General features: G+C 70.9%; 210 protein-coding genes, 7 tRNA genes, 1 other RNA gene and 4 pseudogenes. 119 read left to right on the top strand and 103 right to left on the bottom strand.

Features of this window, described 5'->3' with window-relative positions:
* Positions 1–38 precede the first annotated feature (38 nt).
* The 6 genes from LV457_RS11925 (at position 39) to LV457_RS11900 (ending at position 6,382) form a co-directional block, all read left to right on the top strand.
* The gene (locus tag LV457_RS11925) at positions 39–1,379 is read left to right on the top strand and encodes a condensation domain-containing protein (protein WP_232171378.1); all 1,341 of its coding nucleotides are present in this window, start codon (positions 39–41) and stop codon (positions 1,377–1,379) included.
* 95 nt (positions 1,380–1,474) lie between these two features.
* Entirely contained in the window at positions 1,475–2,662 is a 1,188-nt protein-coding gene (locus LV457_RS11920) for a serine hydrolase domain-containing protein (protein ID WP_232171377.1), read from the top strand.
* A gap of 1 nt (position 2,663) precedes the next feature.
* Positions 2,664–4,007, top strand: coding sequence for a hypothetical protein (locus LV457_RS11915; RefSeq protein ID WP_232171376.1), 1,344 nt, complete (start codon positions 2,664–2,666; stop codon positions 4,005–4,007).
* Positions 4,008–4,034: 27 nt separating this feature from the next.
* Complete coding sequence (locus LV457_RS11910) at positions 4,035–4,808, top strand: 1-acyl-sn-glycerol-3-phosphate acyltransferase (protein WP_232171375.1); 774 nt, start codon at positions 4,035–4,037, stop codon at positions 4,806–4,808.
* Positions 4,809–4,811: 3 nt separating this feature from the next.
* A complete protein-coding gene (locus LV457_RS11905; protein ID WP_232171374.1) occupies positions 4,812–5,561 on the top strand; it encodes a 1-acyl-sn-glycerol-3-phosphate acyltransferase in 750 nt (249 codons plus the stop codon).
* Between the two features lie 8 nt (positions 5,562–5,569).
* The gene (locus LV457_RS11900; protein ID WP_232171373.1) at positions 5,570–6,382 is read left to right on the top strand and encodes an HAD family hydrolase; all 813 of its coding nucleotides are present in this window, start codon (positions 5,570–5,572) and stop codon (positions 6,380–6,382) included.
* Here the strand turns inward: LV457_RS11900 and LV457_RS11895 are convergent.
* Both LV457_RS11895 and LV457_RS11890 read right to left on the bottom strand, forming a co-directional pair.
* Positions 6,379–7,989, bottom strand: a complete 1,611-nt coding sequence (locus LV457_RS11895; RefSeq protein ID WP_232171372.1) for an N-acetylmuramoyl-L-alanine amidase — start codon at positions 7,987–7,989, stop codon at positions 6,379–6,381. The genes LV457_RS11900 and LV457_RS11895 overlap by 4 nt on opposite strands.
* Before the next feature lie 207 nt (positions 7,990–8,196).
* Positions 8,197–9,126 (bottom strand): hypothetical protein, encoded by a 930-nt coding sequence (locus tag LV457_RS11890; protein WP_232171371.1) that lies wholly within the window; start codon positions 9,124–9,126, stop codon positions 8,197–8,199.
* Between the two features lie 211 nt (positions 9,127–9,337).
* On the opposite strand from LV457_RS11890, the gene glf reads away from it, so the two are divergent.
* From glf to LV457_RS11830, 12 genes are all read left to right on the top strand, one after another.
* Complete coding sequence (gene glf / locus LV457_RS11885; protein WP_232171370.1) at positions 9,338–10,552, top strand: UDP-galactopyranose mutase; 1,215 nt, start codon at positions 9,338–9,340, stop codon at positions 10,550–10,552.
* Positions 10,549–12,495 carry a glycosyltransferase gene (locus LV457_RS11880; protein WP_232171369.1) on the top strand — a complete coding sequence of 649 codons (1,947 nt, stop codon included), beginning with the start codon at positions 10,549–10,551 and terminating at the stop codon, positions 12,493–12,495. Before glf ends, LV457_RS11880 begins: the two co-directional genes overlap by 4 nt.
* The gene (locus LV457_RS11875; RefSeq protein WP_232171368.1) at positions 12,495–13,031 is read left to right on the top strand and encodes a phosphatase PAP2 family protein; all 537 of its coding nucleotides are present in this window, start codon (positions 12,495–12,497) and stop codon (positions 13,029–13,031) included. The genes LV457_RS11880 and LV457_RS11875 overlap by 1 nt, the downstream gene beginning before the upstream one ends.
* Positions 13,028–13,951, top strand: coding sequence for a decaprenyl-phosphate phosphoribosyltransferase (locus LV457_RS11870; RefSeq protein WP_232171367.1), 924 nt, complete (start codon positions 13,028–13,030; stop codon positions 13,949–13,951). The genes LV457_RS11875 and LV457_RS11870 overlap by 4 nt, the downstream gene beginning before the upstream one ends.
* The gene (gene zomB, locus LV457_RS11865; protein WP_374198821.1) at positions 13,929–15,953 is read left to right on the top strand and encodes a flagellar motor control protein ZomB; all 2,025 of its coding nucleotides are present in this window, start codon (positions 13,929–13,931) and stop codon (positions 15,951–15,953) included. The genes LV457_RS11870 and zomB overlap by 23 nt, the downstream gene beginning before the upstream one ends.
* A 211-nt stretch (positions 15,954–16,164) precedes the next feature.
* Positions 16,165–17,160: an esterase family protein gene (locus tag LV457_RS11860; protein WP_232171366.1), complete on the top strand. Its 996-nt coding sequence runs from the start codon at positions 16,165–16,167 to the stop codon at positions 17,158–17,160.
* A gap of 153 nt (positions 17,161–17,313) precedes the next feature.
* Positions 17,314–18,213 carry an alpha/beta hydrolase-fold protein gene (locus LV457_RS11855; protein ID WP_232171365.1) on the top strand — a complete coding sequence of 300 codons (900 nt, stop codon included), beginning with the start codon at positions 17,314–17,316 and terminating at the stop codon, positions 18,211–18,213.
* A gap of 48 nt (positions 18,214–18,261) precedes the next feature.
* Positions 18,262–18,708, top strand: coding sequence for a DUF732 domain-containing protein (locus LV457_RS11850; RefSeq protein ID WP_232171364.1), 447 nt, complete (start codon positions 18,262–18,264; stop codon positions 18,706–18,708).
* 9 nt (positions 18,709–18,717) lie between these two features.
* Complete coding sequence (locus tag LV457_RS11845; protein ID WP_232171363.1) at positions 18,718–19,731, top strand: cutinase family protein; 1,014 nt, start codon at positions 18,718–18,720, stop codon at positions 19,729–19,731.
* Between the two features lie 220 nt (positions 19,732–19,951).
* Entirely contained in the window at positions 19,952–21,841 is a 1,890-nt protein-coding gene (fadD32, locus tag LV457_RS11840; RefSeq protein ID WP_232171362.1) for a long-chain-fatty-acid--AMP ligase FadD32, read from the top strand.
* Between the two features lie 57 nt (positions 21,842–21,898).
* Complete coding sequence (pks13, locus tag LV457_RS11835; protein WP_232171361.1) at positions 21,899–27,316, top strand: polyketide synthase Pks13; 5,418 nt, start codon at positions 21,899–21,901, stop codon at positions 27,314–27,316.
* Between the two features lie 469 nt (positions 27,317–27,785).
* Positions 27,786–29,345: an acyl-CoA carboxylase subunit beta gene (locus LV457_RS11830; protein ID WP_232171499.1), complete on the top strand. Its 1,560-nt coding sequence runs from the start codon at positions 27,786–27,788 to the stop codon at positions 29,343–29,345.
* 79 nt (positions 29,346–29,424) lie between these two features.
* Here LV457_RS11830 and LV457_RS11825 read toward each other — a convergent pair whose 3' ends face one another.
* The 8 genes from LV457_RS11825 to LV457_RS11790 form a co-directional block, all read right to left on the bottom strand.
* Positions 29,425–30,288: a hypothetical protein gene (locus LV457_RS11825; RefSeq protein WP_232171360.1), complete on the bottom strand. Its 864-nt coding sequence runs from the start codon at positions 30,286–30,288 to the stop codon at positions 29,425–29,427.
* Positions 30,288–31,952, bottom strand: coding sequence for an N-6 DNA methylase (locus tag LV457_RS11820; RefSeq protein ID WP_232171359.1), 1,665 nt, complete (start codon positions 31,950–31,952; stop codon positions 30,288–30,290). The genes LV457_RS11825 and LV457_RS11820 overlap by 1 nt, the downstream gene beginning before the upstream one ends.
* 146 nt (positions 31,953–32,098) lie before the next feature.
* Positions 32,099–35,323 (bottom strand): arabinosyltransferase domain-containing protein, encoded by a 3,225-nt coding sequence (locus LV457_RS11815; protein WP_308192190.1) that lies wholly within the window; start codon positions 35,321–35,323, stop codon positions 32,099–32,101.
* 13 nt (positions 35,324–35,336) lie between these two features.
* On the bottom strand, positions 35,337–38,576 hold the full coding sequence (locus LV457_RS11810; protein WP_232171358.1) for an arabinosyltransferase domain-containing protein: 3,240 nt from the start codon (positions 38,574–38,576) through the stop codon (positions 35,337–35,339).
* A gap of 54 nt (positions 38,577–38,630) precedes the next feature.
* The gene (locus LV457_RS11805; protein ID WP_232171497.1) at positions 38,631–41,852 is read right to left on the bottom strand and encodes an arabinosyltransferase domain-containing protein; all 3,222 of its coding nucleotides are present in this window, start codon (positions 41,850–41,852) and stop codon (positions 38,631–38,633) included.
* 72 nt (positions 41,853–41,924) lie between these two features.
* The gene (locus LV457_RS11800) at positions 41,925–43,895 is read right to left on the bottom strand and encodes an arabinofuranosyltransferase (protein WP_232171357.1); all 1,971 of its coding nucleotides are present in this window, start codon (positions 43,893–43,895) and stop codon (positions 41,925–41,927) included.
* A 2-nt stretch (positions 43,896–43,897) separates the two neighbouring features.
* Complete coding sequence (locus tag LV457_RS11795) at positions 43,898–44,662, bottom strand: decaprenylphospho-beta-D-erythro-pentofuranosid-2-ulose 2-reductase (RefSeq protein WP_232171356.1); 765 nt, start codon at positions 44,660–44,662, stop codon at positions 43,898–43,900.
* Positions 44,663–46,027: an FAD-binding oxidoreductase gene (locus LV457_RS11790; RefSeq protein ID WP_232171355.1), complete on the bottom strand. Its 1,365-nt coding sequence runs from the start codon at positions 46,025–46,027 to the stop codon at positions 44,663–44,665.
* Between the two features lie 164 nt (positions 46,028–46,191).
* Between LV457_RS11790 and LV457_RS11785 the strand changes: the two genes are divergently transcribed.
* The 6 genes from LV457_RS11785 to LV457_RS11760 all read left to right on the top strand — a co-directional run bounded on the left by LV457_RS11785 (position 46,192) and on the right by LV457_RS11760 (position 50,469).
* Positions 46,192–47,937 (top strand): alpha/beta hydrolase, encoded by a 1,746-nt coding sequence (locus LV457_RS11785; RefSeq protein WP_232171496.1) that lies wholly within the window; start codon positions 46,192–46,194, stop codon positions 47,935–47,937.
* A gap of 17 nt (positions 47,938–47,954) precedes the next feature.
* Entirely contained in the window at positions 47,955–48,476 is a 522-nt protein-coding gene (locus LV457_RS11780) for an LppA family lipoprotein (protein ID WP_232171354.1), read from the top strand.
* Complete coding sequence (locus LV457_RS11775; RefSeq protein WP_232171353.1) at positions 48,473–49,012, top strand: LppA family lipoprotein; 540 nt, start codon at positions 48,473–48,475, stop codon at positions 49,010–49,012. Before LV457_RS11780 ends, LV457_RS11775 begins: the two co-directional genes overlap by 4 nt.
* Positions 49,009–49,548, top strand: coding sequence for an LppA family lipoprotein (locus LV457_RS11770; RefSeq protein WP_232171351.1), 540 nt, complete (start codon positions 49,009–49,011; stop codon positions 49,546–49,548). The genes LV457_RS11775 and LV457_RS11770 overlap by 4 nt, the downstream gene beginning before the upstream one ends.
* Before the next feature lie 84 nt (positions 49,549–49,632).
* Positions 49,633–50,148, top strand: coding sequence for an LppA family lipoprotein (locus LV457_RS11765; protein ID WP_232171348.1), 516 nt, complete (start codon positions 49,633–49,635; stop codon positions 50,146–50,148).
* 15 nt (positions 50,149–50,163) lie between these two features.
* Positions 50,164–50,469 (top strand): type VII secretion target, encoded by a 306-nt coding sequence (locus LV457_RS11760; protein WP_232171345.1) that lies wholly within the window; start codon positions 50,164–50,166, stop codon positions 50,467–50,469.
* Position 50,470: 1 nt separating this feature from the next.
* Here the strand turns inward: LV457_RS11760 and LV457_RS11755 are convergent, their stop codons facing one another.
* The gene (locus LV457_RS11755) at positions 50,471–50,866 is read right to left on the bottom strand and encodes a GtrA family protein (RefSeq protein WP_232171495.1); all 396 of its coding nucleotides are present in this window, start codon (positions 50,864–50,866) and stop codon (positions 50,471–50,473) included.
* A gap of 78 nt (positions 50,867–50,944) precedes the next feature.
* Between LV457_RS11755 and LV457_RS20285 the strand changes: the two genes are divergently transcribed.
* Positions 50,945–51,157, top strand: a complete 213-nt coding sequence (locus tag LV457_RS20285) for an alpha/beta hydrolase (protein WP_374198820.1) — start codon at positions 50,945–50,947, stop codon at positions 51,155–51,157.
* Here LV457_RS20285 and LV457_RS11750 read toward each other — a convergent pair.
* The 5 genes from LV457_RS11750 to LV457_RS11730 are packed head-to-tail and all read right to left on the bottom strand — an operon-like array spanning position 51,075 to position 56,120.
* On the bottom strand, positions 51,075–51,905 hold the full coding sequence (locus tag LV457_RS11750) for an ABC transporter permease (RefSeq protein ID WP_232171342.1): 831 nt from the start codon (positions 51,903–51,905) through the stop codon (positions 51,075–51,077). The two genes, LV457_RS20285 and LV457_RS11750, sit on opposite strands and share 83 nt — an antisense overlap.
* Positions 51,902–52,822 carry a glycosyltransferase gene (locus LV457_RS11745; RefSeq protein ID WP_232171340.1) on the bottom strand — a complete coding sequence of 307 codons (921 nt, stop codon included), beginning with the start codon at positions 52,820–52,822 and terminating at the stop codon, positions 51,902–51,904. The genes LV457_RS11750 and LV457_RS11745 overlap by 4 nt, the downstream gene beginning before the upstream one ends.
* Positions 52,815–53,624: an ABC transporter ATP-binding protein gene (locus LV457_RS11740; RefSeq protein WP_232171338.1), complete on the bottom strand. Its 810-nt coding sequence runs from the start codon at positions 53,622–53,624 to the stop codon at positions 52,815–52,817. The genes LV457_RS11745 and LV457_RS11740 overlap by 8 nt, the downstream gene beginning before the upstream one ends.
* 10 nt (positions 53,625–53,634) lie before the next feature.
* Positions 53,635–54,132 carry a bacterial proteasome activator family protein gene (locus LV457_RS11735; RefSeq protein ID WP_232171318.1) on the bottom strand — a complete coding sequence of 166 codons (498 nt, stop codon included), beginning with the start codon at positions 54,130–54,132 and terminating at the stop codon, positions 53,635–53,637.
* Positions 54,133–54,167: 35 nt separating this feature from the next.
* Positions 54,168–56,120 carry a DUF6541 family protein gene (locus LV457_RS11730; protein ID WP_232171315.1) on the bottom strand — a complete coding sequence of 651 codons (1,953 nt, stop codon included), beginning with the start codon at positions 56,118–56,120 and terminating at the stop codon, positions 54,168–54,170.
* Positions 56,121–56,229: 109 nt separating this feature from the next.
* On the opposite strand from LV457_RS11730, the gene LV457_RS11725 reads away from it, so the two are divergent.
* On the top strand, positions 56,230–57,426 hold the full coding sequence (locus tag LV457_RS11725) for a cysteine desulfurase-like protein (RefSeq protein ID WP_232171313.1): 1,197 nt from the start codon (positions 56,230–56,232) through the stop codon (positions 57,424–57,426).
* Positions 57,427–57,438: 12 nt separating this feature from the next.
* Here the strand turns inward: LV457_RS11725 and LV457_RS11720 are convergent, their stop codons facing one another.
* Positions 57,439–58,413, bottom strand: a complete 975-nt coding sequence (locus LV457_RS11720) for an NAD(P)H-quinone oxidoreductase (protein WP_232171310.1) — start codon at positions 58,411–58,413, stop codon at positions 57,439–57,441.
* Positions 58,414–58,477: 64 nt separating this feature from the next.
* Here LV457_RS11720 and LV457_RS11715 point away from each other — a divergent pair, with 64 nt between their 5' ends.
* Together LV457_RS11715 and LV457_RS11710 are read left to right on the top strand one after the other, a co-directional pair.
* Positions 58,478–58,969, top strand: coding sequence for a MarR family winged helix-turn-helix transcriptional regulator (locus LV457_RS11715; protein ID WP_232171307.1), 492 nt, complete (start codon positions 58,478–58,480; stop codon positions 58,967–58,969).
* 21 nt (positions 58,970–58,990) lie between these two features.
* Positions 58,991–59,080: transfer RNA gene (locus LV457_RS11710), tRNA-Ser, on the top strand.
* On the opposite strand, the gene LV457_RS11705 is transcribed toward LV457_RS11710, so the two are convergent.
* Positions 59,059–59,385, bottom strand: coding sequence for a hypothetical protein (locus LV457_RS11705; protein WP_232171306.1), 327 nt, complete (start codon positions 59,383–59,385; stop codon positions 59,059–59,061). The two genes, LV457_RS11710 and LV457_RS11705, sit on opposite strands and share 22 nt — an antisense overlap.
* 331 nt (positions 59,386–59,716) lie before the next feature.
* Here LV457_RS11705 and LV457_RS11700 point away from each other — a divergent pair, with 331 nt between their 5' ends.
* Positions 59,717–60,256, top strand: coding sequence for a hypothetical protein (locus tag LV457_RS11700; protein ID WP_232171304.1), 540 nt, complete (start codon positions 59,717–59,719; stop codon positions 60,254–60,256).
* A 588-nt stretch (positions 60,257–60,844) separates the two neighbouring features.
* The gene (locus LV457_RS11695; protein ID WP_232171302.1) at positions 60,845–61,144 is read left to right on the top strand and encodes a hypothetical protein; all 300 of its coding nucleotides are present in this window, start codon (positions 60,845–60,847) and stop codon (positions 61,142–61,144) included.
* A 249-nt stretch (positions 61,145–61,393) separates the two neighbouring features.
* Here LV457_RS11695 and LV457_RS11690 read toward each other — a convergent pair whose 3' ends face one another.
* Together LV457_RS11690 and LV457_RS11685 are read right to left on the bottom strand one after the other, a co-directional pair.
* A complete protein-coding gene (locus LV457_RS11690; RefSeq protein ID WP_232171300.1) occupies positions 61,394–62,068 on the bottom strand; it encodes an NAD(P)-dependent oxidoreductase in 675 nt (224 codons plus the stop codon).
* Entirely contained in the window at positions 62,065–62,889 is an 825-nt protein-coding gene (locus tag LV457_RS11685) for a crotonase/enoyl-CoA hydratase family protein (protein WP_232171298.1), read from the bottom strand. Before LV457_RS11685 ends, LV457_RS11690 begins: the two co-directional genes overlap by 4 nt.
* Positions 62,890–62,997: 108 nt before the next feature.
* Between LV457_RS11685 and LV457_RS11680 the strand changes: the two genes are divergently transcribed.
* Entirely contained in the window at positions 62,998–63,576 is a 579-nt protein-coding gene (locus LV457_RS11680; RefSeq protein WP_232171296.1) for a TIGR03086 family metal-binding protein, read from the top strand.
* Here the strand turns inward: LV457_RS11680 and LV457_RS11675 are convergent.
* Positions 63,573–64,040 carry a DUF4334 domain-containing protein gene (locus LV457_RS11675; RefSeq protein ID WP_232171295.1) on the bottom strand — a complete coding sequence of 156 codons (468 nt, stop codon included), beginning with the start codon at positions 64,038–64,040 and terminating at the stop codon, positions 63,573–63,575. The two genes, LV457_RS11680 and LV457_RS11675, sit on opposite strands and share 4 nt — an antisense overlap.
* Positions 64,037–65,101 carry a pyridoxal phosphate-dependent aminotransferase gene (locus tag LV457_RS11670; protein ID WP_232171294.1) on the bottom strand — a complete coding sequence of 355 codons (1,065 nt, stop codon included), beginning with the start codon at positions 65,099–65,101 and terminating at the stop codon, positions 64,037–64,039. The genes LV457_RS11675 and LV457_RS11670 overlap by 4 nt, the downstream gene beginning before the upstream one ends.
* A gap of 56 nt (positions 65,102–65,157) precedes the next feature.
* Between LV457_RS11670 and LV457_RS11665 the strand changes: the two genes are divergently transcribed.
* Positions 65,158–65,244, top strand: a tRNA-Ser gene (locus LV457_RS11665).
* A 36-nt stretch (positions 65,245–65,280) separates the two neighbouring features.
* Positions 65,281–65,353: transfer RNA gene (locus LV457_RS11660), tRNA-Arg, on the top strand.
* Positions 65,354–65,370: 17 nt separating this feature from the next.
* Here the strand turns inward: LV457_RS11660 and LV457_RS11655 are convergent.
* Positions 65,371–66,147, bottom strand: a complete 777-nt coding sequence (locus LV457_RS11655; RefSeq protein WP_232171293.1) for an acyl-[acyl-carrier-protein] thioesterase — start codon at positions 66,145–66,147, stop codon at positions 65,371–65,373.
* Positions 66,148–66,290: 143 nt separating this feature from the next.
* On the opposite strand from LV457_RS11655, the gene LV457_RS11650 reads away from it, so the two are divergent.
* Positions 66,291–66,692, top strand: a complete 402-nt coding sequence (locus LV457_RS11650) for a hypothetical protein (protein WP_232171292.1) — start codon at positions 66,291–66,293, stop codon at positions 66,690–66,692.
* A gap of 28 nt (positions 66,693–66,720) precedes the next feature.
* Positions 66,721–67,110 (top strand): nuclear transport factor 2 family protein, encoded by a 390-nt coding sequence (locus LV457_RS11645; protein WP_232171290.1) that lies wholly within the window; start codon positions 66,721–66,723, stop codon positions 67,108–67,110.
* Here the strand turns inward: LV457_RS11645 and LV457_RS11640 are convergent.
* Positions 67,107–67,676 (bottom strand): hypothetical protein, encoded by a 570-nt coding sequence (locus LV457_RS11640; protein ID WP_232171288.1) that lies wholly within the window; start codon positions 67,674–67,676, stop codon positions 67,107–67,109. The two genes, LV457_RS11645 and LV457_RS11640, sit on opposite strands and share 4 nt — an antisense overlap.
* 179 nt (positions 67,677–67,855) lie before the next feature.
* On the opposite strand from LV457_RS11640, the gene LV457_RS11635 reads away from it, so the two are divergent.
* Genes LV457_RS11635 through LV457_RS11615 form a run of 5 tightly spaced genes read left to right on the top strand, consistent with a single transcriptional unit; the run spans position 67,856 to position 75,152 of the window.
* A complete protein-coding gene (locus LV457_RS11635) occupies positions 67,856–68,560 on the top strand; it encodes a response regulator transcription factor (RefSeq protein ID WP_232171494.1) in 705 nt (234 codons plus the stop codon).
* On the top strand, positions 68,538–70,031 hold the full coding sequence (locus LV457_RS11630; RefSeq protein ID WP_232171286.1) for an ATP-binding protein: 1,494 nt from the start codon (positions 68,538–68,540) through the stop codon (positions 70,029–70,031). The genes LV457_RS11635 and LV457_RS11630 overlap by 23 nt, the downstream gene beginning before the upstream one ends.
* 41 nt (positions 70,032–70,072) lie before the next feature.
* Positions 70,073–71,899, top strand: coding sequence for a glycosyltransferase family 39 protein (locus LV457_RS11625; protein WP_232171285.1), 1,827 nt, complete (start codon positions 70,073–70,075; stop codon positions 71,897–71,899).
* A 44-nt stretch (positions 71,900–71,943) separates the two neighbouring features.
* Positions 71,944–73,209 carry a bifunctional glycosyltransferase family 2/GtrA family protein gene (locus LV457_RS11620; protein WP_232171283.1) on the top strand — a complete coding sequence of 422 codons (1,266 nt, stop codon included), beginning with the start codon at positions 71,944–71,946 and terminating at the stop codon, positions 73,207–73,209.
* Positions 73,206–75,152, top strand: coding sequence for a glycosyltransferase family 39 protein (locus tag LV457_RS11615; RefSeq protein WP_232171281.1), 1,947 nt, complete (start codon positions 73,206–73,208; stop codon positions 75,150–75,152). Before LV457_RS11620 ends, LV457_RS11615 begins: the two co-directional genes overlap by 4 nt.
* Before the next feature lie 170 nt (positions 75,153–75,322).
* Here LV457_RS11615 and LV457_RS11610 read toward each other — a convergent pair whose 3' ends face one another.
* From LV457_RS11610 to LV457_RS11595, 4 genes are read right to left on the bottom strand one after another with little or no spacing between them, the layout of a single operon-like run.
* Entirely contained in the window at positions 75,323–76,294 is a 972-nt protein-coding gene (locus LV457_RS11610; protein WP_232171279.1) for an NADPH:quinone oxidoreductase family protein, read from the bottom strand.
* Entirely contained in the window at positions 76,294–77,595 is a 1,302-nt protein-coding gene (locus LV457_RS11605) for an acyl-CoA dehydrogenase family protein (RefSeq protein WP_232171277.1), read from the bottom strand. The genes LV457_RS11610 and LV457_RS11605 overlap by 1 nt, the downstream gene beginning before the upstream one ends.
* A 13-nt stretch (positions 77,596–77,608) precedes the next feature.
* A complete protein-coding gene (locus LV457_RS11600) occupies positions 77,609–78,370 on the bottom strand; it encodes an SDR family NAD(P)-dependent oxidoreductase (protein ID WP_232171276.1) in 762 nt (253 codons plus the stop codon).
* 1 nt (position 78,371) lies between these two features.
* Positions 78,372–79,406 carry a phosphotransferase family protein gene (locus LV457_RS11595; protein WP_374198819.1) on the bottom strand — a complete coding sequence of 345 codons (1,035 nt, stop codon included), beginning with the start codon at positions 79,404–79,406 and terminating at the stop codon, positions 78,372–78,374.
* A gap of 200 nt (positions 79,407–79,606) precedes the next feature.
* Between LV457_RS11595 and LV457_RS11590 the strand changes: the two genes are divergently transcribed.
* Genes LV457_RS11590 through LV457_RS11580 form a run of 3 tightly spaced genes read left to right on the top strand, consistent with a single transcriptional unit; the run spans position 79,607 to position 82,391 of the window.
* Positions 79,607–80,266 (top strand): TetR/AcrR family transcriptional regulator, encoded by a 660-nt coding sequence (locus tag LV457_RS11590; RefSeq protein WP_232171272.1) that lies wholly within the window; start codon positions 79,607–79,609, stop codon positions 80,264–80,266.
* The gene (locus tag LV457_RS11585; RefSeq protein WP_232171268.1) at positions 80,263–81,471 is read left to right on the top strand and encodes a cytochrome P450; all 1,209 of its coding nucleotides are present in this window, start codon (positions 80,263–80,265) and stop codon (positions 81,469–81,471) included. The genes LV457_RS11590 and LV457_RS11585 overlap by 4 nt, the downstream gene beginning before the upstream one ends.
* Positions 81,472–81,485: 14 nt before the next feature.
* Complete coding sequence (locus LV457_RS11580; protein ID WP_232171493.1) at positions 81,486–82,391, top strand: SDR family oxidoreductase; 906 nt, start codon at positions 81,486–81,488, stop codon at positions 82,389–82,391.
* A gap of 6 nt (positions 82,392–82,397) precedes the next feature.
* Here the strand turns inward: LV457_RS11580 and LV457_RS11575 are convergent, their stop codons facing one another.
* From LV457_RS11575 to LV457_RS11560, 4 genes are read right to left on the bottom strand one after another with little or no spacing between them, the layout of a single operon-like run.
* Positions 82,398–83,162, bottom strand: coding sequence for an SDR family oxidoreductase (locus LV457_RS11575; RefSeq protein WP_232171264.1), 765 nt, complete (start codon positions 83,160–83,162; stop codon positions 82,398–82,400).
* The gene (locus LV457_RS11570) at positions 83,159–85,450 is read right to left on the bottom strand and encodes a CaiB/BaiF CoA-transferase family protein (RefSeq protein WP_232171262.1); all 2,292 of its coding nucleotides are present in this window, start codon (positions 85,448–85,450) and stop codon (positions 83,159–83,161) included. The genes LV457_RS11575 and LV457_RS11570 overlap by 4 nt, the downstream gene beginning before the upstream one ends.
* A 3-nt stretch (positions 85,451–85,453) precedes the next feature.
* The gene (locus tag LV457_RS11565; protein ID WP_232171260.1) at positions 85,454–86,425 is read right to left on the bottom strand and encodes an enoyl-CoA hydratase/isomerase family protein; all 972 of its coding nucleotides are present in this window, start codon (positions 86,423–86,425) and stop codon (positions 85,454–85,456) included.
* A 50-nt stretch (positions 86,426–86,475) separates the two neighbouring features.
* A complete protein-coding gene (locus LV457_RS11560; protein ID WP_232171258.1) occupies positions 86,476–87,678 on the bottom strand; it encodes a cytochrome P450 in 1,203 nt (400 codons plus the stop codon).
* Between the two features lie 127 nt (positions 87,679–87,805).
* On the opposite strand from LV457_RS11560, the gene LV457_RS11555 reads away from it, so the two are divergent.
* Both LV457_RS11555 and LV457_RS11550 read left to right on the top strand, forming a co-directional pair.
* Positions 87,806–88,411 carry a histidine phosphatase family protein gene (locus LV457_RS11555; protein ID WP_232171256.1) on the top strand — a complete coding sequence of 202 codons (606 nt, stop codon included), beginning with the start codon at positions 87,806–87,808 and terminating at the stop codon, positions 88,409–88,411.
* A gap of 42 nt (positions 88,412–88,453) precedes the next feature.
* Positions 88,454–89,482: a phosphotransferase family protein gene (locus tag LV457_RS11550; RefSeq protein WP_232171253.1), complete on the top strand. Its 1,029-nt coding sequence runs from the start codon at positions 88,454–88,456 to the stop codon at positions 89,480–89,482.
* Here LV457_RS11550 and LV457_RS11545 read toward each other — a convergent pair.
* On the bottom strand, positions 89,479–89,871 hold the full coding sequence (locus LV457_RS11545) for a lipopolysaccharide assembly LapA domain-containing protein (protein WP_232171251.1): 393 nt from the start codon (positions 89,869–89,871) through the stop codon (positions 89,479–89,481). The two genes, LV457_RS11550 and LV457_RS11545, sit on opposite strands and share 4 nt — an antisense overlap.
* Positions 89,872–90,003: 132 nt before the next feature.
* Between LV457_RS11545 and LV457_RS11540 the strand changes: the two genes are divergently transcribed.
* A complete protein-coding gene (locus LV457_RS11540; RefSeq protein WP_232171249.1) occupies positions 90,004–90,600 on the top strand; it encodes a putative glycolipid-binding domain-containing protein in 597 nt (198 codons plus the stop codon).
* On the opposite strand, the gene LV457_RS11535 is transcribed toward LV457_RS11540, so the two are convergent.
* The gene (locus LV457_RS11535; protein WP_232171492.1) at positions 90,563–91,468 is read right to left on the bottom strand and encodes a prephenate dehydrogenase; all 906 of its coding nucleotides are present in this window, start codon (positions 91,466–91,468) and stop codon (positions 90,563–90,565) included. The two genes, LV457_RS11540 and LV457_RS11535, sit on opposite strands and share 38 nt — an antisense overlap.
* A 148-nt stretch (positions 91,469–91,616) precedes the next feature.
* On the opposite strand from LV457_RS11535, the gene LV457_RS11530 reads away from it, so the two are divergent.
* The 4 genes from LV457_RS11530 to chrA all read left to right on the top strand — a co-directional run bounded on the left by LV457_RS11530 (position 91,617) and on the right by chrA (position 94,550).
* Positions 91,617–92,138: a tRNA adenosine deaminase-associated protein gene (locus LV457_RS11530; protein ID WP_232171247.1), complete on the top strand. Its 522-nt coding sequence runs from the start codon at positions 91,617–91,619 to the stop codon at positions 92,136–92,138.
* Complete coding sequence (locus LV457_RS11525) at positions 92,135–92,590, top strand: nucleoside deaminase (RefSeq protein ID WP_232171245.1); 456 nt, start codon at positions 92,135–92,137, stop codon at positions 92,588–92,590. Before LV457_RS11530 ends, LV457_RS11525 begins: the two co-directional genes overlap by 4 nt.
* 143 nt (positions 92,591–92,733) lie before the next feature.
* A tRNA-Ser gene (locus LV457_RS11520) sits at positions 92,734–92,824 on the top strand.
* Positions 92,825–93,206: 382 nt separating this feature from the next.
* Positions 93,207–94,550: a chromate efflux transporter gene (gene chrA / locus LV457_RS11515; protein WP_232171243.1), complete on the top strand. Its 1,344-nt coding sequence runs from the start codon at positions 93,207–93,209 to the stop codon at positions 94,548–94,550.
* A gap of 25 nt (positions 94,551–94,575) precedes the next feature.
* Here chrA and LV457_RS11510 read toward each other — a convergent pair whose 3' ends face one another.
* Positions 94,576–96,072, bottom strand: coding sequence for a protein kinase (locus tag LV457_RS11510; RefSeq protein WP_232171241.1), 1,497 nt, complete (start codon positions 96,070–96,072; stop codon positions 94,576–94,578).
* A 96-nt stretch (positions 96,073–96,168) separates the two neighbouring features.
* Positions 96,169–96,648, bottom strand: a complete 480-nt coding sequence (locus LV457_RS11505; protein ID WP_232171240.1) for a lipoprotein LpqH — start codon at positions 96,646–96,648, stop codon at positions 96,169–96,171.
* Positions 96,649–96,782: 134 nt separating this feature from the next.
* Here LV457_RS11505 and tgt point away from each other — a divergent pair, with 134 nt between their 5' ends.
* Positions 96,783–98,021: a tRNA guanosine(34) transglycosylase Tgt gene (gene tgt / locus LV457_RS11500; RefSeq protein WP_232171239.1), complete on the top strand. Its 1,239-nt coding sequence runs from the start codon at positions 96,783–96,785 to the stop codon at positions 98,019–98,021.
* The gene (locus LV457_RS11495) at positions 98,018–99,247 is read left to right on the top strand and encodes a cytochrome P450 (protein WP_232171238.1); all 1,230 of its coding nucleotides are present in this window, start codon (positions 98,018–98,020) and stop codon (positions 99,245–99,247) included. Before tgt ends, LV457_RS11495 begins: the two co-directional genes overlap by 4 nt.
* Before the next feature lie 4 nt (positions 99,248–99,251).
* Here the strand turns inward: LV457_RS11495 and LV457_RS11490 are convergent, their stop codons facing one another.
* Genes LV457_RS11490 through gluQRS form a run of 4 tightly spaced genes read right to left on the bottom strand, consistent with a single transcriptional unit; the run spans position 99,252 to position 103,269 of the window.
* Positions 99,252–100,088: an alpha/beta fold hydrolase gene (locus LV457_RS11490; RefSeq protein WP_232171236.1), complete on the bottom strand. Its 837-nt coding sequence runs from the start codon at positions 100,086–100,088 to the stop codon at positions 99,252–99,254.
* A 30-nt stretch (positions 100,089–100,118) separates the two neighbouring features.
* On the bottom strand, positions 100,119–100,874 hold the full coding sequence (locus tag LV457_RS11485; RefSeq protein ID WP_232171234.1) for an amino acid ABC transporter ATP-binding protein: 756 nt from the start codon (positions 100,872–100,874) through the stop codon (positions 100,119–100,121).
* On the bottom strand, positions 100,871–102,334 hold the full coding sequence (locus LV457_RS11480; protein WP_232171232.1) for an ABC transporter permease subunit: 1,464 nt from the start codon (positions 102,332–102,334) through the stop codon (positions 100,871–100,873). Before LV457_RS11480 ends, LV457_RS11485 begins: the two co-directional genes overlap by 4 nt.
* A 44-nt stretch (positions 102,335–102,378) precedes the next feature.
* Positions 102,379–103,269, bottom strand: coding sequence for a tRNA glutamyl-Q(34) synthetase GluQRS (gene gluQRS / locus LV457_RS11475; RefSeq protein WP_232171230.1), 891 nt, complete (start codon positions 103,267–103,269; stop codon positions 102,379–102,381).
* A gap of 47 nt (positions 103,270–103,316) precedes the next feature.
* Here gluQRS and LV457_RS11470 point away from each other — a divergent pair, with 47 nt between their 5' ends.
* Positions 103,317–104,330, top strand: a complete 1,014-nt coding sequence (locus LV457_RS11470) for a phosphotransferase (RefSeq protein ID WP_232171228.1) — start codon at positions 103,317–103,319, stop codon at positions 104,328–104,330.
* On the opposite strand, the gene LV457_RS11465 is transcribed toward LV457_RS11470, so the two are convergent.
* From LV457_RS11465 to LV457_RS11455, 3 genes are all read right to left on the bottom strand, one after another.
* A complete protein-coding gene (locus LV457_RS11465) occupies positions 104,315–105,406 on the bottom strand; it encodes an ATP-dependent DNA ligase (protein WP_232171227.1) in 1,092 nt (363 codons plus the stop codon). The two genes, LV457_RS11470 and LV457_RS11465, sit on opposite strands and share 16 nt — an antisense overlap.
* The gene (locus LV457_RS11460) at positions 105,406–106,539 is read right to left on the bottom strand and encodes an AI-2E family transporter (RefSeq protein ID WP_374198830.1); all 1,134 of its coding nucleotides are present in this window, start codon (positions 106,537–106,539) and stop codon (positions 105,406–105,408) included. Before LV457_RS11460 ends, LV457_RS11465 begins: the two co-directional genes overlap by 1 nt.
* 70 nt (positions 106,540–106,609) lie before the next feature.
* Complete coding sequence (locus LV457_RS11455) at positions 106,610–107,695, bottom strand: low specificity L-threonine aldolase (RefSeq protein ID WP_232171222.1); 1,086 nt, start codon at positions 107,693–107,695, stop codon at positions 106,610–106,612.
* A gap of 25 nt (positions 107,696–107,720) precedes the next feature.
* Between LV457_RS11455 and LV457_RS11450 the strand changes: the two genes are divergently transcribed.
* From LV457_RS11450 to LV457_RS11435, 4 genes are read left to right on the top strand one after another with little or no spacing between them, the layout of a single operon-like run.
* Entirely contained in the window at positions 107,721–108,776 is a 1,056-nt protein-coding gene (locus tag LV457_RS11450; protein ID WP_232171219.1) for an ATP-dependent DNA ligase, read from the top strand.
* Entirely contained in the window at positions 108,776–109,822 is a 1,047-nt protein-coding gene (locus LV457_RS11445) for a DNA polymerase domain-containing protein (protein WP_232171216.1), read from the top strand. The genes LV457_RS11450 and LV457_RS11445 overlap by 1 nt, the downstream gene beginning before the upstream one ends.
* A gap of 26 nt (positions 109,823–109,848) precedes the next feature.
* On the top strand, positions 109,849–110,544 hold the full coding sequence (locus LV457_RS11440; RefSeq protein ID WP_232171213.1) for a nitroreductase family protein: 696 nt from the start codon (positions 109,849–109,851) through the stop codon (positions 110,542–110,544).
* A 2-nt stretch (positions 110,545–110,546) separates the two neighbouring features.
* Positions 110,547–110,735 carry a hypothetical protein gene (locus tag LV457_RS11435; RefSeq protein ID WP_232171210.1) on the top strand — a complete coding sequence of 63 codons (189 nt, stop codon included), beginning with the start codon at positions 110,547–110,549 and terminating at the stop codon, positions 110,733–110,735.
* A gap of 1 nt (position 110,736) precedes the next feature.
* On the opposite strand, the gene LV457_RS11430 is transcribed toward LV457_RS11435, so the two are convergent.
* From LV457_RS11430 to LV457_RS11405, 6 genes are all read right to left on the bottom strand, one after another.
* Entirely contained in the window at positions 110,737–111,807 is a 1,071-nt protein-coding gene (locus LV457_RS11430; protein ID WP_232171208.1) for a dihydrodipicolinate reductase, read from the bottom strand.
* 40 nt (positions 111,808–111,847) lie between these two features.
* A complete protein-coding gene (locus LV457_RS11425) occupies positions 111,848–112,729 on the bottom strand; it encodes a hypothetical protein (RefSeq protein ID WP_232171205.1) in 882 nt (293 codons plus the stop codon).
* A gap of 68 nt (positions 112,730–112,797) precedes the next feature.
* Positions 112,798–112,883: transfer RNA gene (locus tag LV457_RS11420), tRNA-Ser, on the bottom strand.
* A 38-nt stretch (positions 112,884–112,921) separates the two neighbouring features.
* Positions 112,922–113,191: a hypothetical protein gene (locus LV457_RS11415; RefSeq protein ID WP_232171204.1), complete on the bottom strand. Its 270-nt coding sequence runs from the start codon at positions 113,189–113,191 to the stop codon at positions 112,922–112,924.
* Positions 113,192–113,225: 34 nt separating this feature from the next.
* Entirely contained in the window at positions 113,226–114,560 is a 1,335-nt protein-coding gene (locus LV457_RS11410) for a hypothetical protein (protein ID WP_374198817.1), read from the bottom strand.
* Complete coding sequence (locus LV457_RS11405; RefSeq protein WP_232171200.1) at positions 114,553–114,852, bottom strand: DUF2563 family protein; 300 nt, start codon at positions 114,850–114,852, stop codon at positions 114,553–114,555. Before LV457_RS11405 ends, LV457_RS11410 begins: the two co-directional genes overlap by 8 nt.
* Before the next feature lie 141 nt (positions 114,853–114,993).
* Here LV457_RS11405 and ffs point away from each other — a divergent pair.
* The 3 genes from ffs (at position 114,994) to LV457_RS11390 (ending at position 118,275) form a co-directional block, all read left to right on the top strand.
* Positions 114,994–115,088, top strand: an RNA gene (gene ffs, locus LV457_RS11400) — signal recognition particle sRNA small type.
* A gap of 29 nt (positions 115,089–115,117) precedes the next feature.
* Positions 115,118–116,401, top strand: a complete 1,284-nt coding sequence (locus LV457_RS11395; RefSeq protein WP_232171199.1) for an aminotransferase class I/II-fold pyridoxal phosphate-dependent enzyme — start codon at positions 115,118–115,120, stop codon at positions 116,399–116,401.
* A gap of 38 nt (positions 116,402–116,439) precedes the next feature.
* Positions 116,440–118,275, top strand: coding sequence for a DNA polymerase III subunits gamma/tau (locus LV457_RS11390; RefSeq protein ID WP_232171197.1), 1,836 nt, complete (start codon positions 116,440–116,442; stop codon positions 118,273–118,275).
* On the opposite strand, the gene LV457_RS11385 is transcribed toward LV457_RS11390, so the two are convergent.
* Together LV457_RS11385 and LV457_RS11380 are read right to left on the bottom strand one after the other, a co-directional pair.
* Entirely contained in the window at positions 118,272–119,585 is a 1,314-nt protein-coding gene (locus tag LV457_RS11385; protein WP_232171195.1) for a class I SAM-dependent methyltransferase, read from the bottom strand. The two genes, LV457_RS11390 and LV457_RS11385, sit on opposite strands and share 4 nt — an antisense overlap.
* Before the next feature lie 29 nt (positions 119,586–119,614).
* Positions 119,615–120,994 carry an FAD-binding oxidoreductase gene (locus LV457_RS11380; RefSeq protein ID WP_232171192.1) on the bottom strand — a complete coding sequence of 460 codons (1,380 nt, stop codon included), beginning with the start codon at positions 120,992–120,994 and terminating at the stop codon, positions 119,615–119,617.
* Positions 120,995–121,087: 93 nt separating this feature from the next.
* Between LV457_RS11380 and LV457_RS11375 the strand changes: the two genes are divergently transcribed.
* On the top strand, positions 121,088–121,528 hold the full coding sequence (locus tag LV457_RS11375; protein WP_232171189.1) for an SRPBCC family protein: 441 nt from the start codon (positions 121,088–121,090) through the stop codon (positions 121,526–121,528).
* 7 nt (positions 121,529–121,535) lie between these two features.
* On the opposite strand, the gene LV457_RS11370 is transcribed toward LV457_RS11375, so the two are convergent.
* Positions 121,536–122,294: an Rv3717 family N-acetylmuramoyl-L-alanine amidase gene (locus LV457_RS11370; RefSeq protein ID WP_232171188.1), complete on the bottom strand. Its 759-nt coding sequence runs from the start codon at positions 122,292–122,294 to the stop codon at positions 121,536–121,538.
* A gap of 95 nt (positions 122,295–122,389) precedes the next feature.
* Here LV457_RS11370 and LV457_RS11365 point away from each other — a divergent pair, with 95 nt between their 5' ends.
* The 3 genes from LV457_RS11365 (at position 122,390) to LV457_RS11355 (ending at position 123,717) form a co-directional block, all read left to right on the top strand.
* Positions 122,390–122,725, top strand: a complete 336-nt coding sequence (locus LV457_RS11365; protein WP_232171187.1) for a YbaB/EbfC family nucleoid-associated protein — start codon at positions 122,390–122,392, stop codon at positions 122,723–122,725.
* A 1-nt stretch (position 122,726) separates the two neighbouring features.
* On the top strand, positions 122,727–123,338 hold the full coding sequence (gene recR / locus LV457_RS11360; protein ID WP_232171186.1) for a recombination mediator RecR: 612 nt from the start codon (positions 122,727–122,729) through the stop codon (positions 123,336–123,338).
* 145 nt (positions 123,339–123,483) lie between these two features.
* Entirely contained in the window at positions 123,484–123,717 is a 234-nt protein-coding gene (locus tag LV457_RS11355) for a hypothetical protein (RefSeq protein ID WP_232171184.1), read from the top strand.
* Between the two features lie 215 nt (positions 123,718–123,932).
* Here LV457_RS11355 and LV457_RS11350 read toward each other — a convergent pair whose 3' ends face one another.
* Both LV457_RS11350 and LV457_RS11345 read right to left on the bottom strand, forming a co-directional pair.
* Positions 123,933–124,649 carry a glutamine amidotransferase gene (locus LV457_RS11350; RefSeq protein ID WP_308192188.1) on the bottom strand — a complete coding sequence of 239 codons (717 nt, stop codon included), beginning with the start codon at positions 124,647–124,649 and terminating at the stop codon, positions 123,933–123,935.
* Positions 124,642–125,874 (bottom strand): Mur ligase family protein, encoded by a 1,233-nt coding sequence (locus tag LV457_RS11345; protein WP_232171182.1) that lies wholly within the window; start codon positions 125,872–125,874, stop codon positions 124,642–124,644. The genes LV457_RS11350 and LV457_RS11345 overlap by 8 nt, the downstream gene beginning before the upstream one ends.
* 81 nt (positions 125,875–125,955) lie before the next feature.
* Between LV457_RS11345 and LV457_RS11340 the strand changes: the two genes are divergently transcribed.
* Positions 125,956–126,975, top strand: a complete 1,020-nt coding sequence (locus tag LV457_RS11340; RefSeq protein ID WP_232171490.1) for a DEDDh family exonuclease — start codon at positions 125,956–125,958, stop codon at positions 126,973–126,975.
* A gap of 27 nt (positions 126,976–127,002) precedes the next feature.
* On the opposite strand, the gene leuA is transcribed toward LV457_RS11340, so the two are convergent.
* Both leuA and LV457_RS11330 read right to left on the bottom strand, forming a co-directional pair.
* Positions 127,003–128,823 carry a 2-isopropylmalate synthase gene (gene leuA / locus LV457_RS11335; protein ID WP_232171179.1) on the bottom strand — a complete coding sequence of 607 codons (1,821 nt, stop codon included), beginning with the start codon at positions 128,821–128,823 and terminating at the stop codon, positions 127,003–127,005.
* 160 nt (positions 128,824–128,983) lie between these two features.
* Positions 128,984–129,571: a nitroreductase family protein gene (locus tag LV457_RS11330; RefSeq protein WP_232171177.1), complete on the bottom strand. Its 588-nt coding sequence runs from the start codon at positions 129,569–129,571 to the stop codon at positions 128,984–128,986.
* Between the two features lie 97 nt (positions 129,572–129,668).
* Between LV457_RS11330 and LV457_RS11325 the strand changes: the two genes are divergently transcribed.
* The 3 genes from LV457_RS11325 (at position 129,669) to LV457_RS11315 (ending at position 133,111) form a co-directional block, all read left to right on the top strand.
* Entirely contained in the window at positions 129,669–130,934 is a 1,266-nt protein-coding gene (locus tag LV457_RS11325) for an aspartate kinase (RefSeq protein ID WP_232171489.1), read from the top strand.
* 8 nt (positions 130,935–130,942) lie between these two features.
* Positions 130,943–131,998 carry an aspartate-semialdehyde dehydrogenase gene (locus LV457_RS11320; protein WP_232171175.1) on the top strand — a complete coding sequence of 352 codons (1,056 nt, stop codon included), beginning with the start codon at positions 130,943–130,945 and terminating at the stop codon, positions 131,996–131,998.
* A gap of 69 nt (positions 131,999–132,067) precedes the next feature.
* On the top strand, positions 132,068–133,111 hold the full coding sequence (locus LV457_RS11315; RefSeq protein ID WP_232171488.1) for a DUF4185 domain-containing protein: 1,044 nt from the start codon (positions 132,068–132,070) through the stop codon (positions 133,109–133,111).
* Between the two features lie 103 nt (positions 133,112–133,214).
* Here LV457_RS11315 and LV457_RS11310 read toward each other — a convergent pair whose 3' ends face one another.
* Positions 133,215–134,066, bottom strand: a complete 852-nt coding sequence (locus LV457_RS11310) for an endonuclease domain-containing protein (protein WP_232171173.1) — start codon at positions 134,064–134,066, stop codon at positions 133,215–133,217.
* A 271-nt stretch (positions 134,067–134,337) separates the two neighbouring features.
* Here LV457_RS11310 and LV457_RS11305 point away from each other — a divergent pair, with 271 nt between their 5' ends.
* The 10 genes from LV457_RS11305 (at position 134,338) to LV457_RS11260 (ending at position 144,111) form a co-directional block, all read left to right on the top strand.
* Positions 134,338–134,667: a hypothetical protein gene (locus LV457_RS11305; protein ID WP_232171170.1), complete on the top strand. Its 330-nt coding sequence runs from the start codon at positions 134,338–134,340 to the stop codon at positions 134,665–134,667.
* Between the two features lie 74 nt (positions 134,668–134,741).
* Positions 134,742–136,199 (top strand): catalase, encoded by a 1,458-nt coding sequence (locus LV457_RS11300; protein ID WP_232171169.1) that lies wholly within the window; start codon positions 134,742–134,744, stop codon positions 136,197–136,199.
* A gap of 51 nt (positions 136,200–136,250) precedes the next feature.
* Positions 136,251–136,679, top strand: a complete 429-nt coding sequence (locus tag LV457_RS11295) for an organic hydroperoxide resistance protein (RefSeq protein WP_232171166.1) — start codon at positions 136,251–136,253, stop codon at positions 136,677–136,679.
* Complete coding sequence (locus LV457_RS11290) at positions 136,648–137,313, top strand: sensor domain-containing protein (RefSeq protein ID WP_232171164.1); 666 nt, start codon at positions 136,648–136,650, stop codon at positions 137,311–137,313. The genes LV457_RS11295 and LV457_RS11290 overlap by 32 nt, the downstream gene beginning before the upstream one ends.
* 14 nt (positions 137,314–137,327) lie before the next feature.
* Positions 137,328–138,593 carry an ergothioneine biosynthesis glutamate--cysteine ligase EgtA gene (gene egtA, locus LV457_RS11285; protein WP_232171162.1) on the top strand — a complete coding sequence of 422 codons (1,266 nt, stop codon included), beginning with the start codon at positions 137,328–137,330 and terminating at the stop codon, positions 138,591–138,593.
* Positions 138,590–139,855 (top strand): ergothioneine biosynthesis protein EgtB, encoded by a 1,266-nt coding sequence (gene egtB, locus LV457_RS11280; protein ID WP_232171160.1) that lies wholly within the window; start codon positions 138,590–138,592, stop codon positions 139,853–139,855. The genes egtA and egtB overlap by 4 nt, the downstream gene beginning before the upstream one ends.
* Positions 139,855–140,550, top strand: coding sequence for an ergothioneine biosynthesis protein EgtC (egtC, locus tag LV457_RS11275; protein ID WP_232171158.1), 696 nt, complete (start codon positions 139,855–139,857; stop codon positions 140,548–140,550). Before egtB ends, egtC begins: the two co-directional genes overlap by 1 nt.
* Positions 140,547–141,509 (top strand): L-histidine N(alpha)-methyltransferase, encoded by a 963-nt coding sequence (egtD, locus tag LV457_RS11270; RefSeq protein ID WP_232171156.1) that lies wholly within the window; start codon positions 140,547–140,549, stop codon positions 141,507–141,509. The genes egtC and egtD overlap by 4 nt, the downstream gene beginning before the upstream one ends.
* Positions 141,506–142,624, top strand: a complete 1,119-nt coding sequence (gene egtE, locus LV457_RS11265; protein WP_232171155.1) for an ergothioneine biosynthesis PLP-dependent enzyme EgtE — start codon at positions 141,506–141,508, stop codon at positions 142,622–142,624. The genes egtD and egtE overlap by 4 nt, the downstream gene beginning before the upstream one ends.
* Positions 142,625–142,689: 65 nt before the next feature.
* The gene (locus LV457_RS11260) at positions 142,690–144,111 is read left to right on the top strand and encodes a cation:dicarboxylate symporter family transporter (RefSeq protein WP_232171153.1); all 1,422 of its coding nucleotides are present in this window, start codon (positions 142,690–142,692) and stop codon (positions 144,109–144,111) included.
* Here LV457_RS11260 and LV457_RS11255 read toward each other — a convergent pair.
* The 10 genes from LV457_RS11255 to LV457_RS11210 all read right to left on the bottom strand — a co-directional run bounded on the left by LV457_RS11255 (position 144,098) and on the right by LV457_RS11210 (position 154,587).
* Positions 144,098–146,827 carry a fumarate reductase/succinate dehydrogenase flavoprotein subunit gene (locus LV457_RS11255; protein ID WP_232171151.1) on the bottom strand — a complete coding sequence of 910 codons (2,730 nt, stop codon included), beginning with the start codon at positions 146,825–146,827 and terminating at the stop codon, positions 144,098–144,100. The genes LV457_RS11260 and LV457_RS11255 overlap by 14 nt on opposite strands.
* A complete protein-coding gene (locus tag LV457_RS11250; protein ID WP_232171487.1) occupies positions 146,827–147,561 on the bottom strand; it encodes an ABC transporter ATP-binding protein in 735 nt (244 codons plus the stop codon). Before LV457_RS11250 ends, LV457_RS11255 begins: the two co-directional genes overlap by 1 nt.
* Positions 147,562–147,566: 5 nt before the next feature.
* The gene (locus LV457_RS11245) at positions 147,567–148,421 is read right to left on the bottom strand and encodes an ABC transporter permease (RefSeq protein WP_232171149.1); all 855 of its coding nucleotides are present in this window, start codon (positions 148,419–148,421) and stop codon (positions 147,567–147,569) included.
* On the bottom strand, positions 148,418–149,857 hold the full coding sequence (locus tag LV457_RS11240; RefSeq protein ID WP_239030635.1) for an ABC transporter substrate-binding protein: 1,440 nt from the start codon (positions 149,855–149,857) through the stop codon (positions 148,418–148,420). Before LV457_RS11240 ends, LV457_RS11245 begins: the two co-directional genes overlap by 4 nt.
* Positions 149,854–150,081, bottom strand: a complete 228-nt coding sequence (locus LV457_RS11235; protein WP_003928504.1) for a ferredoxin family protein — start codon at positions 150,079–150,081, stop codon at positions 149,854–149,856. Before LV457_RS11235 ends, LV457_RS11240 begins: the two co-directional genes overlap by 4 nt.
* A gap of 2 nt (positions 150,082–150,083) precedes the next feature.
* A complete protein-coding gene (locus tag LV457_RS11230) occupies positions 150,084–150,833 on the bottom strand; it encodes a GntR family transcriptional regulator (RefSeq protein ID WP_232171145.1) in 750 nt (249 codons plus the stop codon).
* 240 nt (positions 150,834–151,073) lie between these two features.
* Positions 151,074–151,895, bottom strand: a complete 822-nt coding sequence (locus tag LV457_RS11225; protein WP_232171143.1) for a formate/nitrite transporter family protein — start codon at positions 151,893–151,895, stop codon at positions 151,074–151,076.
* A gap of 26 nt (positions 151,896–151,921) precedes the next feature.
* The gene (locus LV457_RS11220) at positions 151,922–152,401 is read right to left on the bottom strand and encodes a nitroreductase/quinone reductase family protein (RefSeq protein ID WP_232171140.1); all 480 of its coding nucleotides are present in this window, start codon (positions 152,399–152,401) and stop codon (positions 151,922–151,924) included.
* Positions 152,402–152,405: 4 nt separating this feature from the next.
* On the bottom strand, positions 152,406–153,086 hold the full coding sequence (locus tag LV457_RS11215; RefSeq protein ID WP_232171138.1) for a cyclopropane-fatty-acyl-phospholipid synthase family protein: 681 nt from the start codon (positions 153,084–153,086) through the stop codon (positions 152,406–152,408).
* A 10-nt stretch (positions 153,087–153,096) separates the two neighbouring features.
* Positions 153,097–154,587 carry a glutamate--cysteine ligase gene (locus LV457_RS11210; RefSeq protein WP_232171136.1) on the bottom strand — a complete coding sequence of 497 codons (1,491 nt, stop codon included), beginning with the start codon at positions 154,585–154,587 and terminating at the stop codon, positions 153,097–153,099.
* A gap of 34 nt (positions 154,588–154,621) precedes the next feature.
* Between LV457_RS11210 and LV457_RS11205 the strand changes: the two genes are divergently transcribed.
* On the top strand, positions 154,622–155,440 hold the full coding sequence (locus LV457_RS11205; protein WP_232171133.1) for an MBL fold metallo-hydrolase: 819 nt from the start codon (positions 154,622–154,624) through the stop codon (positions 155,438–155,440).
* Between the two features lie 4 nt (positions 155,441–155,444).
* Here LV457_RS11205 and LV457_RS11200 read toward each other — a convergent pair whose 3' ends face one another.
* On the bottom strand, positions 155,445–156,209 hold the full coding sequence (locus LV457_RS11200; RefSeq protein WP_232171130.1) for a class I SAM-dependent methyltransferase: 765 nt from the start codon (positions 156,207–156,209) through the stop codon (positions 155,445–155,447).
* A gap of 6 nt (positions 156,210–156,215) precedes the next feature.
* Between LV457_RS11200 and LV457_RS11195 the strand changes: the two genes are divergently transcribed.
* Positions 156,216–157,679: a thioredoxin domain-containing protein gene (locus LV457_RS11195; RefSeq protein WP_232171127.1), complete on the top strand. Its 1,464-nt coding sequence runs from the start codon at positions 156,216–156,218 to the stop codon at positions 157,677–157,679.
* A gap of 18 nt (positions 157,680–157,697) precedes the next feature.
* Positions 157,698–159,212 carry a glycerol kinase GlpK gene (gene glpK, locus LV457_RS11190; RefSeq protein WP_232171123.1) on the top strand — a complete coding sequence of 505 codons (1,515 nt, stop codon included), beginning with the start codon at positions 157,698–157,700 and terminating at the stop codon, positions 159,210–159,212.
* A 10-nt stretch (positions 159,213–159,222) separates the two neighbouring features.
* Here glpK and LV457_RS11185 read toward each other — a convergent pair whose 3' ends face one another.
* Both LV457_RS11185 and LV457_RS11180 read right to left on the bottom strand, forming a co-directional pair.
* Positions 159,223–160,101 (bottom strand): oxidoreductase, encoded by an 879-nt coding sequence (locus tag LV457_RS11185; protein ID WP_232171121.1) that lies wholly within the window; start codon positions 160,099–160,101, stop codon positions 159,223–159,225.
* A 106-nt stretch (positions 160,102–160,207) separates the two neighbouring features.
* Entirely contained in the window at positions 160,208–160,906 is a 699-nt protein-coding gene (locus LV457_RS11180; RefSeq protein WP_232171119.1) for a PadR family transcriptional regulator, read from the bottom strand.
* A gap of 141 nt (positions 160,907–161,047) precedes the next feature.
* Here LV457_RS11180 and LV457_RS11175 point away from each other — a divergent pair, with 141 nt between their 5' ends.
* On the top strand, positions 161,048–162,352 hold the full coding sequence (locus tag LV457_RS11175) for a carotenoid oxygenase family protein (protein ID WP_232171117.1): 1,305 nt from the start codon (positions 161,048–161,050) through the stop codon (positions 162,350–162,352).
* 1 nt (position 162,353) lies between these two features.
* On the opposite strand, the gene LV457_RS11170 is transcribed toward LV457_RS11175, so the two are convergent.
* Positions 162,354–163,166, bottom strand: a complete 813-nt coding sequence (locus tag LV457_RS11170) for an RDD family protein (protein ID WP_232171115.1) — start codon at positions 163,164–163,166, stop codon at positions 162,354–162,356.
* 27 nt (positions 163,167–163,193) lie between these two features.
* Here LV457_RS11170 and LV457_RS11165 point away from each other — a divergent pair, with 27 nt between their 5' ends.
* A complete protein-coding gene (locus LV457_RS11165; RefSeq protein WP_232171114.1) occupies positions 163,194–164,186 on the top strand; it encodes a stage II sporulation protein M in 993 nt (330 codons plus the stop codon).
* Between the two features lie 4 nt (positions 164,187–164,190).
* Here LV457_RS11165 and LV457_RS11160 read toward each other — a convergent pair whose 3' ends face one another.
* From LV457_RS11160 to LV457_RS11140, 5 genes and pseudogenes are all read right to left on the bottom strand, one after another.
* Positions 164,191–165,543 carry a DUF58 domain-containing protein gene (locus LV457_RS11160; protein WP_232171112.1) on the bottom strand — a complete coding sequence of 451 codons (1,353 nt, stop codon included), beginning with the start codon at positions 165,541–165,543 and terminating at the stop codon, positions 164,191–164,193.
* Between the two features lie 10 nt (positions 165,544–165,553).
* A pseudogene (locus tag LV457_RS11155) lies at positions 165,554–166,505 on the bottom strand (AAA family ATPase); the annotation flags it as partial.
* Between the two features lie 10 nt (positions 166,506–166,515).
* A complete protein-coding gene (locus LV457_RS11150; protein WP_232171109.1) occupies positions 166,516–167,640 on the bottom strand; it encodes a DUF4350 domain-containing protein in 1,125 nt (374 codons plus the stop codon).
* Positions 167,641–168,288, bottom strand: a complete 648-nt coding sequence (locus tag LV457_RS11145) for a DUF4129 domain-containing protein (RefSeq protein WP_232171108.1) — start codon at positions 168,286–168,288, stop codon at positions 167,641–167,643.
* Positions 168,288–169,289 (bottom strand): hypothetical protein, encoded by a 1,002-nt coding sequence (locus LV457_RS11140; protein ID WP_232171107.1) that lies wholly within the window; start codon positions 169,287–169,289, stop codon positions 168,288–168,290. Before LV457_RS11140 ends, LV457_RS11145 begins: the two co-directional genes overlap by 1 nt.
* 71 nt (positions 169,290–169,360) lie before the next feature.
* On the opposite strand from LV457_RS11140, the gene LV457_RS11135 reads away from it, so the two are divergent.
* Genes LV457_RS11135 through LV457_RS11125 form a run of 3 tightly spaced genes read left to right on the top strand, consistent with a single transcriptional unit; the run spans position 169,361 to position 171,057 of the window.
* Complete coding sequence (locus LV457_RS11135) at positions 169,361–169,825, top strand: GatB/YqeY domain-containing protein (RefSeq protein WP_232171106.1); 465 nt, start codon at positions 169,361–169,363, stop codon at positions 169,823–169,825.
* 40 nt (positions 169,826–169,865) lie between these two features.
* A complete protein-coding gene (locus LV457_RS11130) occupies positions 169,866–170,852 on the top strand; it encodes an LLM class F420-dependent oxidoreductase (RefSeq protein ID WP_232171105.1) in 987 nt (328 codons plus the stop codon).
* Between the two features lie 22 nt (positions 170,853–170,874).
* Positions 170,875–171,057: a hypothetical protein gene (locus LV457_RS11125; protein ID WP_232171104.1), complete on the top strand. Its 183-nt coding sequence runs from the start codon at positions 170,875–170,877 to the stop codon at positions 171,055–171,057.
* An 18-nt stretch (positions 171,058–171,075) separates the two neighbouring features.
* Here LV457_RS11125 and LV457_RS11120 read toward each other — a convergent pair whose 3' ends face one another.
* A complete protein-coding gene (locus LV457_RS11120; RefSeq protein WP_232171103.1) occupies positions 171,076–171,765 on the bottom strand; it encodes a phosphodiesterase in 690 nt (229 codons plus the stop codon).
* A gap of 169 nt (positions 171,766–171,934) precedes the next feature.
* Between LV457_RS11120 and LV457_RS11115 the strand changes: the two genes are divergently transcribed.
* On the top strand, positions 171,935–172,630 hold the full coding sequence (locus LV457_RS11115) for a HemK2/MTQ2 family protein methyltransferase (protein ID WP_232171101.1): 696 nt from the start codon (positions 171,935–171,937) through the stop codon (positions 172,628–172,630).
* A gap of 47 nt (positions 172,631–172,677) precedes the next feature.
* The gene (locus tag LV457_RS11110) at positions 172,678–172,824 is read left to right on the top strand and encodes a CDGSH iron-sulfur domain-containing protein (protein ID WP_232171486.1); all 147 of its coding nucleotides are present in this window, start codon (positions 172,678–172,680) and stop codon (positions 172,822–172,824) included.
* A gap of 12 nt (positions 172,825–172,836) precedes the next feature.
* Here LV457_RS11110 and LV457_RS11105 read toward each other — a convergent pair whose 3' ends face one another.
* Entirely contained in the window at positions 172,837–173,847 is a 1,011-nt protein-coding gene (locus LV457_RS11105; protein WP_232171099.1) for an iron-containing redox enzyme family protein, read from the bottom strand.
* 197 nt (positions 173,848–174,044) lie between these two features.
* Positions 174,045–174,839, bottom strand: a complete 795-nt coding sequence (locus tag LV457_RS11100) for an acyl-CoA thioesterase II (RefSeq protein ID WP_232171485.1) — start codon at positions 174,837–174,839, stop codon at positions 174,045–174,047.
* A 106-nt stretch (positions 174,840–174,945) separates the two neighbouring features.
* On the opposite strand from LV457_RS11100, the gene LV457_RS11095 reads away from it, so the two are divergent.
* Genes LV457_RS11095 through LV457_RS11075 form a run of 5 tightly spaced genes read left to right on the top strand, consistent with a single transcriptional unit; the run spans position 174,946 to position 178,934 of the window.
* Complete coding sequence (locus tag LV457_RS11095; RefSeq protein ID WP_232171096.1) at positions 174,946–175,875, top strand: DUF4129 domain-containing protein; 930 nt, start codon at positions 174,946–174,948, stop codon at positions 175,873–175,875.
* Entirely contained in the window at positions 175,872–176,357 is a 486-nt protein-coding gene (locus LV457_RS11090) for a hypothetical protein (RefSeq protein WP_232171094.1), read from the top strand. The genes LV457_RS11095 and LV457_RS11090 overlap by 4 nt, the downstream gene beginning before the upstream one ends.
* Positions 176,358–176,368: 11 nt before the next feature.
* Positions 176,369–177,316 (top strand): MoxR family ATPase, encoded by a 948-nt coding sequence (locus LV457_RS11085; protein WP_232171484.1) that lies wholly within the window; start codon positions 176,369–176,371, stop codon positions 177,314–177,316.
* Entirely contained in the window at positions 177,313–178,524 is a 1,212-nt protein-coding gene (locus tag LV457_RS11080) for a DUF58 domain-containing protein (RefSeq protein WP_232171093.1), read from the top strand. Before LV457_RS11085 ends, LV457_RS11080 begins: the two co-directional genes overlap by 4 nt.
* Positions 178,521–178,934: a hypothetical protein gene (locus LV457_RS11075; protein WP_232171091.1), complete on the top strand. Its 414-nt coding sequence runs from the start codon at positions 178,521–178,523 to the stop codon at positions 178,932–178,934. The genes LV457_RS11080 and LV457_RS11075 overlap by 4 nt, the downstream gene beginning before the upstream one ends.
* A 50-nt stretch (positions 178,935–178,984) precedes the next feature.
* On the opposite strand, the gene LV457_RS11070 is transcribed toward LV457_RS11075, so the two are convergent.
* The gene (locus tag LV457_RS11070) at positions 178,985–180,268 is read right to left on the bottom strand and encodes a lipase family protein (protein ID WP_232171089.1); all 1,284 of its coding nucleotides are present in this window, start codon (positions 180,266–180,268) and stop codon (positions 178,985–178,987) included.
* Positions 180,269–180,429: 161 nt separating this feature from the next.
* Between LV457_RS11070 and LV457_RS11065 the strand changes: the two genes are divergently transcribed.
* Complete coding sequence (locus tag LV457_RS11065) at positions 180,430–181,020, top strand: TetR/AcrR family transcriptional regulator (RefSeq protein WP_232171087.1); 591 nt, start codon at positions 180,430–180,432, stop codon at positions 181,018–181,020.
* Positions 181,021–181,096: 76 nt separating this feature from the next.
* On the opposite strand, the gene LV457_RS11060 is transcribed toward LV457_RS11065, so the two are convergent.
* The 4 genes from LV457_RS11060 to ponA2 all read right to left on the bottom strand — a co-directional run bounded on the left by LV457_RS11060 (position 181,097) and on the right by ponA2 (position 185,954).
* Positions 181,097–181,170 (bottom strand) — tRNA-Pro (locus tag LV457_RS11060).
* Between the two features lie 241 nt (positions 181,171–181,411).
* A complete protein-coding gene (locus LV457_RS11055; RefSeq protein ID WP_232171085.1) occupies positions 181,412–182,515 on the bottom strand; it encodes a PLP-dependent cysteine synthase family protein in 1,104 nt (367 codons plus the stop codon).
* Positions 182,512–183,471 carry a metallophosphoesterase gene (locus LV457_RS11050; protein WP_232171082.1) on the bottom strand — a complete coding sequence of 320 codons (960 nt, stop codon included), beginning with the start codon at positions 183,469–183,471 and terminating at the stop codon, positions 182,512–182,514. Before LV457_RS11050 ends, LV457_RS11055 begins: the two co-directional genes overlap by 4 nt.
* 59 nt (positions 183,472–183,530) lie before the next feature.
* Positions 183,531–185,954: a transglycosylase/D,D-transpeptidase PonA2 gene (gene ponA2, locus LV457_RS11045; protein ID WP_232171081.1), complete on the bottom strand. Its 2,424-nt coding sequence runs from the start codon at positions 185,952–185,954 to the stop codon at positions 183,531–183,533.
* A 301-nt stretch (positions 185,955–186,255) separates the two neighbouring features.
* Here ponA2 and LV457_RS11040 point away from each other — a divergent pair, with 301 nt between their 5' ends.
* Positions 186,256–186,609, top strand: coding sequence for a WhiB family transcriptional regulator (locus LV457_RS11040; protein ID WP_232171079.1), 354 nt, complete (start codon positions 186,256–186,258; stop codon positions 186,607–186,609).
* Position 186,610: 1 nt separating this feature from the next.
* Here the strand turns inward: LV457_RS11040 and LV457_RS11035 are convergent, their stop codons facing one another.
* Positions 186,611–187,744, bottom strand: a complete 1,134-nt coding sequence (locus LV457_RS11035; RefSeq protein WP_232171077.1) for an ArsA family ATPase — start codon at positions 187,742–187,744, stop codon at positions 186,611–186,613.
* A complete protein-coding gene (locus LV457_RS11030) occupies positions 187,741–188,775 on the bottom strand; it encodes an ArsA-related P-loop ATPase (RefSeq protein WP_232171075.1) in 1,035 nt (344 codons plus the stop codon). Before LV457_RS11030 ends, LV457_RS11035 begins: the two co-directional genes overlap by 4 nt.
* A 43-nt stretch (positions 188,776–188,818) precedes the next feature.
* Here LV457_RS11030 and LV457_RS11025 point away from each other — a divergent pair, with 43 nt between their 5' ends.
* The 3 genes from LV457_RS11025 (at position 188,819) to LV457_RS11015 (ending at position 190,339) form a co-directional block, all read left to right on the top strand.
* Positions 188,819–188,980 (top strand): DUF4177 domain-containing protein, encoded by a 162-nt coding sequence (locus tag LV457_RS11025; protein ID WP_163805316.1) that lies wholly within the window; start codon positions 188,819–188,821, stop codon positions 188,978–188,980.
* Positions 188,977–189,462 carry a RidA family protein gene (locus LV457_RS11020; RefSeq protein ID WP_232171073.1) on the top strand — a complete coding sequence of 162 codons (486 nt, stop codon included), beginning with the start codon at positions 188,977–188,979 and terminating at the stop codon, positions 189,460–189,462. The genes LV457_RS11025 and LV457_RS11020 overlap by 4 nt, the downstream gene beginning before the upstream one ends.
* A gap of 100 nt (positions 189,463–189,562) precedes the next feature.
* Positions 189,563–190,339 (top strand): MBL fold metallo-hydrolase, encoded by a 777-nt coding sequence (locus tag LV457_RS11015; RefSeq protein WP_232171071.1) that lies wholly within the window; start codon positions 189,563–189,565, stop codon positions 190,337–190,339.
* 88 nt (positions 190,340–190,427) lie between these two features.
* Here the strand turns inward: LV457_RS11015 and crp are convergent, their stop codons facing one another.
* Together crp and LV457_RS11005 are read right to left on the bottom strand one after the other, a co-directional pair.
* On the bottom strand, positions 190,428–191,102 hold the full coding sequence (gene crp / locus LV457_RS11010) for a cAMP-activated global transcriptional regulator CRP (protein WP_232171069.1): 675 nt from the start codon (positions 191,100–191,102) through the stop codon (positions 190,428–190,430).
* A 105-nt stretch (positions 191,103–191,207) separates the two neighbouring features.
* Positions 191,208–191,408, bottom strand: coding sequence for a hypothetical protein (locus LV457_RS11005; protein ID WP_232171067.1), 201 nt, complete (start codon positions 191,406–191,408; stop codon positions 191,208–191,210).
* 79 nt (positions 191,409–191,487) lie between these two features.
* On the opposite strand from LV457_RS11005, the gene nth reads away from it, so the two are divergent.
* The 4 genes from nth to marP are packed head-to-tail and all read left to right on the top strand — an operon-like array spanning position 191,488 to position 194,879.
* A complete protein-coding gene (gene nth, locus LV457_RS11000; protein WP_374198816.1) occupies positions 191,488–192,267 on the top strand; it encodes an endonuclease III in 780 nt (259 codons plus the stop codon).
* 10 nt (positions 192,268–192,277) lie between these two features.
* Positions 192,278–192,916 carry a TlpA disulfide reductase family protein gene (locus LV457_RS10995; protein WP_232171063.1) on the top strand — a complete coding sequence of 213 codons (639 nt, stop codon included), beginning with the start codon at positions 192,278–192,280 and terminating at the stop codon, positions 192,914–192,916.
* On the top strand, positions 192,913–193,695 hold the full coding sequence (locus tag LV457_RS10990; RefSeq protein WP_232171060.1) for a CoA pyrophosphatase: 783 nt from the start codon (positions 192,913–192,915) through the stop codon (positions 193,693–193,695). The genes LV457_RS10995 and LV457_RS10990 overlap by 4 nt, the downstream gene beginning before the upstream one ends.
* Positions 193,692–194,879 (top strand): acid resistance serine protease MarP, encoded by a 1,188-nt coding sequence (gene marP, locus LV457_RS10985; protein ID WP_232171058.1) that lies wholly within the window; start codon positions 193,692–193,694, stop codon positions 194,877–194,879. Before LV457_RS10990 ends, marP begins: the two co-directional genes overlap by 4 nt.
* Here marP and LV457_RS10980 read toward each other — a convergent pair.
* The gene (locus LV457_RS10980) at positions 194,876–195,859 is read right to left on the bottom strand and encodes an alpha/beta fold hydrolase (protein WP_232171056.1); all 984 of its coding nucleotides are present in this window, start codon (positions 195,857–195,859) and stop codon (positions 194,876–194,878) included. The two genes, marP and LV457_RS10980, sit on opposite strands and share 4 nt — an antisense overlap.
* Before the next feature lie 20 nt (positions 195,860–195,879).
* Positions 195,880–196,389 carry a phage holin family protein gene (locus LV457_RS10975; RefSeq protein ID WP_232171054.1) on the bottom strand — a complete coding sequence of 170 codons (510 nt, stop codon included), beginning with the start codon at positions 196,387–196,389 and terminating at the stop codon, positions 195,880–195,882.
* Positions 196,390–196,578: 189 nt separating this feature from the next.
* On the opposite strand from LV457_RS10975, the gene LV457_RS10970 reads away from it, so the two are divergent.
* Positions 196,579–197,265: a S1 family peptidase gene (locus LV457_RS10970; RefSeq protein WP_232171052.1), complete on the top strand. Its 687-nt coding sequence runs from the start codon at positions 196,579–196,581 to the stop codon at positions 197,263–197,265.
* 79 nt (positions 197,266–197,344) lie between these two features.
* Here LV457_RS10970 and acs read toward each other — a convergent pair whose 3' ends face one another.
* The gene (acs, locus tag LV457_RS10965; protein WP_232171050.1) at positions 197,345–199,309 is read right to left on the bottom strand and encodes an acetate--CoA ligase; all 1,965 of its coding nucleotides are present in this window, start codon (positions 199,307–199,309) and stop codon (positions 197,345–197,347) included.
* A gap of 104 nt (positions 199,310–199,413) precedes the next feature.
* On the opposite strand from acs, the gene LV457_RS10960 reads away from it, so the two are divergent.
* Entirely contained in the window at positions 199,414–200,154 is a 741-nt protein-coding gene (locus LV457_RS10960; protein ID WP_232171048.1) for an oxidoreductase, read from the top strand.
* Positions 200,155–200,522: 368 nt separating this feature from the next.
* On the opposite strand, the gene LV457_RS10955 is transcribed toward LV457_RS10960, so the two are convergent.
* Positions 200,523–201,332 (bottom strand): HAD-IB family hydrolase, encoded by an 810-nt coding sequence (locus LV457_RS10955; protein ID WP_374198829.1) that lies wholly within the window; start codon positions 201,330–201,332, stop codon positions 200,523–200,525.
* A 505-nt stretch (positions 201,333–201,837) separates the two neighbouring features.
* Between LV457_RS10955 and ssd the strand changes: the two genes are divergently transcribed.
* The 7 genes from ssd to LV457_RS10920 all read left to right on the top strand — a co-directional run bounded on the left by ssd (position 201,838) and on the right by LV457_RS10920 (position 206,306).
* The gene (gene ssd, locus LV457_RS10950) at positions 201,838–202,881 is read left to right on the top strand and encodes a septum site-determining protein Ssd (protein ID WP_232171482.1); all 1,044 of its coding nucleotides are present in this window, start codon (positions 201,838–201,840) and stop codon (positions 202,879–202,881) included.
* A complete protein-coding gene (locus tag LV457_RS10945; RefSeq protein WP_232171046.1) occupies positions 202,878–204,044 on the top strand; it encodes a TadA family conjugal transfer-associated ATPase in 1,167 nt (388 codons plus the stop codon). Before ssd ends, LV457_RS10945 begins: the two co-directional genes overlap by 4 nt.
* The gene (locus tag LV457_RS10940; RefSeq protein WP_232171044.1) at positions 204,041–204,823 is read left to right on the top strand and encodes a type II secretion system F family protein; all 783 of its coding nucleotides are present in this window, start codon (positions 204,041–204,043) and stop codon (positions 204,821–204,823) included. Before LV457_RS10945 ends, LV457_RS10940 begins: the two co-directional genes overlap by 4 nt.
* Positions 204,820–205,395, top strand: coding sequence for a type II secretion system F family protein (locus tag LV457_RS10935; protein ID WP_232171042.1), 576 nt, complete (start codon positions 204,820–204,822; stop codon positions 205,393–205,395). Before LV457_RS10940 ends, LV457_RS10935 begins: the two co-directional genes overlap by 4 nt.
* Positions 205,396–205,439: 44 nt before the next feature.
* Complete coding sequence (locus LV457_RS10930) at positions 205,440–205,643, top strand: DUF4244 domain-containing protein (protein WP_374198815.1); 204 nt, start codon at positions 205,440–205,442, stop codon at positions 205,641–205,643.
* A 68-nt stretch (positions 205,644–205,711) separates the two neighbouring features.
* Entirely contained in the window at positions 205,712–205,975 is a 264-nt protein-coding gene (locus LV457_RS10925; protein ID WP_232171480.1) for a TadE family type IV pilus minor pilin, read from the top strand.
* A 13-nt stretch (positions 205,976–205,988) separates the two neighbouring features.
* A complete protein-coding gene (locus tag LV457_RS10920; RefSeq protein ID WP_232171039.1) occupies positions 205,989–206,306 on the top strand; it encodes an Rv3654c family TadE-like protein in 318 nt (105 codons plus the stop codon).
* On the opposite strand, the gene LV457_RS10915 is transcribed toward LV457_RS10920, so the two are convergent.
* Both LV457_RS10915 and LV457_RS10910 read right to left on the bottom strand, forming a co-directional pair.
* Positions 206,303–207,316, bottom strand: coding sequence for a PAS domain-containing protein (locus tag LV457_RS10915; protein WP_232171037.1), 1,014 nt, complete (start codon positions 207,314–207,316; stop codon positions 206,303–206,305). The genes LV457_RS10920 and LV457_RS10915 overlap by 4 nt on opposite strands.
* A 348-nt stretch (positions 207,317–207,664) precedes the next feature.
* The gene (locus LV457_RS10910; RefSeq protein WP_232171035.1) at positions 207,665–209,986 is read right to left on the bottom strand and encodes a DEAD/DEAH box helicase; all 2,322 of its coding nucleotides are present in this window, start codon (positions 209,984–209,986) and stop codon (positions 207,665–207,667) included.
* Between the two features lie 297 nt (positions 209,987–210,283).
* On the opposite strand from LV457_RS10910, the gene LV457_RS10905 reads away from it, so the two are divergent.
* The 3 genes from LV457_RS10905 (at position 210,284) to topA (ending at position 214,183) form a co-directional block, all read left to right on the top strand.
* Positions 210,284–210,487, top strand: a complete 204-nt coding sequence (locus LV457_RS10905; RefSeq protein ID WP_003925183.1) for a cold-shock protein — start codon at positions 210,284–210,286, stop codon at positions 210,485–210,487.
* Between the two features lie 141 nt (positions 210,488–210,628).
* Positions 210,629–211,210, top strand: a complete 582-nt coding sequence (locus LV457_RS10900) for a hypothetical protein (RefSeq protein WP_232171032.1) — start codon at positions 210,629–210,631, stop codon at positions 211,208–211,210.
* Positions 211,211–211,369: 159 nt separating this feature from the next.
* On the top strand, positions 211,370–214,183 hold the full coding sequence (gene topA, locus LV457_RS10895; protein ID WP_232171030.1) for a type I DNA topoisomerase: 2,814 nt from the start codon (positions 211,370–211,372) through the stop codon (positions 214,181–214,183).
* Here the strand turns inward: topA and LV457_RS10890 are convergent.
* A complete protein-coding gene (locus LV457_RS10890; protein WP_374198812.1) occupies positions 214,180–215,784 on the bottom strand; it encodes an adenylate/guanylate cyclase domain-containing protein in 1,605 nt (534 codons plus the stop codon). The genes topA and LV457_RS10890 overlap by 4 nt on opposite strands.
* Positions 215,785–215,833: 49 nt before the next feature.
* Between LV457_RS10890 and LV457_RS10885 the strand changes: the two genes are divergently transcribed.
* Positions 215,834–217,042 (top strand): DNA polymerase III subunit delta', encoded by a 1,209-nt coding sequence (locus LV457_RS10885; protein WP_232171025.1) that lies wholly within the window; start codon positions 215,834–215,836, stop codon positions 217,040–217,042.
* A gap of 55 nt (positions 217,043–217,097) precedes the next feature.
* Positions 217,098–217,170, top strand: a tRNA-Thr gene (locus LV457_RS10880).
* Between the two features lie 113 nt (positions 217,171–217,283).
* On the opposite strand, the gene LV457_RS10875 is transcribed toward LV457_RS10880, so the two are convergent.
* From LV457_RS10875 to LV457_RS10845, 7 genes and pseudogenes are all read right to left on the bottom strand, one after another.
* Positions 217,284–217,655, bottom strand: coding sequence for a carboxymuconolactone decarboxylase family protein (locus tag LV457_RS10875; protein WP_232171023.1), 372 nt, complete (start codon positions 217,653–217,655; stop codon positions 217,284–217,286).
* Positions 217,656–217,673: 18 nt separating this feature from the next.
* Positions 217,674–219,455, bottom strand: a complete 1,782-nt coding sequence (locus LV457_RS10870; RefSeq protein ID WP_232171021.1) for a hypothetical protein — start codon at positions 219,453–219,455, stop codon at positions 217,674–217,676.
* Positions 219,456–219,540: 85 nt separating this feature from the next.
* A pseudogene (locus LV457_RS10865) lies at positions 219,541–220,183 on the bottom strand (transposase); the annotation flags it as partial.
* Positions 220,184–220,222: 39 nt separating this feature from the next.
* Complete coding sequence (locus LV457_RS10860) at positions 220,223–220,918, bottom strand: hypothetical protein (RefSeq protein WP_232171019.1); 696 nt, start codon at positions 220,916–220,918, stop codon at positions 220,223–220,225.
* A 142-nt stretch (positions 220,919–221,060) separates the two neighbouring features.
* Positions 221,061–221,327, bottom strand: coding sequence for a hypothetical protein (locus tag LV457_RS10855; RefSeq protein WP_232171016.1), 267 nt, complete (start codon positions 221,325–221,327; stop codon positions 221,061–221,063).
* Positions 221,328–221,592: 265 nt separating this feature from the next.
* Positions 221,593–221,784, bottom strand: a complete 192-nt coding sequence (locus LV457_RS10850; RefSeq protein WP_232171013.1) for an integrase core domain-containing protein — start codon at positions 221,782–221,784, stop codon at positions 221,593–221,595.
* Positions 221,785–222,267: 483 nt separating this feature from the next.
* Positions 222,268–222,582 (bottom strand): annotated as a pseudogene (locus LV457_RS10845) (hypothetical protein); the annotation flags it as partial.
* 308 nt (positions 222,583–222,890) lie between these two features.
* Between LV457_RS10845 and LV457_RS10840 the strand changes: the two are divergent.
* The 3 genes from LV457_RS10840 (at position 222,891) to LV457_RS10830 (ending at position 225,961) form a co-directional block, all read left to right on the top strand.
* The gene (locus LV457_RS10840) at positions 222,891–223,448 is read left to right on the top strand and encodes a hypothetical protein (RefSeq protein ID WP_232171010.1); all 558 of its coding nucleotides are present in this window, start codon (positions 222,891–222,893) and stop codon (positions 223,446–223,448) included.
* Positions 223,449–224,482: 1,034 nt separating this feature from the next.
* Complete coding sequence (locus LV457_RS10835; RefSeq protein ID WP_232171008.1) at positions 224,483–224,899, top strand: hypothetical protein; 417 nt, start codon at positions 224,483–224,485, stop codon at positions 224,897–224,899.
* 504 nt (positions 224,900–225,403) lie between these two features.
* Positions 225,404–225,961 (top strand): hypothetical protein, encoded by a 558-nt coding sequence (locus LV457_RS10830; protein WP_232171005.1) that lies wholly within the window; start codon positions 225,404–225,406, stop codon positions 225,959–225,961.
* Positions 225,962–227,315: 1,354 nt separating this feature from the next.
* Here the strand turns inward: LV457_RS10830 and LV457_RS10825 are convergent.
* Positions 227,316–227,628: pseudogene (locus LV457_RS10825) on the bottom strand (hypothetical protein); the annotation flags it as partial.

The following is a 227,628-nucleotide window of genomic DNA, read 5'->3' as shown; positions in this document are numbered from 1 at the left end:
TAGGGACGATTCACGACTGGCGTCCAGAACCCGGCTCGGTGACCGCGTGGTCGGCCACCGACGCTTCCCGCGCCGCCGCCCGGCAAGCTCCGCGCCATCCGGTGCCGCCGAGCTACCAGCAGCGCGGGCACCTGCTGTCCTACCGCCGCAACCTCGCCGCCGGCCGTGACATGGCCCGAATCTGCTACGGCGCGTGGAACATTCCGGGCAGGTGCGACGTCGCGGCGATGACCGCGACCATCAACGACCACCTGCGCCGCCACGACGCCTACCACGGCTGGTTCGCGTCGGTTGACGGCGAGCCGGTGCGCCACCAGCTCACCGATCCGGCCGTGATCGAGTTCCGCCCCGCCGATCTCGGCGCCATGGACACCGAGCAGATCCGCGACCACCTGTTGCGGTCGGTGCCCGACCCGTGGCACTGGGATTGCTTCGGGTTCGGCGTGATTCAACGCGACGACCACTTCACGGTGTACATCGCGGTGGACCACCTGGTGAGCGACGGGATGTCGGCCGGCGTCATCTTCGCCGAACTGCACCTCGGATACGCCGGCCGGCTGGCCGGTGCGCCACTCACGCTGCCCGCTCCGGGCAGCTATCTCCAGCACTGCGCCGACGAGCACACCCACACCGCGGCGTTGACGCGGGAGTCGGCCGACGTGCGGGCGTGGCTGGACTTCGTGGCCGCCGGCGGTGGAGAACTGCCGGACTTCCCGCTGCCACTGGGGGATCCGGACATCACCTACCGGGGCGCAATGCTCGTGGTGCCGCTGCTCGACGCCGTGGCGGCCGAGCGGTTCGAGGCGGTCTGCGAAGCGGCCGGCGCCCGCTTCTCCGGCGGGGTGTTCGCCGCGGCGGCGCTGGCCGAGCAGGCGCTGACGGGATCGACTCACTACCGCGGTCTCACCCCCTACGACACCCGCAGCGCACCGGCCGACTACCTGACGCCCGGCTGGTTCGCCAGCGTCATCCCGGTCGCCGCGCCGGTGGGCGGCCGCTCGTTCGGCGACGTGGCCGCGGCGGCCCAGCGGTCGTTCGACGCCGCCAAACCCCTTGCGCGGGTGCCCCTTGCGAGGGTGCTGGAGCTCGCCGCCGCCGGCGACATGCGGGCGCCGACGCGCGACGTTCCGCTGCTGTCGTTCCTCGACGGCCGCAAGGTGCCGCTGACCGAGCAGTGGGACGCGCTGGGTGCCGGCATCTACGGCGACAGCCGCAGCTCGGACCAGGTCTGTATGTGGGTGAACAGGTTCGCGGCGGAGACCACGCTGGCCATCTCGTTCCCCGACAACCCGATCGCCCGGGATTCGGTGGCGCGCTACCTCGACGCGGTCACCGCCGTCTACCGCGAGGTGGTGGCCGCCCCGGCGGCTGTCGCCTGATCCCTCTCCGTCACCACCACCGGTGACTGGCGTGCGACAGCGCGCCATGTCGTCGTGCGCTCACCTCCCCCATCGCCGAGACCACAGGACATTCCATGACACTCGCCGCCGGCCTGCTGGCCCAGGGCTCCTGCCACGTCGCCTTCGAGAACGTGCGGCGGGCCTTCGAGGACAACTTCGCCCGGCGCGACGAAATCGGCGCTGCGGTCGCGGTGTACGTCGACGGCGAGCTGGTCGTCGACCTGTGGGGCGGCACGGCCGATGCCGCCGGCACCCGACAGTGGCGGCAGGACACGCTGGCCGCCGTCTACTCCGGCACCAAGGGGCTCACCAGCACCTGCCTGCACCTGCTCGCCGACCGCGGCGTCATCGACCTCGACGCGCCGGTCGCCCGCTACTGGCCGGAGTTCGGGCAGGCGGGCAAGGCGGACATCACCGTGGCGATGGTGCTGAGCCACCGCTCCGGCGTCATCGGGCCGCGCCGGCGCCTCAGCGTCGAGGAGACGCTCGACTGGGACCTGGTGTGCGACAGGCTCGCTGCGGCGACGCCCTGGTGGCGGCCGGGCAGCGCGCAGGGCTACCACATGGTGACCTTCGGGTTCATCCTCGGCGAGGTGGTGCGCCGCGTGACCGGCCGCACGATCGGGCAGTTCCTGCGCACCGAGATCGCCGCACCGCTCGGCATCGACGTCCACATCGGGCTGCCGGTGCACCAGCATCACCGCTGCGCCGACATGGTGAACAAGCCGTTCGTCAGCGAGCTCTTCGCGACGATGCCGCGCGAGGTCGCGGGCCTTGGCGACCACCCGATGACCGCCGCCGCCGTGGCCGCCGACTTCATCCCCGACGACGAACTCGCCCGCCGCGACATCGCGAGCTGGCGCGCCGCGGAGTTCCCCGGCACGAACGCGCACGTCTCGGCGCTGGGGATGGCGACCTTCTACAACGCGCTCGCCCAAGGCGTGCTGCTCACCCGGGACCGCATGCTCGCAGCGCGCACCTCGCAGGGCGGCTTCGATCCCGACGTCTGCCTCGGCCCGCGCGTCGCCGACCACGGCTGGGGGCTCGGCTACATGCTGAATCAGCGCGCGATCGCCGGACCCAACCCGAAGATCTTCGGCCACGGCGGATCCGGCGGCTCCTACGCGTTCGTCGACCTGGAGCACCGCATCGGCTACGCGTACGTGATGAACCAGTTCGACGCGACCAAGGCCAGCGCCGATCCGCGCAGCGTCGCGCTCATCGACGAGGTGTACGCGGCGCTCGGCGTGACGGGCCGCTGACGTGGCGCGCAGCCCGGGCCGCGACAACCGGCTCGCCTACATGGACCAGGCGTCGTTCTTCGGCGTGCGGGCCACCGGCCAGAGCCAGCTCGGCCAGGTGACCTGGCTCTACGCCCGGCAGCCCGATCTGTATGCGCTGCAGCGCTGCTGCGACCGGCTGAACGCCGGCGGGCTGCTGGGCCGGCGCATCGAGCGGTCGCCGCTGCCGTTCGGCCGGCACCGCTGGGTCGCCGGCGGCGGCTCACCGGGACTGCAGCTCTGCGGCGAACGCCGCCCCCGCGCCGAGCTCGCCGACTGGCTCGACGAGCGCTCGCAGCTGCCGCTGGACCCCGAGCGCGGCCCCTCCTGGCATCTCGGTCTGCTCGCGATGACCGACGGCACCCACGCCGTCACCCTGGTGGCGTCGCACACCGTCGCCGACGGGCTCGGGCTGGTTAGCGCGGTCGCCGAGGCCGCCGCGGGCCGCGCCGCCGACCTCGGCTATCCGCCGCCGCGTTCGCGCACCCGGCGCCGGGCGGTGGCGGAGGACCTCGCCGAACGGCGCCGGTCGCTGCGCGAAGTCGCCCGCGCCGCCCGCACCGGCGCCCGGCTGGCCCGCACGCGCCGCGGCGCCACACCGCCCGTCGAGCGCGTCCGCCGCCCGGACGTCGGCAACGACGCCCCGCTGCTGGTGCCGGCCGTCACCGCCCACATCGCCGAGGCCGACTGGGACGCGCGGGTGCGGCTGCTCGGCGGTACCTCGAACGCGCTGGCCGCGGCGGTCGCGGCGCGGCTCGCGCAGCGGACGGGGCGGGTGGTCGACGGGTCGGCCACGCTGTCGTTCCCGGTGAGCGAACGCACCGGCGACGACGCCCGCGGCAACGCGCTGTCGGCGGTGGACGTCGTGGTCGATCCCGCCGGCTGCCGCGACGACCTGCGGCCGATCCGCGCCGCCATCAAGGCGGCGCTCGTCGCGCACGCCGCGACGCCCAACCCGTTCCTGCCGCTGCTGCCGCTCACCCCGCTGGTACCGCGCCGCGCGGCGAACGCCCTGGCGGGCGCGGCGTTCGCGTACGACCGGCTGCCGGTCGGCTGCTCGAATGTCGGCACGCTGGACCCGCAGCTGGCCCGCATCGACGGTGCCGACGCCGACCGGGTGTCCGTGCGGCTCGTCGAGCAGGGGGTGCGGCGCGCTGCGATGACCCGGATCGGCGGTCAACTCTTCGTCGCGGCGGGCCGGGCGCTCGGTTCGGTGTTCCTCACCGTCGTCTGCCACCAGGCCGGGGTCGTCGAGTCCCGCCAGCGGCTCGCCGAGCTCGTCGTCGCCGCGCTCGGGGACGTCGACCTCGCCGGCACGGTCGAGTGAGATCCGCGCCGCGCTAGGCTCTGCGCTGTGGAGCCGGTATATGGAAGCGTCATCCAGTTGGCCCGCCTGGTCTGGAAGATCCAGGGCCTGACGTTCACGGTGACCGGCGTCGAGCACCTGCCGCCCACCGGCGGCGCGGTGATCGCGATCAACCACACCAGCTACTTCGACTTCACGTTCGCCGGCCTGCCCGCCTACCGGCAGGGGCTGGGCCGCAAGGTCCGCTTCATGGCCAAGAAGGAAGTCTTCGACCACCCGATCACCGGGCCGATCATGCGGAGCCTGCGCCACATCCCGGTCGACCGGGAGAACGGCGCGGCGTCCTTCGAGGCGGCGTGCGCGGCGCTGCGGGCCGGTGAACTGGTCGGCGTGTATCCCGAGGCGACGATCAGCCGCAGCTTCGAGATCAAGGAATTCAAGTCCGGCGCGGCGCGCATGGCGATCGCGGCCGGCGTGCCGATCATCCCGCACATCGTGTGGGGTGCCCAGCGCATCTGGACCAAGGACCACCCCAAGAAGCTGTGGCGGCCGAAGGTGCCCATCAGCGTCGCCGTCGGGGAGCCGATCGAGCCGACGCTCCCCGCGCCCGAACTCACCACGCTGCTGCGCACCCGGATGCAGCAGCTGCTGGCAGAGGTCCAGGAGCGCTACCCGCATCCGCCCGGCGAGTACTGGGTGCCGCACCGGCTGGGTGGCGGAGCGCCCACGCTCGCCGAGGCAAGCAGGATGGACGCCGAGGAGGCCGCTGCCCGCGCCGCGCTGAAGGCTCAGCGGGCCGCGGAGAAGGGTCAGCAGGAGTAGTGCATGGCGGAGCCGGTCTACCGCAGCCTTGAGCTGATCTGCCGCGCCCTGGTCACGATCGACGGGCTGCGCATCACCTACTCGGGGCTGGAGAACGTCCCCGACACCGGGGGCGCTGTCGTCGCGATCAACCACACCAGCTACCTCGACTGGCTGCCCGCCGCGCTGGCGGCGAGCCGCCGCGGCCGTCGCATCCGGTTCCTGATCAAAGCGGAGATGCAGCGGCTGCGGGTGGTCGACTACCTGATCCGGCACACCGGCACCATCCCGGTGGACCGCACGGCCGGGGCCCGGTCCTACGCGCTCGCCGTCGAGGCGCTGCGTGCCGGCGAACTGGTGGGCGTCTATCCCGAAGCCACCATCAGCCGCAGCTTCGAGCTCAAGGAGTTCAAGTCCGGTGCGGCCCGCATGGCGCTGGAGGCGCAGGTGCCGATCATCCCGCTGGTGGTGTGGGGCACGCAGCGGGTGTGGACGAAGGACCGGCCGCGCAAGCTGTTGCGCCCGAACGTGCCGGTGACGGTGCTGGTCGGCTCCCCGCTGCAACCGGCGGGCACCTTCGCCCAGACCGACAGCGCGCTGCGGGAGGCCATGACGGAACTGCTGCAGGTGGTGCAGTACGACTACCCGAAGCCGGCCGGCGCGTGGTGGGTGCCCGCCCGGCTCGGCGGCGGCGCGCCGACCCTGCAGGAGGCCCGCGAGCTCGACGAGGCCGAGCGGGCGGCGCGGGCCCGCCCGCAGCCGAAGCGGAACTGACGGCCCGGATGCTCCCGACGCTGATCGCGACCGACGTCGACGGCACGCTGCTCGACGCCCACGAGCGGCTGACGCCGCGCACCCGCGACGCGGTGACCGCCGCGGTGGCCGCCGGCACCCGGTTCGTGCTGGCCACCGGGCGCCCGCCGCGCTGGATCGCGCCGGTGGTCGACCAGCTGGGCTTTGCGCCGATGGCGGTGTGCGCGAACGGCGCGGTGATCTACGACGCGGCCGCCGACCGCGTGGTGTCGGCGCGCACGCTGTCGCCGGACGTGCTCGCGGAGCTCGCCGAGATCGCCGCCCGGGTGATTCCCGGCGCCGGGCTCGCGGTCGAGCGGGTGGGGGCGACGGCGCACGACGCGGCCACCCCGCAGTTCGTCAGCTCCCCGGGCTACGAGCACGCCTGGCTGAACCCGGACAACACCGAGGTGTCGCTGGCCGATGTGCTGGCAGCGCCCGCGGTCAAGCTGCTGATCCGCAAGGCCGGCGCCCGCAGCTCCGAGATGGCCGCCCAGCTCGGCCGGTACATCACCACCCAGGGTGATCTGACGTACTCCACCAACAACGGCCTGGTGGAGGTGATGCCGCGCGGCATCAGCAAGGCCAGCGGCGTCCGCGAGGTCGCCGAACCGTGGGGCATCGCCGCCGAGGACGTGGTGGCGTTCGGCGACATGCCCAACGACGTTCCGATGCTGGTGTGGGCCGGGCTGGGGGTGGCCATGGGCAATGCGCACCCGCAGGTTATTGCCGCCGCCGACGAGGTGACCGCACCCAACACCGACGACGGGCTCGCCCGCGTCCTCGAGCGGTGGTGGCTCTAACCGGCGGGCAGCGGGCGCGGCGCCGCGAACCGCTCGATCTGCACGGGCACGCCGTCGGCCGGCGGCGCGGGGATGTCGTACACGACGCCGTCGACGACGCCGGTCACCGAAGCGTGCTGGCGGTCGAAGTTCAGGGTGCCGTGTTGGAAGTTCTGCACGATCCACTCGGGTTCGCCGATCTCCGCGCTGGTGGGCAGGCCGAGCGGGCCGCGCTCGAACCCCAGCGACGCCCAGGCGTCGTAGATGGCACCGCCCACCGGTTGGGCGCCGGTGTCGGGTGACCAGTAGATCGCGCCGTGGGTGAACCGGACATAGCGGGCGTCGCCGTCGCCGGGTGCCTCGGGCGAGGTGGGCGCGCCGAGCGGACCGTTCGCGCCGGCCATGGCCAGCCAGCGCTGCCCGATCGCGCCGGCGGAGATCCGCTCCTCGAGCGTCGGCGGCGCGGTGAACTGCTTGGCGATCTCGCGGAGCCGGCCCATGGCGGCGTAGGCGGCGTCACCGGGGCATTCGGTGATGCCGACGTCGCGGTGGGTGAAGATCGTCGGCAGGTGCGGCACGAAGCCGCGGGCGAACTTGGTGAACGAGCCGCCGGCGGACGGCAGCGCCACCGCGCCCATCGGATCGACGCCGGCCATCGCCAGCCGCCAGCCCAGGAGCCGGCCGGCGTTCTTCAGCTGGATCGGTGACGGCGGCTCGGTGCGGAAGTCGCCGATCAGCGCCACACCCCAGGTGTTGGTGTTGAAGCCGCCGGTGTGCGATCCCTCGACGGGTTCGGTGATGCCGCCGGCCCGGCCCTCGAAGACCTGCCCGTATTTGTCGACCAGCGCGTTGTAGCCGATGTCGCACCAGCGCAGCGTGCGGGTGTGGTACGCGTAGATCGACCGGACGATCTCGGCGGACTGCTCGGGTGAGTAGTCGTTGCTGCCGGCCGTGTGGTGCACCACCGCCGCCCGCACGCCGTCGTCGTATTGCGGGGCGCCGCAGCGCAGGCCCTCGTCGGCGCCCCACTGCGCGCGGGTGACGATGGCGGGCGGCTGGCCCGGCGGCGTGGCCGCGGTGGGCATGGGCATGGTGTTGGCCGGCATGGTATTTGCCGGCAGCGTGGTGGTGGGCAGCGTGATGAGCACGGCGTTGACGTTCTGCGCCATCGGCTGGCTGACGCCTGCCGGGATGTAGCCGAGGTCGGGCGCGGGCGGGGCGGTCGGCCGGGTGACGCTGATCTGCACGCGGGTGGTCTCGCCGACGAACACCGGCTCGGTGCCCGCGGGCCCGGCGCCGGACGCGCTGGGCGCGGCGTCGCTTTCGAGCGGGTGGGCGTCGTACCACGGTCCCCAGCTGCCGTCGGCCCGCCGCGCGCGCACCTTTGCCTCGGTGCCGCGCAGGTCGTCGGCGGTGAGCGCGACCATGCTGAACGGCGTGTCCTGCCCGACCTCGCGGACGGTGACGCCGCCGCCCACGTCGGGCAGCGGCCGCTGCGCGAGGGCCGGCGCCGCGACGGTCGGGGCGTCGTCGGATCCGGGCTGTCCGCCCAGCGCCCACGGCACCATCACCACGCTCGCGGCGAGCGCGCTCAGCAGTATCGGTGGCGCGGATCGACGGCCTTGCACGCGCCGATGGTACGTATGCGACGAGTGTTACCGGTGTTGCGACACGATAGTGGTGAGGCCGAAGGTGAACCGGCAGCGGCGCCGAAACGACGGTTGTGGCCGCCGATCGGCCGACATCGCGGAGAGAACAGTAGCCTCGGCGCACCGCAACGGCACCGCAGGAGAGTCGCCTGCGGTGCCGTCCCGCCGGAAGGTCGAGGGTTGCGATCAGGCCCCGACGGGCGGGGCGGGGGGCGCCGGAGCCGCCGGCGGTGCGGCGCCCGCGGCGGGCACGCCCGCCTTGGCCACCTGGACGATCGAGGGCACCACGACACCTTTGAGCAGGTCGATGGCCTGCCCCATGCCGAGCTGGTTGGCGGCGCTGGTCAGGTCGGAGATGAGCCCACCGCCGCCGGCGGGCGCAGCCGGCGCGGCCCCGAGCAGCGGATCGCCGACGATCGGGTAGGTGCCCGACAGCGGGTCGAGCCCGATCGGCTCGGCGATGGGCACCTCGCCGGGCACCGCCGTCAGCCCCGGCGCCGTCCCCACCGGGCTGGTCAGCGCGGGGTTCAGCCCGGTCGACGGCGTGGTGAGCCCGCCGGCCGCAGTCGGTGTCAGCGACGGATTGGTGAGGCCGGGGTTGGTCAGCGCGGGATCGGTGAGGGTCGCCGGGGTGGCGGTCACCGGCGGCACGCTGACTTGCGGGGTGGTGACGCCGCCGATGGTGGCGCCCGGCGCCGAGACGCCCGGTGTCGTCACCGCGGGGGTGGCGACGCCGGTGGTCCCCAGACCGGGGCTGGTGAGCCCCGGGGTGGTCGTGCCGAGACCCGGGGTGGTGCCGAGCGCCGGGCTGCCGACGCCGGTGGTGCCCAGCGCCGGGGCGCCGAGGCCGCCGGTGGCGGGTTGAGCGCCGGCGGGGCTCAGGCCGGTGGGCAGCGGCGGGAGGTTGACCCCGAACTGCGACAGGCCGGTCTGCAGCGCAGAGATCAGCTCGTTCGGCAGGTCGGTCACCACGGCGGCGCGCACGAAGTCACGGTGTTGCGGGGCGGTGTCGGAGGACAGCTCGGAAAGCGTCGCCACCGCGAACGGGCTGGCGACGGCCAGGGCGGCGACTGTGCTCATGGCTGTCGAGACCTTGCGTCGACGTCGGTTGGGCACGGATGCTCCTCAATCAGTTCTTTGACGTGTTCTGCTCTGGTCGGAAATCACCGGTTAAGCGCAATTGCCAACGCGATCGATGGTAATGAAGTGACTGCTGTTAATTAGAGTGGCGATATCGAATCGTGAGCCAATCGCGACCTCGCGCGGACGCGGCGGGGCGCTGTCACCGGACGGGATCAGCCATCGCGGTCGGATACCCTTGCTGCCGATGACCACCCCCGCGCCCTCCGGAGCCCGCTACGACCTGATCGTCGTCGGCTCCGGCTTCTTCGGTCTGACGATCGCCGAGCGCGCGGCCACCCAGCTGGGCAAGCGGGTCCTCGTCGTCGAACGGCGCTCCCACCTCGGCGGCAACGCCTACTCCGAGCCCGAACCGCAGACCGGCATCGAGATCCACCGCTACGGCGCCCACCTGTTCCACACCTCCAACCGGCGGGTCTGGGACTACGTGAACCAATTCACCGAGTTCACCGGCTACCAGCACCGGGTGTTCGCGATGCACGACGGCCAGGCCTATCAGTTCCCGATGGGGTTGGGCCTGGTCAGCCAGTTCTTCGGCCGCTACTTCAGCCCCGACGAGGCGCGGGCGTTGATCGCCGAGCAGTCGGCCGAGATCGACACCGAGGACGCGCAGAACCTCGAGGAGAAGGCCATCTCGCTGATCGGCCGCCCGCTCTACGAGGCGTTCGTCAAGGGCTACACCGCCAAGCAGTGGCAGACCGACCCCGCTGAGCTTCCGGCTGCCGTCATAAGCCGGCTGCCGGTGCGCTACACCTTCGACAACCGCTACTTCAACGACACCTACGAGGGCCTGCCCGTCGACGGCTACACCGCGTGGCTGCAGAACATGGCCGCCGACGAGCGCATCGAGGTCCGGCTCGACACCGACTGGTTCGACGTCGGCGACGAACTGCGCGCGGCCAGCCCGGACGCGCCGGTGGTGTACACCGGGCCGCTCGACCGCTACTTCGACTACGCCGAGGGCCGGCTGGGCTGGCGCACGCTGGATTTCGACGTCGAGGTGCTGCCGACGGGCGATTTCCAGGGCACGCCCGTCATGAACTACAACGACCCCGACGTGCCGTACACCCGGATCCACGAGTTCCGGCACTTCCACCCCGAGCGGGCCTATCCGGCCGACAAGACGGTGATCATGCGGGAGTACTCGCGGTTCGCCGCCGACGACGACGAGCCCTACTACCCGATCAACACCGAGGCCGACCGCGCGGTGCTGGCCGCCTACCGCACCCGCGCCAAGGCGGAGACCGCGACGGCGAACGTGCTGTTCGGCGGCCGGTTGGGCACCTACCAGTACCTCGACATGCACATGGCCATCGCCAGTGCGCTCAACATGTACGACAACGTGCTCGCGCCGCACCTGCGTGACGGCGCGCGCTTGACCGAAAGTTCTTCTGACACATGAGTGAGATCCCGTCCGGCCCGGTGCAGGCGGACACCCCGCGCGCGGTCAGCCTGCTGTCGCGGGTGATCCTGCCGCGTCCGGGTGAACCCCTCGACGTCCGCAAGCTCTACATCAACGAGTCCGAGACCAACGCCCGTCGGGCGCATGCGCCGTCGCGGACCACGCTGGAGATCGGCGCCGAGTCGCAGGTCTCCTTCGCCACCTACTTCAACGCGTTCCCGGCGAGCTACTGGCGCCGCTGGTCGGTGCTGGAGTCCGTGGTGCTGCGCGTCGAGCTCACCGGCACCGCCCGCGTCGACGTCTACCGCACCAAGGCCACCGGCGCGCGGATCACGGTCGGCGGCACCGAGGTGTCCGGCGAGCGGGCCGTCACCGAGTTCGAGGTGGAGCTCGGCCCGTTCGAGGACGGCGGCTGGGTGTGGTTCGACATCACCACCGACACGGCGGTGACCGTGCACTCGGCCGGCTGGTACGCGCCGGCGCCGGCGCCGGGGCGCGCGAACATCGCGATCGGCATCCCGACGTTCAACCGGCCCGGCGATTGCGTCAACGCGCTCGCCGCCCTGACCTCCGACCCGCTGGTCGACGAGGTGATCGGCGCCGTGATCGTCAGCGACCAGGGCACGAAGAAGGCGGTCGACCACCCGGGCTTCGCGGCCGCCGCCGCGCCGCTGGGGTCCCGGCTCACCATCCACAACCAGCCCAACCTCGGCGGCTCCGGCGGCTACAGCCGCGTCATGTACGAGGCGCTCAAGAACACCGACTGCGAACAGATCCTGTTCATGGACGACGACATCCGCATCGAGCCCGACTCGATCCTGCGGGCGCTCGCCATGAACCGGTTCGCCAAGTCACCGACGCTGGTGGGCGGGCAGATGCTCAACCTGCAGGAGCCGTCGCACCTGCACATCATGGGTGAGGTCGTCGACCAGGAGAACTTCATGTGGACGGCGGCGCCGCACGCCGAGTACGACCACGACTTCGCCAAGTACCCCCTCGACGACGAGGAGGAGCGCAGCAAGCTGCTGCACCGCCGCATCGACGCCGACTACAACGGTTGGTGGATGTGCATGATCCCGCGGCAGGTCGCCGAGGAGCTGGGCCAGCCGCTGCCGCTGTTCATCAAGTGGGACGACGCGGACTACGGCCTGCGCGCCGCCGAGCACGGCTACGGCACGGTGACGCTGCCCGGCGCGGCGATCTGGCACATGGCGTGGAGCGACAAGGACGACGCCATCGACTGGCAGGCCTACTTCCACCTGCGCAACCGACTGGTGGTCGCGGCGCTGCACTGGGACGGCCGGGTCGGTGGGCTACTCGCCTCGTCGGTGAAGGCGACGCTGAAACACCTGCTGTGCCTGGAGTATTCGACCGTCGCGATCCAGACCAAGGCGATGGCGGATTTCCTCGCCGGCCCGGAGAACCTGTTCGACATCCTCGAGTCGGCGCTGCCCGAGGTGCGCCGCATGCGCCAGGAGTTCCCCGACGCCGTGGTGCTTCCCGGGGCCACCGCGCTGCCGCCCCCGAGCGACAAGCGGCGCAAGAAGGTGAAGATCCCGACCTCGCCGCCGCGCATCGCGCTCCGGCTGGCCCGCGGCGTCGTCCACCAGCTGCGGCCGCATGACCCCGCGCACCACGAGCGCCCGCAGCTCAACGTCGCCACCCAGGATGCCCGCTGGTTCCTGCTGTGCAAGGTCGACGGCGTCACGGTGACGACGGCCGACGGCCGCGGCGTGGTGTACCGGCAGCGCGACCGCGAGAAGATGTTCGCGCTGCTGCGGGCGTCGCTGCGCCAACACCTGCGGCTGGCGCGGCGATTCAACAAGATGCGGCGCACCTACCGTGCGGCGCTGCCGGTGCTGACCAGCACGCAGAAATGGGAGACCGTCCTGCAGCCCGCCGAGCGGGCGCCGGGCTACGCGATCGCCGGCGAGCGGCGCTGATGCTCGACGAGAACCGGCCGGGCGGCGAGCTGGCCGCGCTGGTGGCCGTCCAGTCGGCGCTGGCCGACCGGCCCGGGGTGCTGGCCACCACCCGGGCGATGTCGCACTTCGGGGAGCACGCGCAGGGCTGGGTCGCCGTCGCGGCGCTCGGCGCGCTGCTGCGGCCGCGGCAGCGGCGCCAGTGGGTGCTGGCGGGCGTCGGTGCGCTCGTCGCGCACGCCGCCGCGATCGCGCTGAAGCTCGTGGTGCGCCGGCCCCGCCCGCACCACCCGGCCGTCGTCGTCAACGCCGCCACCCCCAGCCAGCTGAGCTTCCCGTCGGCGCACGCCACCTCCACCACCGCGGCCGCGATCCTGCTCGGCCGGGCCACCGGGTGGCCGCTGCCGGCGCTGCTGATCCCGCCGATGGCGTTGTCGCGGCTGGTCCTCGGCGTGCACTATCCCAGCGACGTGGCCGCCGGGGTGGCGGTCGGGTCGGCCGTGGCAGCCGGCCTGCCCGGGCTGGCCGCCAATCTCCAGCGCAGGTGGGCGCGATGAGCGAACAGGCCCCGCCGGTCGCCGGGCCGCCGCGCAACCTGGCGGCCGGGCTCGTCAAGGCCGTCCGGCCCCGGCAGTGGGTGAAGAACGTCCTGGTGCTCGCGGCCCCCGTCGCCGCCCTCGGCGACGACCGCTTCGACTACGACGACATCGGCTCGATCGCCTTGCGCGTGCTCCTGGCTTTCGTGGTGTTCAGCCTGGCGGCGTCGTCGGTGTACCTGGTCAACGACGCCCGCGACGTCGAGGCCGACCGGCAGCACCCCACCAAGCGCTTCCGGCCCATCGCGGCCGGCGTGGTGCCCGAATCGCTGGCCTACGGGCTCGCCGTGGTGCTCGCGGTCGCCTCGCTGGCCATCTCCTGGTCGGTGACGCCCAACCTGGCGCTGGTCATGGCGGTCTACATCGCCGTGCAGCTCGCCTACTGCTTCGGCCTCAAACATCAAGCGGTGCTGGACATCTGCATCGTGTCGTCGGGCTTCTTGATCCGCGCGATCGCCGGCGGCGTGGCCGCCGGGGTGCTGCTGTCGCAGTGGTTCCTGCTGGTGATGTCGTTCGGCTCGCTGTTCATGGCCGCGGGCAAGCGCTACGCCGAACTGCAGCTCGCCGAGCGCACCGGCGCCAAGATCCGCAAGTCGCTGGAGAGCTACACCACCACCTATCTGCGATTCGTGTGGACGCTGTCGGCCACCTCGGTGGTGCTCTGCTACGGGCTGTGGGCGTTCGACCGCGACCAGGGCAGCGGCGGCTCCTGGTTCGCGATCACCATGATCCCGTTCACCATCGCGATCCTGCGTTATGCGGTCGACGTCGACGGCGGGCTGGCCGGGGAACCCGAGGAGATCGCGCTGCGCGACCGCGTGCTGCAGCTGCTCGCGCTGGCCTGGATCGGGACCGTCTGTGCGGCCGTCGTCTACGGCTGAGCGCACCAGCGTCATCCGGGCGGCGGCACGCGGCCCGGTCGCCGCGCGCCTGCCGCTGGCCGGCCCGCACGGCACCGTGCGGATCAGCCTGTGGGTGAGCGTCACCGTGGTCACGGTGCTGTTCGGCTACGGGGCCTGGCAGCGCCGGTGGATCGCCGACGACGGGCTGATCGTGTTGCGCACGGTGCGCAACCTGCTGGCCGGCAACGGGCCGGTGTTCAACGCCGGCGAGCGCGTCGAGGCCAACACGTCGACGGTGTGGACCTACCTCATCTACGTCGGCAGCCTCATCGGCGGACCGGTGCGGCTGGAGTACATCGCGCTGGTGCTCGCGCTGGCGCTCAGCCTGCTCGGCATGGTCTTCGCGATGCTCGGCGCGGCCCGGCTGTACGGGCCCGGCGTCCAGGGGCGCCGCGCGCTGCTGCTGCCCGCCGGCGCGCTCGTCTACATCGCGATCCCGCCCGCCCGCGATTTCGCGACCTCCGGGCTGGAGAACGGCCTGGTGCTCAGCTACCTCGGCCTGCTGTGGTGGCTCATGGTGCGGTGGTCGCAGCTGCTGCGGGCGCCGGACACGGCGGTGCGCGCCACGGCGCCGGATCCCGCGGAGAACGCGGTGACCACCCGGTTCACCGCCGTCCTGGCGTTCGTCGCCGGGCTGTCGGTGCTGGTCCGCCCGGAGCTGGCGCTGGTCGGCGGACTGGCGCTGCTGATGGTGCTCGTCGCCGCGCGCGGCCGGCGACGCCGGCTTCTTGTCGTGGCCGCCGGCGGGGCACTGCCGGTCCCCTACCAGATCTTCCGGATGGGCTATTACGCGCTGCCGGTCCCCAACACCGCGCTGGCCAAGGACGCCTCGGGCGCCAAGTGGGAGCAGGGACTGCGCTACCTCGCCAACTTCGACGACCCCTACCTGCTGTGGGCGCCGGGCATCCTGCTCGGCGGGCTCGCGGTGCTGTTGTTCGTGTCGGGCAGCCGGCCCTGGTGGATCCGCCGGACCGTGCCGCCGGGCTATTCGCGCGCCGCCCGCATCGTGCAGAGCCCCGCCGCCGTGGTGGCGTTCATGGTGGTCAGCGGCCTGTTACAAGCCGCCTACTGGATCCGCCAGGGCGGCGACTTCATGCACGGCCGCGTGCTGCTGACGCCGGTGTTCCTGCTGCTGGCGCCGGTGGCCGTGATCCCGGTGCTGCTGCCCGACGGCGTCCGCATGTCCCGCGGTGCCGGCTACCTGCTCACCGGCGCCGTCGCCGTCGTGTGGCTCGGGATCGTCGGCTGGGCGCTGTGGGCGGCGACCTCGCCGGGCATGGGCCGCGACGCCACCAAGGTCACCTATTCGGGCATCGTCGACGAGCGCCGGTTCTACGCCCAGGCCACCGGTCACGCCCACCCGCTGACCGCCGCCGACTACCTGGACTACCCCCGGATGCGGGCGGCGCTCGAAGCCATCGAGAACACCCCCGACGGGGCGCTGCTGCTGCCGGCCGGCAACTACGACCAGTGGGACGTCGTGCCGGCCATCCCGGACCCGCAGCGCCCGGACGGACAGCCGGGTCCGCACACGCTGTTCTTCACCAACCTCGGCATGTCCAGCATGAACGTCGGCCTCGAGGTTCGGGTGATCGACCAGATCGGGCTCGCCAACCCCATCGCGGCCCACACCGCGCGGCTCGAGGACGGCCGGATCGGCCACGACAAGAACCTGTTCCCCGACTGGGCGATCGCCGAGGGACCCTTCCTGCCGGAGCGCCCGTTCGTGCCGCCCTACATCGACGAGGACTGGATCGCCCAGGCGAAGGTCGCGCTGACCTGCCCGGAGACCGACGCGATGCTGAACTCCATCCGCGGCGAGCTGACCCCGCGGCGGTTCGTGTCCAACCTCGTCCACGCCTTGGACTTCTACGGCTACCGCATCGACCGCGTTCCCGCCTACGAGTTGCGGCGGTGCGGGCTCGCCGCGCCGCCCCCCAAGGCCCCGCCCTACACTGGGCTTCCGGCAACGGGGCCTTAACTCCGCGTGACGTTTCGGGCGCGTGGCGGTGCGAGCGTGACACGGCCTTTTCCCGCGACGATCTGGGCTTTCCGCGATGCGTCGGCGGCCGGTGGCCGCCCGGTGACCGAACCGCGGAAGCGGAGGATGACCGTCGAGTGTGGTTCACTACACGGGCGTGGCCGCTACGGCGGCCCCGGCCTGGCAACGATAGATGGGATGGATTTGGCGTATGAAGTTCGTTGAGAGGTTGCGCGCCTGGCCGCGCCGGCTCGTGGTCGCTGCCGCTGTGGCGGCAATGCTGCCGGGTCTGGTCGGCGCCGTGGGGGGCTCCGCGGCCGCGGGCGCATTCTCCCGTCCGGGCCTTCCGGTCGAGTACCTGATGGTGCCCTCGGCCGGCATGGGCCGCGACATCAAGGTCCAGTTCCAAAGCGGTGGCCAGGGTGCGCCCGGCGTCTACCTGCTCGACGGTCTCCGCGCCCAGGACGACTTCAACGGCTGGGACATCAACACCAACGCGTTCGAGATGTACTACGGCTCGGGCCTGTCGGTGATCATGCCGGTCGGCGGCCAGTCCAGCTTCTACAGCGACTGGTACAAGCCGGCCTGCGGCAAGGCCGGTTGCCAGACCTACAAGTGGGAGACGTTCCTCACCCAGGAGCTGCCCGCCTACCTGTCGGCGAACCACGGCGTGAACCCCAACCGCAACGCGGCGGTCGGCCTATCGATGGCCGGTTCGGCCGCGCTGACGCTGGCGATCTACTACCCGCAGCAGTTCCAGTACGCCGCGTCGCTGTCCGGCTTCCTGAACCTGTCCGAGGGCTGGTGGCCCATGCTCGTCGGGATGTCGATGGGTGACGCCGGCGGCTACAAGGCCGAGGACATGTGGGGCCCGTCGAGCGATCCCGCGTGGAAGCGCAACGACCCGATGGTCAACATCAGCAAGCTGGTGGCGAACGGCACCCGCGTCTGGGTGTTCTGCGGCAACGGCAAGCCCGCCGAGGTCAACGGCCAGATCGAGGGCGACAACTTCAACGCGAAGTTCCTCGAAGGGTTCACGCTGCGCACCAACAAGACCTTCAAGGACAACTACCTGGCCGCCGGTGGCAAGAACGGCGTGTTCAACTTCCCCGAGGGTGGCACCCACAGCTGGGGCTACTGGGGTCAGCAGCTGCAGGCCATGAAGCCGGACATCCAGCGCGTGCTGGGTGCGACGCCGACGGCCTGACGCTTTAGAGCGAGCCGACAGCGGCGGTGGTCCCCTCGGGGCCACCGCCGTTGCGGTGTTTAGGGGAGGGTCGTTTCGGTGATGTGGTTCACTACTGCGGTTGGGGATGCAGGTCGGGGAATGCGGTCGGGGCCATCGAAGAAGGGTGAAGCCATGACGTGGTTGTCCAGGCTCGCGCGCGTCGGAGCGGCGCTGGTGGTGGCCGCCGGGCTGTGGGGGGTCGGTACGGCGACCGCGCCGCAGGGCTCCGCCGACACGGTCGAGATGCTGATGGTGCCGTCCGCGGCGATGGGCCGCGACATTCCCGTCGCCTTCCAGGGTGGCGGCCCGCACGCGGTGTTCCTGCTCGACGCGTTCGACGCCGCACCCGACGTCAGCAATTGGGTGACCGCCGGCAACGGGTTCGCGACGCTCGCCGGTTCGGGCCTCTCGGTGGCGGCCCCGGCGGGTGGCGCCTACAGCATGTACACCAACTGGGAGCAGGACGGCAGCCGCCAGTGGGACACGTTCCTGTCCACCGAGCTGCCGGACTGGCTGGCCGCCAACAAGGGCATCGCCCCGAACGGGCATGCCGCCGTCGGCGCGGCGCAGGGCGGCTACGGCGCGATGGCGCTGGCGACGTTCCACCCCGACCGGTTCCGTTACGCGGGCTCGCTGTCGGGTGTGCTGTCGCCGGAGGCGACGGGCGTGGACGGCGCGGTGACCGACGGCCTGCAGCGGTTCGGCGGTGTCGACATCCGCAACATGTGGGGTCTGCCGCAGCTGGGTCGCTGGAAGTGGCATTCGCCGAACGTGCACGTGCAGCTGCTCGTCGACAACAACACCCGGCTGTGGGTGTGGAGCCCGCAGGGCGACAACACCCCGAACCCGGCGTCGATGATCGGCTACTCGCAGATCTTCCACGGCACCAACCGCGGCTTCTACGCGCACTACCGCGGCATCGGCGGCGCCAACGGGCACTTCGACTTCCCGACGTCGGGCGAGAACGGCTGGGGCGCCTGGGCGGGCCAGCTGGCCGCGATGAAGGGCGACCTGGTGGCGGCCATCCGCTGACTCAGCGGACTCACAGGTGCCACCCGGTACCGTTGTGAGGTGTTTGCGATGCTGCGACGGCCCGCCGCCGTGCCGTTGCTGATCGCCGCGGCGGTCGCCCCGCTCGTCGGGTGCGCCGCCACCGATCGCCTGATGAGCAGCGTCGAACTGCCCGCGACGGACGTCACCCCGCCCGGTGACGCGCCGGCGGCCAGGCGGTCGGCCCCGGCGCAGCACCTGCCGCTGGAGGTGTCGGCGCAGCAGCAGGCGTACTTGGCCGCCCTAGGTGACGACGGTGTCACCCCGTCCAGCGAGCTCGCGGCGCTGACCATCGGTTCCTACGTCTGCCAGGCCCGCGCGCACGGCCAAGACGACCGGGCGGTGTGGGACTTCGTGGCACCGCTGGTGCGCAACGACCTGCAGCGGGCCGACGCCGGTGCACCCTCCCCGGACCCGGCGCGGGTGGACCGCACCACCGCCGCCTACGTCCGGATCGCGACCGAACGACTCTGCTAGCAGGAGAACATGGCAACGAAATCACGGCGCAGACGGCACCGGCTGCTGGCGCTGGCGGCGGCGATCGCGGTGTCGGTCGTCGTAGCGCTGGTCGCCACCCTCATCTGGGTGTACGTCCGGCTCGACGAGGGCAAGAAACCGCAGGCCGGCCAGGCCGTCCCGCCGACGGCGGCGCCGCCGACCAGCGGCACCGAGCAGCCGCTGCCGGATTCCCAGGACGCCAGCTGCCCGGATGTGCAGCTGTTGTCGATCCCGGGCACCTGGGAGTCGTCGCCGCAGCTCGACCCGTTCAACCCGACGCAGTTTCCCATCGCGCTGCTGCTCAACGTCACGAACCCGATGCGGGGAGAGTTCGACGGCGGGCGGCTCGAGGTCTACACCGTGCCGTACACGGCGCAGTTCCGTAACCCGTTCTCGGCCGACGGGCAGATGACGTACAACGACAGCCGCAAGGAGGGAACGCAAGCGGCGCTGCGGGCGATGACCGAGCTCAACGCCCGCTGCCCGATCACCCGCTTTGTCATCACCGGGTTCTCGCAGGGCGCGGTCATCGGCGGCGACATCGCCAGCGACATCGGCAATGGCCGCAGCACCATCGACCACCGGCTGGTGCTGGGGGTCACGCTGATCGCCGACGGTCGGCGCCAGTCCGGGGTGGGCAAGGATGTGGGCCCCAACCCGCCGGGGCAGGGCGCCGAGATCACGCTGGGCGACGTCGGCTTCCTCGACGCCATGGGCCTGAAGATGACCGGCCCGCGACCCGGCGGCTTCGGCAAGCTCAACGACCGCGTCAACGAGATCTGTGCGGCGGGCGACCTGATCTGCGCCGCACCGGCGGAGGCGTTCAACATCACCAACCTGCCGCAGACCATGTCGATCCTCGCCGGCGGCGCGGGCCAGCCCGTGCACGCGCTCTACAACACCACGCAGTTCTGGCAGCTCGACGGCCGGCCGGCGACGGCGTGGACGCTCGACTGGGCACGGGACCAGGTGACCAACGCCCCGCACCCGAAACACGGGTGAGCCGATTTGGTGGCGTTCCCGCGGGTCACCTAACATTAAGGAAAACTTAAGAGCGGTCGGTGCCGGTCGTGCGCACGGACCGGCGGTCCGCAACGCCGCGTCTGTAGCATCACTGCAGCTTGATCCCGCAAGGATTCGACGTCGCAGTGGGTGAACCGAGTGCGATCAGCGCGCGTACGCATCGAGCCCCACGGGCAGTGTGCTTTGACAGGAGTGTGACATGCCTTTCCACAACCCGTTCATCAAGGACGGACTGATCAAGTTCCCCGACAACGGGAGCTTGGTCCGTCACGTCGAGCGATGGGCGAAGGTTCGTGGGGACAAGCTCGCCTACCGCTTCCTCGACTTCTCCACCGAGCGCGACGGCGTCGCGCGTGACCTGCGCTGGGCGGACTTCGGCAGGCGCAACAAGGCCATCGGCGCCCGGCTGCAGCAGGTCACCCAGCCCGGTGACCGCGTCGCGATCCTGTGCCCGCAGAACCTCGAGTACCTCGTCGCGTTCTTCGGCACGCTCTACGCCGGGCGCATCGCGGTGCCGCTGTTCGACCCGTCGGAGCCCGGCCACGTCGGCCGCCTGCACGCCGTGCTCGACGACTGCCATCCGTCGGCGATCCTCACGACCACCGAGGCCGCCGAGGGCGTCCGCAAGTTCTTCCGCACCCGCCCCGCCAAGGAGCGGCCCCGCGTGATCGCCGTCGACGCGGTGCCCGACGAGGTCGGCCAGACCTGGGAGCCGGTGGACGTCGACGTCGAGACCATCGCCTACCTGCAGTACACCTCCGGCTCGACGCGCGTGCCGTCGGGTGTACAGATCACGCACCTGAACCTGGCGACGAACGTGGTGCAGGTGATCGAGGCGCTCGAATGCGAGGAAGGCGACCGCGGGGTCTCGTGGCTGCCGTTCTTCCACGACATGGGCCTGATCACCGTTCTGCTGTCGCCGATGGTCGGCCACTACGTCACCTTCATGACGCCCGCCGCGTTCGTGCGCCGGCCCATCCGCTGGATGCGCGAGCTGTCGGCCAAACCGGAGGACACCGGCGGCGTGATCTCGGTGGCGCCGAACTTCGCGTTCGAACACGCCGCCGCCCGCGGTCTGCCGAAGGACGGCGAGGAGCCGCTGGACCTGTCGCGCGTCAAGGCGATCCTCAACGGCAGCGAGCCGATCTCGGCGGCCACCGTGCGCAAGTTCAACGACGCGTTCGGCCCGTTCGGGTTCCAGCCCAAGGCGATCAAGCCGTCCTACGGGCTGGCCGAGGCCACGCTCTTCGTCTCGACCACCCCGATGGGCGCCGAGCCCAAGATCATCGACGTCGACCGCGATGCGCTGAACACCGGTCGCTTCGTCGAGGTGTCGGGCGACTCCGACAAAGCCGTCGCCCAGGCCGGCGCCGGCAAGGTGGGCGTCGCGGAGTGGGCCGTCATCGTCGACAACGACACCGCGACCGAGCTGCCCGACGGCCAGATCGGCGAGATCTGGATCAGCGGGCAGAACATGGGCACCGGCTACTGGGGCAAGCCGGACGAGACCGTGGCGACGTTCCAGAACATCCTCAAGTCGCGCACCGAGAACTCCCACGCCCAGGGCGCCCCCGACGACGCGCTGTGGGTGCGCACCGGCGATCTGGGCGCCTACCACGACGGCGAGCTCTACATCACCGGCCGCGTCAAGGACCTGGTGATCATCGACGGCCGCAACCACTACCCGCAGGACCTCGAGTACTCGGCGCAGGAGGCGTCCAAGGCGCTGCGCACCGGGTTCGTCGCGGCCTTCTCGGTGCCGGCCAACCAGCTGCCCGACGAGGTGTTCGACAACGCCCACGCGGGGCTGCGCCGCGACCCCGACGACACCTCCGAGCAGCTGGTGATCGTCGGCGAGCGGGCGCCCGGCTCGCACAAGCTGGACCTCGCGCCGATCGTCGACGACATCCGCGCCGCGATCGCCGTCCGGCACGGCGTGACGGTGCGCGACGTGCTGCTCACCCCCGCCGGCGCGATCCCCCGGACGTCGTCGGGCAAGATCGGCCGCCGCGCCTGCCGCGCCGCTTACCTCGACGGCAGCCTGCGGTCCGGCAGGGTCGCCAACGCGTTCCCCGACCAGGCGGAATGATCCCCATCCCGTTCCCCGCCGCGGACCGGTTCGCCGGCGCTGCGCGGATCTCCGACGATGCTGGAGCGAAGCATGTCTGACAACCGTCCGGCGCCCAAGACCGACATGACCGTCGCGGAGATGCGGGCGTGGCTGCGCAACTGGATCGCCAACGCGACCGGCCAGTCACCCGACGCCATCGACGAGAACACCGCGATGGTGGAGCTTGGCCTGTCGTCGCGGGACGCGGTGGCCATGGCCAGCGACATCGAGGACCTCACCGGCGTCACGCTGACCGCGACGGTGGCGTTCCGCCACCCGACCATCGAATCGCTCGCCACGGTGATCATCGAGGGCGAGCCGGAGCTCGACCAGAGCGCTTTCGACGACGAGGACTGGTCGCGTGACGCCGACGAGTCCGACGAGGGCCGGCTGAACATCGCCATCGTCGGCATCGCCACCCGCTTCCCCGGCGACCTGAACTCCCCCGACGAGCTGTGGCAGGGGCTGCTCGAGGGCGTCGACGCCATCACCGACCTGCCGGAGGGCCGCTGGGCCGAGTTCCTCAGCGAGCCGCGGGTCGCCGAGCGCGTCGCGAAGGCCCGCACCCGCGGCGGCTACCTGTCGGACATCAAGGGCTTCGACGCCGAGTTCTTCGCGCTGTCGAAGATGGAGGCCGACAACATGGATCCGCAGCAGCGGATGGCGCTCGAGCTGACCTGGGAGGCGCTGGAGCATGCGCGCATCCCGGCGTCGAGCCTGCGCGGCGGCAGTGTCGGCGTCTACGTCGGCGCGTCGAACAACGACTACAGCTTCATGTCCGTGGCCGATCCGGCCGTCGCGCACCCGTACGCGATCACCGGCACCACCAGCTCGATCATCGCCAACCGGGTGTCGTACTTCTACGACTTCCGCGGCCCGTCCATGGCCATCGACACCGCCTGCTCGTCGTCGCTGGTGGCGGTGCACGAGGGCGTGCAGGCGCTGCGCAACGGCCAGGCCGACGTGGTGGTGGCGGGCGGCGTCAACGCGCTGGTCACCCCGCTGGTGACGGTCGGTTTCGACGAGGTCGGCGGCGTGCTGGCGCCGGACGGTCGCATCAAGTCGTTCTCGGCCGACGCCGACGGCTACGCCCGCTCCGAGGGCGGCGGCATGCTGGTGCTCAAGCGCGTCGAGGACGCCCGCCGCGACGGCGACGAGATCCTGGCCGTCATCGCCGGCAGTGCGGTCAACCACGACGGCCGCTCCAACGGGCTGCTGGCGCCCAATCCCGACGCCCAGGCCGAGGTGCTGCGCAAGGCGTACAAGGACGCCGGCATCGATCCGCGCACCGTCGACTACGTCGAGGCGCACGGCACCGGCACCATCCTGGGCGATCCGATCGAGGCCGACGCGCTGGGCCGCGTCGTCGGGCGCGGCCGGCCCGCCGAGAAGCCGGCGCTGCTGGGCGCGGTGAAGTCCAACCTCGGCCACCTGGAGTCCGCGGCCGGCGCGGCGAGCCTCGCGAAGGTTGCGCTGTCGCTGCGCAACGACAAGGTGCCGCCGTCGATCAACTACACCGGCCCGAACCCCTACATCGACTTCGACGCGGTGCGGCTGCGGGTCGTCGACACCGTCACCGACTGGCCGCGCTACAGCGGCCACGCGATCGCGGGCGTGTCGGGCTTCGGCTTCGGCGGCGCGAACGCCCACCTGGTGCTGCGTGAGGTGCTGCCGTCCGATCTCACCGAGCCCGAACCCGACGAGTCCGTCGTCGAGGCGACCGCCGCACCGAACGAGGCCACCGCCGTCTACGTCGGTGGGGTGCGGATGGACGAGTACGGCGAGTTCCTTCACGACGACGACGAGCTCGATCGGCCCGCCGCGGCGGTCGACGAGGAGCCCGAGCTGCCGGGGCTGACCGAGCAGGCGCGGCGGCTGCTGGAGGCGGCGCGCGAGGAACTGGCGTCGGCCGAACCGCCCAAGCCGATCGTCCCGCTGGCGGTGTCGGCGTTCCTGACGTCGCGCAAGCGCCAGGCCGCCGCCGAGCTGGCCGACTGGATCGACAGCGAGGCCGGGCGCGCAGCATCGCTGGAGTCGATCGGCCGCTCGCTGTCGCGGCGCAACCACGGCCGCTCCCGCGCGGTGGTGCTCGCCCACGACCACGACGAGGCGGTCAAGGGGCTGCGCGCGCTCGCCGAGGGCAAGCAGCACCCGCTGGTGATCGCCGCCGACGGGCCGGTCAGCAACGGGCCCGTCTGGGTGCTCGCCGGGTTCGGCGCGCAGCACCGCAAGATGGGCAAGAACCTCTACCTGCGCAACGAGGTGTTCGCCGACTGGATCAACCGGGTGGACGCGCTGGTGCAGGACGAGCGCGGACACTCGATCCTCGAGCTCATCCTCGACGATGCGGTCGACTACACCGACGAGACCACCGAGCTCCCGATCGAGAAGGTGCAGCTGGTCATCTTCGCGATCCAGGTGGCGCTCGGTGAGCTGCTGAAGCACCACGGCGCCAAGCCCGCCGCGGTCATCGGCCAGTCGCTGGGCGAGGCGGCCGCGGCCTACTTCGCCGGCGGGCTGTCGTTGGAGGACGCCACCCGCACCATCTGCTCGCGCAGCCACCTGATGGGTGAGGGCGAGGCGATGCTGTTCGGCGAGTGGATCCGGCTGATGGCGCTGGTCGAGTATTCGGCCGAGGAGATCGAGTCGGTGTTCGCCGATTTCAAGGACCTCGAGGTGTGCGTGTACGCCGCCCCGACGCAGACGGTCATCGGCGGCCCGCCCGAGCAGGTCGACGCGATCATCGCGCGGGCGGAGTCGGAGGGGAAGTTCGCGCGGAAGTTCCAGACCAAGGGCGCCAGCCACACCTCGCAGATGGATCCGCTGCTGGGTGAGCTGGCCGCCGAACTGGTCGGCATCGAGCCCAGGCCGCTGCAGATCGGCTACTTCTCCACCGTCCACGAGGGCACCTACATCCGGCCGGGCGAGGTCATCCACGACGTCGACTACTGGAAGAAGGGGCTGCGGCACAGCGTCTACTTCACCCACGGCATCCGCAACGCCGTCGAGGGCGGGCACACCACGTTCCTGGAGCTGGCGCCCAACCCGGTGGCGCTGATGCAGGTCGGTTTGACGACGGCGGCCGCGGGGCTGCACGACGGCCAGCTGATCCCGACGCTGGCGCGCAAGCAGGACGAGGTCGACTCGATGACCACGGCCATGGCGCAGCTGTTCGTCCACGGCCACGATCTCGACATCCGCACGCTGTTCCCGCGGCGGTCGCGGGGCCTGGCCGGTGCGCTGGACTACGCGGACATCCCGCCGACGCGGTTCCGCCGCAAACCGCACTGGCTCGACGTGCGGTTCTCCGGCGACAACTCCGGCGTCATGCCCGGCAGCCACGTCGCCACCCCGGACGGCCGGCACGTGTGGGAGTACGCGCCGCGCGCCGCAACCGATCTGGCTGCCCTGGTGAAAGCCGCTGCCGCGCAGGTGCTTCCGGATGCGCAGCTGACCGCGTCGGAGCAGCGTGCGGTGCCCGCCGACGGCGCCCGGCTGGTCACGACGCTGACGCGTCACCCCGGCGGCGCGAGCGTGCAGGTGCACGCCCGCATCGACGAATCGTTCACCCTCGTCTACGACGCCATCGTCAGCCGCGGCGGCGCGGTCTCCGCGCTGCCCGCGGCGACGGCGACCGGGCTGGCGACCGCCGCGCAGCCCGAGGCGGCGCCGCAGGCCGACGAGCAGCAGGACGAGGCGCCGGAGATCCTGCAGGACAACCTGACCCAGGGTGCCAATCTGGGGGCCGGCTTCGCGAAGTGGTCCCCGGACTCCGGGGAGACCATCCACGACCGGCTGGGCGCCATCGTCGGCGGCGCCATGGGTTATGAGCCCGAGGACCTGCCGTGGGAGGTGCCGCTGATCGAGCTGGGCCTCGATTCGCTGATGGCGGTGCGCATCAAGAACCGCGTGGAGTACGACTTCGACCTGCCGCCGATCCAGCTGACCGCGGTGCGCGACGCCAACCTGTACAACGTCGAGAAGCTCATCGAGTACGCGATCGAGCACCGCGACGAGGTGCAGGAGCTGCACGAGCACCAGCAGACGCTGACGCCCGAGGAGATCGCGGCCGAGCAGGCCAGGCTGCTCTCCGGTGCCAGCGCCGCCTCGCTGGCGGCGCCGGCGGCCGATCCGCAGGCCGAGCCGTCCACGCAGTCCGACGACGCGCCCGCGCCGCAGCAGGAAATCGCGGCCGCCGGCCCCGATCTACCGCCGCCGCCGACCGATCCGTCGGGTCCCGGCATCCCGGCGCCGCCGTCGAACCCGGCCGGCCCGGAGATCCCGGCGCCGCCGGCCGATCCGTCGGGTCCTGGCAAGCCCGACCTCGCCGGTGCCGCGCAGGTGCTCAACCAGCAGGCGGTCGCCGACGCGCTGAGCGCGGACGTCCCGCCGCGCGACGCCGCGGAGCGCGTGACGTTCGCCACCTGGGCGATCGTCACCGGGAAGTCGCCGGGCGGCATCTTCAACCCGCTGCCGAAGGTCGACGACGACGCCGCGCAGAAGATGGCGCAGCGGCTCTCGGAGCGCACCGAGGGCACCATCACCGCCGACGACGTGAAGAAGGCGAACACCATCGAGGAGCTGGCCGACACCGTCCGGCAGTTCCTGGAGGCCGGCGAGCTCGACGGTTTCGTCCGCACGCTGCGGGCGCGCGAATCGGGTTCGACGAAGGTGCCGGTGTTCGTGTTCCACGCCGCCGGCGGGTCCACCGTGGTCTACGAGCCGCTGCTGCGCCGGCTGCCCCCCGACACGCCGATGTACGGGCTGGAGCGCGTCGAGGGCACCATCGAGGAGCGGGCCGCGCAATACGTGCCCAAGCTGCTGGAGCTGCAGCCGGAGGGGCCGTTCGTGCTCGCCGGCTGGAGCCTGGGCGGTGCGCTGGCCTATGCGTGCGCGATCGGGCTCAAGCAGCGCGGCCGCGACGTCGCGTTCGTCGGGCTGATCGACGCGGTCCGCCCCGGCGAGCCGATCGACCAGTCGAAGGAAGGCACCCGCGCCCGCTGGAACCGGTACGCGAAGTTCGCCGAGCGGACGTTCAACGTGCAGATCCCGGAGATCCCGTACGAAGAGCTGGAGAACCTCGACGACGCCGGGCAGGTGCAGTTCGTGCTGGAGGCCGTCAAGCGCAGCGGCGTGCAGATCCCGGGCGGCATCATCGAGCACCAGCGCACGTCGTACCTGGATCAGCGGGCCATCGACACCGCCGACATCCAGCCCTACGACGGGCACGTGACGCTGTACCTGGCCGACCGGTACCACGACGACGCGATCACCTTCGAGCCCGCCTACGCCACCCGCAGACCCGACGGCGGCTGGGGTGAATACGTCACCGACCTGGAGGTGGTGCCCATCGGCGGTGAGCACATCCAGGCGATCGACGAGCCCTACATCGCCAAGGTCGGCGCGCATTTGAGCCAGGCCCTTGCGAAAGTCGAAGCCCAGCAGAAGGTGTGACCCGCCGGAAGGCGCGACGTTGCGTTCAGGAGCCCTGAAGGACTCCAGTTGCGGCGACAACGTGGGGGATCATCCTGCTCAGCCAGCGCACGCTTTTCGCTGCCGGCGTCAGCCTGGCTGTGGTGGGTCGGCGTCGTCCTGCTCGCTGCGGCGCCGTTGGCGCTTTACGGCGCGATAGTGCTGACTCCGCTGCCGCGTATTTCGCCGTCGGCGTTGACCGTGCGGTCAGCCAACGGACGTCGGGCCGAAATCCGGCGTGAGCAGGTCGCGTCGATCACTCCCAAGACCGTCCCCGTCGGGTTCGCCGGCCGGTCGCAGCAAGTCGAGGTCTCCTACCGCGTCACGGATGCGAGCAGAGAACACGAAGCGATGGTGCTGGGCCCGCAGATCCTGCAGGCCCGGCGAACAACCGTCGTGGTTCGAGCCGCGACCAGGGCCTGCTCTAGAATCCGAAGTCGTGACTGAGACGCTGTCGACCAGCCGCACGCACACCACCGCCGAGAAGCTCGCGGAGCTGCGCGAGAAACTGGCGCTGGCGAGCGACCCCGGTGACGAGAAGGCGAAAGCCCGGCGGGACCGCAAGGGCATCCCGAGCGCCCGCGCCCGCATCAACGCACTGCTCGACCCGGGCAGCTTCGTGGAGATCGGCGCGCTGGCCCGCACCCCCGGAGATCCGAACGCCTTCTACGGCGACGGCGTCGTCACCGGCCGCGGCACCATCGACGGCCGGCCCGTCGCGGTGTTCTCCCACGATCAGACGGTGTTCCAGGGCTCGGTCGGCGAGATGTTCGGCCGCAAGGTCGCCAAGCTGATGGAGTGGGTGGCCATGATCGGCTGCCCGATCATCGGGATCAACGACTCGGCGGGCGCCCGCATCCAGGACACTGCGACCTCCCTCGCCTGGTACGCCGAGCTGGGCCGGCGCCACGAGATGCTGCGCGGCCTGGTGCCGGAGATCTCGCTGATCTTCGGCAAGTGCGCCGGCGGTGCCGTGTATTCGCCCATCCAGACCGACCTCATCGTCGCCGTCCGCGACCAGGGCTACATGTTCATCACCGGCCCGGACGTCATCAAGGACGTCACCGGCGAGGACGTCACCTTCGACGAGCTCGGCGGCGCGGACGTCCAGGCGCAGCGCGGCAACATCCACAAGGTGGTGGAGAGCGAGGCCGCCGCGTACCAGTACGTGCGCGACTACCTGAGCTTCCTGCCCAGCAACACCTTCGACGACCCGCCGATCGTCAACCCGGGCCTGGAGCCGGAGTACACGCCGCACGACTACGAGCTCGACACGATCGTGCCGGACAACGACAACCAGGCCTACGACATGCACGAGATCCTGCTGCGGATCTTCGACGACGGCGATGTCTTCGAGATCGCCGACCAGCGCAGTCCGTCGATGATCACCGCGTTCGCGCGCGTCGACGGCCGCCCGGTCGGGGTGATCGCGAACCAGCCGATGCACATGTCCGGCGCGGTGGGCCACGAGGCGTCCGACAAGGCGGCCGGCTTCATCCGGTTCTGCGACTCGTTCAACCTCCCGCTGGTGTTCGTCGTCGACACGCCCGGCGCCATGCCCGGCGTCGAGGAGGAGACGGGCGGCATCATCAAGCGCGGCGGCCGGTTCTTCAACGCCGTCGTGGAAGCCGACGTCCCGAAGGTCACCATCATCGTGCGCAAGGCCTACGGCGGCGGATACGCGGTGATGGGGTCCAAGCAGCTCTCGGCCGACCTGAACTTCGCCTGGCCGACCGCCCGCATCGCGGTGATCGGCGCCGAGGGCGCGGCGCAGCTGCTGGTGAAGCGGTTCCCGGATCCGACGGCGCCCGAGGTGCAGAAGATCCGCGCCGACTTCATCGAGGGCTACAACGCCAACCTCGCGGTGCCGTGGATCGCCGCCGAGCGCGGTTACATCGACGGTGTCATCGAGCCGCACGAGACGCGGCTGCTGCTGCGCAAGTCCCTGCGGCTGCTGCGCGACAAGCAGATCACCCGCGTCCAGCGCAAGCACGGCCTCACCCCGCTGTAGCGGCCTGTGTGCGCGAGCGTGCGTGTTCGTCCGGCGACACGCCGCGCGCGCCGGGCAGTCCGCGCCCGCTCGCGCGCTGTCATTGGACGGCGATCACCCGCCGCTGGCGCAGTTCGCGCACCCGGACGTGGTAGGTCACGGGCGTCACCGCCAGGACGTGGTCGACGATCTCGGTGAAGAAGCGGTCGGGCCGCACCTCCTCGGGCACCAGATCGGGGCGGGCGGAGACGAAGCCGTCCTCCTCCCAGTCGACGAGCAGCAGCGCGGTCGCGGTGTAGCCGTCGACGCTTCCGCTGCGGCGCAGCTTGTGGATCATGTCGACGCTGCGCTCGAAGGCGTCGGGTTCGGTGTCGAGGATGGTGGCGCGCTGGACGAAGAAGAAGCCGATGGCCGCCAGCGGATAGCGGCCCCGCAAATTGGCGGCGTCGCCGTAGGACTCCTCGAAGCGGTTCGGCAGGTTCTTGCCGAAACTCGACAGCTGCGCCTTGGTGGAAATCAGCACCTCGGGTCCGCGGTCCCACCGCGAGATCAGCACGTCGACCTGCTTCTCGTAGGCCCGGCCCAGCACCCGGGCCGACACCGGCGCCACCGCAGCCAGGTTCGGCAGCCGCGCCAGCAGTTCGGACCGTAGCGCGGCGGGCACCTTGTCGAGCAGGACGGCGATGTCGCGCGGCAGCACCCGCGGCCGCGCCGACCGCGGCCACACCTCGTCGGCGCCGAACCCGGCCCGTCGCAGCTCCTGGGCCACCCACGCGTCGACGCCGCCGGCGAAGCTGCCGCTCTCCGACACGGCGTTGGCGGTGACGGGCACGGTCAGCAGCTGCCCCAGCAGCGCGTAGTCCGGGCGGTACCGCGGCCGCTCGCCGCGGGCGTGCGCCCACGGATCGGTGAGCGGGCCACGTAGCAGCGGGTCGAACGGCGAGAACGCATCGCGAACGGCCATTACGGCTCCCGCGGCCGCGATCCGCGCGCCGCCCGCCGCGCCGCCAGCAGCGCCCGCGCGGCGACGATGTCGTCGCGCGCCGCATCGCTCACCTCGCCGAGCACGATCTTGTCGACGGCCCGCACCGCCGTCAGCAGCTCGCCGGCGTGGAGCGCCCGCCGCACCGTGGGCGTCACCCGGCGCAACGCCGCGGCGGCGCCGGCGACCACCGCGGGGGCGGGCACCGGCAGCAGGTCGGCCTCGCGCGGCTCGAGCTTGAGCAGGCCGCCGCCGTAGGCCCGCCCGACGAGCTCGGCGCCGAGCAGCGTCACCGAGTTGAGGCTCGCCACCGGCAGCAGGGCCCGCCCCCAGGCGGCGTGCGCGGCCCGCAGGTACACGCCGTGCACGCTGTTCAGGTGCACGGCGGCCGCGGCGTTCGTGGTGAGCCGCGGGGTGTCGGCGTTCATGTAGGTCAGCAGCAGGTCGGCGGGCGGGCCGACGGGCACCTGCCACCACGGGTTCCGGACCCGGCACTTGTAGGCGCGGTCCACCCCGGCGGCCACGCCGTGGGCGATGTAGCGGCGGGCGCCCACGGACATGGCGCGAATGTCGGCGCCCGGCCGGAAGAGCAGCGTCGCCGAGCCGGCGTCGCCCAGCGCTCGCCAGCCGGCCGTCGTCATGGACAGCCCCCGCAGGTGGCGGCTGCCCGGCGGCGACAGCCGCAGCGTCTCGTCGGCCCGCAGCCGCAGCTCAGCGGCGCGGGCGGGGGAGAGCGCGAAGAAGCCGTTGCGCCCGGTCACCGCGCCCAGCGTGGTCTCCCCCCACTCGTGCAGCGTGACGAACGACGGCCCGGCCACCGCGGCGGTGTAGGAGGCCAGCGCATCCGACGGCACCAGCGCCGGCGTCCACTTGGCGCCGCTGTCGTCCGGCCACCACCGGTGACTCGACAGCTCCTCGTGCAGCTCCGCGACCGACGAGACCTGGTGCAGCTCCGCATGATCGGTGCCGCCGGCCGCCAGCGCGTCGTCGGCGAGCAGCAGCACCACCTCTTCGAGCACGCCGGGGAACACGCGCTCGGTGAACATCACCAGCCGCACCCGGCCGAAGCGCCGCATCAGGTAGCGCCGGACGTCGGCGGCGTAGTTGACGGTGAGCAACTCGGCGGGCAGCACCAGCCCGAGCCGGCCGCCGGGCCGCAGGAACTCCGCGGCGTGCACGGTGGCCGCCGCCCACGTCGACGCCAGCGCCGTCAGCCCCACCCCGGCCCGCAGGGCGGCCGCCCGGCTCGCGGCGCGGGCGGCGCCGGCGTGGTCCTGGTAGCGCACGTAGGGCGGGTTGCCGAGCACGGCGTCGAACCGGCGCTCGCTGGGCACGCCGAAGAAGTCGGCCACCTCGACCGCCGCGGTCCGGCCGGCCGCCGCCACCCGCTGCCGGGCGGCGGCGGCGCTGGGCGGGTGGATCTCGATGCCGTGCAGCACGGCGTCGGCCGGTGCGCCCAGGGCGTCGAGCCGGGCGGCGGCCGCCGCCAGGAACGCGGCGTCCCCGCAGGACGGCTCCAGCACCGCATCCCCGGGGGAGCGGACCGCCCAGCGGGCGACGAACTGCGCCAGCAGCGGCGGCGTGAAGAACGCGCCCCGCGACTTGCGGGTGGCCGCGTCATCTGGCGGCGGGCCGGCGATCGTCACGCCACGGTTGTATCACCGGGCACCGACAGCCGACCGCGGACGCGCCCGCCGCACCTTCACCCGCCGCGAGCGTGCGCGCGCTGCCCGGCCCGCCCGGCGCGTCGGCGTACAGACACGCACGCTCGCGCACAACAGGAACGGCGGGATCAGGCCTCGATGCGGATGTGGCCCGGCGAGTACAGGCCGCTGTGGGTGGCGGTCCCGTACTGCAGCCGCGCGGGCGCGGCGTCGACGATGGTGTCGAAGCGGCGCAGCGAGCCCCAGTCGCGGCCCCAGTCCTGCGAGAGATAGGTCGCCATGACGTGGGCGCGCAGCAGCAGGTCGGTGATGCCGAGCAGGCCGCCGTTGCGGCCGTCCTCCCAGGTGTCGGTGTCCTGCTTCTTGGCGGTGTAGTCGGGGGTGATCCGGAACTGCGGCACCTCGGTGACGCCGGCGTTGTGCAGCATCGGCTGCTGGCACGGGAACGCGAGCCCCACGGCCCAGTCCATCAGCACCGGCTGCTCAGAGCCCACGTATTCCTGCAGCGAGCGCAGCTGCGGCACCCGCGGCGGCGTGACCGCCACCCAATCGCCTTCGGTCAGCGAGCGGTCGTCGGCGACGACGCGCACCGCCATCGCGTCGGCGGGGATGTCGGACCGCGCGAACCGCAGGTTGCGCCACGACGGCGCGGGCCCCAGGTCGTCGGGCACCAGGCGGCCCGCGGGCACCGGCGCGCCGTCGGGCCCGGGCATGCCGTACTCGAGCTCGACGAGCTGGCCCTCGGTGTGGCCGTTGGCGACGCTGTTGCCGGAGATGGTGCCGGCGGCGGTGACCACCACCAGCGGCTGGCCGTCGGTGGGGGCAGGCAGCCGGTACCACGCCGACGTCAGCGTGGCGGTCTGCTGCGGGCCGCCCGCCACGTAGCTGCCGGCGACGGGTGTGCGGTCGCGGTCCAGGCCGTAGGGCAGCGGCACCGTCGAGCCGTTGGCGGCCGCGGGCGTGGTGGGCTTCGGCGCATCCCAGTCGTAGTCGGTGCCGGGCTGCGGCAGGTCGAGCCGCACCGCCTCGGCGACGATGTCGTCCGGCACGCCGTCCGCGGTGAACCCGACCGGCCCAACGCCGCCGAGCGGCCCGAGCGGCCCGTAGTCGCCGGGCAGCGGGGTGAGGGATCCGGCGTTGACGTCGGGCTCCACGAGCACGTCGTCGGCCAGCCCGCAGCCCCCGGTGAAGGCCCGCAGGTTGGCCCACGCGTTCGAGTACGTCGGGTACTGGCGCACCACGCCGGCCGCCAGCGAGGCGATGAACACCACGACCATGAACGCCGCCGCCCAGGTGATCGGCGCCGCGGCGAGTACCCGCACCACCCGCGGTTCGCGCCGGCCGCGGTCGGTGAAGTGCAGGTACACCGCATACAGCGCCGCCGCCGCGAAGAGCGCGAAGAACACGGTGCTCACCGTCACCCCGCCGATCTTCGGCATCGCGTTGTTGAACGGCACGCCGTAGCTGGACACGTACCACCAGCCGTTGGTGGTGGCGGTGCACAGCGCCAGCAGGAACAGCACCGCGGCCAGCACCGCCATCCGGTTGCGCGCCGAGCGCAGCACGGCCGCGGACACCAGCACGGTCGTCACCGCCGCCATCGCCGCACCGACGGCGGCGAACAGCCCGAAGTGGTGCACCCACTTCGTCGGGGTGAACATCAGGCAGAACATGGTGCCGGAGATGACGCCGATCAGTCGCCACACCGGTCCGCGGGACACCCCGGGCACGCGCTTGCGCCGCAACATCACGAACAGCGCGACGAACATCGACAGCGCGGTGATCAGGAAGCCGAAGCGCCGCGACATCGACCCGTCGACGGTCGGCAGGATGAGGTAGTAGTACCGCAGGTTCTCCGTGTACCACTCCTGGCTGGGGCCGATCTCGGTGCGGATGCGGGTGGCTTCGAGCACCGTCGCCAGGGTCTGGTCGGCGAACACGACGGTCAGGATCACGGTGCCGGCCGCCAACAGCGGCGCGATCAGCGGCCAGGTGCCCAGCACCCGGCGCCGGCGGACCAGGATCCGCAGGATGGGCCGACCGCCGGCCAGCAGCGCGGCGACCGCGATGAGGCCGGTGGGCTGGATGCCGAGGGTGAAGGCGGCGGTGACGATGGCCAGCGCGGCGGGTGTGAGCCGCCCGGAGATGATCGCCCGCTCGATGAGCACCCAGGTCAGCAGCGCGCCGACCGCGATGATCGGTTCGGGCCGCAAGCCGTTGTTGAACGGGAACCAGGCGGCCATCAGCACCAGGCCGGCGGCCCAGGTGGCGGCGCGCGACGACGCGACGGCCGGCCCCAGCCGCGGCAACACCTCGCGCGACAGCAGCAGCCAGCAGAAGAGCGCGGCGGCCAGCGACGGCAACCGGATCCAGATGCTGGCCTCGCTGACGTGGGTCATCAGCGCCAGCAGGTTGTAGTACCAGCCGAAGGGGTCCTCGGGGCTGCCGAACCAGCGGAAGTAGTTCGACATGTAGCCGGCGGGCCCGGCGACCCGCGCCATGCCGAGGATGTAGCCGTCGTCGCTGGAGTTGGCGCCGATGATGTGCCAGGTCAAGAAGCCGCCGACCACCGCCACGTCGGTGGCCGAGAAGGTGCGCCACCGGGCCGGGATCAGCCGCTGCATGCGGCGGCCGTCGACGCGGTCCAGCCGCCACAGCGCGGCCAGCGCGATCACCGTCGACACGATGGCCAGCAGCATCGCGGTGAGCTTCAGCGCGGTCGGCGTCGTCGAGAACCGGGTGTCGATCTGTGCGGAGAACGACATGCCGGGCGGGGCGTCGCCGCGCAGGTCGGTGAAGACGCCGACGATCGCGGGCCGCAGGTTCGGGTCGGCGAAGCCGCTGCGCAGCGGCTCGCCGTTCTGCTTGCGCAGGCCGACGAACGTCGCGAACGTGCCGTCCTGCGACGACGTGATCTCCAGCCGCTCGCACTGCGGCGACGCCACCTGGCTGCGCGGCACGCTGGCGACCACGACGTTGCGGACGATCACGTCGACGCGCTGGCGGGTGACGGTCACCAGCATCGCGTTCAGCGCGGCCTGCTTGCCCTCCTCGGGCGCGGTGCCCAGCACCAGCGTGCCGGGCTGCTGGCGGGCCAGCAGCGCGCAGGGCACCGTCGCGTCCAGCGACACCGGGGCTTGGGAGATCAGCGGTGCGGTGACGTTGCTCAACTGGCCCTGCGGCCAGTTCAGCGTGGCGGTGGTCTGCGTGACGGGAAGCAGCGGCGTCGCCACGCTCAGCACGAAGCCGATCAGGCCGGCGATCGTGGCCACCCACCGGGTGGTGCGCACGTCGCGGCGCACCGCACCTGGATCGGACGCGCCGGTCAGCGCGACGGTCTGCGTCTCGGTCACGGCTCCACCTCGATCACGGCAGGGCTCGAATCGGCCCGCTGCGGGTCCAGCCGTACACGGTGGTTTCTCCCTGCTCGATGACCGCGTTCGGGGCCTGCGACGCCGGCACCACCCGGTCGTAGCGCTCGATGGAACCCCAGTCGCGGTACCAGTCGTCGCGCAGGTACGACGGGATGGCCGAGGTGCGCAGCAGCGCCTGGATGAACAGGAACGGGCCGCCGTCCTCGGCGGACTGCCACATGTTGGACGACGACACCATCTGCTTGTGGTTGGGGATCACCCGGTACTCGGGCAGTTCGGCGACGCCGAGGTGCTCGGCGAACGGCCGCTGGCACGGGAAGTTGGCGGCGGTCGCGATGTCGAGCAGCACCGGGGTGTCGTTGCCGAGCAGCTGCTGCGCGGTCTCCAGCACCGGCACCCGCGGCGGCGTGAACGCGAACCACTGGTCGGAGCTGAGGTTCGGGTCGTCGGCGACGATGCGCACCGCGTTGGCCTCCGGCGGCGCCCACGCCAGCGGAAAACGCAGGTTGCGCCACTCGCGGCGCGGCGCGATGTCGATGGGCTGCACCAGGCCCAGCTCGGTGAAGGAGCCGTCTGGCCGGGCGACACCCCACTGCAGCCGCAGCGATTGACCGTAGTTGAACGAGCCGTCCTCCTCGTAGGACCAGATCGCGCCCGCGGCGGCGACGGTGACGAGCGGGCGGTCCGGTGTGCGCGGGGGCAGCGCATACCAGGCCGACGTCGCCTCGGCGGCGAGCGTGTTCTCGCCGAAGGAGCCCATCACCGGCGTCCGGGCGGGGTCGAGGCCGAACGGCAGGAACACCCGCGAGCCGTTGACGCCCCGGGGCCCGTAGCCGCCGCCGGTGCCGGCCGCGAACCCCACGCCGTTGTTCGGCTTGTTGGGGGAGCCGTCGGAGTTCACCAGCCCGGGGTTGGCGACGATGGCCTCGGGCGGATCGAGGCTGTCGCTGACGCCGTTCGGCGTGAACCCGACCGGTTCCGCGCCGCCGAGCGGGCCGTACTCGCCGAACCGCTGGCCCGGGGCCGGGGTGAGCGTTCCGGCGTTGGTGTCCGGCTCGACGAGCACGTCGTCGGCCATCCCGCAGCTGCGCAGCCCCGAGGTGATCGCCTCGATGTTCGCCTTGCCGATGGTGTAGACGGGATACCGGCCGGCCACCCCCTTGGCCATCGACCCGACCTCGAGCACCACCATGATCACGGCGACCGCCAGCAGCGGTGTCGACGCGAGCACGCGGTTGCGGCGGGTGTCGCGCACCTCGGTGTGGCCGGCGTAGTCCATCCGGAAGTGCAGCCAGCCGGCGAGCAGACCGGTCGCGACGGCCAGCGCCAGGAACATCGACGTCACGGGCTGGCTGGCGATGACGGGCTGCTTGTCGAACCACGGCACACCGTAGTTGCCGGTGTAGAACCAGCCGTTGATGCCGGACGTCGCCCACGCCAGCGCGAACAGCAACGCCGTGACGTAGAGCGCCAGGTTCCGGCGGCTGTGCAGCCCGACGCGGGCGAACGCGAAGGCGGTGACGCCGCCGAGCGCGCCGGCCAGCCCCGCGAACACGCCGAACTGCACCGCCCACTTGGTCGGCGTGAACGTCAAGAGCAGCAGGCCGACCGCAACCGAGCCGATCAGCCGCCACACCGGGGCGCTCGCGAGCCCGGGGATGCCGCCGCGGCGCAGGAGCACCGCCAGCACGCCGAATAGGCACAGCAGCAGGATGAGCACCGCGAACCGGCGGGTCAGCGATCCGTCGACGCTGTCCTCGACGGTGAGGAAGTAGTAGCGCAGGAACTCCTGGTACCAGGCGATCGTCGGCCCGACGACGTATTTGATGCGGGCGGACTCGGCGACGGCGGCAAGCGTCTGGTCGCGGAACACGATGACGAAGATCAGCGACAGCGACGCGGCGAGCGTGGCCAGCGGCGCGAGCATCCCGCCGCGGGGGTGGCGGCGGATCATCCGGGTGATGGCGCGGCCGCCCACCAGCAGCGGTGCGAGCGCCACCAGCCCCTGCGGCGCGGTGGTCACCGCGAGCACCGCGACCACCACCGCCAGGGCGACCGGCCAGCGACGTCGGGTGGCGACCGCGTACTCCACGAGCGCCCAGGTGAGCACCGCCCCGAACGCGATGATCGGTTCGGGCCGCAGGCCGTTGTTGAACGGCAGCCACGCCGCCAGGAACACCGCGCCGGCGGTCCACACCGCGACCCGGTTGGCCGCCAGCGACCGGCCGACCCGCGGCAGCACGAGCCGGCTGACCAAGAGCCAGGTGCCGATCGCGGCGAGGGTGGCGGGCAGTCGCAGCCACACCCCGTCGGCGCTGACGGCCGCCAGGCGGGCGAGCACGGCCTGATACCAGTCGAAGGGCGCTTCGGTGGCGCCGAAGAAGCGGTAGTAGTTGGCGGTGTAGCCGGCCTCGCCGGACACCCGCGCGATGGTCGTGTTGTAGCCGTCGTCGCTGGACGTGGCGCCGATGACGTGCCACAGCAGCAGCGTGCCGACGACGCCGACGTCGGCGATCTGAGTCGCGGCACCGACGCGGCGCAGCCGCCACCGCCGGCGCGTCCCCCAGCGGCGCACGCGGCCGTCGAGCACCATGAGCGCGGCGATCGCGGCGACGGTGCACAGCACGCCCAGCACCATCGCGGCGACCTTCAGCGCGCCCGGGGTGGTGATGAAGCGGGTGTCGATGTCGACGCGGGCGCTCAGGCCCGGCTGCGGGGGCACGGTGAGGTCGGTGAAGATCCCGGCGATCTGCGGCTTCTTCTCGATCGACACCGTGCCCGCCGCGCCCGGTATGCCGGCGAAATCGGCACCCACCCCGCCGGCGTTCGCCCAGATCCGCAGCACGTCGCAGGCGCCGCCGTTCACCGCCGACCGCGGCGCGACGGCGGCCACCGAATCGCGGAACGCGACGACCACCACGTTCTTGTCGGCGCGCACGAACAGTCCGTTGCGGCTGGCGTCGATGCCGGCGGGCGGCACGGTGGCGAACACCAGGCCGCCGTCGGCGGGCAGGGTGGCGATCGCCCGGCACGGAATGGACACGTCCAGCGACTGCGGTGCCCCCGACACCAGCGGCGCGGTGAGATCCCCGACGGGACCCTGCGGCCAGCGCACCGCCGCGGTGGTCTGCCGGACGGGCAGCAGCGGCACCAGCACGCACAGCAGCACCCCGGCGAGCCCGGCGACCACGGCGACGAGCCGGGCCACGCGAACGGAGCGACGGGAAGTCATGTCCGCACTCCGTTCACCGCCGCGCTGCACGAGGCTCGATGGTAGGCGAAGCCGTCAGTGCCGCTGCGGCGCCGGGCTCCACAGCCCGCTGCGGGTGGCGGTGCCGATGTCCAGCCGCGCGGGCGTGGCGTTCGGGTAGTACGGCGTGAGGCGCTGCAGCGCACCCCAGTCGCGCACCCAGTCGTGGTCGAGGTAGGTCGGCACGGTGGTGGTGCGCAGCAGCAGCTCGGTGATGCCGAGCGGCCCGCCGCCGATGTTGTCCATCACCGGCGAGTTCGCCTCGGCGCCGAAGCGGTCGGGCAGGATGCGCCACTTGGGGGTCTCGATGACGCCGTTGTTGTGGTCGAACGGCCGCTGACACGGGAAGGCCAGGCCCACCAGCCAGTCGAGCAGCACCGGGTCCTGCGAGCCGACGACGTCCTGCAGCGTGCGCAGGTACGGCACCCGCGGCGGGGTCAGCGCGATCCAGTGCTGGGGCGCCAGGTCGTCGTCGGACGCGACGAGCCGGATCTGGGTGGCCTCGGCGGGGATGGCGTCGATCGGCAGCCGCAGGTTGCGCCAGGCCGGTGCCGAGCCCACGTCGGCGAGCTCGAAGCTTCCGCCGGGCTCGTCGTTCGACGCCTGCTCGTCGGTCGCCCACTGCACCTGCACCTCGGGCGGATCGAAGCGGCCGGCTGCCGCGACCACCAGCAGCGGTCGCGACGCGTCCCGCCGGCTCGATCCACCGTTCTCGTCCTTGGAGGGCAGCCGGTACCACCCCGACCGCAGCACGGCCCGCTCCTGCACGCCGGCGCGGTAACTGCCCAGCACCGGCGTGCGGGCGGGGTCGAGCTGGTAGGGCAGCCGGGCGCGGGAGCCGTTCACGCCGGCCGTCGCGGTGGTGCCGCCCTCGGTGCCGGCCTCGCCGTTGGTCACGTTGTCGTCGTCGGCGACGAACGCGTTGCCGCCCGGGTTGTCGGCGACCGGGTCGGCGGTGACGTCGGCGGGCACGCCGTTGGGGGTGAAACCCTGCGCCGTGCCCGCGCCGAGCGCCGGACCGGGCGGGCCGGTGACGGGCTGCAGCATGCCGTCGTTCGGATCCTGTTCGACGAGCACGTCGTCGGCCAGCCCGCAGGTCTTGCCGGTGAGGGCCTGCAGGTTCGAGCGGCCCACCGACCACGCGGGGTACTGCCCGATCATCGCCGACGTCAGCGACACCACCTCGAACACCACCAGCAGCCATGCGGCGACGGCCAGCGGCGAGCGGGTGATCCGGCGCCACCGGCCCACCCCGGCGGCCGCTGCCGTCGCGTCGCCCGCCCGGCCGCCGTCCCGGCCGGAGAAATGGATCCACGCCGCGAACAGCAGCGTCGCGAACGTCAGGCCCAGCAGGATGGTGGTGAAGCCGAACCGGTACTCCGGCATGGCGTTCGACCACGGCACCCCGAAATTCGACACGTACCACCAGCCGTTGACCGTGGCGAAACTCAGCGCGGCGACGAACAGGACGAGGGCGGTGAAGACGGTGCGGTTACGCCGGGAGCGCATCGCGGTCGCGGTGACGGCGACGGCGGCCAGGGCGCCCAGCGAACCCGCGAGCCCGGCGAAGACGCCGAAGTGGTGGGTCCACTTGGTGGGGGTGAACATCATCGCGACGAAGGAGATGACGGTGATGCCGATGATCCGCAAGCTGGGGCCGGCGGCGGTGCCCGGGATGCGGCCCTTGCGCAGCGCCATCGCGACGGCCAACGCCAGCGCCAGCAGCAGGGCCAGCACCGCGAACCGGCGCGCGACCGAACCGTCGGGGCTCAGCGTGAAGAGCCGCTCGTAGCGGATGTGCTCGTCGAACCAGCTGAGGCTCGGCCCGACCGCCGATTTCAGCATGTTGGCCTGCGCCTCGCCGACCAGCGTCTGGTCGCGGAAGATCAGGATCATCGTCACCGTGCCGGCGGCGAGGATCGGCGCCAGCAGCGGCAGGTAGCCGAACCGCCGCGACCGCCGCGCCACGATCGTCTTGAGCGGGCCGATCGCCACCAGCAGGGCGCCGATCGACGCGATGCCGGTGGGCCCGGAGAACAGGGTCAGCGCGCCGATGATGCACGCCACGGCGACGGGCAGGAGCCGGCTCGTCGCCACCCCGCGCTCCACCGAGCACCAGGTGAGCAGGATGCCGAGGGCGATGATCGGCTCGGGGCGCAGCCCGTTGTTGAGCGGCAGCCACACCGCGAGGAACATGCCGGCGGCGGTCCAGGCGACGGCGCGGTTGCCCTTGGCGGCCGCGCCGAGCCGGGGGATCACCTCGCGGCTGATCACCCACCAGCAGGCCAGCGCCATCAGCAGGGTGGGCAGCCGCATCCAGCTGCTGGTGGTGCTCACGTGAGACCACAGCGCCAGCAAATCGTAGTACCAGCCGAACGGGGCTTCCGGTGTGCCGAACCAGCGGTAGTAGTTGGCCATGTAGCCGGACTTCTCCGACACGCGGGCCATGGTCAGGATGTAGCCGTCGTCGGCGGTGTTGGCGCCGACGAAATGCCACCACACGAGCACGGCGGCCACCACGCCGTCGAGCGGGTTCACCGACCACCAGCGCGGCGGCAGGAACCGGCGGTGCCGCATGCCGTCGGCGGTGTCGAGGATGTGCAGCGCGACCAGCGAGGCGACGGTGAGCGCGACGCCGAGGATCATCGCCAACGTCTTGAGCAGCGTCGGCGAGCTGCTGTAGCGGGTGTCGATGGTGGCGCTGAACCGCAGCCCGGGCGGCGCCGGACCGGCCAGGTCGGTGAACACGCCGACGATCTGCGGCCGGAAGTCGTACCCGCTGCGTTCGCCGCGCAGCGGGCCGCCGGGCGCTTCACCCGGTTCGACCGCGTCGGGGCCCTTGGTGAGCCCGACGAACTCGCCGGTCACCTTGTCGGCGCGGGCGGTGAAGGTGAGCCGCTGGCAGTCGGGGCCGAGCACCTGGCTCATCGGCGCCACGACGACCGGGGTGTTGCGGACGACCACCACCAGGTCGTCGTTGGCCCGCTCGATCAGCAACCCGCGGTCGACGGCGTTCGGCGCCTGCTTGGGCACCGTCGACAGCAGCACCGTGCGGCCGTTTCCGCCGGTCCCGGCGAGCCCGGCGGCGGCGCTGCAGGGCACGTCGATGGTCAGGTCGGTGGCGACGTAGCCGATCAGCGGTGCCTCGACGCTGCGCAGCACACCGTTCTGCGGCCAGTTCAGTACGGCGGTGGTCTGCGTCACCGGCAGCAGCGGGGTGAGGACGGCCAGGAGGACACCGAGCAGCCCGGCCACCATGGCAACCAGGCGGGCGGTCCGGTGGCTGGCCCGCGCGTCGGTCACGGAGGTAGATGGTAATTGCACCGCCGGCTAGCCAGCCGTGCGGATGGCCAGCACGAACGGACCGATCGCGCGGACGGTGAAGCGCGGGTCGTCGAACAATGCGTCGTCGAGCTCGACGGTGTAGCGCTTGACGTTCGGCTGGTTCGGATAGACGTCCGACGCGAGCCGGAGCGTGTAGGTGTCACCCGCGCCGCGTCGCATCAGGAAGACCGTCGGCGGCCGCCACGGCAACGCGTCGAGCGCGGCGACGAACTGGTCGGCGGTGCGCAGGTCCTCCCAGCTCTCGATCTCCGCGGCCCGCTGGTCGAACAGCGCCAGCGGGTTCGCGTAGTGCGAGGTCAAGCCCTGGAAGCCGAAGTAGGGATAAAAGGAGAGGAAGCTGTAGTCGGCGGTCAGCACCACGGTCTCGTCGCGGGGCCGGCCCGTCGCCTGCTGGATGGCGGCGTCGATCTCGGCGTAGTGGCGTTCGGCGCCGGGCGGCCGGCGATCGGCGCGCTGGCCGGCGCCGTCGGTGTCGGTGTAAGCCACGACGATGTCGGGTCGCAGTACGTCGGGGATGTCCTGGCTGAACGCCATCGCGCCGCCGAGCGCGACGGCCGCGGCGGCCACCAGAACCCGGCGGTTGACGTGCGGGTGGTAGCGGCGGGCCAGCGCGAACGCGGCCTCGACGAACCCGAAGACGCCGGCCGCGGTGAGCAGCACGGCGATGGTGGGCTGCAGCCGGAAGCTCAGCAGCGTCACCTGGGCCAGCGTCGCGAGCATCGACAGCAGCGACCAGCCGTAGGCGCACACCACCGCGATCGCCAGGGCCGCCGCGCGCACGGAGGTCCCGGCGCGCACCACCAGCCACAGCGTCCCGAGCAGCGTCAACGCGCCGAGCAGCGTGAACTGCAGCATGGGGAAGGTCAGGCTGGCGCCGTCGGCGGGCAGGTAGTGCAGCGCGCTGCCCGATCCGCTCGCCGGGGCGCGCGCCGCCGCCACGAGGTACGGCAGCCAGGTGATCGCGGCGATGGCGGCCGAGATGGCCGCGATCACCGCCAGCCGCAGCAGCGGCGACAGCACCGCCCGGCGGCCGTCGCGGCGGCGCGCCCATGCCGCGACGGCCGCCATCACCGTCACCGTCACCGCCGCGTAGGCCAGCAGCAGGGTGTAGAACGTCGCCGTGACGCCGAGGAAGACGCCGACACCGACGACGGCGGCCTTCCCGCCGTGTCTCTCCCCCGTCGCTCCGCTCGCCCCGCCGTGTCTCTCCCCCGTCGCTCCGCTCGCCCCGGCGTGCCTTTCCCCCGTCGCTCCGCTCGCCCCGGTGCGGGCGTGGCCCCGCAGTCCCGACCACGCCAGCACGAAGATCGCCGGCAGCAGCACGGTGATCATCGCGCTGTAGGGTTCCGGCGAGCCGTAGGCCAGTGTCACGGCGGCGGTCGCCGTCGTCACGGCCAGCGCGTACTCGAACCGGATCAGCGTCGACCACAACACGAACGCGAGCGCCACGGCGATCGCGATCGAGCAGATCGACCACGGCTTGACCGTCTCCCAGGCCGGTGTGCCCGTGAGCGCGGCGGCGCGGCCGCCCAGCCAGAACCAGCCGGCCGGATAGAACGGCGGCAGGTCGGCGTAGGTCATGTCGCGCAGCGCGGCGCTGTCGGCGAGCCGGGTGACGAATTCGGTGCGGAACTGCTGGTCGACGGACACCCCGAACAGGTACAGCTTCGTCGCGCCGAGCGGCATCCCCAGCGTGGCCACCACGAACGCGCTCAGGAACGTGAGCGCGGTGCCGTGCGCCCACGCGCGGCGGCCCCGACGCCACAACCAGCCGGCCAGCACCAGCCCGGCGAGGCAACCGAACTGGCCGACCGTGGTCAGCGCATGCAGCTGGTTCGACGAGTTGAAGGCCGGCCACTCGACGCGGGCGATCGCGGCGAGCGCGACGACGCTCACGACCACCGCCACCGCGACCGCGAGCGCGCAGCGGCCCGCGGTGACCCACACCGCCCGCATGGTCAGATGGGCAGCTTGCGGAAGATCGGCCGCGGAATGTGGCGCAGCACCATCATCACGTAGCGGAACGCGCCGGGAGCCCACACCAGCTCCTTGCGCTTCGCCGACGCGGTGACCGCGAGGTCGGCGACGTACTCCTTGTCGACCGTCAGCGGCGCCTCCTTCACGTGGGCGCTCATCCGGGTGCGCACCTGGCCCGGGCGGATGACGAGCACGTGGACGCCGTAGGGTTTGAGCGCTTCGCCGAGCCCGAGGTAGAAGCCGTCGAGGCCGGCCTTGGTGGAGCCGTAGACGAAGTTCGACCGGCGCACCCGCTCGCCGGCGGCCGAGCTCATGGCGATGATGTTGCCGTACCCCTGCGCCCGCATCTTCTCGCCCAGCAGCACCCCGACGGACACCGCTGCGGTGTAGTTGATCTCGGCGATCTGCACCGCTTTGCGCTGGTTCTGCCACAGCTCCTCGGCGTCGCCGAGCAAGCCGAACGCGACGATCGCGACGTCGATGTCACCGTGCGCCCAGGCGCGATCGATGACGGCCGGATGCGTGTCCGGCTGGGTCGCGTCGAAGTCGATCAGCTCGACGTCCTTGGCGCCGGCCGCGGTGAGCTGCGCGACGGCGGCGTCGCGGCCCGGGTCGTCGGGGAGCGCGGCGAGCACGATGCGGGCGGGGGCGTCGCGCAGATAGCGCTCGCAGATGGCCAGCCCGATCTCCGACGTGCCGCCGAGCAACAGGATCGCCTGCGGATGACCCACGGCATCAAGCACCATTTACAGCAGCTCCAAACGTCGGGCCATGTCGGAGGCGAAGACCCCGTCGGGATCGACCCGGCGGCGCACCGCGATCCATTCGTCGATCCGCGGGTACATGGCGTGGAAGGTCTCGGCGGAGGTGCGGTTGTCCTTGGCGGTGTAGAGTCGGCCGCCGAACTGCAGCACGCGCTTGTCGATGCCGGTGAGGAATTCGCCCAGCCCGGGCACGATCGGGAAATCGACGCACACGTTCCAGCCCGGGATCGGAAAGCTGAGCGGTGCTTGGTTTCCGGGCCCGAAGAGCTTGAACACGTTGAGGAACGAGACGTGCCCGGAGCGCTGCATGTCTACGATGATCGCCTTGAACTCGTCCACCGCCGCCGTGGGGACGACGAACTGGTACTGGGCGAAACCCTGTGAGCCGTAAGCCCGGTTCCACTCGCCGAACATGTCGAGCGGGTGATAGAACTGCGTCAAGTTCTGCACCTTGTTGCGGTAGGTCCCCGACTTGCGGTACCAAAGCTCGCCGATCGGCCGGAACGTCCACTTGTTGGCCAACCCGTTGGGAAACACGTCGGGAAACGTGAACAGTTGCGGCGCATCGAATTTCAGCGGGTTCTTCTGCAGCTTCGCCGGCAGCTGGTCGAGCCGGGCGAGCGAGCCGCGCGAGATGGCGGCGCGTCCGAGCTTCGGTGGCGGGCTGATCGCGTCGAACCACGCCGACGAGTAGGTGTAATTGGCCTCGCTGCCGTCGCTGTGGAAGGCGATGGTCTCGTCGAGGCCGGCGGTGACGTCGCCGTCGGCGATGAAATACGCCGTCTCCGTGGGCGTCATCTCGATGGTGGCTCGCAGGATGATGCCCGTCAGCCCGTTGCCGCCGACCGTCGCCCAGAACAGCTCCGGGTCGTCGCCGTCCGGTGTCAGGTGGCGCACCTGCCCGTCCGCGGTCAGCAGTTCCATCGAACGGACGTGGTTGCCGAAACTGCCTGCGCTGTGGTGGTTCTTGCCGTGGATGTCACAGGCGACGGCGCCGCCGATGGTGACCTGCCGCGTGCCGGGCAGCACCGGCACCCACAGCCCGAAGGGCAGCGCGGCGCGCATCAGCTGGTCGAGGTTCACCCCGCCGTCCACGTCCACCATGCGGGTGTCGGCGTCGATCGAGTGGATCCTGTTCAGCGCTGCCATGTCGACGACGAGGCCGCCGCCGTTCTGCGCGTTGTCGCCGTAGGAGCGGCCCAGCCCGCGCGCGATGACGCCGCGGCCGTCCGCCCGGGCCACGGCGTCGACGATCCGCCCGGGGTCGGGCGTCGACAGCACCCGCGCGACGCTGGGTGCGGTGCGCGCCCAGCCGGTGAGGCGTCGCGTCTGTAGGTCGGTGGACATCGCAGCTGAGGGTACCGGGCGTCCAAAGTGATGAACGAAACGCCGGAAATCAGCTTTAGGGTTGTGATGTCGAGGGGGGTGCGGTGCTGCTGAGTGATACCGACGCGTGGAGCGTGCCAGCGCTGCAGTCGATCGCGGCGGAACTGGGCGACGAGTTGGGCACCGTGGCGGGGGTGTCGGAGGACCTCCGCGTCATCTCGCAGCTGCCCGGTTGGGACTCGCCCGCCGCGGATGCGGCCCGCGGCACCATCACGGCGGCTGCGCGGAACGTCCTCGACGACGCGGCCGTGATCGGCGCGGTGCAGGCACTCGCCGAGGAGACGGCGTCCGGGGTCGCAAAGCTGCAGGGTGAGCTCGCCGACCTGCGCGCGGCGGTGGCCGCCAACCGTCCCTTCATGCAGCTGGAGGACGATGGCGACATCACGGTCAACGCGCCTGCCGACCAGTTCGCTCGTCTCGAGTCGATTGCGCAGGACTTGGTGGTACGGGCGAAGGCGCTGATCAAACAGGCCGAGGACATCGACGCCGACTGCGCGGAGGTGTTCGGGCATCTCGCGCACGGCGACGTCACCGCCCACGGCGCAACGGATATGGCGTCAGCTGTCCGCAGCGGCCGTGACCAGTCGGGGTTGTCGGCGCCTTACCCGCCGGAGGGCGAAGACGTCACTCCGGCTGACGTCAACGCCTGGTGGGATGCGCTGTCGACGGACGAGCAGCGAAAGGTGGTCGCCGAACACCCCGACTGGATCCGCAACCGCGACGGCGTCGAGGTGTGGGCCCGCCACCAGGCCAACGTCGCGGTGCTCGACCGGGAGTACGCCGACGCCAAGGCGGCGCTCGACGAGCTGGGCAGTCGCGAGGACTTCATCACCAACTTCAAGAAGATGAACCCGAACGCCGACCCGCTGGTGGCTGGAACGGCTTACGACACCAGGCGCGCGGCTGCTCAGGCAAGGTTCGACGACGCGCAGGCGCTCAAGAAGGCGCTGTCGGTCGGAGGCGACATCGAGAAAGGTTACGACCCGAACCGGTATCTGATGCTGCTCGATCTGGAGCAGGACGAAACGCAAGCCGCGATTGCGGTCGGCAATCCCGACACCGCCGAGCACGTGTCGGTCACGACGCCGGGGATGGACACTCATGCCACGAGCCTGCCGGACATAGTGAACGAGGCGGGAGCGCTGCAGAGCGAGGCGCTCACGCAACTGGAACGAGTTGGCCGGGCCGGCGAGAGCGTCGCGACCATCGCGTGGCTCGGCTACGACCCACCCGACACCGGGGACCTGTCGATCGCCGCCGCGCGGAACCAGGACTGTGCCGACCAAGCCGCGCCTGATCTGGCTGACTTCTACCGCGGCATCAACGCCACGAACGAGCACGGTGCCGGCGTCCACCTGTCGGCGTTCGGCCACTCCTACGGTTCCCTGACCACCGCTCAGGCGTTGAACGAACTCGGCGAGACAGGCGTGGTGGATGACGCGGCGTTCTACGGCTCGCCGGGGCTGGGGGTTACCGACGAGGGGACCTTTGTCGGCCCGATGCAGGTTCCGTCTCACGCGCCGATCGACGACGAAGCGGATCTCTTCCTCCCGGACGGACATGCCTATGTCATGGCCGCCGCTGACGACCCGATCGCCGAAACATGGCGGGTCCGCGGAGTGCCGTTGCCGTCAGTAGCCGATCTGGCGCTGCTCGGACCGGACCCGTCGACGCTGCCGTTCGAGCAGCTCGCGACGGGGGAGGCGGTTACGCCCGACGGCCAGCACCGCGACGGCGCCACCGGGCATGCCGATTACCCGCGTGTCGGCAGCGATCAGCGGACTTTGCGCACCACCGGCTACAACCTCGCGATCATTGCTGCCGGGTTGGCCCACGATCCCGCTCATCCCGATCTGTTGGAGCGACGATGACACGACGTCTGCAGCGGGTGTGGTCGCTGCTGTTGGTCCTGCTGGTCCTCACGGCGTGCAACGTCGGGGACGATCGCTCGCCGATCATCAACGAGGAGGTTCCGGTGGTCGACATCGCCGAGTTGCCCGATGCCGACGTGGCCGCGCGCCAGCTGACTGAGTTGATCGAGCGTGCGCGTGACGAGATCGTGCGGTTGGTGCCGGCGACGGCGCCGTGGCGGTGGAACCGCGAGGAGAGCCGCTTCGGCTGTGTGCAGAAGTCCACCGGCCGCGAGGGCGTCACTGTGTACTTGCGCAAGATGATTTCGGCGCATGGGTTGACCGATGCCGAGTGGGAGCTCGTCTTCCCTGTTGTGGCGCGGCTGGCGGCAGACGCGGGACTTCCCAACTACGTCTCTCCCCAGCACAGCAGCGGTAATTATGACGTGCGTTTCACCAGCGACGACGGTCGAGAGTTCATGTTCGGCAGCCTGGAGGCCACCGTGCTGACCGGCACCGTCGCCTGCCGGTGCAGCGCCGACGCCGTGGGGCGGTCGTGATCTCCCGCGCGGTCAAGGGGGCGGCGGTGTGCGTCGTGCTATTGGCGGTCGCCGCATGCGGCGGCGAGACCAGCTCGCCGATCATCAACGAGGAGGTTCCGGTGATCGACATCGCCGAGTTGCCCGACGCTGACGTGGCCGCGCGCCAGCTGACCGAGCTGATCGAGCGTGCGCGTGACGAGATCGTGCGGATGGTGCCGGCGACCGCGCCGTGGCGGTGGAACCGCGAGGAAGCGCGTGAGTGGTGTGTGCAGAAGTCCACCGGCCGCGAGGGCGTCACTGTGTACTTGCGCAATATGATCTCGGCGCACGGGTTGACCGATGCCGAGTGGGATCTCGTCTTCCCTGTTGTGGCACGGCTGGCGGCAGACGCGGGACTTCCCAACTACGTCGCTCCGCAGCACAGCAGCGGCAATTACGACGTGCGTTTCACCAGTGACGATGGCCGGGAGTTCGTCTTCGGCTCTCGAGAAGCGACGCTGCTGACCGGCACCGTCGCCTGCCGGCGCAGCGCCGACGCGGTGGGGCGGTCGTGATCTCCCGCGCGGTCAAGGAGGCGGCGGTGTGCGTCGTGTTGTTGGCGGTCGCCGGATGCGGCGGCCAGACCAGCTCGCCGATCATCAACGAGGAGGTTCCGGTGGTCGACATCGCCGAGTTGCCTGATGCCGACGTGGCCGCGCGTCAGCTGACCGAGTTGATCGAGCGTGCGCGTGACGAGATCGTGCGGTTGGTGCCGGCGACGGCGCCGTGGCGGTGGGACCGCGATGAAGCGCGTGAGTGGTGTGTGCAGAGGTCCACCGGCCGCGAGGGCGTCACCGTGTACTTGCGGATGATGTCGACACCCAAAGGGTTGACCGATGCCGAGTGGGAGCTCGTCTTTCCTGTTGTGGCGCGGCTGGCGGCAGAGGCGGGACTTCCCAGCTACGTCTCCCCACAGCACAGCAGCGGCAATCACGATGTCCGCTTCACAAGCGATGACGGCTTGGAGCTGAAATTTGGCAGCCGGGAGGCCACCGTGCTGACTGGCACGGTCGCGTGTCGGCGCAGCGCCGACGCGGTGGGGCGGTCGTGATCTCCCGCGCGGTCAAGGCGACCGAACACCACGATGCTGGCTGGTGACCAAGTGAGCGGCTCGCTTCATGGTGCTGTCGCTGCGGTGGTCGTGGCGCTGACGTTGGTCGGGTGCGGTGGTCCGGCCGCCGAAACGCCCGAACCTGCACCGTCGTCACCGGAGGAGGCCGCCATCGGTATCGAGAGTCTTCCGGACATCGACGCGGCCCGAGCCGAGATGATCGACCTTGTCGACCGTGTCCGTTCGCTGGTCGCGCGCACCGTGCCAGAGACCGAGCCGTGGCGAGTGGCAGGTAGCGAGATGAGTCCTGGCTGCGTCGATGAGGTGTCAGGTCAGCACGGCGCTGCGGTGTACCTTCCGATGTGGGTGAGCAGCCGGGGGTTGACGTCCGAGGAGTGGCGGCGGCTTTTCCCGATGGTCCAGGAGCTGGCTGCTCAGGACGGGCTGGTCGGCTCGTGGCAACCCGACACGGTCGCTGAGAAGCATGATGTCCGCTTCACCAGTCCCGACGGTCGCAGTCTGATGTTCGGATCAGCGGTGGCCACCGTCATCAGGGGCACCGTCGTGTGCCGGCGTCATGCGGACGCTCCGCCCTCGTAGACGGGAGCTTTGTCAATGCCCAGTGACCGCCTCGCCGGTGACACCGAGATGCTGTTCGGCTCGGGAGCGTCCGCTCACGAATTGGCCGCTCGCGCCTCGGCCAGCCGCGCTGCCACCGCAGACACCCTCAGCGGCTTCGGGACCGCCTGGCAGCATGCCGGCCGGTCAGGTTTCGCCGGCTTCATCGGGCTCCTCGAAGAGCAGGCGACGCGCTTGCGCCGTGAGCTCGACGACATCGGCGACAAGCTGCAGGCGGCGTCGCGCGCCTATCGCACGCAGGATGACCACAGTGCCGGCGTGTTGGACAGCCTGGGCGACTGAACTACCGCAACCGGAAGATGACCGCGCGTTGCACGACGAAGTTGATGACGGTCGCGGTGCCCTGCGCGATGACGAAGGCGACCGGCACTCGCCACGGTTTGTCGTCCCACGTCGTGTAGAAGACGTAGTTGATGCCCACCTGCACGGCGTAGGTGGTGGCGTAGAGCGCGCAGACCGCAACAAAACGGGCGCGGCTCGGCGCGGCCTGGAATGTCCAGCGACGGTTGATCAGGTAGGCGGTCGTGGTGCCGGCGACGAAGCTGAGCGTCTTGGCGATGTTGACGTGCAGGCCGGTCGAGAGCAGTGACACGTAGAGCCCGAAGTCGACGATCGCCGAAAGGCCGCCGGTCACCAGGAATCGCCAGGCCTGCGTGGTCAGCGAAAGCTGCGGCGACATCGGAGGTTCGGCCACTGGCGAAGCGTAAGGCAGCGCCGGCGAAGACTTGCGGAGTGGCTCGGCCTCGCCGGTGTCGACGTGGTGGATGACGTCGTGTTCTACGGATCGCCAGGTCTCGAAATACTCAACAGCTCGCAACTCGACGTCGAGTCGGACAGCGTCTCTGTAATGCGTGACCCCTGCCGCCTGCGCCAAGCGGACATCAGCGTCACACCCAGTACGCGACGCGTCCCCGGTACTGGCGCATCGCCACCGCCGCGAGCAGCCACCCCAGGATCGTCAGAACGATGACCACGAGCCAGTGCCGCAACTCCTGGTCGGCCCCGAGCAACGGCGCGCGCACGATGTCGAGGTAGTGCAGCAGCGGGTTGAGCTCGACGATCCGGGCGTACTGACCGGCGCCCTGGGCCTGCAGCGTGGCCTCGTTCCAGATGATCGGCGTCATGAAGAAGAGCAGCTGCACCAGCGAGAACAGCAGTGGGCTGATGTCGCGGTAGCGGGTGGCGAGGATGCCGAAGCACAACGACACCCATACGCAGTTCAGCACGATCAGCCCCAGCGCGGGGATCACCGCGAGGTCGGTCCAGTGCCAGTGCTTGGGGAAGATGATCGCGATGACGACGAAGATGATCATGTTGTGCGCGAACAGGATGAGCTGCCGCCACACCAGCCGGTAGACGTGCACGCTCAACGGTGTCGGCAGCTGCTTGATCAGGCCTTCGTTCGCGACGAACACGTCGGCGCCCTCGATGATCGAGGCGTTGATGAGGTTCCAGATGATCAGGCCCATCGTCACGTACGGAAGGTGTTCGGCCAGTTCGAGTTTGAACAGCTTCGAGTACAACAGGCCCATCGCGACGGCCGTGGCGCCGGTCGCGATGGTGATCCAGATTGGCCCCAGCACCGAGCGGCGGTACCGCTGCTTGATGTCCTGCCAGCCCAGATGCAGCCACAGTTCGCGCTTGCCGAACCCGTCGACCAGGTCCGCCCACGCCCGGGCCATGGTGCGCGACTGTGACGCGGTGTCGGTGACCGTCATGACTGCGTCCCCTCCTTCCGGGAGAATCTCTCGCGACGCCCCAGCCGCCGCAACCGGACCCACTCCACCAGCCCGGCCGGGTCGCGTCGGGTGATCACGAAGTACCACCCGAAGCGCACCCACTCCTGGAACAGCAGTCGCCGCAGGCCGGGCTGGGCGAGCAGGTAGCCACGGTTGCGGTAGGTATAGAAACGTTTGGTAGCGCTGTCGGGAAATTGCGTGTGCATGCGACCGCGCAGGATCGGCTTGAATTCGTCGGAGCCCTGCGGGTGCAGGTAGGACGCCTTTAGGCAGGTTCCGAACGGCAGCCCGGAGCGCACCAGGCGCCGATGCATCTCGACCTCGTCGCCGCGGATGAACAGCCGCAGGTCCGGCACGCCGACCGCCTCCAGCGTCTCGGCCCGGAACAGCGCCCCGTTGAACAGCGACGCGATGCCGGGCAGCAGATCCTGCTCTGGGCCGTGCGTCCGTAGCTCGTCGACGCGCCGCCGCCACACCAGCCCGCGCCGCAGCGGGAACGCCAGCCGCTGCGGATCGGCCATGTCGCAGACCATCGGTGACACCTCGGCGAGCCCGTGCCGCAGCGCGCAGGTGAGCAGCGTCTCGAGCACCCCGGTGTCGGCGGGGCGGCCGTCGTCGTCGGCCAGCCACACCCACTCGGCCCCGGTGGCGAGTGCGGTCAGCATCCCGAGCGCGAAGCCGCCCGCCCCACCCAGGTTGCGCGCCGACCCGAGGTAGGTGGTCGGCACGGGCTGCGACGCCACCAGGTCGCGCACCCGCGGGTCGTTGTCGTTGTCGACGACGACGAGGTGGTCGGGCCGACGGGTCTGCTCGGCGAGCACCTGCAACGACGTCGCCAGCTGGTCCGGCCGGCGGTGGGTGACGACGACGGCGCAGATCCGCTGCCCCTCAGGCACGGGGCGCGTCCCACCGGGTGTTCTCTTCGATCACCTCGCGCACGTGGCGGGCGGCGTCTTCGCCCTCGTAGGCGCGGACGACGTCTTCGATGCCGCCGGACATCTTGATCGTGCCGTGGTCGATCCACATCGCGGTGTCGCACAGCTGCGCCAAGAACTCGTTGGAGTGGCTGGCGAACACCAGGATCCCGGACCGTGCGACGAGGTCCTGCAACCGCGTGCGCGCCTTCTTCATGAACTCGGCGTCGACGGCGCCGATGCCCTCGTCGAGCAGCAGGATCTCCGGGTCGATGCTGGTGACGACACCCATCGCCAGGCGCACCCGCATACCGGTGGAGTAGGTGCGCAGCGGCATCGACAGGTATTCGCCGAGCTCGGTGAACTCCGCGATCTCGTCGACCTTCGCGAGCATCTGCTTGCGGGTCTGACCGAGGAACAGGCCGCGAATGATGATGTTCTCGAACCCGGAGATCTCCGGATCCATGCCGACGCCCAGGTCGAACACCGGCGCCACGCGGCCGCGCACGGTCGCCGAGCCGCGGGTGGGCTCGTAGATGCCGGACAGCAGCCGCAGGAGCGTCGACTTGCCGGCGCCGTTGTGGCCGACGAGCCCCACGCGGTCGCCGTGCCGCAGCGACAGCGTGATGTCGCGCAGCGCCTCGATGACGACGACGTTGGACGCGTTGCGGCCGATGGCGCCGCCCGCCTTGCCGAGGAACGCCTTTTTCAGCGACCGCGACTTGGCGTCGAAGATGGGGAACTCGACCCAGGCGTTGCGGGTTTCGATGAAGGGCTCGGCCACCGCTGGGTGCCTACAGGTACTGCCCGGTGCCCGAGCCGCCGCGGCCGCCCGGCACCGGCATGCCCTGCGGCAGGGCGCCTTGACGCATCTGCTCGAGCTGCGCGCGGGCAGCCATCTGCTGGGCGAACAACGCGGTCTGGATGCCGTGGAAAAGCCCTTCGAGCCAGCCGACGAGCTGCGCCTGTGCGATGCGCAGCTCGGCGTCGGACGGCACCGTGTCCTCACCGAACGGCAGCGCCAGCCGGTTGAGCTCCTGCTGCAACTCGGGCGCCAGGCCCTCCTCGAGTTCGCGGATGCTGGTGGCGTGGATCTCGCGCAGCCGGCTGCGGCTGGCCTCGTCGAGGGGTGCCGCCCGCACCTCCTCCAGCAGCTGCTTGATCATCGTGCCGATGCGCATCACCTTCGCGGGCTGCTCGACCATGTCCATCACCGACTTGTCGTCGTTCTTCTCTTGCTGGCCGGAGCCGCCGATGATCTCGATCTCGTCGTCGTCGCTCTGAATACTCATCCCTAGTTCCTCAACGGTGGCCGGTGGCTGCGGTCTCAGCGGTTACCCGCGGCGTCGCCACGCCATTCGTAGATGCGGGCGCCGCCGTTGTCGTAGATCTTCTTCCACGACCGTGAGCTGTCGAGTGAGACTAGCCCGTCGGGCATCACGAACCCGCGGACTACCGGCTTGCTGACGAGCACGTAGCGGATGTTGAGCGCGTGTACGGCCGCGGCGATCCGCGGATCGGTGTCCGCATCGTCGGCGTAGGCCCAGAACACGAAGCGGTGGTAGCCCGGGCCCTGCTGGACCGGGTAGTCGTAGTGGGTCCACAGCGGGTGCAGGCCGGCGACGGCGTACATCCACGCGGTGCCGTCGGTGTTCGCGTTGCCGATCAGCGTGTCGCGGGCGCCCGGCAGCTGCGCGAGGTACGCCATCGCGGCGAGGTCGTCGTCGTCGATGATCACGGCGTCGTACTTCTCGCCGAAAAGGTGTCGGTGCACCGGCAGGTAGTGCCACGCAGCGCCGACGCAGACCGCCGCCAGCACCGCCGCGGTGATGCCCGCGCCCCACCGCGGATCGGCCTTCCGGCGGGTGAGCAGGCGGACGCCGCCGCCCACCACGGCGAACAACGCGATGCCGGCCGCCGAGGTGAGCAGCATCGTGACCACCGCCGACAGCCGGCGCGGATCGCTGTAGAAGGTGTCGCTGAACAAGCCGATCACCCGGCCGACGGCGCCGTGGACCGGCGCCGACGAGTGCACGATCGCCACCACGAGCAGTGCCCAGACCGCCAGCGGCCACCACACCCGCTTGGCGACGAGCACCACTGCGCCGGCCGCCGCGGCCACGATCAGCGCCCACTGGATCGGAAAGTCGTTGAGGTGCCGGGTGTGTTGCACGGCGGCGTCGATCAACGCGCGCTTCTTGCCCTCGCCCGTGACGAAGGCGTGCCCGGCGATGATCTCGGCCTGCCGCAGGATGCCGACGAACTGCGGCAGCAGGATCACCAGCGCCGGCGCGCCGACCGCCAGCAGCGCCGCCAGGTCCTGCCCCCGGCTCCGCACCGGCCGCCACACGCCGTGGCACGCCCACCACGCGGCGAGGAACAGCACCGTGACGATGCCGCCCGTGGTGTGCACCGAGAACACCCCGACGATCGCGACGACGGCCAGCGGGATGCGGTCGCGGTGCGCCAGCGCGGAGACGGTCAGCGCCATCGCAGGCACGGCGATGCCGTAGGCGGCGAGGTTCGGCATGGAGGCGGTGGTGAACTCGACGTAGGGCACCGAGGTGAAGGACGCCGACAACGCCGCGGCGGTGGCCGCGCAGCCGGCGGCGCGCCAGACGTCCGTCCGGTCGCGGGCAAGGTGCCAGGTGAGCACCGCCGCGCTGGCGGGGAACAGCCACACCGAGGCGGCCAGCGCGCTGAGCGTGTACGCGCTGGTGGGCGCCGCACCGACGAGCTGGGCGAGCACGGCGGCCAGCGCGTGGAAGGTCGACGGGTAGTACAGCGGGTCGTGGGTCTCGACGTTGCGGAGTTCGCCCATGTGCGTCGGCGACGCCTGACCGGTCTCGAGGATGAAGCGCACGGTGTTGGCGTGCCACACCGAATCCCAATTGCTGGGGATCGACTGCCACTGCGGGAGCCCAGCGACGGCGGCCCACGCGATCAGCGCGGCGCCGATCAGCACCCCGGCGGCCACCAGCAGCGCCGGCCGCAGCGCGACGCGCTGTGCGTCGGCGGCCGGATCCTGGAACCGACCCAGCGGTTTGCGCAAACTCCAGGCCAACACCGCGAAAACGGCGAGAGCAAATAAGGCCGTCAACGCATTCCAGGGGACGCCGACGGCGCCGTACACCATGATCGCGATGCCCACCACGCCGTAGGTCAGCGCAGGTCCGGCCGCGACGGCGATGGGCCAGCGCAGTCCACCGGCGCGGGCCAAGAATGCTCCGGGCACAATCAGCAACAAGACCGCCACTAGCAGTCCGAAGCCCAAGCTCACTGGACTAGTATGGCGGTCCAGGTGCCCGGTCCGATCGGGGCAGTGCAGGGCCGCGCGGCACCACCAGCGCCCGTTGGCCGATCGATCGACATCCGAAGGGGGCCCTGCAATGGCGTTCGACGTCGCCCGGGTGCGTGGGCTCCACCCGACGCTGGGCGACGGATGGGTGCACTTCGACGCCCAGGCGGGCATGCTCATTCCCGACTCGGTGGCCACCACGGTGTCGACGGCGTTCCGCGGATCGATGCCGAACGCCACCGGACCGCATCCGGCCGCCCGCCGCAGCGCCGCCGTCATCGAGGCGGCCCGGCAGGCCGTCGCCGACCTCGTCAACGCCGATCCGCGGGGCGTCGTGCTGGGCGCCGACCGGGCGGTGCTGCTGTCCTCGCTGGCCGATGCGTCCGCCTCGCGCGCCGGGCTGGGCTACGAGATCGTGGTGACGCGTCTCGACGAAGAGGCAAACATCCTGCCGTGGCTACGCGCCGCCAATCGGTACGGCGCGAAGGTGAAGTGGGCCGAGGTCGACATCGAGACCGGTGACCTGCCGACCTGGCAGTGGGAAACCTTGATCAGCAAGTCGACGCGGCTGGTGGCGGTGACTTCCGCGTCGGCGACGGTCGGCACCGTGACGGATCTGCGGCCCGCGGCCAAACTGGTGCACGAGGCGGGCGGCCTCATCGTGGTGGACCATTCGGCCGCCGCGCCCTACCGGCTCATCGACCTGCAGGAGGTCGACGTCGACGTCGTGGCGGTCAACGCCGCGGCATGGGGCGGCCCGCCGGTAGGTGCACTGGCATTCCGCGATCCGGCGATGCTCGACTCGCTGACGTCGGTGTCGACCAACCCGTACGCGACGGGGCCGGCGCGGCTCGAAATCGGCGTGCACCAGTACGGGCTGCTCGCCGGAATGGTCGCCAGCATCGAGTACCTGGCGTCCCTCGACGAGTCCGCGGTCGGCAGTCGCCGCCAGCGGCTCGCCGTCTCCATGCGGTCCGCGGGCGCTTACATGGACCGGGTGTTCGACTACCTGCTGATGTCGCTGCGCTCGCTGCCGCTGGTCATGGTGATCGGCCGTCCCGAGGTCCGCATCCCGACGCTGTCGTTTGCGGTGTCCGACGTGCCGGCGGAGCGGGTGATGAAGCGGCTCGCCGACAACGGCATCTGCGCCGTCTCGAACGTCAGCTCACGGGTGCTCGACATCATCGGCGTCAACGACATCGGCGGGGCGGTCACGATCGGCCTCGCTCACTATTCGACGACGGCCGAAGTGGATCAGCTGATCCGGGCGCTCGCGTCGCTGGGCTGAGCGCAGGCCGGCTCACCCGGCGACGCGCAGCAGGATCTTGCCGGTCACGTCGCCGGCTTCCAGCGCCCGGTGCGCGGCCTGCGCCTCCGCCAGCGGGAATTCGGCGCCGATGATCGGCCGCACCCGGCCGGTGGCGATCAGCGGCCAGACGTGCTCGACCACCTCGCGGACGATCGCCGACTTGTCCGCCACCGTGCGGGCCCGCAGCGCGGTCGCGAAGACGCCGCCCCGCTTGGCGAGCAGCTTGCCGAGGTTCAGTTCGCCCTTGGCGCCGCCCTGCATGCCGATCACGACGAGCCGGCCGTCCATGGCCAGCGCGTCGATGTTCCGGTCGAGGTACTTGGCGCCGATGATGTCGAGGATGACGTCGGCGCCCGCACCGTCGGTGGCGTCGTGCAGCGCGGCGACGAAGTCCTGCTCGCGGTAGTTGATGCAGATGTCCGCGCCGAGTTCCCGGCAGGCGTCCAGCTTCTGCGGCGATCCGGCGGTCACCGCGGTGCGCACGCCGAGTGCCTTCGCGACCTGGATGGCGTGGGTGCCGATCCCGCTGCCCCCGCCGTGGAGCAGCAGCGTCTGGCCCGCCGCCAGCCGCGCGGTCATCATCAGGTTCGACCACACGGTGCACGCAACCTCCGGCAGCCCGGCCGCGGCGGTCAGGTCGCATCCGTCGGGCACCGGCATCAGCTGCCCGGCGGGCACGCGCACGAATTCCGCATATCCGCCGCCTGCCAGCAAAGCGCACACCGGGTCTCCGACGGACCAGCCGTCGACGTGGTCGCCGATCTCGGCGACCACGCCGGAGACTTCCATGCCCAGCACCTCGCTGGCGCCCGGCGGCGGCGGGTAGTTGCCGGCGGCCTGCAGGAGGTCCGCTCTATTGACTCCGGCGGCAAAAACCCTGACCAGCACTTCGCCCGGCTGCGGGTGTTCAGCAGGGGCTTCCCGGACAGTCAGCCCGGCGGTCGGATCGGCGACTATCGTCAGCATGCGTCAAACGCTACTCTCTGCCATTTGCGTGGTCTGTGTCGGAGTACGGCCTTAGGATGCACCCATGTCGGGGACGATCGCCGGGCGCACGGCGAGTGAGATGCCGGGGCTGGACATCGCCGAATTCCGCTCTTGGCAAAATTTTCTCGAGGCTGCGCTGCGGTTGTCCTCGACGCTGAACCGGGAACTCGTCGAAGCGCACACGGTGACGCTGGTCGACGTCCGGCTGCTCGATCTGCTGGACCGTTCGCCCACGGGCTCGGCGCGCATGGGCGATCTCGCCGAGGCGCTCATGGCGCTGCCGAGCCGCATCACCCGCCAGATCCGCCGGCTCGAGGCGCACGGGCTGGTGCAGCGCCAGGCCAGCCCAGAGGACGGCCGCGGCGTCAACGCAACCATCACCGACGAAGGCCGCGCGCTCGTCGCCAAGGCAAAAGTGACGTACGGGCGCGGCGTCCGCGTCCACTACCTTGATCAGCTGACCCGCGCGCAGATGACGGCGCTCGGAGAAAACTGCCGGCGCATCAACACCGCGCTGCAAGGCCGCAGTCGGTGACCGCTCGCTACGCTTGCCGACGGTGGCGTGGCAGAGCGGCCTAATGCACTCGCCTTGAAAGCGAGAGACGGCTAACACCGTCCGGGGGTTCAAATCCCTCCGCCACCGCCAAAAGTTGTTCGATTCGTTTCTGACGTGCTGACCAGCACGACGTCGGTCACGCGCTGCGCTTCTTCACGCTGCGCCTTCTCGCCACGAGAGAGCATCGCGGCTGCGGCAATGGCATTGTCGGTGCCCGTCGCCGTCAGGGGCGTCCTGGACATCGTCTGAGTACCAATGACCGGCTCCGACTGCCGGAGCACCGTCACGGTCTCGTCCCACGCCAAGAGCTGGACGAACGGCTCCTGCAGCTCGGCGCGGTCGACGCTGCCGTCCGCCGCGATATAGATCTTGGTGAAGAAGCCCTGGTTGAACATGCGCTTCTCGCGATGGTGGGCGGTCTCATAGAGCCCGTAGCAGGGCGAGGCTGTTGCGCATCACCCGGTCGAGAGTGTCGGACGTGGCCACCCGGCGAAGATCGTCGGCATCGAAGGCGAAGCCGTTGATGACGGCTTGTCGCAGGGCGGGCGCCTGGCTGGCGAGGACGCGGCGCAGCCGTTCATCGGCCCGCTCCTCGTCGTCTTTCCCGAACTGAATGCTAATTATCCGTACTCTGAACGCGAGTTGAGAGAACTATCGCGCCTCCAGGAGCTATATCCTGGCCGTTTCATTGTCAACTATAACTAGTCTGGAAAGGGCCGATGGGCAATGGGTGACGTCACCGCTTACGTGCCAGTACAGCTTACAAGGGCTTTTCGTCAGGCGCAGTCCGATCCGACATTCCAATGCTGGCTGAAGATGCAGGAAGCCGCCATGGATATTGAGTTTCCATACTACGACTTACCCGGACTTCAGGGGCGTATGTTTGAGGCTGACACGCTCCAAGTCGTCGAATCCGCGCTCCTTGATATGTACGCCAATCACCGGGAGGCCTTCAACGAAAGCAACATTCACACCACAATGCGGTACGCCTACTATATTGGCGAGACAATGCGACGGGCGTTCGAGGGGCGATGGGTGGTGCTGCCCGCCAACGACGAGCGGTCTACACCCATGCCCGCGATCGACTATCCATTCCGGGAGGGCTTCACAACGCCTACCGATAGCGTCAAGATCGTAGTGAACCGACGGACGGGTCACGAGTTGATGACCACCTACGGCATTGCTCAGCGCGGGTACAACGCGTGGGTAGACGCCGGACGGCCGGAACGGACGTTCCTGGGCAAGCTCAGGGAAGAGGACCAGTGAGTACACCCCCGATCTCCAGGGCCCAATCCAGCAGCCAGCGTCGAGGCACAACAGCGGGGAACCCGGTCGAGAGCCCGCAGCGGCCTCTTTCCCGCACGACCCGCTACCGCTGAGGTGCAGGGGCGCAGGGCCGATCAAGAACCGGTGTACGAGAGCTCATGAACGCCTAGCTCCACGGCTGAGCTTAGAATGAGCGACGCATGTCGATCAACGACCGGGTCGGTGCGGCGCTGACGGGAGCGGGAGGACCTGGTTACTTTGGTGCTGGCGGTGTTTGTGGCGCGGCACCAGGTTGCGGCATCTTCGTGGTCGGCGGGGGCTCCGCCGTCTAGCGAACAGCAGGAATCCCAGCCGGCGTTCGGCGTCGTGCTATCGAAATCGCAGCTGGCACGTTACGAAACGGGTCAGACGCTCCCGCCTTTGCAATACGCTGCGCACCTAGATCGCTTGTATGAAGGCGAGGGTTGGGTCGAGGTGGCGATACGCAGCTTGTGGCGAGCGCGTTGGGATCCCTGGGCGCTTGATCATGCGGGTCCCAGCAGGTTCCACGCTGCAGTTTGGCTCGCCCAGTACTCAGGGCCGGTATGGATGAAGGTGAAGCCGACGGCGGAGCATATCGACGAAGTGCACCACGTTGACATCGAATGGGGTCCCTGGATACGCAGCGTCGATGCGCCGATACCTGAGAAAGGCCTGCTGTTGTTCACCGGTAAGGCGGCGGACGACGACGGCATTCCGCGGACGTGCAATCTCACGTTCGACAAACGGGTCTTCGTCCTGCACGGCGCGGGTGATGACTTCGGGGGCGAGGCGATCATTGACATGCGCCGAGGGTGGCGAGTCGCACCAGGTGAAACAGGCAGTAGCCGTCTGCCCGGTGCCCTCTAGTCAAGTGCTGTGAGCACGTTCCACGCACACGTCGCTCGAAGCTAGCTGTCATTGCTGCGGCTCAGCAGGCGCTTCGTCTCTGGCGAGAGGTTCGAAAGCCATCCCGTTTCCTCCGCCAAAAGTTGTTCGATTCGTTTCTGACGCGCTGACCAGCACGACGTCGGTCACGCGCTGCGCTTCCTGGCCACAGTCGTTCAACGACTACACCCGGGAGCTGTAGCCGAACCACCGGCGTCGCACGAGCGGCCGCTATTGCCGAGGTGCCGGCGCCCAGCCGAACGGGTTCGACAGGTCATGGAACCGCCCGGCGTTGTCGGAGACCGCATAGACGACGGAATAGCCGGGCCGCCGCGCCGCCAGTATTGCCACCACCAGGGCCGCCAGGTCTCGCCGGTCGCAGAACACCCGCCGCTCGTGCTCGGCGAGCGCCGGGTCGTCCGAGATGGGCGGCCGGTTGTCGGCGGTCACCGCGCCCAGCCGCAGACTCACCGCGCCGTGCGGGAACCTGTCGGCCGACGCCTGCAGCGCCTCCTCCTGCTGGCGCTTCGACCGGCCGTAGCCACTGGCGGCCGCCGTGGCGAACTGCTTGGGCAGCGCACGCAGCGGCGGCCCGCCATAGTGCAGCGTGTCCTCGACGTGAATGCTGCTGGCGTGCAAGAACATCGGGACACCCGCCGTCAGTGCGCCACGCAGCGCCTGCACGAACAGCACGGTGTTGACGGGGTTGCGGTGCGGCGAGGTGAAGTGTTCGGGCTCCGATGGCGGTCCGGTGGCGAACGCCAGGTGCAGCACCGCGTCAGCGCCGACCATCTCGCCCTCGTAGTCGGGCAGGCGGACCGGCACCACGGTCACCTCGGCGGGCAGCGCCGCGCGCAACGCCCGGCCGACGGTCCCGTCGGCGCCGGTAACCGCCAGCCGTGTCACTCGCCCGTGAAGTTCGGCGGACGCTTCTCGAAGGTCGCTTGCACGCCCTCGGTGAGGTCCTTCGACGGCAGGAATGCCGCATTCCAGGCCGCGACGTAGCGCAGGCTCGCCGCCACGCGGTCGGTGCGCTGCTGATCGAGGACGTCCTTGACGCCCCGCACGGTCAGCGGCGGGTTCGCCGCGATCTCGGCGGCCGTCGTGTACGCGGCGTCGAGGCAGGCCTGCTGGTCGGCGAACACGTCGTTCACCAGGCCGATCTTCTCGGCCCGGGCGGCGTCGATGTCCTTGCCGGTCAACGCCAATTCCCGCAGGTGGCCGTCGTGCAGGATGAGCGGCAGCCGCGCGAGGCTGCCCACGTCGGCGACGATCGCGAGCTTCACCTCGCGGACGGAGAATCTCGCGTCGGCGCTGGCGTAGCGGATGTCGACCGCGCTGATCAGATCGACCCCGCCGCCGATGCACCAGCCGGAGACCGCCGCGATGGTCGGTGTCCGGCAGTCGGCGACCGCGCTGATGCTCTTCTGCAGCCGCAGCACCTCGGCATGGAAATTGGTGCGCGGCCGGGCGAGTCCGCCGTCCGCCATGGCCTGCGAGATCGAACCGCCCATCGCCATGAGGTCGAGGCCGTAGCTGAAGTTCCGGCCCGACCCGGTCAGCACGATCGCGCGAATGTCGGGATCGGCGTCCAGCGACTCGAAGACCACCGGCAGCTCCGCCCAGAACGCCGGCCCCATGGCGTTGCCCTTGCCCGGGCCGATCAGCGTGACGGTGGCGACGCGGTCCTTCACCTCGACGGTGACCGCCTCGTAGTGCTCGCTCATGAGCGCAATGTATACGGGCGCGGCCGCGACGCCGACCTCGACGACGTCGGCCCGCAGAACAGCCGAGTCGGCGGATCGTCAGCCGGTGCGGTGGGTACCGTTACGCCCATGGCCGATCTGCGTTCGGGACCCGCGTCTCCGCCCAGCGACGAGCTGCGCAGCGCCGAGGCGACGCTCGCGGTGCTGCAGCAGGCGGTGCACGGCATCGCCGCCGACGACCTGTCGAAGCCGACGCCGTGTAGCGACTACGACGTTGCGGCGCTCACCGACCACCTGCTGCGTTCGCTGACGGCGCTGGGTGGCGCGGCCGGTGCGCAGATCTCCGATCCCGGCCCCGACGAGGCCGTCGACCGCCGGATCATCGCGGCGGCGAGGCCCGCCGTCGACGCCTGGCACCGCCGCGGGCTCGACGGCTCGATCACGATCGGTGGCAACGAGCTGCCCGCCCGCATGGTCGCCGGCATCCTGAGCGTCGAGTTCCTGATCCACGCCTGGGATTACGCGACGGCGGTGGGCCGCCCGCTCGACGTGCCCGATTCGCTCGCGGACTACGTGCTCGACGTGATGCGCCGCACGTTGACCCCGGAGGCCCGTCGCCAGGCCGGGTTCGACGACCCGGTGGAGGTCGCCGACGACGCGCCCGCGCTGCACAAGCTGCTGGCCTTCAGCGGCCGCCGACCGAACTAGACGCGTTCGAGCCAGAAGTAGAGGTAGCGCCCGTCGACCACAGCACCCTTGCCGTTCATGATGCCCATGACGGCGTGGTCGTCGATGCGCTTGAAGTGGTCGTGCACGGGCCGGCCGTCATAGACCATCGTCGCGGTGACCTCGCCGCGGAACTCCTCCATCCAGAGGCTGGCCTCGCCCTTCATCGCCTCGGTGTTGGAGAAGCGGTTGCCGTCGGCGTCCAGGCACACCAGCGGCTTGGCGTCGGTGGCCGACACGAACGTCTTGCCGAACCAGTTGAGCCGGTTCATGAAACCGTTCGCCGGGTGCCCGGTGTGGAATTCGCCGCCCCGCCACTCGCCGATCATGTCGTCGATGGTGACCGGGGTGAGCGTCGACCAGTACTCGTCGAGTTCGGCGTCGGTCAGCTCGTCACGGCCCTTCAGCTCCGTGAAAATCTCCCGGGCGGTGCGGGTGCTGGTCATGCGGATCCTTTCCAGTGGCGGGCGACGTCGAGGAACGCGTCGTTCTCGTGGGGTGCGGCGACGGTGACCCGCACGCCGTCGTCACCGTAGGGGCGGACGATCACGCGGTCGTTCGCCGCGGCGCCCGCGAACTCCCGAGCGCGTCCGGGCAGCGGCAGCCAGACGAAGTTCGCCTGCGAGCGCGGCAGCGGGTAGCCGGCCTCGCGCAGCGCCGCGCTCACGCGGGCGCGCTCGGCGACGACCGCGTCGGTGCGGGCCAACAACTCCTCGGCGGCGTACAGTGAGGCGATCGCCGCCGCCTGCGACACGCTGGTCACCGTGAACGGCACGTACACCTTGCCCAATGCGGTGACGATCTCGGGGTCGGCGACGGCGTACCCCACCCGCAGCCCGGCGAGCCCGTAGGCCTTCGAAAACGTCCGCAGCACGACGACGTTGTCGTGGTCGCGCGCCAGGCCGAGGCTGTCGGGGAGCAAGCCGTCGCGGATGTATTCGACGTAGGCCTCGTCGATCGCGATGACGATGTGCGACGGCACGGCGGCGACGAAGCGGCGCAGCGCATCGGGATCGACGACCGTCGAGGTCGGGTTGTTGGGATTGCAGACGAAGATCAGCCGCGTCCGGTCGGTGACCGCGGCGAGCATCGCGTCGAGGTCGAAGGTGTGGTCGCGCAGCGGCACCTGCACCGGCGTCGCGCCGGCGACCCGCACCTGCAGCGGGTACACCTCGAAGCTGCGCCAGCCGAACACCACCTCGTCGCCCACCGAGGCGGTGATCTGGATGAGCTGCTGGCACAGGCTCACCGAACCGCAGCCCACCGAAATGTGCTCGGGCGTGAATGCGCCGTCGGCCAGGTGCTTGGCCAGGGTCTCCCGCAGCTCCAGACAACCGTTGTCGGGGTAGCGGTTGATGGTCTGCAGCGCGTCGGCGACCGCGGCGCGCACGCTCGGCAGCGGCCCGTGCACCGTCTCGTTGCTGGCGATCTTGATGGCGCCCGGAACGGTCCTGCCCGGCGTGTAGGCCGGAAGATCGGCCAGCTCAGGGCGCAGACGGGCGGTCATTTGGACCAGCATAGTGAGGCTTGTGTACGCTGTGCCCTCGGCGGTAATTCGTCGTTGGAGGCGTGCCAGAGCGGCCGATTGGGACTCACTGCTAATGAGTTGTCCCTTCACGGGGACCGGAGGTTCAAATCCTCTCGCCTCCGCTGCGCTGACATGTCAGCCACACAACTGAACACCAGGCGCCCGTAGCTCAACGGATAGAGCATCTGACTACGGATCAGAAGGTTAGGGGTTCGAATCCCTTCGGGCGCACCCACTGTCGCCGATTTTCAGCCGCGTTGCGCATCGCCGGCGAGCGGCCGCACCAGCGCACAGGCCCGCGCCTCGCCGGCCACGACGAACCAGATCCGCAGCCCGTCGTCGCGCACGGCCGAATGCAACTCGACGGCCTCCTGCGGCTGGATCGGCTGGCGGTACTCCAGCACGGCGCGATACGGCGCGCGCTCGAATTCCGGTGCGCTCGCCAGCACCTCGTGGATGGCGTGCCAGTAGACGGTGTTGTTGACGTGCCGGAAGTGGTCTATGTCGGTGACGCGCAGCGGGAACGGCGTCACGGTGTCGGACTCCACGTGCGTGTCGAGCCACGGCCGCCACTTGAGCCGGTGGTTGTCGGTGGTGGTGGCGAACCGGTCGAAGAAGTCGTCGGAGATGCGCGACGGCGTCTGCGTCTCCTTGTTCATGTTGATCCAGAAGCCCTCGGTCTCGATGCGGCCGCCGTCGTCGCCGTCGAGCCGGACGCGCATGGTGCACCAGCGCGTCGACATGCCCGAGCACCAGCGCTGGAACGAGATGACGGCCGGCCATGCGATCGGCTGGATGACGTCGATGACCGTGCGTTGCACGATCCAGTGCGGGTGGACGTCCGCCATGCCGGCGTCGGTGAGGTTCTCGGCGCCGACCTCCTGGATGTAGCGGGCCACGCCGTCGAGCCGGAGGTGCTGCGACGTGTCCATGTCGTAGGTCGCGACGGGCCAGGAGGTGCGGTAGACGTAGCCGTGGTCTGGCAGTTCGGCCAGGGGCGACGTGAGTTCGGTGCTGGGCGGCACGACGCGCCTCCTGATCGCTGTCCAATGGCGGAACCGACGCTACTGCACGCCGGCAGGGTCGCTCGACGCTGCTCACCGCGCCGGCAGCGACGTGATTCACTGTGGACTCGGTGCAGGCCGGCTGACGATCGGGGAGTACGCGAATGGGCATCTGGCGGGAGGCGTTCCGGCCGCACTGCCACGGGCTCTTCGTCGAGAACGGCACGCTGTTTGCGCAGCGCTACGTCTCCGATCCGCAGTTCCGGTTGCTCGACACCCCCGAGGAGCGCCGCGCGTACCTGGCGCCCATCCCGATACCGCTCGACAACGCCCGGGTGTTCCTGGACATCGGCGTCGGTGAGCCCGGGCAGCCCGAGCTGCCCGCCGACCGCACCCTGCACGTGCCGGCGCACCGTCCACGCAGCCGCGGCCGCAAGCACTACACGATCACGGTGTACGTCGGCGACAGCGACGTCTACGTCGGCTATCCGGCCGGCGGCGGCGAGGCACGCAACATGTTCTGGGCCATCGAGAAACTCGTCAAGGCGCACGGGACCCGGCGTTGAACGCGCGGCCACCTGCCACACTTCGGCCATGACCGTCATCGACCGTTGGATCGCCGTCGCCGAGAGCGGCGACACCGCCGCCATCGCCGACCTGCTCGCCGAGGACGCGGTGTTCTCCTCGCCCGCGGTCTTCACCCCGCAGCGGGGCAAGGCCACAACGCTGGCCTACCTGTCGGCGGCGGCGACGCTGCTCGGCGGCCCGGATTTCCGCTACGTCGAGCAGTGGCGGGGCGAGCGATCGGCGGTGCTGGAGTTCGAGACCGAGGTCGACGGCATCCACGTCAACGGGGTCGACATCATCTCCTGGAACGACGACGGCGAGATCGACGCCTTCAAGGTGATGCTGCGGCCGTTCAAGGCGCTGCAGACGGTCATACCGAAGATGGCGGAGTTGCTGCAGCAGGCCGGGCGCCCCTAGCCCATCTCCGCAACCGTCGTGGCGACGGCGTTGCCGTCGGTGACCGTCGCGGTGATAGCCGCGGTGTCGCCGACCTGCAGCCGGTCCCGGGAACGGGTCTGGGTGGACGTGTCGAGCACGTAGGTGCGGGTGTAGTCGTCCTCGCTCTTCGCGGTGATCGAGGTGTCGGTGACGGCGGTGAGCGTGCCGGTCTGGGTGACCGTCGTGCGGTAGCCGCCATTGCCGTCGGCGACGACGAACTCGCCGTGCAGCGGTGGCTCGCCGCCGCCCGGCCCCATCCCCGGGTCGGGTCCCATGCCGGGGCCGCCGGAACGCATACCCGGACCGCCCTGACCGGCTGCGCCGGGCGGCGCCATGCCCTGGCCGCCGCCCATGCCCGGTTCCATCCCGGCGTGCGTGGCATCGTCGCGGGTTGCGGCGTAGATGACGGCGCCGCCGCCGGCGGCGAGCACCACGGCGATGCCCGCGGCGGCCAGCGTCGTCTTTCGGGACCAGCCGTTGGGCGCGGCGGGCGGCGCGCCCCAGGCCGGCGGGACGTCGTGCGAGGTCGGTGGTGTCGTCGTCATGCACCCACCGTGGCGGTCCGCGATGTGTGTGCGCTGTGACGGCCGTGAGCGCCCCATATGGTCCGCTGTTCACAGCAGACGCACAGCAGCCGCCTAGGACCGGCCCAGCGGCGGCGACATACTCGAGGGATATGAGCACGCAGAGCCCTCGCGCGACGGCGCCCGCGGAGCGGGTGGTGATGCGCCGCGCCGACGGCAAGCCGATCAGCATTTTGGTCGTCGACGACGAAGCGGTGCTGGCGGACATGGTCGCGATGGCGCTGCGCTACGAGGGCTGGAGCATCACAACCGCCGCCGACGGCGCCTCGGCGCTCGCCGCCGCCCGTGACGCCCGGCCCGACGCGGTGGTGCTCGACGTCATGCTGCCGGACATGAGCGGCCTGGAGGTGCTGCAACGCCTGCGCCGCGACCACCCCGCAGTACCGGTGCTGCTGCTCACCGCCAAGGACGCCGTCGAAGACCGCATCGCCGGCCTGACCGCCGGCGGCGACGACTACGTCACCAAGCCGTTCAGCCTCGAAGAGGTGGTGCTGCGGTTGCGGGCACTGCTGCGCCGCACCGGGGTCACCACCTCCGACAGCGGCGCCCGCATCGTGGTGGGCGACCTGGTGCTCGACGAGGACAGCCACGAGGTGACGCGCGGCGGCGAGCCGATCTCCCTGACGTCCACCGAGTTCGAGCTGCTGCGGTTCCTGATGCGCAACCCCAAGCGGGTGCTCAGCAAGGCGCAGATCCTCGACCGCGTCTGGAGCTACGACTTCGGCGGCCGCTCCAACATCGTCGAGCTCTACATCTCCTACCTGCGGAAGAAGATCGACAGCGGCCGGGAGCCGATGATCCACACGCTGCGCGGCGCCGGATATGTCCTCAAGCCGGCTCCTTAGCGGCTGGTCGCTGCGGGCGCGGCTGCTCGCCGGCCAAATCCTGCTGCTGGCGACGGTGTGCGTCGGCATCGCGGCGGCCACCGAACTCGCGCTCTACCAGTACCTCGTTCACCAGCTCGACGAACGACTCGACGAGGTCGGGCGCCGGTCCGCGGTGATGTTCGGCGAGCCGCCGCCCCCGCCACCGCCGTGGCGGGCGGCTCGGCCCTTTCCCCGCCCGGGGCCGGGGCCGGAGTTCCTCGACGCGCCCGCCCAGCCGGTCGGGCTCGTCGCGGCCGTGGTGTCCGACGGAGCGCCGCGGGCCGCGGGCTACCTCAGCCGCACCGGCGAGCGGCAGGCGCTGACCGCCGCCGCCGAGGCGCAGCTCGCCGCCGTCCCGGCCGACCGCAGGCCCGACACCCGCGACATCGACGGGCTCGGTCGCTACCGCGTGGTGGCCGAGCCGACGCCCGCCGGCGACACCGTCGTGGTGGGGTTGCCGCTCGCCGAGGTCGACGACACGCTGCTGCGCGTCCTCGTCATCTTCGGCGTGGTCACCGCGGCGGCGCTGGCGGCGGCCGCCACCGTCGGCGCGGTGATCATCCGCCACGCGCTGACACCGCTGAACCGGGTGGCCGACACCGCGGGCCGCGTCGCCGGGCTGCCGCTCGACCGGGGCGAGGTCGCGTTGCCGGTCCGCGTCGCGGAGGCCGACGCCAACCCCAACACCGAGGTCGGCCGGATGGGGCTGGCGCTCAACCGGATGCTCGACCACATCGCCGCCGCGCTGTCCGCGCGTCAGCAGAGCGAGACCCGCGTGCGGCAGTTCGTCGCCGACGCCAGCCACGAGCTGCGGACGCCGCTCACTGCCATCCGCGGCTACACCGAGCTGGCGCAGCGCGCCGGCGAGGAGCTGCCGCCCGAGGTGGCGCACGCGATCGGCCGTGTCGAGTCGGAGGCCGGGCGGATGACCCACCTCGTCGAGGACCTGCTGCTGCTCGCGCGGCTCGACTCCGGGCGGCCGCTGGAACGTGAGCCGGTCGACCTGTCGCAGCTCGTCGTCGACGCGGTCAGCGACGCCCATGTCGCCGGACCGGACCACGACTGGAACCTCGAGCTACCCGACGATCCCGTAGTCGTCATCGGCGACGCGACGCGGCTGCACCAGGTGATCGGCAACCTGCTGACCAACGCCCGCGTGCACACGCCGCCCGGGACGTCGGTCACGGTGTCACTGAGTGCCGACGCCGCGGCCGCGATTATCGAGGTGGCCGACGACGGCCCCGGCATCCCGGCCGCGCTGCAGCCGCAGGTGTTCGAGCGCTTCGCCCGCGGCGACACGTCGCGCTCCCGCAAGGCGGGCAGTACCGGGCTCGGACTGGCGATCGTCGCGGCGGTGGTCCGCGCCCACGGCGGGCACATCGCACTGCGCAGCACGCCCGGCGAGACGGTGTTCACCGTCCGGCTGCCGCGCACAGCCGCCGCACAGTGACCGCACAGGTGGCGGTCAGCTCCGCACTCGAGCATGGTGGCATGGCTTTCGCGGCGCGACCACCGTCGCGTGCCCATCGGCTGCGCGTGCTGGCGCTGCTCGCGGGCACGGCGGCGCTGTACCTGTGGCGGCTGTCCGACAGCGGCTGGGCGAACGCGTACTACGCGGCGGCCGCGCAGGCCGGGTCGCAGAACCTGACGGCGATGTTCTTCGGCTCCAGCGACGCCGCCAACGCCATCACCGTCGACAAGACACCGGCGGCGCTGTGGGTGATGGACCTGTCCGTGCGGTTGTTCGGCGTCAACTCGTGGGCGGTGCTCGCGCCGCAGGCGGTCGAGGGCGTGGCCGCGGTGGCGCTGCTGTACGCCGCGGTCCGCCGCGTGTCCGGACCCGGCGCCGGACTGCTGGCCGGTGCGATCCTGGCGCTCACCCCGGCTGCGGCGCTGATCTTCCGGTTCGACAACCCCGACGCGCTGCTGGTGTTGCTGCTGGTGAAGGCCGGTTACTGCGTGCTGCGCGCGATCGAACCCGGCAGCGCGGCGTGGTGGCTGCCGCTCGCGGGCGTCGCGCTCGGGTTCGGTTTCCTCGCGAAGATGCTGCAGGCGTTCCTCGTGCTGCCGGTGTTCGGCGCGGTCTACCTGCTGGCGGCGCCCGCGCCGCTGCGGACCAGGCTGTGGCGCTCGGCCGCCGCCGCGGCAGCGCTGATGGTCTCGGCCGGTTGGTATCTCGCGGTCGTGGCGCTGTGGCCGGCCGACGCCCGCCCGTACATCGGTGGTTCGCAACACAATTCGATCCTGGAGCTGACGCTCGGGTACAACGGCGTCGGGCGGCTCACCGGCGCGGAGACCGGTGGTCTGGGCAACCTCAACCACGACGTCGGCTGGGCACGGCTGTTCGGGCCGCAGATGGGCGGCCACATCGCCTGGCTGCTGCCGGCGGCGGCGATCGCCACCGCCGCCGGACTCCTGCTCACCCGCCGGGCCCCGCGCACCGACCGCGTGCGTGCCGCCGTGCTGCTGTGGGGTGGTTGGCTCGCGGTCACCGCGGCGGTGTTCAGCGCCATGAACGGCATCGTGCACCCGTACTACACGGTGGCGCTCGCGCCCGCGGTCGCCGCGTCGACGGCCACCGGCGCGGCGCTGCTGTGGGCCCGCCGCGCCGCGCTGCCAGCGGCCACCGCCCTCGCCGGCATGGCAACGCTGACGGTGACGCTGGGCGTCGTGCTGCTTCACCGCACACCGGCGTGGCTGCCGTGGCTGCCGTGGCTGGTCGCGGTCGTGGGACTGCCGGCGGCGGCTCTGGTGTTCGCCGGCCGCACCCCCGTCGCGGTGACGCGTGCGATCGCGGCGGTGGCCGTCGTCGCGGCGCTGGCACCGACCGCCGCCTACACGGTGGCGACCGCGGCGACCCCGCATCGCGGCGCGGTGCCGGACGTCGGACCGGCTCACGGCCGGCAGGCCGACGGCGGCGGCCCGATGGGAGGCCTGCTCGGTGCCACGACCCCGCCCGCCGCGGTCACGTCGCTGCTCGCCGCCGACGCCGACGCGTACACGTGGACGGCGGCGGTGGTGGGCTCGAACACCGCGGCCGGCTACCAATTGGCCACGGGCACCCCGGTGCTCGCGGTGGGCGGCTTCAACGGCACGGACCCGGCGCCGACGCTCGAGCGGTTCATCGAGCTGGTCGCCCAGCGCCGGATCCACTACTACCTCGGAAGCCCCCTGGTGCACATGGCGTCGCGGGCGCGAGGCGGCAGCGACGCGGCGACCCGCATCGACGCGTGGGTGGCGGCCCACTTCTCGGCGCGCGACGTCGACGGCGTCACGGTCTACGACCTCACCGCCCCGCGATTCACAGCCGGCGCATAGCGCGCGCCCAAGCTCGGCACAACGCCCACACCCACCATCGAGTCATGACCACGACCGCCATCCCCGAGCGCATCGCCTCCCGGCCGCGGACCAACGCCGCCGCCGACGCGGCGGCGCGCGGAGTCCCCGTCCTCGACGTTGTCGTCCCCGTGTTCAACGAGGAAGCGGCACTGGCGGATTCGATCCGCCGGCTGCACCGTCACCTCACCGAGCAGTTCCCGTTCAGCTGGCGCATCACGATCGCCGACAACGCCAGCACCGACGCCACGCCCGCCGTCGCCGCGGCGCTGTCCGGTGAGCTGCCGGGCGTCCGGGCCGTCCGGCTGGAGCGCAAGGGCCGCGGCCATGCGCTGCACGAGGCGTGGACGCACTCCGACGCCGCAATCGTCGCCTACACCGACGTCGACCTGTCCACCGACCTGGCGGCGCTGGCACCGCTGGTGGCGCCGCTGATCTCCGGTCACTCCGACCTCGCGATCGGCACCCGGTTGGGCCACGGCGCCCGGGTGGTCCGCGGCGCCAAACGCGAGGTGATCTCCCGCTGCTACAACCTGATCCTGCGCTCGACGCTGTCGGCCCGCTTCACCGACGCGCAGTGCGGCTTCAAGGCGGTCCGCGCCGACGTCGCCCGGCAGCTGCTCCCGCACGTCCGCGACACCGGCTGGTTCTTCGACACCGAACTGCTGGTGCTCGCCGAACGAAGCGGGCTGCGCATCCACGAGGTGCCCGTCGACTGGGTCGACGACCCGAACAGCAAGGTCGACATCGTCGCCACCGCGCTCGCCGACCTGCGGGGCGTCGCCCGGCTGGCGAAGGGCTTCGCGACCGGCGAGATCCCGGTGGCGACCATCGCCGCGCAGTTGCGTCCCGCGACGGCGACCACGGCGCCGTCGTCGCTGCTGCGGCAGGCCGTGCGGTTCGCCGGTATCGGCGTGCTCTCGACGCTCGCCTACCTGCTGCTGTTCGTGGCGCTGCGCGGCGGGCTGGGGGCCCAGGGCGCCAACCTGGTGGCGCTGCTGCTGACGGCCGTCGCGAACACCGCGGCCAATCGGCGGTTCACCTTCGGCATCCGCGGCCGGGCCGGCGCCGGCCGCCACCAGTTCGAGGGCATCGTCGTCTTCGCGATCGGACTCGCCCTGACCAGCGGCGCGCTCGCCGCACTGCATGCGCTCGCCGAACCGCAGCGGTGGCTGGAGCTCGTCGTCCTGGTCGCGGCCAATCTGCTCGCCACCGCCGTCCGTTTCGTCCTGCTGCGCGGCTGGGTGTTCCATCCCCGCCGCCGGCACAACACCCTGGAGGTCACCCGATGACGGTCATCGACCGCGTCCGTCCCGACGCCGGACCCGGCGACGCCGACGGCCCGCCCACGCCGGCCCGCTGGCTCCGGCCCGCCTACTGGGCGCTGCTCGCCGGAACCGCCGTGCTGTACCTGTGGGGCCTCGGCGCGTCGAAGTGGGGCAACGAGTTCTACGCCGCAGCGGTGCAGGCGGGCACCCAGAACTGGACCGCGCTGCTGTTCGGCTCACTCGATCCCGGCAACACCGTCACCGTCGACAAGCCGCCCGCGGCGCTGTGGGTGATGGGCCTGTCCGGCCGGCTGTTCGGCTTCAACACCTGGTCCATGCTGGTGCCGCAGGCACTCATGGGCGTCGCGGCGGTGGCACTGCTGTACGCCGCGGTCAACCGGGTCAGTGGTCCGGTCGCTGGCCTGCTCGCCGGGTCGGCGCTCGCGCTGACGCCGGTGGCGGCGTTGATGTTTCGGTACAACAACCCCGACGCGCTGCTGGTGCTGCTGCTGGTCGCCGCCGCCTACTGCACGGTGCGCGCCGTCGAGGGATCGACGACCCGCTGGATGGTGATCGCGGGCACGGCGATCGGGTTCGCGTTCCTCACCAAGATGCTGCAGGCGTTCCTCACGGTGCCGGCGCTCGCGCTGGTGGTGCTGGTCGCGGCGCCGGGCGGCTGGTGGCGACGGGTCGGCAGCCTGGCGGCCGGCGCGGTCGCGATGATCGTGTCCGGCGGTTGGTTCGTGGCGCTGGTGAGCCTGTGGCCCGCTGCGTCGCGGCCCTACATCGGCGGGTCGACGGACAACAGCCTGCTGGAGTTGGCGCTCGGCTACAACGGCCTGGGCCGCGTGTTCGGCGGTGACGGCAACCCGACCTCGCGCGATCCGATGGGTGGCCCGCCGGAGGGGATGCCCGGTGGCCCGCCGGAGGGGATGCCCGGCGGTGAAATGCCCGGCGGCGGTTCGATGTTCGGCGGCCACGCCGGCATCACCCGCATGTTCGGCGAGTCGATGGGCACCGAGATCTCGTGGCTGCTGCCCGCGGCGCTCATCGGGCTGATCGCCGGCGTGTGGTTCACGCGGCGGGCGCCCCGCACCGATCGGACCCGGGCGGCGCTGCTGCTGTGGGGCGGTTGGCTGCTGGTCACCGCCCTGGTGTTCAGCTTCATGAAGGGCATCATGCACCCCTACTACACGGTGGCACTCGCGCCCGCCGTGGCTGCCGTCGTCGCCCTCACGGCCGTGGAATGCTGGCGTGGCAGAGCACGATTCGCGTCGCGGCTGATCGCTGCGGTGATGCTGGCCGCCACCGGCGCGTGGAATTTCGTGCTGTTGGACCGCACGCCGGAGTGGCAGCCGTGGCTGCGGTGGGTGGTGCTCGTCGCGGCGATCCTGCTCGCCGCCGTGATCGCGGTCGGCGGTCACCGGTTGGGCCGCTACACCGCCGCACTGGCGGTTGCGGGCGTCCTCGTCGGGCTCGCGGGCACCGCGGCGTACACCGTCGAGACCGTCGCCCAGCCCCACGGCGGTGGCATTCCCACCTCCGGTCCGGCCCGCGCCGACGGCATGAGGTTCCCCGGCGGTCCGGGCGGGCCCGGCGGCGGCCGATTCGGCGGCGAAGCGGACAACGCCGCGCTGCAGGACCTGCTGACGGGCACCGGAAACCGGTGGGCCGCCGCGACGGTCGGCTCGCACCTGGCCGGCAGCCTGCAGCTGAGCACCGGCAAGCCGGTGATGGCGATCGGCGGGTTCAACGGCGGCGACCCGGCTCCGACGCTCGAGCAGTTCCAGCGCTACGTCGCCGACGGCGACATCGGCTACTTCCTCGTCGGTCAAGGGCCGGGCGGCGGCGGGCCCGGCGGCCAGCGCGGCACCGGCAGCGCCATCACCGCATGGGTGGCCGAGCACTTCACGCCGCACCAGGTGGGCAACACGACGGTGTACGACCTGCGCAATGCCGCCCGCTGACCGTGGCGCGGCGGCGGTGAGTCCCACACCACGGCGGTGAGTCCCACACCACGGCGTTGAGTCCCACACCACGGCGCGAATTCGACCGAGATCTCGCCCTGGCGTGAGGATGAACGCCCGCAGGTGGAGATCATCGCCCGCAGGTGGAGATCAACGCCGGGAACGCAGCCTCAGCTGACGTCGATGACGACTTTCCCCAACGCTTTGCGATCGGCGACGTGGCGCAGCGCCGCCGGCGCCTCGGCCAACGGGAAGCGCGCGCCCACACAGGGGCGGATGGCGCCCGCGGCGAACATCGCTGACAGCTCGGCGATGTCGCGGGCGGCGTCGTCGGCGTAATCGGTGGTGAACGAGCGGATCTCCATGCCGCGCACCGTGATCGCCTTGAGCAGCACCAGGTTCAGCGGAATCGACGGGATGACGCCCGACGCGTAGCCGAGCGTGACGAAGATGCCGCCGCGGCGGATGGCGCGCAGCGCGGGCTCGGCGTACGGCCCGCCGACGGGGTCCAGCACCGCGTGCGCGCCGCCGTCGGTGAGCTCCTTGATGCGGTCGCGCAGCTGCTCCCGCGCGTAGTCGACGACGGCGGCAGCCCCGCGCCCGCGGCACAGCTCCAGCTTCTCCGGCGACGACGCGGCGGCGATGACGCGGGCACCCATGCCGACCGCCAGGTCGACGGCGGCCAGGCCCACCCCGCCGGCGGCGCCGAGCACCACCACCGAGTCACCGGCCTGCACACCGGCCACCGAGCGCAGCGCGTGATACGCCGTCCGGTAAGTCACGCCGAAGGCGGCCGCTTCCGCATCGTCGACCCCGTCGGGGATGGGCGTGCAGGCCGCAGCATCGACGACGGCGTACTCGGCGAACGCGCCGACGAACGTCGAGCCGATCACCCGGGTGCCCGGCGCCAGGTTCACCCCGTCGCCCACGGCGGCGACGACGCCGGCGAACTCGCTGCCGGGCGTCAACGGCACCGGGACCTGCACCTGGTACTTGCCCTGGATGAACAGCACGTCGGTGAAGTTCACGGCTGCGGCCCGCACCTGAACCAGCACCTGCCCCGCACCCGGCGCCGGCTGCGGGACGTCCATCACGACGAGATCTTCGGGCGGCCCGTAAGCCTGGCAGACGACGGCGCGCATCAGCGGGGCACCACCGGGATCCGGCCCGCGAACTGCGGGTACTTCGCCTCGGCGGCGGCGATGCGCTTCTCGAGGAATTCGCTCGGCCACTCCGGGTCCTCGGCCGCATACGACTTCAGCAGCAGTTTCGCGAGGTTCACCTTGTGCGCCTCCGTCGGCCCGTCGGCCAGCCCGAGCACGACGCCACCGAGCAGCATGTTCGCCAACGGTAGCTGGTCGCTCACGCCCATCGCGCCGTGCACCTGGATGGCCCGCAGCGCAATCGACTGCAGCACCGTGGCCGACAGGATCTTGCAGGCGCCGATCGCCGCGCGGGCCGCCCGCTCGCCGCCGGTGTCGATGAGCCACGCCGCGTGCAGCACCGCCAGCCGGAAGGGCATCAGCTCGGTGTAGGAGTCGGCGATGTGCTGCTGCACCAGCTGCTTGTCCGCGAGTGGACTGCCTTGTGTGAAGCGGCTTTTCGCGCGCACCGCCATCATGTCGATCGCCTTTTGCGCCAGGCCGATGGTGCGCATCGCGTGGTGCAGCCGCCCGCCCGCCAGCCGCGATTGCGCGACGTGGAAGCCTTGGCCGGGCTCACCCAGCAGCGCATCGGCGGGCACCCGCACGTCGTCGTAGCGGACCAGCGAGTGACCGGGGTCGTGCGGGTCGGCGCCGAACAGCTGGTGCGTCGCCTCGATGACGAGGCCGGGCGTACCGGCCGGCACCAGGAACGTCGACGCCCCTTGGTGGATGGGCACGTCCGGGTCGGTGACGGCGACGACGATGAAGAAGGACGCCACGGATGCGTTGGACGAGAAGTACTTTCGGCCGCTGATCACCCAATCGTCGCCGTCGCGGACCGCGCGGGTGGTGAATACCCGCGGATCGGCGCCGCCCTGCGGCTCGGTCATGGAGAAGCAGGAGAAGATCTCGCCGCCGAGCAGTCCGGCGAGGTAACGCTCCTTCTGCGCGTCGGTGCCGAAGCGCGCGAGGATCTCGGCGTTGCCGGTGTCGGGTGCCTGGGTGCCGAAGACGATGGGCGCCCAGCCGCTGCGGCCCAGTATCTCGTTGATCAGCGTCAGCTTGACCGCGCCGAAGCCCTGGCCGCCCAATTCCGGGCCGAGGTGCGGCGCCCACAGCCCCCGATCGCGGACCTGCTGCTTGAGCGGGTCGACGATCGCCCGGCGTTCGTCGTCGAGCGGCAGGAACGCGCAGCCTGGGAACAGCACGTCGAGCGGCTCGACCTCGTCGCGGACGAAGTCGCGAATCCAGGCAAGGACCGCCTCGAACTCCGGTTCGGTGGAGAAGTCCCACGCCATCAGCTTGCCTTCCTCATACGGTGCCGCCGTCGGCCCGCACGATCGACCCGGTGGTGAAGCTCGACGCGTCCGACATGAGAAACAACGCGGCGCCGACGATTTCGGACGGGTTGCCGGCCCGTTGCAGGGCGGCGCCGGCGAACGGGTTCTGGACGCCATCGACGTTCCACGCCTTGCTGATGTCGGTGAGGAACGGTCCGGGCATCAGGGTGTTGACGCGCACGGCGGGCCCGAACGCCATGGCGAGCGCCTCGGTCATGGTGTTCAGGCCGGCCTTCGACGCGGCGTACGGGATGAACGTCGGGTGCGGTTTGAGCGAGCCGTGGGTGCTGACGTTGACGATGACGCCGCGCCCGGCGGCGACCATGCGCTCACCGATGAGCGCCGACAGCCGAAAGGGGCCCTTGAGGTTCAGGTTCACCACGGCGTCGAACATCTTCTCGGTGACGTCGGTCTGCTTGTCGTACACCGGCGACATGCCGGCGTTGTTGACCAGCACGTCGACCTTGCCGAAGCGGTCGTAGACGGCGTCCACGAGGCCGTCGAGCTCGTTCCACCGGCCGACGTGCACCGCGTAGGGCATCGATACCCGGCCGGTCTCGGCCTCGATCTGCGCCGCGGTCGTCGCACAGTTGTCGTACTTGCGGCTGGCGATCACGGTCTCGGCACCGCAGCGGGCCGCGGCCAACGCCATCTCCCGGCCCAGCCCCCGGCTGCCACCGGTGACCAGGACGACGCGGTCGGTGAGGTCGAAAAGCCGTTCCACCCAGGCCATCTCAGCGGGGCCCGTGCGGCAGTGAGCGTGCGAGCTCCGCTGCCGTGGCGATCAGGTCGGGGATCATCGGCCCCATCGCCGCGGCGATGGGGGAATCGCTCCAGCCGCTGCGGACCGCGGCGGCGTACGTCTTCTCGAGCACGATTCCGAGCTTCCAGTTGGCGAGCACCAGGTAGTAGTCGATGCTCGCGGTGGACAGGCCGCTGACGGTCTCATAGTGCTCGAGCAGTTCGGTGCGGGTGGGCATACCGGTGAGATCGGCGTAATAGCCCTCGGTCCGCGGGAATTCGCCGTCGTAGCCCAGCAGCGCCCACGCCAGGTCGAGCAGCGGATCGCCGACGGTGGTCATCTCCCAGTCGATGATCGCGACCAGCCGCGCGGGCGTGCCGTGCGCATACATGACGTTCGCGAACTGGTAGTCGCCGTGCATGATGCCGGGCCGGTAGTGCGTGGGCCGATGCTTCTGCAACCAGTCGGCGGCGACGTCGAGCCCGGGAAGCTCGCGCACCTGATAGGCCTGCAGGAAGCTCAGCCAGCGGTCGACCTGGCGGTCGTGGAAGCCCTCGGGGCGGCCGAAACCCTCGAGTCCCTGCGCCCGCCAGTCCACCCGGCCGAGCCTCGCGGCGCCCTCGACGAGCTGGAACGCGAGCCCGCGGCGCGCGTCGAGGTCGGTGTCGAACGGCGGCGGCCACCGGTCGCCCGTGGAGTTCCAGCCGTCGACGGCCGCCATGACGTACATCGGCTGGCCCAGCACATCGCCGGTCTCGTCGGCGGCGATCAATTCCGCATGCGGGACGTCGGTGCCCTTGAGTGCGCTGACCAGCCGGATCTCCCGCCGCAGCCCGTCGAGCCGCGCGGCATCGGCGCGCGGACCGGGCATGCGGATCACCATCCGAGCGCCCCCTCGCGTGACGAGGAACAAGGTGTTCTGCGAGCCGCCGGTGAGTGGACTCAAGACGGGCTGCTCGCCGTCGCCGGGCGCGCCCTGGGCGTCCAGCCAACGACCGAGCGCGGCCGTGTCGATCGCGGTACTCACAGAACAAGATTCTGCCATATCAGAACGCCGTTTTCGGCGCTTTGCACCCGGGGGCCGAAATTGCCGAAACGTGCGCCACTGCGACGTGGTCCGGCGTGTCCCGTGCGTGAGTTGAGTGTCGCGGGCCACTGCCCCCCCGAACGGGCCGGTCAATAAATAAAGCGCTTGATTTAACGATCGCCACGCGGTCTACTGGCCAGGTGACCGCAGCCCGGGTGTTGAGCACCGGCCGCTCCGAAGCCACGCGTGAAGCGCTCCTCCAAGCGGCCGAACGGCTGTTCGCCGAGCGCGGCATGTACGCGGTGTCGAACCGGCAGATCAGCGAGGCCGCCGGGCAGGGCAACAACGCCGCCGCCTGCTATCACTTCGGCACCCGCACCGACTTGCTGCGCGCCATCGAGAGCAAGCACCGCGCACCGATCGACGCGCTCCGCGCACAGCGCATGGCCGACATCGAGGGCTCGACGCAGCTGCGCGACTGGGTCGGCGTGCTGGTGCGGCCGCTCACCGACCACCTCGCGGAGCTGGGCACGCCGTCCTGGTACGCCCGTTTCGCGGCGCAGGCCATGGCCGATCCGGCGTACCGGCAGGTCGTCACCCAGGACGCGTTGAGTTCGCCGCTGCTCGTACAAGCCGTCGACGGCATCACCCGCTGCCTGCCCGAACTGCCGCGACGCGTCCGCTCCGAGCGCGCCGTCATGGCGCGCAACCTGCTGATGCACACCTGCGCCGAGTACGAGGAACAGCTGTCCCGCCAGGGGTCGCCGAGTCGGTGGGCGCAAGCCGCCGAGGGGCTGACCGACGCGATCGTCGGGCTCTGGCAAGCGCCCGTCCACGCCCCCGACCAAGGAGCCTCATGACCGACACCGTGCTCGACTTTCCGCTGAGCCGCGCGCCGGGGTGCCCGCTCGCCCCGCCGCCGGAGTCGCGCGCCCTCAACGAGCACCGGCAGCTGACGAAGGTGCGCATCTGGGACGGCAGCACCCCGTGGCTCATCCACGGGTACGAGGCGATCCGCGCCGTCTTCGGCGACAGCCGGGCCAGCGTGGACGACCGGCTGCCCGGCTATCCGCACTGGAACGAGGGCATGCAGGCCACGGTGCACAAGCGGCCGCGTTCGGTGTTCACCTCCGACGCCGAGGAGCACACCCGCTACCGCCGGATGCTGTCGCGGCCGTTCACCTACAAGCGGGTCGAGGCGCTGCGACCGGCGGTCCAGCAGATCACCGACGAGCAGATCGACGCCATCCTCGCCGGCCCGAAGCCGGCCGACCTCGTCGAAGGGCTCGCGCTGTCGGTTCCGTCGCTGGTGATCAGCCGGATGCTCGGGGTGCCGTACGAGGATGCCGAGTTCTTCCAGACCGAGGCCAACCGCGGCATGAACCGCTTTGCGAGCGCCGAGGACGCGGCCAAGGGCGCCGGGGCGCTGTTCAAGTACCTCATCAAGCTGATCGAAGCGAAGCAGGACGACCCCGCCGAGGACCTGGTGTCCGACCTGGCCGAGCGCGTCAAGGCGGGGGAGATCTCGGTGCGCGAGGCAGCGCAGCTCGCGACGGGCGTGCTGATCGCCGGCCATGAGACCACCGCCGGGCAGATCGCCGTCAGTATCGTTGCGCTGCTGCAGAATCCGGACCAGCTGGCGCTGCTGCGCGACACCGACGACCCGAAGGCCATCGCGACCGCCGTCGAGGAGCTGATGCGGTTCTGCAGCATCATCCAGACCGGCCAGCGCCGCATCGCCACCGCGGACATCGAGGTGGGCGGCGAGGTGATCCGCGCCGGTGAGGGCATCATCCTCGACGTCGCGCCCGCGAACTGGGATCCGCGCCAGTTCCCCGAGCCCGACCGGTTGGACCTGCAGCGCCAGGACGGCCCGCATGTCGGCTTCGGGTACGGCCGCCACCTGTGTGTCGGCCAGCAGTTGGCGCGCATGGAGCTGCAGATCGTGCTGCCGACGCTGTTCCGACGCATCCCGACCCTGACGCTCGCCGTCGACGTCGACGACCTGCCGTTCAAGCACGACGCGTTGGCCTACGGACTCTACGAGCTGCCCGTCACGTGGTGACCGGTCACCAGCCGATGCCCGACCTCACCGGTCGGCTCGCGGTCGTGACCGGCGCCAACAGCGGGCTCGGGCTGGGGCTGGCGCGTCGGCTGGCCGCCGCGGGCGCCGAGGTGGTGATGGCGGTCCGCAGCCCGGAGAAGGGAGAGGCGGCGGCCGCGGAGATCCGCCGCGACGTCACCGCCGCGAAGCTGACGGTCACGCGCCTGGACCTGGGCTCGCTGTCGGCGGTCGCCGCGGCCGCCGACGAACTCCTTTCCGGCGGCCGCCCGATCGACATCCTGATCAACAACGCCGGTGTCATGACGCCGCCGGACCTGCAGCGCACCGCCGACGGCTTCGAATTGCAGTTCGGCACCAACCATCTCGGCCACTTCGCGCTGACGGGCCGGTTGCTGCCGCTGCTGGCGGGCGGGCGGGTGGTCAGCGTCAGCAGCATCGCCGCCACCCAGCGCGGGCTGTCGTTCGACGACGTGAACGCCGAGCGCGGCTATCGGCCCATGCGCGCCTACGGGGTGTCGAAGGTCGCGCAGCTGCTCTTTGCGTTCGAGCTCGACGCCCGCAGCCGCGCCCAGGGCTGGAACGTGCTGTCCAACGCCGCGCATCCGGGCCTGACCAAGACGAACCTGCTCTCCGGCGCGTCCTTCGGCCGCGAGAAGCCCACGCTGTCAGCACGTTTCACGCAGCTCACCTGGCGGCTGCTGCCGTTCCTGTGGCTCGACGTCGACGAAGGCATCGAGCCGACCCTGCACGCCGCCACCTCGCCTGACGCCGCGGGCGGCGCGTACTACGGGCCGCGCGGACGCTACGAAACCGGCGGCGGCGTCGGTCCGGCAAAGGTTCCGCCGCTGGCCCACGACGAGCAGCAGCGCCGCCAGCTGTGGGAGCTCTCCGAACGGCTGACCGGCGTGTCCTTCGGATAACCCCCGTCACCAGGTCTGCTCGCCGGCCCGCACCAGGATGTGGTTGACGGCCACGCGCCGGTCGCGGGTGACCATGTACCCCACCGCGTCGGCGACGTCGGCGGGCCGCAGCTTTTCCATGTCGGCAGTGGTGCGCGCGAACGCGTCCTGGAAGCGTTGCGGCAGATGCGAGTTGATCTCCGTGTCCACGGTGCCCGGGCTGACGACGCCGACCCGGACCCGCCGGCCGACCAGCTCCTGCCGCAGCCCTTCGCTGAACGCGTTGACGCCGAACTTCGTCAGCGAGTAGACCGCGGTGCCGCCGCGGGCAACCCAGCCGCCCGTCGAGCCGATCGTCACCAGGTCTGCCACCCCGCGCGGTGACGACGTGGCCGCGTCGATCAGGTGCGGCAGCGCCGCCCGCGTCACGTAGAGCACGCCGCGGACGTTCACCTCGAGTAGCCTGTCCCAGTCGTCGAGCGAGGCCTCGGCGGCCGGACCCATGATGAGCTGCCCGGCGTTGTTCACCACGGTGTCCAGCCGCCCGAACCCGTCGATGACCGCGGCGATCGCGTCCCGCACCGCGTCCCGCGACGTGACGTCGGCGGGCACCGCCAGCGCCGACCCGCCGGCGTCGCGGATCGCCGACACCAGCTCCTCGAGCCGGGCGCCCCGCCGCGCGAGCAGCGCCACCGCCGCGCCGTGTGTCGCCAGCTCGGCAGCGGTGGCGGCGCCGATCCCGCTGCTGGCGCCCGTCACCAGCGCGACGGTGCCCGTCAGTGCGCCCGTCACCGCGCCCCCAGCAGGCTCTGCACATACGCGTCGTGCTCACCGAGCAGTGGCGCTCCCCGCTCGATGCGGGCGGGCTGGCGCAGCAGCCGCCACGGCGCACCGAGCACCGGGCGCTGGCCTTCGCGATGGTCGGAGACGAAGCAGTACATGTCGCGCTCCCACAGCACCGGGTCGGCGATGACGTCGGCGGCGGTCGCGCTGCGGTTGGCGGCCACGCCGACAGCCTGCAGCCGCCGGGCCAGCTCGTCGGCGTCCCAGTCCGCCGTCACCGGCGCCAGCGCGGCGTCGAGTGCGTCGACGTGCTTCTGACGCCCGGCGGCGTCGGCGAAGCGTGGATCGGCCGCCAGTCCGAGCACGGTGCGCACCCGCGACCACTCGTCGTCGGCCGCCACCGCCAGCGCCAGCCAGCCGCCGTCGCGGCACGGATAGCAGCCGTGCGGGCTGAGGTCGGCGTGCCGATTGCCGTCCGGGCCGAACGGTTCTCCGGCCAGCAGGCTGTCGCCGATCATGCTGGACAGCGTCTCGACCGCCGAGACGTCCACGAACTGCCCTTCGCCGGTGAGTTCGCGGTGCAGCAGCGCGGCGACCGTGGCGTAGGCGGTCGCGGCGCCCACCGTGGAGTCGCCGTAGCGCATGCTCGCCCCGAGCGGCGGTCCGCCGGGCATTCCGACCAGCGCCGACATGCCGGCCAGCGCGGCGAAGCAGGGCGCGTAACCGGTCTGGTAGCCGAGCGGACCGTCGTTGCCCCACATCTTGATCGACACCGAGATGACGTCGTCCTTGAGCGCCCGCAGGTCCTCGTAGCCCAGGCCCTGCCGTTCCATCGCGCCGGGCCGCAGGTTGTTGACGACGACGTCGCTGGCCGCGATCAGGTCGCGCAGCCGCGCCATATCGCCGGGCGACTTGATGTCGAGGTCGACGCTGAGGATTTCCGGGTTGATGGACAGGAAATACGGCGCGTGGTCGATGTCGGTGCCGCCGTAGGCGCGCATCTCGTCGGGATGGTCGGCGCTCTCGACCTTGATGACCTCGGCACCGAGGAACGCCAGCAGCTTGCCCGCATAGGGGCCGGCCCACACCTTGGTGAGCTCGACGACGCGGACGCCCTGCAGCGGCCCGCCGCGTGGCGCCGGCGTCGGCTTGAGCTGCGGTGCGAGCACGGTCGGGCGCCGACGCGGCGCAAACCCGCACGTGTGCGCCCCGAGTTCGGGTGCGAGGGAATGCAGCTGCGCAGGCGACGCGCTCAGCCGGTACGGCACCGTGGGATAGGCCACCTGACCGAGCGCGGGATGGTCCACGGTGGCGAAGAACCCGCGATGCCGGTATTGCGGCGACGCCAGCAGGTCGGCGACGCCGTTGACCGGCACCAGCGGCACGCCGAGCTGCTGGGCGCGCACCGAGGTCGGCGCCTTGTCCCGCTGCGCCATCCATGCGGCGAACCCGCGCCGGAAGCGTGCCACTCCGTCCGGGGTGACGCCGAACTCCAGCCAGTCGTCGTCGTAGTCGTCGAGCCACGCCGGGTCGCCCAGCAGCCGCTTGAGCGCGCACCAGTGGCGGCCGTTCGTCAGGTACAGGTAGACGAAGCCGTCGCGGCTCGCGAAGAACGACGCCGGCCCCTGCTGGTCGAAATCCTCACGGGTGCCGTCCGGTTCGACCTCCCCGGTGATGAAGCGGCCGAGGATGCAATCGGCCCGGGACACCAGCACTGCCTGCGCCGACAGGTCGACGAATTCGCCGCGGCCGGTGTGCAGCCGCCCGAACAGGCACGCAGCCACCGTCAGGGCGGCGTCGAGGCCGGCCTCGTAGTCGGCGAGGAAACGGCCCGGCCCCTTGAGCGGCGGCACCGCCGGATCGGCATGGCTCGGCGTGTGATATCCCCAGCCGCTGCTGTGAAAGACGTTGAGGCTGTGCGCCGTTCGCCGGTCCGCCGCGCCGTGGGGGGTGATGGAGCACACCACCAGGTCCGGGTGACGCGACGCGGCGTCGGCCGCGCTCAGCCCGACGCGGGCGAGCCAATCGCCGAGGTGGTCGTCGACCACCGCGTCGGCATCGGCGATCAGGCGGTGCAGGGCGTCGGGGTCGGCGGCGACGTCGAGCGCCACCGAACGCTTGTTGGTGTTGCAGAACTCGAAGACCGCGGCCGGATGGAGCGCCCGCGTCGGGGTTCCCGCGCCCGGCCGCTCCACCTTGACGACGTCCGCACCGAAGTCGGCGAGCAGCTTCCCGCAGTATTCGCCTGCCACGGTCTCGGCGAGCTCGACCACGCGAAACCCGGTGAGCGCGGACATGTCTCAGGGCTTGGCGCGCCCGCCGCGGCTCAGCCGCCATTCCGGCGGGAAGTTCATGTCGTTGTCCTTCACCACGTTGTTGAGGCCCTTCTCGAACGTGCCGCCGGTGAGGTCAACCTCGTTGTCGCGGTCGTTGGTGATCATCGGCAGCATGCCCTCGACCATGCCGGTCAGCAGGCTGCCCATGTACTCGCCCTTGTGCTGCTTGTAGATCTCCAGGAAGGTCTTCTGCACGGCGACGGTGTCGGTCGGACGCGACTTCGAGCACGCCATCGCGTATTTCATGGTCTCGGCCTCGAGGTCTTCCCGCGGCACCACGCTGTTGACGAACCCGCAGTCGTACATCTCCTTGGCGCTGAACGGCCGCCCGGTGAACAGCATCTCGGAGAACTTGCGCAGCCCCATGGTCTCGGCCCACCACCACAGCCGCGGACCCCAGCCGACGTAGCGGAACGCCGGATGGCCGAACAGCGCGTCGTCGGAGGACACCACCAGGTCGGCGTCACCGGCCTGGTAGAAGTGCCAGCCGTAGCAGTAGCCCTTGGCCTCGATGATGCTCACCTTGCGGAGCTCCTGCAGCGGGCGGTTGCCGGCGGGCGCCTTGGCGTAGAAGTCGGTGACGGTGGACAGGTAGCGGTAGGAGCCCCCGTCGGGGTACTTGACGTCGTCGTCGTTGATCGCGACTTCGTGGTGCAGCGGCATCCCGGGGTTCTCGATCATCCCGCGCTGCTCCGGCAGGTCGCCGCCGCTGCCGAAATCCTGTCCCTCGCCGCGGATCACGACCACTTTGACGTCGTCGTCCACGTTGCACTTGTGGATGATGTCGGCGTAGAGCTGGCGCATGCCCAGCGTGGCGGAGTTCTGCGCGTCGGGCCGGTCGAAGGTGATGGTGGCGATGCGGTTCTTACGGTCCTTCTCGAAGCGGATGTACTGCGCCGCTTCCTTCTTCAGTTCGACGTAGTCGTATTCGGGCATGGTGCGTCTCCGTTCTCTGGCTGGTGATCCTGGGGTGGGCGTCCCGCCGCTCAGACGATCGCCGGCATCGACTCCCAGCCGCGCACGGTCGACGTCGGGCTCAGCTCGGCGGCGGCGAGGTCGACGTCCCACTCGGGGAAGCGGTCGAGGATCTCGTCGAGCGCGACGCGGGCCTCCAGCCGTGCCAGCGCGTTGCCGAGGCAGAAGTGCGTGCCGACGCCGAACGACAGGTGTTGCCGCAGCTCACGGTGCACGTCGAAGACGTCGCCGTCGGGTGGGAAGCGGCGGTGGTCGCGATTGCCGGCGCCCATCAGCAGCATCATGGCGCTGCCCGCCGGCACGGTCTGGCCGTAGTACGCGACGTCGCGGGTGACGTAGCGGCTGACGTGCGGGGCGGGCGGCTCGAAGCGCAGCAGCTCCTCGACGCACGCCGGCAGCAGCGTGCGGTTGGCCACGAGGTCGCGGCGCTGGTCGGGATGCTCGGCCAGCACCTTGCCGGCCCAGCCGATGAGCCGGGTCGTGGTCTCACTGCCCGCCGTCGCGATCACGGTCAGGTACAGCAGCAGCTCGTCGCGGGTCAGCTGCCGCCGGGCGCCGGTCTCGTCGGCGAACTCGGCGTGCAGCAGCTCGGTCATGATGTCGTCGGACGGGTGCTTCGCGCGCCAGTCGATGTACTCGCCGAACACCTCGCCGGTGGCCATCGGGCCGCCCGCGTTGTCGGTCATCTTGCCGCCGCGTTCGGTCCGCAGCGGCGCATCGCCGTGGGCGACGACGTGTTCCTGGTCTTCCTCGGGGATGCCGAGCAGCATGCCGATGACGCGCATCGGCATCTGGGCGCCGAAGTCCTTGACGAAGTCGAACCGCCCGGTGCCGACCAGCGGATCCAGGCAGCGCGCGCTGAACTCGCGGATCTTGGGCTCCAGCGCGGCGATCTTGCGGGGCGTGAAGATGCGGGACAGCAACTTGCGGTGGATGTTGTGGATGGGCGGGTCTTCGAAGATCAGCGTCCCCGGCGGGATCTCCATGCCCGACTTGATGATCTCGAGGATGCCGCCGCGCGCCGAGCTGAAGGTCTCGTGGTCGCACAGCGCGTTGTCGACGTCGCTGTACCGGCTGAGCGCGTAGAAGTCGTGCTGGGCGTTGTAGTACAGCGGCGCCTCCTCGCGCAGCCGCGCGAAGGTGGGATACGGATCGGCGTTGATGTCGACGTCATAGGGATCGAAGTACACGTCGCTGTGGGTGCTGACCGTCACGAGAACCGCCCTTTCACTGGTCTCGCCGTCAGTGTGGCAGCGGCGCAGCGCGGCCGGGCGGTTTAGATGATGCGCTTAAACGCCTGCACGAGGGTGCCGAACTGCACCGCCTCCTAGGGTGGCTGCCATGCAGCTGCTGTTGATCCGCCACGCGCTGCCGCTGCGCAGCGAGCCGGGTCGGGGCTCGGATCCCGCACTCGCCGACGACGGTGTGGCCCAAGCGCATCGCCTGCCCGACGCACTGCGGCGCTATCCGCTCGCGCGCATCGTCAGCAGCCCGCAGCGGCGGGCGATCTCGACCGCCGAGCCGGTGGCCGCCGCGCGGGGCCTGGCAATCGAGGTCGACGAGCGGTTCGCCGAGTACGACCGCGGGCTCGGCCACTACGTGCCCATCGAGCACATCCGGAGCGAGCAGCCCGAACAGTGGGCCCGGCTCGCGGCGGGCCGGCTGCCCAGCGGCGTCGACGAGGACGCCTTCACGGCGCGGGTCTACGCCGCCGTGGACGACGTCGTGGCCGCCGCCCGCCACGACGACACCGTCGCGGTGTTCAGCCACGGCGGGGTCATCAACGTGATCCTGCACCGGCTGCTGGAGACCCCGCGGCTGCTGTCGTTCGCGGTCGACTACACGTCGATCACCCGCCTGCTCTACTCGAGGTCCGGCAAGGGCTCGGTCGCGGCCGTCAACAGCACCGACCACGTGTGGGACCTGCTGCCCCGCAACCGTCGCTGACGCGCTCGCCGCACCCGGGGGCGCGTCCGTTATACAGGGGCGGTGACCTCGCACGACGGCCTCGACCTGGCGGCACTCGACACGCACCTGCGCGCCGCGGGCGTGCCGCGCCGCGGTGAGCTGCGGGCCGAGCTGATCGCCGGCGGCCGCTCCAACCTGACGTTCCTGGTGCGCGACGACGCCTCGACCTGGGTGCTGCGCCGGCCGCCGCTGCACGGGCTCACGCCGTCGGCGCACGACATGGCCCGCGAGTACACGGTGGTGGCCGCGCTGGCCGACACCGCGGTGCCGGTGGCCAGGCCGGTGACCGCCGGCGGCGCCGACTCCGCGCTCGGGGCGCCGTTCGCGATGGTCGAGTACGTGGCGGGCCGCGTCGTGCGCACGGCCGAGGAGTTGCAGACGCTGGGCGGCGAAGCCGTGGTGGACCGCTGCGTCGACGGGCTGATCGAGGTGCTCGCTGCGCTGCACGCGGTCGACCCGGCCACGGTCGGGCTGGCCGACTTCGGGCGTCCGGCGGGCTACCTGCAGCGCCAGGTCCGCCGCTGGGGTTCGCAGTGGGACCACGTCCGGCTGCCCGACGACGAGCGCGACGCCGACGTGCACCGGCTGCGGGCCGCGCTCGCCGATTCGGTGCCCGCCGAGAGCGGCGCGTCGATCGTGCACGGCGACTACCGCATCGACAACACGATCCTCGATGCGACCGACCCCGGTCGGGTGCGTGCGGTGGTCGACTGGGAGATGTCCACGCTGGGCGATCCGCTCAGCGACGCCGCACTGATGTGCGTGTACCGCGACCCGGCGCTGGACCTCATCATCGACACCGACGCGGCGTGGACGTCGCCGCTGATCCCGTCGGCCGACGAGCTGGCCGAGCGGTACTCCCGGGCCACCGGTCGCCCGCTGGCCAATTGGCCGTTCTACGTGTCGCTGGCGTACTTCAAGCTCGCGATCATCGCCGCCGGCATCGACTTCCGGCGCCGCAGCAGCGGCGCCACCGACGGGTCGGACCGGGTGGGGGAGACGGTGGCACCGCTGATCGCGGCGGGGCTGGCGGCGCTGGCGAGCGGTTAGACCCGGCCGCCGCGCAGGTTCTTCTTCGCCGCGCGCCGCAGCTGGAAGATGCGGACGGCGCCGGCCGCGACGGTCACCAGGCCGCCGAGCACCGCGGCGCCCAGGATCGCCACGCCCAGCGGCAGGGTCCAATCCCAGCCCAGGAACGCGATCTGTGCCGATTCGGTGTTCTGCGCGATGAAGATCAACAGCACGATCAACACCAGCAGCCCGAGCGCGACGGCCGTCCACAGCGCGGCGGCGCGGGTGAAATGCACGGCGCTCTGCGGCGTCGACCGCGGCGGCGCGACGGCGCCGGCGGAGGAGTAGGACTGCTCGGTCAGCGGCGGGGTGGCCGGTGCGGTGGAGCCGATCGGGCGGTCGGGATCGCGAACCGGGTCGCTGCTCATGTGCTCATCCTTCGTCGTCGGCCGGACCGAGAGCTAGTACCCGCTGCAGTGCCCGTTCACTCACGGTCCGGGGGCGGCGGCGCACTTGCCCGACTCGCAACACCGCCGTCGCCCGTCGCCTACGGTAGAAGCGTGAGCGCGACCCGATCTGATGCAACCGACAGTGTGTGGCCGGCGATCCTCACCTGGCGCGCCCATGACGCGCCGCGCCTCGAATCGGTACGAGTGTCGTTGTCCAACAAGCGAATCAAGGCTTACGGCCGGCTCGTCGCGGGCGAGGCGGCGGCCCACCCGGCGTTCAGCGCCTCCTATGACCTGGTGACCGACGAGGCCGGCGCCACCAAGCGGCTGTCGATGAGCGTGACGCTGGCGGCCCGCGAACGACAGCTCTCGGTCGCCCGCGACGAAGAGGGCATGTGGTTGATCCAGGACCACCGCGGACAGTCCCGCGCGGCCTACGGCGGCGCCCTCGACGTCGACGTGCTGCTGAGCCCGCTGTTCAACGCGCTGCCCGTCCGCCGCACCGGCATCCATCGGCGCGCCGACGCCGTGACCGTCCCGGTGGTCTACGTCTCGCTGCCGGAGCTGACGGTCAAGGCCGCGTCCATCACCTACGTCAGCGCCGGCGACGGCAGCATCACCATCCAGTCGCCGGGCGCCGACACCACGGTGACCGTCGACGTCGAGGGCTTCATCCGGGATTACCCGGGCCTGGCGGAACGGATCTGAGGACGCCGCCGGCCCGCCCCGCCGCCGCCAGCTGATCCCGCCAGTCGTCGTCGCCGACGGTGATGCCGACGATGTCGTGGCGGCGGAAGCTCTCGTAGCGGGCGCGCGCGGCGTGGCCGTCGTCGACGAGCTCGGCCACCGACCCACGCTCGGCCAGGGTGTCGCGGGTGCGCGCGAGCAGTTCGATCGTGCGCTCGAGCCCGCGCAGCAGCTCCGTGGCGTTGCCCTCGCACATCGCCCGCACGAGCTCGGGCTCCGTCGCCGCGACCCGGGTCACGTCGCGGAACGAGCCCGCCGCCAGCGGGAACGCCAGCGGCACCTCGCCCGCCGCGATCGCGACGGCCTCGGCGACCAGGTGCGGCAGGTGTGAAATCGCCGCCGCGGCCGCGTCGTGCTCGTCGGAGCGCGCGGGGACGACGACGGCGCCGCAATCGAGCGCCAGCGCGGTCACCGCCATGAAGCACTCCGGCGCGACGTGGTCGTCGACGCTGACCACCCACGGCGCCCCGACGAACAACCGGGCGTCGCCCGCCGACCACCCCGAGTGCACGGTGCCCGCCATCGGGTGGCCGCCGACGAAGTGGTCGAGCAGCCCGACCTGCGCCACCTCCCGGACGACCGCGGCCTTCACGCCGGTGACGTCGGTGAGGGGGCAGTCGGGCGCCTGGTCCTTGATGTAGCCGAGGAGTTGCCCGAGCGCCGGCGCGGGCACCGCGAGCACGATCAGCGCCTCGGACTCCGCGGCGCGCGACAGTGCCTCGTCGAGGCGGACGGTGACGTCGTAGCCGTCGGCGGCGGCTGCCTGCACGCCCTCGACCGACCGGTTGTAGCCGAACACCTCACGTCCGGCGCCCGCGGCCGCCCGCATGATCGACCCGCCGATCAGCCCCAGTCCGAGCACGCAGACGCCGGTGTTGCCGTTCGCGGATGCCACGCGTCCCAGGTTGGCACACCTCGCCGCACGGCGGCCGGCGACGGTGGTCAAGGCGCTGGTGGGGGGACTAGCGTAAGCGGCCATGGAGGCACAGCGGGCGCAGCAGGCCAAGCAGGCCGCGGAGACTCCGGACGGCTACGGGGTGGCCGTCGTGCGCGAGGAAGGCACGTGGCGGTGTGCGCCGATGCGGGCCGCGGCACTGGCCAGCCTGTCCGCCGCCGAGCGCGAACTGCGCGACCTGCGCAGTGCCGGGGCGGTGTTCGGCCTCCTCAACGTCGACGACGAATTCTTCGTGATCGTGCGGCCGGGCCCGGCGGGCACCCGGCTGCTGCTGTCGGACGCCACCGCGGCGCTCGACTACGACATCGCCGCCGAGGTGCTGGAGAAGCTGGACGCCGACATCGACGACGACGACCTCGACGGCGCCGAGCCCTTCGAGGAGGGCGACCTCGGTGTGCTCTCCGACATCGGGTTGCCCGAGCCGGTGCTGAGCGTCATCCTCGACGAGACCGACCTCTACGCCGATGAACAACTGGGCATGATCGCCGCCCGCATGGGTTTCGCCGACGAGTTCGCCGCGGTCCTCGACAACCTGGACAGGTGAGCACAGGCGACGAGGCGCTCATCGAGACCGCACTGGCCGCGGCCGCGGCGGCCGGTCCCCGCGACGTGCCGATCGGCGCCGTCGTCTTCGGACCCGACGGCACCGAGTTGGCCCGCGCCGCCAACGCCCGCGAGGCGCTGGCCGATCCGACCGCGCACGCCGAGATCCTCGCGTTGCGCGCCGCGGCGGCGGTGGGTGGCGACGGCTGGCGGCTCGAGGGGGCGACGCTGGCGGTCACCGTCGAGCCGTGCACCATGTGCGCCGGCGCGCTGGTGATGGCCCGGGTGTCGCGGCTGGTGTTCGGGGCGTGGGAGCCGAGGACCGGCGCCGTCGGATCGCTGTGGGACGTCGTGCGCGACCGGCGACTGAACCATCGCCCGCAGGTCCGCGGCGGCGTGCTCGCCGACCGCTGCGCCGCCCCCGTCGAGGCCTTCTTCGCCCGCCACCGCTAGCCGCCCCGTGTTGCGCGAGCGTGCGTGTCCCCATGCACCGCGAGCGTGCGTGTCTGTACGTCGACACGCCGCGGATTGCGTGCGGTCCGCGCACGCTCGCGGCCCGTTTGGGTGAGCCGCACCGGGCCGGTAAGCTGCTCTGCGGTGGCGTGTCCGAGCGGCCTAAGGAGCACGCCTCGAAAGCGTGTGACGGGTAACCCCCGTCCGAGGGTTCAAATCCCTCCGCCACCGCCATAGCCCGCCGGCTACGTCGATCTCGACGAGCGAGCGCCCATCCGCCGCGACAGTGTCGCCACGCCGTCGCCGGCGAGATCGGCCAGCGCGTGCTGACGACCCGCCGTCGCCACGAGCCGCAGCCCGCGCGTCCGCCACGCGCCTCGCAGCGGCGGCGCCAACCGCGCGAAGTCCAGCGCAACCCGCAGTCGGTCGCCCGGAATGTCCTGCCGATGGATATGCCGTCGGTCAGCGCGATCCGGCTGCCGAAGCGCCGCGTCAGGCCGCGTGGCTCCTCGCACGCCCGCATCCATGCCACCAGATCCGCGGGCGAGCGGTTGCGAAGTCTCGCCGCTCGTCGCGCGCCGGCGCCATCGGACCCACGGCTGGCTACGCTACGCGCGTGACCGCCGCCGGTAGCCGCGATCTGATCCCGTTCCGGCAGGCGCTGAAGGCATGGTTCCTCATCTCGCTGCAGACGTTCGGCGGGCCGGCCGGTCAGATCGCCGTCATGCAGCGCACGCTCGTCGACGAGCACCGCTGGATCGGCCAGCAACGCTTCCTGCACGCGCTGAACTACTGCATGCTGCTGCCCGGCCCCGAAGCGCAACAGCTGGCGATCTACACCGGTTGGCTGCTCAACGGCACCCGCGGCGGGCTGGCGGCGGGCACGCTGTTCGTCCTTCCCGGCATGCTCACCATGCTCGCGCTCTCCGCCGGCTACGTCGCCTTCGGTGACACCACCGCCGTGCTCGCGCTGTTCGCGGGCCTGGCTCCGGCGGTGCTCGCGATCGTCGCGGACGCCGTCGTCAAGGTGGGCCGCCGGGCACTGCACAACACACCGCAGCGGGCCATCGCCGCCGCGGCCTTCCTCACCTTGACGTTCCTGAAGGCGCCGTTTCCCGCCGTCCTCGTCGCCGCCGCGCTGCTGGGCTGGGCGCTCGGCCGGCACGGACCGCGCGCTGACGCAGCAGCAGCAGGCCCCGCGGCACTTGTCACCGACGACGCGCTGCCCGACGAGAAGCCAGCCGCCAGGCGACTCACCACGATCCTGCTCATCGGCGCCGCGCTGTGGGCGGCGCCGCTCGTCGCGGTCGTCGCGCTCTTCGGCACTGCCAGCGTGTTCGCGACGCAGGGCTTTTTCTTCAGCGGGACGGCGCTGGTGACGTTCGGCGGTGCGTACGCGGTGTTGGCGTTCGTCGCGCAGCGCGCGGTCGAGGTCTACCACTGGCTCGCACCGGCGGAGATGGTGCGCGGGCTCGCGCTGGCGGAGACGACGCCCGGCCCGCTGATCATGGTGGTGCAGTTCGTCGCCTTCGTCGGCGCCTACCGCAACCCCGGCCCGCTCAACCCGTGGCTGGCCGCCACACTCGGCGCGCTGCTCACCACCTGGGTGACGTTCGTGCCGTGCTTTCTGTTCGTGTTCCTCGGCGCGCCCTACGTCGAGCGGCTGCGCCACCACGCGGCGCTGTCGGCCGCGCTGACCGGCATCACCGCCGCGGTGGTCGGCGTGATCGGCAACCTCGCGGTCTACCTCGCCCTGCACACGCTGTTCCGCGCGACCGACGAGCGGACCTGGGGTCCGGTGCACCTCGCATGGCCGGACCTCGGCACCTGGAGGCCGCTCGCGGTCGGGATCGCCGCACTGGCTGCGCTGCTGATCGGGCAGTGGTCCGTGCTGCGCACGCTGGCGGTGTGCGCGGCGCTCGGTGCCGCCGCCGCGGTGGCGGGACTGCCGCTCACCTGAGCACGCCACCCGCATCACTCCGCGGTCAGCTGGGGCAGATCACCTCGAGGTCGAAGGGTTTGGGCGGCGTCGTGCGGCCGATGTCGGCCGGATCGATGGCGACCAGGTCGCCCGTGAAGTGGTAGACGCGGCCCTGCCGGTCGACGTCGGCGCGGGCGCCGCGGGCGAAGTCGTCGAGGTAGGTGTAGGTCAGCCCGTCGAGCTCGCCGATCGACAGGAACTCGACGACCGGTGGCTCGACATCGGTCATCATGGCGGTCGCGCTCAGCGGCCCCGACAGCCCGGCGGTGACCACCAGCTTGCCCTCGCTTCGCGCGCACACCACGCCGCCGGGCACCGTCACCGGCTTGCCGTCCAGGGTCAGTTTCGTGGCGCCGGTGCCGACGGGCGGCAGCGGGGTCCGTGGTGCCGCACTGCGGGTCGGTGCCGAGGTACGCGTGGTCGAGGACCCCGACGACCCGGTGCTCGACGACCCGGTCCTCGACGACCCGATCCTCGACGACGTGGTGCTCGACGACGGCGCCGCCGACGGGTCGCGGTCGTCACCGGCGAAGGCAACGATCGCCCCGGCCACCAGCGCCGCGACCAGCAGCACCGCCGCGCTGCCCAACAGCCACGCCGCCCGCGACCGCCGCGGCGGGCCGGACAACTGGTGCGCCGCCACCGGATACGACGGCGGCCCGGCGAACAGCTGCTGACGCAGCGCGGCCGCGAACTCCGAGCAGCTGCGGAACCGGGCGCCCGGATCCTTGGCCAACGCGCGGGTGAGGACGGGGTCGAGGACCGCCAGGTCGGGCCGTATCGGCGCGAGCCGCGGCGGCGGGGCGGTCAGGTGCTGGCTGATGGACACCGCGGGGTTCGAGTGGTCGAACGGCGAGATGCCCGTCAGCAGGAAGTAGGTGGTGCACGCCAGCGAGTACTGGTCGGCGCGTCCGCTCATCGGCGAACCGGTGAGCTGTTCGGGCGCCGCGTAGGCCACCGATCCGACCGCCATGTTGGTGTGCGTCAGGCCGCGGTGGTCTTCCAGCTGGCGCGCGATGCCGAAGTCGGTCAGCAGGATGCGCCGGCCGCGCGGCGTGGGCTCGGTCAGCAGGATGTTCGCCGGTTTGACGTCGCGGTGCAGCAGCCCCCGCTGGTGGGCGTAGTCGAGGGCGTCGGCGACGGCGGCCACGATGTCGACGACCTCGGCCGGCGGCATGCCCCCGGGATAGCGGGCCCGCAGCAGCTCCCGGGCGTCGCTGCCGGCGACGTAGTCCATCGAGATCCACAGCTGGCCGTTGAACTCGCCGCGGTCGTGGATGCCGACGATGTGCGGATGCCACAACCCGGCCGCCAGGTCGGCCTCCCGGTTGAACCGCTCGCGATACTCGGCGTCCCGGGTGAGGTGGGCGGGCAGCACCTTCAGCGCGTCGTGCCGCGGCAGCCGGGGATGGCGCGCCAGATAGACCTCACCCATGCCGCCGGAGCCCAACAGCCGCAGGATCGTGTAGCCGGCAAAGGTTTCGCCGTCGGTCAGCGGCACGCGGAGAAGCCTACCGGCTGGCAGGAAGCCGCTGATCGGCGAAACGGGAACGGCGGCGCCCCCACACCGGGGACGCCGCCGTCGCGCCGGGACGTGTCAGGGACAGGTCACCGAGATCTCGAACGGCTTCTGCTGCATGCCGCTCATCGCGTTCCCCTTGACGTTGTAGGTCTTGTCGTCCACCTCGACCTCGGCGTTGCCGCCCATGACGCCCTGCTGGTACATCAGGTTGCCGCCGCCGAGGGCGCCGAAGACCACCCGGTTGACCGCGGGCGGATCGGCGTTGGTGATCGACACCGTCAGCCCCTGCCCGGTGGCGGCGTCGCCGATGGCGATCTCCTTGTTGCCGCCGACGTCGGTGCACACCACGTTGCCGGCGATCTCCTGCTTCTGGCCGTCGATGATCACCTGCGAGGTGCCCGAACCCGACGAGGTGCCGGCGCCGGCGGCCGTCGACGACGATTCGCCCGACGACGCGCTGGTCGCACTGGACTCGGCGTTGTCACCACCACAACCGGTCAGGGCTGCCGCAAGAATCGCCGTCCCGCTGGCGGCGATTGCTAAGCCACGCTTCACCCGTATCTCCTTTGCCGTTGTGATCCGCCAGGTCGCCGGATCCCCCGAAAGTATCTCGCGACCTGCGGACCCGCGTTCGGCTCTTGGCGACATTGCGCGCTGTCGCCGCTCGGGCGCTGTAGTTGAATACCGGCGTGCCGCCCTTCTTCCGTATCGACGCCGAGTTGCCGGGTTCGCAGGGCCGCACCGGAATCATCTCCACCCCGCACGGCGAGATCCGCACCCCGGCGTTCGTCCCGGTGGGCACCAAGGCGACGGTCAAGGCCGTCCTCCCCGAAGCGGTGAAAGCGCTTGGCGCGCAAGCGGTCCTGACGAACGCCTACCACCTGTACCTGCAGCCGGGCGCCGATATCGTCGACGAGGCGGGCGGCCTCGGCGCGTTCATGAACTGGCCGGGGCCGACCTTCACCGACAGCGGCGGATTCCAGGTGCTGTCGCTGGGCGCCGGGTTCCGGAAGGTGCTGTCGATGGACAGCACGATGGCGCGGGCCGACGACGTCATCGCCGAGGGCAAGGAGCGATTGGCCAAGGTCGACGACGACGGCGTCACCTTCACCTCGCACCTCGACGGCTCGTCGCACCGCTTCACCCCCGAGGTGTCGATGCGCATCCAGCACCAGCTCGGCGCCGACATCATCTTCGCGTTCGACGAACTCACCACGCTGGTGAACACCCGCGGCTACCAGGAGCGTTCGGTGGCGCGCACGCATGCGTGGGCGCAGCGCTGCCTCGACGAGCACCACCGGCTCGCCGCCCTGCGGCCCGACAAGCCGCCGCAGGCGCTGTTCGGCGTGGTGCAGGGCGCGCAGTACGAGGATCTGCGCCGCGCCGCCGGCCGCGGCCTCGCGTCACTCACCGGACCCGACGGGCGCGGCTTCGACGGCTACGGCGTCGGCGGCGCGATGGAGAAGACGCAGCTCGCCGAGATCGTCGGATGGGTGACGTCCGAACTGCCGGCCGACAAGCCGCGGCACCTGCTGGGGATCAGCGAGCCCGACGACCTGTTCGCCGCGGTCGCGGCCGGCGCCGACACCTTCGACTGCGTGTCCCCGTCCCGCGTCGCCCGCAACGCCGCCGTCTACTCCACCGACGGCCGCTACAACATCACCGGCGCCCGGTACCGCCGCGACTGGACGCCGCTGGACCCCGACTGCGACTGCTACACCTGCGCCCACTACACCCGCGCCTACGTGCACCACCTGTTCAAGGCCAAGGAGATGCTGGCCTCGACGCTGTGCACCATCCACAACGAGCGGTTCATCGTCCGGCTCGTCGACGCCATCCGCGCCGCCATCCCGGCGGGCCGCTTCGCCGAGCTGCGCGAGGAGGTTCTCGGCCGCTACTACGGGACGCGGCGCACAATCGGGGGATGACGACCTCGGAGGTGGCGCAATCCCGGGACTTGCTGATGCGCCTGCTGGATCCCGCCAACAGAGCCGACCCGTACCCGCTATATGGCGACATCCGCGCTCGCGGCCCGCTGCACCTGCCCGAGGCGAACCTCACCGTGTTCTCGACGTTCGCGGACTGCGACGCCGTGCTGCGCCATCCGGCGTCGGCCAGCGACGGGATGAAGTCGACGGCGGTGCAGCGCCAGCTCGCGCAGGGCGCGCCGGCGCGGTCTTGGGGTCCGCCGGGGTTCCTGTTCCTCGATCCGCCGGACCACACCCGGTTGCGCCGGCTGGTCAGCAAGGCGTTCGTCCCCAAGGTGGTCAAGGCCCTGGAGCCCGGCATCACCGAGATGGTCGCGTCGCTGCTCGACGCGGTCGAGGAGCGGGGCTCCTTCGAGGTGGTCGCCGACCTCGCCTACCCGCTGCCGGTCGCGGTGATCTGCCGGCTGCTGGGGGTGCCGCTCGACGACGAACCGCTGTTCGGCCGGGCGTCGGCGTTGCTGGCGCAAGCGCTCGACCCGTTCATCACCCTCACCGGCGAGGCCTCCGACGGGGCCGAACAGCGCCTGGAAGCAGGGCGGTGGCTGCGCGACTACCTGCACGGCCTCGTCGACCGGCGCCGCGCCGCGCCGCGCGACGACCTGATCTCGGGGTTGATCGCCGCCGAGGAGGGCGGCGACCAGCTCACCGAGGACGAGATCGTCTCGACGTGCAATCTGCTGCTCATCGCCGGCCACGAGACCACGGTGAACCTGATCGCCAACGCGACGCTGGCCATGGTGCGGGAGCCGTCGCAGTGGCGGGCGCTCGCGGACGACGCCGGCCGGGTGGCCGCGGTGGCCGAGGAGACCATGCGCTACGACCCGCCCGTCCAACTGGTGATGCGCATCGCCGCCGAGGACATGAACATCGGCGGCGCCGACATCCCGAAGGGCGACTCGATGCTGCTGCTAATCGCCGCCGCCCACCGCGATCCGGCCGCCCACGAACGGCCTGACCGCTTCGACCCCGACCGCGAGCACATCCGTCACCTCGGCTTCGGCAAGGGGCCGCACTTCTGCCTCGGCGCCCCGCTGGCGCGGCTCGAGGCGTCGGTCGCGCTGGCGGCGGTCACGAGCCGCTTCCCGACCGCCCGGCTCGCCGGCGACCCGCTGTACAAGCCGAACCTGACGCTGCGCGGGCTCGCCACGCTTCCCGTCGCGCTCTGACGCCTCAGCTGCCGAGGAAATCGAGCAGCACCCGGTTGAACTCGTCGGCGTGGCTGACGTTCAGCCCGTGCGGCGCATCGGCGATCAGCTGCAGCCGGCTGTCGACCACCGCTTCGTGCGTGCGCTTGCCGGACCCTTCGAACGGCACGGTGGCGTCGGCGTCGCCGTGGATCACCAGCGTCGGCACCGTGACGTTCGGCAGGTCGTCGCGGAAGTCGGTGGTGCCGAACGCCGTCATGCACGCCAGCGCTGCCGACTTGTCGGCCTGCTTGCAGAGCGCGAGCGCGTCCTGGCGCTGCTGTTCGGTGACCTTCAGCTCGCCGTTGGCGGAGAAGAAGTCGGTCATGAACTGGTCGTAGAAGCTGTCCTCGTTCTTGGTGAGGCCGGCGGCCAGCTCGGCTGCGGCGGTCTTGGTGAGCGGGCCCTCGGGGTTGTCGGCGGTCTGCAGCAGGTACGGCGGGACGGCGGCGGCGAACACCGCGCTGCGCAGCCGGTCGGCGCCGAACCGGGTGAAGTACCGCGCGACCTCGCCGCCGCCCATGGAGAAGCCGACCACCGTCGCGTCCCGCAGGTCGAGCGCCTCGATGACGGCGTGCAGATCGTCGGTCAGCGTGTCGTAGGTGTAGCCGGTGAGCGGCTTGTCGCTGCGGCCGAAGCCGCGCCGGTCGTAGGTGACCACGCGATAGCCGGCGTCGGCGAGCGCGGGCACCTGCAGCGACCACGATTCGCCCGACAGCGGCCAGCCGTGGATCAGCACCACCGGCCGCCCGGATCCGCCGGTGTCGTCGACGTGGAGGTTGGTGTTGCGAAGGATGCCGTGGTGGGCGGTGATCTCAGCCATGCGTGCCGGGTACCCGCCCGCGCGACGGGTCTACAGCGGATGCAGGATCCGCTGCAGGAACTGCCGCGTGCGGTCGTGTTTCGGGTTGCCGATCACTTCGTCGGGCGTCCCGCGCTCCAGGATGAGGCCCTGGTCGGTGAACAGCACCTGGTCGGAGACCTGGCGAGCGAACTGGATCTCGTGGGTGACGACGACGAGTGTCCAGCCCTGCGTCGCGAGATCCCGGATGACGCCCAGCACCTCACCGACGAGCTCGGGGTCCAGCGCCGACGTCGGTTCGTCGAACAGCACGACCTTGGGGCGCAGCGCGAGCGCGCGGGCGATGCCGACGCGCTGCTGCTGACCGCCCGACAGCTGGAACGGGTAGCTGTCCCGCTTGTCGGCCAGCCCGACCTGGTCCAACAGCTCCAGCGCCTCGGCTTCGGCCTGCTCCTTGGGACGCTTCTGCACGACGACCGGTCCTTCGGTGACGTTCTGCAGCACCGTCTTGTGCGGGAACAGGTTGTGCGACTGGAAGACGAAGCCGCTCTGCGCGCGGTACCGGCGCACCAGGTCCTTGTCGGGCCGGCCCTTCCCGAAGTCGATCTCGACGTCGCCGACCCTGATGACGCCGCGGTCCGGCACGTCGAGGGCGTTGAGGGCGCGCAGCAGCGTCGTCTTGCCGGATCCCGACGGCCCGATGATCGCCGTCGCCGTTCCCTGCCCGACGGTGAACGACACGCCCTTGAGGACCAGGTTCTCCCCGAAGGACCTGTGGACGTCGCGGGCCACCACGCAATCGCTCATCGGGCCACGTACCTTTCCAGCCGGTGCTCGAACCGGCTCTGCCCGAAGGACAGCACCAGGCAGATGATCCAGTAGTACAGCGCCGCGGTGCCGTACAGCGCGAAGAACTCGAAGGTGGGCGCCGCGACGTTCTGTGCGGTGCGGAACAGCTCGGTCACCAGGATGGTGGAGGCGAGCGAGGTGTCTTTCACCAGCGAGATGAGCGTGTTGGACAGCGGCGGCACCGCCACCCGGGTCGCCTGCGGCAACACGATGCGCCGCAGCGCCGTCAGGTAGGTCATGCCGATGGTCTCGGCGGCCTCCCACTGGCCCTTCGGGATGCTCTGGATGGCCGAGCGGATGATCTCCGCCGCGTAGCCGCCGACGTTGAGGCTGAACGCGATCACCGCCGCGGGGAACGGGTCGATGCGCACGCCGATCTGGGGCAGCGCGAAGAACACGATGAACAGCTGCACCAGCAGCGGGGTGCCGCGGATGATCGAGATGTAGAACCGCGCCACGCCCGCCGCGACGAGGTTCGCCGACAGCCGCGCCAGCGCCACCACGAGCGCGATCACCAGCCCGATGGCGAAGCTGATGACGGTCAGCGGGATGGTCATGGTCAGCGCGGCCCGGGCGAGCGGCCACAGGTTGTCGGCCACCAGCTCCCAGGTGCTCGGCGGCTCGGCCCGTGACAGGTCGGTGTCGAGGTAGCGGTTCGAGATCTCGGTCAGCGTGCCGTCGGCGCGGAGCTGGCCCAGCGCGGCGTTCAGCTCCGGCAGGTAGCCACTGTCCTTGCGCGCCGCGAACGCCTGCTCACTGCGTTCTCCGCCGATGTCGGTCACCTTGATCGGCGCGCCGGGGTTCTCCGCCCGGTAGGCGATCAGCGTCAGGCTGTCGTTCACCACCGCGTCGACGCGCCCGTCGCGCAGCGCGCTGATCGCCTGGGAGAAGCCGTCCACGGAGACCACCTGCGCACCGGCGTCGCGCGCGACCTGCGCCCAGTTGCTGGTGGGGTTCTGCGCGGACCGCTTGCCCTTGAGGTCGGCGAGCGAGGTGATGGACCGGTCGTCCGCCCGGGTGACCAACACCCCCTGGGCCACCGAATACGGTTCGGAGAGGTCGTATTTCGCCGTGCGCTCGGGCGTGATCGTCACCTCGTTGGCGACGATGTCGAAGCGGCCCGCCTCCAGCGCCGCGAACATCGAATCCCAGGACGTCTCGACGAATTCCACCCGGACACCGAGCTTGTCGCCGACCGCGCGGGCGACGTCGACGTCGTATCCGGCGAGCTGCCCGCCCTGGGTCGGATCGTGGAAGGAGTACGGCGGATAGACGCCTTCGGTGCCGACCCGCAGCACGCCGGCCGCCTTGATCGGGTCGTCGCCGGTGGTTGCGGAGCGGCCGCAGCTCGCGGCACCCAGGACGATCACCGCGACGAGTGCGACGGCGATCGCGGCGCGCCGGAGGTTTCGCAGCATCGGCGCAACCTACCCGCCCGGCCGCGGGTGAGACAGCCTTCCGCTCAGTCCGGTTGGTAGATCCACGGTTCGCACGGCAGCCGGGCGGGGTCGAACCCGGCGAGCATGCCGGGGAGGTCGGTCGACGGGTAGCCGAGCGACGAGGCGATGAGGCTCAGCGCCCGCTCGACCCCGAGCTCGGCGAGCGTCACGGCGCCGTCGCGCTTGGCGAGCCGCTTGCCGTCGGCGCCGAGGACCAGCGGCACATGGGCGTAGTCCGGCGCCGGATGGCCGAGGACGGCGCACAGGTAGGCCTGCCGCGGCGACGACGGGAGCAGGTCGTCGCCGCGCACCACCTGGTCGACGCCCGACGCGGCGTCATCGACCACCACCGCCAGGTTGTAGGCGGGCACGCCGTCGCCGCGGCGGACGACGAAGTCGTCGACCAGCCCCGTATAGGTGCCGTGCAGCGCGTCCGTCACCGGGAACGAGTAGGTGTCGCTGCGCAGCCGCAGCGCGGGCGGGCGGCCGGTCTCGGTGCGTCGTCGCCGGCGTGCGGTGTCGCTCAGGGTGCGGCAGGTGCCCGGATAGGCGCCCTCGGGTGCGTGCGGCGCCCGCGGCGCCTGCTGGATGTCCTTGCGGCTGCAATAGCACTCGTAGAGCAGCCCGCGGGCCGCGAGCCCCTCCACCACGGCGTCGTAGCGGTCGGCGTGCGACGACTGCCACTGCGGCGGCTCGTCACCGACGACGCCGATGGCGGCGAGGTCGGCCAGTTGGCGGTGTCCGATGGGGGCGAAGGTGCGGTCGTCGAGATCCTCGACGCGGATGAGGAACCGGCGGCCGGTGGACCGCGCGAACAGCCACGCCAGCACCGCGGTGCGCAGGTTCCCGATGTGCAGATCGGCCGACGGGCTCGGCGCGAACCGGCCGGCGCCGCGCACTGCGGGAACGCTCACCGGCTCCAGTCTGCTGCATCGCCGCGGCGCTCGGTCAGACTGAGGAGGTGCCCGGACTGCCGCCGCAACACGAAGAGTTCGCGAGGGCCGCGCTGCCCGCGTACGGCCGCCCCGAGGACGCGCCGCTGGAACTGCTGAGCCTGTCGGAGAACGCCACCTACCTGGTCGGGCGGGATGCGGATCCGCTGGTGCTGCGGCTGCACCGGCCCGGCTACCACTCGCTGGCCGCCATCCGCTCCGAGCTGTGCTGGATGGCGGCGCTGCGGCGCGAGACCGCCGTCGTCACGCCGGAGCTGGTGCCGGCCCGCGACGGCAGCGACGTCGTCACCGTGATGCTCGGCGAGCGGGAGCTGCACGTCGACGCGTACACCTTCATCCCCGGCTGCACCGCCGAGGAGCAGCCCAACGGCGTCGGGTTCGACGAGCTGGGGCGGCTCACGGCCGCGATGCACGATCACGCCGATACCTGGTGTCCGCCCGCGTCGTTCACGCGGTTCCGCTGGGACGTCGACGCCACGCTGGGCCCGCGGGCCCGGTGGGGCAACTGGCGGCGGGCGCCGGGGCTGACCGCGGCGGACAGCGCGGTCATCGAACGGGCCGCCACCGAGGTGGCCCGGCGGCTCACCGACTTCGGGTTCGGCGCCGACCGGTTCGGGCTGGTGCACGCCGACCTGCGGCTGGCGAACCTGATGATCGATCCGTCGACGCCCGGATCGCCGATCACCGTCATCGACTTCGACGACTGCGGGTGGTCGTGGCAGCTGGCGGACCTTGGGGCGGTCGTGTCGTTCATCGAGGACACCCCGGCGGCCGAGTCGATGATCGCGGAGTGGCTGCACGGCTACCGCGAGGTGCGCCGACTGCCCGACGAGCACCTGGCGATGGTGCCGACGTTCGTGATGCTGCGCCGGCTGACGCTCACCGCGTGGGTCGCCTCGCACGCCGACGCCGACCACGCGCTGGCGGTCGCCGACGGGTTCGCGGCCGGCACCGCAGGGCTGGCGCGCCGCTACCTGCACGACCGCGCGTGGTTGCGGGACGCCGTCTACGCCGGGGTGTGACCGGCGGGCCGCAAGCCCGGCAGCACGTCGTCCAGCCGGAAGGTCACCGGGTGCTCGAGCTGCCCGTAGGTGCACGACCGCGGATCACGGTCGGGGCGCCAGCGGTTGAACTGCGCGGTGTGGCGGAAGCGGGCGCCCGCCATGTGGTCGTAGCGCACCTCCACCACCCGCTCGGGGCGCAGCGGCACGAACGACAGGTCCTTGCCGGCGTTCCACCGCGAGCCGCCGCCGTACCGGCGGGCGAGCTCCGGGTCGGCGGCGGCCTGCGCGGCCCAGTTCCACGGATGGTTCGCCACGTCGGTGACGAGTTGCTGCAGCTCGGTGAACAGCTGCCGGCGCACGGCCATCGGGAACGCGCCGATCACGCCCACCGACGCCAGCTCGCCGTCGTCGGTGTAGAGGCCGAGCAGCAGCGACCCGATCGCGTCGTTGCCGGATTTGTGCAGCCGGTAGCCGGCGACGACACAATCGGCGGTCCGTTCGTGCTTGACCTTCGCCATCACCCGCTTGTCGGGTTGATACGTCAGGTCGGGCGCTTTGGCGATGATGCCGTCCAGCCCGGCGCCCTCGAAGGCGTCGAACCACCGGCGCGCGACGTCGACGTCGGTGGTCAGCGGCGTCAGGTGGATCGAGCGGCCGGGGGCGGGCAGGACGTCTTCCAGCGCGGCGCGGCGCTGCGTGAACGGGCGGCCGGTGTAGTCGTCGTCGCCGAGCGCGAGCAGGTCGAACACGATGAACGACGCCGGGGTCGCCCCGGCGAGCAGGGCGATGCGGCTCGCCGCCGGATGGATGCGCAGCTGCAGCGCCTCGAAGTCCAGGCCGGCGTCGGTGGCGACGACGATCTCGCCGTCGACGACGCACCGCGGCGGCAGCTCGGCCCGCGCGGCCTCGACCAGCTCCGGGAAGTAGCGGGTGAGCGGACGTTCGTTGCGGCTGCCGAATACGACATCGTCGCCGTCGCGGAAGCAGATCGAGCGGAACCCGTCCCATTTCGGCTCGTAGCAGGCGCCGGGCGGAAAGCCGCGCACCGGCTTGGCCAGCATCGGCGCCACCGGCGGCAGCACGGGCAGCCGCATCAGTCTGGGCTGTCCGCGGCGCTCTCGGCTGCTGGTTCGGTGCGCTGGTCGATTTGTTCGCCGAGGTAGCGGAAGATCACCGCGCCCATCGCGACCGCGGGCACCGCGAGGAACGCACCGACGATCCCGAACAGCGAGCCGCCGGCGGTGACGCCGAGCAGCACCAGCACCGGGTGCAGCTTCATGGTGCGGCTCTGCAGCAGCGGCTGCAGCACGTTGCCCTCGAGCTGCTGCACCACCACGATGATGCCCAGCACGATGAGCGCGGTGGAGAAGCCGTTCGCGACCAGCGCGACGAGCACCGCGAGCGCACCGGCGACGAACGCGCCGACGAACGGCACGAACGCGCCGAGGAACGTGATGACCGCCAGCACGGGGGCCAGCGGCACCCCGAGGATCAGCAGCCCGGCCCCGATGAACACCGCGTCGATGAGCGCCACCGCGGCCTGCGCCCGGATGAACCCGCCGAGGCTCTGCCACATCCGGCCCAGCACGGTCTCCAGATGGCGGCCGGCGCGCCGGCCCGTGATCCCGGTGAGCCAGGGCAGGAACCGGCGGCCGTCCTTGAGGAAGAAGAACGTCAACACGACGCTGAGCAGCAGCGTCACCACGATCGAGCCGACGGTGCTGACGCCGGTGACGACGCTGGTCGCGATCGCCGAGGAGCGTTCCCGCAGGGTGTTGACGAAGGTGTCGACGAAGCGGTCGAGCTGGTCCTGCTGCAGGTTGAGCGGCGGGCCTTCGATCCACTGCTGCAGCCGGCCGATGCCCTGGGTCGCCTGGTCGACCAGCTGGGGCAGTTGATCGAGCACCGGCGGCACGATGAGCGCGAAGATGCCGGTGGTGACCGCGACGAACGCCAGCAGTGTCGTCGTGGCCGCGGCGGCCGGCGGCAGCCCGGCGCGGTCCATCAGCACCCGGGTCGGCGGCCACAGCACGGTGCACAGCACGACGGCGAGCAGCACCGGCAGCGCGATCACCCACAGCTTGGCGAAGATCCAGCCGATGACCACCGCTCCCGCCGCGATCGCGACGACGATCAGCGACCACTTCGCCAGCCATCGACCGCCCGCGCCGATCACCGCGCCGCGGTCGCGCGTCGTCGCACTGTCGGGAAGGGCTTCGCTCACCAGGGGCCGTCCTGCGATCCGTCGTCACCGGCGGCGTGGTCGGCCGGCGGGGTCAACCTACCGCGCGGACGCATCAGCGGTCGTCCCGTCGTCGCAGCTCCTCGCCGATGACGGCGACGAACCGGTCGACATCTGCCGCCGTGGTGTCCCACGCCGTCATCCACCGCACCTCCCCGCGGGCGCGGTCCCAGTCGTAGAAGCGGACCCGCTCGCGGATGCGGTCCGCCGCGGTGGTCGGCAGCGTCGCGAACACCGCGTTGGCCGAGCTCTGCTGCGTGAGCGCCAGCCCGGGCAGCGAACCGTCGGCGATGCCCGCCTCCAGCGCCGACCGCAGGCGGTTGGCCATCGCGTTCGCGTGCGCGGCGCTGCGCAGGCCGAGGTCGTCGTCGAACAGGGCCAGCAGTTGCGCCGAGGCGAAGCGCATCTTGCTCGACAGCTGCATCGTCAGCTTCCGCAGATACACCAGGCCGGTGGCCCGGTCCGGGTCGAGGACGACCGTCGCCTCCACACCGAGCAGCCCGTTCTTCGTCCCGCCGAGGCTCAGCACGTCGACGCCGACGGCGGTGGTGAGGTCGCGCAGCGGCAGCCCGAGCGCCGCGGCGGCGTTCCACAGCCGCGACCCGTCCATATGGACCGCCATGCCGTGGCCGTGGGCGAAGTCGCAGATCGCGCGCAGCTCATCCGGGGTGTACTGCGTGCCCAGTTCGGTGGTCTGGGTGATGCTCACCGCGAGCGGTTGGGCGCGGTGCTCGTCGCCCCAGCCCCACGCTTCGCGGGCGATCAGGTCAGGGGTGAGCTTGCCGTCCGGGGCGGGCACGGTGAGCAGCTTGATGCCGGTCACCCGTTCGGGGGCGCCGGCCTCGTCGGTGTTGATGTGAGCCGTTGCCGGCGTGACGACGGCGCCCCAGCGGGGCAGCACGCTGGTGAGGGAGATGACGTTGGCGCCGGTGCCGTTGAAGACCGGGAACGCCTCGGCCCGATCGCCGAACTGCTCGCGGATCACCTCCTGCAGCCGGGCGGTGTAGCGATCCGCGCCGTAGGCGGCCTGGTGACCGCCGTTCGCGGCGGCCAGCGCGGCAAGCACCTCCGGATGCACGCCGGCGTAGTTGTCGCTGGCGAAGGTGCGCCAGTCGGGATCGTGCAGCGAGGTGATCGACATCCTTTCGATCCTCCCAGCCGTCAGAATGGGGATCGTGGACCTGCCCGTGACGCCGCCCGTCGAGCCGATGCTGGCCAAGGCGGTGACGACAGTCCCCGACGATCCCGGCGTCTGGTCCTACGAGCCGAAGTGGGACGGCTTCCGCGCGTTGGTCTTCCGCGACGGCGACGAGCTGGTGCTGCAATCGCGCAACGGCAAGGATCTGGGCCGCTACTTCCCGGAGCTGCTCGACGCGCTGCGCGCCGAGACCGCGCCGCGCTGTGTGCTGGACGGCGAGATCGTCGTCCCGCGGCAGATCGGCGGCCGGACGCGACTCGACTGGGAATCGCTGTCGCAGCGCGTGCATCCGGCGGCCTCCCGGATCAAGCTGCTGGCCGCGCAGACGCCGGCGCACTTCATCGGGTTCGACGCGCTTGCCGTCGGCGACGACTCCCTGCTCGCGGCGCCGTTCCGGGTGCGTCGGGAGGCGCTGCGGGAAGCGGTCAATGAGGCCCGGTGGTGCCACGTCACCCGCACCACCGAGGACCCGGCACTCGGCGCCGAATGGCTCACCACGTTCGAGGGGGCCGGACTCGACGGGGTGATCGCCAAGCGGCTCGACGGCCCGTACCTGCCGGGCAAGCGAGACATGGTGAAGATCAAGCATGCCCGCGACGCCGACTGTGTGGCGATGGGTTACCGCATCCACAAGAGCGGCCAGGGCATCGGGTCGATCCTGCTGGGCCTCTACGCCGACGACGGGGAGCTGCACATGGTCGGCGGGGCGGCGGCGTTCACGGCGAAGGACCGGCTGAAGCTGCTCGCGGAGTTGGAGCCGCTGCGGTTGGGCGACGAGCTGCGTGAGGGGGATCCGAGCCGCTGGAACTCCGCGGCCGACAAGCGCTGGGTGCCGATCCGCCCGGAGAAGGTGTGCGAGGTGCACTACGACCAGATGGAAGGTAGTCCGGGACCGGGTCAACGCTTCCGGCACGCGGTGAAGTTCGTGCGGTGGCGACCCGACCGCGACCCCGCGAGCTGCACCTTCGACCAGCTCGACGTGCCCCTGCGCTACGACCTCGCCGACGTGCTGGAGGGGTCCTGATGGCAACGCCCGCAATCGAACTCGACGTCGACGGCGTCGCGGTGCGGGTCACCAACCCCGACAAGCCGTACTTCCCGAAGCTCGGGAGCGACGGGACGAAGGGCAGGCTCGTCGAGTACTACCGCACCGTCGGCGCCGGCCCGATGCTGAACGCGCTGCGCGACCGGCCGACCCACCTGCAGCGGTTCCCCGACGGCATCGACGGCGAGGAGATCTACCAGAAGCGGGTGCCGGTCAAGCGCCCCGACTACCTGCAGACCTGTCAGGTGTCGTTCCCGTCGGGCCGCACCGCCGACGTGTTGCAGGTGACGCATCCGTCGGCCATCGTGTGGGCCGCGCAGCTGGGCACCGTGACGCTGCACCCCTGGCAGGTGCGCTGCCCCGACGTCGACCATCCCGACGAGCTGCGCGTCGACCTCGACCCGCAGCCCGGCACCGGCTTCACCGAGGCACGCACGATCGCCGTCGACGTGCTGCGGCCCCTGCTCGACGAGCTCGGCTACGTCGGCTATCCGAAGACGTCCGGCGGCCGCGGCGTGCACGTGTTCGTCCGCATCGCCGCCGAGTGGGACTTCGTCGCCGTCCGCCGCGCCGGCATCGCGCTGGCCCGCGAGGTGGAGCGGCGCGCCCCGGATGCGGTGACCACGTCGTGGTGGAAGGAAGAGCGCGGCACCCGGGTCTTCATCGACTTCAACCAGAACGCCCGCGACCGGACGTTCGCGTCGGCGTACTCGGTGCGCAGAACGCCGATCGCCACGGTGTCGACGCCGTTGACCTGGCAGGAGCTGGCGTCGGCCGACCCCGACGACTACACGATGACGACGGTCCCCGGGTTCCTCACCGGCCGCGACGACCCGTGGGCCGGCATCGACGACACCGCGTACTCACTGCAGCCGCTGCTCGACATGGTCGCCGCCGACGAGGAGCGCGGGCTGGGCGACATGCCGTACCCGCCGAACTATCCGAAGATGCCGGGCGAGCCGCCGCGCGTGCAGCCGAGCAAGAAGGTCGCCGCGCACTGGGACGAGGACGGCAACCGGCGCTGACGGGGCACCCGGTAGCGTCCGGGAACATGACACAACCGCCGACGACCGACGAGGCGCTGGCCGGCCTCCGGATGCCGCTGATCGACGCGATGATGACGCAGCGCGCCGTGCGCCGCGTGCTGCCCGACCCGGTCGACGACGCCGTGGTCCTCAAGTGCATCGAGCTGGCGCTGCGGGCGCCGACCGGCTCCAACGGCCAGAACTGGGAGTTCATCGTCGTCAAGGACGCCGCGGTCAAGGAGAAGCTCGGTGCGCGCTACCGGCAGGCGTGGTCGGTGTACGGCGCCCTCGGCAAGCGGGCCGCCGCCGGCGACGAGTCGATGCAGAAGATCCTGCGCGCGGTCGAGTGGCAGGTCGACCACTTCACCGAGATCCCGGTGCTCGTGGTGCCGTGTCTGCGCTCGGACTTCCGCTCGCCGGGTCTCATCCCGTTCGTGCCGATGCCCCACGTGGCGACGTCGTCGGCGAACGGCTCGATCTACCCGAGCGTGCAGAACCTGCTGCTCGCGGCGCGGGCGATGGGACTCGGCGCCTCACTGATCACCTTGCCGCTGTGGAGCACCACCTCGGCGCGACGCATCCTCAAGCTGCCGCTGACGGTCACGCCGTACTGCGTCGTCCCGCTCGGCTGGCCGCGCGGCCGTTACGGGCCCACCACCCGCAAACCCGTCGAGTCGGTGGTCCACCTCGACTCCTACGGCAATCGCGCCTGGAAGGACTGACCATGCGCTTGGCGCTCATCTCCCTCGGCATCATCCTGGCGGCGGCCGGCACCCTGTTCGCGCTGCAGGGGTTCGGCGTGGTGGCCGGCAGCCCGATGACCGGCACCACCACCTGGTCGGTACTGGGGCCGGTCATCGCGATCGTCGGCGTCGTCCTCATCGGGATCGGCAGCCGCACCCGCCCGCGCTGAGCTACGCCGTCGACACCACGCCGCGCGCCTGCGGCAGCGGCAGGTCGTTGTAGGTCGCGATGCCGGGCGCCGCGGCGACCACCGCGGGGATGGCGTGGATCGGCGGCATCGCGGTCATGATGTGGCCGAGCACGAAGAAGTCCTCGAGCGTCTTGGCGTTCTCGATCATGTCCGGCGGCGGCAGGAAGCCGACCTGCATGTTCACCGTCGGGCGGCCGTCGATGGTGATCTTCCAGCCGTCGCCGTCGAGCTGCCAGTCCGGGTCGAGGGTCTGTCCCTTCTTCCACCGGACGTTGATGTCGATGACGGTCTTGCCGTTGACGCGGCCCTGCCAGCTGGCGTACACCCCGGCGACGTGGCCGGCGGGGATGGTCCACGACGCCATCGGCAGGTCTTCGGTGGTCTGCGCGTACTCCGATTCGCACACGATCTCGTCGAGCGTGACGCCGAGTGAGTCCGCGACCAGCTGCACCGCCTCGGCGAACACCTTGGTGCCCTCGGCCGCCATCGGCTCCAGGCTCGGATCGTCGATCGCGGCGCCGAAACCCGTCGGCCGCTCGGTGTCGGGGGAGTCGTAGAGCGTGGTGTCGGCGGACTCGGCGATGGTCACCTTGTCGACGCGGTCGCACGCCGTCGCCGCGACGATCGCCAGCAGTTCGGCGAAGCCGGGGCTGACGCCCGAGCCGAACAGCGTCGCGCCGCCCTTCTCGCAGGCCTGCACCAGCCGGTCGCGGTCTGCGCCGAGGTTGTGGCCGGTGATGAACGACGCCGACGCCACGACGTTGACGCCCGCCGACAGGATGCGCACCAGCTCGTCGACGTCGATCCACATCGGGTTGTACACCACGACGTCGGGTTTGAGCGCCAGCAGTTCGTCGACGTCGTTGGTGGCGGCGACGCCGAGCGGATCGATGCCCGCCAGCTCGCCGGCGTCCTTACCGACCTTGTCCTGCGACCAGGAGTAGAGGCCCACCAGTTCCAGTGCGGGATGGGCCGCGATCGCCGCTACGGAGCTTTTGCCGACGTTGCCGGTCGTCCACTGCACGACACGGTAGGAAGAGGTCTTGGGCACTCGCTCAGCGTAGGGTGCGGCGTCTCCGCACGGACCCGAATCAGCCTTCTTTGCCGTCCTCGGTGGCGACGCCCCCGCGGGTCCGCCGGCGCCGGATACCGCCCGCCTTGCCGCTGGGCCGCCGGTTCTTCAGACCGCCGGCGCGGGGTGCCTCCGCCGCGGTCGTGTCCGTCGCGGCGGGCAGCTCGTCGTCGGCGGTGGCCACGACTTCGTCGTCGACCTTGACCTCGTCGCCGGAGGCCTTGACCTCGTCGACGAGCGTCGTGGGCTCGTCGGCTGCCGGCTCCGCGGCACCCGACTCCGGTTCGGCCGCCGCCGCGGTTCCCGAAGCGTCGGCGACGGGCTCCTGCACGGTGTCGTCAGCGCTCTCGGCGTCGGGTTCGTCAGCGTTCTCGGCGTCCGGTTCGTCGGCATCCGCGGCGGCGAAGGCGTCGTCACCCTTGCTGCGCCTGCGGCGCTTGCGCTTCTTCTTGCCCTTGATCGGTTTGGGCGGCGGAGGCGGCAGCTCGGCCAAGAAGGACAGGTAGAAGGCGAACATCGCCAGGACGGCGATGGCCGCCGCGGCGCCGTACAGCCCGAACAGCCAGCGGCCGTAGTCGTCGACGCTCAGCCAGATCTCGCTGATCGCCGTGCCGAGGATGATCACCGCAGCCAGCACGTGCCCGGCGATCGACAACGTGCGCAGGGTCAGCGCGAGCTGCGGCGCGCCGTACTCCGGCTTGCGGGTGCGCAGCAGCGTGAACACCACGGGCAGCGCGGCCAGTCCGACCAGCGCGGCGACGACGATCCGCAGCACCGTGCCCGTGGTGTGGGACACCGAGCCGAGCAGTTCCTGCCACCGCGGGAGGACGAAAAAGAAGTACAGCACCCCCGCGGCGACGGAGAACACAGCATGCCAGCCGATCGCCACGGTGCGACGCATGAAACTCCTCTGCCTTCACAGGCGGTGGGGTGCGACCGTCGAGATCGGTCGCACCCCACGCCCTGGTGCGGAGGATGCGGGATTTGAACCCGCGAGGGCTGTTAACCCAACCCGCGTTCCAGGCGAGCGCCATAGGCCACTAGGCGAATCCTCCGTTGGACATGGTAGCCGACCTGCCCGCTCGGCCTGCCGTCACTTGCTATGGCGCGACCGGCCGGGTCGCCGGAATCGAGAGGTCTTCGACCCGATCCTCAGGTAGTCGGTGTGGACGAAGGCGGTGAGCAGGCTGAGGGAGACGCCCGCGATGAACACGCCGAGCGACGCCCCCCAACCGCGAGGAAACGCCGCTGCAGGCCCGAGCGCGATGACGACCAGCCAGGACGACCAGAAAGCGATGCGCTCAGTTCGGTCGTTCCGCGCAAGTACGAAGGTCGCGGACGTAACGATGAGCAGCACGATCATCAGGAGAAAGAGGACGTCTGACCAAATCGGCGGGTCAGCTGTCGAAGTGGCTGCCAACCCAACCCCCTAACCGCTTTCCGCCTTCGGACGCGGCGAGGCCCGCCACCGTTGCCGCCACGATCACTCCGCCCGGCCCGAGAAAAGATCCGGCGAGCATTGCGGCGCCCACCGCGCCGGCCGCGCCCGCGGCTTGCCCACCAACAGCTTCGCCGATTCGGCGGCCCGCCGGCGCGCCGCCCTGAATGATGTCGTAGGTGGCATCGGCTGCTTCTATGAGGTTTCCTACCCCATTCAGGCGTTTGCCAATCGCCTTCAATGCGCCGGAATCTTTCGCCGACAATTCCGTGGGACTTGCATGACTTCCGTCCGACACCGTCCTTGCCAGCCCGCTCATACTGTTGCCTGCACCGCCAGAGACCTGGCCAGTTGACTCGAGTATTTTGTTCCAGGAAATTCCGCGTGCCGCATCGCCCACCACAGCCTTAGCGCCTTCGGGCGATAGGCCGGCCTTGACCAAACTCAGCGTCGCCTGAGCCATGATCCGTTGACGCGCCTCGGCTTCGCCTTGATCGAGCATTGCGGTGACCTGGTCAGGATTCAACGGCGGAAGTGTCAAGAACCCGCTCTCCAGCATCTGCTGCATGTGTTGCCGCTGCTGCGCGCGAGTTCGTGCGTCTTGACCGGTAACCGGGTCCACCGCAAGCGGCCCGATGAACGTTGCCATCCGGAAATCTCCGAGTCGCTCGCCGGCGTAGCGGACTGCTTCGGGGTTGGAACCCGGGGTGGTAATCGTCTCGAAATCGCGCAGGCGGCCAGCGGCGCTCTGCTTCTCCGGCGTCCACGCGCCCGCGCTGTTCACCAGCGCCTGATCTTCGACTCGCTGTGTAGCGCCGTAATGGTCGGCCTCGACGCGGGCCTGATCTTGCCCGCTCAAGGTCCCGTCGGACACCGCACCGTTAATCGTACCCGAGTCGTAACCTTCGGCCGCCATGTCCACACGTGCGTCGGCCAAAGCATCGGTGTAGGTGTCACGGGCTGTGCTGAGCTGACTTAGTCCCGATTTGGTGGCGTCGATCGCGGCAAAGTTGAGCAGCATCATCTCCGTTGCCCGGCGTACTTCCAGTGAGTCATTGATCGGATGGGCGGGATCATCGCGGTCCCATGCCGCGGTGAATCGCTTCTGAGCGGCGTCGAACTCGTCAGATGCCGCGGTGATGCAAACGCCGGAGTTGTGAAACGCCTGCGCGAGCTGGCTGATCTCCCCGGGAGCTCCTGCCTGCAGCGTGTCATCAATTATCCAGGGATCACCGCCGGCGGCGTCGACCAATTGCGGCACGCTGAGGTGGGTGAGGCTTGGGTACCTAGGCATTCGCCATCGCGCCGAGGTTGCCGACGTTGTCAGCCTCACACTGGTCGAAGGTCGCGGCTGCGCATCGTGCTTTTGCGCCCACATCGTGCAGCGTTGCGTGATGACGACGCATAACTGCCACGTGTGAGCGCTGACCGGCGACGAGCTTGCTGTGGAAGTGGTGCGCTGCCTCGAAGTCGCCGAATATCGAGTTCATCGGTGACACCGCGTCGAGTCGGTCAGCGGCATCCAGCGCGAACCGTCCGGCATTGCGTGTCACCGCGGCTCCGTCGCGCAAGAGCTCGGCCTCCACCCACATGCTCCCTCCAAACGTCTCGGAAGCGGTTCAGGTGAAGAAGAGCCTATGTCGGCGGAGCAGCCCCTCGGCGCACCAATTGTGCGAGGCAGAACCGCGCGGGCCAGCGGTCAGGTGCGACGTCCGACTACACTGCTGCGTGGACCCCGTGCGGCGTCCATCCTGTGAACTCCCCCAGGGCCGGAAGGCAGCAAGGGTCAGCGGGCTCTGGCGGGTGCGCGGGGTCCCCTTAACTTTTCCGAGGACGTCGAGGGGAAGGCGCATGGTCGCGTATCAATCCCTGCGCCCGGAGGATCTGCAGGCCCGGCGGGATCTTCACCGGCGGGAGTACGCGGACCTGCAGGCCCGGAAGCTGACGCTCGATCTCACGCGCGGAAAGCCGGCGCCGGACCAGCTCGACCTGTCTAACGGCCTGCTCAGCCTCCCCGGCTCCGGGAAGGACGCCTACCGCGACGGGGAGGGCACCGACACCCGCAACTACGGCGGCTCCCACGGCCTGCCGGAGCTGCGGGCGATCTTCGCAGAGCTGCTCGGTATCCCGGTGGCCAACCTCATCGCCGGCAACAACGCCAGCCTCGAGCTGATGCACGACGTCGTCGCGTTCTCGATGTTGCACGGCGGCGTCGACTCACCGCGGCCGTGGATCCGCGAGCCGGCCCTCAAGTTCCTGTGTCCGGCGCCGGGCTACGACCGGCACTTCGCCATCACCGAAACCCTCGGCATCGAGCTGATCGCCGTCCCCATGCGCGAGGACGGCCCGGACGTCGACCTGGTCGAGGAGCTGGTCGCGACCGATCCCGCCATCAAGGGCATGTGGTGTGTGCCGGTGTTCGCCAACCCGACCGGCGTCACCTACTCGTGGGACGTGACACGCCGGCTGGTCCAGATGGGAACCGCCGCACCGGATTTCCGGTTGTTCTGGGACAACGCCTACTTCGTGCACACGCTGACGCACGATTTCCCGCGTCAGATCGACGTGCTCGGACTGGCGGAGCAGGCCGGGAACCCGCATCGCCCGTACGTGTTCGCATCGACGTCGAAGATCACCTTCGCCGGCGCCGGCGTCAGCTTCTTCGGCGGCTCGCTGGGCAACATCGCCTGGTACCTGCAGTACGCGGGCAAGAAGACCATCGGCCCCGACAAGGTGAACCAGCTGCGGCACCTGCGGTTCCTCGGCGATGCCGACGGCGTGCGGCAGCACATGCAGAAGCACCGGGCGCTCGTCGCCCCGAAGTTCGCGGCGGCGCTGGAGATTCTCGACGAGCGGCTGGCGGAGCCGAAGATCGCGTCGTGGACCGAACCCAAGGGCGGCTACTTCATCAGCCTCGACGTGCTGCCCGGCACCGCGAAGCGGACCGTCGCGCTCGCAAAGGACGCGGGCATCGCCGTCACCGAGGCCGGCGCGTCGTTCCCGTACCGGAAGGACCCGGACGACACGAACATTCGGCTGGCGCCCACCTTCCCGTCGCTGCCGGACCTGCGGCAAGCGGTCGACGGGCTCGCCACCTGCGCGCTGCTCGCGGCCACCGAGAAGCTCCTCGGCTGAGTTTCCCGGGCGTCGGACCTTCTCGGTAGCCTCTTCGCGTGGCTCTCTACCGCAAGTACCGGCCGGCGGCCTTTGCCGAGGTGGTGGGCCAGGAGCACGTCACCGAACCGTTGTCGACGGCGCTGGCGGCGGGCCGCATCAACCACGCCTACCTGTTCTCCGGTCCGCGCGGCTGCGGCAAGACCTCGTCGGCGCGCATCCTCGCCCGCTCCCTCAACTGCGTGCAGGGCCCCACACCCACGCCGTGCGGAGTGTGCGATTCCTGCGTGGCGCTCGCCCCGAACGGCCCCGGCAACGTCGACGTCGTCGAGCTCGACGCCGCCAGCCACGGCGGTGTCGACGACACCCGCGAGCTCCGCGATCGCGCATTCTACGCACCGGCGCAGTCGCGGTACCGCATCTTCATCGTCGACGAAGCGCACATGGTCACCACGGCCGGGTTCAACGCGCTGCTCAAGATCGTCGAGGAGCCGCCCGACCACCTGATCTTCGTGTTCGCGACCACCGAGCCGGACAAGGTGCTGCCCACCATCCGGTCGCGCACCCATCACTATCCGTTCCGGCTGCTCGCGCCCAAGACCATGCGGTCGCTCATCGAGCGCATCTGCGCCGCCGAGCACGTCACCGTCGACGACGCGGTCTTCCCGCTGGTCATCCGTGCCGGCGGCGGCTCGCCCCGCGACACGCTGTCGGTGCTCGACCAGCTGTTGGCCGGCGCCGACGGCCGGCGGGTGGAGTACCGGCGGGCGCTCGCGCTGCTCGGCGCCACCGACGTGGCGTTGATCGACGACGCCGTCGACGCGCTCGCCGCCGGGGACGCCGCCGGGGTGTTCGGCGCCGTCGAAGCCGTCATCGACGCCGGCCACGATCCGCGCCGGTTCGCCGTCGACCTGCTCGAACGGTTCCGCGACCTGATCGTGCTGCAGGCGGTTCCCGACGCCGCCGCGCGCGGTGTGGTCGACGCGCCCGACGACGTCCTCGATCGCATGCGCGACCAGGCCGGTCGGGTGGGCACCGCGACGTTGACCCGCTACGCCGAGGTCGTCCATGCGGGGCTGGGGGAGATGCGCGGCGCGACGGCGCCGCGATTGCTGCTGGAGGTGGTGTGCGCGCGGCTGCTGTTGCCGTCGGCGAGCGACACCGAATCGGCGCTCCTGCAACGCATCGAGCGCATCGAGACCCGGCTCGACATGGCGATTCCGGCCGACGAGGCGTCGTCGGCCGGGGCCGAGTCCGCGCAGCCTTCTCGGCGCTACACCCGTCGCAGCGCCGCCCCGCCGGCACAGGCGCCCGCACCGGCCGCCGAACCGCCCGCGCCTCCGGTGACGAGGTCGGCGCCGCCGTCACCTCCGCCGGTCGCGACGCCGAGCGCCGCCCCGCCCGTCGCGGCACCGCCGTCGCCACCGGTCACCGACGACGCGTCGGCCGCCGTGGCCGACGCCGCCGCCGTGCGCCGCCAATGGCCCACCGTGATGGAGAAGGTGCGCGAGCGCAGCCGCACCCTGGACGTGATGCTCGCCGGGGCGGTGGTCCGCACCATCGAAGGCGACACGCTGGTGTTGACCCACCAGTCGGCGCCGCTGGCGAAGCGCCTCACCGAACAGCGCAACGCGCAGGTGATCGAGGACGCGCTGAAGGACGCGCTGGGCATCGGCTTCCGGTTGAGGTTCGAGATCGGGACGCCGGCGGAGACCACGCCCGCGACGCCGGCGCCCGCCGCGGTCGACGACGTCGCCGCGCGCGAAGAGGAAGACCGGATGCTCGCCGAGGCCGAACGTGACAGCGAGGACCCGACGCCGCGCCGCGATCCCGAGGAGGCTGCTCTCGAGCTCCTGAAGAACGAGCTCGGCGCGCGCCGGATCGACGGCAGCTAGGGCTGCCACCACGGCCGCAACGGCAGCCCGCCGTCGCCGCCCCGCTCGTCGAGCTTGACCGCCAGCACCTGGTGCAGCTGGACGACGTTGGTCTCGAAGCCGACCCGCGACCCGGCCATGTACAGGCCCCAGATCTTGGCCGTCGCGAGCCCGACCTCGTCGACCGCCTCGTCCCAGTGCTCGACGAGGTTGCGGCACCAGTCGCGCAGCGTCATCGCGTAGTGGTGCCGCAGGTTCTCCTCGTGGAGCACTTCGAGGCCGGCGTTCTGCGCCTCGCTGATGATGCGGCCCGAACCGGTCAGCTCCCCGTCGGGGAACACGTAGCGGTCGATGAACCCGCCGGCCGTGGTGCCGGAGCGGTTGTCCGGGCGGGTGATGCAGTGGTTCAGCAGCAACGCGCCGGGCCGCATCTTCGACTTCAGGAACCGGAAGTACGCCGGATAGTTCGCGACGCCGATGTGCTCGGTCAGGCCGATCGACGACACCGCGTCGAACCCGGCCTCGCCGACGTCCCGGTAGTCGCCGTGGCGGACCTCGGCGAGCTCCCCGAGGCCTTCGGCGGCAATGGCGCGCTGCGCCCACGCCGCCTGTTCGGCCGAGAGCGTCACGCCGATCGCGCGCACGCCGTGGCGGGCGGCGTAGCGGACCATGCCGCCCCAGCCGCAGCCGACGTCGAGGAGCCGGTCGCCCGGCTGCAGCCGCAGCTTGTCGAACACCAGCCGGTACTTGTTGTCCTGCGCCTCTTCGAGCGTCGCGTCCGCGTCCGGGTAGCAGGCGCAGGTGTAGGTCATCGAAGGGCCGAGCACCCACTCGTAGAACGCGTTCGACACGTCGTAGTGGTGGTGGATGACGTCGGCGTCCCGGGTTTTGCTGTGCCGCAACCCCTCGGCCAGCCGACGCCACCGGGGCAGGGCCTCCTGCGGGGGCGGCGCGATCGGCTTGAAGTGCTCGATGCCGATCGAACGGACGATGGTGGCGAGCATCAGCGGCGACGGCTTCTTGAACTGCAGCCGGTCCGACAGCGCCGTCAGCAGCGGGTACGGATCGCCGGGATGCGCACCGCCCATCTCCAGGTCGCCGGAGATGTAGGCGCGCGCCAGGCCGAGGTCGCTGGGCGCGGTCGCCAAATAGGTCGTGCCGCGCGGCGCGCGCAGGTGGAGGCTGACCGCCGCGTCCTCGGGGCCCGCGCTGCTGCCGTCGTAGGCGGTGAAGCGCAACGGGTTCCGGCCGCCGCCGGCGAACATCTCCAGGATCTGGGCGAGCGGCAGCCTGCCGGCGGTGGTCCGGGCGGGTTCCTTGGTGGTGGTCATCTAGGTCCTTTGCTCTTCGCGCAAGCGGCTCATCGGCGCAGTACCGCCTTTTCGTAGAGGTCCAGGAAACGCGCGTCGGGGTCGTAGGTCTTCTTGAGCGTCTTGTAGGTCTCGCCGCCGTAGAGCTCGTCGAACTCCTCGCGGCTGTAGTAGGCGTCGGAATAGAGCGACTTGTGGCCGTCGAGCTCGCTGACCTTACGCTCGATCAGCCGGTTGGTGTATCCCTCGCTCGGGCCTACCGGCACCGACGACCAGAAGCCGACGTTGACATAGGTGTGCCCGGGCCGGATGGGATACAGCGGCCATCCGGCGCTGTCGCGTAACCGCAACGGGCACAACCAGATCGGTTCGATCGGCACGGTGTCGAGGAACCACTGCAAGAACTCCGCGCAGCGGTCGATCGACACCTCGACGTCCTGCACCACCCGTTCGCGCGGCGGCCGGCCGTGGCGCTCTTCGATGCGGTCGGCGATGTTGAAGCGCTGATCGAGGCCGATGAGCTTCCAGTAGAAGCTGCTGCGCCGGTAGCGCCGCGGCCAGAACCGCCGGATGCGGGGGTCCTGCGCGCCGAAAGCCCGTGAGCACCAGAACCAGTCGGTGTCCCACCGCCAGAGATAGTCGTTGATGGTGAGGCGGTCCCGCGTCACGCCGGCCGCGTGCTGAATCGACCGGTAGTAGATGTCTTGGCCGGTGTAGTCGCTCACCGGACCCGGCGTCGGGGTCTGGGTGCCGAGGCACAGGTAGCTCTCGTCGGCGCCGAACACCACGCCGTCGACGTAATCGACAGGCTCACCGTCGTATTGCCCGCTGTCGGCGACCTGTCCCATGACCTCGACGAGGTCGGTGAGCGAATGGAAACGCACGTGGCGCAGCGCGACGAAGGGTTTGACGGTCTCCAGTTCGATCTTGAGCCGCACGGCGTAGCCGAGGGTGCCGTAGGAGTTGGGGAAGCCGCGGTAGAGGTCCGGGTGCAGGTCGCGACTGGCCGTGACGACTTCGCCTGCGCCGGTGAAGATGTCCATCTCCAGCACCGACTCGTGCGGCAGGCCGTTGCGGAGCGACGCCGACTCGATGCCCAGACCGGTCACGGCGCCGCCGAGGGTGATGGTCTTGAGCTGCGGAACCACCAGCGGCGACAAGCCGTGCGGCAGCGTCGCGGCCACCAGGTCCTCATAGGTGCACATGCCGGCGACGTCGGCGGTCCTGGCCTCGGGATCGACGGCGATCACACCGGTCAGCCCGGAAGTGTCCAGGCCCGGGGCGTTCCGTCGGGCGCGGGCGCGGAACAGGTTCGACGTCGGCTTCGCCAGTCGCACCGATGCGGACGCCGGGATCGCGCGGTAGCTGTCGATCAGCTTCCGAACCCCGTCGGCATGCGCTGTCGACGCCTGGATGGGCTGAACTGACACGGCTATACGCTAGCCCTCGGTGCCGGCCGGTGCGACCGCTTGCCCGGCAGGCACCCGTCAGCAAACAATCGAGGGATCGAGGAGATTCGGCACATGGGACAGGTCAGCGCCACCAGCGATGTCTTGATCAACGCCGCGCCGGAAACCGTGCTCGCCGCCGTCGCGGACTACGAGCAGGTCCGGCCGAAGATCCTGACCTCGCACTACAGCGGCTACCGGGTGCTGCAGGGCGGTCAGGGGCAGGGCACCGTTGCCACCTGGACGCTGCAGGCCACCAAGTCGCGGAGCCGCACCGTCGAGGCCGTCGTCGACGTCGCCGGGCACACCGTCATCGAGAAGGACAAGAACTCGACGCTGGTGACCAACTGGACCGTCGCACCCGCCGGACCCGGCGCGTCGGTGACCGTCAAGACGAGTTGGCAGGGTGCGGGCGGCATCAAGGGCATCTTCGAGGGGATCTTCGCGCCGCTGGGGCTCAAGCGCATTCAGTCCGAGGTGCTGCAGAACCTGAAGAAGGCCGTGGAATCGGCGTAGCGCCGCGCTACTGGGTGGCGAGGAAGCCGGCAATGCCCTTGACCACGGCGTCGGCGTATTTTTGCCGGCCCTCCGGGCTGGTGATGAGCGTGAGGTCGGCGGGGTTTTTCATGTTGCCCAGCTCGACGAGCACCGCGGGGTACTGCGCCAGGTTGAGCCCGGCGAGGTCCGGACGGCCGTAGAGCCCGTCGGAGCCGATGTAGTTGGCGGGCGGGATCCCCGACGAGCTCAGCTGGTCGCGCATGGTGCGGGCGAGTTGCACCGCCGGCCCGGCCTGCGCCGGGTTCAGCGGCGGCGCGGAGTAGTTGACGTGGAAGCCGCGCCCGGTCTCCGGTCCGCCGTCGGCGTGGATGCTCACGACGGCATTGGGCTTGAGCGCGTTCGCCATGGCCGCCCGCTCGTCGACGCAGGGACCGAGCGCGTTGTCGTTGCCGCGCGACATGGCGGTGCGGACGCCGAGTGCGGTGAGCTCCGCCCGGATCCGCAGCGTCACGTCCCAGGTGAACGTGTGCTCGGGGTAGCCGTCGGGCGTGGTGGTGCCGCTCGTCTGGCACTCCTTGTAGCCGCCGCGACCGTTGGGCACCTGCCGGGAGATCGACGCGTCATTGGCGCCGTTGTGCCCGGGGTCGAGGAAGACGATCTTCCCGGCGATGGTGTTCGGTGCGGCGCCGGCCGTCGGCGCGACCGCGGCGGCCACCGCGACGACCACAGCGGCCGCGAATCCACGAAGACATGCGGTACGGAGCACTCGCGTCACGCTAGCCATCGGCCGTCTAGGCTTGAAGGCCGAAGCGCCCGATATCCGCAGGCGACACCAAGTCGAGACCCAGCCTTGACCAACGAGACGCAAGGGGACACCGGATGCAACCGGGAGGCCAACCCGACATGTCGGCCCTGCTCGCGCAGGCGCAGCAGGTTCAGCAGCAGCTCATGGCGGCGCAGGAGGCGCTTGCGGCGTCCGAGGTGCGCGGACAGGCCGGCGGCGGGCTGGTGCAGGTGACCATGAAGGGCAGCGGCGAGGTGGTCGCGGTGACCATCGACCGCAAGGTCGTCGATCCCGACGACGTCGAGACGCTGCAGGATCTCATCGTTGCCGCGCACGGCGACGCGGCCCAGCAGGTGACGCAGCTCGCGCAGCGCACGCTGGGGCCGCTGGCCGGCGGCGCCGGTGGGTTGTTCGGCGCGCCGGGGTCCTGACTTGTTCGAGGGTCCGGTCCAGGACTTGATCGACGAACTCGGCAAACTGCCCGGGATCGGCCCGAAGAGCGCGCAGCGCATCGCTTTTCATCTGCTCAGCGTCGAACCGCCGGACATCGACCGGCTGACCGCGGCGCTCGATCGCGTCCGCAACGGCGTGACGTTCTGCTCGGTTTGCGGCAACGTCTCCGACGGCGACCGCTGCCGCATCTGCTCGGACCCCCGCCGCGACGCGTCGCTGGTGTGCGTGGTCGAGGAGCCGAAGGACGTGCAGGCCGTCGAGCGCACCCGGGAGTTCCGCGGCCGCTACCACGTGCTGGGCGGCGCGCTGGACCCGCTGTCGGGCGTCGGGCCGGACCAGCTGCGGATCCGTGAGCTGCTGAACCGCATCGGTGAGCGGGTCGACGGCGTGGACGTCGCCGAGGTCATCATCGCCACCGACCCCAACACCGAGGGCGAGGCCACCGCCACCTATCTGGTGCGGATGCTCCGCGACATCCCGGGGCTCACCGTCACCCGCATCGCCTCGGGCCTGCCGATGGGCGGCGACCTCGAATTCGCCGACGAGCTGACCCTCGGCCGTGCACTGTCCGGCCGCCGCGCGCTGACCTGACGCGCCGCGGCGCCGCCGCTCGCCGGCGCCGCGCGCCGCGCGCCGCGCTGGCGCCGAAACCGACATTTCGGCGCGAAAGTGCGAGAAGGATCCGCCATTTCGTCGATCTCGGCGAGGTGTCGGAGGCCGCGAGCACGATGCGGCCATGACTGAAGCCGGCGAGGCAATCGCCGACGGTATGCGGCGATCAAAACTACGACGTTCATGCCGACCCATGTTCCGCGGCCTTCAAGCCGGCCTGATCGTTCGCATGGATCGGGTGGCCGACGACGAAGTCATGGTGGTCGCCGATCTGCCGGTCGCCGCACCGGCACGGACGGCCTTCGATTCCGGCCGCTGCCAACGACGCACGCGGCGCTGGCGCGACTGGACGCGCTGATGCGGGCGCCTGCTGCTCCGCGACCTCCGGCGGCTGCCGATGCTCCACGACCGCGGTTGGGAAGTCATCCGGGTGATCGCCGAGGACCGGCCCGCTCAGGTGCTGGCGCGGGTGAGGGAAGCCGCCGCACGGCGAGGCGTCGAGATCGACGAAATGGCGCGATCTACTCGCAGTTTCGCGCCCGATCGTCGGTTTGGGCGAGAAGTGGCCTGACGCTAGGGGCGGCGCGGGGCGGCCAGGCGTTCGCGGCGCAGCTGGGCGACCTCGGCGAGCTGCAGCGGTGGCAGGTCGCCGACGACCTGGGCCAACAGGTGGTCGGCCAGCTCGGGGTTGCGGGCCAGGCACGGCCCGTGCAGATAGGTCGCGACGATGCTGCCCTGCACCGCGCCGTCGACGCCGTCGCCCAGCCGGTTGCCGGCGCCCTTGCTGACGCGGGCCAGCGGCGCGGCGTCGGCACCCAGAGTCGTTCCGCCGCGGTGGTTCTCGAAGCCGGTGAGCGGCTCGTGCAGCCCCGGGATCAGTGGCGTGCTGACGACTTCGCCGATGGTCCGTTCGGCCTGCGGGGACGTGGTCGCGTCGAGCAGGCCGACGCCTTCGACCCGTTCGCCCGACGACGTCTCGTACCAGTGGCCGAGCACCTGGATCGCCGCGCAGATCGCCAGGACCGGCGCCCCGCGTTCGACGGCGCGCTGCAGCCCCGGATAGGTCCGCAGATGCTTGGTGGCCAGCCGCTGCGCGTAGTCTTCGGCGCCACCGAGGGTGTAGAGGTCGAGCGAGTCGGGCACCGGGTCGGCCAGCGTGATCTCGACGATCTCGGCGTCGATACCGCGCAGCGTCAGCCGCTGTCGCAGCACCACGGCGTTGCCGCCGTCGCCGTAGGTGCCCATCACGTCGGGCAGCACGAGCCCGATCCGCACCGTCGACTCAGGCACGACGCCGCTCCAACGCGCGGTTGAGCTGCAGGAACGCGGTGTAGTTGGCGATCACCTCGACGTGGCCGGGCGGACAGGACTCGATGGCCTGCACGGTGTCGTGCACCAGCGAGTGCTGCACCCCCGCGTAGCCGAGCCGCACCGCGAGGTCGGTGCCCCGCTCGCCGGCGGCGATCACCTCGGTGTCCTCGAAATGCTCGAACCGCACGTCCCACAGCCACGACAGGTCCTCGCCGTCGGGCACCTGGCCGTTCACAGCGATCACCACGCCCGCGCTGTGTTTGTCGATCATCGACAGCGCCTCCTGCCAGCCGGCCGGGTTCTTCGCCAGCAGCAGCCGCGCGGTGTGTCGGCCCACCCGCACGGTGCGGTAGCGGCCGGCCACCTCGTCGACGCCGCCGACCGCGCGGACGGCGGCGACCGGGTCGGCGCCCAGGGCCACCGCGGCGGCCACCGCCTGCGTCGCGTTGCCGCGGTTGACGTCGCCGGGAAGCGCCAGCTCCATCGGGTGCGCGAACCCGTGCGGGCCGTAGATCGTGCGCTCGTCGAACCACCAGTGCGGCGTCGGCCGCTTGAAGTCCGTGCCGGTCGAATACCAGTGGCCGCGCTCCCGGACGATCACCTCGCCGCTGCGCGGGCAGCTCACCGAGTCGTTCGCCCACGTGCTGCCGGCGGCCACCCACAGCACGTTCGGATTGTCGTAGGCGGCTGACGTCATCAGCACGTCGTCGCAGTTGGCGACGATCACCGCCGCGGGGTGGTCGGCAAGCGCGCCGCGCAGCGTCCGCTCGATGTGGTTGATCTCACCGACGCGGTCGAGCTGATCGCGCGACAGGTTCAGCAGCACGACGACCTGCGGGTCGACGGCGGCCGCGACGTGCGGCAGGTGCATCTCGTCGACCTCGAGGGCGGCCAGCGACGCGCCGCGTGCTGCCGCGAGCGCGGCGACCAGCCCGGCGTCCATGTTGGCGCCCTCGGAGTTCGTCGCCACCTCGCCGACCGTGGCCAGCGCGGCGGCAATCATCCGGGTGGTGGTGGACTTGCCGTTGGTGCCGGTGACCAGCACATTGCGCCGGCCGTGGCCGAGCTGGCGCAGCAGGGTGTTGTCGAGCGACAGCGCCACCAGCCCGCCGATCATGGCGCCGGCGCCGCGACCGGTCGCCCGCGACGCCCACCGCGCGGCCGAACCGGCGGCGAGAGCGGCACGGCCGCGGGCGGTGATCACCGGCCGAGTTTATGCCGATCGCAACCAGACCTCGCGACACGCGTCGGCGCCGGCCGGGAGTTGTCACCCCGCCGTGGCAACCTGAGGACCGTGCCGTTGCTGAGCCCGCCCCGCTGCCCGCAGTGGGGCCGTCCCGCCACCGACCACGACGGCGGCTGGGCGGTGCTCGACGTCGAGACGTCGGGATTCCGGCCCGGCCAGGCACGCATCGTCAGCATCGCGGTGGTGGCCCTCGACGCCGACGGTGCGGTGCAGCGCTCCTTCGCGTCCCTGCTGAATCCCGGCGTCGACCCCGGGCCCACCCACGTGCACGGGTTGACGGCCGAGATGCTGGCCGGGCAGCCGACGTTCGCCGACATCGCCGGCGAACTGGTCGCCCTGCTCCGCGGCCGCACGCTCGTGGCCCACAACGTCGCGTTCGACTACGCCTTCGTGGCCGCCGAAGCCGAGGAGGCCGGTGTCGAGCTGCCCGTCGACGAGGTGATGTGCACCGTCGAACTGACGCGCCGGCTCGCCCTCGGGCTGGAGAACCTGCGGCTGGGGACGCTGGCGCAGCACTGGTCGGTGCCGCAGCTGCGCCCGCACGACGCCTACGACGACGCGCTGGTGCTCGCCGGCATCCTGCTGCCGGCGCTGCGCCGGGCCCGCGCCCGCGACGTCTGGTTGCCCGTCCGGCCGGTCAGCCGTCGTCGCTGGCCCAACGGCCGCGTCACCCACGACGACCTGCGGCCGCTCAAGGCGATGGCGGCGCGGCTGACGTGCCCGTACGCCAACCCCGGCCGCCACGTGCCGGGCCGGCCGCTGGTGCAGGGCATGCGGGTCGCGCTGTCGGCGGAGCTCGACCGCACCCACGACGAACTCGTCGAGCGCATGGTGCACGCGGGGCTGGCGTTCACCGACCTGGTCGACCCGCACACCTCGCTGGTGCTGGGCAACGATCCGGCGGCCGAGCAGGGCAAGGCGTTCCAGGCGCGAGAGCTCGGCATCCCGCTGATGGGCGACGACGAATTCCTGACCGCCGCCGCCGCGGTGGTCGGCGGAAGCGATGTGCCGCTGTTCGCCGACGCGCCGGCCAGCGGGCACCAGTTCGCGCTCTTCTAGCAGCCTGCCGGCGGGCGTGCGGGTCGGTCAGCCGCGGGCGGCGCGGTTCACGGCCGACACCACCGCCCGCAGCGACGCGGTCGTGATCGAGGACGCGATACCGACGCCCCACACCGTGCGACCGCCGATGGACGCCTCGACGTAGGCCGCCGCCTGTGCCTCCTCGCCGGCGGACATCGCGTGCTCGGAGTAGTCGAGGACGTGCACGTCGTAGCCGACGGTCGACAGCGCGTCGACGAACGCCGCGAGCGGGCCGTTGCCCTTGCCGGTGATCTCGCTCTCGGTGCCGTTGATGCGCACCGTCGCGGTGATGGTGTCGGTGCCGTCGTCGACTTCCGCGGCGTCGACGCGCTGCCGGATCCGCTCCAGCGGCCGCACCGGGTTCAGGTACTCCTCGGCGAAGACGTCCCACATCTCCTTCGGCGACACCTCGCCGCCCTCGCCGTCGGTGATCTTCTGCACCACCTGCGAGAACTCGATCTGCAGCCGACGCGGCAGCGACAGGCCGTGGTCGGCCTTCATGATGTAGGCGACGCCACCTTTGCCGGACTGCGAGTTCACCCGGATGACGGCCTCGTAGGTGCGGCCGACGTCCTTGGGGTCGATCGGCAGGTAGGGGACTTGCCACAGCAGGTCGTCGACGTCGGTGTCCGCCTCGTCTGCAGCGGTTTTCATCGCGTCCAGGCCCTTGTTGATCGCGTCCTGGTGGCTGCCGGAGAACGCGGTGTAGACCAGGTCGCCGCCGTAGGGATGCCGCTCGTGGACGGGCAGCTGGTTGCAGTACTCGACGGTGCGGCGGATCTCGTCGATGTTCGAGAAGTCGATCTGCGGGTCGACGCCGCGGCTGAACAGGTTCAGCCCCAGCGTCACCAGGCACACGTTGCCGGTGCGCTCGCCGTTGCCGAACAGGCAGCCCTCGATGCGGTCGGCGCCCGCCTGGTAGCCCAATTCGGCTGCGGCGACGGCGGTTCCGCGGTCGTTGTGCGGGTGCAGGCTCAGGATGATCGCGTCGCGGCGGGCCAGGTTGCGGCTCATCCACTCGATCGAGTCGGCGTAGACGTTCGGCGTCGCCATCTCGACGGTGGCGGGCAGGTTGACGATCATCGGCCACTCGGGCGTCGGTGCGATCACCTCGGAGACGGCGTCGCACACCTCTTTGGCGTACGCCAGCTCGGTGCCGGTGTAGGACTCCGGCGAGTACTCGAACCGCCACCGCGTGTCCGGATACTTCTTCGCCTCCTCGATGCACATCCGCGCGCCTTGCACCGCGATGTCCTTGACGGCGTCGCGGTCGGCGCGGAACACCACGCGGCGCTGCAGGATCGACGTCGAGTTGTAGAAGTGGACGATCGCCCGTGGCGCCCCGGCGCACGCCTCGAAGGTGCGCTCGATCAGCTCGGGCCGGCACTGGGTCAGCACCTGGATGGTGACGTCGTCGGGAATGGCGCCCTGCTCGATGATCTCGCGGACGAAGTCGAAGTCGGTTTGGCTGGCCGACGGGAAACCGACCTCGATCTCCTTGTAGCCCATGCGGACCAGCAGGTCGAACATCCGGCGTTTGCGGGCCGGGCTCATCGGGTCGATCAGCGCCTGGTTGCCGTCGCGCAGGTCCACCGCGCACCACAGTGGCGCGGTGTCGATCACCTTGTCGGGCCAGGTGCGGTCCGGCAGCGTGATCGGTTCGACCTCGTCGGCGAACGGCCGGTAGCGCGTCACCGGCATCGCCGAGCCGCGTTGGGTGTTGTACGCCGGCTGGCCGGGGTTCGGCGGACCGGCGGGGGTGGTGATGGTGCGTACCGCGCTGAAGGCGTCAGGACCGTCGGCGGCAGGCTTCGAGAAAGTAGTCACGAGTTCGGCTCCGGGAGTGGAAGGGACTCGACCGGCGCATCGCGAAAGACCCGCGACGGGAAGCCGGTCTGGTCAGATCCCGCCGCGGCGTCCGAGAAGGAGCTGCCGCGCCACGGGCTCACCGTACCGCGCGACGCCCGCGGTCTCAAAACGTCGTCCGTCAGGGGTTGAGCGGTCGGCCCCAGGTGCCGGCGAACGCGATCTCCGACAGCGGCAGCCGCGCGCGCGGCTGCGCGTCCCGCTCGGCGATCGCCGGGTCCGAAGGCTCACCGAGCCGGCCAATCGCCACGACGGCCACCGGGCGCACACCGGCGGGGATGTCGAACGCCCGGCGTGCGCCGTCGGCGTCGAACCCGGCCATCGGGTGGCTGACGAGCCCGCGCGCCACGGCCTCGATCGCGAGGTTGGCCATCGCGGCGCCGGCGTCGACGGCCGCGTAGTAGGCCGTCTTCTCGTCGTCACCCTCGTCGGCGCACACCAGGAGCAGCGCACTGGCCGCCCGAGCCCAGCTGTTGCCGCGCTTGAGGGTGGCCGCCAGCGCGTCGAAGGTGTCGTCGTCGCGGCGCCCGACCACGACGCGCACCGGCTGGCGGCGACCCCAGGTGGCCGACCAGCGCGCGGCCTCGAGCAGCGCGGTCAGGTCGTCGTCGGCCAGGCGATGATCGGGGTCGAGCGCCCGCGGGCTCCACCGCTGCGCGATCAGCGGATGGATGGGAACGCTGGTGACGGCGGTGCGGTCACGCTGCATCGCGGCCACGCTACCCCCGGTGCACGCGGTCAGGATGTGACGTCTGCAGCCCTTATCCTTGACGGCGACTCCCGCTCAAGCAGATGAGGTGAGCACGGTGGCGCTCGTCGTCCAGAAGTACGGCGGATCCTCGGTGGCCGATGCCGAGCGCATCCGGCGCGTCGCCGAGCGCATCGTCGAGACCAAGAAGCAGGGGCACGACGTCGTCGTGGTGGTCTCCGCGATGGGCGACACCACCGACGACCTGCTGGACCTCGCCCGCCAGGTGTGCCCGGCCCCGCCGGCCCGCGAGATGGACATGCTGCTGACCGCCGGTGAGCGGATCTCCAACGCGCTGGTCGCCATGGCCATCAACTCGCTGGGGGCGCAGGCCCGCTCGTTCACCGGATCGCAGGCCGGGGTCATCACCACCGAGATCCACGGCAACGCCAAGATCATCGACGTCACGCCCGGCCGGCTGCGCTCCGCGCTCGACGAGGGGCTGATCGTGCTGGTCGCCGGCTTCCAGGGCGTCAGCCAGGGCAGCAAGGACGTCACGACGCTGGGCCGCGGCGGCTCGGACACCACGGCCGTCGCGCTGGCCGCCGCGCTCGACGCCGATGTGTGCGAGATCTACACCGATGTCGACGGCATCTTCACCGCCGACCCGCGGATCGTCCCGAACGCGCGCCACCTCGACACCGTCTCGTTCGAGGAGATGCTCGAGATGGCCGCGTGCGGCGCCAAGGTGCTGATGCTGCGCTGCGTGGAATACGCCCGCCGCTACGACGTTCCGATCCACGTCCGGTCGTCGTACTCCGACAAGCCCGGCACGCTCGTCAAAGGATCGATGGAGGACATCCCGATGGAAGACGCCATCCTCACCGGTGTCGCGCACGACCGCAGCGAGGCCAAGGTGACCGTCGTCGGGCTGCCCGACGTTCCCGGGTACGCCGCCAAGGTGTTCCGCGCCGTCGCCGACGCCGACGTGAACATCGACATGGTGTTGCAGAACATCAGCAAGATCGAGGACGGCAAGACCGACATCACGTTCACCTGCGCGCGGGACAACGGACCCAGCGCCGTGGAGAAGCTGACGTCGCTGCAGGACGAGATCGGCTTCACCCGCGTGATGTACGACGACCACATCGGCAAGGTGTCGTTGATCGGCGCGGGGATGCGCTCGCATCCGGGCGTCACCGCCACCTTCTGTGAGGCGCTCGCCGATGCGGACATCAACATCGAGCTGATCTCCACCTCCGAGATCCGGATCTCGGTGCTGATCCGTGACACCGACGTGGACAAGGCGGTCGCCACGCTGCACGAGGCCTTCGAGCTCGGCGGCGAGGAGCAGGCCACGGTGTACGCGGGGACGGGGCGGTAGGAGCTGTCATGACGCGTGAAGGACTCAACATCGGCGTGGTCGGCGCGACCGGCCAGGTGGGCCGGGTGATGCGGCAACTGCTCGAGGAGCGGAACTTCCCGGCGGCCGGCGTCCGGTTCTTCGCCTCGGCGCGCTCGCAGGGCCGCAAGATCGAGTTCCGCGGGCAGCAGATCGAGGTCGAGGACGCCGAGACCGCCAACCCCGCCGGCCTCGACATCGCGCTGTTCTCCGCGGGCGCCACGATGTCGCGGGTGCAGGCCCCGCGGTTCGCCGCCCACGGCGTGACCGTCATCGACAACTCGTCGGCCTGGCGCAAGGACCCCGACGTGCCGCTGGTGGTCAGCGAGGTCAACTTCGACCGCGACGTCGGCGATCCGCGGCGGCTCAAGAAGGGCATCATCGCCAACCCGAACTGCACCACGATGGCCGCGATGCCGGTGCTCAAGGTGCTGCACGACGAGGCCGGGCTGCAGCGGCTGGTGGTGTCGTCGTATCAGGCGGTGTCGGGCAGCGGGGTCGCCGGCGTCGAGGAGCTGGCGTCGCAAGCGCGCGCGGTGATCGACGATGCCGAGAAGCTGGTGCACGACGGGTCCGCGGTCGAGTTCCCGGCGCCCACCAAGTACGTCGCGCCGATCGCGTTCAACGTGGTGCCGCTGGCCGGCTCGCTGGTCGACGACGGCAGCGGCGAAACCGACGAGGACCAGAAGCTGCGCAACGAGAGCCGTAAGATCCTCGGCATCCCGGACCTCGCGGTCAGCGGCACCTGCGTGCGCGTGCCGGTGTTCACCGGACACTCGCTCTCCGTCAACGCCGAGTTCGCACAACCGATCTCGCCGGCGCGGGCGCGCGAGCTGCTGGCCGACGCGCCCGGCGTGAAGCTGGTCGACGTGCCGACGCCGCTGGCCGCCGCGGGTGTCGACGAGTCGCTGGTCGGCCGCATCCGTCAGGACCCCGGCGTGCCCGACGGTCGCGGGCTGGCGCTGTTCATCTCCGGTGACAATCTCCGCAAAGGCGCGGCGCTCAACACGATCCAGATCGCCGAGCTGCTGTCCGCGCAGATCTGACCCCTGCCCCCCTTGCGCCGAAACCGACACACGGGCGCCAAAGTGCGAGTGGTTTCCGCCTTTTCGTCGATCTCGGCGCTGGTTGCTCTCGCCCCGGTCGCGCAGGCCACCCCGCCGCTGGCGGCCGGCGAGGTGTACCGCGTCGGCCCCGTCGCCGGCACCGGCACGCCGACCCGCGACTACGGTATCGGCGCGACGGACCTGTGCGAGTTCATGGAGTTCCCGAGCCAGCTGCTGCAGGTCTGCGGTGACAGCTTCGCCGGCCAGGGTGTCGGCTTCGGCGGCTGGTTCACGCCGATCGCCCTGCACGTCGACATGGCGTCGGTCGACGACCCACAGTACTTCGGGATCACGGGTATTCGCGAGCCGTTGCTCGCCGACTCCGCACCGCCGGGCGCCTCGCAGCTGCCGGCCGGTGTCGTGCAGATCAACCGGGAGAACTACCTGCTGGTGACCACTACCGAGAGCCTGGTGCCGCGGTCGTCGCGGTTGGTGAAAGCGTCGCCCACGCAGGCGAACTGGCCGACGATCCCCGGATCGGTGCGCAACGCCTCCTACGACGACGGCGCGCAGACCCAGGTCAGCGGCTTCTACGACCCGATCCCGACGCCCGACTCGCCGACCGGCTGGGTGTTTGTCGTCGCCAACAGCTTCGACCGCACGCGACCGGTGCGGTTGTATCGCGTTCCCCCGCAGCGTTTCACGGATCGCGATGCCTGGCAGGGGTTCGGCGGCGGGATGTGGGGCGGCGAGCCTGCCCCGCTGTGGCCCGACCGGGTCGGCGAGATGAGCTTCCAGCAGATCGACGGCAAGGCGGTGCTGTCGTATTTCAACGCCACCACCGGCGATATCGAAGTGCGGGTGGCGAATTCGCCCGTCGACCTGGGCACCGCACCCGTCACGACCGTGGTCCGGCACAGCGACTGGCCCGATCCCGCCGACGTGCTGCCCGAACCCTTCGACAACCGGCTCGCCCAGCCGTACGGCGGGTACATCTCGCCGGCCTCCACGCTCGACGAGCTGCGCATCTTCGTCAGCCAGTGGAACACCCTGCCCCGCAGCCATGCGCCCTATCGCGTCATCCAGTTCGCGGTGCGGCCGTTTGTGCAGTGACGTGGCCGGTTGAGTTCCGCTTGCCGGCGTTGGTCTCCACACCACGGCGCGAATCCGCCCGAGATTCCGCCCTGCAGTGAGCCTCAACGCCCGCGAGGCGGTCTCAACGGCGAGCGTCGATCGCCTCGCGCACCCGCCGCAGCACGTCGGCGGGCCGGTCCTCCTTCACCACGCGCACGACGATCCAGCCGAGTCTTGTCAGCTGATCCAGCCGCCGCATGTCCCGCAGGTACTGGTCGCGATCCGACTGATGCTGGTCGCCGTCGTACTCGAGCGCGATCTGCAGCTCCGGCCAGCCCATGTCCAGCCTCGCCACCAGCCGGCCGTCGACGCGGACCTCGATCTGCGTCTCGACCGGCGGCAGGCCGTCGCGGTGGACCAGCAGCCGCAGCCATGTCTCCTTCGGCGACTCCGCGCCGGCGTCCACCAGCTCGAGTGCCGTCTCGAGCTGGCGCAGGCCACGGACGTGCGGGTGTCTGGCGGCGATGGCCGCGACCGCGGCGACGGGCACACCGGTCGCGTGCAGCAGGGCGTCGAGCGCGGCGACCGCCGAGTCGAGCCGGCCGCGCCGCCCGATGTCGAAAGCCGTCCTGGCCGGCGTCGTCACCGGCAACCCGTCGACGCCCATCACCTCGTCGACGAGCAGGCGGTCGGCGCGGCAGACGACACCGGCCGGTGGCCGGGTGCTGCGATAGATCAGTTCGATCGGCGACTCCTCGTCGACCCAGCGGGCGCCGTGGAAAGCCGCGGCGGCCAGACCCGCGACCACGCCGTTGCGCCGCGACCACAGATACGCGGCATGCGTGCGCGCCCGAAGCGTCGGCCGGATGCCTTTCCGCAGGTATACGCCGGGCAAGGTAGGGCAGCACCTGGTGCGGAGCTGGTGGCGGTTCAGTACCCCGGCGGCGAGGGCCTCGGCGCCGACGAAGGGCCGCCAGACGTCGACTCGGTCCATGTCGGCACCGTGTCACGCGCTGCCAGCTCTCGGCACCTGGCTGTCCACAGCCAGTCGAGTCTGCAGCCTGGGCGTTGATCCGCACGCCAGGGCGAAGATTCGGGCGATTCCGCGCCGTCTGGTGGAGACCAACGCCGCAAGGTGGAGACCAACGCCGGCGAGTGGAGACCAACGCCGCCAGGTGGACACCAAACGCCAGGCGCACCCGCTCACAGCCAACTCACAGCGCAGGCACATCGGGCGCATGCCGACGACGACCACGATCGACGGCATGACTGAAACATCGAACACTCCGACAACCGTCGTCGAACGCCGCAGCCGTCTCACCACCATCGCGCTGTGGGTGGGGATCGTGGTGGGCGTGGTCTTCATCGTCGGCGCGATCTTCTGGACCGGGTTCGCGCTCGGCAGCCACGGCGGGCACGGCGGGCACGACGGTCCGCGCGGCGATCGCAGCCGCGGCGACATGATGGTCGGCCCCGACCACCGCGTGGGCCCGCCGGCCCTGCTGCCTGGCGTGCAGCCGGGTCAGCAGCCGGGCCCCCAACCCGGTCAGTCGACCCCGCAGCAGCCGACCACCACGCCGAGCGCGAGACCCTAGGCACCGAAACACCGGATTGCCGGCCCGTCGTGAAGGCAGACTGTGCAGACAGCCCCATCGATGAAGGAGTCGTCATGACGGCGAGCCACACCACGAACGACGCCGGCAATCCGGTTCCCAGCACGGAGTTCTCGCTGTCGGTCGGGCCGGACGGTCCGATCCTGCTGCAGGATCACTACTTGATCGAACAGATGGCGAACTTCAACCGCGAGCGCATCGCGGAACGCCAGCCGCACGCCAAGGGTGGCGGCGCGTACGGCACCTTCGAGGTGACGCACGACGTCAGCCAGTTCACCAAAGCGGCGTTCCTGCAGCCAGGCGCGGAGACGGAGATGGTCGCCCGGTTCTCGACGGTGGCGGGCGAGCGGGGGAGCCCCGACACCTGGCGTGACCCGCGGGGTTTCGCGCTGAAGTTCTACACCTCCGAGGGCAATTTCGACATGGTCGGCAACAACACCCCGGTGTTCTTCATGCGCGACCCGATGAAGTTCCAGCACTTCATCCGCAGCCAGAAACGCTTGCAGGCGAACAACCTTCGCGACCACAACATGCAGTGGGACTTCTGGACGCTGGTGCCCGAGTCGGCGCACCAGGTCACCTGGCTGATGGGCGACCGCGGCATCCCGAAGACGTGGCGGCACATGAACGGCTACTCCAGCCACACCTACAGCTGGGTCAACGCCGCCGGCGAGATCTCCTGGGTGAAGTACCACTTCAAGACCGACCAGGGCATCGACTACCTGACGCAGCAGGAGGCCGATCGGCTGGCCGGCGAGGACGCCGACTACCACCAGCGGGACCTCTACGACTCCATCGAGGCCGGCGAGTACCCCAGCTGGACGCTCAAGGTGCAGATCATGCCGTTCGAGGACGCGAAGACCTACCGCGTGAACCCGTTCGATCTGACGAAGGTGTGGTCGCACAAGGACTACCCGCTGATCGACGTGGGCCGAATGACGCTGAACCGCAACGTCACCGACTACCACGCCGAGATCGAGCAGGTGGCCTTCGAGCCGAACAGCATCGTGCCCGGCACCGGGCTGAGCCCGGACAAGATGCTGCTGGCCCGCGGCTTCTCCTACGCCGACGCCCACCGCGCCCGGCTCGGGGTCAACTACAAGCAGATCCCCGTCAACACCCCGCGGGTCGAGGTCAACAGTTACAGCAAAGACGGCGTCATGCGCGTGAAGAACGTCAGCGATCCGGTGTACGCGCCGAACAGCATGGGCGGGCCCGTGGCCGATCCGGCGCGCGGCACCGAGATCGGCTGGATGGCCGACGGCGAGTTCGTGCGCGCCGCCTACACGCTCCGCCCGGAGGACGACGACTGGACGCAGGCGGGCGTGCTGGTGCGGGAGGTGCTCGACGACGACGAACGCAACCGGCTGGTCGAGAACATCGTCGGACACGTGGCGAAGGGCGTGAAGGAGCCGGTGCTGTCGCGGGTGTTCGAGTACTGGCGCAACGTCGATCCCGATCTCGGCAAGAAGGTCGAGGAAGGCGTGCGCGCCAAACTGGATACCGTTTCCTGACGCCGCTCCGTTGCGCCGTCGATGTCGGCCCCGGCTGGCATGATCGGCGGCATGACTATCGAAGCCATCTACACGGCGGAATCCACTGCGACGGGCGGTGGCCGCGACGGCCATGTGACGTCGGCCGACGGGAAGATCGACCTCGACACCCGCCCGCCGAAGGAGATGGGCGGCAGTGGCGACGGCGTGAATCCCGAGCTGCTGTTCTCGGCGGGCTATGCGGCGTGCTTCCTCGGCGCGCTGCGGCTGGTCGCCAAGAAGGCGAACGTCACGCTGGACGACGACACGAAGGTCACCGCCCAGATCGGCATCGGCAAGACGCCGGAAGGCGGGTTCGGGCTGGTCGGCACCATCGTCAGTTACCTGCCGGGTGTGGAGCAGGAAGTCGCCGACGATCTCGTGGAGCAGGCCCACGAGGTGTGTCCGTACTCCAACGCCACCCGCGGCAATGTCGACGTTGCGATCTCGGCGAAGGTCTAGCGCCGCCGCGGCCGTGGCGGCGGCCTGCGTCGCGGTCGTCGTGGCGACGCCCGCGCACGCCCGGCCGTCCGAACCCGGTGTGGTGAACTACGCGGTGCAGGCCAAGGGCGCCGTGAGCAACATCGTCGGCGCGCCGATCACCGTCGAGCGCCTGTTCACCGAACCGTTCCAGGCGTATTCGGTCGACGTGCCGGCCTGCAACGACTGGGCCGACATCGGGTTGCCCGAGGTGTACGCCGATCCCGACCTCGCATCGTTCAACGGGGCGGAAGCGCAGACCTCCGCCACGGACAGCACGCACTTCGTCAAGCAGGCGGTCGGGGTGTTCGCCACCGCCGACGCCGCCGACCGCGCCTTCCACCGGCTGACGGACCGGACGGTCGGCTGCGGCGGGCAGACCGCGACCATGCACTTCGCCGACGGGGCGGTGCAGGTGTGGAGCTTCGCCGCCGGCGTCGACAACGCCACCGAGCAGTTCTTCACCAAGCAGGAAGCGGGCACCGACCGCCGGTGCTTCGTCCAGACCCGCAAACGGGAGAACGTGCTGCTGCAGGCGAAGGTCTGTCAACCGGGCAACGGCGGGCCGGCGGTCAACGTGCTGGCCGGGGCCATGCAGAACGCCCTCGGGCAGTAGCGGCCGGCATCGCCATGTCCCCGACCACCGCATGCCCCACACCGCTGCGAGCCGACGACCCACTGGCCGGAGTGGAGGCCGCCGCATGCCACCTCGCGGCCGGCGCCCTCGTCGACGGGCCCGTCGGCAGGGTCGGGCTCGAGATCGAGGCGCACTGCTTCGACCTCGCCGAACCGCGCCGCCGTCCGACGTGGCGCCGCATCGCCGACGTCATCGACGGCCTCGACAAGCTGCCCGGCGGCAGCGTCGTCACCGTCGAACCCGGCGGCGCCGTCGAATTGTCCGGCCCGCCGCTGGCCGGTGCGCTCGCCGCCATCACGGCGATGGCCGCCGACCGTGCCGTGGTGCGGACGGCGTTCGTCCGGCAGGGGCTCGGGCTGGTGCTCCTCGGCGCCGATCCGGTGCGGCCACCCGAGCGGGTGCATCCCGGCGCCCGCTACACCGCGATGGAACAGTTCTTCGCCGCGACGGGGACCGGCGCCGCCGGGGCCGCGATGATGACGTCGACGGCATCGGTTCAGGTGAACCTCGACGCCGGACCGCGGGAGAACTGGTCGCGTCGGGTGCTGCTCGCGCACGCGCTCGGTCCGGTGATGGTCGCGATCACCGCGAATTCGCCGATGCTGGGGGGCGCCGCGACCGGCTGGCGCAGCACCCGGCAGCGGGTCTGGGGACAGCTCGACACCGCGCGCTGCGGCCCGGTCCTCGGCCGCAGCGACGACCCCGCCGGCGAGTGGGCACGGTATGCGCTCAAGGCGCCGGTCATGCTGGTGCGCACCGCGGCCGGCGCCACACCGGTGACCGCTCGGATCCCGTTCGTGCAGTGGATCACCGGCGATGTCCGCCTGGGCGGCCGCCGACCCACCGCAGCCGACCTCGACTACCACCTGACGACGTTGTTCCCGCCGGTCCGCCCGCGCCGCTGGCTGGAGATCCGCTACCTCGACAGCGTGCCGGACGCGCTGTGGCCCGCCGTGGTGTTCGCGTTCGTCACGCTGATGGACGAACTACCCGAGGTCGCGGCCGACGCCACCGAGCCCGTCGCGGCGGCCTGGGGCACCGCAGCCCGCGCGGGACTGGCCGACCCGGCCCTGCACACCGCCGCCGTGCGCTGCCTGGCCGCCGTCGCCGACCGGACCCCGAGCGCGCTGCACACCTCGATGCAACGACTGCTCGACGCGGTCGATCGGCAAAGGTCACCGGCCGACGACGTCACCGACCGGGTCCAACGGTCGGGCATCGACGCGACCCTCGTCGCGCTCGCCGAGGAGCAGCCGTGACCACCGTCGTCGACGCACTGCACGCCGCCCGGCGACGGACCCTGCGGCTCACCGATCTCGGCGACGACGAGCTGCGCCGCCAGTACCACCCGTTGATGAGCCCGCTGGTGTGGGACCTCGCGCACATCGGCCAGCAGGAGGAGCTGTGGCTGCTGCGGGGCGGCGACGCGCGGCGGCCCAGCCTGCTCGGCGACAAGGAGTCGCTGTACGACGCCTTCCGCCACCCCCGGGCCAGCCGCGTGGAGCTGCCGCTGTTGTCGCCCGCCGAGGCGCGCACCTTTTGTCGCGTCGTCCGCGAGCAGGCGCTCGACGCGCTCACCGAGCGCGACCCGTTCACCCTCGCGCTGGCCGTCAGCCACGAGCAGCAGCACAACGAGACGATGCTGCAGGCACTCAACCTGCGCAGCGGCCCGCCGGTGCTTAGCCCGGGCACCACACTTCCGGCCGGCCGCGACGGCGTCGCCGGAACGTCGGTGGTGATCGCGGGCGGTCCATTCGTGCTGGGTGTCGACGGCGCCGACGAACCGTACGCCCTGGACAACGAGCGTCCTGCGCATGTGGTCGACGTGCCGGCGTTCCGCATCGGGCGGGTGCCGGTGACCAACGGGGAGTGGCGCGCCTTCATCGCCGACGGCGGGTATCACCGGCCGGAGCTGTGGTCGCCGCGCGGCTGGCGACACCGTGTCGAGGCCGGTCTCGTGGCACCGCAGTTCTGGCTGCCCGACGGCAGCCGCACCCGCTTCGGGCAGGTCGAGCCGGTGCCCGACGACGAGCCGGTGCAGCACGTCACCTACTTCGAGGCGCAGGCCTACGCGCGGTGGGCCGGCGCGCGGCTGCCCACCGAAGCCGAGTGGGAGAAGGCCGCCGCCTGGGATCCCGCGGCGGGTCGGCGCCGCCGCTATCCGTGGGGGGACGCGTCGCCGACGGCCGAGCGCGCCAATTTGGGTGGCGACGCCTTGCGCCCGGCGCCGGTGGGCGCCTATCCGGCGGGGGCGTCGGCGTACGGCGTGGAGCAGCTGCTCGGCGACGTGTGGGAGTGGACGTCGTCGCCGCTGCGGCCCTGGCCGGGGTTCCGCCCGATGCTCTACGAGCAGTACAGCGCGCCGTTCTTCGACGGTGACTACCGGGTGCTGCGCGGCGGCTCCTGGGCCGTCGCACCCGACATCCTGCGGCCGAGCTTCCGTAACTGGGACCACCCGATCCGACGCCAGATCTTCGCCGGCGTGCGGCTGGCGTGGTCGGCCGAGGACCCCGAGCGCTGATGTGCCGCCATGTCGCGTGGCTGGGCGAGCCGCGGTCGGTGTCGTCGCTGGTGTGCGAGCCGCCGTTCGGCTTGGTGCGCCAGTCCTACGCCCCGCGCCGGCAGCGGCACGGGCTGCTCAACGCCGACGGCTGGGGTGTCGGCTTCTACCGGGTCGATGCACCGGGTGCCGCCCCCTGCCGGTGGCGCAGCGCCTCGCCGCTGTGGGGCGACGCGTCCTTTGCCTCGGTGGCCCCCGCGCTGCGCAGCACCTGCGTCGTCGCGGCGGTGCGCTCGGCGACCGTCGGCATGCCGATCGAGGCCGCGGCGGTCGCACCGTTCACCGACGGGCGGTGGCTCGTGTCGCACAACGGCGTCGTCGACCGATCGGCGCTCCCCGCGACCCGCGAGGCGGAGTCGGTGGTCGACAGCGCGGTGCTGGCCGCCCGCCTGTTCGCCGCGGGCATCGAACGGCTCGGCGAAACGGTGGTCGAGGTGGCGGCCGCCGACCCCGGCGCTCGGCTGAACATATTGGCGGGCAACGGTTCTCGACTGCTGGCCACCACCTGGGGTGACACGTTGTCGATTCTGCGCACCCCGGAGGGGGTGGTGCTGGCCAGCGAGCCCTATGACGACGACCCGGCATGGGAGGACGTGCCCGACCGCCGGCTCGTCGACGTCTACGGTGACGACGTGACCATCAGCGAGCTCACGTGACGACGCTGACCGTGCACCTCGACGCCGACCACGCCGCGCAGGCGCTTCGACGCGACGTCCGCGAAGGCCTGACCGCGACGCCGAAGTCGTTGCCGCCGAAGTGGTTCTACGACAGCGTCGGCAGCGAACTGTTCGACCGGATCACCCGGCTGCCCGAGTACTACCCCACCCGCACCGAGGCGCAGCTCCTGCGCGATCACGCGGCGGAGATCGCGACGCTCACCGCGGCGGACACCCTCGTCGAACTCGGCAGCGGCACGTCGGAGAAGACCCGGATGCTGCTCGACGCGCTGCGCGACCGCGGCACGCTGCGACGCTTCGTACCGTTCGACGTCGACGCCGGAATGCTCCGACTCGCCGGAACCGCCATCGAAGCCGAGTATCCGGGCGTCGACGTGGCGGCGGTGTGCGGCGATTTCGAGCACCACCTGGGCGAGCTACCCACCGGCGGCAGGCGATTGATCGCGTTCCTCGGCTCCACCATCGGCAATCTCACCGCGGCGCCGCGGGCCCGTTTCCTCACCGCGCTCGCGGCCACGTTGGGGCCAGGGGACGCGCTGCTGCTCGGCACCGACCTGGTGAAGGACCCGCAGCGGTTGGTGCGCGCCTACGACGACAGCGCCGGGGTCACGGCGGCGTTCAACCGCAACGTGCTGGCGGTGATCAACCGCGAGCTCGGCGCGGACTTCGAGCTCGCGGCCTTCACCCACGTCGCCCGCTGGAACGCCGCCGCCGAGCGCATCGAGATGTGGCTGCGCAGCGAGATGCCGCAGCGGGTGCGCATCGCGGCGCTCGACGTCGACGTCGACTTCGCCGCCGGCGAGGCGATCCTCACCGAGGTGAGCTGCAAATTCCGCCCCGACGGTGTTGCTGCCGAGCTGGCGGCCGCGGGCCTGCGGCGCACGCGGTGGTGGACGGACCCCGCGGGAGACTTCGCGCTGTCGCTGGCGGTGCGGTGACCGACTCGCTGGCTGCGCGGTGGCGGGCCGCGCGGCCACCGGTGGCCGGGATCCACGTCGACAACGCCGCCTGCTCGCGCCAGAGCGTGGCCGCCATGGCCGCCGCCGACCGCCACGCCCACCATGAAGCGGAGGTCGGCGGCTACGTCGCGGGTGAGGCGGCCGCACCGGTGCTGGACGCCGGTCGCGCGGCCGTCGCGGCGCTGGTGGGCATGGCCGCCGACGAGGTCGTCTACACCACCGGCTCGGGTGACGCGCTCGACGTCCTGCTCGGCGCGTGGCCGCGCGGCCGCCGCGTGTTCGCCTGTGCGCGCGGCGAATACGGCCCCAACCTGGCCGTCGTCGCCGCGCACGGGTTCGACGTCAGGCTGCTGCCCACCGACGTCGCCGGCCGCCTCGACGTCGCCGCGGCCGCCGCCGACCTTGCCGCCGAGCCGCCGGATCTGGTGCAGCTCACCGCCGTCGGCAGCCACCGCGGGCTGCTGCAGCCGGCGGCCGCGGTGGGCGAGGTGTGCCGCGAGCTGGGCGTTCCCTACGTCGTCGACGCCGCCCAGGCGCTCGGGCACACGGACTGCGATGTCGGCGCCGACGCGGTCTACTCGTCGTCGCGCAAATGGCTTGCCGGCCCGCGCGGTGTCGGCGTGCTCGCCATCCGCCGCCCGCTCGCCGACCGGCTCACACCGCGACTTCGTCCCGCCGGCGATGCGCCCGTCCACCGGCGGTTGGAGGCCGGGGAGGCGAACGTCGCCGCCCGGATCGGGTTCGCGGTGGCGGTCGGCGAGCACCTCGCCGCCGGACCGCAGCAGGTGCAGGCCCGGCTGGCCGAGGTCGGCCGGCTCACCCGCGAGGCGGTCGCCGGCGTAGCCGGGTGGCGGGTCGTCGAGCCCGTCGACGAGCCGACCGCGATCACCACCCTCGAACCGACCGACGGCGCCGATCCGGCCGTCGTGCGGTCACGCCTCATCGCCGAACGCGGCGTCCTCACCACCTACGCCGGCATCGAGCGCGCGCCGCACGAGCTGCGCACCCCGGTGCTGCGGCTGTCGCCGCACGTCGACGTCACCGCCGAGGAGCTCGCCGCGGTCGCGGCGGCGCTGTATCCCCTGGGCCGGTGAAAACGTCCGTGTGACGGGCCACACTTCCGGTTATCCGTGGGTCACCTACTCGAAGGAGATGGGCCATGACCGCGGCAGACACCGACAGCGCCACCGGCGACCAGCCAGCCGAACCCAAACGCGACCGCACGCACTGGCTGTACATCCTGGTGATCGTCGGCGTGGTCGCCGGCATCGTCGTCGGCCTGCTGGCGCCCGACACCGGCAGTGCGCTCGGTGAACTGGGCACGCTGTTCGTCAACCTCATCAAGATGATGATCAGCCCGGTGATCTTCTGCACCATCGTGCTGGGCATCGGCAAGGTGCGCGCGGCCGCATCGGTGGGCAAGGTGGGCGGGCTGGCGCTCGGCTACTTCCTGGTGATGTCGACGGTCGCGCTGGCGATCGGCCTGGTCGTCGGCAACCTGATCAGCCCCGGGACCGGCCTGGACGTGCAGGGCGACCCGAACGCCGGCCGCGAGCTGGCGAGCGAGGCGGCCGGCGAGGGCGGGACGATGGCGTTCATCCAGGACATCGTCCCGACGACGCTCTTCTCGGCGCTCACCGCCGGCAACGTGCTGCAGACGCTGTTCGTCGCGCTGCTCGTCGGGTTCGGTGTGCAGGCGATGGGCGCCTCGGGCGCTCCGGTGCTGCGCGGCGTCGAGATCGTCCAGAAGCTGGTGTTCCGCATCCTGGCCGGCATCCTGTGGCTCGCCCCGATCGGGGCCTTCGGCGCCATCGCCAAGGTGGTCGGCGACACCGGTTTCGACGCGGTGATCCAGCTCGGCGTGCTGATGCTGGCGTTCTACCTGACGTGTGTGGTGTTCATCTTCGGCGTCCTCGGGGCGCTGCTGCGCATCGTTGCCGGCATGTCGATCTTCAAGCTTGCCCGCTACCTCGCCCGCGAGTACCTGCTCATCGTGGCGACATCGTCGAGCGAATCGGCGCTCCCGCGGCTCATCGCCAAGATGGAACATGCCGGCGTGGCGCCGGCGACGGTCGGCATCGTGGTGCCCACCGGCTACTCGTTCAACCTCGACGGCACCGCGATCTACATGACCATGGCGTCGCTGTTCATCGCCGACGCCATGGGCAATCCGCTGAGCATCGGCGAACAGCTGTCGCTGCTGCTCTTCATGATCATCGCGTCGAAAGGCGCGGCGGGGGTCAGCGGCGCCGGGCTCGCCACCCTCGCGGCGGGCCTGCAGAGCCACCGGCCCGAGCTGCTCGACGGCATCGGGCTGATCGTCGGCATCGACAAGTTCATGTCGGAAGCCCGCGCGCTGACCAACTTCTCGGGCAACGCGGTGGCGACCGTGCTCGTCGGGGCGTGGACGCGAACCGTGAACCACGCGCGCATGCACAAGGTGCTCGACGGTGACGAGCCGTTCGACGAGCAGAACATGGTCGACGACCACGGATCCAGCCTCGACGAGGTCGACGACCGCGGCGGGGCGGCCGAGCGCCCCGAGCAGGCGCCGGACAAGGGTCAGCTCAGCGCGACCTGACACCGGCGGCGACGACGCCTCGGGCAGTCCCTTCTTCGGCGGAGGCGAGGGCTTGGCGGGCGTAGGCGCGTACGTCGGCGTCCCCGTCCGTGAGCGCCGCGGTGAGCGCATCGCGTGCGGCGGCCTCCTCCCCGGCCCACCGGGTCAGGCTGAGCACCGCCGCCTTGCGCACGTCGAGGTGCGGATCGGTGAGCGCCCGCGACAACGGACCGACGGCGGCGCAGGGCGACGGCGCCCCGGCGAACGCGCGGGCCGCACCCTGGCGGACCTGCCATGCCGACGCGGTGAGCGCGCTTTCGATGGTGGCGGTGTCGGCGTCCTCCCACCCGACGGCGCCCAGAGCCGCGAGCGCCGCGGCCCGCACCAGCGGATCGGGGTCGGCGGCCAGGCCGCGCAGGGTGTCCGCCCCGGTGCCCAGGGTGCCGAGGCCGTTCGCCACGGCGATGCGCACCTCACGGTTGGCGTCGTCGCGGGCACGGGCGATGCCGTCCTCGTCGTTCACCGACACCAGTGCCCGGACCGCCTCGATGCGGACGCGGTGATCGGGGTCGGCCAGCGCCGCGCGGTAGCGGGCGGAGTCGCCGGCACGCCGGGCGCTGAGAACGTAGACCGCCGCGCCGCGCACCATGGCGTCGCCCGAGTCGAGCAGGGGCGTCACCGATTCGGGTTCGGGCAGCACCTCCACGAGCTCACGGATCGCGTCCGCGGCGACGCGGCGCACGCCGACAGCCGCGTCGGCCAACGCCGCCACCAGTGCCGGTGCGTAGCCCTCGGGCAGGTGTTCGGTGAGCACGTCGACGGCCGTGCGGCGGACGGCGGGGTCGCCGTCACGCAGAAACGGTGTCAGGTCGGCGAGCGTGGGCTCGTCGAGCGCCAGTACCGTCGCGATGCGCGGCGAGGGCGGCTGCACGGGGCCGCTCTCGATGCGCGACCGCTCCGACGTCGGCGCCTGCCCACCGACCAGGTCCGGCTGCGCGACCTGCACCGGCTCGACCTCGCCACCGGGCAGGTCGTCGAGGCCGGGCACGGGAACGAAGTAGGGCGCAACGGGCCGCTTGAGGAACTCCATGCCGCCGTCGGCGGTCTTGCGGAGGTTGAGGTGATAGCGCCAGTTCTCGTCGTCGCGCTCGGGGATGTCGCTGCGGTCGTGGTAGAGGCCCCAGCGGGATTCGGTGCGGGTGAGGCTGGAACGGGCGGCCATCTCGGCGCAGTCCCGGATGAACGACACCTCGACCGCACGCAGCAGTTCATGCGGCGTCCGCGCGCCGATGCCGGCGACCTCGTCGCGCATGCGGTCGAAGGTCTGCACGGCCAGCGACAGCTTGGCCGCCGTCTTGGGCGGCGCGACGTAGTCGTTGACGAAGCGGCGCAGCTTGTACTCGACCTGCGGCTGTGGCGGGCCGTCGGGATGCCGCAGCGGACGGTAGATGAGTTCGTGGGCCGCGGCGACCTGGTCGGCGGGCAGGACCTCCGGCGCCGGGGCGGCATCGAGGGTGGACGCGGCGTGCGCGCCGGCCAGCTCGCCGTAGACGAAGGCGCCGATCATGTAGTTGTGCGGCACGCACGCCAGGTCGCCCGCTGCGTAGAGGCCGGGCACGGTGGTGCGGGCGTGCTCGTCGACCCACACCCCGGACGCGGAATGTCCACTGCACAGCCCGATCTCGGAGATGTGCATCTCGATGTCGTGCGTGCGGTAGTCGTGTCCGCGGTTGGCGTGGAACGTGCCGCGGGTCGGGCGTTCGGTGGTGTGCAGGATGCTCTCGAGCGTGGTGAGCGTCTCGTCGGGCAGGTGGCTCACCTTGAGGTAGATGGGCCCCCGCGCGGACTCGATCTCCTCCTTGACCTCGGCCATCATCTGCCCCGACCAGTAGTCGGAGTCGACGAAGCGTTCGCCGAGCGCGTTCACCTGGTAGCCGCCGAACGGGTTGGCGACGTACGCGCACGCCGGGCCGTTGTAGTCCTTGATCAGCGGGTTGATCTGGAAGCACTCGATGCCCGACAGCTCGGCGCCGGCGTGGAACGCCATCGAGTAGCCGTCGCCGGCGTTGGTCGGGTTTTCGTAGGTGCCGTACAGGTAGCCCGACGCGGGCAGCCCGAGCCGCCCACACGGTCCGGTGGCCAGGATGACGGCCTTGGCGCCGACGACGACGAACTCGCCGGTGCGGCTGTGCAACGCGGCGGCGCCCACCGCGCGGCCATCCTGCACCAGCACCCGCACCGGCACCAACCGGTTCTCGATGCGGATCTTCTCCCGCATGGACCGTTGCCGCAGCACCCGGTAGAGCGCCTTCTTCACGTCCTTGCCCTCGGGCATGGGCAGCACGTAGGAGCCGGAGCGGTGGACGCGACGGACGGCGTACTCGCCGTGTTCGTCCTTCTCGAACTTGACGCCGTAGCGCTCGAGGCGCTGCACCATCGCGAAGCCACGGGTGGCGGTCTGATAGATGGTGCGCTGGTTGACGATTCCGTCGTTGGCGCGGGTGATCTCGGCGACGTAGTCCTCGGGCGTGGCCTTGCCGGGGATGACGGCGTTGTTGACGCCGTCCATGCCCATCGCCAGCGCGCCGGAGTGCCGGACATGCGCCTTCTCCAGCAACAGCACCTGCGCGCCGTGCTCGGCGGCGGTGAGCGCGGCCATGGTGCCCGCGGTGCCGCCACCGATGACCAGCACATCGCAGTCGAGGCGTACGGCTTGGTCGAGTGTGGGGATCTGCATCAGGGAACAAGCTCCGAATACTCGAGGGCGGCGATGACGTCGGCGCGCAGGGCGGTGCGGGAGACGTTCGGGTCCCGCGGGGCGGGGACGTCGAAGAGCGCGCGCAGCGGCCGGCCGGCCCGGCCGAGGACGGCGATCCGGTCGGCGAGCAGCAGTGCTTCGTCGACGTCGTGGGTGACGAACACGACCGTGGTCGGGTGCGCGCGCCAGGTGTCGACGAGCAAGCGCTGCATGGTGGTTCGGGTCTGGGTGTCGAGCGCGCCGAAGGGTTCGTCCATCATCACCGCACGCGGGGCGCCCGCGAGGCCGCGGGCGAGTTGCACGCGCTGGCGCATGCCGCCGGACAGGCTCTTGGGCAGGTAGTCCTCGAAGCCGGTGAGGCCGACGTCGGCGATCCAGCTGAGCGCCTCGCCGCGGCGCCCTTGCCGGGGCCGGCCCGCGAGCTTGAGCGCGAGTTCGACGTTGGACCGCACGGTGCGCCATGGCAGCAGCGCGTTGTCCTGGAACACCATGGCGCGGTCCCGCGAGGTGCCGGTGACGCGGGCGCCGTCGGCCAGTACTTCTCCGGCGTCGGGCCGCAGCAAGCCTGCGAGCGCCCGCAGGACGGTCGACTTGCCGCAGCCCGACGGTCCGGTGAGGACGAGGATCTCGCCGGATCGGACCTCGAGGTCGAGGCCGTCGATCACCGGGGTCGCGCCGTAGCTCAGCGCTACGTCGCGCAGCGTCAGCGTCATACCGGTCACTGACGGGCCTCCTGCCCGCGCGGCAGCCACCGCGTGACGCGGCGGCCGACGAGTTCGATCGCCGCCGAGGTGCCGAAGCCGAGCACGCCGATGGTGATGATGCCGACGAACACCTCGGGGTAGGCCAGCACGGTGTAGGCCTGCCACGTCCGGTAGCCGACGCCGAGGCGGCCGGAGATCATCTCGGCGGAGATCACGCAGATCCACGCGACGCCGATGCCGACCGAGAGCCCGCCGAACACGCCGGGAAGGATCCCGGGCAGCACGACCCGGGCGATGACGTCCCACCGGTTCCCGCCGAGGGTGCGCACCGAGTCCTCCCACAGCGTGGGGAGCGCGCGCACCGCGTGGCGGGTGCTGACCATGATGGGGAAGTACGCGGCGAGGAACGTGATGAACACGATCCCGGCCTCGTCGGAGGGGAACAGCAGGATCGCCACGGGCACGATCGCGATGGCCGGGATGGGCCGCGCGAGCTCGGTGAGCGGACCGAAGATGTTGCCGAACTCCGGTGACCGCCCGAGCAGGATGCCGGTGACGACGCCCGCGACGGCGGCCAGGGCGAAGCCGGTGAGGATCCTGATCAGCGACTGGCCGAGGTCGAGCCAGTAGTCCTGCGTGCCGAGCCGGGCGCCGAACGCGTGGACGATGTCGACGACCGTCGGCAGGGTGTCGAAGCGCAACCACAGCCGCACGTCATTGGCCGTCAGCCACTGCCACAGCGCGATCGCCGCTGCGACCGAGGCGATGCGGATGAGCCAGGAGGGCCAGGTCCGCCGACGCCGACGTGCGGTGGGGGCCACGGCGACGGCGGGTTCGTCGACGGCGAGGACCACGGGCGCGGCGGTCATATCGCACCCGCGAGCGCCTGCTGGTAATCCACCACGGTCGACCCGGGGTGGGCGGCGGTGTAGCGCCCCGCGCCGGCGGGCGTGTCGAACGGCAGGTGCCGCCGGCCGTCCCGCACCCACACCGATTTGTCGGCGAACCAGCGGGTGCCGAACTCGGTGTCGGGAACATAGGCGGCGCGCACGGTCCCGCCGCGAGCGGTGGTCTCGCGGATCGCGCGCAGCAGGCAGTCGGGGTTGGCGGCGGGCTGGGTGGCGTCCCGGCCGTCGATCCACAGTTCGCCGGCGAGCCTGCGGTCGGTGACGGCGACGTTGCAGACGGGGTCTTGGCCGCTCAGCGCCGAGGGGTTGCCGGCGTTGGCCACGGCGGCGTCGTAGTCCTGGCCGCGGTCGGCGAAGGCCTTGCGGATGGCGGCGTCCTGCACGAACCCGTCGACGTCCAGGTCGGCGAAGTCGCCGATCGACTTCAGGTAGGGCACATCGCCGTTGAGCGCCTGGACGAGTGAGGGCTTCACCGTCGTGTCGAAGCTGGTGCCGCCCGGCCCGTTGTAGAGGTACACGACTTCGGGCGGCAGTCCGCTGCCGTCGGCGACCAGCGTGGCCGACTCGAGCGGGTGTTCGTTGAGGAATTCGGTGGCGTCGAGCTGGGCCTGCAGGAAGGCGTCGAGCACCTCGGGGTGCTGGCCGGCGTAGTCGCGGCGGACGACGACGCCGTGGAAGGTGGGGTAGTCGCCTTCGGCGCCGTCGTAGAGGAGCTTGGCCTTGTCCTGGAACACGAGCAGGCCGGGCCACGCCACGAACTGCGAAAGTGCCTGCGCCTGGCCGGATTCCAGCGCCGAGGCGCCGACCTGCGGCTGTTGGTTCAGCACCTCGACCCCGGTCTTGGGGTCGATGCCGGCATTGTCGAGCGCACGGACCAGGGTGCCGTGGCCGGCGGAACCGACGCTGGCGGAGACCTTCTGGCCCTTGAGGTCGGCGACCCCGCGAGCGTCCGAGCCGGGTGGCACGACGATCATGTTGAGCGATCCGGTGGGACTGTAGCCGGTGATCGAGACGAGTTCGGTGCGGGCGCGGTCGTTGGCCTGGGTCTTGGAGCCGTTGATGAGCAACGGATAGTCGCCCATCGAGCCGATGTCGATCTTCTCGGCGACCATCTGGGCGGTGATGGGCGCGCCGGTGTCGTAGTCCTGCCACTGCACGTCGTACTTCTTGTCGCTGGTCTTCGAGAGGTCGGCGAGGCGGTGCTCGAGGAAGCCCTTGGCCTTCAGCAGCGTTCCGGCGGTGACGGTGTTGATGGTCTTGGACTGGTAGCCGATGACGACGGTGACGGTGTCGTCGGACTGGGTCTGCGAGTCGAGCGAGCAGGCGGCCAGCGGGACGACTGCCCCGGCGGCGAGGAGGGTGGCGAGGGTGCGTTTCACGGTGTGTCCTGGGGTCATCGGATGAGATAGGGCATGTTGACGGTGACGGCGCCGGTGGGACAGCGCGCTGCGCACGGCCCGCAGTACCAGCACTCGTCGACGTGCATGAACGCCTTGCCGTTCTCGGGGTTGATCGCCAGGGAGTCCAGCGGGCAGATCTCGACGCAGAGGGTGCAGCCTTCGATGCACAGCGATTCGTCGATGGTGACGGGTACGTCGACCCGCTGGTTGACCTGGGCCACGGTCATTCTCCTCTGATCAGGTTGCCGCGCAGCGTGATCCGGTCGCCACGCAGGCGGATGTACTCGAGGTCGACGGGCCGGCCGTCGTCGAGGTGGGTGAGGCGTTCGAGCAAGAGCAGGCTGGCGGTGTCGGGCACCTGCAGGATGGCTGCCGAATGTGGTTCGGCGGGAACGGCTTCGACGGCGAGCGTGGCGTTGCCGAGCCGTCGGCCGGTGACGTGCTCGATGAGCGCGAAGACGTCGTTGTGCTCGAGGTCGTGCTCGATCACCTGGGCGCCGATGCCCTCGGCGAGGTAGGTCATGTCGAGCGAGAGCGGGAGGTCACCGAGATAGCGCAGCCGCTCGACGAACACGACGGGTTCACCGGGCGCCAGTTTCAGCTTGCCTGCCACCGAGGGCGGCGCGGCGACGGTCATGGTGGCGCGGACTTCGTTGCGGATCTCGCCGTAGCCCTTGAACGTCTCCTTGAGCCCGACCAGCGCGTCGAGACCGTGGTCGTACTTGCGGATCGCGACGCGGGTGCCGGTGCGCGGCCCGCGATCGATGAGGCCCTCGTCCTTGAGGGTCGCCAGCGCTTCGCGCACGGTGTTGCGCGACACGACGAAGTCGGCGGCGAGCACCGCTTCGGTGGGCAGTCCGTCGGGGTAGCCACCGGCGTGGATCTGGTGGCGCAGCACGTCGGCCACCAATCGGGCCTGATCGGCGCGCGGCCGCCGCAACGGCGTCGGTTCTGTCGCTTTCCCGGCGGGCACGGTCACCTCCTGACGTCGCGCGATCCGCAATCGAACTGCTCAGGACGGTAGTGACGCTGCGGCGCGCTGTCGGCGCCGAAAGCGGCACGTCGCGGCGGGAAACGATGAATGCGCCGCCCTGCGCGCGCGGCCACCTGGCGCTATGTGACGCCAGCACGGCAATGCGCCGGTAGCGACGGCCGGCGGAGACTTCAATTCGCGATGAACGAAACGCCGCTGTGCGACGGCCTGGCTCGCAGGTCAGGACGATTCGGCGGCGCTGCGCTCCTCGCGCAGCCGGTCCTTGCTCCGCAGCAGCCGCAGGAGCGTCACCAGACCCAGGCCGCCGACGACGTTGCCGACCGTGGTGTAGCCGAACCAGGCCAACCAGTCGAGGTAGCCGAACGGCGCGCGGCCGGTCAGCAGCGCGCCGAAGATCAGCAGCGAGTCGAGGATCGAGTGGAACAGCTGGAAGCCGGCGAGGACGAAGCCGCCGGCGACCGCGGCCGCGATCTTCCCCGGCACCGAATCGGTGCCGTGCTGCATGCGGGTCATCAGGGTGATGACCATGCCGCCGAGCACCGCGAGCGCCATCGTCTCGGCGGACAGCGGCGCGGTCGCGAAGTGGCCGGCCGACTCGATGGTCTGGTCGTGCAGCTTCGGGAAGCCGGTGACGATCAGCCACATGATCGCCCAGCCGCCGGCGAGGTTGGCGGCCAGCGTGCCGGACCACAGCTTGAGCAGCTGCCGGACGCTGGCCCGTTTCGCCGCGACCGTGGTGACCGGCACCAGGAAACCCTCGGTGAACAGCTCGCTTCGGCCGAGCAGCAGCGCCAGGAACCCGATCGAGAACGCCACGCCGGCAAGCAGCTGATTTGTTGTGCTGTGCAGCACCGTCAGGTAGGCGAGCACGCCGACGGCGACTTCGGTGCCGCCGAAGAAGCCGGTGACCAGCACTTCTCGCCAGCCGCGGTGCAGGCGCTGCGTGCCTTCGTCGACCATCCGGCGGAAGGCGTGCTCGAGCGCGTCCTCGATGGGGCTGTCGGAATCGCCGAGCTCGCGCTGGCTGGTGTCGTCGGTCATGGAGTCCTTACCCGGGGCTGCCGCCGTCAGGCGGGCGTGAGCTTCATGACGGGGATCCGGCGGGCCGTCCGACCCTGATAGACCTCGTACCCGGAGTACGTGCCCACCGCCAGCCGCCAGGCACGGTCGCGCTCCTCGCCGTGGAGTTCGCGGGCGGTGCACTCGACGACCCCGCGGCCGGCGATCAGCAACGAGCAGCGGGGATTGGCCTTGAGGTTGTGGTACCAGCCGGGGTTCTTCGGCTGGCCGGTGGCCGAAGCGATCAGCACCCAGCCGTCGTCGACGGCGGTCGCCAGCAACGGGATCTCGCGCTGCGCGCCGGTTTTCGCGCCGGTGCACCGCAACAGCACCCCGCGTTCGCGGAACGAGCTGCCCAGGCCGGTGTTCAACGTTCCGTTCGACCACCGCATGAGCCGGGCGTCGACCGGGTTGAGGACGTGCAGCACCGTCCAGCCGCCCGCTCGGCTCCGTACGAATCGGTCGAGCAGCGTGTTGTAGGCGCTCACGCGGCTACTCTTTGTGTGCGCTCAGCAGGAACGCCGGGAGCTTCGAGCGGCCCTTCTCGTCGCGCGGATGGTCGGGCATCTGGAACGGGGCGTCCGGCGGCTGCCCGGCCGGGGTGTGGGCGTGGATGAACGCCGGCCGGATCTCGTCGACGGTCCAGTAGCGCGACACCGTCTCCCTCAGCTCGTCCTCGGTGACGGCGTTCGGTGTCTGCGGCGCATCCGCCGGGAAGGCGCCGACGGCGAAGACCAGCACGAACAGCGACGCGCCGGGTGCGGCGGCGCGGTAAATCGATTGCAGATAGCCCTCACGCCCCTCGACCGGGATGGAGTGGAACAGCGTGCTGTCGACGATCGTGTTGAACCGTCCGTCGAACCCGCCGAACGAGGTGATGTCGCCCTGCACGAAGGACGCGCGGTCGCTGAGCCCGCGCTTTTCGGCGGCGGCGGTGGCCGCCGCGATCGCGGTCGGGCTGAGGTCGATGCCGACGGTGGTGTAGCCGTCTGCGGCGAGCGCCAGCGACAGCTCGGCGTGACCGCAGCCGGCGTCGAGGACGTCGCTGCGAAAGCGCCCGTCGCGCCAGAGCGCCGCCAGCTCCGGCTGTGGCTCACCGATGTTCCACGGCGGCGGGCCGGGCATCTCACCCTCGCCGCGGTAGACGCTGTCCCAGTCCATGACCTCTGTCATGGCGCTCAACCTACTCGGGCACGTCCCAGGTGTGCACCGGTTCGTTGCGGTGCATGTTGCCGCAGTATCGGCGCAGCATCTCCGCCAGCGCCGCGGGCCGGGTGAGCCCGCGCCGCTGCAGCGCCGACACCGTTTCCACCTGCCACACCGCGCCGTTGCGGCCGGTCTTCGCGCGGCCCTCGCACACGCCCAGATAGCGGTCGCGGACCTCCGCCGCGACGCCCCACCGGCGCAGCCCATCGTCGGCCATCGGCAGCAGATGCCGCAGCACCAGTTCGTCGGGCGTCACCTCGCCCACGCCCGGCCAGTACAACCGCGCGTCCATCCCGAACCGGGCCGCCGCGGCGAAGTTCGCCTGTGCCGCAGCGAAAGTCAGCTTCGTCCACAGCGGCCGGTCGTCCTCGCTGAGGGTCCGGAGCAGGCCGTAGTAGAACGCCGAGTTGGCGAGCATGTCGACCACCGTGGGCCCAGCGGGCAGCACCCGGTTCTCCACCCGCAGGTGCGGCCGGCCGTCCACGACGTCGTAGACGGGCCGGTTCCAGCGGTAGACGGTGCCGTTGTGCAGCCGCAGCTCGCGCAGCTGCGGGGTCCGGCCCGCCGCCAGCTCCGCCACCGGGTCTTCGTCGGACAGCTCCGGCAGCAGCGACGGGAAGTACCGCACGTTCTCCTCGAACAGGTCGAAGATCGAGGTGATCCACCGCTCGCCGAACCACACCCGCGGCCGCACGCCCTGGCTCTTCAACTCGTCGGGCCGGGTGTCGGTGGCCTGGGCGAACAGCTCGATGCGGGTCTCCGCCCACAGCCGGTGGCCGAAGAAGAACGGCGAATTGGCGCCCAGTGCCAGCTGCGGAGCCGCGATCACCTGCGCGGCGTTCCAGTTCGCGGCGAAGTCGGCCGGTGACACCTGCAGGTGCAGCTGCATGCTCGTGCAGGCCGATTCGGGTGCGATGGACTCGGTCTGCAGCGACAACCGCTCGGGCCCGCTGATGTCGATCGCGATGTCCTCGCCGCGGGCGGTGAAGATCGAGTCGTTGAGCGCCCGGTAACGGGTCGACTCGCTCATCCAGTGACCGGTGAGGTGTTCGGGCATCAGCGTCGGCAAGATGCCCACCATGACGATGTGGGTGCCGCGCGCATTCGCCTTCTTCTCGGCCGCATTCAGGCTGGCGCGCACGTCGGTTTCCAGGTCGAGCGCCGCGCGATCGGCCAGCGGCCGCGGCGGCACGTTGAATTCGATGTTGTAGGCGCCCAATTCGGTCTGGTACGCCGGATCGGCGATGGCCGAGAGCACGTCGGAGTTGCGCATCGCCGGCTGGTAGTCGCCGTCGACGAGGTTGCACTCGATCTCCATGCCGGTGAGCGGACGCTCGAAGTCGAAGCTGGACTGGGCGAGCATGGTTTCGAACACGTCCAGACACAGCTGCACCTTGCGGCGGTAGTCGCGGCGGTGCGACCCGTCGAAGCTGGTGTCCCGCAGTTCGTCGCCCACTGCATCGATCATGCATGAAGTGCGGCCCAATAGGGTACGGGCCGATATGCACGCGGGCCTCGACGTCACCGTCACGTTCATCGGCAATGCGACCACGCTCATCTCCGGCGGCGGCATCACCGTCCTGACCGACCCGAACTTCCTGCACCAGGGGCAACACGCCTACCTCGGCTACGGCCTGTTGTCGCGTCGGCGCAAGCCGCCGGCCCTCGACGTCGAGCAGCTGCCCCCGCTGGACGTGATCGTGCTGTCGCACCTGCACGGCGACCACTGGGACCGCGTCGCGCAGAACGCACTGGACAAGACGCTCCCGGTGATCACCACCACCGAAGCCGCAAATCGGTTGCGCCGGCGCGGTTTCGGCGCATCCCTCGGGTTGCGGACCTGGCAGGACCACACCGTGATCAAGGGCGACACCCGCCTGACGATGACGGCGCTGCCCGGCCGGCACGCACCGTCGTGGACGCAGCGGCTGCTGCCGCCCGTCAACGGCACCATGCTGCAGTTCGGGTCGGCCGGCGGCGAGGCGAGCCGCACGCTGTACATCTCCGGCGACACGCTGCTGATCGACGAGCTCGGCGAGATCCCGGTGCGCTTCCAGTCGATCGACGCGGGCCTGCTCCATCTCGGGGGCACGCGGCTGCCCGCTGGGCCGAAGCTGCCGTTCGGGCTCACGGTCACCATGGACGGCGAACAGGGCGCGGAGTTGACGCACCGACTGCAGCTACCGCGGGTGATCCCCGTGCACTTCGACGACTACGGGGTGTTCGCCTCGCCGCTCTCGGACTTCACCGGCGCGATGGCCGACCGCGGGATGGCCGACCGGGTGACCGTGCTGGAGCGTGGCGCCAGCGTCACGCTCTGAGGCGTCACCGGCGCCGGACGACGCTCACCTGCGGCAGCCCGCGGCCCCGCCGGAACTCGATGTCCACCCCGGCGTGGCGGGCCAGGTCGCGCAGCGCCGCCGGGCTGTAGCACCGCAGCGAGCTGATCATCCCGTCGTGCACGAACGGCGCGAGCGGGCCGACCACCGAGAACGGCAGCATCGTCGCCAGCCGCGCCAGGTGCAGCGGCGCCGGCGGGCGCGGCAGGTCGATCAACAGCAACGTGTCCGCGACTCTGGTTCCCTCGGCGAGCGCGCGGGCCGCCGCGGCGGGCGGCAGGTGGTGGAACGACAGCGCGAACAGCGCGAGATCGAAGCTGCCGTCCGGTGCGTCGATGGCGGTGGCGTCCATCGTGCGCACGCTCACCCGTTCGTCGCGCCAGAGCTCGCTGTTCGCCAGCGCGGCGACGGACACCGGGTCGAGGTCGGTGACCGTGAGGCGGGCCGTCGGATGGGCGTCGAGCAGCAGCCGGCTCACCGCACCGTGACCCGCGCCCAGCTCCAGGATGCGCGGATCGGGGATATCGGCGACGAGGTCCAGCACGAGGTGCGCGAACCGCTGGTGGTGGCCGAACACCCGTCCGGTCCACTCGAGGGCGCCGACGACCCGGCGCTTCACCCGGTCGTCGACGTCGTCGCGGTCGAGGTACTCCTGCCGGTCGGTCTCCAGCAACCGGTCCAGACACGACGCCCGGAACCCGCCGCGCGGCATCGCCGCGATATCGGTGGTCCGGCCGGGCATACCGGCCATCATGGCATGCTGAACCGGCGCGACATCGGCAGCTCGGAGGTGGTCATGAGGGTGTTCGTGGCCTGCACCCCTGGGCAGCGCGCCGTGGCCGAGCCGGTCCTCCGGGAGCTGCGCGGCGCCGGCTTCGAGGTTGTCTCGGACGCCGAGGCCACCGGCGACGAGCAGTGGTGGCGCACCGCCGTCGACGCCATCCGGACCGCCGACGTCGTGGTGATGCTGCCCTCGGACGCGAAAGCGCCGACCGCGGAGGTGGCGTACGCCCAGGCGTTGAACAAGCCGGTCATCGCCGTCCGGACCGATCGGCCGGCGCCGGCGGGCGCCACCGTCTTAGAGCCCGGCGATCCCGCACTCACCGCGACCGCGTACCGGCTGGGGCAGGAGGCCGTTCGCCCGCCCGTGCCCGTTCCGGCGCCGCCACCATGGCCGTTCGGCTACCTGGCGTGGGCGGCCGATCGGGTGGCCGACCCGCAGCTGTCGCCCCAGCAGCAGCACGAGCTGCTGACCACGCTGCGCACAGGCCTCGCCGAGGACTTCGACTACCCGGCCGTCCGCGGCGGGATCGCCACGCTGCTGCACTCGCTGCGGGCCAATCCGGCGCTGACGCCCGACAGCCGTGCCTACCTCGAGCAGCTCGCCCAAGCCGCCGAGCCGCAACCCCAGCCCGGCTGGTACGCCCCGCAGCCGGGCGCCTGGCAGCAGCCGTACGGGCCGCCCGGCTACGCGCCGTATCCGCCGCAGGCGCGGCCGTCGCAGGCCCGGACGCTGGGCATCATCGGAGCGCTCGCGACCGTGCTCGTCGTCGCGGTCGTCGTCGCCCTGGTCCTCGTCTTCCGGTCGTCGTCCAGGCCGGACACCGCCGCGTCCGCGCCGACGACGTCGAGCACCACCACCGCGCCGGACACCGACGACGTCGTGGTGCAGCTCGTCGACGACGGCATGCTGGTCGGCAGCCGACTGGCGCCGGTGACCATCGAGATGTTCAACGACGCGCTCTGCCCGTCGTGCAGCCGCTTGATCTCCGCCTACACCGACCAGCTGGAGACAGTGATCGTCGACAAGAAATTGCAGGTCCGCTACCACCTGGTCAACATCCTCGACCGGGTGTCGGCGAGCGGCGACTACTCGTCGCGCGCGGCAGCGGCGGCGTACTGCGTCGCCGCCGACAACGATGTCGAGCTGTTCGAGCGGTTCTACCGCGGGCTGTTCGACCCCGCCTACCAGCCGTTCGAGAGCGGCGGAACCGACCACACCGACCGTGAGCTCGCCGACCTCGCCGAGCAGGCCGGGGCGTCGGAGGAGGTCGTCGGCTGCATCGAGGCCGGCGAGTTCGGGGACACCGCGGCGGATCGCACGCAGCTGGCGGTCGAACGCTTGGAGGAACTCGGTGACGCCGCGGTTCCGCTGGTCTACGAGGACGAGCGCAACGTCGACATCAGCGATCCCGGCTGGCTCGACGCGCTGCTGCGCTGACACGAAAGGAGGTGCGCGATGGCTGAATTCGTCGCGGCGATCGACCAGGGCACCACCAGCACCCGCTGCATGATCTTCGATCACGACGGTGCCGAGGTGGGCCGCCACCAGCTCGAACACCAGCAGATCCTGCCGCAGGCGGGGTGGGTGGAGCACGACCCGGTCGAGATCTGGGAGCGCACCGGTTCGGTGCTGACCTCGGCGCTCAACCACACCAACCTGTCGGCGGGCGATCTGTGCGCGCTCGGGATCACCAACCAGCGGGAGACGACGCTGGTGTGGAACCGCCGCACCGGCCGGCCCTACTACAACGCGATCGTCTGGCAGGACACCCGCACCGACAAGATCGCCGCCGCGCTCGACCGCGACGGGCGCGGCGACGTCATCCGCCGCAAGGCCGGGCTGCCGCCGGCCACCTACTTCGCCGCCGGCAAGGTGCAGTGGATCCTGGAGAACGTCGACGGGGTGCGGGAGGCCGCCGAGAACGGCGACGCGATCTTCGGCACCTCCGACACCTGGTTGCTGTGGAATCTGACCGGCGGCAGCCGCGGCGGCGTGCACGTCACCGACGTCACCAACGCCAGCCGCACCATGCTGATGGACCTCGAGACGCTCGACTGGGACGACGAGCTGCTGTCGTTCTTCGACATTCCCCGCGTGATGCTGCCGCGCATCGCGCCGTCGTCGTCGCCCGAGCCGTACGGCACCACGCTCGACACCGGGCCGGCCGGCGGCGAGGTGCCGCTGACCGGGATCCTCGGCGACCAGCAGGCGGCGATGGTCGGGCAGGTCTGCCTGACCGCCGGCGAAGCGAAGAACACCTACGGCACCGGCAATTTCCTGCTGCTCAACACCGGCGAGAAGATCGTGCGCTCGGACAACGGCCTGCTCACGACGGTGTGCTACCAGTTCGGGGACGCAAAACCCGTGTACGCGCTGGAGGGTTCGATCGCGGTGACCGGCTCGGCGGTGCAGTGGCTGCGCGACCAGCTCGGCATCATCAGCGGCGCGGCACAGAGCGAGGCGCTGGCCCGACAGGTCACCGACAACGGTGGCATCTACTTCGTCCCCGCGTTCTCCGGCCTGTTCGCGCCGTACTGGCGCTCCGACGCCCGCGGCGCCATCGTGGGGCTCTCCCGGTTCAACAACAACGCCCATCTGGCGCGGGCCACCCTCGAAGCCATCTGCTACCAGAGCCGCGACGTCGTCGACGCCATGGAGGCCGACTCCGGGGTGCACCTGGAGGTGCTCAAGGTCGACGGCGGGATCACCGCCAACGAGCTGTGCATGCAGATCCAGGCCGACGTGCTCGGCGTCGACGTCGTGCGGCCGAAGGTGGCCGAGACGACGGCGCTCGGGGCGGCCTACGCCGCCGGGCTGGCCGTCGGCCACTGGGCGAACCCCGATGACCTGCGGTCGAACTGGCAGGAAGACCGCCGCTGGTCACCACAGTGGACCGACGACCAGCGCGCCGACGGCTACGCCGGCTGGCGCAAGGCCGTCGAACGCACCTACAACTGGGTCGACGTCTAGGCCGGCGAGGTCAGGCCGCCGCGTTCAGGGCCGCGACGGTCTCGGCGTCGAGCTCGATGTCGCGGACGGCGACGTTCTCCTCCAGATGCGCCACCGACGACGTACCCGGGATGATCAGCACATTCGGTGCGATGGACAGCGTCCACGCCAACACCACCTGCGCCGGGGTGCGGCTCAGCGCCTGCGCCGCCCGCTGCACCACCGGATGGTTGAGGACGGGGTTCTGGGCGTTGAACGCCGAGCCGAGCGGGAAGAACGGCACGAACGCGATGCCCGCGTCGACGCACGCGTCGAGCAACGGCTGCGAGGTGCGGTCGAGCAAGTTGTAGGCGTTCTGCACGCACACGATCTCGGTCCGGTCGAGGGCGATCTGCAGGTGCTCGGGCCGCACGCTGCTCAGGCCGATGCCGTCGATGAGGCCCTCGTCGCGGGCGGCGATCATGGCGTCGAGCTGGCGTTCGAAGAGCTGCCGGTCCAGGCTCGCCGGACCGTTCGGGTCGTCGCCGGGACTCAACGCCCGCAGGTTGACCGCGGCCAGCCGGTCGGTCTGCAGCGTCTGGAGGTTGCGCTCGATGTCCGCGCGGAGTTCGTCGGGCTGCTGCGCGGGAAGCCAATGGCCGGCCTCGTCGCGCCGTGCACCCACCTTCGAGACGATCGCGAGGTCCGCCGGATAGGGGTGCAACGCCTCGCGGATCAGCTCGTTGGACACATCCGGTCCGTAGAACTGGGCGGTGTCGATGTGGTTCACGCCGAGCTCGACGGCGCGCCGTAGGACGGCGATCGCCGCGTCGTGGTCACGCGGCGGCCCCATGACGCCGGGACCGGGGAGTTGCATGGCGCCGAAGCCGACGCGGCCAACGGTATGAGTTCCGATGTCGAAGGTCTGCATGTCAGGTTTCAAGTGATTCCGCCGCGGATTTATTCGCGAACCGGGAAACAAGTGTGCGCTGAGCCGCGGTGGGGCGGCTCAGCGCACACTTCGCACTGCAGACTTCTCAGTCGCCGAGGATCTGGTAGATCTCGCGGCGGGCGTTGGTGATGACGGCGATGATCCGCTGCTGCTGTTCGGGTGTCGCGGCGAAGCCGGACTGCCCGACGGCGCCCATCAGCTGCCCGATGGCCGTGCGCAGATCTTTGTGCGCCGGGTCGGCGTCCTCGGTGATCTGATCCCACGGCGGCGTCTCCACCTTCTCCGCGGCGGCCCGGCCGTCGTCGGTGAGCTGGAAGAGCCGCTTGCTGCCGTCGGCGTCGGCGGCGGAGATCAGCCCCTCGTCGACGAGCAGCTGGAGGGTCGGATACACCGAACCGGGGCTGGGCTTCCACAGCCCGTCGGTGCGCTCGGCGATCTGCTGGATCATCTCGTAGCCGTGCATGGGGCGCTCGGCCAGCAGCACCAGGATGGCGGTGCGGACGTCGCCGCGACGGTTGCGCCGGGGGTGGTGGCCGCGTCGCCCGCCGGGGCCGAAGCCGAAGCCGCCGGGACCGAAACCGCCCGGGCCGAAGCCTGGCCCGCCGGGACCGAAGCTCGGTCCACCGGGGCCGAAGCCGAAGCCGCCCGGCCCGAACCGGCCGCCGCGATCGGCGGCCTGCTCGCGGAGCTCGTCACGCAATCGGCTCCGCTGCTCGCGCCGGGCGTCGCGGCGGGAGTGGGGTGCGAACCCCGGGTGCGCTGTGGGATCGAAGGGGAAGTTCATGGGTGTCTCTCTTTCTGTCAGGGGACCTGATGCGTATAACGATATATCGGAACCTATCGTCGATGCAACGGGCAAAATGCGGCAGATCGGGTCCGTGGTCGCCGCCCGCGTGTCACGCTGGGACAGCGGAGAGGAGTCGTCATGACCGACACCAGCGACGCCGTCGCCTTTCACCTGCAGGGCAACTACGCGCCGGTTGCCGACGAACTGACCGCGTTCGAGCTCCCGGTCGAGGGGCGCATCCCGCCCGAACTCGACGGCTGGTATCTGCGCAACGGCCCCAACCCCCGCGAGGCGACGGCCCACTGGTTCCTCGGCGACGGCATGATTCACGGTGTCCGCATCCAAGGCGGGCGGGCGGCGTGGTACCGCAACCGGTGGGTGCGCACCGAGAGCTTCGACCACCCGTTCCCGATCTTCGACGACGACGGCACCCGCAATCTGCGCAGCAGCGTCGCCAACACCCATGTCGTCAACCACGCCGGCAGGACGCTCGCGCTGGTCGAGTCCTCGCTGCCCTACGAGATCACCAACGACCTGGAGACCGTCGGCGCCTTCGACTTCGGCGGCCGGCTCGCCGACGCCATGACCGCCCACCCCAAGATCTGCCCGGCCACCGGCGAGCTGCACTTCTTCGGCTACGGCAACATCGTCGAACCGCACGTGACCTATCACCGCGCCGACGCCGGCGGGGAGCTGACGATCGAGGCGCCGATCCACGTGCCGGCATTGACGATGATGCACGACTTCGCGCTCACCGCGGCGCACGTGATCTTCCTCGACCTGCCGGTGGTGTTCGACCTCGACGCCGCGATCGCCGGTGGCATGCCCTTCGCCTGGGACGACGGCTACGGCGCGCGGCTGGGGCTGCTGCGCCGCGACGACCCGTTCGGCGAGGTCCGCTGGTTCGACGTCGACCCCTGCTACGTCTTTCACGTGGCCAACGCCTACGAGCACGGCGACACCGTCGTGTTGCAGGCGGTGAGATACCCCGAACTGTGGCGCCGGGGCGGCACCGGCGACGGCGCCGCGGTGCTGTGGGAGTGGCGAATCGACCCGAGCACCGGCGTCGTGCGGGAACGCCAGCTCGACGACCGCGCCGTGGAGTTCCCGCGGATCGACGACCGGCTGGCGACGCTGCCCGCCCGCTACGCCGTCACCGTCGCGGGGAGCGCGCTGCTGCGCTACGACCTGACGTCCGGGAGCAGCGTGGCCCACGACTTCGGGCCGGCGGGCACGCCCGACGAGGCGGTGTTCGTGCCGGGCGCCGGTGCCGCCGACGAGACCAACGGGTACTACCTCGGCTACGTCTATGACGCCGGACGCGACACCAGTGAGCTGGTGATCCTGGCCGCCGACGATCTCGGCGCCGAGCCGGTGGCCAGCATCGCTCTGCCGCAACGGGTTCCGCACGGCTTTCACGGCAACTGGATACCGGCGCCCTGATTCAGCTCGGCGGGACGAAGCCGCCGGGCGCCGGATAGGGCGTCGGCGGCCGGGGCGCGTGGGGTGGCCGCGCCGACGACAGGCGGATCAGCTCGCGGCGGTGCCGTTCGGCCAACACCGCGGCCAGCACGTGCGTCGCCGGGGCGCCCGGCGGCGGCGGTGGCGGCGAGATCTGCGCGACGACGTCGGCGGTGATGCGCTGCCCCAGCTCCCACCGCAGGCGGGGATCGAGATGCGCCGCGCGGGAGAGGAATTGGCGCGCCAGCTCGGCGTGTTCGGGCCTCAGACCGGAGAGTTGCAGCGACGACGCCCACCAGGCGAGTTGCGGCGGCATCACCGGCGGCGGCGGCAGCTTCGGGGCTCGCTCGCTGACGACCATGGTGCCGGCGAAGATGTCGCCGATGCGCTTGCCGCGCGCATTGACCAGGCTGCAGATCACCGCGGGCCCGCCGGCGAGCAGGAAGATTTCGACGAACCCCGCCAACGCACGAAAAAGCGCCTGGCGGAAGCGTTCCGGGCCGCCGTCGTCGGACACCACCCGCAGCCCGAGGGCCAGTTTGCCCAGCGACTTCCCGCGGGTGGCGGATTCGACGACGGCCGGATAGCCGACGAGCACCAGCACGGTGAAGACGATCACCAGCCCGGCGGTGAACGCCTCGTCGAACCCGGTGAGGGTCAGTGCCGCCAGCAGGAAACCGATGACGCAGCCGCAGACCATCACCGTGAGGTCGATCAGCGCGGCGGCGGCGCGCACCGGCAGCTGGGCGATCGGAACGTCGAGGACGACGGCGTCCCCCGTCACCACGTCCGCCATGAGGGGCACGCTACTAGGCTGGTCGCGATGGATGTCGACGCCTTCGTGCTCACCCACCGGCCCGCGTGGGACCGGCTGGAGCAGTTGGTCTCCCGGCGGCGACGGCTCACCGGCGCGGAGGTCGACGAGCTCGTCGAGCTGTATCAGCGGACCGCGACGCACTTGTCGATGGTGCGGTCGGCGGCCGCCGATCCGGCGGTGGTGGGGCGGCTGTCGTCGCTGGTCGCCCGGGCGAGGTCGGCCGTCACCGGCGCGCACGCGCCGCTGTGGCGGGAGTTCACCCGGTTCTGGACGGTGTCCTTCCCGGTGGTCGCGTACCGGGCGTGGCGGTGGTGGCTGGCGGTGTCGGTGGCGTCGCTGGCCGTCGCGCTGCTCATCGGGATCTGGGTGGCCACGTCGCCGGACGTGCTGGCGACGCTGGGCACCCCGGACGACATCGATCAGCTGGTCAACGACGACTTCGCGTCGTACTACAGCGAGAACCCCGCCGGCTCCTTCGCGTTCCGGGTGTGGGTGAACAACGCCTGGGTGGCCGCCCAATGCATCGCCTTCGCGATCCTGCTCGGCCTGCCGATCCCGTATGTGCTGTTCCAGAACGCCGCCAACGTGGGCGCGATCGGCGGGGTGATGGTGGACGCGGGCCGCGCGGACGTGTTCTTCGGGCTGATCCTGCCGCACGGCCTGCCGGAGCTGACGGCGGTGTTCCTCGCCGCGGCGGTGGGCCTGCGCCTGGGCTGGTCGGTGATCGCGCCCGGCGACCGGCCGCGCGGGCAGGTGCTCGCCGAACAGGGCCGCGCCGTGGTCGCGGCCGCCGCCGGGCTGCTCGTCGTGCTGCTCGGCTGTGGGCTCATCGAGGGATTGGTGACGCCGTCGCCGCTGCCGACGCCGGTGCGCATCGGGATCGGGGTGCTGTTCGAGGCCGCGTTCATCGGCTACGTCGTGCACTTCGGCCGCAGGGCCGTCGCGGCCGGTGAGACGGGCGACGCGGCGCACGCACCGGACGCCGACCTGGTGCGGTGACCGGCTACAGCCGGCCCGCGGCCTTGGCGGCCAGGTAGCGGTCGGCCAGCGCTGGCGCGAGGTCTTCCGGGGCGGCGTCGACGACGTCCACCCCGGCGCGGCGCAGCCGGGTCGCCATCGCATGCCGGTCGTTGCGGGACCGCTCGGCCGCGGCGGCGGCGTACACCTGCGGCGCGTCGGCCCGTCCGGCGGCGAGTGCGTCGACCCGCGGATCGCCGACCGCCGCGAGCAGCACCTCGTGGGTGGCGACCAGCCGGGGCAGCACCGGCAGCAGACCTTCCTCCAGCGCCGTGGGGTTGAGGTCGGTCAGCAGGACGACGAGCGCCCGGTGCCGGCTGCGGCGCTGCACCGCGGCGACCATGGCGCGGGCGTCGGATTCCAGCAGCGCGGGTTGCAGCGGCGCCATCGCCGCGACGAGCTGCGTGAGCACCTGGCCGCGGGTGGCGTGGTGGACGGCGGCGCGCTGCACCCGGTCGAACGCCAGGAAGTCGACCTGGTCGCCGGCCCGCGACGCCAACGCGGCGAGCAGCAGCGCCGCGTCGAGCGACCAGTCGAGGCGGGGCCAGCCGGCTCCCGGGTCCAACGCCGCCGGCGGGGCCGGCAGTCGTGCCTGGGTCGGGTCGACACCCACGCGGCCGGCGGAGGTGCGGCCGGTGTCGACGACGATCACGATGCGGCGGTCGCGTTCCGGGCGCCAGGTGCGGACGACGACGTCGGCGCGGCGGGCCGTCGCCCGCCAGTCGATCGAGCGGACGTCGTCGCCCACCACGTATTCGCGGAGCGAGTCGAACTCCGTGCCCTGTCCGCGGATCAGCACCGGCAGCGGGCCGTCGATCTCGCGGAGCTTTGCGAGCCGCGCCGGCAGGTGCTTGCGCGACAGGAACGGCGGCAGCACCCGCACCTGCCACGGCACCGCCACCGACCGCTGGCGGCCCGCCAGCCCGAGCGGCCCGAGCGCGCGGGCCGTCACCACCGCCGACACCTGGTCGCCGCGGCGCATCGGCCGCAGCGTCGTCACCACCCGTTCGGCCGCCCCGGGCGCAAGCGTCACGGGATGCGAGCGCGGACCGGCGCCGGCACTGGGCGGCCACGCGTCGCGTACCCGGCCGCGGAACCGGCGGCGCCCGGTGTTGCGGACGGTCAGCCCGACGGTGACCGGCTGGCCGAGCCGCGCCGAGCTGTCGCCGTCGCGGGTGAACGCCAGGTCGCGCACGCGCGCCGCCGCCAACACGTCGGCGGCCACGGCGGCGAGCAATCCGGCCGCGGCGACGCCGAACGCGATCGCGGGCTCGGGCGCCGCCCCGATCGGCAGCACACACAGCAGCGCCACCAGCGCGGCACGGCCGGTCAACACCACCGGCGGGACCTCATCGCGGCACCGGCACCGACGCCAGGATCCCGTCGAGCACGCCGTCGGCGGTCGATCCTTCGAGTTCGGCCTCCGGCCGCAGGGCGACGCGGTGTCGCAGCACGGGCCGGGCCATCGCCTTGACGTCGTCGGGGGTGACGTAGTGGCGTCCGGTGAGCCAGGCCCACGCCCGGGCGGCGGCGAGCAGCGCCGTCGCGCCCCGCGGTGACACCCCGAGCTGCAGCGACGGCGACTGCCGGGTGGCCCGGACGACGTCGACGACGTACGCGAGCACCGCCGGCGCGACGTGCAGCTGCGCCACGGCGGCCCGGCCCGCCGCCAGGTCGGCGGCGCCGGCGACCGCCTGCACCCCGGACAGGTCGCGCGGGTCGAAGCCGCGGGCGTGGCGGTCGAGGATCGCGATCTCGGCGTCCCGCGGCGGCAGCGGCACCGTGAGCTTGAGCAGGAACCGGTCGAGCTGCGCCTCGGGCAGCGCGTAGGTGCCCTCGTACTCGATGGGGTTCTGGGTGGCCGCCACGATGAAGGGGTCCGGCAGGGCGCGCGGATCGCCGTCGACGCTGACCTGCCGCTCCTCCATCGCCTCGAGCAGCGCCGCCTGCGTCTTTGGTGGCGTGCGGTTGATCTCGTCGGCGAGCAGCAGGTTGGTGAACACCGGGCCGGCGCGGAACTCGAACGCCGCGGTCCGGTTGTCGTAGACCAGCGAGCCGGTGACGTCGCCGGGCATCAGGTCGGGGGTGAACTGCACGCGTTTGAACTCCAGCTGCAGCGCCGCCGCCAGCGACCGCACCAGGAGCGTCTTCGCCACGCCCGGAACGCCTTCCAGCAGCACGTGCCCACGGCACAGCAGCGCGACGACGAGCCCGCTGACGACGGCGTCCTGCCCCACCACGGCCTTGCCGATCTCGGTGCGCAGCGCCAGCAGCGCCTCACGGGCCCGCTCGGGCGCTTGCGTCGGGTTCGTCACACGGCCTGCCTTTCGATGGTGTCGAGTTCGTGGGCCAGCGCGACGAGCTCGTCGTCGGTGGCCGGCGGCGGTCCGAAGAGGATGTGGTGCAGCACATCTGGGCGGCGGCCGGTGCGCGCGGCGACGGCGCCGACGACGGCGGTCGCGGCGGTGGCGACCGGCAGGCCGAGCCGGGGCAGGAGGCGCTGCAGCGTGGCGGCGCGCAGCGCAGCGGCCGCCCGGTCGCGGGAGCGCCGCGAGCGATACAGCCGGCCGCGGCCCTCGACGGTCTCCGACGCGCGCACCACGACCGGCAGCTGTTCGGCGACCAGCGGACCGAACCGCCTGCCCTGCCACAGCGCCACCACCGCGACGACGACCACCAGCTGCAGGACGATCCAGTCGACCGCGGCCGGCAGCAGCTCGAGAATCGAGGCGTCGGTATGCGTTTCGCCGTCGATCCGCTGCGGGGCGTACCAGATCAGCCGGCTGCGTTCCCCGGCCAGGTTCATCGCGAGCGCGGCGTTGCCCTGGTCGGGGAGGCCGGCGTTGGTCAGGAAGTCGCCGCTGCCGACGACCGTCACGGTGCGATCGCCGTCGCGGTAGCGCACCAGGGCGCCGCCGTAACAGCTGGTGGCCGACGTGCCGTTCGACGCGCGGAAGGTCTCGGTGAACCCGAACGCCGCCCGCCCGGCCCGCTGGGCGGCGGGCAGGGAGCAGCCGGGGGCGGCGTCGCCGCGGTCCGCGGAGTCGGTGTCGACGCCGGGTGCCAGCGCTTCCCGCGTCGCGCTGGTCGGTTCGACGAGGAGGCGGTCGCCGGCGACCGCTGCGAGCCGCGCGTAGCTCGATCCGTCGATCAGGTAGGGGGTTTGGGCCACCAGGAGCAGCGCGTCGGGGCGCCCCGCGCGCTCGACGTCGGCGATCGTGCGGGCGACGACCACGTCGACACCCTGGCGTTCGAGCAGTGCGACCAGCGCGTGAGCGCCGTCGGGCCCGGTGGAGTCGGCGGCCAGGCGGCTCCCCGGCCGCGGCGCGGTGAGGACCGCCGCCACCGCGGTGACGACACCGACGACCACGACGCACAGCGCGAGCACCAGCCAGGTGCGCCGGCGCCCGGCCGGAAGCGTGGTGGTGGCGGTCATCTAGCGCTGCGCCCACTCGGCGGTCGGCGAAGGTCGTTCGGCGACAACGTGTCTCGCGGCTCGCCGGCGGAGCTTGTCGTCGAGGTCGGCGATCGCGAGGTAGGCCCCGCGGGTGCCGATCCGCTCGCCGAACGTGACGTCGTCGAACGTCGCTGCGGCGGCGACCAATTCGTCGCGCAGCTCCGGCGCGTGGGCGGCGGCGTCGCGGGCCAGTTCGGTCGCGGTGCGGCCGGCGATCGGCGGCAGCACGCTGTCCTGTTCGAGCTGGCGGGCGACCGCCCGCAGCCGCTGCCGGATCGCACTGCGCCAGTTGCCCGCCGCCGCTTCGCGCTGCGCGGCGGCGCGGTGCTCGTCGGCGCTGAGGTCGGCGGCGTCGAAGAGCGGGTGGTCGGCGCCCGCGGCGGTCCGCATGGCCCGGCGGGCGGTCCGCACCGCCACCACGGCCGCGACGGCGACCAGCGTGACGACCACGACGACGGTGAACCAGCCGCCCGGGGTGTCGGCGCCGGCGGCGATCAGGTCGGACAGCCAGCCGCGGACGGTGTCGAGCAGCTGGTCGAGCGTGCTCGGCTTCGGGTACTTCGGATCCGCGAGCTCACGTTCGGCAGCCTCGCGGGCGGCGTCGCGGTCGATGACCACCGGCGGCATCAACGCCTCCGGGATGGGAAGGGCAGCCAGGCGTCGTCGACCGGATCGCCCGGGCGCCATGACGTTCCGGTGCGCAGCAGCAGGTCGAACGCCTCGCCGCGGATGCGCCGGTCGACGTAGAGCAGCGTCACCACGCCGGCCGTCAGCGGCGCGGTCACCAGCTTGGCGACGGCGCCGCCGACGGCCAGCAGCGCCCAACCGGTGAGCGCGACCGGCCACGAGCCGTCACCGCTGCGCAGCACATCACCGGGCAGCGAGAACGGGACCGCCACTGCCAGCCCGACGACGTAGAACACCACGGCGGCCAGCAATCGGATAGCGAGCACCCGCCAGAACCCGCGCCGGGTCAACCGGAACGAACGCCCGATCGCGGCGAACACGGGCAGCCGCTCGAGCACGATCACCACCGGGGCGAAGGTGACCGACACCCACAGGTAGAGGACGGCCGTCCCGGCGACCAGGGCCAGCACGACGGACAGCACGAGTCCGAGCGCGCCGAGGAACGCGATCGCGACCCCTGCCACGACCGCGAAGAGCGCGGCGCCCACCGAGTAGGCGACCGCCACCAACAGCGACTGACCGATCAGGGGCACCAGCCGCCCCTTCAGCCGGCGCCACACCTCGCGCAGAGCGGGGGTGGCGCCGAAGACGGCGTGCCCGACGACCAGCGACAGCATCCCGACCAGCACATTCGACAACGTGAAGGTCACGGCGGACAACGCGAACGCACCGACGACGGCGGCGACGACCGTCGCCGGATCGAGGGCCGCGACCTCGTCGGGCGTCGTCAGGCCGTGCAGCGGCAACGCCTGCAGCAGCAGCGCAAACAGCTGCATCACCACGACGACGGCGGTGGTCAGGACGAACGTGGTCCGCGGATTGGCGCGCACGTAGGCGGCCGCGCCGTTGAAGACGTCGGCGAGCGTGAGCGGTCGCCACGGCACCACCCCCGACGGCAGCAGGACCGGCCCGCCGGGCGCCGCCGTCGTCGGGCTCGTCATGGCCACCATCCTTGCGGCGGGCATGACGCAAGGCAAACACACCCGCCGCCGCCGGCGTAACGTCCGAGCCTATGGCGGAACTCAAGGAGCGACTCCGGTCGGATCTCACGGCGGCCATGAAGGCGCAGGACAAATTGCGGACGGCGACGCTGCGGATGCTGCTGGCCGCGATCACCAACGCCGAGGTGGCGGGCAAGGAGTCCCGCGAGCTCACCGACGCCGACGTCGTCAAGGTGCTGGCGCGCGAGGCCAAGAAGCGCGCCGAGGCGGCCACCGTCTACGACCAGAACGGCCGCGGCGAGCTGGCCGCCAACGAGCGCGCCGAGGCGATGGTGATCGAGGACTACCTGCCGCGGCAGTTGACGGAGGCCGAGTTGGCCGACGTCGTCGACACCGCGCTCGCGCAGGTCGCCGAGGAGATCGGCCGCCGGCCGACGCAAAAGGAGATGGGCCTGGTGATGCGGGCGGCCACCGCCGACGCGCAGGGCAAGGCCGACGGCGCGCGAATCTCGGCGGCGGTCAGGGCGCGGCTGTAGGCGTCGTTTCTGTGCGGATGGCCGGGGGTATCCGGCGGGCATGACGCGGTTCGGATATACCCTGATGACGGAGCAGAGCGGGCCGAAACAGCTTGTCTCCTATGCGGTTTCGGCAGAACAACGAGGCTTCGACTTCGCCGTCTCCAGTGACCACTTCTCGCCGTGGCTCGCCACCCAGGGGCACGCGCCGAACGCCTGGACCACCCTCGGCGCCGTGGCGCACGCCACCGAGCGGCTGGAGCTCTTCACCTACGTGACCTGCCCGACGATGCGCTACCACCCGGCGATCGTCGCGCAGCAGGCGGCGACGCTGCAGATCCTCGCCGACGGCCGGTTCACGCTCGGGCTGGGCAGCGGCGAAAACCTCAACGAGCACGTCGTCGGGCGGGGTTGGCCCACCGCCGTCCGCCGCCAGGACATGCTGCGGGAGGCCATCCAGATCATCCGCGAGCTGTTCACCGGCGAGCTGGTCGACTGGAAGGGCGAATACTTCGAGGTCGACTCGGCGCGGCTGTGGGATCTGCCCGAGACGCCGGTCGCGATCGCCGCGGCGGTCTCCGGCGAGAAGTCGGTGGGCACCTTCGCGCCGCTGGCCGATCACTTGATCGCCGTCGAGCCCGACAAGGACCTGGTGGACGGCTGGCACCGGGCGCGGCGGGCGACCGGCCTGCCGGGTGACGTCCGCGCGATCGGTCAGATCCCGATCTGCTGGGACCGCGACCGCGACACCGCGATCGCCCGGGCGCACGACCAGTTCCGGTGGTTCGCCGGCGGCTGGGGCGTCAACGCCGATCTGCCCACCCCGCACGGCTTCGCCGCCGCCACCCAGTTCGTGCGGCCGTCCGACGTCGCCGAGAACATTCCGTGCGGACCGGACCTCGACGCCATCGTCGACGCGGTGCGGGCCTACTGGGAGGCCGGCTTCACCGACATCGCGCTGGTGCAGGTCGGCGACGAAGGACAGCAGCGCTTCCTCGACGAGGCCGCTGAACCGCTGCTCGCGGCGCTGCGCGCGGCTGCCCACTAGCCACTCCCGGAAAGGATTCCCCATGGCATACGACACGTCGCCGCAGGAAGACGCCGACGATTACAGCGCGAAAGACGAGACCCCGCCCGGTCCGGTCGACCACGGCCGCGAGGGCGGGATGGCCACCCGCGAGCACGCCCCGGAGCTGACCGAGGACGTCCAGGCGGGCGGCGGCGGAGACGGCGAGGGCGAGCCGACCGACTGAGTCGGCACGCGCCGTCGGCTACTCCGGGTTGGCGCCCGGTGCGTGGCGGCCCTTGCGGCTGCGCCAGTACGCGCGTTCGCGCAGCCGCGTCAGCCACTCGGGGCCCAGCTTCACGTTCGGGGCGCTGTTGCGGGTGGGATCGAAGTTGACGTCGTGCTGCTCGTCGGTGGGCACCACCTCGGTCAGCGTCAGCGTGGCGAGCGGTTCGAACCCGCCGGTGCCCCGGGCCTGGCTCAGCTCGAACGTCACGCCGCCGTTCGCGATGGCCTCCGACACGGCGTCGATGGACAGCCCGCCCTCGAGCTCCGTCGTCAGCCGCGCCTGCACCCACCACCAGGCGTCCTCGTAGCGCAGCGGCATCAGCGTGGTCATGGCCGTGCCGCCCCAGGTGAGCGTGGGTCGCAGCGCGAAGCGGGTGAGCAGCCCCGACCCCGCGGAGACCAGCAGCAGATCCCATGCCGTGGCGGCAAAGGCCTGCGGCGGCATCTTCACCGCCAGCCCGATCACATCGGGCAGGGCGCCGGGGACGCCGGCGCCCTTGGAGACGCGCGCCACCACGTCGGTGGACTCGACGGGGAGCCCTACACCGGGCGGGGCCGTGCGCTCGAGCCGCCCGCGCGCCAGCACGCCGATGGGATGGAAGACCCGGCGGTGACGGACCGCAGATCCCACTTGGAGGGGCAGGGCGGCAAGGTCAGAGGCCTTCACGAGCGCTCCTTTCATGACGGATTCGTCACCGGGTTGCCGGCGTCGTCAGTGCACAAACGTGTTTCGCGCCGTCGCCCCAAGGGCATTCAGCTCCCGCCCGCGACAACGAGTGTCGAAAGGTTGTTATGAGCATTCGACGGCGAAACGCCCCGACCGCAGGTCAGGCTCGGTGACGCTGGCCTACCCCGATGTCTGCAAGGCGATCGTCGCCGACCGGGGAGTGTATGCACCGCAGGACGATTCACATCTGATGGTCGACGTGCTGGAGCGCACCGGCCTCGCAGCGGGTCGCCGGGTGTTGGACCTGTGTACCGGAAGCGGTGTGCTCGCGGTGGCCGCCGCGACGTTCGGCGCCGCGTCGGTCACGGCGTTCGACATCTGCTCGCGCGCGGTGCAGTGCGCGCAGTCGAACGCGCAGCGGCAGGGTGTCGGGGTGGACGTGCGGCTCGGATCGCTCGAGGAGGCGCTCTGCCTGGAGCCGTTCGACCTCGTCATCTCCAATCCGCCGTACGTGCCCGTCACGCCCCACTCCGCGGTGGAGGAGATCCCGGCGGAGGTGGGCCCGACCCGCGCCTGGGATGCCGGCGACGACGGCCGCATGGTGCTGGACCCGTTGTGCAAGGCGGCCGGTGACCTGCTGGCGCCCGGCGGCACCGTGCTGATCGTGCACTCGGAGTTCTCGGACACCGACGCCACCCTCGAAGCGCTGACGGCCTCCGGGCTCAAGACATCGCTGGCCGCCACCCGTTTCGTCCCGTTCGGGCCGGTGATGGAAGCGCGGGCCGAGTGGCTGGAGTCGCAGGGCCGGTTGGAGCCGGGGCGTCGCGAGGAAGAGCTCGTGGTGGTCCGGGGCGACAAGAGGTGACCGGCGACGACCGTCGCGTCGTGCGGGTGGTGCCGGCCGGTCCGGTGATGGTGCAGGGCCCGGTGAGCATCGAGCTGCCCGACGGCACCAGCGTGGATTGCGACCGTTTCATGGTCGCGATCTGTGTGTGTAAGCGCAGCAAGACCTATCCGCTGTGCGACACCAGCCATCGCCGCAGGCGCCGGCCGGCCTAGCGGGTCCGCGCCTTACGTCAACGGCCGGCGCAGCGACGAGCGGCCGGCGGTCCAGGCGTCGAGCAGGTGGGCGGCCAGCCGGTTCTCCACCGCGTCGCACGCCCGGATCCCGAAGATCACATCGCGCTCCAGCTGCGGCTCCCGCGCGATCAGATCGCCCACCACGTCGGTGCGCACCACCTGTTCGTGGACGGCGTCGGCGACCACGTGCTCGGCGTAGAAGGCCTTGCAGGCCTCGGGCGCGTCGAGCCGTTCCATCGCCTCGACGAGGCGCCTGGACCCGGGGGAGGACGTGATCTCGACGGCCGCGAAGTGTCCGACCGTGGCGCCGCGCAGCCGGCGGTGCAGCCCGAACAGCGACATCAGGTTCACGACGGCCAGCGATTCGGCCGGCACCGCGTCGAGGTACGCCAGGTAGGCGGAGTTCAGGCCGGCCGCTTCGAGCAGATCGCTGTAGAGCTGCTGGTGCACGTGATCGCCGCGCCCGCCGCCGAATTCGTCGAATTCGATGGCGACGAACGCGGCCTTGGCGTGGCCGACCAGCCGCGGGATGGCCCAGGCGTGGGGGTCGGCCTCCTTGAGGTGATAGACCGAGCGGTGCACGAAGTACTCCGCGAGCTGATCCCAGGTGCCGCGGTCACGCAGGTAGTATGACGGGCCGTTGCCGTCGGCGGGTTCGACGCACAGGCCGTCCATCTCGGCGTCGACCCGCTCGTCGGCTCCGATGTCGCCGACCTCCGCGCGGACCGCGGCCTCGAACGGTGCTTCCAGTTGCCGCCGCAGCCGCAGCAACTCCGGATTCCATTCGTGGTCGGCGTCGACTCCGGCGAACCCGCGGTAGTGCAGCTCGTAGAGGACGTAGAGCGCCAGCTGCAGATCCTGCCCCCACGGGTCGGCGTCGGCCACCGGGACCGCGATGGCCGTGTCGCCGGGCGGCTGCCGCAACGCGTCGAGCACCGCGGCCGAGATCGGTCCCCGCGCCGTGGGCAGGGCAGGGTCGATCGCGGTGAGAGCAAGCGTCATGGCGCAGGTCTACCCCCGCCCGCGTCGCACCCAAACGTGGCGTCAGCCGCGGGTCATGGTTGCGCCCGGCCGCGACGCCGCGCGCGTCGATGTCCACTCCTGGGCGTTGATCTCCACGCCACGGCGAGATTTCGACGAATTTCCCGCCGCTGAGTGGAACTCAACGCCGGGATGTGGAACTCAACTGCCGGGAGGCGTCAGCGGCGCCACAGCGCTTCCTGCGTCATGCTGGCGATCAGCCGGCCGGCCGCGTCGTAGAACGAACCGACGACCAGCCCGCGGGAGTCGTTGTGGTTCACGCGGTCGACCTCGTAGCGGTGCCACTCGGCCGGGTCGGTGGGCCGGTGGAACCACACCGCGTGGTCCAGCGTGGTGGCGAACGCCTTGTCCCGGCGGTGGCGGAAGTCGGGCGGTGCGGCGGCCGGCACCGGCCCGAGATCGGACATGAACGTCAGCGCGCAGGCCCGCAGCAGCGGGTCGTCCTCGATCGGCGCCCGCGAGCGGATCCAGAACGGCGGGATCGCGAAGACCGACGTGTCCTCGACCCGCGTGCGGATGTCGAAGCGGTCACCGAAGTCGATGTCCGGCGACTTGGGCACCGCGTCGTCGAAGGTGACGCCCGGCTCGCGGGCCGGATACCAGTCGGTGCCGGGCTCGGGGGCGTGGAACGACGCCAGCAACTCGAGGATGACGGCACCGCCCTGCACGGCCGTCACCTGGCGCGTGTCGAACGAACGGCCGTCGCGGGAGCGCGCCACGTGGAACTCGACGTCGAGGTCGTAGCGGCCGCCGCGCAGAAAATAGGCGTGCAGCGACTGCGGATGCTTGGCCGACTCGACCGTCGCGCCCGCCGCGGCCAGCGCCTGGGCGGCGACCATGCCGCCGAACAGCCGGTCGTTGGGGCCCTCGCTCGGTGTCGTCGTGAACACGTCGCCGCCGTCGCGGCGGAACGACATCAGCGCGGCAAGCCAGCTGCGGTCCGGTGCGGCCATGGGTGCGGTCATCGGCGGTGACGCTACCGACCGCTTGGTCGGGTGCCGTTCGGCCCCGCCCCAAAAGGACGGTTCCGGGTGAACCGCCCGGGGTACCGTCGCGACCATGGTCGCCGGCATCGATACGCCGGAACGCCGGGCACTCACGGTCCTGACGTTGCTCCTCGTTGCGGCCATCGGCCTGCAGGGCTACCTGCCCGAGCGGACCCGCCCGGCTGCCCGCGCCGACGACAGCGCCGCCGCGCCGATCGTGATCGTCGCGATCCTCGGGCTCGGGCTCACCGTCCTGGGTATCGCGGTGGTGGTCCGGCTGCGCGCCGGCCGGGCGGTGGCCCCCGCAGCGCGCGCCCTGCCGACCGGCGTCGGTGGTCAGCGCGCGCGCCCGACCTGGCGCTTCTGGCTGGCGGTGGCGGTGTCGGTGCTGGTGTGGCTCCTTGTCGTCGCGCTGCTCAACCGGCTGGAGTTCGACGGGCCCGACGACGGCGGCAGCAGCGGCATGCGGGGCGGCGATCCGGCCGGCGCGCCCGGTGCGCCGCGTTCGCCCACCGAACAACCCGGCGAGCGGCCCGACCCGCTGCCGCTGCTCGCGCTCGCGACGATGCTCATGCTCTTCCTCGTCGCCGCCGGATCGGTCGCCTCGTCGCGTCGCCGGCCTTCCGACGCCGCGTCGCCCACACCGGTCACGACGCCCGAGGCGTCCCCGGCGTCGCACAGCCTCGCGCGCGCAGCGGAGCTCGGGCTGGCCGAGATCACCGATCTGGAGCGGGAGCCGCGCGACGCCATCATCGCGTGCTACGCCGCGATGGAGCGGGAGCTCGCGCGCGTGCCCGGCGCCGTGCCGCAGGAGTACGACACCCCGACGGAGGTGCTCGCCCGGGCGGTGCAGCAGCGGGCGCTGCGCGCCGACAGCGCCGCGACGCTCGTCGAGTTGTTCGCCGAAGCGCGCTTCAGCCCACACGTGATGACCGAAGAGCATCGGCAGGTCGCGGTCTCGGTGCTCGGGCAGGTGCTCGACGAATTGCACACCGGCGCATGAAGACCCTGCTCGCGGGCGCCTTTTGCCTCGTGGTCGGCGCGGAGGCGCTGGCGCTGGCGCTGCCCGACCGCGCGACGGCGACGTGGGTGGCGGCCGCTGCGCTGGTGCTCGCGTTGGTCACGGTGCGGCACGCGGTATCGGTCACGGCGGGAGCCGTTGCGGCGGCCGGTGATTCGAACGATCCGGCGGTGACGCTGCGGCGCTGGCTCGCCCGCACCCACACCTTGATCAACTGGTCGGACGCCAGCCGCCGGGACTGGGACCGGCACCTGCGACCGCTGCTGGCGCGGCAGTTCGCGACGGCCACCGGCCAGGTGAAGGCCCGCAACCCCGACGCCTACCGGGCCAGCGGTGAGCTGCTGTTCGGCACCGACCTGTGGGCCTGGGTGGATCCCGACAACGTGATCGCCTCGCGCGCCAACGAACCCGGTCCGGGGCGCGACGCGCTCGAAGAGATCCTGCGGCGGCTGGAGCAGCTATGACCGAAGTGTCGATGTCGGCGACCGACGCCACCACCCGCGCCGAGGCGGTGCTCGACGAGATCGGCCGGGTGGTGGTGGGTAAGCGGTCGGCGCTGACGCTCATCCTCACCGCGGTGCTGGCCGGCGGCCACATCCTGATCGAGGACCTGCCCGGGCTCGGCAAGACGCTGATCGCCCGCTCGTTCGCGGCCGCGCTCGGCCTGCAGTTCACCCGCGTGCAGTTCACCCCGGACCTGCTGCCCGCCGATCTGCTCGGCTCGACGATCTACGACATGCAGTCCGGCCGCTTCGAGTTCCGTCCGGGCCCCATCTTCGCCAATCTGCTGCTCGCCGACGAGATCAACCGCACGCCACCCAAGACCCAGGCCGCGCTGCTGGAGGCCATGGCCGAGAGCCAGGTGAGCATCGACGGCGTCACCCACCGGCTGCCTGAGCCGTTCATCGTGCTCGCGACGGACAACCCGATCGAATACGAGGGCACCTATCCGCTGCCCGAGGCGCAGCTCGACCGGTTCGCGGTGCGGCTGGAGCTGCAGTACCTCTCCGAGCAGGAGGAGACCTCGATGCTGCGGCGGCGCCTGGATCGCGGCTCGGCGCCGGCCGTGGTGGAGCGGGTCGTCGCGGCCCACGAGCTGGTGGCGATGCGCGAAGCCGTCGAACAGGTGACCGTGCACGACGACGTGCTCGGCTACGTGGTCTCACTCGCCGCCGCGACGCGCAAGCATCCGCAGGTCGCCGTCGGCGCCAGCCCGCGCGCCGAACTCGACCTCGTCCAGCTCGCACGCGCTCGGGCGCTGCTGCTGGGCCGCGACTACGTCGTCCCCGAGGACGTGAAGACGCTGGCGGTGCCCGCGGTGGCGCACCGGATCACGCTGCGACCGGAGATGTGGGTGCGGCACGTGCGCGGCGCCGACGTGATCGGCGAACTGCTGCGACGGTTGCCGGTTCCGCGGGCATGACGCCCGAACTCCGTTGGCGGGCATCACCGTTGGCGAAGGTGCTGTTGACGTGCGCGGCGCTGGCACTGGCGGCCGCGGTGGCGGGCAGGTGGCAGCTGCTGGTGTTCGCGGCGCCGCTGTTGGGTGTGCTGTGCGCGGTCAGCTGGCAGCGGCCGGCGTCGGCCGTCGACGTGGCAGCCGAGCCGGCGAGTGAGCGGTGCTTCGAGGGCGAGACCGTGCGGTTCACGGTGCGCGCGTCCGCTAGGAGCCCGGTGGCGCTGCGGGTCGTGGGCGTCGACGGCCTCGACGCGACGTTGCGTGACGACGGCACGACGGTCGACATGTCGGCGCAGCGCTGGGGACGGTATCCGCTGCGGGTGCAGGTCGAGATGGTCTCCGCGGGCGGGCTGTTCACCGGTGTCGCCGTGGTCGACGCCGCCGAGCTGACGGTGTATCCGATGGCGGCGCCGCAGCCGACGGCGCTGCCGCGCACCGACCTACCCGACCGGCTCGGCACCCACCTCACCCGTCATGTCGGCCCCGGCGTCGAATACGCCGACATCCGGTCGTACGTCCCCGGCGATCCGCTGCGCACCGTCAACTGGTCGGTCAGCGCGCGGCGCGGCAGCCTGCACGTCACCGAGCGGCTGACCGACAGGGCCGCCGATGTCGTCGTGCTCGTCGACGGCAGCGCGCAGCCGCCCGGCCCGGCGACCGACGCCACCGAGCGCATGGTGCACGGCGCGGTGCAGGTGGTGCAGACCGCACTGCGCAACGGCGACCGCGCCGGCATCGTCGCGCTCGGCGGCAGCCGGCCGCGGTGGATCGGCGCCGACATCGGGCGGCGGCAGTTCTACCGGGTGCTCGACACCGTGCTCGACGCGAGCGGCACCTTCGAGACGACCACGGGAACCTTGGCGCCGCGGGCCGCCGTGCCGCCCGGCGCCATCGTGATCGGCTTCTCCACACTGCTCGACACCGCCTTTGCGCTGGCGCTGATCGACCTGCGGACCCGCGGGCACGTCGTCGTCGCGGTCGACGTGCTGGAGGGGTTCCCGCTGCCCGAGCAGGCCGATCCGCTGGTCGCGCGGATGTGGTCGTTGCAGCGGTCCTTCATGTACCGCGACATGGCGACCGTCGGCGTCGACGTCGTCGCGTGGCAGTCCGACAGCGGCCTGGACCAGGCGATGCACGTGCTGCCCGACCGGCGGCGCAGGTACGTCCGATGAGGCAACTGAGCGTGGCGTTCGGGGTGGTGATGCTGCTCGCGGCGGCGCTGGAGGTGGTCGCCGCGGCGGTGCCGGTGCTGGTGGCAGCGGCAGCTGCGGTGGCCGTCGGGGTGCTCGCCCGGCCCGCCGCGACGGTGGCGGTGGCCGGCGTCGTGCTGGCCCTCGCGATGTCCGACGCCGCGCCCGAGGCGGTCGCGCTGTCCGGCGTGGCCGCCACGGCCTACCTGCTGACGCGCTACGACGCCGCCATCGGTCGCACGACGGCGCTCGCCGCGCTCGGCTTCACCGGTGCGGTGCTGGCGGTGACGTGGGTGCCGGTGACGCTGCCGTGGGTGCCGCTCGTCGCCGCCCCTGCCGCGCTCGGGGTGTACGCGCTCGCGGCGTGGCCGTTCGTCGGCGGCGAGAAGTAGGGGCACTTCCCGCGGCGCCCTCGGCCGCAACGGGGCAGGATGCGCTCGGTTCAGAACTGGCCGCAGTTGGGTGTCGTGGGCGGTCCGCCGGTGAGGCGGGCGTCGATCCATTCCAGCGCGCGGTGGGCGTCGACGACGATGGGGAAGGCGTGGTTGGCGATGAGCTTGTTGAACAGCGGCGGCTGCTCGTTGGTGAAGAATTCGACGTCGGCGTGCTGCGCGCACCAGTCGCGCCCCAGTTGAGCAGCCGGCTCGTAGGGCACCAGCGGGTCGTAGCGGTTGCTGACGATGAGCACCGGTTGGGCGGGCTTGCGCAGGCCGATGCGCTGGTCGGCGAAGATGCTCTTGAACGGTTCCAGGCTGGGCGCAAGCTCGGTGTCGACGGTGAAGTAGCGCCGGTTGTGGCGGAACATGAAGTTCGCGATGGTCTCCCCGAGACACTGGTTCTGGGTCTTGGCGATCAGATCCTCGCCGTCGGGGGTCAGCGCCTGGTGGATGGCGTCGGCGTGTTCGGGGTAGGACGCGATGGCGGAGTTGATGACGTAGCCGAGGATGCCGGACACGACACTGCCGTCGAGGAAAGGCAGCAGTCCGGACAGTTCGGCCGGTGGCGCTCCGGCGTAGGTGCCGACGATGGGCAGTTCGGGGGCATACGTCGGGGCCAGCTCGGCTGCCGACGCCGTCGCGGCGCCGCCCTGGGAGTACCCGTAGAGCGCGATCGGTGCCGTCGGATCGACCCCGGACTCGGGGAGGTTTCGCGCGGCGCGCGCGGCGTCGAGGACCGCCTGGCCGGAGGCGACCCGATTGACATAGGTGTGTACGCCGGGTGTGCCCAGTCCCTCGTAATCGGTGACGACAACGGCCCATCCGCGTTTGATCATCCGCTGGATCAGCAGCAGCTCGTACTCGAGGAACGTGTCGAGCACGCGGTTCTGGTACAGGTACTCGTTGAGCAGGCGGGAGGGTGCGCACTGGTCGCCCTGGCCGTGGGTGCCGACGGCGAAGGAGATCAGCGGTCGCGGACCCGGCCCGGTCCACGGCAGCGTCGGGCGGATGTAGGTGCCGGTCACCGCGGTCGGAATGCCGCGGGCGTTGGCGCTGCGATACATGAGTCGCGTGGCGGTCGCCGGTAGCGCGTCGGGGAAGTCGACCGCGGCGGGGATGCGCGACGGTTCGGAGCGCAGGACCTCGCCGGGCGGTCCGACCGGTAAGGGATCCGGCGGTTCGTAGAAGGTGCCGAAGTCGCCCGCGTCGGCACCGGCGGTCGGGACCACTCCGAGCGCGCCGCACGCGATGACGATGACGGCGAGCAGGATCCCGCCAGACCGAAGCATGTCCGGACGCTAGCAATGCGAGGGCGCCGCAGGAAGGGATTTCTCTATATTCGTAGAGATACTTGCCTTGCGAGACGTCCGCTGCGGCGGCACACGCCTCGGTACCCTGGACAGCCATCGGAGAACGGCGGAAGTACAACGCTCGCGAGCGTCGGCGGGAATTGAGCGACGCTGCGATAGACCTGCTGGGAAGCCGCGGCGCCCGCGAGGTGAGTCACGGCAAGGTCGACCGGCACGCGAACGTCCCGGCCGGCACGACGTCGTTCTACTTCCGCACCCGTCGAGCGCTTCTGCTCGGCGTCGCCGAACGGATGACCGAGCTCGACGTCGCCGACCTGTCGCGGATGACCGAACTGGCCGGCGATCCCACGGCCGGCTACACCGGCACCCGGGGCTTGGCCGCGCTCGTCATGGCCTCCAGCGCAGAGCCGTATCTCACCCGCACCCGCGCCCGGTACGAGTTGACCATGCAAGCCAGTCGGGAACCCGAGCTGGCCGCGCTTCTCGAACGCTTCACCGTCAAGGTGACCGACCTCGTCCGCCAGGTCATCCGCGATTGGCACGGCGACGCCGAGCCGGCCGCCGGCACCGTCGACGAACGAGCGGCGATGCTCCTGGCCCTGATCAACGGCGTGATGATGAGCTTCACCCACGGCACGCCGGTGGTGGCCGACGTCGAGCAGCTCGACGCCTGGATCCAGACCATCCTCACCGGCACCGCACCGGGGAGCGGCCCCCGCGGCGGCGGGTAGTGCGAGCGCTGCGGCCGCCGGACGCGAAGAAGCCCTGACCGGCTGGGCCGAATCAGGGCTTCTGCGATGACGCGAGTCGGGGTGGCGGGATTCGAACCCACGACCTCTTCGTCCCGAACGAAGCGCGCTACCAAGCTGCGCCACACCCCGCGATAAGCCACGACAGCGTATCGCACGGGTGGCCCGCGAAGCCAAACGCGGGACGGTCGCGTAACCCGTGCGGCGTGGCTCGGGACGAAACGGGCGCAGCGGTGGTGTTCTGGCAGCAGGACCGAGACGACGGAGGCGCCATGACCGGGTTGGGAGCGGCAGTGTACTGCGGGTTCTTCGCGCTCGCGGCGCTGTGGTTGTTCGCGACGCGCGAGCCCGACGACGAGCCCGTCGGGGACGATCAGACCCAGGTGCCGGAGCGCTCGAATTCGGCGATGGCGTCGGCGACGCAGCCAGGGTCCAGGTCCTGTTGAATGAGCCAGTCGTCGTCGAAGTACGTGCCGGTGTAGCGGTCGCCGCTGTCGGCCAGCAGCGTCACCACTGACCCGCTTCGCCCCTGCGCAATCAGTTCGGCCAGCAGCCCGAACGCACCCCACAGATTGGTACCCGTCGACGCGCCGACCCGCCGTCCCAGCACCGTGCTGGCGTGGCGAGCCAGTGCGATGGATCCGGCGTCGGGTACGGCCACCATCCGGTCGACCACGTCGGGCAGGAACGACGGCTCCACCCGCGGCCGGCCGATGCCCTCGATGCGCGACGACGCCCCGGTCCGCACCTCCTCCCCGGCGGCATAGGACGGGAAGAACGCGGAGTTCTCCGGGTCGACCACGCACAGCCGCGTGGGATGGCGGCGGTACCTGATGTAGCGGCCGATGGTCGCGCTGGTGCCGCCGGTGCCGGCACCGACCACGATCCACTCCGGGACCGGATGCCGCTCCTCGGTGAGCTGCTCGAAGATCGACTCGGCGATGTTGTTGTTGCCGCGCCAGTCGGTGGCCCGCTCGGCGTTGGTGAACTGGTCGAGGTAGTGGCCGCCGGTCTCCCGCGCCAACCGCTCGGCTTCGGCGTAGACCTCGCCGGCGCGCTCGACGAAGTGGCAGCGGCCGCCTTGGGCTTCGATCAGCGCGATCTTCGCCGGGCTCGTCGATGCGGGCATCACCGCGATGAACGGCAGCCCGAGCAGGGCGGCGAAGTAGGCCTCGGACACCGCGGTCGACCCCGACGACGCCTCGACCACGGTCGTGTGCTCGGCGATCCAGCCGTTGCACAGCCCGTAGAGGAACAGCGAGCGCGCCAGCCGGTGCTTGAGGCTCCCGGTGATGTGGGTGGTCTCGTCCTTCAGGTACAGCGCGACGTCGTGGCGCGCCGCCCACGCCGGCAACGGATACCGCAGCAGATGGGTGTCGGCGCTGCGCCGTGCGTCGGCCTCGATGAGCTGGACGGCGTTGTCGAGCCACGCCCGCGGATGCTGCCGGGCAGCGACCGACGACGCCGTCGTCGTCACCGCACGGATGCGGTCGGGTGCTTCTGCAGTGAACGGATCGCGGCGTCGGCGCCGCCGATCGGAGTGGGCACCAGCGTGAGCAGCGTGGCCTCGGGCCGGCAGCAGAACCGGATCGGGGAGTACGGCGACGTCCCGATGCCGGCCGAGACGTGCAGCTTCATGTGCGCGCCCCACTGCGACGCGCCTTTGGCCCGCGAGCGGTCGAGCTCGCAGTTGGTGACGATCGCGCCGTAGAACGGCACACACAGCTGCCCGCCGTGCGTATGGCCCGCCAGCACCAGGTCGTAGCCGTCGGCCGCGAACCGGTCGAGCACGCGCGGCTCGGGTGAGTGCGTCAGGCCCAGCCGCAGATCCGCGGTGGGGCTCGCCGGCCCGGCGATGGTCTCGTACCGGTCGCGCTTGAGGTGCGGGTCGTCGACGCCGGCCGCCGCGATGTGCAGGCCGGCGACCTCGAACTCCCGGCGGACGTGCGTCATGTCGAGCCAGCCCCGCTCGGTGAACGCCGCGCGCAGATCCTGCCAGGGCAGCGGCGTGCCCAGCGTCCGGTGCTTGGGGTCGGTGAGGTACTTCGCCGGGTTCTTCGGCTTGGGTGCGAAGTAGTCGTTGCTGCCGAAGACGAAGGCGCCCGGAACGCTGAGCAGGTCGCCGAGGGCCTGCACCACCGACGGCACGGCCTTCTGGTGCGCCAGGTTGTCGCCGGTGTTGATGACGAAGTCCGGCTCCCAGGCGGCGAGCTCGCGCAGCCACGCCTGCTTGCGACGTTGGCCGGGCCGCATGTGGATATCGCTGAGATGCAGTACCCGCAGCGGCGACGAGCCCGGTGCGAGCACCGGCATGGTGCACTCCCGCACGGTGAACGCGTTGCGCTCGATCAGTGAGCCGTACGCGATGCCGCCGGCCACGCTGCCCAGCGCGACGGCAGCGGAGGTTTTCAACACCGAGACCCCGTCAGTCATGCGGCCAGCGTACTGCGAGGACGACGTTCCGTGCTCGCGACGACCAGCACGGCCGCGGGTCACGGCGGTGGTGGCGGTGGCGCGAGCACCGGCACCGTGATCGGCGGCAGGCCCGGGATCTGGACGACCGTCTGGCCGACCGGCGGCGGCGGTCCGTTCGGGACGTCGACCGGCGGCGGCGGCGCAGGTGCGATGCCGTTGCTCAGCTGCAGCGTGATGATCGAGCCCGGGATGGTCTGCCCGCTCGGCGAGGTGCCGACCACCGTGCCGGCGCGCGCGCTGCTGTTCACCGAGTTCGTCTGGTCGGACACCTGGAAACCGGCGTCGCGGATCCGCTGCCGGGCGACGTCCTGGGAGAGGCCGGCGACGCTGGGCACTCGCGAGCCCGGCGAGCCCTCGACGTAGCGGGGATCGGTGGGTGGCAGCCGGATCTCACCGAAGTCGGTGGCGATGGGCTTGAACGCCGAGAACCAGGTGCGTGCCGGCTCGTTGCCGCCGAACAGGTCACCGCTGCCGCACTGCCGCAGCGGGAACGAGCACAGCTCCGACGGGCTCGACGAATCGTCGAAGATGTAGTTCGCGGCTGCGTACTGGTTGGTGAAGCCCAGGAACGCCGACGACCGGTGCGCCTCGGTGGTGCCCGTCTTGCCGGACATCGGCAGATCCCAGCCCACCGATCCGGCGGCCCCCGCGGCGGTGCCCGAGCCCTGGTCGTCCTTGCTCATGGCGTTGGCGAGCGTGTTCGCCAACCCTTCGGGCACCGCCTGCTCGCAAGCGTCCGTCGTGATCGCGACCTCGTTGCCGTGCCGGTCGAAGACCTTGTCGACGGGGCTGGGCGGGCACCAGGTGCCGGCGGAGGCCAGCGTGGCCGCCACGTTCGACAGCTCGAGCGCGTTGACCTCGTAGGGCCCCAGCGTGAACGACCCGGTGTTCTGGCGCTTGATGAAGTCGGCGAGGCTTTCGTTGCTCTCCGGGTCGTAGGCCCGCGCGGTGCCGGGCAGCGCGTAGGACCGCAGCCCCAGCCGCACCGCCATGTCGACGGTGCGCTGCACCCCGACCTGCTGGATGAGTTTGGCGAACGCGGTGTTGGGTGACGTCGCGAGCGCATCGGTCACGTTCATCGCACCCCGGTAGGAGCCGGCGTTCTGCACGCACCAGGTGTCCTTCGGGCAGCCGCGGGCGCCGCCGCTGCCCATGCCCTTCGCCTCGAACCGGCCGGGCACGTCGAGCTGGGCGTTGATGCCCATGCCCATGTCGAGTGCGGCGGCGACGGTGAAGACCTTGAACGTCGAGCCGGCGCCGTCGCCGACGAGCGTGAACGGCTGCGGCTGCATGGTCTCGCCCGCGTCGCCGTTGAGCCCGTAGTTGCGGTTGCTGGCCATGGCGACCACCGGATGGCGGTCCTTGCCGGGCCGGATCGCGCTCATCACGCTGGCCACGCCGTCCAGATCGGGGGGCGCGTTCTCGTTGACGGCGCGCTTGACGGTGTCCTGGACCTTCGGGTCGAGCGTGGTGCGGATCAGGTATCCGCCGCGGGCGACCTGTTCCTTGCTGAGCCCCGCGCGCGCCAGGTATTCGAGCGCGTAGTCACAGAAGAAGGCCCGGTCGCCGGCCGCGATGCAGCCGCGCGGCAGTTCCTGCGGGGTGGGCAGCACACCGAGCGGTTCCGCCTTCGCCGCCTCCAGCTCCTGCGCGTACTGCGGCAGGTTCTCGATCATCGTGTCGAGCACCAGGTTCCGCCGGGCCAGCGCGCCCTCAGGGTTGGTGTAGGGGTTCAGCGCGCTCGTCGACTGCACCAACCCGGCCAGCAGGGCGGACTGCGACCAGCTCAGCTGCGCCGCGTCGACGCCGAAATACGTCTGCGCCGCGTCCTGGATGCCGAAGGCGTTGTTGCCGAACGACACCAGGTTGAGGTAGCGGGTGAGGATCTCCTGCTTGGTGAACGTCTTGTCGAGCGTCAGCGCCATGCGGATCTCCCGCAGCTTGCGCGCCGGCGTGGTCTCGATCGCCGCTCGCTTCTCCTCGTCGGTCTGCGCCACGACGAGCAGTTGGTAGTTCTTCACGTACTGCTGCTCGATGGTGGAGCCGCCGCGGGTGTCGAGGTTCCCGGAGACGTATCCCGACAGACCGGTCAGCGTGCCCTTCCAGTCGACGCCGTTGTGCTCGGCGAACCGCTTGTCCTCGATGGAGACGATCGCGAGCTTCATCGTGTCCGCGATCTGGTCGTTGCTGACCTCGAAGCGGCGTTGTGAATACAGCCAGGCGATGACGTTGCCCTGCGCGTCGACCATGGTGGAGACGGCGGGCACCTCGCCCTCGACGAGCTGGGCTGATCCGTTGGCCACGACGTCGGATGCGCGGTTGGACATCAGCCCGACGCCACCGACGAACGGGAACATCAAACCCGCGGCCACGACGCTGGCCAGCAGGCAGCACCACGCCAGCTTGACCAGCGTGACGCCGACCGGCGGACGATCCGACATGGCAACAGCGTACTGAGGACTGCCGACGCGAACACAATTCGACGATCCTGACGCCGTTACCACGGTTCGTGCCGGGCGAGACGCGCTGGTTGGGGCGGCGACCGATGCGGAGTGGCCGGGTCTGGACGGCAGTGCCACAAAAGCCGGTCACGAAGTGTTGCGTAAACCGGCCCTGAGCACTTAGCTTGTAACCACATTGCGACATAGGTAACACTTCGGGGCGCAATGTGGCGTAGATCGCAACAGCGGCGCGCGTCTTGGGGATAGTCGCTTCGGCGGCCGGGAAACGGAGGGATCGCCGGTGACTTCATCACGGCCCGCGGCCCGTAGGACCATGTCGACCTCACTCACCGGTGTGGTCCACGGTGCACAGGCGGAGGCGCGCATCGCATGGGTGACGCAAGCCCGCTGCCGGGCCGCCGATCCTGACGAACTGTTCGTCCGCGGGGCCGCACAGCGCAAAGCGGCGATCATCTGCCGACACTGCCCGGTGATCGCCGAATGCGGCGCCGACGCGCTCGACAACCGCGTCGAGTTCGGGGTGTGGGGCGGCATGACGGAGCGGCAGCGCCGCGCCTTGCTGAAGCAACACCCCGAGGTGTCGTCATGGGCGGAGTTCTTCGCCGCCCAGCGCAAGCACCGCAGCGTGAGCTGAGCTACTCGACGGCGGTCGCCGCGCCGGTGATCTGATCCGCGATCGCGCGCAGCGCCTCGAGGTCCGATACGTCGAACGGCAGCGACGGCACACCGACCAGCGGCACCTTGGGATTGGCCGCGGTGAAGCGGGACAGCAGTCGTACCTCGCGGCGTGCCGTCATGGTCCGGTCGGCGTGGATGCGCAGCACCGCGGCGGCGATCGACTCGGGATCGGCTTCGGCCAGCTTTTCCGCGGCGTCGCTCGCCACGTCCGGGCCGAGGTCGCACATCGTCGGGTGGGTGCGGTTGAGGATCAGCCCCGCCAGCGGCATCCGCTCCTGCGACAACCGGTCGACGAAGAACGTCGCCTCGCGCAGCGCGTCCGGCTCGGCCGCCGACACCACGACGAATTGGGTGCCGCGCCGCTTCAACAACTCGTAGGTGCGGTCGGCCTTGTCGCGGAACCCGCCGAACGTCGTGTCGAGCATCTGCACGAAACCCGCTGCGTCGGAGAGCATTTGCGAGCCGAGGATGGTCGACATGGCTCGCATGGCCAATCCGACGGCGCCGGTCACCAGGCGGCCGATGCCGCGGCCGGGCGCCAGCAGCATCCGCCACAGCCGGCTGTCCATGAAGCTGCCGAGCCGCTTGGGCGCGTCGAGGAAGTCGAGGGCGTTGCGCGACGGCGGGGTGTCCACGACGACCAGATCCCACCGGTCCTCCGAGAGCAGCTGGCCGAGCTTCTCCATGGCCATGTACTCCTGCGTACCGGCCAGCGACGTCGCGACGGTTTGGTAGAACTGGTTCTCCAGGATCGCTTCGGCGCGTTCAGGTCCGGAGTACTGCACCACCATCTCGTCGAAGGTGCGCCGCATGTCCAGCATCATGGCGTGCAGTTCGCCGGACACCTCCGGCGCCAGCGGCACCCGCTGCGGCACGTTGCCGAGGGTCTGGATGCCGAGCGCTTGCGCGAGCCGCTTGGCGGGGTCGATGGTGAGCACCACGACGGTGCGGCCGTACTCCGCGGCGCGCAGCGCCATGGCCGCCGCCGTCGTCGTCTTGCCCACGCCGCCCGCGCCGCAGCACACGACGACTCGGTTGTTGCGGTCGGTCAGGATCGCGCCCATGTCGAGGGCGGGTGGTGCCGTGCTCATGAGACCCCCTGTGCGCTCAGCACTTCCGCCAGTTCGTAGAGCCCGCCGAGGTCGACCCCGTCGGTCAGCGTCGGGAGTTCGAGGCGCGCCACCTGCAGGTCGTCGAGCTGCTCGGCGCTCTCGGCGCGGGCGGCGATGCGGCTGGCGTGTTCGATCGCCTCGGTGAGCAGGCCGGCGAAATCGTTCTCGGACAACGTGATTCCGGCCGCGTTGAGCCCGGAGCGCACGGCGTCGGCGTCGATGTCGCCCTGCGCGGCCTTGGCGAGGTCCGCGGGCGCGAGGTAGGCCGGGATGTTGCGGTTGACGATCACGCTGCCGATGGGCAGTCCGAGCCCGCGCAGTTCCTCGATGGCCTCGAGGGTCTCCTGCACCGGCAGCGCCTCCAGCAGCGTGACGAGGTGGATGGCGGTCAGCTCCGAGTGCAGCACCTTCACCACGCTCTGGGCCTGGCCGTGCACCGGCCCGCCCTTGGCGAGATCGGACACGGCCTTGGTGACGTCGAGGAAGCGGGCGATGCGTCCGGTGGGCGGCGAGTCCACCACGATCGCGTCGTAGACGATCTGCTTGCCGGGCTTGTCGGCGCGGGTGACGACCTCGCGGATCTTGCCGGTCAGCAGCACGTCGCGCAGCCCCGGCGCGATGGTGGTGGCGAATTCGACCGCCCCGATGCGCCGCATCGCCCGGCCGGCCAGCCCGAGGTTGTAGAACATGTCGAGGTACTCGAGGAACGCGGCTTCGGTGTCGATGGCCAGCGCGTTGACCTGTCCGCCGCCCTCCGCGGTGGCGATCTTCACCTCCGCGTAGGGCAGCGGCGGGACGTCGAAGAGCTGGGCGATACCTTGGCGGCCTTCGACCTCGACCAGCAGCACCCGCCGGCCCCCGGCGGCCAGCGCCAGTGCCAGCGCCGCCGCCACCGTCGATTTGCCGGTGCCGCCTTTGCCGCTGACGAAGTGCAGGCGCGCGTTGCGCAGCCGTGCGGGCCAGCCCACGGAGGGCGAGCCGTCGGTCCCGACGTTGGGTGACGAAGCCACGTGGTCATGCTATCCAAGGGCCCGCGCCCGATAAGGTGAGCCCATGAGTGAGCCGACGACATGGGAGTACGCGACGGTTCCGTTGCTGACCCATGCCACCAAGCAGATCCTCGACCAGTGGGGGGCCGACGGCTGGGAGCTGGTGGCCGTCTTGCCGGGGCCCACCGGCGAGCAGCACGTCGCGTACCTCAAACGCCCGAAGTGAGCGCAGCCGGCGGGGACCCGGTGGGTACGCGGTGGTCCGCCCGGCTGCGCGAGCAGGGGATCGAGCTGCCCGAGGTCGTCGCCCCGCTGGCGGCCTACGTGCCGGCCGTCCGCACTGGCAACCTCGTCTTCACGGCGGGCCAGCTACCGATGGCGCACGGCAAACTGCTGGTCACCGGCAGGGTGGGCGCCGAGGTCTCGGTCGACCTCGCCGCGACGCTCGCCCGGATCTGCGGGTTGAACGCGTTGGCCGCGGTGCACGCGCTGGTCGGTGTCGACGCGATCGTCCGCATCGTGAAGGTGGTCGGCTTCGTGGCGTCGGCGCCGGGTTTCACCGGTCAGCCCGCCGTGGTGAACGGCGCGTCGGAGCTGTTCGGCGAGGTGTTCGGCGATGCCGGCGCGCACGCCCGCTCGGCCGTCGGGGTGTCGGGATTGCCGCTGGATGCGCCGGTGGAAGTGGAGCTGGTCGCGGAGGTCGCGTGAGCGACGGTTGGGCGGAGGTCGCGTGAGCGACGATTGGGCGGAGGTCGCGTGAGCGACGATTGGGCGGAGGTCGCGTGAGCGACGATTGGGCCGAGGTCGCGTGAGCGAGCACCCGGCGTACGCGCAGCTGCGGCCCGTCACCGAGACGGCGTCGGTGCTGCTGTGCGAGAACCCGGGAATCATGACGCTCGACGGCACCAACACCTGGGTGTTGCGGGGGCCGGGCAGCGCCGAGGTGGTGATCGTCGACCCCGGTCCGGAAGACGATGACGGCCACATCGACCGGATCGCCGCCGTCGGCACGGTCTCGCTGGTGTTGATCAGCCACCGGCACGCCGACCACACCGGGGGCATCGACAAGCTCGTCGACCGCACCGGCGCCGTCGTCCGCTCGGTGGGTAGCGGTTTCCTGCGGGGTCTCGGCGGCCCGCTGCGCGACGGGGAGGTCATCGACGCCGCCGGGTTGCGCATCACCGTGATGGCGACGCCGGGCCACACCGCCGACTCGCTGTCGTTCGTGATCGACGATGCCGTGCTGACCGCCGACACCGTGCTGGGCCGCGGCACCACCGTCATCGACCGCGAGGACGGCAGCCTCGGCGACTACCTGGAATCGCTGCGACGGCTGCAGGTCCTGGGGCATCGCACGGTGCTGCCCGGCCACGGCCCCGAGCTCGACGACCTCGTCGCGGTGACGCAGTACTACCTCGACCATCGCGAGGAGCGACTGGAGCAGGTGCGGGCGGCGCTGGCGGCGCTGGGCGACGACGCCACGGCCCGGCAGATCGTCGAGCACGTCTACACCGACGTCGACGAGACGCTGTGGGACGCCGCCGAATGGTCCGTCCAGGCGCAGCTCGACTACCTGCACTCGTAGCGCCCAAACCGACAAACGGGCGCCAATGTGCGAGACGAAGGCGCCTTTTCGTCGATCTCGGCGACGCTGGTTTCAGCGGGCGCGAGTGCTATCTCGCGCGGCGGGCCAGCCGCTCGGAGTCGCTGATCAGCACGCTCTTGCCCTCGAGGCGGATCCAGCCGCGGTGGGCGAAGTCGGCGAGCGCCTTGTTGACGGTTTCCCGCGAGGCGCCGACCAGCTGGGCGATCTCCTCCTGCGTCAGGTCGTGGGTGACGCGCAGCGCGCCGCCCTCCTGCGTGCCGAACCGCTGGGCCAGTTGCAGCAGCTGCTTGGCCACGCGGCCGGGCACATCGGTGAAGATCAGGTCCGCGAGGTTGTTGTTGGTGCGGCGCAGCCGGCGGGCCAGAACCCGCAGCAGTTGTTCGGCGATCTCCGGACGGTCGGCGATCCACCCGCGCAGAGCCTCGCGGTCCATGGACACCGCGCGCACCTCGGTGATGGTGGTGGCGCTCGACGTCCGGGGGCCGGGATCGAAGATCGACAGCTCGCCGAACATGTCCGACGGTCCCATGATGGTCAGCAGGTTCTCGCGGCCGTCCGGCGAACGCCGGCCGATCTTCACCTTGCCGGTGATGATGATGTAGAGCCGGTCGCCGGGCTCGCCTTCGGCAAACACGGTGTGCCCCCGCGGGAAGTCGACCGGATTGAGCTGCTTGGTCAGCGCGGAGACCGCGCTGGGTTCGACCCCCTGGAAGATTCCGGCCCTCGCCAGGATCTCGTCCACGTTGCCCCTTCAATCCGTCGGTGTCATCGAGCCGCGCAAACGACGGATGTGCCGTATTGCGGTGTGAGTCTAAGGTAGGCCACTTCTCGGCCTCGACCGACGACGCTACACAGGATCGGGATGGCGAGTCGGCCGAAATCCAGGATTGGCCTGCGCCGACAGCGCTGCCCGGCCACCGGCGGCCGCGGGCGTGGCGCGCCGCTGCGCGTCCCGCGAGGCCTCGCCGATGTGCTGTTCCAATCGGTTCAACCCGAACGTCGCCCCCATCAGCAACAGCGGGGTGAACAGGACGAACAGCCAGGTCATAGCGCAGGATTCAACCGGGCCGACGTCTCGACCCGGTCACGAAAGCCGGTCGGTTCGTACCGTCAGTACGCTGATCGGGATGACCGACGGCGACGCAGCGGGCGCCACCACCCGCCGGAAAGCCGCCCGCAACTGGGACAACGAGACCCGGCTCGGCTTGGTGCGACGCGCCCGGCGCATGAATCGCACACTCGCGCAAGCCTTTCCGCACGTCTACTGCGAGCTCGACTTCACCAACCCGCTCGAGCTCACCGTCGCCACCATCCTGTCGGCGCAGAGCACCGACAAGGGCGTGAACCGCACCACGCCGGCGCTGTTCGCCCGCTACCGCACCGCGCTCGACTACGCGCAGGCCGACCGCGCGGAGCTGGAGGAGCTGGTGCGGCCGACCGGGTTCTACCGGAACAAGGCCAACGCCCTCATCCGGCTGGGCCAGGAGCTGGTCGAACGCTTCGACGGCGAGGTGCCCGCGACGCTCGAGGAGCTGGTCACGCTGCCCGGCGTCGGCCGCAAGACCGCCAACGTGATCCTCGGCAACGCGTTCGGCATCCCGGGCATCACCGTCGACACGCACTTCGGCCGGCTGGTGCGGCGCTGGCGCTGGACCGAACACACCGATCCGGTGAAGGTCGAGCACGCCGTCGGCGAACTCATCGAACGTAGCGAGTGGACGCTGCTCAGCCACCGGGTGATCTTCCACGGCCGCCGGGTGTGCCACGCCCGCAAACCCGCCTGCGGTGTCTGCGTGCTGGCGAAGGACTGCCCGTCCTACGGCATCGGGCCCACCGCCAAGGCGACCGCGGCCGCGCTGGTCAAGGGCCCGGAGACCGAGCACCTGCTGGCGCTGGCGGGGTTGTAGCGCGCCGGTCATGTCGAGGACGACACGCTGGACCGTGGCCGTGTTGGTGCTCGTCGCGGCGATGGCGATCGCGCTGCTCGCCGAACTGCGCCCCGACGCTGGGAACACCGGCCAGGGGCCCGCAGCGCAGCGGCCTGCGCGTGCGGACCCGGCCGCCCTGGCCGCCGCCCGGCAACGGGCCGACCTCGCACCGTGTCCGCCATTGGGCAACGGCAACGGCCCGGCGGCGCTGCGCGCCCTGTTGCTGACCTGTGCCGCCGACGGCCGCCCTGTCGACGTCGGCCGGCTGGTCGCCGGCCGGACCGTCGTGCTCAACCTGTGGGCGTACTGGTGCGGGCCGTGCCGCGACGAGCTGCCCGCGATGGCCGAGTACCAGCGGCGGGTCGGCGACGCCGTCACCGTCGTGACGGTGCACCAGGACCCCGACGAGCTGGCGGCGCTGACCATGCTGGCCGAGCTGGGTGTGCGGCTGCCGACGCTCGCCGACGGCGATCGCCGCATCGCCGCCGCGCTGCGGGTGCCCAACGTGATGCCTGCGACCGTGCTGCTGGCGGCGGACGGTACCGTGACCGCAATCCTGCCGCGGGCCTTCTCCGACGCCGACGAGATCGCGGCCGCCGTCGACGAGCAGCGAGGTGGAGCACCGTGAGCGGAGCCTCTCCGGCGCTGGCGCCCGACGCCGCGCCGCCCTGGCTGCGACCGCTCGTCGACCGCGCCTCCGACGTCCGGAAGGCCTACCGCAAGCGGGTGCCGGCCGACGTGATGGCGGCCATCACCACGGCCAACGCGGCCGCGACGGTCACCGGCTCGCGCCGCGACGCCGCGGTGTTGGCGCTGTTCTCCGGACCGGCTGACGCCGACGGCGGCCTGCCCGACGACGCGGACCTGCTGCTGACCGTCCGGGCGTCGTCGCTGCGCCACCACGCCGGCCAGGCCGCGTTCCCGGGCGGGGCCGCCGACCCCGAGGACGACGGGCCCGTCGCGACCGCCTTCCGCGAGGCCACCGAGGAGACCGGGCTCGACACCACGCGGGTCACGCCGCTCGCGACGCTGGAGAAGATGTACATCCCGCCGTCGGGCTTCCACGTCGTGCCGGTGCTCGCCTACGCCACCGATCCGGGGCCGGTCGCCGTGGTCGACGAGGCGGAGACGGCCGTCGTCACGCGGGTCCCGGTGCGCGCGTTCGTCAACCCCGAGAACCGGCTGACGGTCTACCGGGGCGGCGCCGGCCGGCGGTTCGCGGGGCCGGCGTTCCTGCTGAACCAGATGCTGGTGTGGGGCTTCACCGGTCAGGTGATCGCCGCGCTGCTCGACGTCGCGGGCTGGGCGCAGCCGTGGGACACCGAAAGGGTGCTCGAGCTCGACGCCGCGATGTCCCTGGTCGGTTCGGGCTCGGCGGGCGGCGGCTACGGTGAGGCCCAACGATGACGTCGTCCCAATGGCTCGATCTGGCCGTGCTCGCGATCGCGTTCGTCGCCGCCGTCTCGGGCTGGCGCTCGGGCGCGGTCGGCTCGCTGCTGTCCTTCGTCGGGGTCGTCCTCGGCGCGGTGGCGGGTGTCCTGCTGGCGCCGCACCTGGTCAGTCACATCGACGGCCCGCGCACCAAGCTCTTCGCGACGCTGTTTCTGATCCTGGCGCTGGTGGTGGTCGGCGAGGTGGCGGGCGTGGTGCTGGGCCGGGCGGTCCGCGGCGCCATCCGCAACCCGGCGATGCGCACGGTCGACTCGATCATCGGGGTCGGACTGCAGCTCGTCGCGGTCCTGGTGGCGGCGTGGATGCTCGCCATCCCGCTGACGTCGAGCGGCCAGCCGGCGCTGGCGGCCGCCGTCAAGGGCTCGAAGGTGCTCGCCGAGGTCGACGGGGTGGCGCCGCCGTGGCTTCGCTCCGTGCCGAACCGGCTCTCGGCGCTGCTCAACGAGTCGGGCCTGCCCAATGTGCTGGAGCCGTTCAGCCGCACGCCGATCGTCAACGTCGACGTGCCTGATCCGGCGCTGCAGAACTCGCCGGTCGTCGCCAACGCCCAGGCCAGCGTCGTCAAGATCCAGGGCGTGGCGGATGTGTGCCACAAGCTGCTCGAAGGCACCGGCTTCGTCTTCGAACCGCACCGCGTCATGTCGAACGCGCACGTCGTCGCCGGCTCGCAGCGGGTGACCGTCGAATCCGGCGGCCAGACCTACGACGCCACCGTGGTGTCCTACGACCCGGGCGCCGACATCTCGATTCTCAGCGTCCCGGACCTGACGGCGCCGCCGCTGCCGTTCGCACCCGAACCCGCCGAGACGGGCGACAGCGCCGTCGTGCTCGGCTACCCCGGCGGCGGCGCGTTCACCGCCACCCCGGCCCGCATCCGCGACATCCTGCCGCTCAACGGCCCCGACATCTACCGGACCACCACCGTGACGCGGCAGGTGTACACCATCCGCGGCACCGTGCGGCAGGGGAACTCCGGCGGACCGCTGATCGACGCGCAGGGCCAAGTGCTCGGCGTGGTCTTCGGCGCCGCGGTCGACGACGCCGACACCGGCTTCGTGCTCACCGCCCAGGAGATCGGCCCGCAGCGGGCCAGGGCGGCCAACACCCAGGCGGTGGACACCGGCGCCTGCGTCGGCTAACGCGGCCCGTAGACCTGCGCCAGGAACCTCGACAGGTGCCCGTTGACGGCGTCGGGGCACTCCTCGTGGCTGTAGTGTCCCGCGCCGGCGATCGCGACGTACCGCCCGTCGGGCGCGAATCGGCGCGAGCGGTCGACCGGGTCGGCCAGCACGTAGGGATCGAGCTCGCCCCGCATGTGCAGCATGGGCACCGGAAGATCGCGGTGCATCGACCGCATGAAGCGCCACCCTTCGGTGCGGAGCTGACTGCGCACCGCCCACCGCTGGTACTCCAGCGCGCAGTGCGCCGCCGACGGGATGCGCACCGCGCGCCGCAGGTGCGTCATCGTCTCGGCGAAGTCCGGCGTCGTCGGCCAGTCGGGGCCGGACCGGCTGCGCACCAGCCGCTCGAGCTCCGCGGCGTCGTCGCGCGTCAGCGTCCGCTCGGGCCAGCGCGGAAGCTGGTAGCGCAACAGCGACGGCAGCAGCGCGTACCCCTGGTCGCGGCGGGTCAGCGCCGACGCGCGCAACGCCGCCGGATGCGGTGAGCTCACCAGCCCGATCGCGCGGACCGCCCGGCGGTGCAGCACCGACGTCGCCCAGCACACCAGCCCGCCGTCGGCGTGGCCGATCAGCGTGGCCTGCGAATGCCCGAGCGCCCGGACCAGCCCGGCGGTGTCACCGGCGAGCGTCCAGCCGTCGTAGCCGCGCGGCGGCTTGTCGCTGCCGCCGTAGCCGCGCAGATCCACCGCCACCGCCCGGACGCCGCGCAGCCCCCGCAGCTGGTGTCGCCACGACCACCAGAACGAACCGAAGCCGTGCAGCATGACGACCAGCGGGCGCGACGTCGGCGGGGTCGGGTCGCCGTCGGCAAGCGCCTCGACGACGTGGAACCGGATGCCGTTGGCGTGTACGTCGAAGTGACGCCACGGACCGCCGATGCGCACCGACGACGGGTCGGGCGGCGGCCCGCCGCCGCGGCGACGGCTGCGCAGCCCCACCGACGATCCCCGGCGCCGGCCTACCAGCCCGACGGATCGGTGGCGGTCTCCTTCGCGGCGGCCTGCGCCGGCAGCGACCTGCGGTCCGGCGAGGTGAAGGCGTCGCGTGTCTCCTTGACGGACTTGATGGTCTGCTGCGGGCCGCGGATCCGGCGCACCTTGAGGTAGCCGAACAGCGCGAGCAGCGCCGTCACCACGACCATGATGCCGAACACGATGAGGTAGGAGACCCACGTCCACAGCCAGGTGTCGAGCAGCGAGGCGAGGAAGAAGAAGAAGAAGAACGTCGAGTAGAACAGGATGACCAGCGCGCCGATGAAGAAGACGCTGCCGGTGAGGCCCTTCTTGATGTCGCGGACCAGCTCGGCCTTGGCGAGCTCGACCTCCGCGCGGACCAGCGTCGACACCTGGGTGGTGGCGTCCTTGACGAGCTCGCCGATGGACGGGTCGGCGGACACCGCGTGCGGGTCGGTCAGCGGAATGGAGGTGACGGTGGTGGGCACGTTGCTCTTGCGGTCACCATTGCTCACAGACGGTTCCTTCCCGCGGTCGACGTGATCGCTGCTGCGTCGTCGCGGCTTATGTTGCCACGTGCGGTCCCCGGCGACGAGGGTGGTCGTGGCTCACGCCGCCGACGCTGGGACGGTTGGTGCTGCTGTGACCTCGCTACGATGGTGACGACGTCATCCGCGGGGATGGGTCTGGGCAGGAGGTAAGCCGTGCGGACCGCCTGCCACATCCTCGCCGCCGCAACGCTTCTGGTGATCGGCCTGCTCGCTGCGCCGGCGAGCGCGGCCGACGGGCGTGTTCCCCTGGGCGGCGGCGCGGGCATCGTCGTCGACAACTCGTCGCTGTGCACGCTGACCGCCATCGGCACCGACAACCGCGGCAAGCTCGTCGGGTTCACCTCGGCGCACTGCGGCGGCCCCGGTGCGGCGGTGGCCGCCGAGGCGGCCCGCGACCGCGGCACCATCGGCACGATGGTCGCCGGCAACGAGGGGCTGGACTACGCCGTCGTCGAATTCGACCCGGCGCTGGTGGCCCCGGTGTCCACCTACGACGGGTTCACCATCGCCGGTCTGGGACCCGACCCGGCGTTCGGTGAGGTCGCCTGCAAGCTCGGCCGCACCACCGGCTACACCTGCGGCGTGACGTGGGGGCCGGGCGAACAGCCGGGCACCATCCTCAACCAGGTCTGCGGGCAGCCCGGCGACTCCGGCGCGCCGGTCACCGTGAACAACCGGCTGGTCGGCATGATCCACGGCGCCTTCAGCGATGCCCTGCCGACGTGCGTGGTGAAGTACGTGCCGCTGCACACCCCGGCGGTCACCATGTCCATCAACGCCCAGCTCGCCGACATGGCGGCCAAGAACCGTGCCGGCGCGGGCTTCCGGCCGGTCGCCTGACGCCCCCCTTTGCGCGCCGAAACCGAATTCCCGGTCGTCGAATCGCGCAAAACACGACCGGGAATTCGATTTCGCGGGGCTACTTCGAAGCGCGGATCGCTTCGAACACGCCCGGATCGACCAGTGTCGAGGTGTCGCCGAGCTCGCGGCCCTCGGCGACGTCGCGCAGCAGCCGTCGCATGATCTTGCCGCTGCGGGTCTTCGGCAGCTCGGGCACCACGTGGATCTCCCGCGGCTTGGCGATCGGCGAGATCTCCTTGGCGACCTCGGTGCGCAGCTCCTCCACCAACTCGTCGTGCGGCCGCTGCTTGGCGTGCGACTTGAGGATGACGAACGCGCAGATGCCCTGCCCGGTCTGCTCGTCGGCGGCGCCGACCACGGCCGCCTCGGCGACACCGGCATGCCCGACGAGCGCCGACTCCACCTCCGCGGTGGAGATGCGGTGGCCGGACACGTTCATCACGTCGTCGATGCGGCCCAGCACCCAGATCTCGCCGTCGCTGCCGAACCGGGCGCCGTCGCCGGCGAAGTACCAGCCCTGCTGGGCGAATCTCGACCAGTAGGTCTCCTCGAACCGCTCGGGATCACCCCAGATGCCGCGCAGCATCGCCGGCCACGGCTTGTCGAGCACGAGGTAGCCGGTGGCGTGCTCGCCGCGGTCCGGGCCGGGCGCCAGATCGTTGCCGTCGTCGTCGACGATCTTCGCCGAGATGCCGGGCAGCGGCCGCATGGCCGAACCGGGCTTGCAGTCGGTCACGCCGGGCAGCGGCGAGATCATGATGGCGCCGGTCTCGGTCTGCCACCAGGTGTCGACGATCGGTGTCCGGTCGCCGCCGAACACCAGCCGGTACCACCGCCAGGCCTCGGGGTTGATCGGCTCGCCGACCGATCCGAGCAGCCGCAGACTCGACAGGTCGTGCTCGAAGGCCAGCTCGCGGCCCCACTTCATGAAGGTGCGGATGAGGGTGGGCGCCGTGTAGTAGATCGTGACGCCGTAGCGCTCGATGATCTGGTAGTGCCGGTGCTCGTCGGGGGAGTTCGGGGTGCCCTCGTAGACCACCTGCGTGACGCCGTTCGACAGCGGGCCGTAGACCAGGTAGGTGTGTCCGGTGACCCAGCCGATGTCGGCGGTGCACCAGTAGACGTCGGTCTCCGGCTTGACGTCGAACACGTTGTAGTGGGTGTACGACGCCTGGGTGAGGTAGCCGCCCGAGGTGTGCAGGATGCCCTTCGGCTTGCCCGTCGTGCCGGACGTGTAGAGCAGGAACAGCGGCTGTTCGGAGTCGAATCCCGCCGCAGTGTGCTCGCTCGACGCCTGTGGGACCACCTCGTCCCACCACAGGTCCCGGCCCGCCGTCCAGGGGGTGTCGATGCCCGTGCGACGCACCACCAGGACGTGTTCGACGGGGTTGTCGTCGCCCAGGCCGTCGATGGCCTCGTCGACACCGCTCTTGAGCGCCGCCGCCTTGCCGCGCCGGTACTGCCCGTCGGTGGTGATCACCAGCTTGGCCTGCGCGTCCTCGATCCGCGCCCGCAGCGCCGCGGCGGAGAACCCGGCGAACACCACCGAGTGCATGACGCCCAGTCGCGCGCAGGCCAGCATCGCGACGATGGCCTCCGGCACCATCGGCATGTAGATCGCCACCCGGTCGCCGGCGGTCAGCCCGAGGTCGGTCAGCGTGTTCGCGGCGCGGCACACCTCGTCGCGCAGCTCCGCATACGTGATGTCGCGGGCATCGTCGACGGGCTCGCCCACCCAGTGGATGGCCACTCGCTCCCCGTGACCGGCTTCGACGTGGCGGTCGACGCAGTTGTACGCGACGTTGAGCGTGCCGCCCACGAACCACTTGGCGAACGGCGCCTCCGACCAGTCGAGCACCTCGGCGAACGGTGTCTCCCAGTGCAGCCGGTTCGCCTGCTCGGCCCAGAACGCCAGCCGATCCGCCTCGGCCCGCTCGTAGAGGTCGGCCTTGGCGTTCGCCTGCGCGGCGAATTCCGGCGAGGGCGGATATGACGACGGCGCCTGTGAATGGTTGTCGGTCATGCCTTCTGAGCCTAGTCACGCACCCGGTGACGTCGGTGGGTATTGGCGGACCGCTGCGCACGCCGGTACCGCTCGCGGCGCCTGGGCGCGTACCGTGACCGGCCGTGAGCGCTGACCTGCTGGCCCCGCTGACCGCACTGCCCGGTGTGGCGGCTGCCAGCGAGGAGGTCCGGGAGGCGCTCGGCAAGGTGCACCGGCACCGGACGAACCTGCGGGGCTGGCCGGCGTCGGCGGCGGAGTCGGCGTTGCGGGGCGCCCGGTCGTCGTCGGTGCTCGACGGGGGCTCGCTGCACCTGCCGACGGGCGACGAGGCCGCCGAGCCGGTGCTGGCGGGTGCACTGCGGGTCGGACAGGCCCTCGAGGGCGGCGCCACGAGCCTGGTCTCGGTGTGGCAGCGTGCGCCGATGCAGGCCCTCGCCCGGTTGCACAGCCTGGCGGCGGCGGATCTGACCGACGACGAGCGGCTGGGCAGGCCGCGCGACGACGCCGCCGTCGCCGGCCGGCTGGCGCTGCTGGCCAACATCCTCGACACCAGCACGGCGCCGGCGCCGGTGCTCGCTGCGGTGGCGCACGGCGAGATCCTCAGCCTGGCACCGTTCGGCACCGCCGACGGTGTCGTCGCGCGGGCGGTGTCCCGGTTGATCACCATCGTCACCGGACTGGACCCGCACGGCCTGGGCGTTCCCGAGGTCCACTGGATGCGCCGCATCGGCGACTACCGGGCCGCCGCGGAAGGGTTCGGGTCGGGCCGTCCGGACAGCTTGCGCAGGTGGATCCTGCTGTGCTGCGACGGGTTGCGCGAGGGCGCCCGCGAGGGGATGTCGATCGCCGCCTCGGCAAAGTGAAAGCGGGCGGCGCTCCGAAGGATTCGGCTCGCCGCCCGCTAGCACGGGGGCCCGGTTACCAAGCGTGCGTTGTGGGTTGCGTGGGTTGGCCTCGGCGGACATCGCGCTGCGCTACGGCGGACGCCCCACCCAAAGGGCAACCGTACCGTCCGCTATGCGCAATGCCGCAGGCCCGCAACGCTTCTGCCATCATCGCGGCGTGCTCCGCGTGGGTACCTGACTCCGTGCTGGGAACCCGGTTGCGGGAGACCGGCCCTTCTCTTCCGAACCGGTCTTGGCCTTCCCGGGCTCCGTGCCTCCTTTGTACTACGTGACCGCGGTCACATCAAGTGTTCCGGCCGCGATTTCCGGGCCGCAGCGAATCGCCGTCAGGGCAGGAAGCGTCGCAGCAGCGAGTAGGTGAGCGCGCCGGCCGCCAGCGCACTGACGCCGACCGCCGCGGTGGTGGCGACGGCCGCGCTCGACGGCGCCGGAAGGCGGTCGCGCAGGGACACGGGCTTGGTGAAGGTGAGCGTCGGCCAGCCGCGGGCGGCCGCCTCCCGGCGCAGCGCGCGGTCGCCGTTGACGACCGTCGGGTGTCCGACCGTCTCCAGCATCGGCAGATCGGTGATGGAGTCGGAGTAGGCGTAGCAGTGCTCCAGCGGATATCCCTCGCGCGCCGCCAGCTCGCGGATGGCTTCGGCCTTGCCCTCGCCGTAGCAGTAGAAGGCGATCTCACCGGTGTACTTGCCGTCCTCGACCACCATGCGGGTGGCCATGGCGTGGGTTGCGCCGAGCGCCCGGGCGATCGGCGCGACGACTTCCTCGCCGGAGGCCGAGACGACGACGACGTCACGACCACACAGCTTGTGGTCGGCGATGAGTTCGGCCGCCTCGGCGAACACCAGCGGATCCATGATGTCGTGCAGCGTCTCGTTGACGATCGAGGTGACCTGTTCGACGTCCCACCCGGCGCACATCTTGGTGACGTAGGCCCGCATGCGGTCCATCTGGTCGTGGTCCGCACCGGACATCAGGAACAGGAAATGCGCATAGGTCGATTTCAGGACGCTGCGGCGATTGAGGAGCCCTTGCGCGAAGAAGGGTTTGCTGAAAGCGAGCGTGCTCGATCTGGCGATCACCGTCTTGTCGAGGTCGAAGAACGCTGCGGTGCGGGCTGGCGGGTCACCGTCTCCCATGCCGTCGGGAATCGGTGCGATGGTCGGCTGCGGCCGGGGCGCGGTCACGTCCCAAGGATAGGACCGCCCGCGGCGCCGATTCCGCGACCGACCGCAAACTGGCAGGGAAAGACACATGTCAGACGGTGTTAGGTGTGCTGCGGACCACTGCCGTCGGCTCGGCGAGGGCTTGCGGCGTTCCGGAAACCCGTGTGTATAGTGGGCTCCACTCGGCTCGTTCCGAGTGTGTATCAGCCCGACCCCCCGGGGTTGATGCACGACGACCCTCGCCTCCTCCCCCCCTGGCGAGGGTCGTCCCTTTTCTCCACCTCTCGCGCGCCCCGCCGCCGGTTTCGATGATCACCGCTTTGTTGCGGAACAGTGTTCTCGCTCGTCGTCTTGGCGGTCTCCCGACCGGTGTCCTTCCCCAGCCGCGAGGTTGTCCACAGATTGCGCCGGCGCGCTGTCGACCGCGCGGCGGCGCCGGCACGCTGAGCGGGTGACGCAGAAGCGCGGGTTCCTGTCGATCGTCGACGATGCAGCGCTGCGCGACGAGGTGGATCGGGTCGCCGCGGCGGTCGGTCTTCCCGTCGTGCGGGTGGCACCGGCGGCGGCGCCGGCGCGCAAGGTCTGGTCGGCGGCGAGCGCGGTGGTGGTCGACGGCGCCGGGGCCCGTCGTCTCGCGGCATCGACGCTTCCCCGGCGGCCGCGGGTGGTGCTGGTGACGGGCGCCGAGCCGACCGACACGCTGTGGCAGGCGGCGGTGGCGGTGGGCGCCGAATCGGTGTTGCGGCTGCCGGCGCAGGTGCGGGAGCTCACCGCCCGACTGGCCGAAGCGGTCGACGAGCTCGGCCGGGACGCCGGTCGCGGTCCGGTCGTCGCGGTGATCGGCGGCCACGGTGGCGCGGGCGCCTCGGTCTTCGCCGCGGCGGTCGCGCTCTCGGCGGCGCAGTCGCTGCTGATCGACGTCGATCCGTGGAGCGGCGGGCTCGACCTGCTGCTCGGCGGTGAGCGCTCGAGCGGCCTGCGCTGGCCGGACCTCGTGGTGCAGGACGGCCGGATCGACTGGACGGCGCTCCACGACGCGTTGCCCCGGATCGGTGGCGTGAGCGTGCTCTCGTCGGCGCGAACCGCCCTCGACATCGCGGCAGGTCCGGTGACGGCGGTGGTGGATGCCGCCCGCCGCGGCGGCGTGACCGTGGTGTGCGACGTGCCCCGCCGGCTGACGGCCGCGGCCGAGACGGTGCTCGACCTCGCCGACCTCGTCGTCGTCGTCACCGCCGGGGACTTGCGGGCGTGCGCGGCCGGCGCGGCCATGGCGCCGGCGGTCAGCGGCCGAAACCCCAACACCGGTCTCGTGGTGCGCGGACCGTCGCCCGGCGGCCTGAGCGCAGGGGACGTCGCGTCACTGTGCGGATTGCCGCTGCTGGCCGCGATGCGGCCGGCACCGCGGCTCGCCGACTCGCTCGAGCACGGCGGCCTGCGGGTGCGGGGCCGGTCGCCGCTCGGCCGCGCGGCGGTCCGCGTGCTGCAGGTGCTGGGCCGGCAGCCCGCCCGGGATGCGGCATGAGCGCCTCGCTGGTCGACCGGGTCCGCGAGCGGCTGGCCGCCGAAGCAGCGCCGCTGCGGCCCAACGTCGTCGCCGCGGCCATCCGCGCGGAGTCGGGCGGCGTGCTCGGCGACACCGAGGTGCTGAGCACGCTGCGACTGCTGCAGACCGAACTCACCGGCGCCGGCGTCCTGGAACCGCTGCTGTGCGCCGACGGGGCCACCGACGTGCTGGTCACCGCCCCCGACGCGGTGTGGTTGGACACCGGACACGGACTGCAGCGCAGCGACATCCGCTTCGCCGACGAGGCCGCGGTGCGGCGGCTGGCGCAGCGGCTGGCGCTGGCTGCCGGCCGCCGGCTCGACGATGCGCAGCCGTGGGTCGACGGCCAGCTGACCGGCATCGGCACCGGCGGGTTCGCCGTCCGGCTCCACGCGGTGCTGGCGCCGATCGCCACCGGCGGCACCTGTCTGTCGCTGCGCGTGCTGCGGCCCGCCACCCAGGACCTGCCCGCACTGGTCCGGGCCGGCACCGTCCACCCGGCCGCCGCCGACCTGATCCACCGGATCATCGCGGCGCGGTTGGCGTTCCTGGTGACGGGCGGCACCGGCGCCGGTAAGACGACGCTCCTGGCCGCGGCGCTCGGGGCCATCGCGCCCGCGGAGCGCATCGTCTGCGTCGAGGACGCCGCGGAGCTGGCGCCGTGCCACCCGCACGTGGTGAACCTGGTGGCGCGCGGCGCGAACGTCGAGGGCGCCGGCGAGGTGACGGTGCGCGATCTGGTGCGGCAGGCGCTGCGGATGCGGCCCGACCGGATCGTCGTCGGCGAGGTGCGCGGCGCCGAGGTCGTCGACCTGCTCGCCGCGCTGAACACCGGGCACGACGGCGGTGCCGGCACGGTGCACGCCAACAACCCCGGGGAGGTGCCCGCGCGGCTGGAGGCACTCGCGGGCACCGGCGGGCTCGACCGCGCGGCGCTGCACAGCCAGCTGGCGGCGGCCGTCCAGGTGGTGCTGCACGTGCGGCGCGGCGCCGACGGGGCCCGGCGGCTCGCCGAAGTGGCGGTGCTGCAACGGGATTCGAACGATCGCGTCGTAGCGGCCACCGCCTGGTCCGCCGAGGACGGCGACGGCCCGGCCGCGGCGATGTTGCGGCAGCTGATCGATCTGCGGCGGCCACGGTGACGGCCGCGGCGATGGCCTTGGCGGCCGCGTTGCTGGTGGCGCCCACGGCCTCGCGCTCGCGGGCGCTGCTGCCCGCCCGCCGCCGTCGGCCACCACGGCACGTCCGTGTCGGGGTCGTCGCGGCCGCGGTCGCGGCGGCGCTGTGGTGGCTGCCTGTCTCGGTGGTGGCGGCCGCTGCGGTCGTGGCGGGCACCGGCTGGCGGCGACACCGGGAAGCGGTGCGGCGGCGAGCGGCCGCGGCGCACGCACAGGCGCTGGAGTCGGCGTTGGAGACGCTGGTGGGGGAGTTGCGGATCGGGGCGCATCCGGTGGCCGCCTTCGACGCCGCGGCCGCCGAGAGCCGTGCGGACGTCGGGTCGGCGCTGGCCGCGGTGGCGGCGCGGGCCCGGCTCGGCGGCGACGTGGGCGCCGGGCTGCGGGCGGTGGGCGCGGACTCGGCGGCGCCTGCGCTGTGGGACCGGCTCGCGGTCGCCTGGGAACTGGCGGCACAGCACGGGCTGGCGATGGCCACCCTGATGCGGTCGGCGCAGCGCGACATCGTCGAACGCACCCGCATGACCGCTCGCGTCGAGGCGGACCTGGCGGGGCCGCGGGCCACCGCCGCCGTTCTCGCGGGTCTGCCGGGGCTCGGCGTGCTGCTCGGCCAGCTCGTCGGCGCCGACCCGCTGACCTTCCTGCTGTCGGGTGGAGCCGGTGGGGTGGTGCTCGCGCTCGGTGTGGGTCTGGCGTGCGCGGGGCTGCTCTGGGCCGACCGGATCACCCGGCGGGTGACGTCGTGAGCGTGGCCGCGCTGCTGTTGGCGGCGGCGCTGCTGACGGCGCCGGGACGGCACCGCGTACGGGCTCGCGCCGGGGCCGCGGTGCGGGTTCCCGCGTCGGCGAATCCGACGCCGGCGCCGGATGATCCGATCACCGTCGCCTCCGCTCTGGACGTCTTCGCAGTGTGTCTGACCGCCGGCATGGCTGTGTCCACGGCGGCGGGTGCCGCCGCCGCATCGGCGCCGCCCGCACTGGCACGGCTGCTGCGCCGCGCCGCCGACCTGCTGGCGCTGGGGGGCGACCCGGCCGCGGCCTGGGCACCCGACGAGGCCGCCGGAGCCGTCGGGCAGGCACTGCTGCGGCTCGCACGCCGATCCGCCGCCTCGGGCGCGGCGCTGGCCCACGGCGTCGAGGACCTGGCGGTGCAGTGCCGGCACGACGCTGCCGACGCCGCGAAAGCCGCCGCGGAACGCGCCGGGGTCCTGATCGCCGGGCCGCTCGGGCTGTGTTTCCTGCCGGCGTTCGTCTGCTTGGGCATCGTGCCGGTGGTCGCCGGGCTGGCGGGCGACGTGCTGGGGCCGGCGCTGTCGTAACTGGTTCACGGACGGTCCGTGACCGCGAAGGGGAGGGAATCAGGATGTGGGACGAGATGATCGCGGAGTTGCAGGTGCGCGCCGCGCTGCTCGCGGAGGACGAGGACGGCATGTCGACGGTCGAATACGCGATCGGCACCATCGCCGCGGCGGCGTTCGGGGCGATCCTCTACAGCGTGGTGACGGGCGACTCCATCGTCAGCGCGCTGTCGGGGCTCATCGCGCGGGCGCTCAACACCAGCGTCTAGGTGGCGAGGCCGGCGGCGTCACCGTCGAGGCGGCCATCGGGGTCGCGACGCTGGTGGTGGTGCTGGCGATGTGCGCCGCCGGGATCGCGGCCATCAGCATGCAGGTGCGCTGCGTCGATGCGGCGCGGGAGGCGGCGCGACTGGTGGCGCGGGGCGACGACGCGTCGGCTCGCGCTGCGGCACAACGGATTGCGCCCGCGGGTGCGGTGGTCGAGCTGCGGCGCGACGGCGAATTCGTGGTGGCGCGAGTGTCGGTTGCCGCGCCGCTGCTCCCGGGCCTTCGGGTGGCGGCGGAGGGGGTGTCGGTCGCGGAGCCGGTGGGCGCGCGATGACGGGATAGCGACCGTGCTGACGGCCGCGATGCTGGTCACGCTGGTCGTGCTGACGGTGGCGGCGGCGCAGCTGGGCGCGGCGGTGGTGGCGCGGCACCGAGCCCAGGCCGCCGCCGACCTCGCGGCGCTCGCCGCCGCCACCCGGGTGCCGGCCGGCGCCGCGGCGGCGTGCGAGGAATCGGCCGCGGTGGCCCACCGGCTGGGCGCGAGCGGGCACGAATGCGCGCTCGACGGTCTGGACGTCGTGGTGACGGTCGAGGTGACGCCGGCGTTGCTGGCGTGGCCCGGCGGGCCGGCGCGGGCAGCGGCCCGGGCCGGACCGGCGACCTAGCTGGCGGGGCCGACGAGCTGCGGGTCGTTGCGCTCGCTCGGGGTGGGCAGCCGCAGCGCGATCAACCCGGCGACCACGCCCGGTTCGAGCTCCACCCGGTTGATCGTCACGTGCAGCGACACCCAGCCGCCGTCGACGCCCGGCAGCCGCAGCACGCGTGACGTCGGCCCGCGGGCGAATTCGGTTGCCATGGTGGCGAACTGGCCCTCGTCGTCCGGGTGGAACCGCCGGGCGGCGCGCCAGTCGTAGTACGGGCAGGGATCGTCGAGCCACTTGAGCAGCGTCCACGACCGCAGATCCACCAGCGCCCGATACACGCCCGGCTGCGCGAGGCCGTCGAGGATGCGTTGCGCGAGGTGGTCGGGAGCGACGACGGGGTTCGGCCGCTCGCTGCGCCAGTTCATCGCCCGGGCGATGAGATGTTCACTGCCCGCCACGATCTCGGTGCCGACCCGGGCGACGAACCCGACCGTGATGAGTTCCCCGTCGCGGCCGGTGATGTCCCAGGTGGTGCACAGCGCGTCGCCGGGTCGGCTGGTGATGGCCATCGACAGCACCCGGGTCTCACTCGGGTTGAGGTCGCGACGCGGCAGGTCCTCGGCGAACGCACGGCCATGGGTCACTTCGTCGTCCGGGTTCATGCCGCTGTTGCGCAGCGACTCGGGCGTGTCCGTCGCGACGCCGCTCGTCATGTCCCAGATCAGCGGGCCGGGCACGGGCCGCTCGGGCACCTCGGCGCCCGCCGGCCCGGCCCAGACGTGCACGCCGTGCACCCGGCCGTCGGACATCTGCACCGGCTCGGTGCGGATCACGCGGTCCTTCTTCGGTGCGGCGCTGCTCAGGCCCTGGCCGTGTCGGATGGTGTCGGCGATCGCCGCGTTCACCGACGACAGCAGCGGGCTGCGGCGCAGAAAAGCGTTGACGGGCACCATGTTCTTCTGTTGCCTGCCCACGGCGACGACGACGGGTTCTTCGCCCAGTGTCTCCACGAGCAACCAGTCGTGGCGCATCGGGTCAGTCTACCCAGGGTTCGCTGGCCTGTTGCCGCACGGCAGCGCCGCGGAATCCGTGGCCGACAGTGCTTGCATAGGCAACTAACTGGCCGTGCTCGTTAGCTGGGCCGGTTGCGTCGGGCGTCGGGCGCACGGTAGTTTTCTGATGCGCCCGTCAATTCGGGATGGAGAGCGGATCGCGTTGTCCGACCGCTCGTCGCACATGGGGTCTGCCGTCGGATGACGGGTTCCTTTCGCAGGTCGGGCCGGGTGTCAACGCCTCGCCACAGCCGAACGGGAGGCCCGTCACAGCGGTAATCCGTAGGCGCTGGCCGTTTGAGGGGTCGGCCGTCGCCGGCGGATGGGTCAGGGAAACTCACGTCGTGTGAGCGCGCGGAGCACGACCTGCAGCACGCGGACGGCGCCGTCCTTGTCCAACGGGTCGTTGCCGCTTCCGCACTTGGGTGATTGCACGCACGACGGGCACCCGGCTGGGCAGGCACACGACGCGATCGCGTCGGCGGTTGCTGAGAGCCATGTCGCGGCGGTGCGGAATCCGCGCCGCGCAAAGCCTGCCCCGCCGGGATGCCCGTCGTAGACGAAGACCGTCGGCAGCCCCGTGCGAGGTCCCGCCGCCGTCGACAGGCCACCGATGTCGCCCCGGTCGCAGCTCGCCACCAGCGGCAGCAGCCCGATCGCCGCGTGCTCGGCGGCGTGCAACGCGCCCGGCACGCGCAGGGCGTCGATCCCGGCGTCGTCGAGCGCGTCGGGCGTCACGGAGTACATCACCGCCTCGGTCCGCAGGCTGCGGGTGGGCATGTCGAGGTCGATGAAGTCGATGACCTGGCCGTCGGAACGCCGCCGCAGGAAGCCGACGACGGTGCTCGAGACGGCCACCGGCACCAGACCGATCGTCACCGCGCCGAGCTCGCGGCACTCGCCGTCGCCGGTGATCGCGATGTCGGTGATCTCCCGGGTGAAGGTCACATACCCGGGGTCCTCGGCGTGGACGAACGCCATGCCGTCGTCGAAGCTCAGCGAATCCACCACGTACGTCTCGCCCTGGTGCAGGTACACCGCGCCGGGATGCACCGTCGACGGCGCCCGTCCGCCGTCCACGCTGCCCAGGAGCCGCCCGGTGTCGGCCTCGACGATCACCACCTGGTCGCCGCTGGCGCCGCGGATGTCGACGGCCGGGTGCGGGTCGACGCCCGGGGCCGGGAAGTATCCGGTCGGCCGGCGCCGCAGCAGACCGTCGTCCACCAGCTGCTCGGCCGCGCCGACGGCGTTCCACGCCCGGACCTCGGCGTCGGAGAGCGGCAGTTCGGTTGCCGCGCAGAGCAACTGCGGGCCAAGGACGTGGGGGTTGGTCGGATCGATCACCGTCATCTCGACGGGACGGCCCAGCAGTGCCTCGGGATGGTGCACGAGATAGGTGTCGAGCGGGTCGTCCCGCGCGACGAGCGCCACCAGCGCGCCCTGCCCGCGCCGCCCGGAGCGCCCGGCCTGCTGCCAGAACGACGCGACCGTGCCGGGGAAACCGGCGATCACCACGGCGTCGAGCCCGGCGATGTCGACGCCGAGCTCCAGCGCGTTCGTGGTCGCCAGGCCGAGCAGCTCACCGCTGGCCAACGCCCGCTCGAGCGCCCGCCGGTCCTCGGGCAGATAGCCGGCCCGGTACGACGCGACGCGCTCGACGAGCTCGGGCGCCGACTCGGCGAGGCGCGACTTGACGGCCAGCGCGGTGAGCTCGGCGCCGCGGCGCGACCGGACGAACGTCAGCGTCCGCGCACCCTCGGCGACGAGGTCGGCCATCATGCGCGCCGCCTCCGCGCCGGCGGACCGGCGGACCGGCGCGCCGCGCTCACCGACCAGGTCGTCGCGGAATGCGGGCTCCCACAGCGCGATGGTGCGATCACCGTGCGGCGAGCCGTCATCGGTGACCTCGACGACCGTCTCGCCGATGAGGTCCGACGCGGTCCCGCCCGGAGCCGCGGTGGTGGCGCTGGCGAAGATGACGGTCGGGTTCCCGCCGTAGCGGGTGCACAACCGCAGCAGCCGGCGCAGCACCAACGCCACATTGGAGCCGAAAATCCCGCGGTAGTGGTGACATTCGTCGACCACGAGGTAGCGCAGCCGGCGCAGGAACACCGCCCAGCGGGCGTGGTTGCGCAGCAGCGTCAGGTGCACCATGTCTGGGTTGGTGAACAGCCAGCGGGACTGCTCCCGCGCGAAACGCCGGATCTCGGTGGGCGTGTCGCCGTCGAACGACGCCGGCGCGACATCGGCGAGCGACGGCGTCTGTGCGGTCAGCTCGCCGACCGCGCGCAGCTGGTCGTGCCCCAGGGCTTTCGTCGGCGCGAGATACAGCGCTCGCGCCCCCGGGTCGGTGGCCAGCGCGGTGAGCACCGGCAACTGGTAGGCCATCGACTTGCCGGAGGCGGTGCCGGTGCCGATCACGACGTGCCGACCGGAAAACGCCAGCGTGGCGGCATCGACCTGGTGCGACCACGGGGCGGCGATGCCGAGCCCGGTGAACGCCGCGACGACGTCGGGATGCGCCCAGTCGGGCCAGGCCACGGTGGTGCCGCGGCGGGCGGGGACGTCGGCGACGTGGCGGAGCGGCTGCTCTCGCGGATCGGTGCCCGCGAGGACGGCGGCGAGCAGGTCGCGGCCGAAACTGCCCATCGCAGACCCCTTCTCATCCCGTCGCGCCGCGGCGCGTGAAAAACCCTAGGTGAATTGTTCACCGCAACGTGATTCCGAGACTGTCGCGAACGGGCCGGACGTGGTTGACTGAACGAGGTCGCAGCTTCTGTACGTGTCATGGCACTCGCAGGATCGACGTTGCGATCGCGGTTCCTGCGAGGGTCTGAAGGGCGTAACACCTTCCGACGACTCCACGAAGGATGTGCGGTCGGAACGGGCCCGGTACACCGAAAGCGGTGTACCGCACCCGGAAGTAAGTAAAGGAAAGATCGAAAGATGCCACAGGGAACTGTGAAGTGGTTCAACGCGGAGAAGGGCTTCGGTTTCATCGCCCCCGAGGACGGCTCCGCTGACGTGTTCGTCCACTACACGGAGATTCAGGGCAGCGGATTCCGCACCCTGGAGGAGAATCAGCGAGTCGAGTTCGAGGTCGGCCAGAGCCCGAAGGGCCCCCAGGCCACCGGCGTCCGCTCGATCTGATCCGCCTAGGCTGAGAAGCTAGCGTCGACACCCCCGCGCAGCCCCCCGTCACCGGGCCGCTGCCGGGGGTGTCGTCGTCTGATCCGCCGCTTCCGGCTCGGCACCCGCCCTGCGCGGTGGTGCTGACCTACTGTTCTTCGTGTGAGCCAGCTGTCGTTCTTCTCGGCAGAGTCGGTGCCCCCTGCGGTCGCCGATCTGACCGGCACGCTGGCCGCCGGGGGACAACTGGTGCTGACGGCGGCGGGCGTGCGGTTGTCGGTCGTCGTCGAACGGGACTGGCGGGCGGCCGCGCTGGCGGACATGATCGCCGACGCCGGCCTCACCCCGGAGCTCACCCGCACCGACGAGGGCAACCCGCTGGTGCGGACGGCCGTCGACCACCGGTTGACGGCCATCGCGACGGAGTGGACGCGCGGCGCGGTGAAGACGGTGCCGCCGCAGTGGCTGCCCGGCCCGCGCGAGCTGCGGGCCTGGACGCTGGCCGCCGGTCGCCCGGAGGCCGACCGCTACCTGCTCGGGCTCGATCCGCACGCCCCGGACACCCATTCGGCGCTGGCGTCGGCGCTGATGCGGGTGGGTATCGCGCCCACGCTGGTCGGCACCCGGGGATCTCATCCGGCGCTGCGGATCAGCGGCCGGCGACGGCTGTTACGGCTGGTGGAAAACGTCGGGGAACCGCCAACCGACCCCGACGCGTTGCCCGAGTGGCCCCGGGCGCGGTAGCCGGAAACGCCGTCGGCGACGGGAAGGTCGGTTTGCGTCGGTGTGGTCGTGGTGCAATCTTGGCAGGAACCCCACAGCCGTGGAGAACGCCGGGCACATTGCGGTGTGCCCATGACATCCCGTTTCTGCGGGAGTGAAGAAGTAAGGCAGTAGCGCAAGTTGGCTGACTCGAAACGCGGTAACGGCCGCACCGCCGTGCGTCGGCTCGTCATCGTCGAGTCGCCCACCAAGGCGCGCAAGATCGCCGGATACCTGGGCTCGGACTACATCGTCGAGTCGTCCCGGGGCCACATCCGGGACCTGCCGCGTGCCGCCGCCGACGTGCCCGCCAAGTACAAGTCGGAGCCGTGGGCGCGGCTGGGCGTGAACGTCGACGCCGACTTCGAGCCGCTCTACATCATCAGCCCCGAGAAGAAGAGCACGGTCTCCGAGCTCAAGGGGCTGCTCAAGGAGGTCGACGAGCTCTACCTCGCCACCGACGGCGACCGCGAGGGCGAGGCCATCGCCTGGCATCTGCTGGAGACCCTCAAGCCGCGCATTCCGGTCAAGCGGATGGTGTTTCACGAGATCACCGAACCGGCCATCCGCGCGGCCGCCGAGAACCCCCGCGACCTCGACACCGACCTGGTGGACGCCCAGGAGACGCGCCGCATCCTCGACCGGCTCTACGGCTACGAGGTCTCACCCGTGCTCTGGAAGAAGGTCGCGCCGAAGCTGTCGGCGGGCCGGGTCCAGTCGGTCGCCACGCGCATCATCGTGCAGCGGGAACGCGATCGGATGGCGTTCCGCAGCGCCGACTACTGGGACGTCACCGCCGAGCTCGACGCCCGCGCGTCCGACCCGCAGGCCACGCCGCCGACGTTCACGTCCCGGCTGCTGACCGTGGACGGCCGCCGGGTGGCCACCGGCCGCGACTTCGACTCGCTCGGCGCGGTGAAGAAGCCCGACGAGGTGCTGGTGCTCGACGAGTCGAGCGCCGGTGCGCTGGCCGCCGGGCTGCGCGGCGCCACGCTGACGGTGCAGTCGGTCGAGACCAAGCCCTACACGCGGCGGCCCTACGCGCCGTTCATGACGTCGACGCTGCAGCAGGAGGCGGGGCGCAAGCTGCGGTTCTCGTCCGAGCGCACCATGAGCATCGCGCAGCGGCTGTACGAGAACGGCTACATCACCTACATGCGGACCGACTCGACGAATCTGTCGGCCAGCGCTATCGATGCGGCCCGCACGCAGGCCGCGCAGCTCTACGGCCAGGAGAACGTCTCGCCGTCACCGCGGCAGTACACGCGCAAGGTGAAGAACGCGCAGGAGGCGCACGAGGCGATCCGCCCCGCCGGTGACACGTTCGCCACCCCCGGCCAGCTGCACGCCGCACTCGACAACGACGAGTTCCGGCTCTACGAGCTGATCTGGCAACGCACCGTCGCCTCGCAGATGGCCGACGCCCGCGGCACGACGCTGACCTTGCGGATCGCCGGCCAGGCCGCCGACGGTCAGGCGGTCGTGTTCGGCGCCAGCGGCCGGACCCTCACGTTCCCGGGCTTCCTGCTGGCCTACGTCGAAACCGTCGACGAGCTGGCCGGCGGTGAGGCCGACGACGCCGAGAGCCGGCTGCCGCAGCTCACCCAGGGCCAGGCGCTGCGGGCGGCGGAGCTGAGCGCCGACGGGCACAGCACCAACCCGCCCGCCCGCTACACCGAGGCGTCGCTGATCAAGGCGCTCGAGGACCTCGGCATCGGGCGGCCGTCGACCTATTCGGCGATCATCAAGACCATCCAGGACCGCGGCTACGTCCACAAGAAGGGCAGCGCGCTGGTGCCGTCGTGGGTGGCGTTCGCCGTCACCGGCCTGCTGGAGCAGCACTTCGGCCGGCTGGTGGACTACGACTTCACCGCGGCGATGGAAGACGAGCTCGACGCCATCGCGGCCGGCCAGGAGCGAAGGACCAACTGGCTTTCCAACTTCTACTTCGGCGGCGACAACGGCGTCGAAGGCTCGATCGCGCGTGCCGGGGGGCTCAAGAAGCTGGTCGGCGGCAACCTCGAAGAGATCGACGCCCGGGAGATCAACAGCATCAAGCTGTTCGACGACGACCAGGGCCGCCCCATCGTCGTCCGCGTCGGCCGCAGCGGGCCGTACTTGGAGCGCATGGTCACCGGCGACGACGGCGAGCCGACCCCGCAGCGGGCCAACCTCAGCGACGACCTGACGCCCGACGAGCTGACCCTTGAGCTCGCCGAGAAGCTGTTCAGCACGCCGCAGGAGGGCCGGTCGCTGGGTATCGACCCGGAGACCGGGCACGAGATCGTCGCCAAGGACGGCCGCTACGGGCCCTACGTCACCGAGGTGCTGCCCGAGCCGCCCGACGAGGATCCGGGCGTCACCGCCAAGAAGGGCAAGAAGCCCACCGGACCGAAGCCGCGCACCGGAAGCCTGCTCCGCAGCATGGATCTGGAGACGGTGACGCTCGAGGACGCGCTGAAGCTGCTGTCGCTACCGCGGGTGGTGGGCGTCGACCCCAGCACGGGTGAGGAGATCACCGCGCAGAACGGCCGCTACGGCCCGTACCTGAAGAAGGGCAACGACTCGCGGTCGCTGGCGAACGAGGAGCAGCTGTTCACCATCACGCTCGACGAGGCGCTCAAGCTCTACGCGGAACCGAAACGCCGTGGGCGGCAAGCCGCGTCGGCGCCGCCGCTGCGGGAACTGGGCAACGACCCGGTGTCGGGCAATCCGATGGTGATCAAGGACGGGCGCTTCGGGCCCTACGTCACCGACGGCGAAACCAACGCGAGCCTGCGCAAGGGCGACGACGTCATGTCGATCACCGATGCCCGCGCCGCCGAACTGCTCGCGGACCGGCGGGCGCGGGGTCCGGTGAAGAAGGTCGCGAAGAAGACCGCCGCGAAGAAGACCGCCGCCAAGAAGACGACCGCCCGCAAGGCGCCGGCGAAGAAGGCCGCCAAGCGCGGTTAGAGCTCCTGCGGCACGGCGACGTGCACCGGACGCGCCAGCTGCGTCGGGGCCATGCGCCCGCGCAGCGTGACGATCTCGCCGACGTTCCAGCACAGCGCCTCGGAGTCGAGCGCGCTCGCGACCGCCGTCGACGACGCCAGCACGTGGCCTTCTTCGAGCTTCGCCAGCTCCGTCAGGCGCGCCGCCTCGTTGACCGGGTCGCCGATCACGGTGTACTCGAAGCGGGCCTGCGCGCCGATGTGGCCGGCGATGGCACGGCCCGCCGAGACCCCGATGCCGAACTCGATGGTGCCCAGCACCTCGATGAGCTTGTCGTGCAGTTCGCGGGCGGCCGCCAGCGCGGCCCCCGGCCCGTCGGGATGCTCGATGGGGGCGCCGAAGATCGCCAGCGCCGCGTCGCCCTGGAATTTGTTGACGAAGCCGCCGTGGGCGTTGACGGTGTCGACGACCACGCGGAAGAACTCGTTGAGCACCTTCACCACCTCGGCCGGCGGCCGGGTCGCGGCCAGCTGCGTCGACGCGACGAGGTCGACGAACAGCACGGCGACGTTGCGCTCCTCGCCGCCGAGCTCCGTGCCGCGCTCGAGTGCCCGGCGGGCGACGTCCTCACCCACGTAACGGCCGAACAGGTCGCGCAGCCGCTGCCGCTCGGACAGGTCGCGCACCATGTCGTTGAAACCCGCCTGCAGCAGGCCCAGCTCGCTGGCGTCGTAGATCTGCACGTGGGCGTTGTAGTTGCCGCGCTGCACTTCGCCGAGCGCCCAGCGCAACTGGCGCAGCGGGTCGGCGATCGACATCGCGGTGAGCAGCGTGCTCGACCCGCCGATGACCAGCGCCGTGATCGCCAGCAACAGGATGGGCGTCGACGTCTTCTCGGCGTCGGCCTGCAGGATCGAGAACTTGCTCGCCAGCACGGTCAGGATGATGGCCAGGACCGGGACCGCCGTGCTGAGCACCCAGGTGAGCACCTGCCGCAGGATCACCCCCGGAGCGCGGAACGGCTCGGGCACGCCGTGGCGCAGCGCCGCCACCGCGACCGGCCGCAGGATCCGTTCGGACTGCAGGTAACCGATGATGGTGGTCGCGGTGGCGCCCAGCGCCGTGGCGACGGCGATGACCGGTGTCGAGTGCGCCGCCACCGGCCAGGCGGCGACGATGAACACGGTGCCGCCGATCGCCCAGTTCACGATGCTGATGCCGGTGCGGTAGAACGGCATCCGCAGGGCTCGGATGCGCGCGAGCTCGGTGCGTTCCGGGTCCGGGTCGGCGAGCAGCGTGTCCCGCCGCTGCCAGCGGATCACCGGGATCAGCAGCCGCAAGCTCACCGCCGCGCCGATCGCGAACACCAGGACGACGACGCTGACGAACACCACCAGGCTGCCCGTCGGGAGGTCCTGGATGAGCACGCGGTCCTCCGGCGGCAACCCGAATCGCAGGAAGCCCAGGACCAGCAGCGCGCCGATGATGTCGGCCTGCACCATGCCCAGGAGGAACACCGGCCACGGCGTACGCACCACCCAGCGGACGAATGCGCGGATTCGCCCCACCGTTGTCGCCTGACTGGTCACATGCCTACCGTATCGGGGACCGCGGACGCTCAACCGCTTCCGTAAACTGCCGTGTCGGTGCTCGACATTACTGTTATGGGCGATGAGCCGGGTATTCGCCAGACTGGTCGGGCAGCAAGCCGTCGAGAACGAGCTCGTGGCCGCAGCTCACGCGGCGCGGGGTGATTCCGCTCACGGCGCGGCCACGGTGGGGACCATGACGCATGCGTGGCTCATCACCGGCCCGCCCGGTTCCGGCCGGTCCATCGCGGCGGTGTGCTTCGCGGCGGCGCTGCAGTGCACCTCGCCCGGTGTCCCGGGTTGCGGGGAGTGCCGGGCGTGCGCCACCACCATGGCGGGCACCCACGCCGACGTCCGGCGCGTCATCCCCGAGGGCCTGTCGATCGGTGTCGACGAGATGCGGGCCATCGTGCAGACGGCGTCGCGGCGGCCAGGCACCGGCCGCTGGCAGATCGTGGTCATCGAGGATGCGGACCGGCTCACCGAAGGCGCGGCGAACGCGCTGCTGAAGGTGGTGGAGGAGCCGCCGCCGTCCACGGTGTTCCTGCTGTGCGCGCCGTCGGTGGACCCCGAGGACATCGCGGTGACGTTGCGTTCGCGCTGCCGACACGTCGCGCTCGTCACCCCGCCGGCGTCGGCCATCGCCCGAGTGCTCGTCGACAACGACGGGATCGACGCGGAGCAGGCGCAGTGGGCGGCGTCGGTGAGCGGCGGGCACGTCGGCCGGGCGCGCCGGCTCGCCACCGATCCCGACGCGCGGGAACGGCGGCGCCGGGCGTTGGCGCTGGTCCGCGACGCGGCCACGCCGTCGCGTGCCTTCGCCGCGGCCGAGGACCTGGTGGCGGCGGCCGAGGCCGAAGCCAAGGCGCTGACGGCGGGCCGGGACGAGAGCGAGACCGAGGAGCTGCGCACCGCGCTGGGCGCCGGCGGCACGGGGAAGGGCACCGCGGGCAGCATGCGCGGAGCGGCCGGCGCGCTGAAGGACCTGGAGAAGCGGCAGAAGTCGCGGCTCACCCGCGCCTCACGCGACGCGCTCGACCGGGCGCTGATCGACCTGGCCAACTACTTCCGCGACGCGCTGCTGGTGTCGTCGGGGTCCGGCCACCTCACCGCCAACCACCCCGACATGCGCGACCGCATCGAGTCGCTCGCCGAGCACGCCCCGCCCGACCGACTGCTGCGTTGCATCGAAGCCGTCCTGGAATGCCGCGAGGCGCTGGCCGTCAACGTCAAGCCGAAGTTCGCCGTCGACGCCATGGTCGCCACCGTCGGGCAGGCGCTGCGCAACTGACTTTGGTGCGCTGCTGACCCTGCCGTAGACTCGGGCCGCCCGATGCTTCGGGTGCGCCGCCTTAGCTCAGTCGGCAGAGCGATTCACTCGTAATGAATAGGTCGGGGGTTCGATTCCCCCAGGCGGCTCCCTGTTCTTGCCTCGGCGTTGACTCTCACGCCTCGGTGTTGACTGTCACGCCGAGGCGGTCGGCGTCGGCGTGTCGTCGCCCGCAGGTGAGAATCAACGCCGTCAGCGCGCGTCACGCCCGGGGCGTGTGGTGCTCCAACGCCTCGATCGCCGCGGCGCGGGCGGTGTTGGCCGCCGGGAAGCCCGCGTAGCCCGTCGCGTGGTAGATGACCTCGGCCAACTCGGTCTCGGTCAGCCCGTTGGTGCGGGCGATCGCGAAGTGTGACCGCAACTCCTCGGCGCTGCGCTGGGCGATCAGGATGCCGAGCGTGACGAGGCTGCGGTCGCGCCGACTCAGCCCGTCGCGACTCCACAGCTTGCCGAAGACGCTCTCGAAGCCGATCTCGAGCAGCTCGTCGGCGAACAGGCCGTCGCGCAGGTCGACGTCGACGCCCGGCATGAGCTCGCGGAAGATCTGTATTCCCTTGTCCAGGCCGTCCGACATAGTCCTTCTCCTTTTCATTTATCGGGGCGCGATCGCCAGAAAGCCCACCGGTCCGGCTGCGATGCACACCGACAACGCGGCCGTGTTCGCCTCAACGGTAACGGCGTCGCCGGCGCCGGCGAGCCGCACGAAGACGCGGTTGAGGCCCGGGCGTACCGGGAAGCGGGTGGCGGTGCCGTCGTCGAGCGACATGGTGAGGGAGCCGTCGCTGTTGGCGAGGTAGTTGATCTCGGCCGTCCAGTCGGCGGGAAGCAGCGGCCCGTCGAGCCGCATGGTGACCGACCGGCCGGGTTGGATCAGGTACCCGCAACCGGGTTCTGGACCGGGGGCGATGCTGCGCGTCCACGTCACGAGCGCTGGGAAGAGCCGGCCGCTGTTGTCGAGCATGCGCAGGTCGGTGGTGTACGCGGCGAAGTCAGGCCGGTCTTTGAGCAGCGCGAACATGTGGCTGGCGAGGTTCTCCGGGTAGGCGACGCGCTGCAGCACCAGCGGGTCGACTTCCTGGTCGAGCAGCGGGGCGCTCGACCCCCGGTGCGCCTCGGCGAGGCTGCGCTCGGCGTTGCGCAGGTATTGCTCCGCGGGGTTGTCACGCCAAACCGTCAGGTAGGTAAGCGTCGAGTACACGCTCGAGGCGGTGACCGCGGCGGTCGCAACCACGGCGACCACCCGGGGCAGCGACGCCGTCGTGACCGGTTGGCGGTCCGGAGCCGTGATCGCGATGGCCATGTACAGCGCGAGCACCACCACCAGATCCGCCAGATAGCGCAGCGTCTGCGCGAGCTCCAGCGCGGTGAAGGCCGACGACCGCATGAGATAGATCGGCACCTGGCACGCGACGGCGTAGGCGAACGCGACGGCCCACACCCAGCCGATGCGTCGTTTGAGCCGGAACGACAACGCCACGACGGCCGCGAGCGCTGCCCATCCCAGCACCATGACGGTGGTGGGGGGAACCGCCCAGGGTGAAGCGGGCGCCCAGCGTTGCCAGGACCACGGACCGCCCACCAGCCCCGGGACAATCCCGTGGGTGAAGGACCGCAGCAGCAGCTCGCCGGTCATCGACAGGTCGGTACTCCACCGTCGTTGGTCGACGACCACCAGATACAGCGCCACCCAGGCGGCGATGACGCCGAGCGACGCGATCCACAGCGTCTTGGCCTGTCGCCACACGATGCTTACCGCGTCGGAGGCGGTGACGTGAGTGAGCACGGCGGCGATGACGAACCCGACGAAGGGGATGACGGCCGCTTTCTCGAAGAACACCAGGCCGCCTACGAGGGCGACGACAGCGGTGGCCAGGTAGCGCCGCCGACCGGTGCGGACGAGCTGGATGGCATCGGCGCAGAACCAGGTCATCGCGGCGAGCATCGGTAGCGCGTTGAGCCCGGCGGCCCACCACGAAAACGCCGGCAGGCCCAGTGGGGTGAACAGGGCGAACGTCAGTGGGATCAACAGTGCGGGACGCCAGCCGAGGATGACGTGCAGCGCGCGCAGCAGTGCGAGCGACGCGACGAGCTGCAGGATCACCAGGCTCACCGCCGGCCACAACCAATCGAGCGGCGCGAGCCGGGTGATCACCCCCGCGATCAGGAACGCGCCCGGCATGACGTGGCCGTCGTGGTCGGCGAACAGGTAGTCCGCCGACAGGATCGGTTGCGTGCCGGCGCGGCCGACGAGGATCAGATCGTCCCAATAGAAGTAGCCCTCGAACGCGACGACGGCTCTGATGCCCAGCTGGATCGCCACCAGTCCTGCCGCGACGACCGCGACCCAGTGGAAGCGGGTCGTCGGGGCTGACATGCGATCCTTCGGCCGGGATGGGACGTTCCGACTGTACGGGGCGGTGTGCGATTGCCGTCTCCGGCGGTGTGGTGGGGTGCTCGGCCCCGCTGGCCAGACGCACGTAGGTGAATTCGGCGACCTGCAGCCCGTTCGGCGCAGCCACCGCGACCATGTGGTTCGACCAGGTCGGGGGCCTGGCCGGGGCCGGGTGCAGCGGGCACGTCAATGCCCTGACGTTGCAGGTGAGCCCACATCTTCGTCGCCCCATACAGCGACTCCGGGGCATACCGGCCCGTCTGGTCGGGCTCGTAATAGCCGGCCAGCACTGCGGCGATGGTCATGTCCCACAGCACCCGGGCCGACGGCGGCCTAGACAGCCACACGTAGAACGTTCTCGGGGCGATCACGCAGCCGTGCTCGGTGTGCACGCGGCAGATCGGAGCGACCCCGAACCGAGCGCGATGCTCGGCGATGAACGCACAGATCAACGATGTCGCGGGTCGCTCTCCCGCGCGAAGAAAGTTGCTGCCGCCCTGAGTATTTCGACGGTCTGCTCCAACCCGGCGACCTTACGTTTCAACTCCCGATTCTCCCGGGTCGTGGCCGTGGTCACCCCCGTCACGCTCACCGCCATCGATCTCGGCTTGCCGGACCCACTTGCGCAGCGTCTTCGGGCCGATACCGATCCGAACCGCGATCGCCCGAATACAGCCGTACTCACTGTCGTACTCGTCACGGTGGTCCACCGCACCCTAAATTCGGAAGAGCCGCTTATCGTGTTGTTGTCACACGCCAGCCGTGGGGCCGTCTCGAAGGATTCGCTCGATCCGCTCCAGTAATTCGCCGGAATCGCCTTCACCGAGATTCTTCCAGGTCATAAGCGCATTGAGCAGGTTTACCGGCTCGACGCTCAGTTGCTGGCCGAGCAGCACGGTCTTCAGCTGATCGCTGCTGGAATCCGCAGCGTCATAGGTGATCTCGACTTGCAGCGACTCAGCGCCGTTCACCGCGTTCCGGACGACCTTCGGGTTGATCGACTTGACTTGTTTGCGCCGCAGATCAGTCGCGTCTCCCTTCGCTACACGCACCGTCAACGCCGATGAGGTGATACGCAGGAAGCATCGGCGCCACATGCGTATAACGCCGTACAGCGCCAGCATGCCGCCGCCCAGAACGACGAGCCCGCCGAACCGAAACCACATCGGATAGCCAGGCGCGTAGCCCGCGCGAACCATGGCCACCCCGAACAGCGTAAGTACCACCACCGCGCCGTATGCGTTGCCCTCGTACCACGGAACGTAACGGCAGATGACTTCGTGGCCCGACCGGGTCACGCCTGGCCGGAAGATCCGCCGTCTCACTCCAACGAGGATGCCGACGCCGGCCGCCGCAAGGCCCAGAGGCAGGTACCAGGCCGCTCCGACTAACGCGTCCAGGCTTGCCAGCAGGCAAAGAGCACCCCCGATCACAGAGGGGACCACGCGTCGACGAAGGATTCGTCGTCCGGTACCGGCTATCAATGGCCCTCCTGCGTTAGAGCTACAGGAACGACGCCGTGCTGAGCCGGCGACGCCGAACCAGCCGCGCCAACCGTGCGGACGTTCAACCAAAGACTCGCCCGATCTACCGGTGAATCGTGTAGTGCGGCACCGTTAGTTGCGCGATCAGCGTGTGTCGCTCGGCGGTCATAATCTGTGAACGTGACACACTGTCGATCAAGCCGACGTCCTGAGGCACCTGCGTCGCCAGCAACCCTTTAGCACCGGCGCCTTCGGCGCCCGCACCGAATTCTCGGCGCAGTTCACGACTTCCCGGCACCGACTGCAGCTGCTGCTCGACCAGCATCGCGAACACCTCACCGGCGTCCATGGCCGGTTCAACGCGGTGCATGGTCAATACCGCGTTGGCGCAGAACTGCTGAATGCGAGGTTCGCTGCGACAGACACACACGGACACACCGGCGGCAGAACTGAAAGGTTCCCGCCACCACCCACCGATGGTTTGGGGGGAGACCCCATCGACGCACCGTGTTGCTCACAGCGAGCCGCCAACGCCAAGCCCTCGGCACGGACTCCGATTGCTTCCACGCCTCAACCGTAACGCCCTACGACTAACGGTTTGTACGCAAAAATCTGGACTATCCCAGGCTTTGTTCCTAGTTGGTTGTGAGGGCCGGGGTTGGCTGGCTGGCGGGGTGTGAGGTGCCGGTGAGGGCGGCCTCGTACTCGGCTGGTAGAACGTAGCCGACGGCTTCGTGCAGGCGTTCCTGGTTGTACCGGGCCACCCAGGCGGCGGTGGCCAGCTCGACGTCGTCGACGCAGTGCCAGGATTTGCCGCGGTTGATCAACTCGGTTTAGTAGGCGGCGTTGATTGCCTCGGCGAGGGCGTTGTCGTAACTATCGACTATCGCCGCGCGACCCGACCGAGGGGGCGATCCCGAGTTCGGCCAGCCGGTCGGTATAGGTCAGCGATAGGTATTGGGCTCCGCGGTCGGAATAATGGACCAACCCCACAGATTCGAATCGATTTGCCATACAGCATGATTGACTTCCTGTAGTGGAAGGTCCTCGGTGCGCATCGTCGCCGCGACGGCCCAGGCGACGATGTTGCGGGTGCCGACGCGGGTGACGAACGCGTTGTGGCAGAACCCCTCTTAGGTCCGCACGAAGGTGATGTCGGCGACCCAGAGCCGGTTGGGTCCGGCCGCGCTGAATTGCCGATTGAACGAATCAGCCGGCCGCTGATCGGCCGGATCGGTGACCGTGGTGAATACCGCTTTTCCCCGGTGCACGCCGCACAGACCGGCCTTGCGCAGCCGAGGATGACGTGGAGCGCGCAGCAGTGCGAGCGACGCGACGAGCTGCAGGATCACCAGGCTCAGCGCCGGCCACAACCAGTCGAGCGGCGCGATCCGGGTGATCACCCCCGCGACCAGGAACGCGCCCGGCATGACGTGGCCGTCGTGGTCGTCGAACAGGTAGGCTCCCGACAGGATCGGTTGCGTGCCGGCGCGGCCGACGAGGATCAAATCATCCCAATAGAAGTAGCCCTCGAACGCGACGACGGCTCTGATGCCCAGCTGAATCGCCACCAGTCCTGCCGCGACGACCGCGACCCAGTGCAAGCGGGTCGTCGGGGCTGACATGCGATCCTTCGGCCGGGATGGGACGTTCCGAATGTACGGGGCGGTGCGGCTTGAAGATCGGCATGTTCGGCTTGACCCTTTTAGCGGCACGGTGAGGGGCGTTCGCCCCTTAAAATTCGAGGATGCAGGGGAACCAGCCGCCCGGAGGACAACAGGGACCGCAGCCTGGTGGCTCGGAGCCATGGAATCCGTTCGGTCCACCGCCGCGGCAAGATTTCGGCGGACTGGCGTCGAGCAGCGACCCGCGCCTCGGCGGACCGCCGCCTCATACCGGCCCGATTTCGACCGGACCGACGACGCAGTTCGCTGTGACGCAACCGCCGTTCGATTGGACGCTGTCGCCGGCGCTGGCGAAGCCGCGTCGTTCTTGGTTGCCGGTCGCGCTATCGGCGTTGGCGGTCGTCCTCGCGACTGCGGCGCTGATCGCGGCTTTGACGCAATCTCCGACCAGAGGAACGTCGGAATCAGCGGCATCCGCCGCTCCCGTTGTGCCTGATCAAGTGACTTATAGCGACGCGCAAGATCGCGAACTGTGCGAAGCGATCGCGCCGATCATGGAAAATGCTGCCCGCCACAGCAGGGAATTTGCCTCCTTGAAGCGCGGATCGCCCGAACAGGCTGCAGCACTTCCCGGTTATCGCGACTTCGTGCTCGGTTGGGTAGGCGAGGTGCAACCTCTGCTCAACGAGCATGAACAACCGCCACGGTTTCTCACAAGAACCCTTCAGCGTTACCTTGACGATGTTGTGCTGTTCGTGCAACTCGATATTGTGAGTAGCGATGTTGGAGTTACTACTTGGCAACAATCTGTCAGCGACTATGGCGGACCGTTTTATACCTGTATGAAGTTGGGTGTTACTTGGTAGCCAAAAAGTTAGATATGGCTGACGCCTCTATCCCCAGTCGAGCGGTACCAGAAAGGGAGTTCTCGTATCGTATTTTGGCCGAGTCGTGGCCAGTTACTTCCGTTGAAGCGTGGCAAGGCGCAAGCGAGAAGCAAATTGACTTCGCGGTGAGAACAGATGATACGGCGGAAGCGGTTCAAGCCGATTCGAGCAGGATAACCTGTGCAAGCAGTGGATCGTGGGCGCGAGCTGCGGGGAAGATGTATGACGAAACGTCCGCTCTTTTGGGCAAATACGCAGGACACTTACGCTCAACCGCTAACTGCACAAGTGCTTCTGCTGACATCCTGTCCGATACTCTTCAAACCTTGGACAACCTCGATCAAGCAACGCACGACCGCATCGCGGAGGTTCGGCGGAACGCTCAAGAGTCGGAAGACGCGGCCAGAGGCCCGTTTAGGCCGGCTATCGTCACCATGATTCGCGTGCGGACCAAGGCTGCGATTGAAGGTTTGATTGAGGAGGGGAGATCGGCCGCACATTCGGCCTGCCTTGAAAGCACTTCGAAGATATTGGCGGCCGCACGTAGCGCTGGATTAGATTTCGATCATTCGGAAGCCACTGATGGAAGGAAGACGGGCGATCACGCCAAATCTTATAGTGCGTCGAATTATGACTCCGAGACGAGTGAGCCCCTCAGGCCACCTTCCGGTGAACACGGACTTACTACTTTCGCTGCCTATAGCGCAGGAGTCGAGGCCTCAATCGGGAAAGGTCCAGGTGAGGCAGAGGGCGATTCGAGCGTTCCAGCCACAGAGCCAAGCCAAGCTGCGAGCGCGAGAACAGCGGGTGCCCCAGCGATAACCGACGCCGGTCCACGAAATGGTACTAAAGCGACGCTTGTGGAGGCGAGTGCGGACGGCCCGCTCCTAACGGCACCGATTGTCGACCCGCAACCAACTCAGGTCCTTCCGCCGGAGCCAATTACGCCGCCTTCGGTGAACGCGTCTGCAGCTCTAAGACCCCCCACCGTCCCCCCACCCCCCATCCCCACCATGCACTCGCCGTCGATGCCGTCGATGCCGTCGCTGCTGTCGTCGTCGGTGCCGACGATGCTGGCGTCGGGGAGCTCACTGGGCGCGGGGCATGTGCCGACGGAACTGCCGCCACCACTTCAGGGTTTTCAGGACCTCACCAAGGGCTTTACGAGCGGGTTGAACGCGCCGCCGCCGATGATGCACAACGTCATGCAGGCGTTGCCGCTCGATCAGCCGCCGACGATGGCGCAGGCGGGCGGTGCTTCGAGCGTTGCGCCGCCGGCGGCGACAGCCGCTGCGCCAGCGCCGGCCGCCCCGCCACCGCCGCTGCCGGCGAGTGTGTTGGCGGCGGCCGGGCTGAGCGCGACGGGCACCGGAGCGGCGCTGGTGAGCTCGGAGACGACGCATCAGCGGCTCGACGCGGCGGTCGCCTAAGCTCGCCGGCCGTCGTGGACGTCCAAGATCCACTCGGGCGAAGTGATGTACCGGCTGATCGTTCCGATGCATTTGGTTGGATGACGCGTCGATCGGCCAGATCCGTCAGCCGAGCTGCCTCGGGTCCCGCCGCGGCATCACCGACGGAGGGTTTTGGGCCATCATTTGACATGCGATCGCTCGACCTCACTGGGACCGTCAGGCGTCCAGGGCGGTTCCGCGCGTTGGCAGGCCTCCGGCGTTGTTGACGCTTTTGCGACCGCGACGTGACCAGTCGCCCCTTAAAATCCGATTATGAGTGAGAACCCCCCGCCGGGAGGGCATCCGGGGCCGCAGGCCGGCGGCTCGGAGCCGTGGAATACGTTCAGTCCGCCGCCGCCGCAGCAGCAACGACAGCCGTTGGGCGCATCGACCTCTGGTGGCGCTGGGCATCTCGGCGGCTCGCGCCCCCCGGGCCCGCACGGCACAGGACCGATCTCGACCGGACCCATAACGCAGTTCGCTGTGGCGCAACCTCCCTTCGGCTGGCCGTCTTCATCGGCGCCATCGAAGACCCGTCCTTCCTGGTTGCCGGTCGCGCTGTCCACGCTGGGGGTCGTCCTGGCGGCTGCCGCGTTGTTGGTGGCGCTCCTGCGCGAGCCGGCTGCACCCCAAGCCTTTGACACGCCGAAAATCACGGCCGCGCCGCAAGCGACACTCGATGACAAGGCGGACCGGGCGCTATGTGAGGAAATAGCGCCGCTTATGACGGAGGGGGACAGCCGAACGCGCCAGTTCAATAGCTTAATTCGCGGTTCGGCCGAACAGCAGGCTGCGCTGCCTGAGTTCCGCTCCTACATTCAAGGATGGGCCAGCGAGATGCAGAATGTTCTGAATTCGAACTCCCAGCCACCCCGGTTCTTGACGCGAACGGTTCAGAGCTTCATCGATGTGATGCTGCTCTGGGTCGGTCGTGATAACGCAAGCGACGATGTGGCTATGAGCACATACCGGGTCACCTCCAGCTATTATAGTGGCCCACAGTTCCGCTGCGAAGTACTTGGTGTGCCTTGGCAACGGTAAACCACTCGGCGCCGAAAGGGGCGAGTGAGTTTGTCACGCAGACCGGCGAAGCATCAGACTATGCAGCAGCAAGTCAAAATTTGGTTCCCGCGTCGACGCCAACGAGCCGACCAACTGCCTTACGTCCGGCACCGCCTGAGTCCAATGGCGATCGCGTCATCGACAGCGCCGCGCCGTCAAGGGAATTCTCCGGACAAATCATCGGGAACGTATGGCCCGAATCGGAAACTGAGGCTTGGGTCGCGACTTCCGTGGCCCAGACCGATTTGGCGTCGTTGACGGTTGACGCTCGTGCAGACGCTCGAGCCTGTCTAACTCATATTGTCGATATCAGTGAGGGAAGTTGGGTCGACGCCGCAAAAGATATGTACGGACGGACACTGTTGTTGCTCGACTCGCAGTCGAAGGTATACCGGGACCTTTCAGAGTGGACACTACGTGCGTCCGTAAAGTTGGCGGACGCACGTTCCGCGTTGGATGGCATCGACCAACGGGTGCATGATTACATTAATGCCCTCCGGAGTAACGCGGATGCAGCCGAAGGCCAAGTACCAGTAACGGCGACGAATCGAGAGCAGCTAATCAAGGACATTCGCAATCAACGCGACGCGGCGATATGCGATGCGCTATCTTCGGGCAGGGCAGAAGCAGAAACTGCGGCCTCGTTAGCCGCTTTTGAGATCGTCGGCAACGGCGTTCATGGATTGCCCGAAAAGGTTGAATCGCCCAGTGTTCCCGACGCTAGAGACAAGATTGATTCTTCGTTAATCGACAGAACCGAACCTGTCTCGCGTCCGGACGGCCCCTTAAGTCCCATTGAACCGTTGACGCCGTATGCCGCGGGCGACCCGCGTGGCGTACCGGCAGAAGCTGAGCCGACGTCGGAGAACACGGGGAATGGGTCCCAACTTCATCCTTCGACTGGAGTCGACCAAGCTGATCCTAGAGGCGAAGCGGGAGGCACGAAGCTCTCCGGGCCCGCAACGCCTACTGAAGCATTGACAGGCGATCCCAGAGGCTCCCCTAACCCAACACTTCCACCGCCCGTCACCCTGTCACCAGTCGCGATTTCTGCAGCGCGCCCGAGCGCCGTCGGTGGAGCCCCCGCCACCCCTACCGTCTCCCCACCCCCCATCCCCACCACGCACTCGCCGTCGATGCCGTCGATGCCGTCGCTTCCGTCGTCGTCGGTGCCGACGATGCTGGCGTCGGGGAGCTCACTGGGTGCGGGGCATGTGCCGACGGAACTGCCGCCACCACTTCAGGGTTTTCAGGACCTCACCAAGGGCTTTACGAGCGGGTTGAACGCGCCGCCGCCGATGGTGCACAACGTGATGCAGGCGTTGCCGCTCGATCAGCCGCCGACGATGGCGCAGGCGGGCGGTGCTTCGAGCGTTGCGCCGCCGGTGGCGTCGGGTGCGCCGGTGGCGGCACCGGCCACGCCGGTGGGTAGCGCGCCGCCGACGGCCCAAGCGACGTCGGCGCCGGTGAGCTCCGCGCCGCTGATGGCGCCGGCGCCGCTCACGCAATATGGCGCGGACATTCCGCGCGGACCGGCGGCGACGGTCGCGACGAGTGGCGGCCCGGCCGCGCCGGCGGCGACAGCCGCTGCGCCAGCGCCGGCCGCCCCGCCACCGCCGCTGCCGGCGAGTGTGTTGGCGGCGGCC

This window comes from Mycobacterium sp. MYCO198283, from assembly GCF_021213805.1.
Classification (GTDB): domain Bacteria; phylum Actinomycetota; class Actinomycetes; order Mycobacteriales; family Mycobacteriaceae; genus Mycobacterium.
Note: the sequence above shows the minus strand (reverse complement) of the source record. Positions and strands in the feature narration are given on the sequence as shown.

Bases quoted from the DNA above. Each gene is read 5' to 3' on its own strand.
- LV457_RS11920 (WP_232171377.1), top strand. From the start codon at position 1,475: ATGACACTCGCCGCCGGCCTGCTGGCCCAGGGCTCCTGCCACGTCGCC.
- LV457_RS11905 (WP_232171374.1), top strand. From the start codon at position 4,812: ATGGCGGAGCCGGTCTACCGCAGCCTTGAGCTGATCTGCCGCGCCCTG.
- LV457_RS11900 (WP_232171373.1), top strand. From the start codon at position 5,570: ATGCTCCCGACGCTGATCGCGACCGACGTCGACGGCACGCTGCTCGAC.
- glf (WP_232171370.1), top strand. From the start codon at position 9,338: ATGACCACCCCCGCGCCCTCCGGAGCCCGCTACGACCTGATCGTCGTC.
- LV457_RS11880 (WP_232171369.1), top strand. From the start codon at position 10,549: ATGAGTGAGATCCCGTCCGGCCCGGTGCAGGCGGACACCCCGCGCGCG.
- LV457_RS11875 (WP_232171368.1), top strand. From the start codon at position 12,495: ATGCTCGACGAGAACCGGCCGGGCGGCGAGCTGGCCGCGCTGGTGGCC.
- LV457_RS11870 (WP_232171367.1), top strand. From the start codon at position 13,028: ATGAGCGAACAGGCCCCGCCGGTCGCCGGGCCGCCGCGCAACCTGGCG.
- LV457_RS11860 (WP_232171366.1), top strand. From the start codon at position 16,165: ATGAAGTTCGTTGAGAGGTTGCGCGCCTGGCCGCGCCGGCTCGTGGTC.
- LV457_RS11855 (WP_232171365.1), top strand. From the start codon at position 17,314: ATGACGTGGTTGTCCAGGCTCGCGCGCGTCGGAGCGGCGCTGGTGGTG.
- LV457_RS11850 (WP_232171364.1), top strand. From the start codon at position 18,262: ATGCTGCGACGGCCCGCCGCCGTGCCGTTGCTGATCGCCGCGGCGGTC.
- LV457_RS11845 (WP_232171363.1), top strand. From the start codon at position 18,718: ATGGCAACGAAATCACGGCGCAGACGGCACCGGCTGCTGGCGCTGGCG.
- fadD32 (WP_232171362.1), top strand. From the start codon at position 19,952: ATGCCTTTCCACAACCCGTTCATCAAGGACGGACTGATCAAGTTCCCC.
- pks13 (WP_232171361.1), top strand. From the start codon at position 21,899: ATGCTGGAGCGAAGCATGTCTGACAACCGTCCGGCGCCCAAGACCGAC.
- LV457_RS11825 (WP_232171360.1), bottom strand. From the start codon at position 30,288: ATGGCCGTTCGCGATGCGTTCTCGCCGTTCGACCCGCTGCTACGTGGC.
- LV457_RS11810 (WP_232171358.1), bottom strand. From the start codon at position 38,576: ATGACTTCCCGTCGCTCCGTTCGCGTGGCCCGGCTCGTCGCCGTGGTC.
- LV457_RS11805 (WP_232171497.1), bottom strand. From the start codon at position 41,852: ATGGTGGCCGGGCTGCTCGGTGTCCTCCTGGCCGTCCTCACCCCGCTG.
- LV457_RS11800 (WP_232171357.1), bottom strand. From the start codon at position 43,895: ATGCGGGCGGTGTGGGTCACCGCGGGCCGCTGCGCGCTCGCGGTCGCG.
- LV457_RS11795 (WP_232171356.1), bottom strand. From the start codon at position 44,662: ATGGTGCTTGATGCCGTGGGTCATCCGCAGGCGATCCTGTTGCTCGGC.
- LV457_RS11790 (WP_232171355.1), bottom strand. From the start codon at position 46,027: ATGTCCACCGACCTACAGACGCGACGCCTCACCGGCTGGGCGCGCACC.
- LV457_RS11760 (WP_232171345.1), top strand. From the start codon at position 50,164: ATGCCCAGTGACCGCCTCGCCGGTGACACCGAGATGCTGTTCGGCTCG.
- LV457_RS11755 (WP_232171495.1), bottom strand. From the start codon at position 50,866: ATGTCGCCGCAGCTTTCGCTGACCACGCAGGCCTGGCGATTCCTGGTG.
- LV457_RS11750 (WP_232171342.1), bottom strand. From the start codon at position 51,905: ATGACGGTCACCGACACCGCGTCACAGTCGCGCACCATGGCCCGGGCG.
- LV457_RS11735 (WP_232171318.1), bottom strand. From the start codon at position 54,132: ATGAGTATTCAGAGCGACGACGACGAGATCGAGATCATCGGCGGCTCC.
- LV457_RS11725 (WP_232171313.1), top strand. From the start codon at position 56,230: ATGGCGTTCGACGTCGCCCGGGTGCGTGGGCTCCACCCGACGCTGGGC.
- LV457_RS11720 (WP_232171310.1), bottom strand. From the start codon at position 58,413: ATGCTGACGATAGTCGCCGATCCGACCGCCGGGCTGACTGTCCGGGAA.
- LV457_RS11715 (WP_232171307.1), top strand. From the start codon at position 58,478: ATGTCGGGGACGATCGCCGGGCGCACGGCGAGTGAGATGCCGGGGCTG.
- LV457_RS11705 (WP_232171306.1), bottom strand. From the start codon at position 59,385: ATGTTCAACCAGGGCTTCTTCACCAAGATCTATATCGCGGCGGACGGC.
- LV457_RS11700 (WP_232171304.1), top strand. From the start codon at position 59,717: ATGGGTGACGTCACCGCTTACGTGCCAGTACAGCTTACAAGGGCTTTT.
- LV457_RS11695 (WP_232171302.1), top strand. From the start codon at position 60,845: ATGAAGGTGAAGCCGACGGCGGAGCATATCGACGAAGTGCACCACGTT.
- LV457_RS11685 (WP_232171298.1), bottom strand. From the start codon at position 62,889: ATGAGCGAGCACTACGAGGCGGTCACCGTCGAGGTGAAGGACCGCGTC.
- LV457_RS11680 (WP_232171296.1), top strand. From the start codon at position 62,998: ATGGCCGATCTGCGTTCGGGACCCGCGTCTCCGCCCAGCGACGAGCTG.
- LV457_RS11675 (WP_232171295.1), bottom strand. From the start codon at position 64,040: ATGACCAGCACCCGCACCGCCCGGGAGATTTTCACGGAGCTGAAGGGC.
- LV457_RS11670 (WP_232171294.1), bottom strand. From the start codon at position 65,101: ATGACCGCCCGTCTGCGCCCTGAGCTGGCCGATCTTCCGGCCTACACG.
- LV457_RS11650 (WP_232171292.1), top strand. From the start codon at position 66,291: ATGGGCATCTGGCGGGAGGCGTTCCGGCCGCACTGCCACGGGCTCTTC.
- LV457_RS11645 (WP_232171290.1), top strand. From the start codon at position 66,721: ATGACCGTCATCGACCGTTGGATCGCCGTCGCCGAGAGCGGCGACACC.
- LV457_RS11640 (WP_232171288.1), bottom strand. From the start codon at position 67,676: ATGACGACGACACCACCGACCTCGCACGACGTCCCGCCGGCCTGGGGC.
- LV457_RS11635 (WP_232171494.1), top strand. From the start codon at position 67,856: ATGCGCCGCGCCGACGGCAAGCCGATCAGCATTTTGGTCGTCGACGAC.
- LV457_RS11630 (WP_232171286.1), top strand. From the start codon at position 68,538: ATGTCCTCAAGCCGGCTCCTTAGCGGCTGGTCGCTGCGGGCGCGGCTG.
- LV457_RS11625 (WP_232171285.1), top strand. From the start codon at position 70,073: ATGGCTTTCGCGGCGCGACCACCGTCGCGTGCCCATCGGCTGCGCGTG.
- LV457_RS11620 (WP_232171283.1), top strand. From the start codon at position 71,944: ATGACCACGACCGCCATCCCCGAGCGCATCGCCTCCCGGCCGCGGACC.
- LV457_RS11615 (WP_232171281.1), top strand. From the start codon at position 73,206: ATGACGGTCATCGACCGCGTCCGTCCCGACGCCGGACCCGGCGACGCC.
- LV457_RS11610 (WP_232171279.1), bottom strand. From the start codon at position 76,294: ATGCGCGCCGTCGTCTGCCAGGCTTACGGGCCGCCCGAAGATCTCGTC.
- LV457_RS11605 (WP_232171277.1), bottom strand. From the start codon at position 77,595: ATGGCGTGGGACTTCTCCACCGAACCGGAGTTCGAGGCGGTCCTTGCC.
- LV457_RS11600 (WP_232171276.1), bottom strand. From the start codon at position 78,370: ATGGCCTGGGTGGAACGGCTTTTCGACCTCACCGACCGCGTCGTCCTG.
- LV457_RS11585 (WP_232171268.1), top strand. From the start codon at position 80,263: ATGACCGACACCGTGCTCGACTTTCCGCTGAGCCGCGCGCCGGGGTGC.
- LV457_RS11580 (WP_232171493.1), top strand. From the start codon at position 81,486: ATGCCCGACCTCACCGGTCGGCTCGCGGTCGTGACCGGCGCCAACAGC.
- LV457_RS11570 (WP_232171262.1), bottom strand. From the start codon at position 85,450: ATGTCCGCGCTCACCGGGTTTCGCGTGGTCGAGCTCGCCGAGACCGTG.
- LV457_RS11565 (WP_232171260.1), bottom strand. From the start codon at position 86,425: ATGCCCGAATACGACTACGTCGAACTGAAGAAGGAAGCGGCGCAGTAC.
- LV457_RS11555 (WP_232171256.1), top strand. From the start codon at position 87,806: ATGCAGCTGCTGTTGATCCGCCACGCGCTGCCGCTGCGCAGCGAGCCG.
- LV457_RS11545 (WP_232171251.1), bottom strand. From the start codon at position 89,871: ATGAGCAGCGACCCGGTTCGCGATCCCGACCGCCCGATCGGCTCCACC.
- LV457_RS11535 (WP_232171492.1), bottom strand. From the start codon at position 91,468: ATGCGGGCGGCCGCGGGCGCCGGACGTGAGGTGTTCGGCTACAACCGG.
- LV457_RS11530 (WP_232171247.1), top strand. From the start codon at position 91,617: ATGGAGGCACAGCGGGCGCAGCAGGCCAAGCAGGCCGCGGAGACTCCG.
- LV457_RS11495 (WP_232171238.1), top strand. From the start codon at position 98,018: ATGACGACCTCGGAGGTGGCGCAATCCCGGGACTTGCTGATGCGCCTG.
- LV457_RS11490 (WP_232171236.1), bottom strand. From the start codon at position 100,088: ATGGCTGAGATCACCGCCCACCACGGCATCCTTCGCAACACCAACCTC.
- LV457_RS11485 (WP_232171234.1), bottom strand. From the start codon at position 100,874: ATGAGCGATTGCGTGGTGGCCCGCGACGTCCACAGGTCCTTCGGGGAG.
- LV457_RS11480 (WP_232171232.1), bottom strand. From the start codon at position 102,334: ATGCTGCGAAACCTCCGGCGCGCCGCGATCGCCGTCGCACTCGTCGCG.
- LV457_RS11465 (WP_232171227.1), bottom strand. From the start codon at position 105,406: ATGCGGCTGCCCGTGCTGCCGCCGGTGGCGCCGATGCTGGCCAAGCCG.
- LV457_RS11455 (WP_232171222.1), bottom strand. From the start codon at position 107,695: ATGTCGATCACCTCGCTGCACGATCCCGACTGGCGCACCTTCGCCAGC.
- LV457_RS11450 (WP_232171219.1), top strand. From the start codon at position 107,721: ATGGGGATCGTGGACCTGCCCGTGACGCCGCCCGTCGAGCCGATGCTG.
- LV457_RS11445 (WP_232171216.1), top strand. From the start codon at position 108,776: ATGGCAACGCCCGCAATCGAACTCGACGTCGACGGCGTCGCGGTGCGG.
- LV457_RS11440 (WP_232171213.1), top strand. From the start codon at position 109,849: ATGACACAACCGCCGACGACCGACGAGGCGCTGGCCGGCCTCCGGATG.
- LV457_RS11435 (WP_232171210.1), top strand. From the start codon at position 110,547: ATGCGCTTGGCGCTCATCTCCCTCGGCATCATCCTGGCGGCGGCCGGC.
- LV457_RS11425 (WP_232171205.1), bottom strand. From the start codon at position 112,729: ATGCGTCGCACCGTGGCGATCGGCTGGCATGCTGTGTTCTCCGTCGCC.
- LV457_RS11415 (WP_232171204.1), bottom strand. From the start codon at position 113,191: ATGATCGTGCTGCTCATCGTTACGTCCGCGACCTTCGTACTTGCGCGG.
- LV457_RS11410 (WP_374198817.1), bottom strand. From the start codon at position 114,560: ATGCCTAGGTACCCAAGCCTCACCCACCTCAGCGTGCCGCAATTGGTC.
- LV457_RS11395 (WP_232171199.1), top strand. From the start codon at position 115,118: ATGGTCGCGTATCAATCCCTGCGCCCGGAGGATCTGCAGGCCCGGCGG.
- LV457_RS11385 (WP_232171195.1), bottom strand. From the start codon at position 119,585: ATGACCACCACCAAGGAACCCGCCCGGACCACCGCCGGCAGGCTGCCG.
- LV457_RS11375 (WP_232171189.1), top strand. From the start codon at position 121,088: ATGGGACAGGTCAGCGCCACCAGCGATGTCTTGATCAACGCCGCGCCG.
- LV457_RS11370 (WP_232171188.1), bottom strand. From the start codon at position 122,294: ATGGCTAGCGTGACGCGAGTGCTCCGTACCGCATGTCTTCGTGGATTC.
- LV457_RS11365 (WP_232171187.1), top strand. From the start codon at position 122,390: ATGCAACCGGGAGGCCAACCCGACATGTCGGCCCTGCTCGCGCAGGCG.
- LV457_RS11355 (WP_232171184.1), top strand. From the start codon at position 123,484: ATGACTGAAGCCGGCGAGGCAATCGCCGACGGTATGCGGCGATCAAAA.
- LV457_RS11330 (WP_232171177.1), bottom strand. From the start codon at position 129,571: ATGCAGCGTGACCGCACCGCCGTCACCAGCGTTCCCATCCATCCGCTG.
- LV457_RS11320 (WP_232171175.1), top strand. From the start codon at position 130,943: ATGACGCGTGAAGGACTCAACATCGGCGTGGTCGGCGCGACCGGCCAG.
- LV457_RS11310 (WP_232171173.1), bottom strand. From the start codon at position 134,066: ATGGACCGAGTCGACGTCTGGCGGCCCTTCGTCGGCGCCGAGGCCCTC.
- LV457_RS11305 (WP_232171170.1), top strand. From the start codon at position 134,338: ATGACTGAAACATCGAACACTCCGACAACCGTCGTCGAACGCCGCAGC.
- LV457_RS11300 (WP_232171169.1), top strand. From the start codon at position 134,742: ATGACGGCGAGCCACACCACGAACGACGCCGGCAATCCGGTTCCCAGC.
- LV457_RS11295 (WP_232171166.1), top strand. From the start codon at position 136,251: ATGACTATCGAAGCCATCTACACGGCGGAATCCACTGCGACGGGCGGT.
- LV457_RS11290 (WP_232171164.1), top strand. From the start codon at position 136,648: ATGTCGACGTTGCGATCTCGGCGAAGGTCTAGCGCCGCCGCGGCCGTG.
- egtA (WP_232171162.1), top strand. From the start codon at position 137,328: ATGTCCCCGACCACCGCATGCCCCACACCGCTGCGAGCCGACGACCCA.
- egtC (WP_232171158.1), top strand. From the start codon at position 139,855: ATGTGCCGCCATGTCGCGTGGCTGGGCGAGCCGCGGTCGGTGTCGTCG.
- LV457_RS11260 (WP_232171153.1), top strand. From the start codon at position 142,690: ATGACCGCGGCAGACACCGACAGCGCCACCGGCGACCAGCCAGCCGAA.
- LV457_RS11255 (WP_232171151.1), bottom strand. From the start codon at position 146,827: ATGCAGATCCCCACACTCGACCAAGCCGTACGCCTCGACTGCGATGTG.
- LV457_RS11250 (WP_232171487.1), bottom strand. From the start codon at position 147,561: ATGACGCTGACGCTGCGCGACGTAGCGCTGAGCTACGGCGCGACCCCG.
- LV457_RS11245 (WP_232171149.1), bottom strand. From the start codon at position 148,421: ATGACCGCCGCGCCCGTGGTCCTCGCCGTCGACGAACCCGCCGTCGCC.
- LV457_RS11240 (WP_239030635.1), bottom strand. From the start codon at position 149,857: ATGACCCCAGGACACACCGTGAAACGCACCCTCGCCACCCTCCTCGCC.
- LV457_RS11225 (WP_232171143.1), bottom strand. From the start codon at position 151,895: ATGACCGACGACACCAGCCAGCGCGAGCTCGGCGATTCCGACAGCCCC.
- LV457_RS11215 (WP_232171138.1), bottom strand. From the start codon at position 153,086: ATGACAGAGGTCATGGACTGGGACAGCGTCTACCGCGGCGAGGGTGAG.
- LV457_RS11210 (WP_232171136.1), bottom strand. From the start codon at position 154,587: ATGATCGATGCAGTGGGCGACGAACTGCGGGACACCAGCTTCGACGGG.
- LV457_RS11205 (WP_232171133.1), top strand. From the start codon at position 154,622: ATGCACGCGGGCCTCGACGTCACCGTCACGTTCATCGGCAATGCGACC.
- LV457_RS11200 (WP_232171130.1), bottom strand. From the start codon at position 156,209: ATGGCCGGTATGCCCGGCCGGACCACCGATATCGCGGCGATGCCGCGC.
- LV457_RS11195 (WP_232171127.1), top strand. From the start codon at position 156,216: ATGCTGAACCGGCGCGACATCGGCAGCTCGGAGGTGGTCATGAGGGTG.
- glpK (WP_232171123.1), top strand. From the start codon at position 157,698: ATGGCTGAATTCGTCGCGGCGATCGACCAGGGCACCACCAGCACCCGC.
- LV457_RS11185 (WP_232171121.1), bottom strand. From the start codon at position 160,101: ATGCAGACCTTCGACATCGGAACTCATACCGTTGGCCGCGTCGGCTTC.
- LV457_RS11180 (WP_232171119.1), bottom strand. From the start codon at position 160,906: ATGAACTTCCCCTTCGATCCCACAGCGCACCCGGGGTTCGCACCCCAC.
- LV457_RS11175 (WP_232171117.1), top strand. From the start codon at position 161,048: ATGACCGACACCAGCGACGCCGTCGCCTTTCACCTGCAGGGCAACTAC.
- LV457_RS11170 (WP_232171115.1), bottom strand. From the start codon at position 163,166: ATGGCGGACGTGGTGACGGGGGACGCCGTCGTCCTCGACGTTCCGATC.
- LV457_RS11165 (WP_232171114.1), top strand. From the start codon at position 163,194: ATGGATGTCGACGCCTTCGTGCTCACCCACCGGCCCGCGTGGGACCGG.
- LV457_RS11150 (WP_232171109.1), bottom strand. From the start codon at position 167,640: ATGACCGCCACCACCACGCTTCCGGCCGGGCGCCGGCGCACCTGGCTG.
- LV457_RS11145 (WP_232171108.1), bottom strand. From the start codon at position 168,288: ATGCCGCCGGTGGTCATCGACCGCGACGCCGCCCGCGAGGCTGCCGAA.
- LV457_RS11140 (WP_232171107.1), bottom strand. From the start codon at position 169,289: ATGACGAGCCCGACGACGGCGGCGCCCGGCGGGCCGGTCCTGCTGCCG.
- LV457_RS11135 (WP_232171106.1), top strand. From the start codon at position 169,361: ATGGCGGAACTCAAGGAGCGACTCCGGTCGGATCTCACGGCGGCCATG.
- LV457_RS11130 (WP_232171105.1), top strand. From the start codon at position 169,866: ATGACGCGGTTCGGATATACCCTGATGACGGAGCAGAGCGGGCCGAAA.
- LV457_RS11125 (WP_232171104.1), top strand. From the start codon at position 170,875: ATGGCATACGACACGTCGCCGCAGGAAGACGCCGACGATTACAGCGCG.
- LV457_RS11110 (WP_232171486.1), top strand. From the start codon at position 172,678: ATGGTGCAGGGCCCGGTGAGCATCGAGCTGCCCGACGGCACCAGCGTG.
- LV457_RS11105 (WP_232171099.1), bottom strand. From the start codon at position 173,847: ATGACGCTTGCTCTCACCGCGATCGACCCTGCCCTGCCCACGGCGCGG.
- LV457_RS11100 (WP_232171485.1), bottom strand. From the start codon at position 174,839: ATGGCCGCACCGGACCGCAGCTGGCTTGCCGCGCTGATGTCGTTCCGC.
- LV457_RS11095 (WP_232171096.1), top strand. From the start codon at position 174,946: ATGGTCGCCGGCATCGATACGCCGGAACGCCGGGCACTCACGGTCCTG.
- LV457_RS11090 (WP_232171094.1), top strand. From the start codon at position 175,872: ATGAAGACCCTGCTCGCGGGCGCCTTTTGCCTCGTGGTCGGCGCGGAG.
- LV457_RS11085 (WP_232171484.1), top strand. From the start codon at position 176,369: ATGTCGGCGACCGACGCCACCACCCGCGCCGAGGCGGTGCTCGACGAG.
- LV457_RS11080 (WP_232171093.1), top strand. From the start codon at position 177,313: ATGACGCCCGAACTCCGTTGGCGGGCATCACCGTTGGCGAAGGTGCTG.
- LV457_RS11075 (WP_232171091.1), top strand. From the start codon at position 178,521: ATGAGGCAACTGAGCGTGGCGTTCGGGGTGGTGATGCTGCTCGCGGCG.
- LV457_RS11070 (WP_232171089.1), bottom strand. From the start codon at position 180,268: ATGCTTCGGTCTGGCGGGATCCTGCTCGCCGTCATCGTCATCGCGTGC.
- LV457_RS11050 (WP_232171082.1), bottom strand. From the start codon at position 183,471: ATGACTGACGGGGTCTCGGTGTTGAAAACCTCCGCTGCCGTCGCGCTG.
- ponA2 (WP_232171081.1), bottom strand. From the start codon at position 185,954: ATGTCGGATCGTCCGCCGGTCGGCGTCACGCTGGTCAAGCTGGCGTGG.
- LV457_RS11035 (WP_232171077.1), bottom strand. From the start codon at position 187,744: ATGAGCACGGCACCACCCGCCCTCGACATGGGCGCGATCCTGACCGAC.
- LV457_RS11025 (WP_163805316.1), top strand. From the start codon at position 188,819: ATGAGTGAGCCGACGACATGGGAGTACGCGACGGTTCCGTTGCTGACC.
- LV457_RS11005 (WP_232171067.1), bottom strand. From the start codon at position 191,408: ATGACCTGGCTGTTCGTCCTGTTCACCCCGCTGTTGCTGATGGGGGCG.
- nth (WP_374198816.1), top strand. From the start codon at position 191,488: ATGACCGACGGCGACGCAGCGGGCGCCACCACCCGCCGGAAAGCCGCC.
- LV457_RS10995 (WP_232171063.1), top strand. From the start codon at position 192,278: ATGTCGAGGACGACACGCTGGACCGTGGCCGTGTTGGTGCTCGTCGCG.
- marP (WP_232171058.1), top strand. From the start codon at position 193,692: ATGACGTCGTCCCAATGGCTCGATCTGGCCGTGCTCGCGATCGCGTTC.
- acs (WP_232171050.1), bottom strand. From the start codon at position 199,309: ATGACCGACAACCATTCACAGGCGCCGTCGTCATATCCGCCCTCGCCG.
- LV457_RS10955 (WP_374198829.1), bottom strand. From the start codon at position 201,332: ATGGGAGACGGTGACCCGCCAGCCCGCACCGCAGCGTTCTTCGACCTC.
- LV457_RS10945 (WP_232171046.1), top strand. From the start codon at position 202,878: ATGAGCGCCTCGCTGGTCGACCGGGTCCGCGAGCGGCTGGCCGCCGAA.
- LV457_RS10930 (WP_374198815.1), top strand. From the start codon at position 205,440: ATGTGGGACGAGATGATCGCGGAGTTGCAGGTGCGCGCCGCGCTGCTC.
- LV457_RS10925 (WP_232171480.1), top strand. From the start codon at position 205,712: ATGTGCGCCGCCGGGATCGCGGCCATCAGCATGCAGGTGCGCTGCGTC.
- LV457_RS10915 (WP_232171037.1), bottom strand. From the start codon at position 207,316: ATGCGCCACGACTGGTTGCTCGTGGAGACACTGGGCGAAGAACCCGTC.
- LV457_RS10910 (WP_232171035.1), bottom strand. From the start codon at position 209,986: ATGGGCAGTTTCGGCCGCGACCTGCTCGCCGCCGTCCTCGCGGGCACC.
- LV457_RS10905 (WP_003925183.1), top strand. From the start codon at position 210,284: ATGCCACAGGGAACTGTGAAGTGGTTCAACGCGGAGAAGGGCTTCGGT.
- LV457_RS10885 (WP_232171025.1), top strand. From the start codon at position 215,834: ATGAGCCGGGTATTCGCCAGACTGGTCGGGCAGCAAGCCGTCGAGAAC.
- LV457_RS10875 (WP_232171023.1), bottom strand. From the start codon at position 217,655: ATGTCGGACGGCCTGGACAAGGGAATACAGATCTTCCGCGAGCTCATG.
- LV457_RS10870 (WP_232171021.1), bottom strand. From the start codon at position 219,455: ATGTCAGCCCCGACGACCCGCTTCCACTGGGTCGCGGTCGTCGCGGCA.
- LV457_RS10855 (WP_232171016.1), bottom strand. From the start codon at position 221,327: ATGCACCGCGTTGAACCGGCCATGGACGCCGGTGAGGTGTTCGCGATG.
- LV457_RS10835 (WP_232171008.1), top strand. From the start codon at position 224,483: ATGCACTCGCCGTCGATGCCGTCGATGCCGTCGCTGCTGTCGTCGTCG.